At 62.8% G+C, this 218430-nt stretch carries 227 protein-coding genes, 8 tRNA genes and 2 riboswitches (2 of these 237 only partly in view); of the genes, 122 read left to right on the top strand and 113 right to left on the bottom strand.

The annotated features are described in order from the left end of the window. The 4 genes from ACZ1JX_RS05650 to ACZ1JX_RS05665 all read left to right on the top strand — a co-directional run. Nucleotides 1-2239 carry the 3' portion of a CHAT domain-containing protein gene (locus tag ACZ1JX_RS05650; protein ID WP_465125785.1) on the top strand. Its footprint begins 899 nt before the window's first position, so only the last 2239 of its 3138 coding nucleotides appear in the window; its start codon lies off the left edge, out of view; the stop codon is at nt 2237-2239. Between the two features lie 68 nt (nt 2240-2307). Next, entirely contained in the window at nt 2308-2631 is a 324-nt protein-coding gene (locus ACZ1JX_RS05655; RefSeq protein WP_465125786.1) for a hypothetical protein, read from the top strand. Between the two features lie 152 nt (nt 2632-2783). After that, the gene (locus tag ACZ1JX_RS05660; RefSeq protein ID WP_465125787.1) at nt 2784-3962 is read left to right on the top strand and encodes a hypothetical protein; all 1179 of its coding nucleotides are present in this window, start codon (nt 2784-2786) and stop codon (nt 3960-3962) included. Between the two features lie 45 nt (nt 3963-4007). Further along, a complete protein-coding gene (locus tag ACZ1JX_RS05665) occupies nt 4008-4829 on the top strand; it encodes a hypothetical protein (RefSeq protein ID WP_465125788.1) in 822 nt (273 codons plus the stop codon). Between the two features lie 30 nt (nt 4830-4859). Here ACZ1JX_RS05665 and ACZ1JX_RS05670 read toward each other — a convergent pair. Both ACZ1JX_RS05670 and ACZ1JX_RS05675 read right to left on the bottom strand, forming a co-directional pair. Next, a tRNA-Asn gene (locus tag ACZ1JX_RS05670) sits at nt 4860-4934 on the bottom strand. A gap of 79 nt (nt 4935-5013) precedes the next feature. Then, nucleotides 5014-5793, bottom strand: a complete 780-nt coding sequence (locus ACZ1JX_RS05675) for an NAD kinase (protein WP_465125789.1) — start codon at nt 5791-5793, stop codon at nt 5014-5016. A 152-nt stretch (nt 5794-5945) separates the two neighbouring features. On the opposite strand from ACZ1JX_RS05675, the gene ACZ1JX_RS05680 reads away from it, so the two are divergent. Beyond that, complete coding sequence (locus ACZ1JX_RS05680; RefSeq protein WP_465125790.1) at nt 5946-7229, top strand: EAL domain-containing protein; 1284 nt, start codon at nt 5946-5948, stop codon at nt 7227-7229. Nucleotides 7230-7247: 18 nt separating this feature from the next. Here ACZ1JX_RS05680 and mfd read toward each other — a convergent pair whose 3' ends face one another. The 3 genes from mfd to ACZ1JX_RS05695 all read right to left on the bottom strand — a co-directional run bounded on the left by mfd (nt 7248) and on the right by ACZ1JX_RS05695 (nt 11544). After that, nucleotides 7248-10742, bottom strand: coding sequence for a transcription-repair coupling factor (mfd, locus tag ACZ1JX_RS05685; protein WP_465125791.1), 3495 nt, complete (start codon nt 10740-10742; stop codon nt 7248-7250). A gap of 27 nt (nt 10743-10769) precedes the next feature. Continuing rightward, nucleotides 10770-11051 (bottom strand): FAD assembly factor SdhE, encoded by a 282-nt coding sequence (locus ACZ1JX_RS05690; RefSeq protein ID WP_465125792.1) that lies wholly within the window; start codon nt 11049-11051, stop codon nt 10770-10772. 109 nt (nt 11052-11160) lie between these two features. Further along, on the bottom strand, nt 11161-11544 hold the full coding sequence (locus ACZ1JX_RS05695) for a host attachment protein (protein ID WP_465125793.1): 384 nt from the start codon (nt 11542-11544) through the stop codon (nt 11161-11163). A gap of 146 nt (nt 11545-11690) precedes the next feature. On the opposite strand from ACZ1JX_RS05695, the gene recG reads away from it, so the two are divergent. Beyond that, entirely contained in the window at nt 11691-13748 is a 2058-nt protein-coding gene (gene recG, locus ACZ1JX_RS05700; RefSeq protein WP_465126365.1) for an ATP-dependent DNA helicase RecG, read from the top strand. A 61-nt stretch (nt 13749-13809) separates the two neighbouring features. Here the strand turns inward: recG and ACZ1JX_RS05705 are convergent, their stop codons facing one another. Beyond that, nucleotides 13810-14412, bottom strand: coding sequence for a hypothetical protein (locus tag ACZ1JX_RS05705; RefSeq protein ID WP_465125794.1), 603 nt, complete (start codon nt 14410-14412; stop codon nt 13810-13812). A 203-nt stretch (nt 14413-14615) separates the two neighbouring features. Next, nucleotides 14616-14692, bottom strand: a tRNA-Pro gene (locus ACZ1JX_RS05710). 141 nt (nt 14693-14833) lie between these two features. Here ACZ1JX_RS05710 and thyA point away from each other — a divergent pair. The 7 genes from thyA to ACZ1JX_RS05745 all read left to right on the top strand — a co-directional run bounded on the left by thyA (nt 14834) and on the right by ACZ1JX_RS05745 (nt 20600). Continuing rightward, nucleotides 14834-15778 (top strand): thymidylate synthase, encoded by a 945-nt coding sequence (thyA, locus tag ACZ1JX_RS05715; RefSeq protein ID WP_465125795.1) that lies wholly within the window; start codon nt 14834-14836, stop codon nt 15776-15778. A gap of 128 nt (nt 15779-15906) precedes the next feature. After that, nucleotides 15907-17214: a thiamine pyrophosphate-dependent enzyme gene (locus ACZ1JX_RS05720; RefSeq protein WP_465125796.1), complete on the top strand. Its 1308-nt coding sequence runs from the start codon at nt 15907-15909 to the stop codon at nt 17212-17214. Then, on the top strand, nt 17211-18266 hold the full coding sequence (locus ACZ1JX_RS05725) for an alpha-ketoacid dehydrogenase subunit beta (RefSeq protein WP_465125797.1): 1056 nt from the start codon (nt 17211-17213) through the stop codon (nt 18264-18266). The genes ACZ1JX_RS05720 and ACZ1JX_RS05725 overlap by 4 nt, the downstream gene beginning before the upstream one ends. A gap of 4 nt (nt 18267-18270) precedes the next feature. After that, entirely contained in the window at nt 18271-19599 is a 1329-nt protein-coding gene (locus ACZ1JX_RS05730) for a dihydrolipoamide acetyltransferase family protein (RefSeq protein WP_465125798.1), read from the top strand. Nucleotides 19600-19628: 29 nt separating this feature from the next. Then, nucleotides 19629-20201 carry a YdeI/OmpD-associated family protein gene (locus ACZ1JX_RS05735; protein ID WP_465125799.1) on the top strand — a complete coding sequence of 191 codons (573 nt, stop codon included), beginning with the start codon at nt 19629-19631 and terminating at the stop codon, nt 20199-20201. A 106-nt stretch (nt 20202-20307) separates the two neighbouring features. Then, nucleotides 20308-20384 (top strand) — tRNA-Asp (locus tag ACZ1JX_RS05740). Between the two features lie 139 nt (nt 20385-20523). Then, nucleotides 20524-20600, top strand: a tRNA-Asp gene (locus ACZ1JX_RS05745). A gap of 59 nt (nt 20601-20659) precedes the next feature. On the opposite strand, the gene ACZ1JX_RS05750 is transcribed toward ACZ1JX_RS05745, so the two are convergent. From ACZ1JX_RS05750 to ACZ1JX_RS05765, 4 genes are all read right to left on the bottom strand, one after another. Further along, complete coding sequence (locus ACZ1JX_RS05750; RefSeq protein WP_465125800.1) at nt 20660-20878, bottom strand: DUF2842 domain-containing protein; 219 nt, start codon at nt 20876-20878, stop codon at nt 20660-20662. Continuing rightward, nucleotides 20875-21462, bottom strand: coding sequence for a 5-formyltetrahydrofolate cyclo-ligase (locus ACZ1JX_RS05755; RefSeq protein ID WP_465125801.1), 588 nt, complete (start codon nt 21460-21462; stop codon nt 20875-20877). The genes ACZ1JX_RS05750 and ACZ1JX_RS05755 overlap by 4 nt, the downstream gene beginning before the upstream one ends. 200 nt (nt 21463-21662) lie before the next feature. Further along, complete coding sequence (locus ACZ1JX_RS05760; protein WP_465125802.1) at nt 21663-22019, bottom strand: cell division protein ZapA; 357 nt, start codon at nt 22017-22019, stop codon at nt 21663-21665. Next, on the bottom strand, nt 22016-22222 hold the full coding sequence (locus tag ACZ1JX_RS05765; protein WP_465125803.1) for a hypothetical protein: 207 nt from the start codon (nt 22220-22222) through the stop codon (nt 22016-22018). The genes ACZ1JX_RS05760 and ACZ1JX_RS05765 overlap by 4 nt, the downstream gene beginning before the upstream one ends. A gap of 220 nt (nt 22223-22442) precedes the next feature. On the opposite strand from ACZ1JX_RS05765, the gene tkt reads away from it, so the two are divergent. From tkt to ACZ1JX_RS05790, 5 genes are all read left to right on the top strand, one after another. Further along, entirely contained in the window at nt 22443-24410 is a 1968-nt protein-coding gene (tkt, locus tag ACZ1JX_RS05770) for a transketolase (protein WP_465125804.1), read from the top strand. Nucleotides 24411-24431: 21 nt separating this feature from the next. Beyond that, a complete protein-coding gene (gap, locus tag ACZ1JX_RS05775; protein ID WP_144907090.1) occupies nt 24432-25439 on the top strand; it encodes a type I glyceraldehyde-3-phosphate dehydrogenase in 1008 nt (335 codons plus the stop codon). A 12-nt stretch (nt 25440-25451) separates the two neighbouring features. Continuing rightward, nucleotides 25452-25922: an MOSC domain-containing protein gene (locus ACZ1JX_RS05780; RefSeq protein ID WP_465125805.1), complete on the top strand. Its 471-nt coding sequence runs from the start codon at nt 25452-25454 to the stop codon at nt 25920-25922. Then, nucleotides 25919-27106, top strand: a complete 1188-nt coding sequence (locus tag ACZ1JX_RS05785) for a phosphoglycerate kinase (protein WP_465125806.1) — start codon at nt 25919-25921, stop codon at nt 27104-27106. The genes ACZ1JX_RS05780 and ACZ1JX_RS05785 overlap by 4 nt, the downstream gene beginning before the upstream one ends. A gap of 174 nt (nt 27107-27280) precedes the next feature. Continuing rightward, complete coding sequence (locus ACZ1JX_RS05790; protein ID WP_465125807.1) at nt 27281-28186, top strand: fructose bisphosphate aldolase; 906 nt, start codon at nt 27281-27283, stop codon at nt 28184-28186. A 63-nt stretch (nt 28187-28249) separates the two neighbouring features. Here ACZ1JX_RS05790 and ACZ1JX_RS05795 read toward each other — a convergent pair whose 3' ends face one another. Beyond that, complete coding sequence (locus ACZ1JX_RS05795) at nt 28250-28612, bottom strand: hypothetical protein (protein ID WP_465125808.1); 363 nt, start codon at nt 28610-28612, stop codon at nt 28250-28252. Between the two features lie 80 nt (nt 28613-28692). Here ACZ1JX_RS05795 and thiE point away from each other — a divergent pair, with 80 nt between their 5' ends. The 3 genes from thiE to ACZ1JX_RS05810 all read left to right on the top strand — a co-directional run bounded on the left by thiE (nt 28693) and on the right by ACZ1JX_RS05810 (nt 32488). Beyond that, on the top strand, nt 28693-29337 hold the full coding sequence (gene thiE, locus ACZ1JX_RS05800; RefSeq protein ID WP_465125809.1) for a thiamine phosphate synthase: 645 nt from the start codon (nt 28693-28695) through the stop codon (nt 29335-29337). Between the two features lie 54 nt (nt 29338-29391). Beyond that, the gene (locus tag ACZ1JX_RS05805; protein WP_465125810.1) at nt 29392-30474 is read left to right on the top strand and encodes a L,D-transpeptidase family protein; all 1083 of its coding nucleotides are present in this window, start codon (nt 29392-29394) and stop codon (nt 30472-30474) included. A gap of 64 nt (nt 30475-30538) precedes the next feature. Beyond that, complete coding sequence (locus ACZ1JX_RS05810) at nt 30539-32488, top strand: OPT family oligopeptide transporter (RefSeq protein ID WP_465125811.1); 1950 nt, start codon at nt 30539-30541, stop codon at nt 32486-32488. Here the strand turns inward: ACZ1JX_RS05810 and ACZ1JX_RS05815 are convergent. After that, nucleotides 32485-32856, bottom strand: coding sequence for a hypothetical protein (locus ACZ1JX_RS05815; RefSeq protein ID WP_465125812.1), 372 nt, complete (start codon nt 32854-32856; stop codon nt 32485-32487). The two genes, ACZ1JX_RS05810 and ACZ1JX_RS05815, sit on opposite strands and share 4 nt — an antisense overlap. A gap of 108 nt (nt 32857-32964) precedes the next feature. Between ACZ1JX_RS05815 and efp the strand changes: the two genes are divergently transcribed. From efp to ACZ1JX_RS05830, 3 genes are all read left to right on the top strand, one after another. Beyond that, nucleotides 32965-33528: an elongation factor P gene (gene efp / locus ACZ1JX_RS05820; RefSeq protein ID WP_144907081.1), complete on the top strand. Its 564-nt coding sequence runs from the start codon at nt 32965-32967 to the stop codon at nt 33526-33528. A gap of 3 nt (nt 33529-33531) precedes the next feature. Further along, the gene (locus tag ACZ1JX_RS05825) at nt 33532-34356 is read left to right on the top strand and encodes an inositol monophosphatase family protein (protein WP_465125813.1); all 825 of its coding nucleotides are present in this window, start codon (nt 33532-33534) and stop codon (nt 34354-34356) included. Nucleotides 34357-34396: 40 nt separating this feature from the next. Continuing rightward, nucleotides 34397-34480, top strand: a tRNA-Leu gene (locus ACZ1JX_RS05830). A 13-nt stretch (nt 34481-34493) separates the two neighbouring features. Here ACZ1JX_RS05830 and ACZ1JX_RS05835 read toward each other — a convergent pair. Next, nucleotides 34494-35006: a hypothetical protein gene (locus ACZ1JX_RS05835; protein ID WP_465125814.1), complete on the bottom strand. Its 513-nt coding sequence runs from the start codon at nt 35004-35006 to the stop codon at nt 34494-34496. Nucleotides 35007-35138: 132 nt separating this feature from the next. On the opposite strand from ACZ1JX_RS05835, the gene radA reads away from it, so the two are divergent. The 9 genes from radA to ACZ1JX_RS05880 all read left to right on the top strand — a co-directional run bounded on the left by radA (nt 35139) and on the right by ACZ1JX_RS05880 (nt 46360). Next, nucleotides 35139-36506 (top strand): DNA repair protein RadA, encoded by a 1368-nt coding sequence (gene radA / locus ACZ1JX_RS05840; RefSeq protein WP_465125815.1) that lies wholly within the window; start codon nt 35139-35141, stop codon nt 36504-36506. 12 nt (nt 36507-36518) lie between these two features. Continuing rightward, a complete protein-coding gene (locus ACZ1JX_RS05845; RefSeq protein WP_465125816.1) occupies nt 36519-37073 on the top strand; it encodes a CvpA family protein in 555 nt (184 codons plus the stop codon). A 1-nt stretch (nt 37074) separates the two neighbouring features. Then, nucleotides 37075-37503, top strand: a complete 429-nt coding sequence (locus ACZ1JX_RS05850) for an iron-sulfur cluster assembly scaffold protein (protein ID WP_465125817.1) — start codon at nt 37075-37077, stop codon at nt 37501-37503. A gap of 104 nt (nt 37504-37607) precedes the next feature. Next, nucleotides 37608-39209 (top strand): MFS transporter, encoded by a 1602-nt coding sequence (locus ACZ1JX_RS05855; RefSeq protein ID WP_465126366.1) that lies wholly within the window; start codon nt 37608-37610, stop codon nt 39207-39209. A gap of 1 nt (nt 39210) precedes the next feature. Further along, the gene (gene alr / locus ACZ1JX_RS05860) at nt 39211-40263 is read left to right on the top strand and encodes an alanine racemase (RefSeq protein ID WP_465126367.1); all 1053 of its coding nucleotides are present in this window, start codon (nt 39211-39213) and stop codon (nt 40261-40263) included. A gap of 78 nt (nt 40264-40341) precedes the next feature. Next, complete coding sequence (gene phaR, locus ACZ1JX_RS05865) at nt 40342-40893, top strand: polyhydroxyalkanoate synthesis repressor PhaR (protein ID WP_465125818.1); 552 nt, start codon at nt 40342-40344, stop codon at nt 40891-40893. Between the two features lie 71 nt (nt 40894-40964). Further along, complete coding sequence (gene proS / locus ACZ1JX_RS05870) at nt 40965-42512, top strand: proline--tRNA ligase (RefSeq protein ID WP_465125819.1); 1548 nt, start codon at nt 40965-40967, stop codon at nt 42510-42512. Nucleotides 42513-42718: 206 nt separating this feature from the next. After that, nucleotides 42719-44038 carry a M28 family peptidase gene (locus ACZ1JX_RS05875; RefSeq protein ID WP_465125820.1) on the top strand — a complete coding sequence of 440 codons (1320 nt, stop codon included), beginning with the start codon at nt 42719-42721 and terminating at the stop codon, nt 44036-44038. Between the two features lie 39 nt (nt 44039-44077). Then, nucleotides 44078-46360, top strand: coding sequence for a ribonuclease R family protein (locus ACZ1JX_RS05880; RefSeq protein ID WP_465125821.1), 2283 nt, complete (start codon nt 44078-44080; stop codon nt 46358-46360). Here the strand turns inward: ACZ1JX_RS05880 and ACZ1JX_RS05885 are convergent, their stop codons facing one another. Then, entirely contained in the window at nt 46361-46819 is a 459-nt protein-coding gene (locus ACZ1JX_RS05885; RefSeq protein WP_465125822.1) for a universal stress protein, read from the bottom strand. It abuts the gene before it with no gap. A gap of 168 nt (nt 46820-46987) precedes the next feature. On the opposite strand from ACZ1JX_RS05885, the gene ACZ1JX_RS05890 reads away from it, so the two are divergent. Genes ACZ1JX_RS05890 through lpdA form a run of 3 tightly spaced genes read left to right on the top strand, consistent with a single transcriptional unit; the run spans nt 46988 to nt 50106 of the window. After that, entirely contained in the window at nt 46988-48271 is a 1284-nt protein-coding gene (locus ACZ1JX_RS05890; protein ID WP_465125823.1) for a pyruvate dehydrogenase complex dihydrolipoamide acetyltransferase, read from the top strand. A 22-nt stretch (nt 48272-48293) separates the two neighbouring features. Then, complete coding sequence (locus tag ACZ1JX_RS05895; protein ID WP_465125824.1) at nt 48294-48680, top strand: acyl-CoA thioesterase; 387 nt, start codon at nt 48294-48296, stop codon at nt 48678-48680. 13 nt (nt 48681-48693) lie between these two features. Continuing rightward, a complete protein-coding gene (gene lpdA / locus ACZ1JX_RS05900) occupies nt 48694-50106 on the top strand; it encodes a dihydrolipoyl dehydrogenase (protein ID WP_465125825.1) in 1413 nt (470 codons plus the stop codon). Nucleotides 50107-50193: 87 nt separating this feature from the next. Here lpdA and ACZ1JX_RS05905 read toward each other — a convergent pair whose 3' ends face one another. Further along, the gene (locus tag ACZ1JX_RS05905) at nt 50194-50724 is read right to left on the bottom strand and encodes a hypothetical protein (RefSeq protein ID WP_465125826.1); all 531 of its coding nucleotides are present in this window, start codon (nt 50722-50724) and stop codon (nt 50194-50196) included. A gap of 275 nt (nt 50725-50999) precedes the next feature. Between ACZ1JX_RS05905 and ACZ1JX_RS05910 the strand changes: the two genes are divergently transcribed. After that, entirely contained in the window at nt 51000-51143 is a 144-nt protein-coding gene (locus ACZ1JX_RS05910; RefSeq protein ID WP_465125827.1) for a hypothetical protein, read from the top strand. Nucleotides 51144-51259: 116 nt separating this feature from the next. On the opposite strand, the gene ACZ1JX_RS05915 is transcribed toward ACZ1JX_RS05910, so the two are convergent. From ACZ1JX_RS05915 to ACZ1JX_RS05945, 7 genes are all read right to left on the bottom strand, one after another. Next, a complete protein-coding gene (locus ACZ1JX_RS05915; RefSeq protein WP_465125828.1) occupies nt 51260-51457 on the bottom strand; it encodes a helix-turn-helix transcriptional regulator in 198 nt (65 codons plus the stop codon). Next, complete coding sequence (locus ACZ1JX_RS05920; RefSeq protein WP_465125829.1) at nt 51454-52236, bottom strand: DUF6551 family protein; 783 nt, start codon at nt 52234-52236, stop codon at nt 51454-51456. The genes ACZ1JX_RS05915 and ACZ1JX_RS05920 overlap by 4 nt, the downstream gene beginning before the upstream one ends. An 86-nt stretch (nt 52237-52322) precedes the next feature. After that, nucleotides 52323-52877 carry a hypothetical protein gene (locus ACZ1JX_RS05925; RefSeq protein ID WP_465125830.1) on the bottom strand — a complete coding sequence of 185 codons (555 nt, stop codon included), beginning with the start codon at nt 52875-52877 and terminating at the stop codon, nt 52323-52325. Next, nucleotides 52870-53628, bottom strand: coding sequence for a hypothetical protein (locus ACZ1JX_RS05930; protein ID WP_465125831.1), 759 nt, complete (start codon nt 53626-53628; stop codon nt 52870-52872). Before ACZ1JX_RS05930 ends, ACZ1JX_RS05925 begins: the two co-directional genes overlap by 8 nt. 25 nt (nt 53629-53653) lie before the next feature. Then, the gene (locus ACZ1JX_RS05935; protein ID WP_465125832.1) at nt 53654-53983 is read right to left on the bottom strand and encodes a hypothetical protein; all 330 of its coding nucleotides are present in this window, start codon (nt 53981-53983) and stop codon (nt 53654-53656) included. Beyond that, the gene (locus ACZ1JX_RS05940) at nt 53976-54554 is read right to left on the bottom strand and encodes a J domain-containing protein (protein WP_465125833.1); all 579 of its coding nucleotides are present in this window, start codon (nt 54552-54554) and stop codon (nt 53976-53978) included. Before ACZ1JX_RS05940 ends, ACZ1JX_RS05935 begins: the two co-directional genes overlap by 8 nt. Next, nucleotides 54551-54865 carry a hypothetical protein gene (locus ACZ1JX_RS05945; protein WP_465125834.1) on the bottom strand — a complete coding sequence of 105 codons (315 nt, stop codon included), beginning with the start codon at nt 54863-54865 and terminating at the stop codon, nt 54551-54553. The genes ACZ1JX_RS05940 and ACZ1JX_RS05945 overlap by 4 nt, the downstream gene beginning before the upstream one ends. An 11-nt stretch (nt 54866-54876) precedes the next feature. Between ACZ1JX_RS05945 and ACZ1JX_RS05950 the strand changes: the two genes are divergently transcribed. Continuing rightward, entirely contained in the window at nt 54877-55068 is a 192-nt protein-coding gene (locus tag ACZ1JX_RS05950) for a hypothetical protein (RefSeq protein ID WP_465125835.1), read from the top strand. Between the two features lie 11 nt (nt 55069-55079). Here ACZ1JX_RS05950 and ACZ1JX_RS05955 read toward each other — a convergent pair whose 3' ends face one another. From ACZ1JX_RS05955 to ACZ1JX_RS06020, 14 genes are all read right to left on the bottom strand, one after another. Continuing rightward, nucleotides 55080-55586: a hypothetical protein gene (locus ACZ1JX_RS05955; protein WP_465125836.1), complete on the bottom strand. Its 507-nt coding sequence runs from the start codon at nt 55584-55586 to the stop codon at nt 55080-55082. Further along, complete coding sequence (locus tag ACZ1JX_RS05960) at nt 55583-55852, bottom strand: hypothetical protein (RefSeq protein WP_465125837.1); 270 nt, start codon at nt 55850-55852, stop codon at nt 55583-55585. The genes ACZ1JX_RS05955 and ACZ1JX_RS05960 overlap by 4 nt, the downstream gene beginning before the upstream one ends. Continuing rightward, entirely contained in the window at nt 55849-56844 is a 996-nt protein-coding gene (locus ACZ1JX_RS05965) for a phage Gp37/Gp68 family protein (RefSeq protein ID WP_465125838.1), read from the bottom strand. The genes ACZ1JX_RS05960 and ACZ1JX_RS05965 overlap by 4 nt, the downstream gene beginning before the upstream one ends. Beyond that, nucleotides 56837-57217: a hypothetical protein gene (locus tag ACZ1JX_RS05970; protein WP_465125839.1), complete on the bottom strand. Its 381-nt coding sequence runs from the start codon at nt 57215-57217 to the stop codon at nt 56837-56839. Before ACZ1JX_RS05970 ends, ACZ1JX_RS05965 begins: the two co-directional genes overlap by 8 nt. Continuing rightward, nucleotides 57214-57618, bottom strand: a complete 405-nt coding sequence (locus ACZ1JX_RS05975; RefSeq protein ID WP_465125840.1) for a hypothetical protein — start codon at nt 57616-57618, stop codon at nt 57214-57216. Before ACZ1JX_RS05975 ends, ACZ1JX_RS05970 begins: the two co-directional genes overlap by 4 nt. Beyond that, on the bottom strand, nt 57615-57752 hold the full coding sequence (locus ACZ1JX_RS05980) for a hypothetical protein (RefSeq protein WP_465125841.1): 138 nt from the start codon (nt 57750-57752) through the stop codon (nt 57615-57617). Before ACZ1JX_RS05980 ends, ACZ1JX_RS05975 begins: the two co-directional genes overlap by 4 nt. Next, nucleotides 57752-57976 (bottom strand): hypothetical protein, encoded by a 225-nt coding sequence (locus tag ACZ1JX_RS05985; RefSeq protein WP_465125842.1) that lies wholly within the window; start codon nt 57974-57976, stop codon nt 57752-57754. Before ACZ1JX_RS05985 ends, ACZ1JX_RS05980 begins: the two co-directional genes overlap by 1 nt. Continuing rightward, a complete protein-coding gene (locus tag ACZ1JX_RS05990; protein WP_465125843.1) occupies nt 57976-58263 on the bottom strand; it encodes a LuxR C-terminal-related transcriptional regulator in 288 nt (95 codons plus the stop codon). Before ACZ1JX_RS05990 ends, ACZ1JX_RS05985 begins: the two co-directional genes overlap by 1 nt. Next, complete coding sequence (locus ACZ1JX_RS05995; protein ID WP_465125844.1) at nt 58263-58685, bottom strand: hypothetical protein; 423 nt, start codon at nt 58683-58685, stop codon at nt 58263-58265. Before ACZ1JX_RS05995 ends, ACZ1JX_RS05990 begins: the two co-directional genes overlap by 1 nt. Continuing rightward, nucleotides 58682-58975, bottom strand: a complete 294-nt coding sequence (locus ACZ1JX_RS06000; RefSeq protein WP_465125845.1) for a hypothetical protein — start codon at nt 58973-58975, stop codon at nt 58682-58684. The genes ACZ1JX_RS05995 and ACZ1JX_RS06000 overlap by 4 nt, the downstream gene beginning before the upstream one ends. Then, entirely contained in the window at nt 58975-59211 is a 237-nt protein-coding gene (locus ACZ1JX_RS06005) for a DUF2312 domain-containing protein (RefSeq protein ID WP_465125846.1), read from the bottom strand. Before ACZ1JX_RS06005 ends, ACZ1JX_RS06000 begins: the two co-directional genes overlap by 1 nt. Then, nucleotides 59204-59392 carry a hypothetical protein gene (locus ACZ1JX_RS06010; protein WP_465125847.1) on the bottom strand — a complete coding sequence of 63 codons (189 nt, stop codon included), beginning with the start codon at nt 59390-59392 and terminating at the stop codon, nt 59204-59206. The genes ACZ1JX_RS06005 and ACZ1JX_RS06010 overlap by 8 nt, the downstream gene beginning before the upstream one ends. Before the next feature lie 118 nt (nt 59393-59510). Next, entirely contained in the window at nt 59511-60029 is a 519-nt protein-coding gene (locus ACZ1JX_RS06015; protein ID WP_465125848.1) for a hypothetical protein, read from the bottom strand. Between the two features lie 139 nt (nt 60030-60168). After that, nucleotides 60169-60513, bottom strand: a complete 345-nt coding sequence (locus ACZ1JX_RS06020; RefSeq protein ID WP_465125849.1) for a YdaS family helix-turn-helix protein — start codon at nt 60511-60513, stop codon at nt 60169-60171. An 85-nt stretch (nt 60514-60598) separates the two neighbouring features. Between ACZ1JX_RS06020 and ACZ1JX_RS06025 the strand changes: the two genes are divergently transcribed. From ACZ1JX_RS06025 to ACZ1JX_RS06205, 37 genes are all read left to right on the top strand, one after another. Beyond that, nucleotides 60599-61006: a helix-turn-helix domain-containing protein gene (locus tag ACZ1JX_RS06025; protein WP_465125850.1), complete on the top strand. Its 408-nt coding sequence runs from the start codon at nt 60599-60601 to the stop codon at nt 61004-61006. A 193-nt stretch (nt 61007-61199) separates the two neighbouring features. Next, nucleotides 61200-62126 (top strand): exonuclease domain-containing protein, encoded by a 927-nt coding sequence (locus tag ACZ1JX_RS06030; protein ID WP_465125851.1) that lies wholly within the window; start codon nt 61200-61202, stop codon nt 62124-62126. Continuing rightward, entirely contained in the window at nt 62123-62533 is a 411-nt protein-coding gene (locus ACZ1JX_RS06035; RefSeq protein WP_465125852.1) for a hypothetical protein, read from the top strand. Before ACZ1JX_RS06030 ends, ACZ1JX_RS06035 begins: the two co-directional genes overlap by 4 nt. Further along, entirely contained in the window at nt 62530-63384 is an 855-nt protein-coding gene (locus ACZ1JX_RS06040; protein ID WP_465125853.1) for a hypothetical protein, read from the top strand. Before ACZ1JX_RS06035 ends, ACZ1JX_RS06040 begins: the two co-directional genes overlap by 4 nt. Then, nucleotides 63381-64073, top strand: a complete 693-nt coding sequence (locus tag ACZ1JX_RS06045; RefSeq protein ID WP_465125854.1) for a hypothetical protein — start codon at nt 63381-63383, stop codon at nt 64071-64073. The genes ACZ1JX_RS06040 and ACZ1JX_RS06045 overlap by 4 nt, the downstream gene beginning before the upstream one ends. A 450-nt stretch (nt 64074-64523) precedes the next feature. Further along, a complete protein-coding gene (locus ACZ1JX_RS06050) occupies nt 64524-65186 on the top strand; it encodes a hypothetical protein (protein ID WP_465125855.1) in 663 nt (220 codons plus the stop codon). Nucleotides 65187-65462: 276 nt separating this feature from the next. Beyond that, entirely contained in the window at nt 65463-65642 is a 180-nt protein-coding gene (locus tag ACZ1JX_RS06055; RefSeq protein ID WP_465125856.1) for a hypothetical protein, read from the top strand. Between the two features lies 1 nt (nt 65643). Further along, a complete protein-coding gene (locus ACZ1JX_RS06060) occupies nt 65644-65841 on the top strand; it encodes a hypothetical protein (protein ID WP_465125857.1) in 198 nt (65 codons plus the stop codon). 38 nt (nt 65842-65879) lie between these two features. Then, nucleotides 65880-66155, top strand: a complete 276-nt coding sequence (locus ACZ1JX_RS06065) for a hypothetical protein (protein WP_465125858.1) — start codon at nt 65880-65882, stop codon at nt 66153-66155. Further along, nucleotides 66152-66619 carry a DUF1190 domain-containing protein gene (locus ACZ1JX_RS06070; protein ID WP_465125859.1) on the top strand — a complete coding sequence of 156 codons (468 nt, stop codon included), beginning with the start codon at nt 66152-66154 and terminating at the stop codon, nt 66617-66619. Before ACZ1JX_RS06065 ends, ACZ1JX_RS06070 begins: the two co-directional genes overlap by 4 nt. Before the next feature lie 2 nt (nt 66620-66621). Continuing rightward, nucleotides 66622-66954: an HNH endonuclease gene (locus ACZ1JX_RS06075; RefSeq protein WP_465125860.1), complete on the top strand. Its 333-nt coding sequence runs from the start codon at nt 66622-66624 to the stop codon at nt 66952-66954. A gap of 229 nt (nt 66955-67183) precedes the next feature. Continuing rightward, nucleotides 67184-67561, top strand: coding sequence for a P27 family phage terminase small subunit (locus ACZ1JX_RS06080; RefSeq protein WP_465125861.1), 378 nt, complete (start codon nt 67184-67186; stop codon nt 67559-67561). 10 nt (nt 67562-67571) lie between these two features. Next, complete coding sequence (locus ACZ1JX_RS06085; RefSeq protein WP_465125862.1) at nt 67572-67766, top strand: Acb2/Tad1 domain-containing protein; 195 nt, start codon at nt 67572-67574, stop codon at nt 67764-67766. A gap of 1 nt (nt 67767) precedes the next feature. Continuing rightward, on the top strand, nt 67768-69555 hold the full coding sequence (locus tag ACZ1JX_RS06090; RefSeq protein ID WP_465125863.1) for a terminase large subunit: 1788 nt from the start codon (nt 67768-67770) through the stop codon (nt 69553-69555). Next, nucleotides 69555-70865 (top strand): phage portal protein, encoded by a 1311-nt coding sequence (locus tag ACZ1JX_RS06095; RefSeq protein WP_465125864.1) that lies wholly within the window; start codon nt 69555-69557, stop codon nt 70863-70865. Before ACZ1JX_RS06090 ends, ACZ1JX_RS06095 begins: the two co-directional genes overlap by 1 nt. Further along, on the top strand, nt 70840-71460 hold the full coding sequence (locus ACZ1JX_RS06100) for an HK97 family phage prohead protease (protein ID WP_465125865.1): 621 nt from the start codon (nt 70840-70842) through the stop codon (nt 71458-71460). Before ACZ1JX_RS06095 ends, ACZ1JX_RS06100 begins: the two co-directional genes overlap by 26 nt. Before the next feature lie 90 nt (nt 71461-71550). After that, nucleotides 71551-72840: a phage major capsid protein gene (locus ACZ1JX_RS06105; protein WP_465125866.1), complete on the top strand. Its 1290-nt coding sequence runs from the start codon at nt 71551-71553 to the stop codon at nt 72838-72840. 125 nt (nt 72841-72965) lie between these two features. Further along, nucleotides 72966-73358 (top strand): hypothetical protein, encoded by a 393-nt coding sequence (locus ACZ1JX_RS06110; protein WP_465125867.1) that lies wholly within the window; start codon nt 72966-72968, stop codon nt 73356-73358. A gap of 3 nt (nt 73359-73361) precedes the next feature. Continuing rightward, complete coding sequence (locus tag ACZ1JX_RS06115; protein WP_465125868.1) at nt 73362-73907, top strand: head-tail connector protein; 546 nt, start codon at nt 73362-73364, stop codon at nt 73905-73907. Beyond that, nucleotides 73907-74278 carry a head-tail adaptor protein gene (locus ACZ1JX_RS06120; RefSeq protein WP_465125869.1) on the top strand — a complete coding sequence of 124 codons (372 nt, stop codon included), beginning with the start codon at nt 73907-73909 and terminating at the stop codon, nt 74276-74278. The genes ACZ1JX_RS06115 and ACZ1JX_RS06120 overlap by 1 nt, the downstream gene beginning before the upstream one ends. Then, nucleotides 74278-74817, top strand: a complete 540-nt coding sequence (locus ACZ1JX_RS06125; protein WP_465125870.1) for a hypothetical protein — start codon at nt 74278-74280, stop codon at nt 74815-74817. The genes ACZ1JX_RS06120 and ACZ1JX_RS06125 overlap by 1 nt, the downstream gene beginning before the upstream one ends. Continuing rightward, nucleotides 74810-75196: a tail completion protein gp17 gene (gp17, locus tag ACZ1JX_RS06130; protein ID WP_465125871.1), complete on the top strand. Its 387-nt coding sequence runs from the start codon at nt 74810-74812 to the stop codon at nt 75194-75196. The genes ACZ1JX_RS06125 and gp17 overlap by 8 nt, the downstream gene beginning before the upstream one ends. A gap of 12 nt (nt 75197-75208) precedes the next feature. After that, the gene (locus ACZ1JX_RS06135) at nt 75209-75643 is read left to right on the top strand and encodes a hypothetical protein (protein ID WP_465125872.1); all 435 of its coding nucleotides are present in this window, start codon (nt 75209-75211) and stop codon (nt 75641-75643) included. 1 nt (nt 75644) lies between these two features. Then, a complete protein-coding gene (locus ACZ1JX_RS06140) occupies nt 75645-75944 on the top strand; it encodes a hypothetical protein (RefSeq protein ID WP_465125873.1) in 300 nt (99 codons plus the stop codon). Then, the gene (locus tag ACZ1JX_RS06145; RefSeq protein WP_465125874.1) at nt 75944-76390 is read left to right on the top strand and encodes a GTA-gp10 family protein; all 447 of its coding nucleotides are present in this window, start codon (nt 75944-75946) and stop codon (nt 76388-76390) included. The genes ACZ1JX_RS06140 and ACZ1JX_RS06145 overlap by 1 nt, the downstream gene beginning before the upstream one ends. After that, nucleotides 76387-76509, top strand: a complete 123-nt coding sequence (locus ACZ1JX_RS06150; protein WP_465126368.1) for a phage tail assembly chaperone — start codon at nt 76387-76389, stop codon at nt 76507-76509. Before ACZ1JX_RS06145 ends, ACZ1JX_RS06150 begins: the two co-directional genes overlap by 4 nt. 21 nt (nt 76510-76530) lie before the next feature. Beyond that, nucleotides 76531-79224 carry a phage tail length tape measure family protein gene (locus ACZ1JX_RS06155; RefSeq protein ID WP_465125875.1) on the top strand — a complete coding sequence of 898 codons (2694 nt, stop codon included), beginning with the start codon at nt 76531-76533 and terminating at the stop codon, nt 79222-79224. After that, a complete protein-coding gene (locus ACZ1JX_RS06160) occupies nt 79221-79811 on the top strand; it encodes a hypothetical protein (RefSeq protein ID WP_465125876.1) in 591 nt (196 codons plus the stop codon). Before ACZ1JX_RS06155 ends, ACZ1JX_RS06160 begins: the two co-directional genes overlap by 4 nt. Further along, nucleotides 79808-80398: a hypothetical protein gene (locus ACZ1JX_RS06165; protein ID WP_465125877.1), complete on the top strand. Its 591-nt coding sequence runs from the start codon at nt 79808-79810 to the stop codon at nt 80396-80398. The genes ACZ1JX_RS06160 and ACZ1JX_RS06165 overlap by 4 nt, the downstream gene beginning before the upstream one ends. Further along, the gene (locus ACZ1JX_RS06170) at nt 80395-80829 is read left to right on the top strand and encodes a DUF6950 family protein (RefSeq protein ID WP_465125878.1); all 435 of its coding nucleotides are present in this window, start codon (nt 80395-80397) and stop codon (nt 80827-80829) included. Before ACZ1JX_RS06165 ends, ACZ1JX_RS06170 begins: the two co-directional genes overlap by 4 nt. Nucleotide 80830: 1 nt before the next feature. Continuing rightward, a complete protein-coding gene (locus ACZ1JX_RS06175) occupies nt 80831-82726 on the top strand; it encodes a hypothetical protein (protein WP_465125879.1) in 1896 nt (631 codons plus the stop codon). 14 nt (nt 82727-82740) lie between these two features. Next, a complete protein-coding gene (locus tag ACZ1JX_RS06180; RefSeq protein ID WP_465125880.1) occupies nt 82741-83151 on the top strand; it encodes a hypothetical protein in 411 nt (136 codons plus the stop codon). 3 nt (nt 83152-83154) lie between these two features. Continuing rightward, complete coding sequence (locus tag ACZ1JX_RS06185; RefSeq protein ID WP_465125881.1) at nt 83155-86478, top strand: hypothetical protein; 3324 nt, start codon at nt 83155-83157, stop codon at nt 86476-86478. Nucleotides 86479-86529: 51 nt separating this feature from the next. Beyond that, on the top strand, nt 86530-86742 hold the full coding sequence (locus ACZ1JX_RS06190; protein ID WP_465125882.1) for a hypothetical protein: 213 nt from the start codon (nt 86530-86532) through the stop codon (nt 86740-86742). Further along, entirely contained in the window at nt 86739-87323 is a 585-nt protein-coding gene (locus ACZ1JX_RS06195; RefSeq protein ID WP_465125883.1) for a lysozyme, read from the top strand. Before ACZ1JX_RS06190 ends, ACZ1JX_RS06195 begins: the two co-directional genes overlap by 4 nt. Before the next feature lie 2 nt (nt 87324-87325). After that, entirely contained in the window at nt 87326-87730 is a 405-nt protein-coding gene (locus tag ACZ1JX_RS06200) for a hypothetical protein (protein ID WP_465125884.1), read from the top strand. Nucleotides 87731-88279: 549 nt separating this feature from the next. Continuing rightward, nucleotides 88280-89443, top strand: coding sequence for a tyrosine-type recombinase/integrase (locus tag ACZ1JX_RS06205; protein ID WP_465125885.1), 1164 nt, complete (start codon nt 88280-88282; stop codon nt 89441-89443). A gap of 215 nt (nt 89444-89658) precedes the next feature. On the opposite strand, the gene ACZ1JX_RS06210 is transcribed toward ACZ1JX_RS06205, so the two are convergent. The 3 genes from ACZ1JX_RS06210 to ACZ1JX_RS06220 form a co-directional block, all read right to left on the bottom strand. Beyond that, nucleotides 89659-90447, bottom strand: coding sequence for a hypothetical protein (locus tag ACZ1JX_RS06210; RefSeq protein WP_465125886.1), 789 nt, complete (start codon nt 90445-90447; stop codon nt 89659-89661). Nucleotides 90448-90466: 19 nt separating this feature from the next. Continuing rightward, nucleotides 90467-91735: a tyrosine-type recombinase/integrase gene (locus tag ACZ1JX_RS06215; RefSeq protein WP_465125887.1), complete on the bottom strand. Its 1269-nt coding sequence runs from the start codon at nt 91733-91735 to the stop codon at nt 90467-90469. 155 nt (nt 91736-91890) lie between these two features. Then, nucleotides 91891-91980: transfer RNA gene (locus ACZ1JX_RS06220), tRNA-Ser, on the bottom strand. A 162-nt stretch (nt 91981-92142) separates the two neighbouring features. Here ACZ1JX_RS06220 and ACZ1JX_RS06225 point away from each other — a divergent pair. From ACZ1JX_RS06225 to mazG, 10 genes are all read left to right on the top strand, one after another. Beyond that, the gene (locus ACZ1JX_RS06225) at nt 92143-93126 is read left to right on the top strand and encodes a lytic murein transglycosylase (protein ID WP_465125888.1); all 984 of its coding nucleotides are present in this window, start codon (nt 92143-92145) and stop codon (nt 93124-93126) included. A gap of 34 nt (nt 93127-93160) precedes the next feature. Further along, the gene (locus ACZ1JX_RS06230) at nt 93161-94021 is read left to right on the top strand and encodes an SPOR domain-containing protein (RefSeq protein WP_465125889.1); all 861 of its coding nucleotides are present in this window, start codon (nt 93161-93163) and stop codon (nt 94019-94021) included. 41 nt (nt 94022-94062) lie between these two features. Next, nucleotides 94063-95253, top strand: a complete 1191-nt coding sequence (locus tag ACZ1JX_RS06235; RefSeq protein ID WP_465125890.1) for a D-alanyl-D-alanine carboxypeptidase family protein — start codon at nt 94063-94065, stop codon at nt 95251-95253. Then, complete coding sequence (gene tmk, locus ACZ1JX_RS06240) at nt 95250-95876, top strand: dTMP kinase (RefSeq protein ID WP_465125891.1); 627 nt, start codon at nt 95250-95252, stop codon at nt 95874-95876. The genes ACZ1JX_RS06235 and tmk overlap by 4 nt, the downstream gene beginning before the upstream one ends. Next, the gene (locus ACZ1JX_RS06245) at nt 95873-96844 is read left to right on the top strand and encodes a DNA polymerase III subunit delta' (RefSeq protein ID WP_465125892.1); all 972 of its coding nucleotides are present in this window, start codon (nt 95873-95875) and stop codon (nt 96842-96844) included. Before tmk ends, ACZ1JX_RS06245 begins: the two co-directional genes overlap by 4 nt. 49 nt (nt 96845-96893) lie before the next feature. After that, complete coding sequence (metG, locus tag ACZ1JX_RS06250) at nt 96894-98459, top strand: methionine--tRNA ligase (RefSeq protein ID WP_465125893.1); 1566 nt, start codon at nt 96894-96896, stop codon at nt 98457-98459. Continuing rightward, nucleotides 98459-99235, top strand: a complete 777-nt coding sequence (locus tag ACZ1JX_RS06255) for a TatD family hydrolase (protein WP_465126369.1) — start codon at nt 98459-98461, stop codon at nt 99233-99235. Before metG ends, ACZ1JX_RS06255 begins: the two co-directional genes overlap by 1 nt. After that, entirely contained in the window at nt 99232-99999 is a 768-nt protein-coding gene (locus tag ACZ1JX_RS06260; RefSeq protein WP_465125894.1) for an MBL fold metallo-hydrolase, read from the top strand. The genes ACZ1JX_RS06255 and ACZ1JX_RS06260 overlap by 4 nt, the downstream gene beginning before the upstream one ends. Before the next feature lie 9 nt (nt 100000-100008). Next, nucleotides 100009-100179: a hypothetical protein gene (locus ACZ1JX_RS06265; protein WP_465125895.1), complete on the top strand. Its 171-nt coding sequence runs from the start codon at nt 100009-100011 to the stop codon at nt 100177-100179. A 97-nt stretch (nt 100180-100276) separates the two neighbouring features. Further along, the gene (gene mazG, locus ACZ1JX_RS06270; RefSeq protein WP_465125896.1) at nt 100277-101065 is read left to right on the top strand and encodes a nucleoside triphosphate pyrophosphohydrolase; all 789 of its coding nucleotides are present in this window, start codon (nt 100277-100279) and stop codon (nt 101063-101065) included. On the opposite strand, the gene hflX is transcribed toward mazG, so the two are convergent. The 7 genes from hflX to dusB form a co-directional block, all read right to left on the bottom strand. Continuing rightward, on the bottom strand, nt 101046-102398 hold the full coding sequence (gene hflX, locus ACZ1JX_RS06275) for a GTPase HflX (RefSeq protein ID WP_465126370.1): 1353 nt from the start codon (nt 102396-102398) through the stop codon (nt 101046-101048). The genes mazG and hflX overlap by 20 nt on opposite strands. After that, nucleotides 102395-102970 carry an RNA chaperone Hfq gene (hfq, locus tag ACZ1JX_RS06280; protein WP_465125897.1) on the bottom strand — a complete coding sequence of 192 codons (576 nt, stop codon included), beginning with the start codon at nt 102968-102970 and terminating at the stop codon, nt 102395-102397. Before hfq ends, hflX begins: the two co-directional genes overlap by 4 nt. A gap of 179 nt (nt 102971-103149) precedes the next feature. Then, nucleotides 103150-104535: a nitrogen assimilation response regulator NtrX gene (gene ntrX / locus ACZ1JX_RS06285; RefSeq protein WP_465125898.1), complete on the bottom strand. Its 1386-nt coding sequence runs from the start codon at nt 104533-104535 to the stop codon at nt 103150-103152. A 13-nt stretch (nt 104536-104548) separates the two neighbouring features. Further along, the gene (locus tag ACZ1JX_RS06290) at nt 104549-106777 is read right to left on the bottom strand and encodes a sensor histidine kinase (RefSeq protein ID WP_465125899.1); all 2229 of its coding nucleotides are present in this window, start codon (nt 106775-106777) and stop codon (nt 104549-104551) included. 77 nt (nt 106778-106854) lie between these two features. After that, nucleotides 106855-108297 (bottom strand): sigma-54-dependent transcriptional regulator, encoded by a 1443-nt coding sequence (locus tag ACZ1JX_RS06295; RefSeq protein ID WP_465125900.1) that lies wholly within the window; start codon nt 108295-108297, stop codon nt 106855-106857. Next, a complete protein-coding gene (locus ACZ1JX_RS06300) occupies nt 108294-109412 on the bottom strand; it encodes a two-component system sensor histidine kinase NtrB (protein ID WP_465125901.1) in 1119 nt (372 codons plus the stop codon). Before ACZ1JX_RS06300 ends, ACZ1JX_RS06295 begins: the two co-directional genes overlap by 4 nt. Continuing rightward, nucleotides 109409-110455: a tRNA dihydrouridine synthase DusB gene (gene dusB / locus ACZ1JX_RS06305; protein WP_465125902.1), complete on the bottom strand. Its 1047-nt coding sequence runs from the start codon at nt 110453-110455 to the stop codon at nt 109409-109411. The genes ACZ1JX_RS06300 and dusB overlap by 4 nt, the downstream gene beginning before the upstream one ends. Before the next feature lie 114 nt (nt 110456-110569). On the opposite strand from dusB, the gene ACZ1JX_RS06310 reads away from it, so the two are divergent. The 3 genes from ACZ1JX_RS06310 to ACZ1JX_RS06320 are packed head-to-tail and all read left to right on the top strand — an operon-like array spanning nt 110570 to nt 112818. Next, nucleotides 110570-111730: a bifunctional 2-C-methyl-D-erythritol 4-phosphate cytidylyltransferase/2-C-methyl-D-erythritol 2,4-cyclodiphosphate synthase gene (locus ACZ1JX_RS06310; RefSeq protein WP_465125903.1), complete on the top strand. Its 1161-nt coding sequence runs from the start codon at nt 110570-110572 to the stop codon at nt 111728-111730. 22 nt (nt 111731-111752) lie between these two features. Beyond that, nucleotides 111753-112304 carry a hypothetical protein gene (locus tag ACZ1JX_RS06315; RefSeq protein WP_465125904.1) on the top strand — a complete coding sequence of 184 codons (552 nt, stop codon included), beginning with the start codon at nt 111753-111755 and terminating at the stop codon, nt 112302-112304. Nucleotides 112305-112314: 10 nt separating this feature from the next. Beyond that, entirely contained in the window at nt 112315-112818 is a 504-nt protein-coding gene (locus tag ACZ1JX_RS06320; protein WP_465125905.1) for a CinA family protein, read from the top strand. On the opposite strand, the gene ACZ1JX_RS06325 is transcribed toward ACZ1JX_RS06320, so the two are convergent. Together ACZ1JX_RS06325 and lipA are read right to left on the bottom strand one after the other, a co-directional pair. Then, the gene (locus ACZ1JX_RS06325; protein WP_465125906.1) at nt 112779-113240 is read right to left on the bottom strand and encodes a type II toxin-antitoxin system RatA family toxin; all 462 of its coding nucleotides are present in this window, start codon (nt 113238-113240) and stop codon (nt 112779-112781) included. The genes ACZ1JX_RS06320 and ACZ1JX_RS06325 overlap by 40 nt on opposite strands. A gap of 2 nt (nt 113241-113242) precedes the next feature. After that, nucleotides 113243-114187, bottom strand: coding sequence for a lipoyl synthase (gene lipA / locus ACZ1JX_RS06330; RefSeq protein ID WP_465125907.1), 945 nt, complete (start codon nt 114185-114187; stop codon nt 113243-113245). A gap of 66 nt (nt 114188-114253) precedes the next feature. On the opposite strand from lipA, the gene ACZ1JX_RS06335 reads away from it, so the two are divergent. Then, entirely contained in the window at nt 114254-114904 is a 651-nt protein-coding gene (locus ACZ1JX_RS06335; protein WP_465125908.1) for a carbonic anhydrase, read from the top strand. 83 nt (nt 114905-114987) lie between these two features. Here ACZ1JX_RS06335 and ACZ1JX_RS06340 read toward each other — a convergent pair whose 3' ends face one another. After that, nucleotides 114988-116298 (bottom strand): hypothetical protein, encoded by a 1311-nt coding sequence (locus ACZ1JX_RS06340; RefSeq protein ID WP_465125909.1) that lies wholly within the window; start codon nt 116296-116298, stop codon nt 114988-114990. 316 nt (nt 116299-116614) lie between these two features. Between ACZ1JX_RS06340 and gyrA the strand changes: the two genes are divergently transcribed. Continuing rightward, nucleotides 116615-119344: a DNA gyrase subunit A gene (gyrA, locus tag ACZ1JX_RS06345; RefSeq protein WP_465125910.1), complete on the top strand. Its 2730-nt coding sequence runs from the start codon at nt 116615-116617 to the stop codon at nt 119342-119344. Continuing rightward, complete coding sequence (locus ACZ1JX_RS06350; protein WP_465125911.1) at nt 119341-119694, top strand: DUF952 domain-containing protein; 354 nt, start codon at nt 119341-119343, stop codon at nt 119692-119694. The genes gyrA and ACZ1JX_RS06350 overlap by 4 nt, the downstream gene beginning before the upstream one ends. Here ACZ1JX_RS06350 and ACZ1JX_RS06355 read toward each other — a convergent pair. Further along, nucleotides 119672-120229, bottom strand: a complete 558-nt coding sequence (locus ACZ1JX_RS06355) for a lysoplasmalogenase (protein WP_465125912.1) — start codon at nt 120227-120229, stop codon at nt 119672-119674. The genes ACZ1JX_RS06350 and ACZ1JX_RS06355 overlap by 23 nt on opposite strands. Nucleotides 120230-120405: 176 nt before the next feature. Here ACZ1JX_RS06355 and trmFO point away from each other — a divergent pair, with 176 nt between their 5' ends. After that, nucleotides 120406-121773 (top strand): methylenetetrahydrofolate--tRNA-(uracil(54)-C(5))-methyltransferase (FADH(2)-oxidizing) TrmFO, encoded by a 1368-nt coding sequence (gene trmFO, locus ACZ1JX_RS06360; protein WP_465125913.1) that lies wholly within the window; start codon nt 120406-120408, stop codon nt 121771-121773. A gap of 6 nt (nt 121774-121779) precedes the next feature. Here the strand turns inward: trmFO and ACZ1JX_RS06365 are convergent, their stop codons facing one another. Continuing rightward, nucleotides 121780-122256, bottom strand: coding sequence for an EF-hand domain-containing protein (locus ACZ1JX_RS06365; protein WP_465125914.1), 477 nt, complete (start codon nt 122254-122256; stop codon nt 121780-121782). A 78-nt stretch (nt 122257-122334) separates the two neighbouring features. Beyond that, the gene (locus ACZ1JX_RS06370; protein ID WP_465125915.1) at nt 122335-122892 is read right to left on the bottom strand and encodes a hypothetical protein; all 558 of its coding nucleotides are present in this window, start codon (nt 122890-122892) and stop codon (nt 122335-122337) included. Nucleotides 122893-123097: 205 nt separating this feature from the next. Between ACZ1JX_RS06370 and ACZ1JX_RS06375 the strand changes: the two genes are divergently transcribed. The 6 genes from ACZ1JX_RS06375 (at nt 123098) to ACZ1JX_RS06400 (ending at nt 128954) form a co-directional block, all read left to right on the top strand. Further along, nucleotides 123098-124687 carry a pilus assembly protein TadG-related protein gene (locus ACZ1JX_RS06375; RefSeq protein ID WP_465125916.1) on the top strand — a complete coding sequence of 530 codons (1590 nt, stop codon included), beginning with the start codon at nt 123098-123100 and terminating at the stop codon, nt 124685-124687. Nucleotides 124688-124719: 32 nt separating this feature from the next. After that, a complete protein-coding gene (locus ACZ1JX_RS06380; RefSeq protein ID WP_465125917.1) occupies nt 124720-125160 on the top strand; it encodes a TadE/TadG family type IV pilus assembly protein in 441 nt (146 codons plus the stop codon). Beyond that, on the top strand, nt 125157-125606 hold the full coding sequence (locus ACZ1JX_RS06385) for a TadE/TadG family type IV pilus assembly protein (RefSeq protein WP_465125918.1): 450 nt from the start codon (nt 125157-125159) through the stop codon (nt 125604-125606). Before ACZ1JX_RS06380 ends, ACZ1JX_RS06385 begins: the two co-directional genes overlap by 4 nt. Nucleotides 125607-125815: 209 nt before the next feature. Beyond that, nucleotides 125816-127687 (top strand): pilus assembly protein TadG-related protein, encoded by a 1872-nt coding sequence (locus tag ACZ1JX_RS06390; RefSeq protein WP_465125919.1) that lies wholly within the window; start codon nt 125816-125818, stop codon nt 127685-127687. Further along, nucleotides 127684-128280 carry a TadE/TadG family type IV pilus assembly protein gene (locus ACZ1JX_RS06395; protein WP_465125920.1) on the top strand — a complete coding sequence of 199 codons (597 nt, stop codon included), beginning with the start codon at nt 127684-127686 and terminating at the stop codon, nt 128278-128280. Before ACZ1JX_RS06390 ends, ACZ1JX_RS06395 begins: the two co-directional genes overlap by 4 nt. After that, a complete protein-coding gene (locus ACZ1JX_RS06400) occupies nt 128277-128954 on the top strand; it encodes a TadE/TadG family type IV pilus assembly protein (RefSeq protein ID WP_465125921.1) in 678 nt (225 codons plus the stop codon). Before ACZ1JX_RS06395 ends, ACZ1JX_RS06400 begins: the two co-directional genes overlap by 4 nt. 56 nt (nt 128955-129010) lie before the next feature. Here the strand turns inward: ACZ1JX_RS06400 and ACZ1JX_RS06405 are convergent, their stop codons facing one another. The 5 genes from ACZ1JX_RS06405 to ACZ1JX_RS06425 form a co-directional block, all read right to left on the bottom strand. Then, on the bottom strand, nt 129011-130393 hold the full coding sequence (locus ACZ1JX_RS06405) for a pyruvate dehydrogenase complex E1 component subunit beta (protein WP_465125922.1): 1383 nt from the start codon (nt 130391-130393) through the stop codon (nt 129011-129013). 1 nt (nt 130394) lies between these two features. Then, on the bottom strand, nt 130395-131534 hold the full coding sequence (gene pdhA, locus ACZ1JX_RS06410; protein WP_465125923.1) for a pyruvate dehydrogenase (acetyl-transferring) E1 component subunit alpha: 1140 nt from the start codon (nt 131532-131534) through the stop codon (nt 130395-130397). A gap of 231 nt (nt 131535-131765) precedes the next feature. Continuing rightward, nucleotides 131766-131842, bottom strand: a tRNA-Arg gene (locus ACZ1JX_RS06415). Between the two features lie 62 nt (nt 131843-131904). Next, nucleotides 131905-131981, bottom strand: a tRNA-Arg gene (locus tag ACZ1JX_RS06420). Nucleotides 131982-131996: 15 nt separating this feature from the next. Then, entirely contained in the window at nt 131997-132461 is a 465-nt protein-coding gene (locus tag ACZ1JX_RS06425; protein WP_465125924.1) for a (deoxy)nucleoside triphosphate pyrophosphohydrolase, read from the bottom strand. A 53-nt stretch (nt 132462-132514) separates the two neighbouring features. Between ACZ1JX_RS06425 and ACZ1JX_RS06430 the strand changes: the two genes are divergently transcribed. After that, nucleotides 132515-132703 carry a Flp family type IVb pilin gene (locus ACZ1JX_RS06430; RefSeq protein WP_144907033.1) on the top strand — a complete coding sequence of 63 codons (189 nt, stop codon included), beginning with the start codon at nt 132515-132517 and terminating at the stop codon, nt 132701-132703. Nucleotides 132704-132802: 99 nt separating this feature from the next. Beyond that, nucleotides 132803-132973: a Flp family type IVb pilin gene (locus ACZ1JX_RS06435; protein ID WP_144907032.1), complete on the top strand. Its 171-nt coding sequence runs from the start codon at nt 132803-132805 to the stop codon at nt 132971-132973. A gap of 98 nt (nt 132974-133071) precedes the next feature. On the opposite strand, the gene ACZ1JX_RS06440 is transcribed toward ACZ1JX_RS06435, so the two are convergent. The 5 genes from ACZ1JX_RS06440 to ACZ1JX_RS06460 all read right to left on the bottom strand — a co-directional run bounded on the left by ACZ1JX_RS06440 (nt 133072) and on the right by ACZ1JX_RS06460 (nt 138594). Beyond that, the gene (locus ACZ1JX_RS06440; protein WP_465125925.1) at nt 133072-134553 is read right to left on the bottom strand and encodes a M48 family metalloprotease; all 1482 of its coding nucleotides are present in this window, start codon (nt 134551-134553) and stop codon (nt 133072-133074) included. Nucleotides 134554-134683: 130 nt separating this feature from the next. Continuing rightward, nucleotides 134684-135628 carry an acetyl-CoA carboxylase carboxyltransferase subunit alpha gene (locus ACZ1JX_RS06445; protein WP_465125926.1) on the bottom strand — a complete coding sequence of 315 codons (945 nt, stop codon included), beginning with the start codon at nt 135626-135628 and terminating at the stop codon, nt 134684-134686. Nucleotides 135629-135660: 32 nt separating this feature from the next. Beyond that, complete coding sequence (locus tag ACZ1JX_RS06450) at nt 135661-136542, bottom strand: tyrosine recombinase (protein ID WP_465125927.1); 882 nt, start codon at nt 136540-136542, stop codon at nt 135661-135663. 4 nt (nt 136543-136546) lie between these two features. Next, nucleotides 136547-138448, bottom strand: coding sequence for a hypothetical protein (locus ACZ1JX_RS06455; protein ID WP_465125928.1), 1902 nt, complete (start codon nt 138446-138448; stop codon nt 136547-136549). Next, on the bottom strand, nt 138445-138594 hold the full coding sequence (locus ACZ1JX_RS06460; RefSeq protein ID WP_465125929.1) for a hypothetical protein: 150 nt from the start codon (nt 138592-138594) through the stop codon (nt 138445-138447). Before ACZ1JX_RS06460 ends, ACZ1JX_RS06455 begins: the two co-directional genes overlap by 4 nt. 72 nt (nt 138595-138666) lie before the next feature. On the opposite strand from ACZ1JX_RS06460, the gene ACZ1JX_RS06465 reads away from it, so the two are divergent. Then, complete coding sequence (locus tag ACZ1JX_RS06465; protein WP_465125930.1) at nt 138667-139248, top strand: shikimate kinase; 582 nt, start codon at nt 138667-138669, stop codon at nt 139246-139248. Beyond that, nucleotides 139239-140345, top strand: coding sequence for a 3-dehydroquinate synthase (gene aroB, locus ACZ1JX_RS06470; protein ID WP_465125931.1), 1107 nt, complete (start codon nt 139239-139241; stop codon nt 140343-140345). The genes ACZ1JX_RS06465 and aroB overlap by 10 nt, the downstream gene beginning before the upstream one ends. On the opposite strand, the gene ACZ1JX_RS06475 is transcribed toward aroB, so the two are convergent. The 12 genes from ACZ1JX_RS06475 to ACZ1JX_RS06530 form a co-directional block, all read right to left on the bottom strand. Next, nucleotides 140342-140785 (bottom strand): DUF488 domain-containing protein, encoded by a 444-nt coding sequence (locus tag ACZ1JX_RS06475; RefSeq protein ID WP_465125932.1) that lies wholly within the window; start codon nt 140783-140785, stop codon nt 140342-140344. The two genes, aroB and ACZ1JX_RS06475, sit on opposite strands and share 4 nt — an antisense overlap. 41 nt (nt 140786-140826) lie before the next feature. After that, nucleotides 140827-141609, bottom strand: a complete 783-nt coding sequence (locus tag ACZ1JX_RS06480) for an enoyl-CoA hydratase-related protein (protein ID WP_465125933.1) — start codon at nt 141607-141609, stop codon at nt 140827-140829. Between the two features lie 165 nt (nt 141610-141774). Further along, complete coding sequence (locus ACZ1JX_RS06485) at nt 141775-142743, bottom strand: glucokinase (protein WP_465125934.1); 969 nt, start codon at nt 142741-142743, stop codon at nt 141775-141777. Between the two features lie 32 nt (nt 142744-142775). Next, the gene (edd, locus tag ACZ1JX_RS06490) at nt 142776-144596 is read right to left on the bottom strand and encodes a phosphogluconate dehydratase (protein ID WP_465126371.1); all 1821 of its coding nucleotides are present in this window, start codon (nt 144594-144596) and stop codon (nt 142776-142778) included. Then, nucleotides 144596-145222, bottom strand: a complete 627-nt coding sequence (locus ACZ1JX_RS06495) for a 6-phosphogluconolactonase (RefSeq protein ID WP_465125935.1) — start codon at nt 145220-145222, stop codon at nt 144596-144598. Before ACZ1JX_RS06495 ends, edd begins: the two co-directional genes overlap by 1 nt. Further along, the gene (gene zwf, locus ACZ1JX_RS06500) at nt 145215-146663 is read right to left on the bottom strand and encodes a glucose-6-phosphate dehydrogenase (RefSeq protein WP_465125936.1); all 1449 of its coding nucleotides are present in this window, start codon (nt 146661-146663) and stop codon (nt 145215-145217) included. Before zwf ends, ACZ1JX_RS06495 begins: the two co-directional genes overlap by 8 nt. A 172-nt stretch (nt 146664-146835) precedes the next feature. Continuing rightward, nucleotides 146836-147744 (bottom strand): alpha/beta hydrolase, encoded by a 909-nt coding sequence (locus ACZ1JX_RS06505; protein ID WP_465125937.1) that lies wholly within the window; start codon nt 147742-147744, stop codon nt 146836-146838. A gap of 4 nt (nt 147745-147748) precedes the next feature. Next, nucleotides 147749-149797 carry a glycoside hydrolase family 97 protein gene (locus ACZ1JX_RS06510; RefSeq protein ID WP_465125938.1) on the bottom strand — a complete coding sequence of 683 codons (2049 nt, stop codon included), beginning with the start codon at nt 149795-149797 and terminating at the stop codon, nt 147749-147751. Continuing rightward, on the bottom strand, nt 149797-151431 hold the full coding sequence (locus tag ACZ1JX_RS06515; protein ID WP_465125939.1) for an alpha-amylase family glycosyl hydrolase: 1635 nt from the start codon (nt 151429-151431) through the stop codon (nt 149797-149799). Before ACZ1JX_RS06515 ends, ACZ1JX_RS06510 begins: the two co-directional genes overlap by 1 nt. Beyond that, the gene (locus ACZ1JX_RS06520; RefSeq protein WP_465125940.1) at nt 151428-153251 is read right to left on the bottom strand and encodes an alpha-amylase family glycosyl hydrolase; all 1824 of its coding nucleotides are present in this window, start codon (nt 153249-153251) and stop codon (nt 151428-151430) included. The genes ACZ1JX_RS06515 and ACZ1JX_RS06520 overlap by 4 nt, the downstream gene beginning before the upstream one ends. Continuing rightward, nucleotides 153244-154770 carry a tryptophan halogenase family protein gene (locus ACZ1JX_RS06525; protein ID WP_465125941.1) on the bottom strand — a complete coding sequence of 509 codons (1527 nt, stop codon included), beginning with the start codon at nt 154768-154770 and terminating at the stop codon, nt 153244-153246. The genes ACZ1JX_RS06520 and ACZ1JX_RS06525 overlap by 8 nt, the downstream gene beginning before the upstream one ends. A gap of 113 nt (nt 154771-154883) precedes the next feature. Next, the gene (locus ACZ1JX_RS06530; protein WP_465125942.1) at nt 154884-157598 is read right to left on the bottom strand and encodes a TonB-dependent receptor; all 2715 of its coding nucleotides are present in this window, start codon (nt 157596-157598) and stop codon (nt 154884-154886) included. 353 nt (nt 157599-157951) lie between these two features. Between ACZ1JX_RS06530 and ACZ1JX_RS06535 the strand changes: the two genes are divergently transcribed. The 3 genes from ACZ1JX_RS06535 (at nt 157952) to ACZ1JX_RS06545 (ending at nt 161532) form a co-directional block, all read left to right on the top strand. Then, nucleotides 157952-158986: a LacI family DNA-binding transcriptional regulator gene (locus ACZ1JX_RS06535; protein ID WP_465125943.1), complete on the top strand. Its 1035-nt coding sequence runs from the start codon at nt 157952-157954 to the stop codon at nt 158984-158986. 144 nt (nt 158987-159130) lie between these two features. Next, nucleotides 159131-160636 carry an MFS transporter gene (locus tag ACZ1JX_RS06540; RefSeq protein ID WP_465125944.1) on the top strand — a complete coding sequence of 502 codons (1506 nt, stop codon included), beginning with the start codon at nt 159131-159133 and terminating at the stop codon, nt 160634-160636. Continuing rightward, nucleotides 160633-161532, top strand: a complete 900-nt coding sequence (locus ACZ1JX_RS06545) for an ROK family protein (RefSeq protein ID WP_465125945.1) — start codon at nt 160633-160635, stop codon at nt 161530-161532. The genes ACZ1JX_RS06540 and ACZ1JX_RS06545 overlap by 4 nt, the downstream gene beginning before the upstream one ends. Here ACZ1JX_RS06545 and ACZ1JX_RS06550 read toward each other — a convergent pair. The 4 genes from ACZ1JX_RS06550 to ACZ1JX_RS06565 all read right to left on the bottom strand — a co-directional run bounded on the left by ACZ1JX_RS06550 (nt 161511) and on the right by ACZ1JX_RS06565 (nt 168392). Continuing rightward, on the bottom strand, nt 161511-162836 hold the full coding sequence (locus ACZ1JX_RS06550) for a glycoside hydrolase family 32 protein (protein WP_465125946.1): 1326 nt from the start codon (nt 162834-162836) through the stop codon (nt 161511-161513). The genes ACZ1JX_RS06545 and ACZ1JX_RS06550 overlap by 22 nt on opposite strands. Before the next feature lie 12 nt (nt 162837-162848). Then, nucleotides 162849-164225 carry a putative 2OG-Fe(II) oxygenase gene (locus ACZ1JX_RS06555; RefSeq protein ID WP_465125947.1) on the bottom strand — a complete coding sequence of 459 codons (1377 nt, stop codon included), beginning with the start codon at nt 164223-164225 and terminating at the stop codon, nt 162849-162851. Then, entirely contained in the window at nt 164222-165724 is a 1503-nt protein-coding gene (locus ACZ1JX_RS06560) for a tryptophan halogenase family protein (protein WP_465125948.1), read from the bottom strand. The genes ACZ1JX_RS06555 and ACZ1JX_RS06560 overlap by 4 nt, the downstream gene beginning before the upstream one ends. 157 nt (nt 165725-165881) lie before the next feature. Next, nucleotides 165882-168392, bottom strand: coding sequence for a TonB-dependent receptor domain-containing protein (locus ACZ1JX_RS06565; RefSeq protein WP_465125949.1), 2511 nt, complete (start codon nt 168390-168392; stop codon nt 165882-165884). A gap of 265 nt (nt 168393-168657) precedes the next feature. On the opposite strand from ACZ1JX_RS06565, the gene ACZ1JX_RS06570 reads away from it, so the two are divergent. Then, entirely contained in the window at nt 168658-169677 is a 1020-nt protein-coding gene (locus ACZ1JX_RS06570) for a LacI family DNA-binding transcriptional regulator (protein WP_465125950.1), read from the top strand. A gap of 15 nt (nt 169678-169692) precedes the next feature. On the opposite strand, the gene ACZ1JX_RS06575 is transcribed toward ACZ1JX_RS06570, so the two are convergent. From ACZ1JX_RS06575 to ACZ1JX_RS06585, 3 genes are read right to left on the bottom strand one after another with little or no spacing between them, the layout of a single operon-like run. Next, nucleotides 169693-170826 carry a glycoside hydrolase family 68 protein gene (locus ACZ1JX_RS06575; protein WP_465125951.1) on the bottom strand — a complete coding sequence of 378 codons (1134 nt, stop codon included), beginning with the start codon at nt 170824-170826 and terminating at the stop codon, nt 169693-169695. 23 nt (nt 170827-170849) lie between these two features. Next, nucleotides 170850-172940: an alpha-galactosidase gene (locus tag ACZ1JX_RS06580; RefSeq protein WP_465125952.1), complete on the bottom strand. Its 2091-nt coding sequence runs from the start codon at nt 172938-172940 to the stop codon at nt 170850-170852. Nucleotides 172941-172948: 8 nt separating this feature from the next. Next, nucleotides 172949-174271, bottom strand: coding sequence for an MFS transporter (locus tag ACZ1JX_RS06585; RefSeq protein ID WP_465126372.1), 1323 nt, complete (start codon nt 174269-174271; stop codon nt 172949-172951). 336 nt (nt 174272-174607) lie between these two features. Here ACZ1JX_RS06585 and ACZ1JX_RS06590 point away from each other — a divergent pair, with 336 nt between their 5' ends. Beyond that, the gene (locus tag ACZ1JX_RS06590) at nt 174608-175543 is read left to right on the top strand and encodes an intradiol ring-cleavage dioxygenase (protein ID WP_465125953.1); all 936 of its coding nucleotides are present in this window, start codon (nt 174608-174610) and stop codon (nt 175541-175543) included. A gap of 4 nt (nt 175544-175547) precedes the next feature. Here the strand turns inward: ACZ1JX_RS06590 and ACZ1JX_RS06595 are convergent, their stop codons facing one another. From ACZ1JX_RS06595 to ACZ1JX_RS06660, 14 genes are all read right to left on the bottom strand, one after another. Beyond that, on the bottom strand, nt 175548-176390 hold the full coding sequence (locus ACZ1JX_RS06595) for an SDR family NAD(P)-dependent oxidoreductase (protein ID WP_465125954.1): 843 nt from the start codon (nt 176388-176390) through the stop codon (nt 175548-175550). 26 nt (nt 176391-176416) lie between these two features. Further along, a complete protein-coding gene (locus ACZ1JX_RS06600) occupies nt 176417-177424 on the bottom strand; it encodes a zinc-binding dehydrogenase (RefSeq protein WP_465125955.1) in 1008 nt (335 codons plus the stop codon). Nucleotides 177425-177435: 11 nt separating this feature from the next. Continuing rightward, entirely contained in the window at nt 177436-178275 is an 840-nt protein-coding gene (locus ACZ1JX_RS06605) for an SDR family NAD(P)-dependent oxidoreductase (RefSeq protein ID WP_465125956.1), read from the bottom strand. Then, a complete protein-coding gene (locus tag ACZ1JX_RS06610) occupies nt 178253-179353 on the bottom strand; it encodes a Rieske 2Fe-2S domain-containing protein (protein ID WP_465125957.1) in 1101 nt (366 codons plus the stop codon). Before ACZ1JX_RS06610 ends, ACZ1JX_RS06605 begins: the two co-directional genes overlap by 23 nt. Nucleotides 179354-179363: 10 nt before the next feature. Continuing rightward, complete coding sequence (locus ACZ1JX_RS06615) at nt 179364-179897, bottom strand: 2,4'-dihydroxyacetophenone dioxygenase family protein (protein WP_465125958.1); 534 nt, start codon at nt 179895-179897, stop codon at nt 179364-179366. Between the two features lie 7 nt (nt 179898-179904). Next, nucleotides 179905-180450: a 2,4'-dihydroxyacetophenone dioxygenase family protein gene (locus ACZ1JX_RS06620; RefSeq protein WP_465125959.1), complete on the bottom strand. Its 546-nt coding sequence runs from the start codon at nt 180448-180450 to the stop codon at nt 179905-179907. Nucleotides 180451-180463: 13 nt separating this feature from the next. Beyond that, nucleotides 180464-180997, bottom strand: coding sequence for a 2,4'-dihydroxyacetophenone dioxygenase family protein (locus tag ACZ1JX_RS06625; protein ID WP_465125960.1), 534 nt, complete (start codon nt 180995-180997; stop codon nt 180464-180466). A 74-nt stretch (nt 180998-181071) separates the two neighbouring features. Beyond that, nucleotides 181072-183582 (bottom strand): TonB-dependent receptor, encoded by a 2511-nt coding sequence (locus ACZ1JX_RS06630; protein ID WP_465125961.1) that lies wholly within the window; start codon nt 183580-183582, stop codon nt 181072-181074. A gap of 164 nt (nt 183583-183746) precedes the next feature. Beyond that, entirely contained in the window at nt 183747-184688 is a 942-nt protein-coding gene (locus tag ACZ1JX_RS06635) for a helix-turn-helix domain-containing protein (RefSeq protein WP_465125962.1), read from the bottom strand. Nucleotides 184689-184705: 17 nt separating this feature from the next. Further along, nucleotides 184706-185413 (bottom strand): MFS transporter, encoded by a 708-nt coding sequence (locus tag ACZ1JX_RS06640; RefSeq protein ID WP_465125963.1) that lies wholly within the window; start codon nt 185411-185413, stop codon nt 184706-184708. A 9-nt stretch (nt 185414-185422) separates the two neighbouring features. Beyond that, complete coding sequence (locus ACZ1JX_RS06645) at nt 185423-185947, bottom strand: MFS transporter (RefSeq protein WP_465125964.1); 525 nt, start codon at nt 185945-185947, stop codon at nt 185423-185425. A gap of 38 nt (nt 185948-185985) precedes the next feature. Then, nucleotides 185986-186531 (bottom strand): VOC family protein, encoded by a 546-nt coding sequence (locus ACZ1JX_RS06650; RefSeq protein ID WP_465125965.1) that lies wholly within the window; start codon nt 186529-186531, stop codon nt 185986-185988. A 52-nt stretch (nt 186532-186583) separates the two neighbouring features. Then, on the bottom strand, nt 186584-187597 hold the full coding sequence (locus ACZ1JX_RS06655) for a zinc-dependent alcohol dehydrogenase family protein (protein ID WP_465125966.1): 1014 nt from the start codon (nt 187595-187597) through the stop codon (nt 186584-186586). An 85-nt stretch (nt 187598-187682) separates the two neighbouring features. Continuing rightward, complete coding sequence (locus tag ACZ1JX_RS06660) at nt 187683-188483, bottom strand: IclR family transcriptional regulator domain-containing protein (RefSeq protein WP_465125967.1); 801 nt, start codon at nt 188481-188483, stop codon at nt 187683-187685. 115 nt (nt 188484-188598) lie between these two features. On the opposite strand from ACZ1JX_RS06660, the gene ACZ1JX_RS06665 reads away from it, so the two are divergent. From ACZ1JX_RS06665 to ACZ1JX_RS06685, 5 genes are read left to right on the top strand one after another with little or no spacing between them, the layout of a single operon-like run. Next, entirely contained in the window at nt 188599-189816 is a 1218-nt protein-coding gene (locus tag ACZ1JX_RS06665) for a Tm-1-like ATP-binding domain-containing protein (protein ID WP_465125968.1), read from the top strand. A 7-nt stretch (nt 189817-189823) separates the two neighbouring features. Then, nucleotides 189824-190270, top strand: coding sequence for an acetyl-CoA carboxylase biotin carboxyl carrier protein (locus ACZ1JX_RS06670; RefSeq protein ID WP_465125969.1), 447 nt, complete (start codon nt 189824-189826; stop codon nt 190268-190270). Nucleotide 190271: 1 nt separating this feature from the next. Further along, nucleotides 190272-191606, top strand: coding sequence for an acetyl-CoA carboxylase biotin carboxylase subunit (locus ACZ1JX_RS06675; protein ID WP_465125970.1), 1335 nt, complete (start codon nt 190272-190274; stop codon nt 191604-191606). After that, the gene (locus tag ACZ1JX_RS06680; RefSeq protein WP_465125971.1) at nt 191603-193075 is read left to right on the top strand and encodes a biotin carboxyl carrier protein; all 1473 of its coding nucleotides are present in this window, start codon (nt 191603-191605) and stop codon (nt 193073-193075) included. Before ACZ1JX_RS06675 ends, ACZ1JX_RS06680 begins: the two co-directional genes overlap by 4 nt. Then, nucleotides 193072-193914, top strand: coding sequence for an HAD-IIA family hydrolase (locus ACZ1JX_RS06685; RefSeq protein ID WP_465125972.1), 843 nt, complete (start codon nt 193072-193074; stop codon nt 193912-193914). Before ACZ1JX_RS06680 ends, ACZ1JX_RS06685 begins: the two co-directional genes overlap by 4 nt. Before the next feature lie 10 nt (nt 193915-193924). Here the strand turns inward: ACZ1JX_RS06685 and ACZ1JX_RS06690 are convergent, their stop codons facing one another. Together ACZ1JX_RS06690 and ACZ1JX_RS06695 are read right to left on the bottom strand one after the other, a co-directional pair. After that, entirely contained in the window at nt 193925-194206 is a 282-nt protein-coding gene (locus ACZ1JX_RS06690) for an HNH endonuclease (RefSeq protein ID WP_465125973.1), read from the bottom strand. Next, complete coding sequence (locus ACZ1JX_RS06695; RefSeq protein WP_465125974.1) at nt 194206-195153, bottom strand: DMT family transporter; 948 nt, start codon at nt 195151-195153, stop codon at nt 194206-194208. Before ACZ1JX_RS06695 ends, ACZ1JX_RS06690 begins: the two co-directional genes overlap by 1 nt. Nucleotides 195154-195289: 136 nt before the next feature. On the opposite strand from ACZ1JX_RS06695, the gene ACZ1JX_RS06700 reads away from it, so the two are divergent. The 6 genes from ACZ1JX_RS06700 to ACZ1JX_RS06725 all read left to right on the top strand — a co-directional run bounded on the left by ACZ1JX_RS06700 (nt 195290) and on the right by ACZ1JX_RS06725 (nt 202504). After that, nucleotides 195290-196306: a glycosyltransferase family 2 protein gene (locus tag ACZ1JX_RS06700; RefSeq protein ID WP_465125975.1), complete on the top strand. Its 1017-nt coding sequence runs from the start codon at nt 195290-195292 to the stop codon at nt 196304-196306. Beyond that, a complete protein-coding gene (locus tag ACZ1JX_RS06705) occupies nt 196303-197976 on the top strand; it encodes an ArnT family glycosyltransferase (protein WP_465125976.1) in 1674 nt (557 codons plus the stop codon). The genes ACZ1JX_RS06700 and ACZ1JX_RS06705 overlap by 4 nt, the downstream gene beginning before the upstream one ends. Before the next feature lie 4 nt (nt 197977-197980). Then, nucleotides 197981-198880, top strand: a complete 900-nt coding sequence (locus ACZ1JX_RS06710; protein WP_465125977.1) for a hypothetical protein — start codon at nt 197981-197983, stop codon at nt 198878-198880. Further along, on the top strand, nt 198877-200022 hold the full coding sequence (locus ACZ1JX_RS06715) for a glycosyltransferase (RefSeq protein ID WP_465125978.1): 1146 nt from the start codon (nt 198877-198879) through the stop codon (nt 200020-200022). Before ACZ1JX_RS06710 ends, ACZ1JX_RS06715 begins: the two co-directional genes overlap by 4 nt. 80 nt (nt 200023-200102) lie before the next feature. Then, complete coding sequence (locus ACZ1JX_RS06720) at nt 200103-200840, top strand: class I SAM-dependent methyltransferase (protein ID WP_465125979.1); 738 nt, start codon at nt 200103-200105, stop codon at nt 200838-200840. A 113-nt stretch (nt 200841-200953) separates the two neighbouring features. After that, entirely contained in the window at nt 200954-202504 is a 1551-nt protein-coding gene (locus tag ACZ1JX_RS06725) for a CpaF family protein (protein WP_465125980.1), read from the top strand. Between the two features lie 7 nt (nt 202505-202511). Here the strand turns inward: ACZ1JX_RS06725 and ACZ1JX_RS06730 are convergent, their stop codons facing one another. Then, nucleotides 202512-202730, bottom strand: a complete 219-nt coding sequence (locus tag ACZ1JX_RS06730; protein WP_465125981.1) for a hypothetical protein — start codon at nt 202728-202730, stop codon at nt 202512-202514. 61 nt (nt 202731-202791) lie between these two features. On the opposite strand from ACZ1JX_RS06730, the gene ACZ1JX_RS06735 reads away from it, so the two are divergent. Together ACZ1JX_RS06735 and ACZ1JX_RS06740 are read left to right on the top strand one after the other, a co-directional pair. Then, on the top strand, nt 202792-203715 hold the full coding sequence (locus tag ACZ1JX_RS06735) for a DMT family transporter (RefSeq protein WP_465125982.1): 924 nt from the start codon (nt 202792-202794) through the stop codon (nt 203713-203715). 89 nt (nt 203716-203804) lie between these two features. Then, nucleotides 203805-203936, top strand: coding sequence for a hypothetical protein (locus ACZ1JX_RS06740; RefSeq protein ID WP_465125983.1), 132 nt, complete (start codon nt 203805-203807; stop codon nt 203934-203936). A 60-nt stretch (nt 203937-203996) separates the two neighbouring features. Here the strand turns inward: ACZ1JX_RS06740 and gcvPB are convergent, their stop codons facing one another. From gcvPB to ACZ1JX_RS06800, 12 genes are all read right to left on the bottom strand, one after another. Beyond that, on the bottom strand, nt 203997-205553 hold the full coding sequence (gcvPB, locus tag ACZ1JX_RS06745; protein ID WP_465125984.1) for an aminomethyl-transferring glycine dehydrogenase subunit GcvPB: 1557 nt from the start codon (nt 205551-205553) through the stop codon (nt 203997-203999). Continuing rightward, on the bottom strand, nt 205550-206908 hold the full coding sequence (gene gcvPA / locus ACZ1JX_RS06750; protein ID WP_465125985.1) for an aminomethyl-transferring glycine dehydrogenase subunit GcvPA: 1359 nt from the start codon (nt 206906-206908) through the stop codon (nt 205550-205552). Before gcvPA ends, gcvPB begins: the two co-directional genes overlap by 4 nt. Nucleotides 206909-206912: 4 nt before the next feature. Continuing rightward, entirely contained in the window at nt 206913-207284 is a 372-nt protein-coding gene (gene gcvH / locus ACZ1JX_RS06755) for a glycine cleavage system protein GcvH (RefSeq protein ID WP_465125986.1), read from the bottom strand. Next, entirely contained in the window at nt 207284-208456 is a 1173-nt protein-coding gene (gcvT, locus tag ACZ1JX_RS06760; RefSeq protein WP_465125987.1) for a glycine cleavage system aminomethyltransferase GcvT, read from the bottom strand. Before gcvT ends, gcvH begins: the two co-directional genes overlap by 1 nt. 33 nt (nt 208457-208489) lie before the next feature. Next, a riboswitch (glycine riboswitch) is annotated at nt 208490-208615 on the bottom strand. Then, a riboswitch (glycine riboswitch) is annotated at nt 208616-208716 on the bottom strand. A 53-nt stretch (nt 208717-208769) separates the two neighbouring features. Then, the gene (locus ACZ1JX_RS06765; protein ID WP_465125988.1) at nt 208770-209447 is read right to left on the bottom strand and encodes an NAD(P)H-binding protein; all 678 of its coding nucleotides are present in this window, start codon (nt 209445-209447) and stop codon (nt 208770-208772) included. Continuing rightward, entirely contained in the window at nt 209440-210609 is a 1170-nt protein-coding gene (locus tag ACZ1JX_RS06770; protein WP_465126373.1) for a deoxyguanosinetriphosphate triphosphohydrolase, read from the bottom strand. The genes ACZ1JX_RS06765 and ACZ1JX_RS06770 overlap by 8 nt, the downstream gene beginning before the upstream one ends. A 10-nt stretch (nt 210610-210619) precedes the next feature. Continuing rightward, nucleotides 210620-211309, bottom strand: a complete 690-nt coding sequence (locus tag ACZ1JX_RS06775) for an aspartate/glutamate racemase family protein (RefSeq protein ID WP_465125989.1) — start codon at nt 211307-211309, stop codon at nt 210620-210622. A gap of 79 nt (nt 211310-211388) precedes the next feature. Then, complete coding sequence (locus ACZ1JX_RS06780; RefSeq protein ID WP_465125990.1) at nt 211389-211709, bottom strand: hypothetical protein; 321 nt, start codon at nt 211707-211709, stop codon at nt 211389-211391. Further along, entirely contained in the window at nt 211709-213121 is a 1413-nt protein-coding gene (locus ACZ1JX_RS06785; RefSeq protein WP_465125991.1) for an NAD(P)(+) transhydrogenase (Re/Si-specific) subunit beta, read from the bottom strand. The genes ACZ1JX_RS06780 and ACZ1JX_RS06785 overlap by 1 nt, the downstream gene beginning before the upstream one ends. Further along, nucleotides 213121-213405 (bottom strand): NAD(P) transhydrogenase subunit alpha part 2, encoded by a 285-nt coding sequence (locus tag ACZ1JX_RS06790; protein WP_011445494.1) that lies wholly within the window; start codon nt 213403-213405, stop codon nt 213121-213123. Before ACZ1JX_RS06790 ends, ACZ1JX_RS06785 begins: the two co-directional genes overlap by 1 nt. An 11-nt stretch (nt 213406-213416) precedes the next feature. Further along, a complete protein-coding gene (locus ACZ1JX_RS06795; RefSeq protein ID WP_465125992.1) occupies nt 213417-214532 on the bottom strand; it encodes an NAD(P) transhydrogenase subunit alpha in 1116 nt (371 codons plus the stop codon). 19 nt (nt 214533-214551) lie between these two features. Continuing rightward, nucleotides 214552-214674 carry an aa3-type cytochrome c oxidase subunit IV gene (locus ACZ1JX_RS06800; protein WP_465125993.1) on the bottom strand — a complete coding sequence of 41 codons (123 nt, stop codon included), beginning with the start codon at nt 214672-214674 and terminating at the stop codon, nt 214552-214554. Between the two features lie 166 nt (nt 214675-214840). Here ACZ1JX_RS06800 and ACZ1JX_RS06805 point away from each other — a divergent pair, with 166 nt between their 5' ends. Both ACZ1JX_RS06805 and ACZ1JX_RS06810 read left to right on the top strand, forming a co-directional pair. Further along, nucleotides 214841-216259 (top strand): sigma-54-dependent transcriptional regulator, encoded by a 1419-nt coding sequence (locus ACZ1JX_RS06805; RefSeq protein WP_465125994.1) that lies wholly within the window; start codon nt 214841-214843, stop codon nt 216257-216259. 19 nt (nt 216260-216278) lie between these two features. Then, nucleotides 216279-217046 (top strand): SDR family NAD(P)-dependent oxidoreductase, encoded by a 768-nt coding sequence (locus ACZ1JX_RS06810; RefSeq protein WP_465125995.1) that lies wholly within the window; start codon nt 216279-216281, stop codon nt 217044-217046. Here the strand turns inward: ACZ1JX_RS06810 and folP are convergent. Together folP and ACZ1JX_RS06820 are read right to left on the bottom strand one after the other, a co-directional pair. Further along, nucleotides 217043-218146, bottom strand: a complete 1104-nt coding sequence (gene folP, locus ACZ1JX_RS06815) for a dihydropteroate synthase (protein ID WP_465125996.1) — start codon at nt 218144-218146, stop codon at nt 217043-217045. The genes ACZ1JX_RS06810 and folP overlap by 4 nt on opposite strands. A 106-nt stretch (nt 218147-218252) precedes the next feature. Next, nucleotides 218253-218430: the 3' end of a DNA methyltransferase gene (locus ACZ1JX_RS06820; protein ID WP_465125997.1), read on the bottom strand. 965 nt of this gene lie beyond the right edge of the window; the window shows 178 of its 1143 coding nt (coding positions 966-1143); the start codon falls outside the window, past its right edge — the gene reads right to left on this strand; the stop codon is at nt 218253-218255.

A 218430-nucleotide genomic window follows, 5' to 3' on the forward strand; every position in this document is an offset into this window, starting at 1 on the left:
TGCGGCAGCGCTCAAGGAGCTCTCGACGCCGGTCAATGCCATCGGCGATGTCTTTGACCGAGGCAGCCTCGAAGCCGGTTTGATCAACATGCCGCTGGCCGAACAGATCAACCGCGAAAGTTCGGCGCTCAAGCGGCTTGGCGCGGTCGACCCGGGGCTGAGTGATACAGAGCGGGCCGAGATACTCGATGCGCAGGCCGATGCGCTCAAGGCTACAGCGACGCGCCTGCAGGGACGTTACGACGAAGCGATCAAGGGCTTCGAAGGCGCCGGACGGCGGCTTGAGGCCGTTCGTGGTGGCCGCGTTGCTTCTGCGGGGTGGCTGCGTTCGGAGATCCAGATCGAGCTGGCGCTTCTTGCCGAAGCACAGGGTCGCAAGGCAGACAGTGGCGCGGCATTTGACCGTGCCATTGCGCTGATCGGGGCCTCCTTCCCGCAATCGCCTGCGCTTCTGGCAGCGCAGGCGCGCAAGGCCGCATGGCTCGGTCGTTCCGGAGACGAGGCCGGAGCGCTAGCGCTCTATGGCAAGGTCGTTGAGGACAGTCTGGTAGTGCCCGATGCGGGTACGACGCTGCGTGATCTGCTGGGGCCGTACTTCGGACTGCTTGCGAAGAGCGGTGGGGTCGAAAGCGCGAAGGCGACCTTTGCCGCATCGCAGGTGCTGCAGCGACCCGGCGTCGCGCAGACGCAGGCGGTGCTGGCCCGTCAGATGTCTGAAGGCAATGACGAGGCTGCGGCCCTGTTCCGCCTCTCGCTTGCCCGCACACGCGATATTGCCCGGACCGAGGCGCTCGTCGAGCAGCTCTCGACCGTTTCGACTCCCGACGCCCAGCAGGCAGCAGCACTGCAATCGGCACAGGATAACCTAGCGTCGCTGCGCCGCGATCAGACCGCGCTGGTGAGCAAGTTGGCAGCCTTCCCGCGCTACAACGTGCTGGCGCCGCGCAGCGTGGAATTGGGCGAGCTGCAATCGGCCCTGAAGGGTGGGGAGTCCTATTACAAGCTGATGGTCGTGGGCGAGCGGGTCTATGGTCTGTTTGTCACCAAGGGTGCTGCGCGCGTGGTGGACCTTAGCCTTTCGCCTGCCGACATGGCAAAGCAGGTCAAGGAGATCCGCGATACCATCGTCAAGGTCGAGAATGGTCAGCAGGTCAACTATCCGTTCGATCTCGATAAGTCGCGCGCGCTCTACAAGACGCTGTTCGGACAGGTGGAAGACATGCTTCCCACCACGCGGCACCTGATCTTCGAGCCCGATGGCGCAATGCTGCAACTGCCGCCGACGGTGCTGGTGACCGGCGATAAAGGCGTCGCCGAATACAAGAAGCGGATGGAGAGCCCCGACGGCGATCCGTTCGACTTTACCGGCGTGGAATGGCTCGGCCGAGGGCGCGAGGTAACGATCGCGGTGAGCCCGCGCGGGTTCCTGGACATCCGCAAGCTTGCTGCGTCCGGTGCACCTCGGAACTATCTGGGTCTGGGACACAACGCCAAGCCAGCCGCACGCCCGGTCACTGCGGTGGCCGACGAATGCGACTGGCCGCTGGCGACATGGCAGAACCCGATCTCGGCTGACGAACTGCTATTTGCGCAAAAGAAGCTGAGCCTCGGGGGCAGCGCCGTGAAGACCGATGCGGCTTTCAGCGACAGCGCGCTGCTTTCCGAAGCCGATCTCGACCAATACCGTGTGCTGCATTTTGCCACGCATGGTCTGGTGACTGCACCGCGTGCCGATTGTCCAGCGCGACCCGCGTTGGTGACCAGCTTCGGTGACATGGGCTCCGACGGGTTGCTGACCTTCCGCGAGATCTTCGACCTCAAGCTCAACGCTGATCTCGTGATCCTTTCGGCCTGCGACACGGCGGGCATGGCAACGGTCGCTGCAAGCCGCGAGGCTGGCGTGACGACAGGTGGCAACTATGCGCTCGACGGGTTGGTCCGAGCCTTTGTTGGGGCGGGGGCTCGAACGGTCATCGCCAGTCACTGGCCAGTGCCGGACGACTTCGATGCGACAAAGCGCCTGATCGGCGGCGTGATCGATTCCATGCCGGATCAGGAACTCGCCAACGCGCTGGAGGGCGCGCAGGAAAAGCTGATGGATGACCCGAACACTTCTCATCCGTTCTACTGGGCGGCGTTCATCATCGTGGGCGATGGCGCGAAGCCGCTGGTCAGCGGGAAGGCACCGATGACGTCGGTCGAGGTGCCTCCTGCTTCAGCTGTGGCTGCAAGGCGGTAGGGGGCTGAAAAATCCGGTCAGGTTACCGTTCTCCATTTGCGTTAACGCAGCGCGACTGGAGAGCGGCGATGTGGCTTGATCGGAACATTCAGACTGAGACGGTTCTGCACTCCGGCGGGCTAGAGCCCGCGCTCCTGCAGGCAAGTTACCGGCGGGGCGTGTTTCGGGCCAAGGTTAATGTCCGCTCGATTTCATGCGACACCGCGCAGGTCGACTGCATGGAGAATCCGCGTCTCGGAACGATGGTATGGCTCACCTTTCCGGGCCTCGAATCACGCGCTGCGATTGTCGAGGAAAGTGGTGGGTTCCGTGTGACGCTGCGACTGGCAGAGCCCCTGCATCCGGCCGTTCTTGATGCATTGCTGGGTGGTCGCCTGCGGACCTGGCACTGAAGGCGCACCCTTGTTGGAAGGCTTGCGTCCGTTCAGCGACCGGCAACTTGATCTGGCTGACAAGGCCACGACCGTGGGCGGGCGTCTGCCATTGGCTTGATGCAAGCCGCAGCAGGTATCGCTAGCATGGTCGGCGCAACGAGGTGCAGACCATGAGCCAGCGGGATCCTACCGACTCATTCAACGTTAAACGCGGATTCCGCCTTGATCGCCGTCAGATGATTGGTGCCCTGCTCGCTGGGGTTGTCTTTCCCGGAACGCCGCTGATGGCGGGTCCCGGCGGCAAGGGAGGTGGCAGGCCTGCCAGCGCCTTTGCAGAAATGGAGCGACTGGCGACCCTGGAGGCACGCGGGGCGACGGTTTCCTTAACGCCCGGCGATAGCTGGAACGGCCTCGCCGGTTCAGGCTTTGCGCAAGTGCCACAGGACCCAGCGCGCACCACGGCGAAGCCAGCCATGCGACTGCTGGTGCCGCCAGGGCAAGTCTATGTGGATCGTATGGTCGTTGGCGTTGCCGCCGGGGCGAACGATCGCGGCGACTGCCTCACCAATCTAGGCCTTGCGGGCGTGGAAGTGTTTTTCGAGGGCCGCATGGCGCGTATCGAGCGTCCGACCATGTGGCACTATCGTGATGCTGGGGGCGTGATACGTTCGGCCTTCGGTTGGTGGGCTGAACTCGTTCATGATGGGCGCCACATTGTCGAGAGCGCCGACGGTGGCGCGGAAGTCTGGTTCAGGGCCATCCCGCGCGATCCGACGATGCAGGTCCGTGTCATTGGGCCCTACCGGTTCCACCCCCGGGCGAAGATGCATGATCTCGAACTGATCGTGGCACCATCGCGTCCGGCAATTGCGGGGAGACGGTTTCCGACCCTGCAGGCGGCGGCGGAGCACATCCGTCAGCGCGGCGCCAACTTTGCACGCATCACTATCGTCGAGCGTGGGCTACACGAATGGGATGGACTGGCTGCAGGTTACCATACCTGGGGTTATACGGTCGTCGACGCGACGGACCCGGTCGTGATTGGCAAGGCTCAGCCGAAGACTGGAGTGAGAAACTACGACGCAGTCAACACGATGCGCCCTCGACTGGAGCCGATCTGCTTTCGCGGTGCAAACCTGACGCTCGATTTCCGCAACGTCTTTCAACTCTATCACGAGAGGCCGACCAACCGGCAGCACTGGCTGGATGGCTGCACAATGACCAACAGCGATCCGGCCGGGCGTGCGGCGCTGTGGCGCAAGGGGTCGCGACCTATTGCTCAGGTGGTGCGTGATTGGCCCTGGTTTACCGACGTGACGGCGACGAACCTCCACAACGCAATGGTCTAGTGCTCGCTCGCGCGCAATTGCACGCTTCAGCGCGGCGCTTTTGACATGTTCACCGAAAGTCTGTGTGTCTATGGCAACCGTGTCAGCGAATGGGACACGACCGAGGACTGGACCGTCTATCGCCCCGCGCTCGAAATCACCTACGCAGGCCAGGGCGCTGCGACGCTTGCTTGTTCCGGCACCAACCTTGCAGCATCACGGGTGTTCACCGCGATGGTCGATGGCGTGACGGTGGGGACTTTCGCCACCGGTAATGGCGATGCAGTTCACTTTGCAGGGACGAATTACGATTTCGCCGGCGTGGCTCGATGGCTCAACAGTCTGCCCGACTGGTCGGCTCGAGTTGTCGACAACACTCATCTTGCCGCGTCCAACCAAGCTTTGGGCACCATCGGACCTTGGGGCCCGTTGCCGGTCGAAGGCAAATCGCTGAAGCTCTTCAGCTACTTCGACTTGCATGCCGACTTCTACCAGAAGAACGCCACCGGAGTGGTCAAGGAAAACGTGGTGATCATGGACAACGTCGCCACGCAAATCGTGGCCCAGGACCTGTTCTTCACGGGCAGCGGAGGCTGTTCGGATTTCTTTGCGGTCAATAACGTCTTCGTGAACAAGAACCGTAGCGGGCCAACCGACAATCACGCCCACATCGCCAGCCAGTTGACCAACCCGCAGAGTCACGTGGTGATAGCGTTCAATTCCCTGACCCGACAGAATATCGTGATCCGCGGCGATCTCGGCAACACCACGCTCGATGCCTATTGCCTGATCGCGGATAATGCAGTGCGTGAAGTGAGTTGGAGAGGCAAGCCAAGAGGCGACGGCGCCATACGCGGAAACGCCCCACCGGACGATGGGGCGAAGTGAAGCGCAATGCGCTGTTCTAATCGAAAGAAATGGCTCCCTGAGTAGGATTCGAACCTACGACCAAGTGATTAACAGTCACCTACTCTACCGCTGAGCTATCAGGGAGCAGCCTCGGTCTCCCGGGGCAGGACCGCGCTAATAACAGGCGATTCCGGTTTGGCAAGCACCTGTTTTCAATTTTCTCTCAGACCATGAACTGTTCGGCGAAGATGCGGTCCTCGAGGCTCTGCCCACGGTCGAACATCAGGGTCAGGCGATGCTCGGGCCAGGCTTTGACGCGCACCTCGCGCACGTCGCGCACCTCCTTCTGATCGGCCACGACGAGGACCGGCCGCTTCACCGATTCGAGTGCCTTGAACACGATCTCGTAAGTGTCGGGCAGAATCGCGCCGCGCCAGCGACGAGGGCGGAAGGGACTGATCGGGGTGAGCGCCAGCATGTTGGAGGACAGCGGCAGGATCGGGCCGTTGGCAGAGAGGTTGTAGGCGGTGGAACCAGCAGGCGTAGCCACGAGCACGCCGTCACAGGCGAGTTCGGGCATGCGCACCTTGCCATTGACGCTGACCTCAAGCTTGGCGGTCTGGCGGGTTTCGCGAAGGATCGACACTTCGTTGATCGCGCAGACCGAGTGTTCCTCGCCGGTGTTGGTGATCGCGGTCATCCGCAGGGGCGAGACCGAGATTCGCGTGGCCTTGGCAAGGCGCTCCTCGATACTGCGGCTCGACCTGTACTTGTTCATCAGGAAGCCGACTGTACCGAGATTGAGGCCGAAGGCGGGAACGACATGGTCGATATCGAGCATGGTATGCAGCGTCTGCAGCATGAAGCCGTCACCGCCGATCACCACGGCCGCGTCTGCCTCTTCGAGCGGCACCCAGTCGCGACTCTTCAGCAGCGTCTCGTACGCGTCCTGAGCGCGCTCGCTGGGCGAGGCCAGCAGGGCGAGGCGGGCGAAATCCGGCATTTGTCTTCAAGCCCCCGTCGAACGCAGCAGAAAAAGTCCTGACGGGGAGATATGGGGCGGACCGGATTGGCGCAATGCACAAAAGCATGGCAAACGCAGCGCGGCGCACAGGCGGAACGCTTTGGCAAGGATAGCCCGCTAAAGATGCGACGATGCCAAGGCCCACGCGACTTTCCAGCGCCGACGATGTGCGCGACAGCCTTACCGGGCTTCCCGGCATGGCGGGAGCGGCATCGTGGTTCGCGGGGCATCAGCGCGGCTATGTCCACGCCATGCTGCTCGGCTTGCACCGGTTCCGCACTGTGAACCTTGCCTATGGTCATTCAGGTGGCGACAGCGTGTTAGCGGAAATCGCTCGCCGCATTGCCGACTTTGCTGCCAAGGAACTGGAAGCCAATGCGCTGGTCGCACGGGTCGGCGGGGGCGAATTCCTTGTGGCCAGCAGTGGGACGATCAGCCGCGATCGTTGGCAGTGGCTGGCTGAAGCGCTGACCCGCCGGATATCGCGCAGCCTGCCGATGAGCGGCGATGTGCTGCATCTGGTACCGCGCACGGCGTTGCTGCGCGGGCTTCCTGGTGAGGGCGGGGCGGCGTTGATCGATCGTTTGGATCAGGCGCTGGGCTCGCTGCAGCAGCAGGCCGGGCGGCGTCTCCTTTGGGCGGACGGATCGCACCGTGCTCGGGGGCGCAGTGCTGCGCGGCTTGAGGCGGACTTGATCGGAGCGATGGCGCGGGATGAGATCGGTCTGGTGTTTCAACCGCAATATGCCGTCGCAGATGGATCGCTTGCAGGCGTTGAGGCCCTGGCGCGGTGGGATCATCCCCAGCTGGGCCGGATGGGCGCGGAGACGCTGTTCGCAATAGCCGAGCGTGGCGATCACGTCGCGCAGTTATCGCGCCATATTGCCAGAAAGGCGCTGGCCATTGCGGCGGCTTGGCCGGAAGGGCTTGCCGTTTCGCTGAATGTTACCGCGGAAGATCTGGCCGATGACAGTTTCTCTGCAGACTTCTCGGAACTGCTTAGGTCGATCGGTTTCGCGCCTGCGCGCTTGACGCTTGAGGTGACCGAGCACGCACTCGTGGCCGATTTCGCGCGCTCGTCCGAGGCTTTGGCTGAACTTGCCAGTCTTGGCGTGAGAATAGCACTCGATGATTTCGGTACGGGATATGCGAACTTCCGCACGCTGAAGGCCTTGCCGCTCGATACGATCAAGCTCGATGCCTCGCTGGTGCGTGATGTGGACAGCGATGCGCGGGACCGGGCGATCTTTACCGCCATTGTCGCCATGGCGCGTGCGCTCGGGCTCAAGCTGGTGTGCGAGGGTGTAGAACGCGAGAGCCAGCTTGCGGTGCTCGTCGAGGAAGGGTGCGATACCTTTCAGGGGTTTCTGCGATCCGGGCCGGTTGGCGCGGACGAGATCACTGCGCTGATCTGATCCGACTGAGCAGACGGCCTAAGCCACCTTCTTCGCCCGCCTCGCGATTGCCGAAAGACCCTTGGTCAGCTGGACCAGACCGTTGAGGCGACCTTCTGCCGTGCCCCACGCGCGGGTGATGACCAGCTTGTTGTCGGGACGCAGCTTGGCGACGCCGTTGAGGCGCTCGACGTAGCCGATCAGGCCCATGGGATCGGGGAACGTGTCCTTGTGGAAGCTCACCAGCGCGCCCTTGGGGCCGACGTCGATCTTGGCGATGTTGGCGGCTATGGCCTGCCGCTTGACCTCGATCAGGCGCAGCAGGTTCTGGGTCGGGCCGGGGAGCGGACCGAACCGGTCGATCATTTCGGCGGCCAGAGCCTCGACCGCGTCCGGACCTTCGGCATCGTTCATGCGGCGGTATAGCGCCATGCGCACGGCGAGATCGGGTACGTAGTCCTCGGGGATCATGATCGGCGCGTCGAGCGTGATCTGCGGGCTCAGCGCCTCGCGTTCACGCGCAAGGCCGATGTCGCCCGCCTTGGCGGCAAGGATCGCGTCTTCCAGCATGGACTGGTAGAGTTCGAAGCCGACTTCCTTGATATGGCCCGACTGTTCGTCGCCGAGCAGGTTGCCTGCGCCACGAATGTCGAGATCGTGGCTGGCCAGCTGGAAGCCTGCGCCGAGGCTGTCGAGATCGCCGAGCACCTTGAGGCGCTTTTCCGCAACTTCGGACAGGGCCATCGTCTCGGGATAGGTGAGGTAGGCGTAGGCGCGGATCTTGGCGCGGCCGACGCGACCGCGCAGCTGGTAGAGCTGGGCAAGGCCGAAGCGGTCGGCGCGGTGGATGACGATGGTGTTGGCCGAGGGAATGTCGATGCCGCTTTCGATGATCGTGGTCGACAGCAGGACTTCGTACTTCTTTTCGTAGAACGCGCCCATGCGGTCCTCGACCTCGGTCGGGATCATCTGGCCGTGCGCTGTGACGAAGCGGACTTCTGGGACGTTCAGCCGCAGCCACTCTTCCAGTTCCGGCATGTCGGCGATGCGCGGTACGACGATGAAGCTCTGCCCCCCGCGCTGGTGTTCGCGCAGCAGCGCCTCGCGCATCACCATGTCGTCCCATGGCATCACGTAAGTGCGGGTGGCGAGGCGGTCGACCGGCGGGGTCTGGATCGTGGACAGCTCGCGCAGGCCTGACATGGCCATCTGCAGTGTGCGCGGGATCGGCGTGGCGGTGAGAGTGAGGACGTGGACGTCCGCCTTCAGTTCCTTCAGCTTCTCCTTGTGGGTGACGCCGAAGCGCTGTTCCTCATCGACGATGACGAGGCCGAGGCGCTTGAATTCTACCGACTTGGCGAGCAGCGCGTGGGTGCCGACGACAATGTCGATCGTGCCAGCGGCGAGGCCGGCCTTGGTTTCCGCTGATTCCTTGGCAGGTACGAGGCGCGAGAGGCGGCCGATCTGGAGCGGGAAGCCGTTGAAGCGCTCGACGAAATTCGAGTAGTGCTGGCGCGCGAGTAGCGTGGTCGGCGCGATGACGGCCACCTGAACGCCCTGCATGGCCGCGACGAAGGCGGCACGAAGAGCGACTTCGGTCTTGCCGAAGCCGACGTCGCCGCAGACGAGGCGGTCCATCGGCTTGCCTTCGACCATGTCGGACAGGACATCGCCGATGGCGCGTTCCTGATCCTCGGTTTCCTCCCACGGGAAGCGATCGACAAAGGGGCCGTAGCTGGCGGGATCGACAGGGAGGATTTCGCCCTGCCGCAGCGCGCGGTGGGCGGCGGTGGCCATGAGCTGGCCGGCCATTTCAAGAATGCGCTCGCGCATCCGCGCCTTGCGGCGCTGCCATGCCTCGCCGCCAAGCTTGTCGAGCGCAACGCCATCGGCGTCAGAGCCGTAGCGCGAGAGGACATCGAGGTTCTCGACGGGGATGTAGAGCTTGTCGCCGCCGGAGTATTCAAGCTGGACGCAATCGTGAGGGGAATCGCCGACGCCGATGGCTTCGAGGCCAAGATAGCGACCAATGCCGTGGTCCATGTGGACGACGAGATCGCCGGGGGTGAGGGCGGACAGCTCGGCCAGGAAGGCGTCGGCGTCCTTGCGCTTCTTCTTGCGGCGGACGAGGCGGTCACCGAGGATGTCCTGCTCGGTCAGCAGTTCCAGATCGTCGCTGGCAAAGCCCTGTTCGAGCGGCAGGACCACGGCGGCGGGCTTACCGCTGGCGGCGAGGCCTAGCGCTTCCTGCCAGGTTTCGGCCATCTGTGGGGTAAACTTGCCCGCCTCAGCCAGCAACGAGGCGAGGCGTGAGCGCGAACCGGTGGTATAAGCCGCGATGATCGGCTTCTTGCCGCGAACGCCGAGGGCCGAGATGTACTTGGCGGCCGCTTCGTAAATGTTGGTGCCGCCAGAGGTGGCGGCGGCGCGTTCGGGCGTGAAATCGTGGCTGGAGGCGAAGCCGAAATCGACGACCTGCCTGGACTCTGGCTCGGCAAACAGCGTGGTGCGGTGGACGGGCCAGCCTGCCAGCGCGCGGTCCAGTTCGTCGCGCGAGAGGTAGAGCGCGGTTTCTGACAGGGGGCGATAGCTGCCGGGGGCCTTGGACGAGCTGTCGAGACGCGACTGGTGGTAGTCGGAAATGTCGGCAACGCGCTGTTCGGCTGCCTTGATCGCGGTCGTGTCAATCAGGACGAGATCGCCTTCGCCCAGATGGTCGAACAGGGTGACGAGGCGGTCTTCGAACAGCGGGAGCCAGTGCTCCATGCCGGCAAGGCGGCGGCCGTCGGTGATCGCCTGATAGAGCGGGTCGCCGGTGGCGTTGGCGCCAAACAGTTCGCGGTAGCGGCTGCGGAAGCGCTTGATGCTGTCTTCATCGAGCAGGGCTTCGCTGGCGGGGAGCAGGAGGTGCGTTTCGACGGGCTGGACCGAGCGCTGCGTGTTCGGATCGAACAGGCGCAGGGTTTCGAGCTCGTCGCCGAAGAAATCGAGCCTTAGGCCATGGTCAAGGCCAGACGGGAAGATGTCGAAGACCGAGCCGCGCACCGCGTATTCGCCTGCGTCGACGACGGTATCGGTGCGCGAATAGCCTTGGCGCTGCAGGAGCGCGATCAGGCTTTCGCGGCCGATTTCAGCACCCGGCGTTAGCAGGCGGGTGGATTCGCGGAGGCGGAAAGGGGTGAGCACTCGCTGGAGCGCGGCGTTGATCGTGGTGACGAGCAGCTGCGGGCCGGATCGCTTGTGCTGCAGCTTTTGCAAGGCGGCGAGACGGCGGGCGCTGACGGAAAGCGCGGGTGAGGCGCGGTCGAACGGCAGGCAGTCCCACGCGGGGAAGTCGATGACCTCAAGGTCCGGCGCGAAGAACGCGGCGCTATCGGCAATCGCGCGCATCGCTGCTTCATCAGGCGCGATGAACACGGCACGGCCCTTGGCGGCGCGGGCGAGGTCAGCCAGCACGAGCGGCTGCGCGCCGCGCGCAACGGACGAAAGCGTGAGCGGCGTCTTTGCCGAGAGGATCCGGGCGAGGTCTGACATGGCGGGTCTAACGCGCGAGACGCGAAATCAGCGCGGGATCTCGACGTAGTCCAGCTTGCGCATGGCGTCCATCATCGGGCCCGCGTACTTCTCGGGCACGGGCTGGGTGCCGAGCGCCCAGGCCATGATCTCGACGTCGTCTTCCTCGATCAGATCTTCGAACCATGCGACCTGCTCGGGCGTCCACGAGGCGTGGTAGCGATCGAAATAGCAGCCGATCATGTAGTCCGCCTCGCGCGTACCACGGTGCCAGGCGCGGAAGTGGATGCGGCGAAGGCTTTCGGGCGGCGTGGCGGCAGGCTCGGTCATGGCTTGCCGTTAGGCCGAACGCGCGAGCGAAACAAGGGCCGTAGGGCCTAGGCCAAAGGGCATCCCGGCGCGGTCCTTCCCCCTGCGCCGGAAAGCTACCTCGGTTGGATCATCCTCGCAGCGCGGCGAGAATATCGTCCGGTTGGCGACCGATCAGATCCTTGGCCAGTTCCTTGATCAAGGCGTGTTGCGTTGCCTTGCCAAACTGGTGACGCAAATCGCCCAAAGCCCGGGGCGGGGCGATCAGCACGAGATGTTCGATCTTGTGCCCCTGCACCTGCCGGTTCAGCCAGTCGGCCACGGCGGCGCAGTGCGCGGCTTCGTTCTGTTGGTGAGGTGAAGCGTGGCTTCCGCCGCTGCTGTGGTTCTGCTCGACCAGTTCGGGCGTTTCGAGGCTCACGAGTTCGGGCGCGGCCTCCGTTCCGGCATTGCGGTAAAGCTCCCATGCCTTGCCATCTACAATGGCAATCACGGCTGCGTGGGGGATCAGCATCGGTTGGGCTCCTGTTCTCGTTGTTGTCGCAGATGACCCAAGCACCTGAAGGGCCGCACAACCATGCGTTGGATCAAAAATGCCCGTGAATTTCGCCATGTGCGGCATTGGCGAATGTAACGGTTGCGGCCTATGTCCGTTCCACGATGCGTCCCGATCTGCTCAATCCCCTGTTTGCCGAAAGCTCCAGCCTGAAGGGCGTGGGCCCCGGTCTTGCGCGGCCGCTGGACAAGCTGGGTCTGACGCGGGTGCGCGATATTGCCTATCACCTGCCGGACCGCTGGGTTCTGCGAAGGGCAGTGGCGAACCTCGACGAAGCGGGGCTGGGGGAGCAAATCGTGCTGCCACTGACACCGCGCGATTATCGGCAGGCGGCGGGGCGCGGGCCATTTCGTGTCATGGCCGAGGATGCTGCGGGCAACTATGTGGCGCTGACCTTCTTCGGGCGCGCCGCATATACGGCCAAGAAGCAGCTGCCGCTGGGCGAGAAGCGCTGGGTGGCGGGCCGGCTCGACCAGTTCGGGCAGACCTGGCAGATCGTTCATCCTGACCATGTCAGCGAAGACAGCGCCGGCATGCTCGGCCAGTTGAACGAGCCGGTCTATCCGCTTTCGGAAGGGTTGACGCAGGGTCGGGTGCAGGCGCTGGTGGGGCAGGCGTTGGCGCATCTGCCGATGCTGCCGGAATGGATCGAGCCGGGGCTGCTGGCGAAGATGGATTGGCCGGCCTGGCATGAGGCACTGCCCGCCGCACACAAGGTGGAGAACAAGGCGGCGAAGGATCGCCTCGCCTATGACGAACTGCTCGCCAACAGCCTCGCCCTGATGCTGGTGCGCGAAAGCAACCGTGCCAAGAAGGGCACCCCGCTGCATGGTGACGGGCGCCTGCGCGCCAAGCTCAAGCTGCCGTTTGAACTGACCGGCGCGCAGAAGCGCTCGATTGCAGAGATCGAAAGCGACGTGGCGCAAGGGGCTCCGATGCTGCGGCTGCTGCAGGGCGATGTCGGTTCGGGCAAGACGGCTGTGGCGCTGAACGCCATGCTGATCGCGGTCGAAGCGGGCGGACAGGCTGCCTTGTTGGCGCCGACCGAAATCCTTGCGAGGCAGCATGCCGAGACGCTTACTCGAATGGCTGCAGGGACTGGCGTGAACATCACGCTGCTGACCGGGCGTGACAAGGGCAAGGCGCGTGAATCGATCCTGATGGGGCTGCTCGATGGCAGCATCGACATCTGCGTCGGCACCCATGCCATCTTTCAGGATGCCGTCGCCTATCGCAATCTGGCGCTGGTGGTGATCGACGAGCAGCATCGCTTCGGCGTCGGCCAGCGGCTGATGCTGACCCAGAAAGCCAAGCGCACCCCTCACTGTCTGGCGATGACCGCAACGCCGATCCCGCGCACGCTGACCCTCGCGCAATATGGCGAGATGGATGTCTCGCGGCTCGACGAGATGCCGCCGGGCAGGCAGGCCATCGACACGCGGGTGATTTCGACCGAGCGGATCGCCGATGTGGTCGAGGGTGTTGCGCGGCACATCGCCAAGGGCGCGCAGGCATACTGGGTGTGCCCGATGGTGCGCGAGCTCGAGACCGAAGACATTGCGGCTGCCGAAGCGCGCTATGCTGCGCTGAAGGAGAGGTTCGGCGATACAGTCGTCATGGTCCACGGCCAGTTGCGTCCCGAGATCAAGGACGCAGCGATGGAACGCTTTGCGCGGGGCGAGGCGCAATTGCTGGTGGCGACTACGGTAATCGAAGTGGGCGTGGACGTGCCGAACGCCACGTTGATGGTGATCGAGCAGGCCGAACGCTTTGGCCTTGCTCAGTTGCACCAGTTGCGCGGACGCGTAGGGCGCGGAAGCCAGCAGTCGACCTGCCTATTGCTGCGCGGTGAGGCGCTGTCAGAGACGGGGCGCGAGCGTCTGGCGCTGATGCGCGAAACGCAGGACGGCTTCAGACTGGCGGAGGAGGACTTGCGGCTGCGCGGCGGCGGCGAGCTGCTCGGTACTCGGCAATCGGGTGATACGCCGTTCAAGGTTGCCGATTTCGAGCAGATCGCGCGGCTTTTGCCCCTGGCGCATGATGACGCACGATTGCTTATGGAGCGCGATGGCGGTTTGGCTTCGCCTCGCGGGGAAGCGGCGCGTGTGCTGCTCTATCTGTTTGAGCGCGACTGGGGCGTCCAGCTGTTGCGAGGGGGATAGCGTGACGGGTTGGGGCGACGCGAAAAAGGGGTAAACGCGCCGCCCGCTCCCTGAGCTTTTGTTACTTGCCTGCAGGCTTGGTCGCTGCCGCGTCAGCGCTCTTGCCAGCGCTCTTCGTGGCATCGGAAAATGCCTGCGCAGTCATGCCGATCATCAGCCCCGAAGCGCCCTTGGCGACCGAGGTTTTGGGAAGCTTGACCCGCATGGTGCCGGCATCGAGCACGAAATCGGTGGCAGTCACTTCGGTGACCTTGCCAAGCTGGGTCGTGCCATCGGATGCATAGACCGGGGCATCGGCAACGATTGCGGCTTCAAGCTCAGCCTTGGCGTTGGCCTTTGCCTTTTCGGCTGCGGCATCAAGCTCTACCTTGGTCATGCCCAGAACCGGACCCTTGGGACCCGAACCCAACGCGGTCAGAGCGAGAGTGGCCGAGTTCTTGCCGGTATCGATGACGAAGTTGGGTGCATTGACGCTCTTGATCTTGCCGACTTCAGCGCCGTTCACGTCATAAACAGTAGCGCCGACAGTGGGCGTGGCTGCAGTTGCGGGTGACTCTGCGGTTGCAGTCGTTTCGGTTCCTGCGGCTGCTTCTTGTGCGCTTGCGGCAGTGGCTGGGGGAATGGATGCGACGAGAAGGGCTGCGGTGATATTGCGGATTTTCACTAGGGATTTCCTGTCCAGTTGTCGGAATAACATCGCCAATTTCGGCGCAGTTGTTCCGATCGGAAACCCGCTTTGCGATCCTGCGACGCGGAAATGTGGGCGAATTGAAGGACTTGTGCCGTAGCTGCGACGAGGCGATGAGGGCTGGCCAAGCGAAAAGAGCGGCCCGAAGGCCGCCCTTTTAGTCATCTCGAAGGATGAAGTGGTCGGGGAAAGAGGATTCGAACCTCCGGCCCCTGCCTCCCGAAGACAGTGCTCTACCAGGCTGAGCTATTCCCCGACCGATCTGCAAACCGGTTACCCGGCTGCAAGGCAGGCGCGCCCTATACGGGGCACATCCGGGGCTGGCAAGCGGGTAGGAACAAGTTTTTTAAGCCGTGGGCTTTTGCTCCGGCGAGTGCGGGGCGATAGAAGCAGAACCATGTTGAAACGCGCCGATTCCGCCCGTCACTATGAGTGGCAGTACCTCGATCTCATGCGCGAGATCTGGGAGAGCGGAGACGAGCGCGTCGATCGCACGGGCGTCGGCACGCGCTCGGTGTTCGGCGCGCAGTTGCGCTTCGATCTGTCCGACGGGCGGATGCCATTGCTGACGACAAAACGCGTCTACTGGAAGACCGCGACCCGGGAGTTTCTGTGGTTTCTTACCGGCGATACCAACATCCGTGAACTCTGCGCGCAAGGGGTAGAGATCTGGACCGACTGGCCGCTAGACCGCTATCGCAAGGCGACTGGTGATAGCATTTCTCGGGCCGACTTCTCTGCTCGGATCGTCGCCGATGCAGCTTTTGCGCGCGAATGGGGCGACCTTGGGCCGGTCTATGGCAAACAGTGGGTTGACTGGCCGGTTTACGAACCGGCGGGCGAGGGGCTGTTCCGGCAGCGTCCACAGGGCGTGAACCAGGTTGCCGATCTCGTGCATTCGCTGCGTCACAATCCCGGCAGCCGCCGCCATATCGTGGAAGGTTGGAATGTGGCCGAGCTTGACCAGATGGCCTTGCCGCCCTGCCATAAGACCTACCAGTTTCATGTGACCGGCAACCGCCTCAACGGGATGCTTTACCAGCGCAGCTGCGACGTGGCATTGGGTTTGCCGTTCAACCTGTGGGGAGCGGCGCTGTTCCTGCGCCTGCTAGCGCAGCAGTGCGATCTAGAGCCGGGCGAGCTGGTGTGGATGGGCGGTGATACACATCTCTATCTCAACCATGCAGAGCTCGTCGAAGCTCAGTTGGCGCGGGAACCGGAGGGCGATCCACGCCTTGCCATTGTGCGCCGACCCGATACGATCTTTGGATACCGGATCGAGGATTTCGAGGTGTCCGGATATGCGCCGCAGGGCCATCTTTCTGCCCCTGTAGCGGTCTGACCTCGCGATTGACTCGAAAAGGCGTGTGAAATAAAATAACACACGTCTATAACTTTGCATCTATCGCGCTTTTGCAAGTGCAAAGCGCGATTCGATGCGGGAGAGTCGAAAATGCAGGCGTTCACAGGATGAGCGGCGGAACGAACGGTGGTGCGCGCGGCAACTTGCCGCCGCTCTCGCTCCACGTGCCGGAACCGAAGTTCCGCCCCGGAGACGAGGTGGATTACTCTCATCTGGTCATCCCTCCCGCTGGCGCTCAGCCCCGACCTGACGAGCAGTGCGCGGCTTCAGAAACACAGGCGTTGTGCTTCGATCTGGTGCGTGTGCTGGGTGAGGATCATCGTGCGGTCGGGCCGTGGGATCCGAAGCTGGATGCCGAGACACTGCGCCGCATGCTCCGCACGATGGCGCTGACCCGTGCGTTTGACGACCGGATGTATCGCGGGCAGCGGCAGGGCAAGACCAGCTTCTATATGAAGTGCACGGGTGAGGAAGCCACTTCGGTCGCACCGGCGATGGCGCTGGCGGACGACGATATGGTCTTCCCAAGCTATCGCCAGCAGGGGATTCTGATTGCGCGTGGCTATCCGATCGTCGAAATGATCAACCAGATCTATTCGAACCGCGCGGACAAGCTGAAGGGCCGCCAGTTGCCGATCATGTACTCCGCGCGCGAAGCATCGTTCTTCACGATCAGCGGAAACCTTGCGACGCAGTATCCGCAAGCCGTGGGCTGGGCCATGGCAAGCGCGATCAAGGGGGACACCCGGATCGCTGCCACGTGGATTGGTGAAGGATCCACGGCCGAGGGCGACTTTCACTCCGCGATGACCTTTGCGACCGTCTATAACGCACCGGTCATCTTCAACGTCGTCAACAACCAGTGGGCGATTTCGAGCTTTTCGGGTTTCGCGGGGGCCGAGCGCACGACCTTTGCCGCGCGAGCTATCGGGTATGGCATGGCGGGGCTGCGGGTGGACGGGAACGATCCGCTCGCGGTCTATGCCGCGACGAAATGGGCGGCTGACCGTGCCCGCTCGAACGCGGGGCCGACGCTGATCGAGCACTTCACCTATCGCGCCGAGGGTCATTCGACCTCGGACGATCCCGGCCAATATCGCTCGGCGCACGAGCGTGAGGAATGGCCGCTCGGGGATCCGATCAATCGCCTCAAGCATCATCTGATCGTGCTTGGCGAGTGGTCCGAAGAGCAGCACGCCGCGATGGACCGCGAACTGATGGAGCAGGTCAAGGCGGCGACCAAGGAGGCCGAGAAAAACGGCATCCTGGGCCACGGTCTGCACCACCCCTTCCACACCATGTTCGAGGACGTGTTCGAGGAACTGCCCTGGCATCTCAAGGAACAGAGCGAGCAGGCGATCCATGAGCGTCGCGTGAAATGGCCAGAGTGGTCGGAAGCGTGGAAGGAAGCATGACCTACGAAGAATCACCGGTCAGTCTCGCCGAGGCTCCGACCCGCCGCCTCAACATGATCGAGGCGATCAACGATGCGCTCGACATCATGATGGAGCGCGATCCCAATGTTGTCGTCATGGGCGAGGATGTCGGCTATTTCGGCGGGGTTTTCCGTGCCACTGCTGGCCTGCAAAAGAAGCATGGCAAGACCCGCGTGTTCGACACGCCGATCAGCGAGTGCGGGATCATCGGCGTGGCAGTAGGGATGGGCGCCTATGGCCTGCGTCCGGTGCCCGAGATCCAGTTTGCCGATTATATCTATCCCGGGCTTGATCAGCTTGTGTCGGAAGCGGCGCGGTTGCGTTATCGCTCGGCGGGCGAGTTCATCGCGCCGATGACGGTGCGCTCCCCCTTCGGTGGCGGCATCTTCGGCGGGCAGACACACAGCCAGAGCCCGGAAGCGCTGTTCACCCATGTCTCGGGCATCAAGACCGTGATTCCGTCCACTCCGCATGATGCCAAGGGTCTGTTGATCGCGGCCATCGAGGACAATGACCCGGTCATCTTCTTCGAACCCAAGCGCATCTACAACGGCCCGTTCAACGGCTACTATGACAAGCCGGTCGAACCTTGGGCCAAGCATGCCGACAGCGTTGTGCCGGAAGGGTACTATTCCATTCCGTTAGGCAAGGCGCGCATCGTGCGGCCGGGCAATGCCTTCACAGTGCTCGCCTATGGCACGATGGTTCACGTTGCTGCTGCGGTCTGTGCAGAGAAGGGCGTGGATGCCGAGATCATCGACTTGCGCACGCTCGTGCCGTTGGACATCGAGACTGTGGAGAAGTCGGTGGAAAAGACCGGTAAATGCCTGATCGTCCATGAAGCGACGCGCACCTGCGGATTCGGTGCGGAGCTTTCCGCGCTGGTGCAGGAGCGCTGCTTTTACCACCTCGAAGCCCCGATCGAGCGCGTGACCGGGTTCGACACGCCTTATCCCCACAGCCTCGAATGGGCCTATTTCCCAGGCCCCGTCCGCATCGGCGAGGCCATCGACCGTCTGACGAAAGCCTGAAGCCATGGGAACCTACACATTCCGCCTGCCCGATATCGGCGAAGGCATCGCAGAGGCCGAGATCGTCGCCTGGCACGTGGCTGTCGGCGACATGGTCGAGGAAGACGGCCGCTTGGCCGACATGATGACCGACAAGGCGACCGTCGAGATGGAAAGCCCGGTTTCGGGCAGGATCGTCTCGATCGCCGGAGAGGTCGGCGACGTGGTTGCGATCGGCTCTGCACTTGTCGTGATTGAGACGGACGGGGAAGGGGAGGCAGAGGCGCCTGCGCATTCACAGTCCACCTCTCCTGCTCCGACGGCTAAAGTCGTGGAAGAGCGGATCGAGGTAGAAACGCCCGACGCGGCAGATGTGGAGAGGGTAGAGGCTGCAGCGCCGCCTCCGCCGCCTCCGCCCGCGCCGACGCCCAAGCCAGTCCCAGCGAGGCCGTTCGCGCAGTCAGTTACGCGTGACGCCGGAGCCAAGGTCCTTGCCAGCCCCGCCGTCCGCAAGCGCGCGCGCGATCTGGGCATTGACCTGTCCGAAGTGCGACCGTCCGAGGAAGGCCGCATACGCCACGCCGATCTCGATCAATTCCTCGCCTATAACGCCATGGGCGGATACCGCTCTGCAGGCGTCGAGCGTGGCGACGAGGTGATCAAGGTCATCGGCATGCGCCGCCGCATTGCCGAGAACATGGCGGCATCCAAACGACACATTCCGCATTTCTCCTATGTCGAGGAATGCGATGTGACGGCGCTCGAAGCCATGCGCGAGCAGTTGAACGCCAATCGGGGGGACAAGCCGAAGCTTACCTTGTTGCCTCTGCTGATCACCGCGATCTGCCGCACACTGCCGCAATTCCCGATGATCAACGCGCGTTATGATGACGAGGCGGGCGTGGTCACCCGCTATGGTGCGGTGCATCTTGGCATGGCGGCGCAGACGCCCGCGGGGCTGATGGTTCCGGTGATCCGCAACGCACAGAGCCTCAACCTGTGGCAACTTGCGCGCGAAATTGTGCGCCTTGCTGAGGCGGCGCGCAGCGGCAGCGCAAAGTCGGAAGAGCTTTCTGGTTCGACGCTGACCATTACCTCGCTCGGCCCCCTGGGCGGCGTGGCGACGACGCCGGTGATCAATCGCCCCGAAGTCGCCATCATCGGCCCCAACCGTATCATCGAGCGCCCGATGTTCGTGCCGGACGGCATGGGTGGCGAGCGGATCGAGAAGCGCAAGCTGATGAACATCTCGATGAGCTGCGACCACCGGGTGGTTGATGGGCACGATGCGGCCAGCTGCGTCCAGGCTATCAGGAAGTTGATCGAAACGCCGGTGCTGCTGCTGACCGATTGATGTGGTAGATCTGCGGATCGGAGGTGGCCATGCCGACAACTGATCCGCGCATTGATGATCACATTGCGAAGGCGGGCGCATTTGCGCGGCCGATCCTCGAGCGATTTCGCGCGCTGGTGCACCGGGAGGTTCCCGAGTGCGTCGAAGCGATCAAGTGGGGCATGCCGCACTTTACGCTTGGTGGTAAGAACCTAGCAGGCATGGCTGCGTTCAAGGCGCATGTTTCGGTGTTTTTCCATCACGATGAGCAGCCGGGCGGCACCGGACCATTCCGCAAGATCGCGTCACTTGACGAGTTCCCCGACGAGGGAATCGTGGCCGAGAGGCTGAAGGCTGCGGTTGCGCGTCTTTGCGCGCCAAAGACTGCCAGGCCTCGGGCGGCGATAAAGCCCGTTCCTGAAATGCCGGACGCGTTTCGGGCTGCCCTTGAAGCTGCTGCCTTGGGTGAGCGCTTTGCAGCGATGCCACCCGGCCAGCGCCGCGAGTACATCGAATGGATCGGCGAGGCGAAGACCGAAGTTACACGCGGCAACCGCGTTGCGCAGGCGGTGGAATGGATCGGCGAGGGCAAGAGCCGCAACTGGAAGTACCAGAAATGCTGAGCGACATTTGGTCGGCAAAAGGAAAATGCAGGCAGGCAGAAAATGACGTTCAAAGAGCGTTGACAGCCTGCAAACTCTGCCATAGAGGCGGCGCTCCCAAGGGTGAGCGGGTGTAGCTCAGTTGGTTAGAGTATCGGCCTGTCACGCCGAGGGTCGCGGGTTCAAGTCCCGTCACTCGCGCCATTGGGAAGATGATAAAGGCGCCTTCGGGCGCCTTTTTCTTTGCCTATCTGCCGGGTGCCAAGCTGTGGAAAAATTCCCGCTTTCAAGCCCGTTGACACACCGCCAGACCTGCCATAGAGGCGCGGCTCCCAAGGGGTACGCGGGTGTAGCTCAGTTGGTTAGAGTATCGGCCTGTCACGCCGAGGGTCGCGGGTTCAAGTCCCGTCACTCGCGCCACCTTGGGAATTTCCAACAGCAGTAGCGGTTAGAATGCGGCGGGGCTTAAGCGCCCCGTTTCAGCCCCAGCGTCCGGTTTCCATCCAGATAAGAAACCGCCGCAGCGGTAACAGCCACACGGTGCCAAGCACGATGTAGGCGAGTGTCTGCAGCAGCACGTGCCACGTCCCGATCACGTCCGACAGTGCGGCTACGCCAAGGGCATATATCGTGAGGGCGGCGACGAGGCCGAGGATTCCTACGGGTTTGCGCCAGGTCGGCTTGTAATCCTGATTCACGCGTCACGCTCCCATGGGCCGTAGATTCGTGTTGGCGTTACCACGGCGTGGAGCGGAACGTCATGCGGCTCGCGGGGCAGGTCGTCGACCCGCTGGCAATCCCATGCGAGCCCAATGGGCAGCGTTGCCGGATTCGCTTCAAGCCAGCGATCATAGTGCCCGCCGCCTTGGCCCAACCGTCCGCCATCTGCGCTGAAGCCAACGAGTGGCACGAACAGCACCTCGGGGACGACTTCGGCAGCGTCGCTGGCAGGCTGTACGATCCCTTTCCACGGACCGGGTTCAAGCAATTCGTCAACCCACGGCGAGGCCCATTCGCGGAACATCATCGGTGATGTACGATCTGCAAACCATGGCAATGCAACCTTGTGCCCGGCTTCGTGGAGCACTTGCGCGTAGGCAGTAGCAGGGGCTTCGGCGGGACCGGCGAGATAGAGACCGATTGTTGCACCTGCCGGTACCATTGCCAGCACAGGCGAGGGCGGCCGGCGAAACATCAGGGCTTTCACGCGCGGATCAAGCGACGCCACATGGGCATTGCGCTGCGCCCTGAGTTGCTCGCGCAGCGCGGTCTTGGCTTCCACGGGGTGCTCCGGATCAGTATTAGAGGGGGGTGACGGGCCCACCATGGGTCGTTAGCTCGGAAAATCCTCTGACGCCTCGACGTCAGGTGGGGACCGCTTACTCAGGACCAGGGTCCCATGCAGGGGCAGCCCCCTTGGATTGCTTATAGCCTCAGGGATGTTCATGCGGCTCGTGCCGGGCAGATCCCGTCACTGCTTAGTTAAGCGCTCACAGGCCCTTGCTCAAGGGCACCGGCAAGTTTTTCAATACGCTCGGCCAGTTGGAGCACGCGATCGACGAGGCGCCTCTCGGTCTCAGGGTCTGCGATGACTTCGACGGGGGCAGCCGCCGGAGCAGGGGCAGGGGACGGAGCAGGTGCCTGCTTGTGCGCCTCGTGAAGCTCATCAGCCAGCATCAGCGCGGCAAAAAGCAGCATGCGCGGCTCATTCTGTCCGCCGCCAATCTTGCGGGCGCGCTCGTCGATCATGCGGCCGAGCATCTCGATATGCTCTTCCTCGCCATCGGCGCATGATACGCCGAAAAGACGTCCACCGATCGGAAGGCTGACATTGCTCATTTGGGCAGGCCTGCCAGCAGAAGATCAAGCTGTCGCAATTCCTGCGCTACAGTATCCTTGAGTCTGCGATGGCGGACCTTGAGAAGCGCCAGCTCCTCTCCTCCCGCGTCGCCCCGCGTTCCCTGTTGTGCAACCGCGTTCTCGACTTGCACGAGCGCCTGCTCAAGCCTGTCCAGCGCGGCGTCCAGTGCTTCCGTCGCCATGGTCGGGCACGCTACCACATTGCCGCTCGTGCGCAACAGTCTGGCAGGAAAGGTCGCGGAAACTGCTGGCCAAAACCGGGACTTGTGCGTCTGCAGCAAAGAAGCGCCCCCCGCAGCCTTGACCCTTGGCCCTATGGTGACCAAAGAGGCCCCGCTCCGAATCACCGGATTCATGCGGTCAACGCCGTTCGGCCGCACGCAGGGAAGGGCTTTTTTCAGCATGACACGCGATTCAACCGCGCTGGCTCCCATGGCCAACGCGATCCGTGCGCTTGCCATGGACGCGGTTCAGGCAGCCAATTCCGGTCACCCCGGCATGCCCATGGGCATGGCCGACGTGGCGACCGTGCTGTGGACCCAGTTCCTGAAGCACGATCCTGCGGCACCTAACTGGTCCGACCGTGACCGCTTCATCCTCTCGGCCGGTCACGGCTCGATGCTGATCTATGCGCTGCTCCACCTGACGGGGTACGAAAGCCCGACGATGGAGGACATCCGCAACTTCCGTCAGCTGAACAGTGTCTGCGCCGGGCACCCGGAGAACTTCCTCATCCCCGGCGTTGAGCTGACCACCGGTCCTCTCGGGCAAGGCCTTGCCATGGCCGTGGGCTTCGCGATGGCCGAACGCCATCTCAACGCGCAGTTCGGCAGCGAACTGGTCGATCACAACACCTGGGTAATCGCCGGTGACGGCTGCCTGATGGAAGGCATCAACCACGAAGCGGCGGGCCTTGCCGGCACGCTGAAGCTCGGCCGCTTGAACGTGCTGTGGGACGACAACAAGATCACCATCGATGGCGACACTTCGCTTTCGACCACTGAAGACATTCTCGGTCGCTACGCAGCCTCGGGTTGGCACGTCGCCTCCTGCGACGGGCACGACTTCGCCGACATCGCGCGCGCACTGTCGGAAGCGCAGGCCGATCCTCGCCCTTCGCTGGTCGCCTGCCGCACGATCATCGGCAAGGGCGCGCCCAACAAGCAGGGCGGGCACAACGTCCACGGCGCGCCGCTGGGTGCCGACGAAATCGCTGCCGCGCGCGAATACCTTGGCTGGACCTCGGCTCCGTTCGAGCTTCCGGCAGACATTCTCGCCAACTGGCGCTCGTCGGCTGAACTGGGCAAGGCCGCTCGCGCTGAGTGGGAAGCCCGCGCCGCCGCGAACCCGCAGGCCGCAGAACTTGCTCGCCGCATGGCGGGTGATCTCCCGGCTGAGACCGGCTTTGACGCCTACGTACAGTCGCTGATCGCCAATCCGCCCAAAGTCGCCACGCGCAAGTCGAGCGAAATGGCGCTCGAAGCCTTCACCGCGAATGTGCCGGAAATGGTTGGCGGTTCGGCTGACTTGACCGGCTCGAACAACACCAAGACCAAGTCGACCGCGCCGTTTACGCCGGAAAGCTACGACGGGCGCTACGTCTATTACGGCATCCGCGAATTCGGCATGGCCGCTGCGATGAATGGTATGGCGCTGCACGGCGGGATCATTCCCTACGGCGGCACGTTCCTGGTGTTCTCGGACTATTGCCGCAATGCCGTGCGCATGTCGGCGCTGCAGCACGTCCGGGCGATCTACGTGTTCACCCACGATTCCATTGGCCTTGGCGAAGACGGTCCGACCCACCAACCGGTCGAGCATGTCATGTCGCTGCGCATGATCCCGAACCTGCTGGTGTTCCGTCCGGCCGACGCCATCGAGACGGCCGAGGCCTGGTCGCTGGCCTTGGCGAACAAGCACCGTCCTTCGGTGCTCGCGCTGACTCGCCAGAACCTGCCGCCGGTCCGCTTCGATGCCGAGATGAAGAGCGCAAAGGGCGCCTATCGCCTCGTTTCCTCAACTGCTGCGCGCAAGGTCGTGCTGTTGGCTTCAGGTTCGGAAGTCGAGATCGCGATGAAGACGGCCGCTGCGCTTGAGGAAAAGGGCATCGGCACCGACGTCGTTTCCTTCCCCTGCTGGGAACTGTTCGACGAGCAGGATGCCGCTTACAAGGCCGACCTGCTCCCCGCCGATGCGCTCAAGGTCTCGATCGAGGCTGGCGTGACGCTTGGCTGGCAGAAGTACGTTGGCGATGGCCTGACCATCGGCATCGACAGCTTCGGCGCATCGGCTCCGGCCGAAGTGCTGTTCGACCACTTTGGCCTCACGGCTGAAAAGATTGTCCCGCAGGTTCTCGCGCGGGTTTCGTAAATTCAACAGGAGAAAGCTGACATGGCGATCAAGGTTGCGATCAACGGTTTCGGACGCATCGGGCGCAATGTGGCCCGCGCCATTCTCGAACGGCCCGATTGCGGGCTCGAACTGGTTTCGATCAACGATCTGGCTGATGCCAAGGCGAACGCCCTGCTGTTCAAGCGCGACAGCGTGCACGGTGCGTTCTCGGGCGAAGTCTCGGTCGATGGCAATGACCTGATCGTCAACGGCCAGCGCATCCAGGTAACGGCCGAGCGCGATCCCGCGAACCTGCCGCACGCCGCCAACGGCATCGACATCGCGCTAGAATGCACCGGCTTCTTCACCAACCGCGATGGCGGCCAGAAGCACATCGACGCAGGTGCCAAGCGCGTTCTGATCTCGGCTCCTGCCAAGAACGTTGACCTCACGGTCGTCTATGGCGTGAACCACGACAAGCTGACCGCCGATCACAAGATCGTGTCGAACGCCTCTTGCACCACCAACTGCCTCGCGCCGATGGCCAAGGTGCTGCACGAAGCCATCGGTATCGAGCGTGGCCTGATGACCACGATCCACTCGTACACCAACGACCAGAAGATCCTCGATCAGATCCACAGCGATCCGCGTCGTGCCCGCGCCGCTGCGATGAACATGATCCCGACAAGCACCGGTGCGGCCGTTGCCGTGGGTGAAGTTCTGCCCGACCTCAAGGGCAAGCTCGACGGCTCGTCGATCCGCGTGCCGACCCCGAACGTCTCGGTCGTCGACCTGACCTTCACGCCCAAGCGCGACACCACTCTCGAGGAAGTGAACGGCGTCCTCAAGGCTGCTGCCGAAGGCGCGCTCAAGGGCGTGCTCGGCTACACCGAAGAGCCGCTGGTCTCGATCGACTTCAACCATGATTCGCACTCGTCGACCATCGACAGCCTCGAAACCGCCGTTCTCGAAGGCAAGCTGGTCCGCGTGCTTTCGTGGTACGACAACGAGTGGGGCTTCTCGAACCGCATGCTCGACACTGCGGGCGCGATGGCGAAGTTCCTTTAAGGATAAGCTGACATGAGCGGGCGTCTCGGTGGCATTGCACGGCATGATAGGCCGCGCGGGGCCATTGAGACGCTCGATCACGTTTCGGTGACCCGCGAACTTGGCGTTCGCGGCGATCTGCGTGGGGCAATCCGTCCCGGTAAATCTGGATGCAGGCAGGTCTCGCTGATTGAGGCCGAAAGCTGGGAAGCGGCAATCGCCGAACTGTGGCCCACACCGGATCATGACTTGCCATGGCACGTGCGCCGGGCAAACCTGCTGGTGCAGGGCATCCGTCTCCCGCGCGAGCCGGGCAAGGTCATCGCCATCGGCAAAAGCCTGCGGATCGAGACTACCTGCGAATGCGACCCATGCCACCGCATGGATGAAATCCACCCCGGCCTCAAACGCGCGCTCATGCCAGACTGGCGTGGCGGTGTGCTCGGCCGTGTGATCAGCGATGGCGAGATTGCCATCGGCGACGAAGTGAGGATCGAGGAATGAGCTTCAAGACGCTTGACGATATCGGCGACCTGACCGGCAAGACCGTGCTGGTGCGCGAAGACCTCAACGTGCCGATGGCCGATGGCGTCGTCACTGACGACACCCGCCTGCGCGCCACGATCGCCACACTCAACGAGCTTTCGGACAAAGGTGCCAAGGTCCTCGTCCTTGCCCACTTCGGCCGTCCGAAGGGGCAACCTTCCGAAGAATTCTCTCTGAAGAAGCTCGCTGCTCCGCTCTCGCATGTGCTGGGCCGTCCGGTCAGCTACATCGACTGGGAAGGCGACAAGGCTGCGGTTGCGGCTCTTGCACCCGGCGCAATCGCCGTTCTCGAGAACACCCGCTTTTTCGGCGGCGAAGAGAAGAACGATCCGGCGGTGATCGAGCGCTTCGCCGGCCTTGGTGACATTTACGTCAATGATGCATTCTCCGCCGCTCACCGTGCCCACGCCTCGACAGAAGGACTTGCCCACGTGCTGCCGGCCTATGCAGGTCGCGCAATGGAGGCCGAACTCAAGGCGCTGCAAAAGGCGCTTGGTGAGCCTGAGCGTCCGGTGGCCGCAGTTGTCGGCGGAGCAAAGGTCTCGACCAAGCTCGACGTCCTCAAGCACCTCGTCAGCAAGGTCGACCATCTGATCATCGGTGGCGGTATGGCCAACACCTTCCTCGCCGCCCGCGGTGTGAACGTCGGCAAGTCGCTGTGCGAGCATGACCTGACCGGCACCGCCGAGGAAATCCTCGACAACGCCGACAAGGCGGGCTGCACGGTCCACCTGCCGTATGACGTCGTCGTTTCAAAGGAATTTGCCGCCAATCCGCCGTCGCTTCGCACCTGCAATGTGCACGAAGTTGCGGCCGACGAGATGATCCTCGACGTCGGTCCGGCAGCAGTCGAAGCACTGGCCGATGCGCTCAAAACCTGCCGCACGCTGGTCTGGAATGGTCCCATGGGCGCATTCGAGACCGAGCCGTTCGATACTGCCACGGTCGCTTTGGCTCGGACCGCAGCTGCGCTGACCAAGGAAGGTTCGCTGGTTTCCGTGGCTGGTGGCGGCGATACCGTAGCTGCGCTCAACCACGCAGGTGTCGCAGCCGATTTCTCCTACGTCTCGACTGCAGGCGGTGCCTTCCTTGAATGGATGGAAGGCAAGGTGCTTCCCGGCGTGGCCGCACTCGAAGCGTAAAAAATTGAGGAGCGCGTGTTGCACTGCGGCACGCGCTCCTTTATGGCGCGTATCCGCATAGGAATGCGCCAGTCCCGACGCTCGCTTCAAACGCTGAGCGTCTTTTTAAGGCGCATTTGCGCATAGGTATGCGGAGCCGGAAATCGGGGCTTTCCGCCAGAACAGGACGGGCTGATGAACACGACCGAAATGACCGCCAAGATGGCCTCCGGAAATGGCTTCATTGCCGCTCTCGACCAGTCGGGCGGATCGACGCCAAAGGCGCTGGCGGGCTATGGCGTGACCGAAGATGCATGGACCACCGAAGAGGAAATGTTCGGCCTGATCCACGAGATGCGCGCCCGCATCATCCGTTCCGACGTTTTTCATGGCGACAAGGTGATCGGCGCGATCCTGTTCGAGCGCACCATGGACGGTACCGTCGATGGCAAACCGGTTCCGCAGGCACTGATCGAGAAGGGCGTCGTACCCTTCATCAAGATCGACAAGGGCCTGGAAGACGAAGTCAACGGTGTCCAGCTGATGAAGCCGATGCCAACGCTCGACGAACTGCTGACCCGTTCGAAGGCCATGGGCGTCTATGGCACCAAGGAACGCTCGGTGATCAACTCGGCCAACCGCGAAGGCATTGCCGCCGTGGTAGCTCAGCAGTTCGAAGTCGGCCGCCAAGTGCTCAGCCACGGCATGATGCCGATCATCGAGCCGGAAGTGAACATCAAGAGCGAGACACGCGCCGAGTGTGACGCGATCCTGCTCGAGGAAATTCTCAAGAACCTCGATGCGCTCCCTGAAGGCACGCAGGTCATGCTCAAGCTTTCGCTGCCGATCGTGCCCTGCACGTTCGATCCGCTGGTCGCGCACCCCAAAGTGCTGCGCGTGGTCGCGCTTTCGGGTGGTTACAAGCGCCCCGAGGCTTGCGTCGAACTCGCCAAGAACACCGGCATCATCGCCAGCTTCAGCCGCGCCCTGCTCGAAGACCTGCGTCATCAGATGACCGACGCGGAATTCGACGCAGCGCTGGGCGCCGCGATCGACGAAATTTACACCGGCTCGACGCAGAAGACCCTCGTCGCCGCGTAAGCATTACCGTTTGAGAGGACGGAAAGGCCGCCCCGTCACCGGCACAGCCGGGGCGGGGCGTTTTCATTGGGCCACGCTGAAGTGGAAGCGGTAGTCCGAAGGCTTAAGCTGCGTATCGGTCATCCGACCCGGTTCGACCGAATCGAGCATAAGCCCGTCTGAAGGCTCGCCCAAGGTGAACCTGCGGGTCTCGAAGGTTCCTCCGCGCATGACCGTTGCTTCGACGATCACGCGTCCGGCCCAGACGCAGCGAGCGTTCATCGGGCAGCGGCTGTCCTCGATCAGGGCGTCGGGGCGAACCTTGGCGCTGCCGACCAGCGTCGTTTCGCCGATCATGGCGAAGCCGTCGGTGCGTTCGGCCTTTGGGATCACGGCGCATGAAGCGAGCGAGATAGCGGGGATCAGGGCAAGAAGTGTTTTGGTCATTCGACGACAATGCGGTTGGCGCATGAACCGTTCCGGAACCGACGTTGCAGCTTGGCCTGTGAAGCGATAAGGCGCGCGCCATGGCCAAGCTATCCTCAGAACTCTACCTGATCTCCCCGCTCGACGTGGGCGGTACTTTTCCTGACAGACTTGCACGGGCGCTTGACGCCGGCCCGGTTGCCGCGTTCCAGTTCCGGGTGAAGGGCATCGACGAGCATGCCGCAGCAACACTTGCCGAGCCTCTGCAGCGCATCTGTGCTGATCGGGACGTTGCCTTCATCATCAACGATTCCATCAGTCTGGCCAAGCGCCTCGGAGCTGACGGGGTTCATCTGGGGCAGGACGATGGCGACGTTAAGGATGCGCGCGACCGCCTCGGGCGGAATGCCCAGATCGGTGTTACCTGCCACGACAGTCGCCACATGGCGATGGATGCGGGCGATGCGGGTGCCGATTACGTGGCCTTCGGCGCGTTCTTTCCATCGAGCACAAAGGAGACCAAGCACGTCGCCGGGCTGGACCTGCTTGAGTGGTGGCAGTCGATCTTCGAACTGCCCTGTGTCGCGATCGGCGGCATCACGCCTGCCAATTGCGGCCCATTGGTCCAGGCAGGCGCGGACTTCCTCGCTGTCAGCAATGCCGTGTGGAATGGTGACGAAGCGGCCAACGTCGCGGCCTTCTTCGATGCAATCCGTGCCAATCCCCGAGTGACCGTAGAGGATTGAGGGAACGAGCGGACGGGGCCGGGGTTTTGTCACGGAAACCATAATGGAATCCCGATGCCCCGTTTTTCCGCTGCCGCGCTTGCCGTCCTTGCGCTGACCGCCTGTAATTCCCGGAAGCCCGATCCCGCCCCGACCGAAACCGTTGCAGCGGCTCCCGCTTTCGTCGTACCAATGGCTTCGACGGATCCGGCACCGGGGCAACCTGCTGCGCCTGAAGACGCCGCCCGTCCGGTGATGCAAGCGCAGGTCGTGCTCGAACGCCTCGGCTTTTCTCCCGGTGTGATCGACGGCAAGACGGGCCTGTCTACTACCAACGCCGTCAGCGGTTTCCAGAAGGCGAGCGATCTGCCTGTTTCAGGCAAGTTCGATGCGCCGACGATGCAGGCGCTTGGCCGATGGTCGAACATTACCGCAACGCGCATCGTCACCATCCCCGATGACTTCGCCAAGGGTCCATTCGTCCCGCTACCCAAGGATCCTGCGCAACAGGCCAAGCTTCCCGAAATGGCCTACACCTCGCTCGAGGAGAAGCTGGCGGAACGCTTCCATACCACGCCCGAAGTTCTGCACGGGCTCAATCCACAGATTGCAAACGGCGCCTTCGCGGCGGGTCAACAGATACGAGTGCCTAGTACCGGTGGCGATCGCATCGATCCGTCAAAGGTTGACAACAAGGGCTGGCTTGCGACGCTAGCCACGCTTGGGGTGAGTGACGCCCAGCCCGAAGCGGCGCGGATCGTTGTAAGCAAGTCCAATGGCACGCTCATGGCCTATGACAAGGCCGACAAACTGGTTGCTGTGTTCACGGTTACGACCGGTTCGGAAAAGGACCCGCTTCCGCTCGGCGACTGGAAGATCAACGGAACCTCGTTCAATCCCGAGTTTTCGTACGATGCCAGCCTGTTCTGGGACGTTCCCGACAGCAAGGGCGAGCATCTCCTTCCTCCTGGTCCGAACGGTCCGGTTGGCGTGGTATGGATCGACCTGTCCAAGGAGCATTATGGCATCCACGGCACGCCCGAGCCGCAGACCATCGGCCGCGCCGAGAGCCATGGCTGCGTGCGCCTGACGAACTGGGATGCCGCACGGCTTGCGCAGATGGTCTCAGGTTCGACGAAGGTTTCGTTTGTAAGCTGATGCGGCTTCCCATGCGCGGCTGCCCGTGCAAGACAGAAGACCGGTCGCAGCGCATGGAGCACGAATGAGCGGGATTGCCCCAAGGGAACTGACACTTCGCGGCGTGGTGCTGGGCGCGATACTCACGGTCGTGTTCACTGCCGCAAACGTTTACCTAGGCCTGCGTATCGGCCTGACGTTTGCAACATCCATTCCCGCAGCCGTGATATCGATGGCCGTGCTGCGTGCCTTTTCCGGGACAACGATCCAGGAAAACAACATCGTCCAGACTATCGCCAGCTCTGCGGGCACGCTTTCGGCTATCGTCTTCGTCCTGCCCGGCCTTGTCACGGTGGGATGGTGGGCGGACTTCCCCTACTGGGAGTCTGTCGCGGTAATCGCAGTCGGCGGCATCCTCGGCGTCATGTACTCGGTCCCGCTGCGCCGCGCGCTGGTGACGGGCTCGGACCTGCCATACCCTGAAGGCGTTGCCGCAGCAGAAGTGCTCAAGGTTGGCGCGGGCGTTGGTGGAGCCGAAGAGAACCGCAAGGGGCTTGCCGCTGTCACCGCCGGTGGCCTGCTTGCCGCGCTCTACCCGCTGCTCGCCAAGATGAAGCTCGCAGTCGAGGAAGTAGGCGGCGCGTTCAAGGTCGGTTCGGGCGGATCGATGCTATTCGGCGGTCTCTCTCTGGCACTGGTCGGCGTGGGCCACCTCGTCGGTCTTGCAGTCGGCATCGCCATGCTCGTGGGGATCGTCATCAGCTTCGGCGTCCTCCTCCCGCAACTCACGGCAGGGGGAATTCCAGCTGGGACCGAACTCGCCGACTTCATCGGCACAGTGTTCCGCCAGAAGGTTCGCTTCATCGGCGCGGGCACCATCGGTGTCGCCGCGATCTGGACTCTGCTGCGTGTGATCGGACCCATCGTGCGTGGCATCACCGCTGCCATCGCCGCCAACCGCGCCCGCAGCGGAGCCGGTATGTCTGGCCTTGAGTTGTCCGAGCGCGATATTCCCATCGGCATCGTCGGCGGCACGATCATCCTCGCGATGGTCCCGATTGCCCTGCTGCTTGCCGACTTCGCTGTCGGCGGCCCGGTCGCTGGAGCGCTAGGCCTGACCCTCACGGCCTCGGTGATTTACGTGCTGGTTGCAGGCATCGTCATCGCTTCGGTGTGCGGCTATATGGCCGGCCTGATCGGCGCATCGAACAGCCCTATCTCGGGCGTCGGCATTCTCGCCGCGCTCGGCATCTCGCTCCTGCTTCTCGCTCTGTTCGGTCAAGGCGGCAGCGAGGCGGACACCAAGGCGCTGGTCGCCTTCGCACTCTTCGTCACGGCCATCGTCTTCGGCGTTGCGACGATCTCGAACGACAACCTGCAAGACCTCAAGACCGGCCAACTCGTCGGGGCGACGCCATGGCGACAGCAGGTCGCCCTGATCCTCGGCGTGCTGTTCGGCGCACTGGTGATTCCGCCAATTCTCGACCTGCTCAACTCCACCTTCGGCTTCCAGGGCGCACCGGGGGCAGGGGAGAACGCGCTGTCCGCCCCCCAAGCCTCGCTCATATCCGCCATCGCGCAAGGCGTGCTTGGCGGCAGTCTCGACTGGAACCTCGTTGGCCTTGGCGCTGCCATCGGCGCAGGCGTCGTCTTCGTCGACGAACTGCTCAAGCGCGCAGGCCGCGGCTCTCTTCCGCCGCTGGCTGTCGGCATGGGGATGTACCTGCCCACGCAGGTGACCATGATGGTCATTGTCGGCGCAGTCGTCGGCCACCTTTACAACAAGTGGGCCGCGCGCCAGTCAGCGCCGGAGTTTGCCGAACGGATGGGTGTGCTCACCGCAACCGGCCTGATCGTCGGCGACAGCCTGTTCAATATCGCCTACGCCGCCATCGTCGCCGCGACGGACAATCCCGATGCACTCGCCATTGCCGACGGCTTCCCTGCCGCGCTCCCGGTTGGCGTCATCGCCTTTGCCGGGATCATCGCCTACGCCTACTGGCGCATGCGGAGAGACAGTGTGACCGCGGTCTAGGTCGTAAGGGAGAGAGGACCCGCGTGGACGCAGCGCAGCCCCGTCGGCGCGTCGTCGGTCCCCAGTTCGCGCAGGATCTCCTCGCCATCCATCACGAACCGCCGCCCCGAAAAGACGCCGCTGGTCAGCGTGAGCCGGTCTGCCAGGCGCAGATAGCTCCCCCGCGAACCATCGGGCGCGACATAGGACGAGTCGGCAATCGTCTCAAAGCCCAGTTCAGGCTTGGCGACTGGAGTTACCGTGGCGTCCCCCGGAATCTCGCACGTCCAGTCACCCTTGGGCAGGACCATGAGCTTGCCTCCAGGCACGGCCTGCGCCACGCTGGCCAAGCCAAGTACTCCGACGACAAGAATGACCACGCGCTTCATTGGCTTCGCGCTAGCACGCCGTGCCCGCATCAGGCAATCACGCTTGAAGCTTCGCGCCCGAACCGCTAAGGGCCGCGCTTCCCTACTCACGGTAAGGCTCTTTCCATCATGAAGATCAGCGGCGTGGACATCCGTCCGGGCAATATCCTGGAATACGAAAAGGGCATCTGGAAGGTCGCCAAGACCCAGCATACCCAGCCCGGCAAGGGCGGCGCCTTCATGCAGGTCGAGATGAAGAACCTCATCGACGGCCGCAAGACCAACGTCCGCTTCCGCAGCGCCGACACTGTCGAGCGCGTCCGTCTCGACACCAAGGACTTCCAGTTCCTCTATGCCGAGGGCGACGATCTGGTGTTCATGGACGTCGAAACCTACGACCAGATCACGCTGCCGTCCGATCTTCTCGGCGATGCCGCCGCGTTCCTGCAGGATGGCATGACCGTCCTCCTCGAAATGTACGACGAGCGCCCGATTTCGGTGCAGCTGCCCGACCAGGTCGAAGCGACCATCGTCGAGGCCGACGCCGTGGTTAAGGGCCAGACCGCTTCGTCCAGCTACAAGCCCGCCATTCTCGACAACGGCGTGCGCGTGATGGTTCCGCCGCACATCGGCAGCGGCACCCGCATCATCGTCGACGTCTACGAGCGTACGTACGTCGGCAAGGTGGGCTGATCGATGGCAGCCATTTCCGGCCTGATGCGCGTGATGGAGCGTGCGGCGCGCAAGGCGGGTGGCCGCCTGCGCCGCGACTTCGGGGAGATCGAGCATCTTCAGGTCAGCAAGAAGGGCCCGGCAGACTTCGTCTCGAAGGCAGACCAGCACGCCGAACGCACCTTGTGGGACGAACTGCGTGCGGCACGTCCGGGCTGGGGCTTCCTTATGGAAGAAGGCGGCGAGATCGCTGGCGAACCGGGCAAGCCCCGCTTCATTATCGACCCGCTCGACGGTACGACCAACTTCCTCCACGGCATCCCGCACTTCGCGATCTCGATCGCCGTGCAGGAACCGACGCTGGACGGAAAGGGCTGGGGTGAAGTCACCGCAGCGCTGGTCTATCAGCCGATCACCGACGAAAGCTTCTGGGCCGAAAAATCGCAGGGCGCCTGGTTGCAGGACCGTCGCCTGCGCGTCTCGGCGCGTCGCCACATGGACGAAGCGCTGATCGCCACCGGCATTCCGTTTGCCGGCCGCGGTGACATTAACGAGTGGGCCAGGATCTACGCCGAACTTGGCCCGCGTATCGCCGGGATACGGCGCTTTGGTGTCGCCTCGCTCGATCTCGCATGGGTCGCTGCCGGTCGCTTCGATGGCTTCTGGGAATCAGGCCTCTATCCCTGGGATACGGCTGCCGGTTGCCTGCTGGTCCGTGAGGCGGGCGGCTTCGTGTCCGACTACAAGGGCCGCTCGCAGCCGATCTGTGACGAGACGATCCTTGCCGGTAACGATGCGCTGCACTCGAAGCTGCACAAGCTTCTTGCCGGAGCGCTTCGCGGCGCTTGACCTTTTGACAGGGCACTGGCTAAGGCCGGTGCCCTGAAGTGCCCCTGTGGCGGAATGGTAGACGCGAACGACTCAAAATCGTTTGTAGCGATACGTGCCCGTTCGAGTCGGGCCAGGGGCACCATTCTCTTTTGATCTCAGTCGATGCTTTCGGACCCGGACCGGGCAGCCGACTGTTCGGCCAGTGCGCTGATCTGCTGCTGCGTTGGCAGGATCGGCTCTTGCGCCATCCGTTTCAGCCGCTCTTCTTCCAGCTTGCGCAGATAGGCGGCGCGCTGCTCGGGCGTCATGCGGGCAAGCGCTCTCTGATCAACTTCGATGATGATTGGCGCTGGTTGCACCACCATTCCGGCCGGAATGTAGCTGCTGTCACCGCCACCGCCGCCATCCATCGGTGCGCCGAAAGGTCCATTGAAGCCCCCACCGCCGCCTGATTTGCGCTTGTCTGATCTCTTGTCAGTCAGTTTGGCCTTGGCAGCCCGCGTCTCGGCTGCGTTGTGTCTGGCAACTTTCTGGCTCTTTGCCATGGCCTGCTGCGCATCGCCATCGGCAAACACGGCCACGACCGTGGACAAGGCCACGGTGATGACCGCGAAGTGGCGGTACATCTTGGGATCTATGCCAAGGAAATGATTGGTCGGCGCAGCCATGGATAAGGGACATACCTGATCCTCCGTTAAGGATGATCCCAGACACCATGGTTAGCAAACCGCTACCGGCAACCGCTGCCATTTCGGCGGGACATGGCTTGCGTTCCATCTATGTTCTGGTAGTTGGCGGACATGGCCAAACCCAAACGTCGCTTCGTCTGCCAGGCCTGTGGCAGCGTCACCAATCGCTGGCAGGGTCAGTGCGCCGATTGCAGTGAGTGGAACACGCTCGCCGAAGAAGCGCCCGAAACGATCTTCTCGTCCAAGCACGATCTGTCGAGCGGTGGCCGCCGCGTTGCCTTCGTGCCCCTCGATGCGCCCATCGCCCTGCCGGTTCGCCGGTCGACCGGAATCGCCGAATTTGACCGTGCGTTGGGCGGTGGTCTGGTGCCGGGCTGCGCGATCCTGATGGGTGGCGATCCGGGTATCGGCAAGTCCACGCTCCTGCTGCAGGCATCGGCCAAGGTCGCGATGGCAGGCGGCGATGCGATCTACATCAGCGGCGAAGAAGCGTCGGATCAGGTGCGCCTGCGGGCTGACCGGTTGGGCCTTGGCAAGGCGCCGATCCAGCTCGCGGCTGCTACTTCGGTGCGCGACATCCTGACGACCCTCGGCTCGATGAACCCGCCGTCGCTGCTGGTGATCGATTCGATCCAGACCATGCATTCCGACCAGATCGAAGGCGCACCGGGCACGGTCAGTCAGGTGCGTGGCTGCGCGTTCGAACTGATCCGCTACGCCAAGGAGAACGGCGTCGCTCTGGTTCTGGTCGGCCACGTTACAAAGGACGGTTCCATCGCCGGCCCCCGTGTGCTCGAACACATGGTTGATGTGGTGATGAGCTTCGAGGGGGAACGCAGCCACCAGTACCGCATCCTGCGTGCCTTGAAGAACCGCTTCGGTGCTGTGGATGAAATCGGCGTCTTCGCCATGGCAGGGGCGGGGCTGGAGGAAGTCGGCAACCCTTCGATGCTGTTCCTTTCGGGGCGTGAGGACCAGGTAGCGGGCAGCGCAGTGTTCCCCGCGCTTGAAGGCACACGTCCCGTTCTGGTCGAGATCCAGGCCCTCACTGTCCGCCTGGCGAGCGGTGCAACGCCTCGCCGTGCGGTCGTCGGTTGGGACAGTGGTCGCCTCGCGATGCTTCTTGCCGTACTAGAAGCCCGATGCGGGCTCAGTTTCTCGACTGCTGAAGTCTATCTCAATGTCGCGGGCGGATACCGGCTGACCGATCCGGCGGCCGATCTTGCGGTCGCTGCGGCCTTGATCTCGGCCTTGTCCGATCGCCCGCTGCCACAATCATCGATCTGGTTCGGTGAAGTTTCTCTCGCTGGTGAAGTTCGCCCGGTTGCCCACACGCCTGTGCGCCTGCGTGAGGCTGCAAAACTTGGCTTTACGCTCGGTTGCGGGCCGGAGGCGGGGGCAGAAAAGGTGGATGGCTTGCGCTATTCCCCGCTCAAGCTCCTGCCAAATCTGATTGACCGGGTGATGGGCGGCTCATAGGTTTTCAGGGATATGACCGGCCTTGATTATGTAGTCCTCATCCTCGTCGGCATCGGTGCCGTCGGCGGTTTCATGCGCGGCTTCGTCGAGGAGGTCCTGTCGCTGGCCGCGTGGTGCCTTGCCTTGCTGGCGGTTCACTACTTTCACGAGCCGCTCACGCTGTGGCTGGCCGATCACTTGCCGACGGAGACGGGCGCAGGCGTTCTTGCGTTCTTCCTGCTGCTGCTCTTGCCTTATCTCGGCACCCGGATGATCGCGCGCCGCATGGGAAGCACAAGCCGCGAATCCGTGATCGGCCCGATAGACCGCTTGCTTGGCTTCGGCTTCGGTGCGGTGAAGGGCTTCATCATCGTCGTGCTGGGCTATTCGATCGTAGTCTTCGGATACGATCTGGTCTGGGGTGAGGATGGTCGGCCCGATTGGATCGTGGAATCCCGCACCTATCCGTTCCTGAACGCCGCCAGCGAGGAATTGCTGACCCTTATCTCGGAACGGCGCGAAGCTGCGGCAGAGCAGGCGAAGGAAGTGGCCAAGCGCAAGGCTCGCCAGCAAGTTCTGGGTGACTGAGATGAGCACGCGCGGGCTCTACACGCCCGAAATCCTTGCCTCAGCAATGGGGCTGGCCGAGTTTCCGTGGGATGAAACCTTGCCGCTGCGAGGTTCGGCTCGGTCGCGCAGCTGCGGCAGCGCCATCGAACTTGGCCTGATGCTTGACCCGGTCGGAGCAATCGAGCGTGTCGCCTTGCGCCCTCACGCCTGTGCGGTGGGGCAGGCGGCTGCCAACCTCTTCGCCCGGAGCGCTCGAGGTCGGACTCGCGCCGATATCGTGGCTGCCCGCGACGCCATTGCGCTTTGGCTGGCGGGTGAGGGGAGTGAGCCTGACTGGCCGGGAGTTGGTCTTCTGGCACCGGCTCTTGGCTATCCCGCCCGTCATGCCGCAATCCTGCTGGCTTGGGATGCGGCGCTTGATGCGCTTCCAGCTCCGGTTTCCGCCTGAAGCAAAGCAGGGCTTGCCGCAGGCGCGGCCCCTTCGCTACAGCACCAGCCAACAAATACGTGTCGGGGGAATTCTGCGTGTCGTCCACCATTGCCAACGGGCAGATGCCTGAGCCGAGTGCTTCGGAAATCCGCCTCGTCATTGCCGCAAGTTCTGCCGGTACCGTGTTCGAATGGTACGATTTTTTCATCTATGGCACGCTCGCTGCAATCATCGGCAGGACCTTCTTCCCGTCCGACAACGCAACGCTGCAGCTCCTGCTCGTCTGGGCAGGTTTTGCCGTCGGCTTCGGCTTCCGCCCCTTGGGTGCGGTGCTGTTCGGCTACCTGGGTGACAAGCTCGGCCGCAAGTACACGTTCCTCGTCACCGTAACGCTGATGGGCATCGCCACGGCGGGGGTAGGGCTCATCCCGTCGGCGGACAGCATCGGCTTGCTGGCACCTGCCATCGTCATCTTTCTGCGCGTTCTTCAAGGACTTGCACTTGGCGGTGAGTATGGCGGTGCGGCGGTCTATGTCGCCGAACATGCCCCCGGCGGCAGGCGCGGCTATTACACCAGCTACATCCAAGCGAGCGTGGTCGGCGGCTTCGTCCTGAGCCTGATCGTGGTGCTTTCAAGCAAGGGGTTGATGAGCGAAGTGGTGTGGAATGCTTGGGGGTGGCGCGTGCCGTTCCTCGTCAGTCTCGCCCTGCTCGGCGTGTCGCTGTGGATGCGGCTCAAGCTATCGGAAAGCCCTGTTTTCAAGGCGATGAAGGAGCAGGGCGAACTTGCGGGTAACCCCTTCGTCGAAAGCTTCACCTATCCCGGCAACAAGCGCCGGATATTCATCGCGCTGTTCGGCATCGCCGCTGGATTGACCGTGATCTGGTACACGGCGATGTTCTCCAGCCTCGGATTTCTCAAGTCCGCCATGCGGATGGACGATACGACGGCGGAGGTCATCGTCGGCATTGGCGGCGCCATCGGCATGGCGTTCTATCTAATTGCCGGCGCACTCTCGGACCGCATCGGGCGCAAGAAGCCCATCGTCATCGGGTATGCTCTGACTCTCCTGCTGCTGTTCCCGACGTTCTGGCTGCTGGGCTCGGCGGCGAATCCGGAGCTTGCAGCTGCTGCGCAGAGGAACCCGGTGGTCGTTTCCGGTTCTGACTGTGATTACAGTCCCTTCGCGGCCGAACAGAACAGCCGGTGCGGCAAATTGCTCGCCGATCTCTCGGCGTCGGGAATCTCCTACTCTCTGAGGCAAACGGGCAACTTCACCGCAACTGTCGGAGGCAGAGCGCTAACTCTCGAGAGCTATCCATGGACTGGCAAGGCCGCTGAACGCGCCAAGGCCCTGCAGGCGGAACTCTCCACTTACGGCTACGATTTTGCCAAGGTGAAGCCTTCGACCGGACGCCTCGCCCTGGTCCTCGTCGCCCTTGTCCTCCTGATGGCAATGTCGGGCGCGACGTATGGGCCGGTGGCGGCGCTCCTTTCGGAAATGTTCCCTCCGCGTATCCGCTATAGCTCGATGTCGATCCCCTATCATCTTGGGACAGGATACTTCGGGGGTTTCCTGCCGCTGATTTCGAGCTACATCGTGGCGCGGACCGGCGATCCCTATGCCGGGCTATGGTACACCTGGGTCATTGTTCTGGTTGCATTTCTCGTCTCGCTATGGGGATTGAAGCCGGGGCTTCCGACCGATTTCACGGACGACTGACATCACCCCGCTACCCCCTGCCTCCCTGCGCCTCGGCTTCGACGCTGACGCACTTGCCGCGAACTGGCGCACGCTTGATGACCTGTCCTGCAAGGCTGCAGCGGGGGCTGCGGTCAAGGCCGATGCCTATGGCGTAGGTGCCGCGCGGGTCATGCCGGTACTCTCGGCAGCGGGATGTCGCGACTTCTTTGTGGCGCACTGGTCTGAAGTCCCTGAAATTCTTGAGCTTGTTCCTCCTGAACAGATCGCGGTCCTCCATGGCCCGGCCAGTGCTGCCGAAGCGGACTTCGCCCGGGCGACGGGGGTGCGCCCCGTGCTCAACAGTCTGCATCAGGTTCGCGTCTGGCAGGAGAGCGGCGGCGGTGCCTGCCACCTGATGGTGGACACCGGGATGAACCGACTCGGGCTGTCACTCGCTGACCTGTCCGACCCCGCTCTGGCCTCCCTCGATGTAGACATCTGCATGAGCCACCTTGCCAGCGCTGACGAGGACGTTGCCCAGAACGAAGACCAACGCAGGCGGTTCGAGGCGGTGAGGGCGCAGGTTCCCGCGCGTCGCTATAGCCTTGCAAACAGCGCGGGGATTGCGCTGGGCGAGTCTTTCCATGCCGACCTGACGCGGCCCGGCATTGCTCTGTACGGCGGTGTGGCGCGGTCCGAACTTGCGGGCAAGATCGCTCAGGTCGTCAGGCCCGAGGCAGCGGTGCTTCAGGTCCGCGAACTGCAACCGGGCGACAAGGTTGGCTATAACGCGTTGTTTACGGCCAGTTCGCCGATCCGCGTCGGGGTATTGGCGATCGGTTATGCCGATGGGTACTTGCGCTGCTGGTCGTGCATCGGGAGTTTCCACTGGCAGGGCCGCAAGGCGCGCGTGCTTGGGCGCGTGTCGATGGACCTGACGATCGTCGACCTTTCGGACATGCCGGACTGCAAGGAGGGTGACTGGCTGGTCGCAGATTACGAGCTGCCGTCTGCTGCCAATCAGAGCGGTCTTTCGCAGTACGAACTGCTCACGCTGATGGGAAAACGCTTTTCGCGCCAAAGCGGTAATTGATTGGACTGGTCAAGATTTGTTGCGCCGCACATGCTGCACATGCTAAAAGCTTCTTAACGTCGCAGCGGGGGGTCCACCATGGCCAGTGATTCCAAGAATGGCGGCACGGTTATAATCAAGAAATACGCCAACCGTCGCCTCTACAATACCAGCACTTCCAGCTATATCACGCTCGACCATCTTGCCCAGATGGTGAAGGATAACGTGGACTTTCAGGTGATTGACGCCAAGACCGGCGCGGATCTGACCCATGCGATCCTGACGCAGATCATCATGGAAGAAGAGTCGGCGGGTGAGCAGATGCTGCCGACCAATTTCCTGCGCCAGCTGATCTCGATGTACGGCAATTCGATGCAGGCTTTCCTGCCGGGCTACCTCGAAGCATCGATGGAGCACTTCCGCGAGAACCAGGCCAAGATGCGCAAGGCGATTGAGGAAAGCATCGGGGCCAACCCGCTTGCCCAGATTGCCCAGCGCAATATGGAAATGTTCAAGGCTGCCGCTGCGGCTTTCGTTCCGGGTGCTGCGGCAAAGGATGAAGCGGTCCCTGCCTCCGAGGCCGATGACCTCGATGGTCTGCGCAAGCAGATGGCCGAGATGCAGAAGAAGCTCGACCAGCTTTCCAAGTAACCCCCTTTTCCTTCTCGCAAGGCCGCGCCGGGCATTGCGAGAAGGCGTTTTGCGCTTTAACGCGCAAGCCCATGAATCAGCCCGCAATAAAGCACGCGCTCAATGTGAAGCGCGCCGACGACTTCGCCCAGTGGTATCAGGCCGTGATCGCCGAGGCCGAGCTTGCCGAGGAATCCGGCGTGCGCGGCTGTATGGTGATCCGCCCATGGGGCTACGGCATCTGGGAACGCATCCAGAAGCTGATGGATGCCGAGATCAAGGAAGCTGGCGTCGAGAACTGCTACTTCCCGCTGTTCATCCCGCTGTCTTACTTCGCCAAGGAAGCTGAGCACGTTGAAGGCTTCGCCAAGGAAATGGCAGTCGTCACGCATCACCGCCTGATTGCTGACGGCAAGGGCGGGTTGACGCCGGATCCCGAAGCAAAGCTGGAGGAACCGTTGGTCGTCCGCCCGACGTCCGAGACGGTGATCGGCGCGGCGATGGCACGCTGGGTCCAGTCCTGGCGCGATCTGCCGCTGATGGTGAACCAGTGGGCCAACGTTGTGCGCTGGGAAATGCGCACCCGCATGTTCCTGCGCACCAGCGAGTTTCTCTGGCAGGAAGGCCACACTGCGCACGCTGATGAAGCGGATGCGATGAAGGAAACACTGCGCGCGCTCGAAATGTATCGCGCCTTTGCGGAAGGCCCGCTGGCGATGCCGGTAATCGCAGGCCCCAAGCCCGAGAACGAGCGCTTCCCCGGCGCGGTTGAGACGTTCTCGATCGAGGCGATGATGCAGGACGGCAAGGCGCTGCAGGCTGGCACTTCGCACTATCTGGGTACCACATTCGCGCAGGCGGCCGGCATCCGCTATCAGGACAAGGAAGGCCAGCAGGCGCTGGCGCACACCACATCGTGGGGCGTTTCGACGCGCCTGATCGGCGGCGTGATCATGACGCACGGTGATGACGATGGCCTTCGCGTGCCACCGCAGATCGCACCGCAGCAAATCGTGATCCTTCCGATGCTACGCGACAACGATGGTGACGAGGCGCTGCTCGCCTATTGTGAAGAGATCCGCAAGGCCCTTTCCAAGCAGTCTGCCTTCGGCGAGCGCATGCGCGTGCTGCTCGACAAGCGTCCCGGCAAGGCCACGCAGAAGCGCTGGGCCTGGGTGAAGCGGGGCGTGCCGCTGATCCTCGAGATCGGGGGGCGCGATGCCGAGGGCGGCATGGTTTCGGCCCTGCGCCGCGACAGGCTGTGGCGTGCGGATGCAAAGCCGAACTTTGTCGGTCAGGCCAAGGACGATTTCATCGCTACGGCGGCGGCGGAACTCGAAGCGATCCAGACTGCGCTTTACGAGGAAGCGCGGGACCGTCGCGATGCGCAGATCGTGCGCGATGTGACCGATCTCGCCGGGCTGAAGGCCTACTTTGCCGAAGGCAACAAGTATCCGGGCTGGGTCGAGATGGGCTGGAGCAAGCCCACCGGCGAGGCATTGGACAAGGTTGTCGAGCAGTTGAAGGCGCTGAAGCTGACGATCCGCAACACGCCGCTCGATGCGGCGAAGCCCGATGGGGTCTGTCCGTTTACGGGCGAGCCTGCGGTCGAGAAGATCCTGATCGCACGGTCTTACTGATTCTAGATCTTGTTCGCGCGGAGACGCGGAGAAGGGGAGAAAGAGCGAGAGACGATGAAGCCTGCGGCGCAGCCGTCTTCGGTTTCTCCATCTTTCTCCGCGCGTCTCCGCGCGCAATGTATTCCGCGCGAATAGCACCTTGAGAGATCCACCCTTTTTGACGGGTGGGCTTGGCGTGGTGCTTTGGGCCGGTAAGGTCTGCGTCCATGAGAAACGCTCTGGTCCTGATCCCGCTGCTTGTCTCCACCGCTGCTGTCGCGGCACCCGAGGAAGCGATTTCCGAGGCGCGGTTGCGGGCCGATGTCGAGAAACTGGTCAGCTTTGGCACGCGGCATACGCTGTCTTCGCAGACCGACCCAAAGCGTGGGATCGGCGCTGCGCGCAAGTGGGCGGAAGGGGAGTTTCGCAAGACGGCTGCAGCTTGCGGGGGCTGCCTCGAGATCGTGCTTCCTGAAACGGTGGTGAGTGGTGACCGGGTGCCGGTGCCGACGCGGCTCGTCAACGTGGTGGCGATCCAGCGCGGGAGCGAGCGGCCGAACGAAGTCGTGATTGTGCAGGGCCACATAGACAGCCGCGTTTCGGACCCTCTCGATGCGGTCAAGGATGCACCCGGCGCGAACGATGACGGTTCCGGTACGGCGTTGGTGCTGGAAGCAGCGCGGGTACTGTCGAAGGAAAAGTTTCCGACGACCATCATCTATGCTGCTCTGTCAGGCGAGGAGCAAGGCCTGTTCGGTGGCAAGTTGCTGGCCGACTACGCCGCGCAGCAGGGCTGGACGGTGAAGGCCGTGCTCAACAACGATATCGTTGGCGGTTCAACCGGGGCGGATGGATACAAGGACGATGCGCACGTGCGCTTATTGTCCGAAGGGCCGCGCGCCGATGCGACCGATGCCTTGCGGGCACAGATGCGCAGGTATGGTGGGGAAAACGACAGTCCTTCGCGCAATATCTCGCGTTGGGTGGCCAAGCTCGCCGAGAAGGATGGCAAGGGGCTGGCGGTACGGCAGATCTGGCGGGCTGACAGACTGGGCCGGGGCGGGGACCAGTTGCCATTCTCGGACAAGGGCTATCCGGCGGTGCGGTTTACCGTGGCGGTCGAGGACTATGAGCACCAGCATCAGGATTTGCGCACCGAAGGCGGGGTGAAGTTTGGTGATACCGTAGACGAGATGGATTTTCCCTATCTTGCCAAGGTGACCCGCCTGAATGTTCAGGCGCTTTCGAAGCTGGCGCGGACGCCGATGCCGCCAGCGCCGGTGGTGAAGGGGGCGGTGCAGCCGAGTACGGATGTGGAATGGCAGGCGGTGCCGGGCGCGGTTCGCTATGTGCTGTGGCAGCGGCGGACGGATGCGCCAATGTGGGAAACGCGGCTGCTCGAGACGGCAGAGGTCAAGGCCAGCCTACCGGGCGTTCGCGCCGATGACTGGCTCTTCGGGGTGAGCGCGGTGGCGGTGGACGGAAGCGAGAGTCCCGTTGCTTCGGCGGTTCCAGGTGGCCAGTTCGGTCCGCTGGCCAAGCCATGAGCGCTTGCCATCACGTGGCTTAGCGACCACATGCCCGGGATGGCTAAATTCAAGTTTCCGCAAGTTCTCCCGACGCGCCAGCAGGTGCTCGATTTCATCGCCCAGTCCGACGAGCCTGCGGGCAAGCGCGAGATTTCCAAGGCTTTCGGGCTTAAGGGGGCGGAGAAGATCGCGCTCAAGGCGCTGCTCAAGGACATGGCCGAGGAAGGCCTGATCGACGGCAACCGTAGCGCATTCCACGCGATGGGCGGCGTGCCCAAGGTGACCGTGTTGCGCATCGTCGAGATCGACGAGGGCGAGCCGGTGGCCATTCCTGACAGCTGGAGCCCGGAAGATGCCAGCCCTCCGCCGCGGCTGCGAGTGGTGGAACCGCGCGGGAAGCAGCGCGATCGCAATGCTGCGCTGCGCGTGGGTGATCGCGTGCTGGCGCGGACCGAGGAGGCGGGCAAGGGCTGGATCGCCCATCCGATGAAGAAGCTGCAGGGCGGCGAAGAGCAGATGATGGGTGTCGTCGAACTTGACGGCACCGGCAAGGGCTGGCTCGCTCCGGTTGACAAGCGGGTTCGCAATGCCGTTCCGATTTCCGACCTTGGTGGGGCCGAAGAAGGGCAACTGGTTCTCGCCGAACCTGCCGGTCGGTCACCGCGTTCGGGAATGCGTGTCGTGGCGGTGCTGGGCGATCCGCTGGCGCCGCGTGCGTTCAGCCTGATCGCGATCCACAAGCATGGCATTCCCTTCGTATTCCCTGAAGGCGCGATTGCCGAGGCGGAACTGGCGGCTAAGTTGCCGGTCAGCGAGGAAACGCGCGAGGATCTGCGTCATTTGCCGATCGTTGCCATCGATCCTGCCGACGCACGCGACCATGACGATGCGATCTGGGCAGAGCAGGACGGGGAAGGGGGCTTCCGTGCGGTCGTGGCGATTGCGGACGTCAGCTATTATGTGCGGCCGGGCGGGCAGACGGATCGCGAGGCGAGGAAGCGCGGCAATTCGGTCTATTTCCCCGACCGCGTCGTGCCGATGCTACCCGAAGTGCTTTCGGCGAAGGTCTGCTCGCTGAAGATGGGGGCGGACCGGGCGGCGATGGCTTGCCACCTGTCGATCGACAGTTCGGGTCATATCCGCGAATGGCGGTTTACCCGCGCCGTGGTGCGGATCGCTGAAGTGATTGCCTATGAGGAAGCGCAGCGGCGGATCGATGCCGGCGAGGCCGAGGCGCATCTGCAGAACTTGTGGGCTGCGTGGCGACTGCTGGAGAAGGCGCGCAATGCGCGGGATCCGCTGAACCTCGAACTGCCCGAGCGGCGCGTGGTGCTCGATTCCCAGGGCAAGATTGCCGAGATCGCGATTCGCGAGCGGCTCGATGCGCACCGCGTGGTCGAAGACTTCATGATTGCGGCAAACGTGGCGGCGGCCAAGGCGCTGGAGGCCAAGGTTGCCCCGGTGGTCTATCGTATCCACGAGCCGCCGAGCCGGGAGAAGCTGGTAGCGTTGAAGGACTACCTCGCCACGTTCGAGCGCAAGTTCACGCTGGGTCAAGTGGTTACGCCATCGCTGTTCAACCGGATGCTCAAGGACATTTCGGACGAGGCGGAGAAGGCGCTGATCATGGAGGCGGTGCTGCGCAGCCAGACGCAGGCCTATTACGGGCCGCGCAATGCGGGGCACTTCGGGCTGGCGCTGGGTTCTTACGCGCACTTCACCTCGCCGATCCGGCGCTATTCCGACTTGCTGGTGCATCGCGCTCTAGTCGATGCCTATGGGCTGGAGCAGCCGCGCCCGAAGGCTGACCTGCCGCCGACTTCGGGGCTTTCGGACCGGGACCGTGGCGATCTGGCGCGTGTGTCCGAAGCGATCAGCAACGCCGAGCGGCGGGCGATGGAGGCCGAGCGCGATACCATCGACCGGTACGTGGCGGCGTGGCTCTCGGGCAAGGTGGGCGAGGTGTTCGATACGCGCATTACAGGGGTGCAGAAGTTCGGCCTCTTCGCGACGATCATCGGGCTGGGCGGGGACGGGCTGGTGCCGGTCTCGACGCTGGGGGCCGAGCGGTTCAACTATGACGAGAAGGCGCAGCGGCTGATCGGGGAGCTGAGCGGTGAGGAGTTTGCCATGGGGCAGATCCTCAAGCTGCGGCTCGCCGAAGCGAATCCGCTGACCGGGGCGCTCAAGTTCGAGCCGGTGGATGTGGCCGAAGGCGTGCAGCGGATCGAGCGGCGTGGCGAAAAGCTGGGGCACAAGCCAAAGCGGCAGGGCAACTACGTGCCGGGCAAGCACGGGCGGCCGTCCAACATCCGCCACCAGGGGCGCAGGAAGAAGTGATCAGCTGAAGCGGTCGACTTCCTCGTCCGGCAGGGCGCCGGGGACAATCATCAGCGGGCAGGGGAGCTGGCCTGCAATCCCTGCGAAGTGAGTGACCAGCGGGCCGGGGTTGTTGCCGCCCGAAGCGCCGAGGACCAGTGCCGAGATCTCCGGATGTTCGGCGAGGTATTCGCGCACGACCTTCGGGCCATCGCCCTGGCGGACGGCGATGACCGGGGTCAGCCCGGATTCGCTGGCGAGACTCCCGGCGGCTGTCATTGCGAGAACCTCGGCCCGGTCGCGCGCTTCTTCCTCGATCGTGGCCTGCACGCCGCCGAACGCGACGAACTCCTGTTGCGGCACGAGCGCGAGGATATGGACGGCGCCGCCTGTGCGGACGGCACGGCGCGCAGCGAAGCGCAAGGCTGCCTTAGCCTCGTCGGTCTCGTCCATGATCACCAGATAGATGCGTTGCGACATGACCTTTGTCCTCTCGAAACCCTCGTATCGGCAAATTCGTATGCGGTGCAAGCGGCAAGCCACTTGACCCGACGCGCCATGCTGGTGAAATGGGCCTGACAAAAGATGCAGGAGAGGTTTCCGCTACGGCACCTCTGCTTCGCGCCATCAGGACACGGAAAAACGCCCATGCCCATCGCCATCAAGATGCCCGCACTCTCGCCCACGATGGAAGAGGGAACTCTGTCAAAGTGGCTGGTGAAAGTGGGCGACAAGGTTTCCTCCGGCGACATCATGGCCGAGATCGAGACCGATAAGGCGACGATGGAGTTCGAGGCGGTTGACGAGGGCACTATCGTTTCGATCGACGTGGCCGAAGGCTCGGAAGGCGTGAAGGTCGGCACCGTGATCGCGATGATTGCGGGCGAGGACGACGATGCGAGCGCGCCTGCCCCGAAGGCGGCGGCCCCGGCACCCGCGCCAACTCCGGCTCCCGCACCAGAACCTGCGCCTTCAGCCGCCCCTGCGCCGGTGGTTGCTGCTCCTCCGGCTGCCAAGGGTGATCGCATCGTCGCCAGTCCGCTCGCCAAGCGCATTGCAGCAGACAAGGGCATCGACCTTTCGGGCGTTGCAGGCTCCGGCCCGAACGGCCGAATCGTCAAGGCCGACGTCGAGGATGCAAAGCCCGGCGCTGCTCCTCCGGCTGCCATTGCTGCCCCTGCAGCCGCACCTGCCGCTGCGCCAGTCGCCGCATCGGCACCGGCTGCAGTTCCAGACTTCGGCATCCCCTATGAAGCGGCCAAGCTCAACAATGTTCGCAAGACCATCGCGCGCCGCCTGACCGAGGCGAAGCAGACGATCCCGCACATCTATCTGACGGTCGACATCCAGCTCGATGCGCTGCTCAAGCTGCGCGGGCAACTGAACAAGGCGCTCGAGGCGCAGGGCGTGAAGCTTTCGGTGAACGACCTGATCATCAAGGCGCTGGCCAAGGCGCTGGTGCAGGTGCCCAAGTGCAATGTCAGCTTTGCCGGCGATGAGTTGCGCAGCTTCAAGCGTGCCGACATTTCGGTGGCCGTTGCTGCGCCTTCGGGCCTGATCACGCCGATCATCGTCGATGCGGGAGCCAAGTCGGTCTCGGCCATCGCCACCGAGATGAAGGCGCTGGCGAACAAGGCGCGCGAGGGCAAGCTGCAGCCGCACGAGTATCAGGGCGGCACGGCTTCGCTTTCAAACCTCGGCATGTTCGGAATCAAGAGCTTCGATGCCGTGATCAACCCGCCCCAGGCGATGATCATGGCGGTCGGCGCGGGCGAGCAGCGGCCCTATGTGATCGATGGCGCGCTGGGCATCGCCACGGTGATGTCGGCGACCGGCAGCTTCGACCATCGCGCAATCGACGGCGCGGACGGTGCCGAACTTATGCAGGCGTTCAAGAACCTGATCGAGAATCCGCTGGGTCTGGTTGCCTGATCCTAGTTGCAGGGGTGAAGAGATGGCCGATCCGCTACCATCAGGCGAACCGGCCATCCGCATCACGGCAATGCCTGCTGATGCCAATCCTGCCGGCGATATCTTTGGCGGGTGGCTGATGGCGCAGATGGACATGGCAGCAGGCATCGTTGCGGCACGAAGGGCCAAGGGCCGTGCCGCCACGATTGCCGTAGAGGGCATGACCTTCCATCACCCGGTGCACGTGGGCGATGAAGTTTCCGTCTATGCGCACCTGAGCAAAGCCGGGCGCACTTCGATGACCATCGATGTGGAAACCTGGCGGCGGGCACGCACTGGCGAAGATCGCCAGAAAGTGACGCAAGCACGATTCTTCTTCGTCGCAATCGACGACGAACGCAAACCGCGGCCTTTGCCGCAGACAGACTGACAGGAGCATTTGCGTGGCTGACCAATATGACGTCATCGTCCTCGGATCGGGCCCCGGTGGCTATGTCGCGGCGATCCGCTGCGCGCAGCTCGGGCTCAAGACGGCCATTGTCGAGCGTGAGAACCTGGGTGGCATCTGCCTCAACTGGGGCTGCATCCCGACCAAGGCGCTGCTGCGCTCTGCCGAAGTGCTCAACCACATGAAGCACGCAGCGGCCTATGGTCTTGCGGCTGACAACATCCGCGCTGATCTCGACGCGGTGGTCAAGCGTTCGCGCGGCGTTGCCAAGCAGCTCAATCAGGGCGTCACGCACCTGATGAAGAAGAACAAGATCACCGTGCACATGGGCAACGGTGTCCTGAAGTCTGCGACCTCGGTCGAGGTTACGGGCGACAAGGGCAAGGAAGTCATTTCCGCCAAGCACGTGATCGTTGCCACGGGCGCCCGCGCACGTGATCTTCCTTTCGCCAAGGCCGATGGCGAGCGCGTGTGGACCTATCGTCATGCGATGACGCCCAAGGAAATGCCGGGCAAGCTGCTGGTCATCGGATCGGGCGCGATTGGCATCGAATTTGCCAGCTTCTACAACGATATGGGCGCCGAAGTTACGGTCGTCGAGATGATGGACCGCGTGGTGCCGGTCGAGGACGCTGACGTTTCTGCCTTCCTCGAAAAGGCGCTGACCAAGCAGGGCATGAAGATCATGACCAGCGCAGGTGTCGAAAGCCTTGCTGTCTCGGCTTCGGGCGTGAAGGCGAAGATCAAGGGCAAGGACGGCAAGGTCGTCGAAGGCGACTACAGCCACGTGATCGTCGCGGTTGGCATCGTGCCGAACACCGAGAACATCGGCATCGAGGCGCTGGGTGTGAAGGCAGAACGCGGAATCATCGCGATCGACGGTTATGGCCGCACCAACGTAAAGGGCCTGTGGGCCATCGGCGACGTGACGCCGGGGCCCTGGCTCGCGCACAAGGCAAGCCATGAAGGCGTGATTGCAGCCGAAGCCATCGCGGCAGAACTCGGCAACAAGGACGTCCACCCGCACCCGATGGATCGTGGCAATATCCCCGGCTGCACCTACTGCCATCCGCAGATCGCCAGCGTGGGCCTGACCGAGGCCAAGGCGAAGGAAGCGGGCTATGAACTGAAGGTCGGCACCTTCCCGTTCATCGGCAACGGCAAGGCCATCGCGCTTGGCGAGCCCGAAGGCTTCGTGAAGACCGTGTTCGACGCCAAGACCGGCGAACTGCTCGGCGCGCACATGATCGGCGCGGAAGTGACCGAAATGATCCAGGGCTACGTCGTGGGCAAGACGCTCGAGACGACCGAGGCCGAACTCATGCACACGGTCTTCCCGCACCCGACGATCAGCGAATCGATGCACGAAAGCGTGCTTGCGGCTTACGGGCGGGCGATCCACATCTGAGGGCTCCCGACGGGCTTGAAGGCAAAAAGAAAGGCGCGGACAGGAGAACCTGCCCGCGCCTTTTTGCATTCAAGGTTCAACGCCCGGTCAGTTCGCCGCAGGCGTGGCTACCGGTCCAGCCTGAGCAGGGACTGCGACCGGCGTCGATACCAGCGTACCGGACATTACTCGCGCAGCCGATTCAGGAACCATGAAATTCAACGGTTCCGCAGTCCGGGCGCGCAATTGCTGACCGTTCACAATCGTTGCAGATCGGCCGGTGACAAAGGCTGAGAATACGCCGACGGCAACCGCTGTACCAACCGTCGCGCCAGTATTGCCCTCACCTTCCTGACGATGGTTGCCGGTGAGTGAGACGCGCTTTCCGCCCATCTCAAGCCAATCAAAAGATACTTCCATCTTGCCCGATTTGCCGAAGGCGCCCTTGTTGGTCATCCAGGTGACAGTACCTTCGCCCATGGTTCCCTTGGGGATCATCACGTAGCCGTCCTGCATCACATCAAACACGGTGGAGATCCGGAACTTGTAGCCTTCCTTTAGCTTTTTGCCCTTGGTCGTCAGCGTATCGTTCGGAGTTACAACAACCTCCGAATTCGGGGGCAGGACGATTTGACGCATAGCCGGTGCTGCCGGTGCTGCAGGAGCTGATACTGCAGCCGTTGTCGTAGCGACAGGTGCGGAAGTCGCATCTTGCGCAGATGCGATCGATGGTGCGGCCGCAATTACTGCGGCCACCACAAATGTAGTTCGAAGCATTATTGAAATTTCCCTTCCTGTTGCCCAGGACGGAGTTCCACACGACTTGTCGAAAAACAAGCACAGAATTCGACAAGTTGCGTCGAGCAAGGAACAACTTCCACCTCCCGCGCTTTCTGTCGGCAAGGAGAGGTTCATTGGAATTCGAAATTGAAGAGCCCTTCAATCCGAACCCGTGGCAAGCAGCATGGCACCGCCAAGTAACGTCACCGGGGAAACAGATTTATCGAGACGAGATGTGCGTCAAGGCCATCGAGATTCCGGAGTCCGAGGAGCCGTGATCCAAGGGATGTGTTGGCGGACAGGGTGGAGTTCGAACTTCACTGTATTTGCTCCCGGAAAACCGTGATTTCTTGAAGGCTGGAGGTGTGCGATGCCCCCGCAGATGCCCCTGCTTTCACTGGTGCGTGAAAGGGCGGCTGGCCTGCCAGGCGTCGATTTCGTGCTGCTGCCAGGCGACGGCGCGCAGCCCGATGCGCCGCGGACGGGGGAACTTGTTCTCGTCCATGAGCCGGTAGATCGTCGTGCGACTCAGCCCGGTGCGTCGCTCTACTTCTGGCCGACGCAACAAGGGGCTGATGACTTGCTCGCTCATGCGGCGGCTGCCTCCTCGTCCTGCTCGGCCGCGGCATCGGCGTAGCACTGGGTCACAGCGCGCACTGCGGCACGGTTACGATGGATGGCATTTTCGGCAGCTACGTGGGCGATCTCTTCCGCCCATTCTGCTTGCGACAGACCGCTGATCACCACCTCGAGCAGTTCGTCGTCACGCGGAGAGAGCTTCAGCTCGGCGATCGCGCCGACGATGCCCGGGAAGATCGTGCCGGCATAGCGCAGCACCTCGCCGTCGAACGCGTTGCCAATGATCTTCAGCGCGCGACCGACGAGGGCGCCGCCGTGGGTCTTATAAGCCTTCTGGATGCCGGAGATGTTAGAAAGCTGTCCGGGCTTCCAGGCGGTAAAGTTGGTGTGCGGCGCAAGCGAGAGGCCAGCATTCCCGAGCAGGCGGGTGATCGCCAGCGCATTCTCGTCCATGCCGCTCGAGACGGCGGCGCGAAAGAGATCCAGCGCGCCAAGCGGGCGGCGTTGCTGGTTGAGCTGGGCAAACGCGCGCGCTTCCTCGGCGACGCTGCCAAAATCGTAAACCGAGCACGGCAGATCGTAGAGGTCACCCCTCAGACGTGCCGCCATCAGCCGGTGCTGCCCGTCTACGACGTAAAGCGAACTATCGCTTCGACGCGATACCACGAGCAGTTGGAACAACGACCAGTCCCAGGATGTGCCGATCTTGATGATCAGCGCCCTGCTCGAGCCGTTCTCGACAGAGCGCTGGTAAGTCTCATCGACCTGCAGTTCGCCGATCGTGCAGTTCATCAGCGTCGGCCGTCGCCCCAGAATAGGGTTGATCTTCAAACGGCCCTTCGTGGGCGTCCGTGAGTGGTTGGGGGAACGAGACGCAATCATGACGCGAAACTCCTTTCCGGCTGGCTGGAATCGGGGAGAGGGCAGGGCATGAAGACGAAGCGGAAGGCGATCACCGCCGGGTTGGCGCGGTATTGCAGGCGCTGCAGCTGGGTCTTCGAGCTCTGCTGCAGGGTGAGGCCAGCGTTCCAGGCAGCGGCGAACTCGTCGATCGAGCTGAAGCCTTCGGCGGCGATATCTTCAGGCGGGGTGTCGTGAAGGCGCTCAAGCGCGACATGGGTCACGACCAGGTGAACGCGATGCCAAAGCTTCGGCATCTCGCGCGCGAACCGGCGGCGGCCGAGATCGTCGACGGCGTAGTCGGGTAGATCGGCGTGGTCGGCCGCGTATACCGGACTGGCGCCGCGATCGAGCGCCTGCGTCGGCGCGATGTGTTCGAATGTTCTGGGCAGGTAGAACTGCTCACGGATCCACAGGCGATCGCCGGGCTTCAACGTCGAAAGCCGACCTTGCGGTCGGCGCAGTCGGGTGACCTCGTCCGCGAGGAGCGGGCGGATTGTCGGCGCGATCACCGTCACGGGATGGTCAGCCATTTGCGGCCTTCCTTTGCAGCTGGGGGAGATCGCGGGCGCGGATGAGCTGGCCTGCCAGATGTGGGGCTACCTTGCCTTCGATCAGATCGCGGGCACTGGCACGCGGGGCTGGCACGGGCAGGACATCAATGTTCCGGCGGGTGATGGTGAAAGTGTAGGCGACGACGCGGGGGTTATCGTCCCAAAGGCTGCCCGGCCGGTCGTTCAGTTGATCCCACAGATCTGCGTAAGCTTCGATCGGATCGCTAATCCATGGGAGGAAGTCCGCCGCGCGAAACAGCGTCGATACGAGAGGCCGACCGCAGTCGTCAGCATCCGCGTCGAGTTCTTCCTCTAGACCCTCAGCCTTAGCATCCGCCTCGCTGATGTCTTGCAGCTGCTGCATGCGCACGTCGGTGATCGTCAGGAACAGGCGCGAGGACCAACGCGGGGCATAACGTGCCGGGCGCCAGCGCTGGGGGAGTGCGCCCCAATCGATGATGGCCTTGCGGCCGAAGGCCTGCAGGACGGCCATGTAATCGGGCGCGAAGCAGTAGTGGCTGCCGCCCGCCGCGTAGTCGATCCAGCCCGGGCAGGGCTCGGCCTCGTGCGGCCATCCCTCACTGGCATAGGGCGAGATCCGGAACGTCTCGCGCACGTATACGCGATCACCGATCTGCAGGCGGGGTTTCTTGCCTTCCGGCAGCAAGCGCCGGGTCTGCCCCTTGCGGCCGTCCCACAACGCCCGCACCATGGGCGTGCTGAAGATCATGCCCTGGATTGAGCAGGGGCGGGCGCTACGCATCGAGATCCAGCCCCATGGAGCTCGCTTCATCACGCAAATGTGCGAGCCGATCGCGTGCTTGCATTTGCATGATTTCGAGCGCCGCTTTGAGCGCAGGCCCTTCGATCCTGTGAGAGAAGAGTGGGCGGTGTTCGAGCGGATCGTCCGGATTCTCGGCGGGAGAGCGGAACGTGATGCAGAGTCGGCCAGTGACGTCTCCGAATACCAGCGCGCGAAGGGACTTTGCCTCTTCCGATATCTCGTTCGCCCGGTTGAGCTGACTGGCCTTCAAGGCAGCGGGACCCCGGATCACGTCCGGGGTGACGGGATTGGGATCAGACATTGTAGGTGCGCTCCTTGAAGGCTTCGTCGCGGGCGCGGTTGATGCGCGCGGCGGCTTCAGTGGTGCCGCCGGCGTCGGGGTGGGCCGCGCGGATCTTGTCGCGGTAGGCGGCTTCAATTTCTGCGCGGCTGGCGGCGCGATCGACGCCGAGGACTGTCCACCACTGATCGGCGGCAGAAGGTGCAGGCAGGGCGGTAAAGCCCTTGAATGTCTGCCGGACGACGTGCAGCCCGCCGTGGCGCATTTCGGTGCGGCGCGCCTCAAGGATGTGGTGAATCGCCTGCAGGTTGCATTCGACTTTCTCGTACCGATCGACCGCAATGCAGCGATGTTCGCCGTCCCATGTGAACCAGACGGCGACGCCGGGATCAGCCGGGCGATTTGCCCCGAGGGTGACGTTGCTGCTGATCACGACGTCGGACAGCTTTCGCCCGCTGTCAGATCCGAACAGGCCGAGCGAGGACTGCACGTTCTTCAGCGCTGCCGGAAGCGCGGTACGAAAAGCGCTGGTGGTGCGTCGTTCATGTCGCGGCAGACCATCGGGCCAAGTGAGGGGGAAGGCCGCAGTCATGACGGCTGTTGGCCCGCGCACTGCTGGAGCTCATTGGCGATCTGTCCACGCCCCATGACGATCTCCATCATCACGCCGGCAACTAGCCCTTGGAATGCTTGGTCGAGATTGTCGGAATTCGTCAGCAAGGCAGCGCCACCAACGGTTGCGATCAGGACCTGCTTGCCGATCTTCGCGCAGATAAGCGCACCCTCCTCGGGAGAGACGCCAGCGGCTTCCATCTGAATCAAGTGACGCCTGAAATCGGCGATCAGCTTGCTGGAAATGTGCTTCGTCATGTCGTCGACGATATGCTTGCGGATCTGTGTCATGCGCACTTGTCATGCTGTTGGGCGCGTCCTTCGGCAGGCTCAGGGCGAGCGGACGGGCGTTTGGGTCGGGCGGGTCTGGCGAAGAGGAAGGTGAGCTGGCGACCGTCGCGCGGGTGATCGGCATCGAGAGCGCGGCACTCGCTGCAGCGGCAATACGTGTGCAGGGCTCTGCTACGGCCTTTGGCCTCCGCAACCGCTGGTGAATGCAGCGGCTTCATGCGACCGCTTCCGTCGCAGGTGCGGCTTCGGCTGGATCGGTCCAGAGTTCATCTGGCTGTTCGGGGAAATGGTAGCCAGCCGCGCGCATACGGGGGCCGACGACGGCGTTGAGGTAGCCGCGGCAAAGGCGGAGCTTCTGCGGCTTCTCGCCGTCTGCAGGGTAGGCAAAGCCGTGGCTGCTGTTCGGGTCGATCGGAACGCCCTTGTGGCAGTAGAACCTCGCGCCCATGCGCAGCTCGTGGAGCTTCCTGCCCCAGGCGATGCTGTCGGCCCGCTCGGGCGAACCCTTGCGGAAGGCGCAGTTGTCGCAAGGCTGCAGGAACGCGCCCAGTGGTTCGTGCTTCGGATCGAGCAGCTGCTCGGGGTCGAATGGCTCCCAGCTCACCCGGCAAGCGGGGTTGCAGCAGGTGCGGAGGACGGTGGCATAAAAGCCGGTGATGGCCTGCTGCACATCGGCCGTGTTGCGCGAGCCGCAACGCGGGCATTGATCGGCGCCCTTCATTGAGGGGGTCCTTCCATGTCCATGGGGTGAAGAAAGTTGCCGGTGGCGGCGCTATGCGCCTTCAGGTGATCCCTGACCTGACGGTCCCAGCGTTCGAGATCGTGATCGTACTTGTTGAGGATCGCCAAGGCCGGGGTAGCGCAGCCCTTGCCCACATGACGGGCCTGGGCGACATCGATGTCGAGTTCTCGCGCCCGCTTTGCGAGGCGGCTGGCCTCGGCGAGCAGGGCGATGCAATCGGGGCAGGTGGGGGCGAGCGAAGTCACGCGGCAAGCTCCCGCGCGGCTGGTGTCTTCTTGCGGGGTTCGAGTTCCCACTTGAACAATTCGGGGTAAGCGTCGTGCCTTCTGCCATCGAGGAGACGGCCAGCTTCGCGACGTCCGAGGCGGACGCTTTGCGTGGCCTCGTGGAAGGCCTTGCCCTTGAGCAGCAGCTTCTGGTCGTTGGTTAGGTGATCGCGGCCGATCCATTCGCCCCATTGCTTGAACATGAACGGGATGCCAGCCGTGGCACACTGATCGCGCAGCGAGGTGAAAGCGGCCGATGACACTGAGCGCGCGCCGCTGCCGCTTTCGCCGCCGGCGACGATCCACTGGATCTCCGGCTGCTTCCAACTGGGCAGATCATTCCACAACGGGTTTGGCAGGTACTCCGCGATCTGGATGGGCTCGAGCAGTGGCTCGCACGAAAGCCAGCGCAGGGCAGCGGGTGTTGCCAGGAGATCCGGAATGCGTTCGTTGGCGCGCTTCTGGTCTTCGACGCTGACGCCGAGCCAGACGTTGGGAAGCGGCCAGGACCATTTTGCCGAGTCCGGGAGAAAGCCGAAATGGCGGCACCAGCCGAGCACGCGTTCGGCGAGGTGGTTGTTTTCGAAGTACCGTCTCATCCGGTCCGACCGCTTGGTCAGGATCAGGTGGCGGTGATGCGGGGTGAGGGCGGCGATCGCCAGTTCGCGGTCAACCCATTCCTGCGGTACCGCCGGGTGGAACGGATCGCCGTGGGCGTTCCAGAAAATGCGCTGCGGCTTGGTCCACTTGATCGGCTTCTTCAGCCATTCCTCGTTGAGCCGGACAGCGCCGGTCCAGACATGCTCGCCACCGGGTCCGGCCTGCGTGAGGCCGCGCGCAGGATGATGCGGGCGGTTGTTGCGGCCCGCGCGCATGGCATAGCAGCGCTTGCACCCGGGCGAGACGACAGAGCAGCCGCTGATCGCGTTGATGGTGGCATGGCACCACTCGATCGAGGTGCCCTTACCCATGGGCCGTGCCCCCGGTGGGAGACGGCTGGTACCCATGGGCCGCGTTCCGTTCGAGCTGGCGCATCGCAGCGCCTGCGACCGACGTGGCGCCGCCCTTCGGCCAGTTCGTGCCCAGCCGCCGTTCGGCGATGCGTTGCCAACTGGCGAGCAGGCGCGCGCCCTTGTCGGCGGTGCAGCTCCCGGTCACGCCACAGCAGCGGAAGACGTTGGTGCCGTTGACGAAGCGGACGCTGGCGCCGTGGTGCTGCACCAGCTGCTCGACCTGGTCGACCACGGCGACACCACGGGCCTGCATCGTCTCAAGACGATCAAGCGCCTCGGCCAGCGCCAAGCGGGAAACCAGCGACGACTGCGGGCAATCGGGCGCGTTCACGCATCATCTCCCTGGTCGTAGCCAAGGAATGCCGGGGCGAATGTCGGCTCCGGCTCTTCGGGGATCTGGGGCTGGACGCAGGTGGGCAGTTCGTGGCGGTACCGCGCGCGCATGGCCCAGGCTGTCGCCGGTGTGCACGGCGTGAAGCGATAGAGCGATGCGCCACCGAGCAGCACCGGCGGCAGGAGCCAATCACCGAAAAGCGGTTCGATCTTCAGGAACTGCGCGCCGAAGGCTTCGACCTGTTCGAAGCGGCCGACGAAGCGCGCGTGGCCGAGCTGCTCGACCACAGCGTACTGTCCGGCTGGCAGCGCGGTTTCCGAGATGTGCACGGGTTGTGCGAGTTCGGGCAGCACAGAAAGCGGCACGCCGGTTGCCGGCGCGGGTGACTCTGCGGTCATAGGTACCTCGGGAGCGTGAGAAAGCCGGCGAAAGCGGCGAGAACACCGAACAACACGATGACAAAGGCGGCGCCGACCGCTGCAGCGAAGACCAGGCCGAGCACGGCCTCGATCGCGGCGACCAGCGCGCGCATCAGGCGGGCACTCCCTGCCAGATCGGAGCGACCATCATCGCGAGCACGATTGCTGCAAGGATCACGCCGGGCACGACGAGCAGGCAAGAGACGAGATCGCGGCCATCGTCTGACAGGCGGAGAGGGGTGAAGGCCCGACGCATGCGCTGAATCGGGCCTTCGTTCCTTGCCGGGTGAACAGACGGGACCCGGCGCGGAATGGTGATGAGGGCGGGCGGCGTCATCAGCGCGAACCCAGCGCTGTATCGAGCCGCTGGCGCATGTCCTCGACTTCGGTTTGCAGGGTAGCAAAGCGTTGCTTGAACACCAGCGACACCGCGTGGATCGAGCTTTTTGCTCCCATCCGGGCAATGGCGCGCATCCGGTGGACTTCGACGGTCCGCGCGCTGACGCCGAGGGTCTGCGCGATGTCCTTGTTCGATTGCCCTTCACAGAGCAGATCGAGGACCTGCTGTTCGCGAGGCGAAAGCTTGGTGGCTTTTTCAAGCGGTGCGATAGACGGGCCGGGCATCACACGCGCTCCGGCTGGCGAGCGAGGCGCTTTTGCAGATCCGTGAGGAAGGCGCTGTCGGCCGCTTCAGCCTTGTCCGCGACGGGCTGCAGCTTGCGGAACTGGGTCGCTTCCCAGAAGCCTTTGAATCCCTTGAACGCGAGAAAGATCGCAGTTCCGCGATGCGGGTGCGGCATGATCGCCACGTGAACGACGATGAAAATCTGGCCCTTGGTCGGCCCAGGTGCCCGGATTAGGCCGATGTTGGCGGGAATGCCCCAACCGATTTCGTTGATGCACTCGGCCTGATCGCCAGCCGCCCACGACTTGTCTTCGCCGGGTGCTTCCGGTGCGGGCGGCGGGCTGTTCCCGGCCTGGCTGTTCGTCTTGCCCTGGCGGCGAGAGAAGATGCGCAGGATGCGCTTGGTGAGGTCGGCACTCACAGCAAGCACCCCATCGGCGGTTCATCGTCCCGGAGGAAAGGTGCGACGACGAAATCGACAGGGCCGAATATCGGATCGCGAACCGTTACAGTGGCCTTGTCCCAACCGTTGGAATGCCTGAACGGCAAGCGCATCTCGTTGCCTGCACCTGTGCAAACTATGTGCTGTCCGTCGATCGACTTGAGATAGACCCAGTGAAATGCGTATGGAGCATTGAGGCTCGCGCCTTCCAGCATCCCCATATTGGCTTCGGCAAACGTCTTGACGTAGCGCCCCTCGATCGTGCCCATCACTCGATCCCCAGCGCGTTCTTGTAGGTATCGAGCACCGCTTCCATTTCGCGGCGATCGTCGGGCTTCATCTTCCGAAGCCGGACGATCTGACGCATGATCTTGGCGTCGTACCCGGTGGCCTTGGCTTCGTTGTAGACATCCTTGATGTCGTCCCCGATGCCCTTCTTTTCCTCCTCGAGGCGTTCGACGCGCTCGATCAGGAGGCGCAGGCGATCGTCTGCTGACTCAGCCATGTGCCGCCTCCGCCATTACAAGGAGAGCAACGATCATTACCGTGCCGACCAGGCCGACAAGGCCAGTGAGAAGGCGGATGCGGGCGTGGGCGCGATCAGCGGACCATCCCCCTTGGGCGATTTGCTGGGTGGTTTCGGCCTGCAGGGCCTCTGCGAAGGGCAGATCCTCATTGTCTGTCATGGCGAACACTTTCGGCAGCAGAAAACCGCCACCGGAAGCGAGGATTGCGACCGGAGCGGTTAGCATCGTTGGGTTGGGAGAGGCTGGCGGGGACCGTTTACCGGCCGCTCCCACATGATCACTTGGGGGAGGGCGGTGGCGGCGCGGTGGAGCGGTGTCCCGCTTCACCCTGATCGGGGAAGGGGGCGGGCTGGCCGAGCATCATGCGGGCGCGGGTGAGCACGCCAATGGCCTGTTCAACCTCGCGCAATGTCTCCAGCCGCTGTTTCGGACCGGAGCCGGGTTGCGATGACAGGACGATGGCCGAACCGGCCTCGCCGCATTCGCGGATGATCTCTGCAGCCAGACGACCGAGCGCGACCTCGTCGGCAAACCAAGCGCCGCCCTCGATCTGCAGCTGGTGCGCGTAGCATTCGAAGATTGGGGCGCCATCGCCGCCAGCGGCGCGATAGGCGAGATCGAGCTTGATTGCGTCGTCGATCGGGATCTTCTCGCGTCGATCGGGATCGCCCCAGGCGCGGACGTAGCCGGGATGACGATCAAGGGTTTTGCCCATTGTGTTCCAGCCGTCCTCAAGCTGACCGGCAATGCGGGCGAGGGCGGCATCGATGGAAAGAGGGGGGCGGCGCTTGGTCAATTGCCACCCCCCAAGTTGCCAGCATCGCCCCGGGTAGAATTGGGGTGTTGGTCGCTGGCGGAATGACATGCTGGAAAACGGCCAGGCGTTTCACGCATCCCGCTGGAATTGCAGCCATTATGGAGGAAACCCATGATCCTCATGCGGCTCCTCCTGCATTCGAAGGCGTGCCAAGAAGGTGCCCGGCGCGCGCCGTGGTGGAATGCGGCGCCGGGCCGGCGTGTGCGTCACCTTGCGGTGCCGATGCCGTATCGTGTTCGATTGGGTAGATGTCGGGGCGGAGATCGTGGCGGGAGACTTCCGTCGCCTTTTCAACGTCGAGGACGGCCTCCGGCCATAGCAGAAGGCCCTTCGAAAGACGCTTTGACACGGCTCCCTGCGTGCGGCCGGCGAGCTTGGCAAAGGCGATCTGACCACCCGCACGCGAAACCGCGAGGCGGAAGGCCTCAAGCGGTGAATCGGTGCGAGTCGAAGTGCAGGTCATGAGTGCTTGGTATTCCCAATCTCATATTCCGTCAATCCCACTCTCCATTCCGATAGGAATACGGAGTGCGCTACAACACCAGTCCATGAGCACGGTGGCGCAACGGGTCGCGCAGGCGATGGATTGGCGGGACATGGATCAGTCCGCGCTGGCCGATGCCATTGGTGTGACGCAGGGCGCGATCAGCAAGATTATCGTCGGGAAAACGGCCAATTCCCGGCTTCTGCCAAAGATCGCAGTTGCTCTTCGTGTTCCGTTGCCTTGGCTGCTTTGCAAGACGGACGATCCCTCTTTGAGCGCCGCCGAACTGGCGATCACGGAAGAGGATCGCGAGTGGCTTGATTTACTGCATTCGATGACCGCGCTTAACAGATCGGCAGTGCTGCAACTCGCCCGGACGCTTGCCGGCGGATCGAGTCGCGTTCCCGTTCCCGAAGATCCCGGTGACAACGTCACGGTGCATTCGCGCCGGGCTGAATATCGCGTCGGGTAGGATTATCGGAATATGTGATCCAGCGCACCGACTACGTAGTCTCCCCGGCGAATGACGAGTTTTCAAGCAGTTGGCGGGGGCAAGCATGAGTTTCTGGAAGGGTCTTGTCGCAGGGCTCATCGGTAAGCCTGCAGACCCTGCGGCATCGCCATGGCCAGCCCGGACAGAAAGCGACCGCCCGGTTGACACAAGGGTGCCGCCCGCACCGAAACCGGCACGAGTTGAACCCACACCTATTACGCTTGGGCCGCAAAGTGATCAGCTGACAGCCAAAATCATTGTGCCAGCGCGCCCGCGCCAGGTGATCGAGCGCTTCGTCGCGATCGATGTCGAAACTGCCAACCGGGAGCGCCACAGCATCTGCCAGATCGGCGTGGTGTTGTTCGAGAAGGGCAAGGAGATCTCGGCCGAGAAGGTTCTGGTCGATCCGAGGCATGATTTCGGCGAGTTGCAGATGCGGATCCACGGCATCAGACCGCAACACGTGGCCGGGCAGCCTTGCTTTGCAGACCATCATCCCTGGCTATCACGATGGATCGAGGGGCAGCACGTCGTCAGCCACACGGACTTCGACCAGCATGCGGTTCTGAACGCGTGCGAATTCCATGGGGTGAAGTCGATCGACGCGCGCTGGCACGATAGCTGCCACGAGGCGCGTCGGGCTTGGCCAGAGCTTCCCAATCACAAGTTGGGCACTTTGGCCGAAGCCTGCGGTATCATCTACGATGCGCACGATGCGCTGGCCGATGCGCGGGTTGCGGGCCAGCTGTTCTATCACGCAAAGATCGGAAGCTCGATCGACGTCGTACGCCACCTGCTGGCTACACCGATAGCGACCGTGCCTGGCGACGGCATTCTTTCCGGTCAGTGCGTGACGTTCACCAACGAGTTCGACATGCCAGAGGCGCATCTGAAGCGCATGGCAGTGGCGGCCGGTGCGACGCTCTGGGAGCGGATGAGCAAGAAGAACACGACGATACTCGTGGTTGGTGCACATGGTCGAAAGGCGGATTGGACGCGAAAGAGCCGCGCACAGATCGACGCGGAACGATGGGTCGAGGAGGGCAAGCCCATCCGGATCATGACCGAGGCCGAATTTGTGGCGATTGCAAAGCCATGACCGAGGGCACCACCGGGATTGTCCTGATCGTTCTCTTCGTGGCGCTGCTACTGGCTGCCATCGGCCTGGGGCGCAGTACGGCACCACCGAGCGGTGGTGACGCGCCGCTGCACTCTGCCGGCGGCGTCTCCTTACCGGCGGATGAGGTGAGCAGCTCGCCTGCTTCAGCGGGCGAAGGCAGCGCCCTCATGCCGCTCGGTTGGATCCTGATCGTGATCGGCACGGTGGTGGCGCTGTGGGCGTGGTTCTTCATGGACATCACCCCGGCCGGCTACAGCGACACGGTGAACATCGATGCGGTGAGCCAACGAAGCATGCTGCATCTGACCGGCGCGGCCGTGGCGATCGTCGGCGCCGTGATGGCCTGCGCCGGGCATGTGGTGAATGAGGTGAGGCGAGGGCGATGACGACGGGAAAGACGCGCGCACAGGTCTCAAAGAGACTTGCGGCGAGCTTGATTGGTGGCGCTCTGGCTATGGTCATCACCGGCGCGGCCGATGCGGCGCCAGCCAAGCGGCGACCACGGGCAAAAGCAACTGCGCCGGCCAAGCCGAAGATGTCGGACTCAGAATTCCTGGCGGCAGTGCTGTCATTGAACACCTATTCGATGTCTGCGCTGGAGACGTGCGGCCCGCGCAAATTCAAGGATCTGGCGATCGCGCTCAACGCGAACAGGGATTGGCTGGATGTTCCGCAGGGCGAGTTCGAGACATCTGAAGCGTTTGCCCAGCGTGAGAAGCAGCTATCCGATTCCCTGGGCGCGGACAGCATTCTGATCTGCGAAGACCTGAGTGACAACGTGGACGCCCCGTTCAAGTACGATGCGGACAAGCAGCGGTTCGAAGGCAGCTTTTCGGCGACCCACAATGTCTGGCGCGACATCAAGCAGCTTGGCAGTTATCGAGCGAAGACGCGCATGGGCATACCAATGACCGTCAAGGCGTCGGCCGAGTTCGAATACGATGTCACGCTGGAGTTTCGCAAGAATCCGAACGGCTGCATCAGCGGGACCTATTACAACACCTATTTCGTTCCGGTCTCGCTGGCGGATGCGCCTTTTACGAAGGCCGTCGGCAAGATCGCTTATGTTGCGCGCCTGACGGCCCCTTACGTCTCGTACAAGGAAACGCCGGGCCAAGCGAGCCTGGACGACCCTTACGAGATCCACACGTTCACGATCACGGCAACGGCGAAGCTTGAAAAGGTGCTCATCGTCGGCAGCGGCGGGCAGGTTATCTGGCAGTGCGCGGTGGAATGATGAGCGCATTGCCCGATATGCCTAACTGGGTGGACGTCGCCGATCTCGCTGTTCAACGTGAACTGGCCGGGATCGCCGAATGGATGCTGTGGCTGACGGCGGGGCAACTCGTGCTGGGCGTGCTCGGGACTATTGCACTGATCACCAACCTTAGAGAGGCGCGCAAAGCCACAGCGGCTGCAATGAGAGGACTGCACGTCCAGCAATCGGCAGAGCGGGCAATCTTGACAGCCTCAAGCTGTAATGCCGGTGTGTCACTTCCCGATCCGCCAAAGGCGGGTTCGGTTGTCTTGGGAATCAACACGAGATCAGATCCGTGCGGCTTCGCGTCGGTAAAGGTCATGAACCAGGGGAAAAGCATCGCTCTCATCCGCCGATACGGTATTGCTATCGTCTTCGACGAGGCTCCTGCGAAGCCAACTTATCCAATGAATGCGACCGTAGAGGCCCACAGACCATTGGAGGTTGGCGATGATTTCACGATTTTAGCGCCAGAATACATTCTGACTGATGAAAAGGCGGCATTTTACAAACTTAATGGGTTGAAGATGTGGATCTTTGGATACGTCGAATACAACGACGTGTTCGGCGATCCGCACACCCTTCGCTTTGCTTATGAACTCGAGCGTTCGAAGGGTAGGGGTTACCCAACGCAATTCGGTGGCGACGAATTCTGGGCGGCTGATTGATAACGCTCACGGCACTAGCGGCTTTGACCCGCTGATTTCCTTGGATTTCCGCACATTCCTGCTATGTTCTGTTCATGCAGGGGCGGGATAAGCTGAACGGAAGTGCGCTTCGGCTGACGCCGCAGATGGCTAGCCTTCGCCTGCTCGTGCTCCGCTTTGTGCGGGATTACCTGTCCGATTGGGGGGCTTCTCCGAGCTACGGCGAAATCGCGGCCGGGCTGGACACCAATCGAACCCGGGTGCGCAAGGCGGTGCGCAGCCTTGCCCAGGACGGGCTGTTGGCGCGATCTCCGGGGCCGCGCGGCCTTGCGCTCCCGGACGATCTGAGCGGGGCGATGCGGTTGCTGGCAGCGCATGGGTACCGTGTCTTGCCGGAAGCCGTCACAAATCCGGCCCTGCAGATCGATGGCGTGCTCGACTATGCTCCTGATGGACAGGAGATTTCGGGGCATGGTGAAGAAGAAGGCGCTGAGCGCGGTCGAAGCGAAGGAAGCCGACGACCGGAACCTGCAGCGCAGCAGCTGGGCGCGGCGTCACCCGAAGCGGGCGGCGGAGGAACGTCGGCTGCGGCTTGAGCGGCGCGATCTGCTCGATCGATGCCCCGCCACCAGCGCGGCAACACCCGAGACCAGGCACCAAGCCAGCCGCAAGCGCCAAGGGGCGCTGGCACGCCTACACGCCTCCGGCGCGATCAGCATCGAGCAGCTGGGCGCGGCTCTGGAGATTGCATCGGTTGCGGAACGCATCGGCAGCGAAGTGACGGTGCGGACGGTCAGCCTCGAGACGCGGGTGGATCAATCCATGCGTGGCGATGGCGGTTTCTTCGAGGCGCTGGGGCAGGTGCGGCGGGAAGTGGCCTATGGCAACTGGCGGCGGGCGTTGCCCGGGTTGCTCGCCAATACACCGGGAAATGGCATACCGATCGCGGCCGTGCTCGAGATGATTGTCGAGGACGTGGGCGTGACCATCGTGGCGCGGCGGTACCGCATGCACGTGCGGCGCGCGCGCAAGCTGCTGAGCGATGCGCTGGACGCATGGCAGGGACACTTGTGGGCGGCGGTGCGCGAGGTGGACGAGGCGACGTTGCTGGCGGCGCAGGCGGGGTTGGTTTGACTACGCTGGTGTGTGCTATGTCTCGAGAGCCCCCAGCTTTGCGGTCTAGGGTTCCCGCCGAATAATCGCGCCAGAGGATTCCCACTCGTACAAATGGGAGGCTGGGGGAACAGGGCCAAAGATCGCCGGTTTTCTGCCCGTCACAAAAAGGACCCTGCCGAGGTGGCCACGTTTCGGCCAAAAGTGACCCCGCGATAGCTGTATCGACAGCAGACCTGACCCCGCCCGCAGCCCCTGAGGCTCGCGGGCTTTCTTGTGTTCGGAGGTGGCATGCGGGTGACATTCCACCTTCGGCCGACGAGCGACATCGAGGCCGCGTTGCGCGACGCTTCGGCCGAGATCGACGAGATGCTCGCCGCTATCAGCTTGGGCCTGCGCGACCAGGCGCAGTTCGATGCACTTGAGCAGCGGGCCCAGCGGGTGCGGGCTCGCCTGCAGAAGGCGTTCCGGGGCTGACATGCAGACCGGCATCGATCTCGTCGCGGCCCGTGCTTTGGCCGACCGCGGCGATGCCCTGGACGAAGTGCGCGTGACACGGCGCTGGCTTGCGCAGGCCGTGAGCGAGATCGAGCGTGGCCGCTGGGCCATGGCGCAGGCGCGGCAGATCGGGCGGACCGATGGGGAATTACTCGACCTATCGGGAACGGTTGGTTGACGCGCGCTGGCAGGATCATGCCTTGCCGGGTGCGGAGAGTGGTGCTGCAACTGGCCGGGCAGGATGCTGTCCTGTGGCTCCAGCGCACCGAGAACTGGCAGTCGGTCACCTTCAGCGGCGAGCGGCATACGTTCTGCCTGAAGGTTCCGACCGGGTATCATGATCAGCGTCTGCAGGCAGCGCTGCAGGATGATGCGCTGGCGTTGCCCGGGATGATCGTAGCGGATGCCGGCATCGTCCGGCTTGACCACTCGGAGGGCCATTGCTGGCTTTCGATCGAGATCCTCACTCTTCATGTGGAAGGCGGACAATGATCCGATACCTGAAGTTCATGTGCATCGCCGCGTTGGCGTTGGTTGCAACAGCCTGCAGCGCGGCGCCGGTCGATCGATGTCTCGAGGCCAAGAACGTGCTGGAATGCCAGCAGGTGGTGAAGGCGGGCGGCAACGCCGACGACTACCTGCTCTACGGCATGGCGGGCTACATGCTCGGCACCGTGATGAATGGTGGGCAGCGGCAGACCGTGATCATGGCTGATCCCCACTATCGCGGGTATCGACCGGCGATTGCCAGCTATCAGCATGCTCCGACGTTCGTTGGCGCGCGCAAGCAGACGGTGACCACCACGACCACGGCCATGACAACTGGACGCAATGGCAGCGCGGTGACCAGCACGGTGAAGACCAGGACGTGGACGACTGGGTCGTCGGGCTATCGATCGACGTACAGCTATCGCCCATCGTTCATTTCGCGGCCCTCGTTTCGTTCGGGCAAGTAGCGTTGCCGACGCATGCGCCGGTGTTCGGCAAGGCATCGGCAGCACCGCGTAAAGCGTGGGCGCGTGATCCTGCCTACAAGGATCCTCGCAAGCGCGGCCGTGCTGGGCAGCGCGATCGTGCAGCGGTGCTCGATGAAGAGCCGTTCTGCCGGCAGTGCCTGAAGGCCGGGCGTGAGGTGGCTAGCGACGTGGTCGACCACGTCCAGCCGCTCGCCTGGGGTGGCACGGACGCGAGGTCGAACAAGCAGGCTCTCTGCCACCCGTGCCATGACGCGAAGTCGAAGGCGGAGCGGGCGGAGGCAGCGAAGCGTTCAGCTTTGGCGGGTCGAACCTGAACGGGAGGGGGAGGGGTAAAAACTGCCCGCCGGCCCCCTCGGACACCGACGGCTCCCTCGATTTTTACCGGGGCGAATTCAAAGGGTATTTTTTCGCGGGGTTTGCATGGCGAAGGGCGGGCCTCGGCCGGGGGCCGGGCGACGGCCGAAGTCTCCGGAGCTGAAGAAACTGGCGGGGACCGATCGCAAGGATCGCGAGAGGTCGCTGTCGGCGCAAGCTGGCGGCCCGATGATCGCGCCGCTGCATCTGTCGGATCTGGCGCAGCTGCATTTCGCCTCGATCGCGGAGATGCTCGAGAAGGAAGGGCGGGCCAACCCGAACTTCGCCGAGCACATCGCGCTGCTCGCGCTACGGCTCGAGCAGATCCAGCGGTTCCAAGCCGTGCTTGAGACCGAGGGTGACACTTACAAGACGGAGTCGGCCAAGAAGGTCGGTGAGGAAACCGTGATCACCCGGCTGATCCGGGCCCGGCCGGAAGTTGCGATGCTGAGCGACGCCCTGCGCCAGGCGCAGTCGCTGCTCGGCGAACTGATGCTCAATCCAGCGGCGGCGCTTCGCATTGCGGCCGGTCACAAAGAGGAAGACGACGCTTTCGGCGCGTTCTGAGGAGCAAACGATGTCAGTCAAGCAGCCCAGCACAATCCCCGCGTTCAATCCGTCAGGGTCGGAAGTGGTCGCTGAGATCAAACAGCGGACCGAAGATCTGCTGGCGCACATCGCTGCAAACGTGCTCGCTAACCGTGAGCGCGCTATCGCTGTCACCAACTACGAGCAGGCAGCTATGTGGGCGGTGAAGGCGAATTTCACCTGATGTGTCGGACCGCGATTACGCTGCGATCGCGCGGCAGTATGCCAGCGACGTGGTGCGAGGGAAGATCCCGGCATGCAAGACGGTCCGGCTGCAGTGCCAGCGGTTCCTGGATGAGCTGAAGGTCCAGAAGAAGAAGGGGTTTCCCTTCCGCTTTGACGAGGAGAAGGCCGCACGAATCTGCAGGTTCGTGGAGCTCATGCCCCACACCAAGGGCAAGTGGGCGCTGCAGCGCAAGAAGCTGATTCTCGAGGCTTGGCAGATCTTCATTCTTGCCTGCACCTTCGGGTGGCTTCGCAAGGTTGATGGGCTCCGCCGGTTCCGGGTCCTGTTTCCGGTGGTGCCGCGCAAGAACGGCAAGTCCGCTCTGGTCGCCCCAGTCGGCTTGTACATGCTATGCGCCGATGGTGAGTTCGGCGCCGAGGTTTACGCCGGCGCGGTAACCGAGAAGCAGGCGAAGGAAGTCTTCGTCCCGGCTCAGCAGATGGCCAAGCGCACGCCAGCGCTGGTCAAGAAGTTCGGAATCGGGATCAACAAGCATTCGTTGGTCCGGATCGCCGACGAATCCAAGTTCGAGACGATCATCGGGGATCCGGGTGACGGGCAGAGCCCGAGCTGCGCGATCCACGACGAATACCACGAGCACGTCGACGATCGGCAGATCGACACGATGGGCACCGGCATGGGCGCGCGTGAGCAGCCCCTGCAGATCATGATAACGACGGCCGGGTTCAATCTGGCCGGACCTTGCTACGCCCGCATCCAGGAGGAACGGCAGCGCCTGCAGGGGATCGGCGCATCGGAGGAGGTACAGGCTGAACGGGCGGCGCTGGGGCTGGGCCCGGGGCCATCGTTCGATGAGCGCACGTTCTTCATCGAGTACACGATCGACGAAGGGGACGACTGGCGATCCCCGCAAGTCCTGCGAAAGGCGAACCCGAACTATGGCGTTTCGGTCATGGAGGATTTCCTCCTTGGCGCGCAGCGCGAAGCGATCAACACCCCGCGCAAAGCGGGCAAGTTCAAGACCAAACATCTGAATATATGGGTTGCCGCCAAGGCAGCCTACTTCGACATCGAGAAGTGGCGAGCTTGCAGGGACCCGGATCTGCCGGCGAGGGCGCAGGACCTGCTCGCGCTGCCGCAGATGCTCGGCCGACGCTGCATTGCCAGCCTCGACCTGGCTTCGAAAACAGACATTGCCGCGTTGGAGCTGCTGTTCCTGCCGATCGGCGAGAGAGCAACGAAGGAAGATCCTTACATCCGGACAGGCTTCTACTTCCTGCCCGAAGACACGATCGCGGAGAACGAGACCTATCAGGGCTGGCATGCGCAGGGCCTTCTGACCAGCACCGACGGGAACATCATCGACTACGATGAAATCCTGACAGTGCTGGACGATGTGAAGACCCGATTCCAGCTCGAGCAGATCCCGTACGATCCGCACCAGGCAACCTATCTCGCCACGACGGCGATCAAGGCCGGCCTGCCGATGATCGAATATCGCCCGGTAGTGCTGAACTTCAGCGAGCCGATGAAGGAACTGGACGCCCTGACCAAGGCCGGAACGATCGCCCACGGCGGTTGCCCGGTCATGGAATGGCAGATGAGCAACGTCGTCGCGCAGGAAGACGCCAAGGACAACGTCTACCCGCGCAAGCCGCGGGCGGAAGCCAAGATCGACAACCCGGTCGCGCTGATTGCTGCGCTGGGGACTGCGATGGCGAAGGAGGAAGAACAAGTGCCGACTTCGCCGTGGGATGATCCCGAATTCAGTATGACGGACGCCTGATGTCGCCCGACGACTATCGCAATCGCGCCCTGGAAAAGCGGGCGGGCAATCCACTGGAGAACCCGCTCTACAGCTTGAGCTCGAACAGCGAAGAACTGCTGCGCCTGCTTGGAGTGATGGATAATCGCAGCCAGCTGCCGCCGGTTTCGATCGAGGCCGCGCTCGAGGTGCCTGCGGTGTTCTGCGCCGTGCACTTCCTGTCGCGTACGTTGGCAAGCCTGCCCCTTCATGGATACAGCTCGACCAAACGTGTCGACGGCGAGCTGGCCATGCTGCTGAACGAGGCGCCGAATTCGGAGTGGACCAGTTTCGGATGGCGGCAGTACTTCTGGCAACAGGTCTTTACCGGTGGCCGGGGTCTATCGTTCATCGAACGGGAAGGAACCAAGCCGGTAGCGATCTGGCCGATGGATCCGCACGAAACGACTGTGGGACGCAGGAGCGGGCGTCGATATTATCGCTTTGGCGGCCAGGAGTATGCAGCGGCCGATGTGATCGATCTCCCGTTCATGCTGCGCCCCAACCAGCTAGACGTCTACAGCCCGATCTACAAAGGCCGCAAAGCCATTGCGCTCGCGATCGCCATGAACGACTTCGCTGGCGGCTTCTTCGCAAGTGGTGGCACCCCGCCGCTGGCACTTGAGGGACCGCTGCCGCAGGGTGCCGAAGCATTCAAGCGGGCCCAGAAGGACATCCAGCGCGCAATCGAGATGGCGCTGAAGGCTGGTACGCCGTTCTTCGGCATGCCACCCGGCCATTCCCTGAAGCCGATCGGGATCGATCCTGCCAAGGGGCAGATGACCGAAGCCCGGTTGTTCCAGATTCAGGAAATCGGGCGAATTTACGGATTGCCCCCAGTGTTCCTTGGAGACCTGTCCAAAGGGACCTTTGCCAATACCGAGCAGCAGGACCTGCAGCTGGTAAAGCACCTGATCCTGCACTGGGCCAAGGCTCTGGAAGACGAGCTGAACCTGAAGCTGTTCGGCCAACGCCGCCGCGCGCGGCGAACCAAACATAATCTTGATGCAATCCAGCGCGCCGACTTCAAGACCCGTATCGAAGCAATGGCCCGTGCCATCCTTACCGGCCAGATGATGCCTGACGAAGCACGGGAACTGGAAGATAGGATGCCTTATGCCGGCGGCGTTGGGGCCAAGCCTTATGTCCAGCAAGCGACGGTCCCGCTGGGTAGTGTGCCCGACATGAAGGGGCACAACGACGGGCCACCGCTGAATGATAACGAGCCGGGCGCCGACGCGGCCGATACAACCAAGGATCCTGCCGATGACGGTGAAGATGCCGACGCCTGACGGTCGCGAAACACGCGCTCTTACCACGCCGCTCGAACTCCGTGCGGCCGGGGAGGGAGACAGCGGCAAGACTGCGACGGGCTACGCAGCGGTGTTTCGCACGAGAACAGACGTTTGCGGGATCTGGACGGAAGAGTTCCTGCCTGGCGCATTTACGCAATCGCTCCAGACCCGGGACGTGCTTGCAGTGCACAGCCACGACACAGGCCGTGTTGTCGGCCGGATGAAGGCGGGCACGTTGTCTCTTCGCGAGGACGACAAGGGCCTGTGGTTTGAAAACGCACTGCCTGACACCAGTGATGGCCGAGATCTCGGAGTGCAGATTGCCCGCGGCGACATCGCGGGCATGTCGTTTGCGTTCCGATCGCGCAAGGAAGAGTGGGACGAGACGGTCAGTCCGCCGCACCGAACCGTGATGGAGGCGGAGCTCTACGAGATCACATATACCGCGATGCCCCAGTACCAGGATACCGAAGTGGGGCTGCGCTCGCTTGAGCACGCTCGAAGCGAAAAGCGGCAGCACAATCGTGACGGTGCGATGACCCGTATTGCCGCACGTCGTGCAAAGCATGCGCAGCTCGAACGCGGAATTTGACCTTCACCCGGCGCTGATGCCGGAGGCGACGGGCTGTTCCCGTCCTCTCAGCCCGCTGCGAGCGGGCTTTTTCATGCCCAGGAGCAGAACATGGAAACTCTGACGAAGCTGCACGAAAAGCGCGGCGAGCTGGTTACGCAGGCCCGCGCGGCGCTGGACGAAATCACCAAGAACACGGACGAATCGCGTACCGCCGAGCTCGAGCAGCGCCATGACGCGATCATGGCTGAATTCGACAAACTCGAGGTCCAGATCAAGCGCGAAGAGCGCCAGGCCAACATCGAGAAGATCACCCAGGAGCATCGTGAGCAGCGCCGCCCGAACGGTTCCGATCTCGAGACGCGCGCCGCGGGCGACCACGACGGCAAGGATCGGCCTGCGGCCGAGAAGACGCAGGAAGAATACCGCGATGCTTTCATGGCATTCCTGCGCGCGGGCGCTGATGCGAGCGATCTGACGCCCGAACAGCGCAGCCTGCTTCGCCGCGGCTACGACAAGGAACTTCGCGTCCAGGTGGCGGGCACGGCAGCCTCGGGTGGCTATACCGTTCCGGTGCAGCTCGCGAACGAGATCGTGAAGTCCATGAAGGACTGGGGCCCGATGTACGACGAGAACATCATCCGCGAGATCGTGACCGGCTCGGGCAACGAATTCGACATCCCCACCAACGACGATACCGGCAACTCTGCTTCGGCGCTGGCGGAAGGCGCTGACCTTACCGACGACAACAGCGGCGACCTGACCTTCGGCCAGAAGCGCCTCGACGCCTACGTCGACGCCACGCCGTGGATCAAGCTCTCGTTCGAGCTGATGCAGGACTCGGCCTTCGATCTGACCAGCTTCCTGGCCGATGCCATCGGTGAGCGTCTTGGCCGCCGCGCAAACGCCCGCCTGACCACCGGTACCGGCACCAGTCAGCCCAACGGCATCGCGACCGCATCGACGCTTGGCGTTACCGCTGTAAGCGCCAGCGCCATCACCGCCGACGAAGTGATGGGGCTGCAGCACTCGGTCAATGCGGCCTATCGTCGCAGTCCGAAGTGCCGCTGGCAGTTCGCAGACACCACGCTGCTTGCCCTGCGCAAGCTGAAGGACGGCCAGGGCAACTTCCTGTGGCAGATGGGCGATGTCCGCATCGGCGCACCGTCGTTGCTGCTCGATCATCCGTACTCGATCAACGACGACATCGCTGCGATCGCCACCGGTGCGCGCGCGATCCTGTTCGGCGACCACAGCCGTTACTGGGTCCGCAAGGTTGGAGCGCCGCTCATCGGCACGGTGCGTGAGCGCTTCTGGCCGAAGATCGGCATGGCTGGCCTGATCCGCTTCGACGGCGAACTGGTCGATACCGCAGCGATCAAGCACCTCAAGCTGGCCTGATCGGCTTCCGCCTGAATTGCACAAGGATGCCGGGCGGGAGCGATCCTGCCCGGCCTTCTTCTGATCGCCGGGCTTCCGACGGTCTGGAGAGGGACGTCCCTCCTGATGCCAAGAAGGAATTCTCCATGCAGATGAAGATGAACGTGCCCCTTTCAGGACCGTCCGTAAGCGTTGCAGTCGGCGGCGTTCACGTATGCGATGCAGCCGAAGCCGTCCGTATCTTCCGCGCAGGCTATGGCGTGCCCACCGCTGACTCGAAGGACGAGTTCGCAGTGGCGCTTGCCGAGCAGGAGCAAGTGGAGCTGGCGGCAGCTGAAGCGGAGATCGCTGGGCTCGATGCAGGCGATGCAGGCGATGCAGGCGATGCAGGCGATGCAGGCGATGCAGGCGATGCAGGCGATGCAGGCGATGCAGGCGATGCAGGCGATGCAGGCGATGCAGGCGATGCAGGCGATGCTTCCATCCCGGCCACCGAGGTCAAGCCCGAAAAGCCCGCTCGCGGCAAGAAGGCGGCCTGATCCATGTGGCTGCCGCCGGTCACCACATCAGCGCCGGCAAGCGGTGCGGTTACGCTGGCGGCAGCCAAGGAATTCGTGCGCATTGCGCCTGACAACACGTCGTTCGATGTTGAACTGCAGGCCATCCTCGACGGCGTGATCGCCGAAGCGGAGCGGATCACGTCGACCAGACTGATTACTCAGTCGGTACTCGTTGCGTGTTCGGGGTTCGCGGACCTCGCTGCACTGCCCGTCGGGCCAGTGATCTCGGTGACGTCCCTGAAGTACCTCGACGAGGCTGGAGTCGAGCTGACGTTGGCTTCGGAGCAGTGGCGGCTTTCCGGCGGGATGCTGTCCTGGCAAATCGAACCGACGATCGGGACAGACTGGCCGACCTGTGCCGTGGCAGCGGACGCGGTCCGATTGACGCTGCAAGTGGGATATGGCGCGAGCAGCGCAAACGTCCCGCCGCATATCAGGACCGCAATCCTGCGCGCTACACGCGCCCAGTTTGACGACAAGCCGTTCGACATCGAGCAGCTGCTCGTCAACGACAGGATCTGGCTCTGATGGCGCCGGAACGCGCTTCGAATTCTCGCCCTGGGCGCGCTGCCAAGCGGCGTGAAATTATCACGATCCAGCAGAAGAACCTCGTCGACAATGGCCGGGGTGGGCGGGCGCGGCCTGCGGGGGGACCAGAGTGGATCGATTGGGCGAGCGGCATCTACGCGGAAGTGCTGCCGTTGCGCGGGGATGAGGCCCTGCAAAACGCTGTTCTGCGTTCGGTTCAGCTCTACCGCATTTCAATACCGGCGCGGGTGGGCGTCACTACGGCGATGCGCGTGCAGTGGGGCGATGTCACCATGAACATCAAGGCCGCGACGATGAGCACCGACCGGCGCGAGCTGGTGATCATGGCCGAGGCCGGAGTGCCGGCCTGATGGCGCGAGGTCGCGGGCTGCGGCGCTATCCGCAAGTCAGAAAGGTCCTTCAGGGTCTACCCAGGGCTGTTCAAGATCAGCTGCTTGCCGAGTTTGAGGTCATCGGCGGAAAGATAGCTGCCGAGCAGAAGAAGCGGGCGCCGAAGAAGACAAAAGCCCTGGAAATGGGGATCGACCACAAGGTGTTTCCCCAGACCTTGCGCGTGGAAATCGGCCTGCGAAAGCTGAAAGCGGGGCGTGCGGACCTGTTTTATGGCCGCATTCAGGATCTCGGCCGCCGTGCTCAAACCGTGATCGTTCGACGTCTGGTCAAAGGCGGACGGCAGGAATGGGTCGATCGAATTGCGAAAGGGCAAGCAAAGGCGCGGTCAAAGCCGCGGGACCTTGTGGCCAGCTATTCAATGCGAGTGCGAGCCATGGAGGGCAAGCACTTCGTAACTGGTACTTTTACGGAACTGCGCACCGAGGCCAGATCCAGCCTGCAAGGCATCTATGCCCGGGCAGTGGCAAGCGCAGGGGGTGGAGCTACAAATGGCTGACGCCAAAGACGCCACTGAGGCCGAAGCCTATGCCGCGCTGGCAGACGGCATTTCCGGGGCAACGGTGTTCCAGGACGTGCCGGCCAACTTCACCGGGCCGCTGGTGGTGATCGGCGAGACGAGCGCGAAGCCACTTGGCTGCAAGCAAGGCGGCGATGCCCGTGTGCAGCTGGAAATCGTGACGCTTGTCGATGCCGAAGAGCGCGCGCCGCTGCTCGATCTGCAGGGCCAGATCAAGACATTGCTCGATGACGCACGAATGAGCCCTGCCGGGTGGAACCTGTCTTTCCAATTCGAGGAAGACAGCGCCCGACTGCATGAGAACGGCGTGTCCTACGTCGGAAGTTCCCTCTTCAGCGTGTTCGCGCTGAAGGCCTGAAGGAGAAGATTGATGGCCAAGAAGCTGGGCAAGGATTATCGCCTGTGGATCGAGAGCTCGGTCGCCGGCACGTACAACGAGATCAAGGGCCAGGTCGGCCTGAAGGTCAGCCGGAAGGCGAGCGGCATCGACAGTTCGAGCAAGGACGATTTCCCCTATGGCACGGAGCTCAAGGGGCGTCAGAGCCTGACGATCGACTTCGACATCAAGCCGGATCTGCCCGATGCCAACGGCTACACCCGTTTCGAAACGCAGGCCAAGCTCTCGGCGCCGACGAACTTCCAGATCCGCAAGAACGGCTCGGCCGGCGCAGATCCGGGCGACGTGGTGTTCGCTGCGAGCATGAACATCATGACGAACGATCAGGACCTGCCTGACAACGACGTAGTGAAGGCGTCGGGCCAACTGACCCTTGCTGCGGCTCCCACCGTCGACGCGCTGTCGTAAGATGCAGGTCGCGATCGCCGGGCAGAAGCTGCCCACCGCCTTGCCCGATGATCTGGGACAGCAGGTCATCGCGGCGACTGGCTGCAGTGTTGCGGAACTGGCAGCTTCGCTCGACAGCGGCCCGACGCCGGCAGTGCTGGCCGAATTGCTACACCCGTGCATCACGGGCAGCGCAGTACCGTCGAAGCCGAAGCTTGCCGAAATGCTGGCCACGGCTTTGTCCGACGATCGCGCAGGCACAGTGGCGCAGGTGCGCAAGCTTCTGGCCGGAGTTGTGAAGCCAAAGAGGAGTGCCGCTTGATGGCGCGCAAGAAGTTGGATGCCGAAACTCCGCCGCGCCCCGCGAGTGTTGAGCGCGGCGAGATCACGTTGACACTCGAAGGAGAGAACTTCGTCCTTCGACCCAGCTTTGAAGCGATCGAGGCTTTCGAAACTGCGACGGGCAAGGGGCAACTGCAGTTGGCGCGTGAAGCTGTCAGCGGCACGCTTCGTTTGGGCGAGGTTGCGCAGATCGCCTGCGAATGTGTCCGGGCCTGGGGGCGTGCCACGCAACAGAAAAGCGCTGCTGGCGTCAACACCAAGCGCATAGCCGAGCTCATCCTGGAATCGGACGGTGGCTTGTCGTCCGCGATGCAGATCATCGGTGGAATGCTCGCAATGGCCTCTACCGGCGGGTACACCGCGTTGGGGGAAATGAAGGCGGGGACGACGACGAAGAGGACCAGCGGAGCCCCCGCCGAAAGCTGAGCAGCAGCGCGTACGCTGCGCTGGGATGGCGACCAGACGAATTCTGGTCGTCAACTCCACATGAATTTTGGACTGCCGTCGAAGGCTTCGAGCGCATGAATCGAAGCCCTGACGCGTGATTGCACGAGGATTGAAACGCAATGACCGATAGCCGGGAAGCGCTCATCCTCGAAATGCGGGCGCAGAATGAACTCTCCCCCGAAGTGACAAAGGCGATCCAGCAACTCGACCGGTTCGAAGTCTCGGCCGAGGAAACTGCGCAGATCTTCGACCGTGCTTTTGCAAAGACGCAGGCCCGGCTTGGTGCATTTGTCGACGCGACGGCAAACGCAGCGGCGGAGGTCGAAGGAAACTGGCGGCAGACCACCAAGTCCATCGACCAGTTGGCCGACCAGATCGCCAAGAGCGGCGGAAGTGCCGGCAACATCAATCTCGACACGGCGAAAGCCAATGCCCAGGTTCAAGCCGCACGCGACAAGCTGGCAGCCCTGAAACTGCTGGAAGCTGCGCAGATCAATGCTGCTGCAGGCGAAGGCAAGTTGACCGTGGCCACCGAGCAGTATGTCGCCGCAGTCCGTCAGGCAATTGCCGTCCAGGAGGCAGAAGTTCAGAGCCTAGGCGCGCAAGCGGGCGCGTTGGAGCGGCTCGAGACCGAACTGCGGCAGGTCAACCTTGCTTCCACGGGCTTTCACGAACAAAGTCGGCGAACGACCGAAGTCAGCGGGCAGACCCGCGCGGGCATGCAGCAGCTGTCCTTCCAATTGAACGACGTCGCTGTGCAGTTCGCGGCGGGCACTCCCCCCATGGTCATATTCGCCCAGCAGTCCGGCCAGGTGATCCAGGCGATCCAGATGATGAGTGGTGAGGCCAAGGGCTTCATCGGCTTCCTTGGCGGGCCGTGGGGTATCGCAATCACTTCGGCCTTGGTGTTCCTTACTCCGTTCGTGGCGAAGCTGTGGGAAGGCGACGAGGCTGCGAAGGCAGCCACCACGGGTGCGAATGCTCTTTCAAGTGCGCAGAGCGCGCTCGGTGGCATCTTCGACCTTACATCGGGCAAACTGCAAAAGCAGAACGAACTGCTGATTCTCAATGCCCGACTCACCGCGATGAACTTGCGGGCGGATGCGATTGCCAAGCGATCCTCGTCTACCGAAACCTTTTCCAATGCAGGAAGCAGAACAACTGGCGACTGGCTTACCGAAGCTTGGCGAAGCATCGATATTTCTGACGGCAGCACTCGGGGACAGACGAATGCCAAGGCAGTAGAAGGCCTGATCACAGGGCTTCAGTCCGGCCGGATTTCCAAAGAGAATGCTCTACGACGTACGGAGAAGCTTGATTTCGGTGGGCTTTCCACAAGCAAGCAGCAAGTCCAGCAAGCCATTATCGACGCTGCGACTGCCGATCTGAACGATCGCGCTGCAAAGCTGATCGATGAGTCGCTCGATACCGGCAAGCTGTCTGCTGATCTGGGTAAACCGTCAAAGGGCAAGAAAGGCCCTTCTGCGGAAACCTTAGCTAAGCGCGCTGAGGCGGCACGCCTGAAACTTCTCGACCAGGACACTGCCTATGCAGAGCAGGAGCGGCAAGCGCGCCACAAATTGCTCGATGCCACGCGCAAGACGGCCGAGAGCGAAAAGATGCGCGACGAGCTGCTGCGTGAGGACATCAACGCAGAAGCGGCCGCGCAGAAGGTCAAGATTCAGAACCAACTGTCGTCGAAGGACATCAGCGCGGAACAGGCCAAGCATCTGCTCGATCTGACTGAGCGCACCCGCCAACAGCGTTTGCAGAACCTCTACATCGAGCGCGCCAGCGCCACTATCCGCGAGCAAGCCGACATCCAGGCCGAGACCTTGGACGAGCAGATTGCGATGGCGCGCATTGAAGCGGACATGGCCAATACCGCGCGCGAAAGGCGGTCTGCCGAGGTGCGCATCCTTGAACTGCAGAAGCAGCGGGAAAAGGTGTTGCTCGAGGCGATCGTCGCCGATCAGCGTGCTACCGAAGCGCAAAAGGCTGCGGCGCAGCGTTCACTGGGTAACCTCGACAAGACCTACGATGCGCGAAAGGGCCAAGTGCTTGATCAGACTGCCGGCCCACTGGAGCAGTACAAGAAGCGGCTGAAGGATGCCGTCGGCAGCAACGACGCGCTGAAGGAATCGTTCGAGCGTGTGCAGGCCGACGGCATCCAGAACCTTGAAGACGGTCTGGTTGGCGTGATCAGCGGCACGCAGAGTGTTGGACAGGCCTTCAAACGGATGGCCGACCAGATCATTGCCGATCTGGTCCGGATTGCTGTGCGCAAGCTGATCGTGGACCAACTGTTCGGTTCGGCGATGAACTTCCTTGGCGGCGGCGGCGGGGGTGGGTTCGGCAGCGCCGCCAGCATCAACACCGATACGCTTTCCATCATCCGAGGCACCGATCTGAACCCGAATGTTCGGCAATTTGCTACCGGCGGTCGAATCTTCGGCCCGGGTACTGGGACGTCCGACAGCGTGCCGATCTGGGCCAGCCATGGCGAATTCATCGTTAATGCCCGATCTGCAGCACAATTCTTGCCGGCGCTGGAAGCCATCAATGCGGGCCGCGTGCCCAAGTTGGCCAAGGGCGGACTAGTAACCCCAAGCCTGCCCGCCAGCATGCGCAGAGGCGGAGCAGCGCGGGAGTTCGCAAGCGGGGGCGGCGACACCTACTATTTCCAAGGCAACATGATGACGCCGGAATTCTGGCAGCGCATCAGCATGCAGGATGCGCAGGCGGCAATGGCTGGCGGCGATCTGGGCTACCGAAAGGTCATTTCGAAGGGGCGAAGGAGTCTGGTGAAATGATCACGCTGCCAGACGAATTCGTCCCGCGAGAAGTGAAGCCTCAATTGATGGACTTTGGCATGTTGCTGCGCGGTGCATCAGGCGCACCTGCGTTGCGCGTGAACCGGGCGGGCAGCAGGTTTCAGGTGCAGATCTCCTTCCCGCCCATGGTTCCGGAAAAGGGCCGAAAGCTTGTGTCCCTGCTCGTTCAGGCAAAACGCGAAGGCCTGCGCATGCGCTGGCCGCTCAACGGCCTAGTCCAGGGGGGCGGCGCTGCGAAAGTGGATGGCAGCGGCGCTGCAGGTACGACCCTGCCGCTCAAGACCATGACGCCGGGCTTCATTATCCGGCAGGGCGTGTGGCTGACTGTGGAAGCCGCCGACGGTTCGAGGTGCCTGCATTGCGTTTCCGAGCCGGCGCGCGTTGGCACGGATGGCAAGGTAACCCTGACGATCGAACCGCCGCTCAGGGTTGCCCTGGCAACCGATGACGACGTGCTGATGGCTGCGCCAACGATCGAGGGCTGGATCACGAGCGAGATCGACTGGCTTCTGCCGATCGAGGAAGTGACCGATGGCCTGGGCTTTACGCTGGAGGAAAGCGCGTGAACTCGGTTGCATTGGTCGGGCTGCTCAAAATCGAGTTGCCCGATGCGACCGTGCGCCTGTGCGATGGCGGTTTGATCAAGTGGGGATCGGAAACCTTCGTGGCCAAGGACGCGCTGTTCGGCACCTTTGCCGCGTTCAGCGAGGTGAGCGAGGGATCGAGCGAGGAAGTACCCGCGTTCGAGATCACCTTCAACCCGCCGGAAAGCGCGCTGGCCGATGATCTGGCATCGCCGGGGTATCAAACCTCGCGCGTGTCTGCGTGGATTGCCGATTACGATCAGGCGACCGGCTCTGTCGTGGGTACGCCGGACCTGGTCTTCCTTGGTCAGCTCGACCAGATCGAGCTCGGCATCGAGAAGGATTCGCGCGAGCTCGGCGTCACGGTGGTCTCGACAGCGGAACGCCTGTTCAACCGCAACGAGGGCAACACGCTTTCGGAAGCGTTCCACAAGTCTGTCTGGCCGGGGGAATCCGGCATGGATGCGGCCAACGGGCTGACGGTGACGGTATCGTGGGGGGCTGAAAGCGCAGGGCAGGGCTACATGAAGGCGACGGGCGTGTTCCGGCGTGAGTGGGTGCAGGAATGAGCGCGGTTCCTGATCTGATCCGCAGGCAGCAGGCCACGCAGGCGACGCTGGCTAAGTATCGCAACAAGCCGTTCGACTGGAAGAAGGCGGTGACCTGCGTGCACATGGCGCGGTTCCATTTGCGCAAGATGGGCCATGCCGTGCCCGAGTTACCGCGCATTCGCGGCCTGATCGGTGCGACCCGCGCGCTGAAGGAACGGGGCTGGGACAACGTGGCGCAGATGCTCGATGCGCAAGACTCGCTCGAACGCATCGCGCCTGCATTCATGCGCGTGGGCGATCTGGCGGTGCTGCCGGGCGACGAGGCTATGGACAGCATCGTGATCTGCGCCGGCATGCACAAGCTGCTGGGATGGCATCAGGACTGGGCCGGGGGCATGATCGAGATGGAAGCTACGCTCGACGTGCTGCTGGGGGCTTGGCGGGCGTAACATGGCGAAGGTTTTGCGCATCATCGCCAAGGTTGCTTCGGTGATTGCGGTGATTGCGACATTCACCGGCAACCCGCTGCTTGCGGCAATCGCAGCGGGCGTTGCGACCGTTGCGACGATCGGTGCACAGTTGCTGACCAAGCCACCGCCGGCGCGCGGATCGCCGACTGAGGTGGTGATCGATGTCGAGCCGCCGAGGCCCTATGTCATGGGCGAGGGGCTGGTCGGTGGCGTGCTGCGCTACGACCGCGCCTATGGCTATGAAGACGATGTGCCGAATCCGTTCCGGTGGATGGTGTTCGTCTATTCGGGCGTCACCGCCACGACGATCGCCACCTATACCGACTTCGAACCGGCTTCGTCATGGTATCTCGGGTACATGGGCACTGCCACGCAGTTGGGCGCTTGTCCGGAAGCTTCGGCGCTGATGCCGCCGAGCTGGCCGGGTGCGCCGAACTGGACATCGGCCAGCAAGCTTTCGGGCTGTGCAGCGATCGGGTGGAACCTCCACTTCGACAAGAAGGGCAAGCGCTTTGCCAGCGGGCTCCCGCAACTGCAGGCCTATGGAAAGTGGTCGAAGGCCTATGATCCACGGCTCGACAGTACGCGCCCGGGTGGTTCGGGCACGCATCGCCTGATCGACGAAACGACATGGGCGTGGACCGAAAACCCTGCGCTGCATGCGGGAACCTATGCCTATGGCCGCTATCAGAACGGCACCAAGGTCATGGGTATCGGCATGCCCGACGAGGGGATCGACTGGACCGCAGTTGCCGCATGGGCGAACGATTGCGATGCCAATGACTGGACCATCTTCGGGCGCGTGTTCGAGCCGGGTGACCGCTGGGCGAATCTCAAGGAAATCTGCACGGCGGGCGGGGGCAAGCCGGTGTTTTCGGGCGGAGCGATCAGTTTCGACTGGAACCGGCCACGCGTGGCCCTGGCGACGATCACCGAAGCCGACCTTGGTGAAGGGCGCTATTCGAAGATTGCCGGGCGCAGCTATAGCGAGCGGCTCAACGCGATCATTCCGAAGTTCACGGATCCTGCGAGCAACTGGCAACAGATGAGCGCGGGCGAAGTGGCGGTATCTTCCTACATCACGGCGGACGGCGAAAAGCGCCGGCAGGAATGGCCGTTTAATCAGGTTAAGGACGTTGACCAGGCGGCACAGCTGGCCCGCTATGTCATCGAGGACAGCCGCGAACAGCAGCCGATCAAACTACCGCTGCTGCCACAGTGGCGCCATGCACGTCCCGGCGAAGCCTATGAACTTAACATACCGAGCCTGGGCTTTACCGATCAGGTGGCAGTGGTGACCGACCGGCAGGTGAACCCGCAGACCTTCGAAGTTACGTTGACGCTGCGCACCGAAAACCATGCCAAGCACGCCGCGGCGCTGGCCACCACCGGGGTTGCCCCGGCCGCAGTCGGCACGGTGCAGACATCGCAGGAGCGGGATGAACTGGCGGCAAGCGTTGGCGTGGTTTCGGAACTGGTCACGCAGCTGATCAGCACCAGCTATGTCACCGACAGCGACCCGGCGGACGGGCTGCTGCAGGCGACGGGCACCGCTATCACGGTAGAGACGCACACGCGCACTTATACCGACCGCACGGTTTCGGTGGCCGGCACGACGCTGACCACCGAAGCCGACGGCAGCACGGCGCTGACCGCAACGACCCAGTACCATGTCTATTACGACGATGGCGGCCGGCTTGGCGGCGCGGTGAGCCTGAAGGCCACGAAGATTGCCGCGGATGCGGCGACCAGCGCCGATCATCCGGCGCGGCACTACGTGGGATCAATCACCACCGATGTTGCCAGCGGCGGCACCGGCACCAGCGCAGGTGGCGCAGGCCCGCCGAGCTGGAAGCTTGACGACTGGTACGTCTGACCTCGGAGACAGCGATGAAAACCAATTTCGACACCTGGCTGCAAGTGCTTGCAGCCGGGGGCAAGGGCGGTGCGAGCATCGCGCTGAAGCTCGCCACGCGCTCGCTCAAGTGGGATGACGAGATCGAGCTTTCAGGCAACTGGTCGGACGCCACGCTGGAAGGTTCGATCAGCGGCTCGCCCGATGCTGGCAGTACGCTGGCAACGGTGACGGTGGGCTCGCCCAGCTATGACGCCACTGACGATGTGACGACGTGGGCCGTCAGCCTTGCCGCCGGTACGGGAAGCGACACCACAGGCATCCTGCCCAGCGACACCGATGGCGATGGCGTGGAGTACCTGCCGATCGCCTTTTACCTGACGCTTTCGGGCGGCTCGAAAGAGCTGCTGTTCGGCGCGGCATTCCCTCTTACCGGAAAGGTCTGATCCATGGTTGCGCTGACTTTCGGCGGATCGCCCATCATCGTTAATGTAGGCGAAAATACCGGCGAGGCCCGCCGCGCAAGATTGGGTGCCGAAGAGGCGGCCACGCGTTCACAAGATTGGGCGGAAGGTACCGAACCGGGCGGTCCGGGCACCAAGAGTTCGAAGGGGTGGCGTGATCAGGCGCAGTCTGAAGCGGCCGCGCAGATCGTGGCAGTCGAAGATGCAGCAGAAGCGCAGGTTTCGATCGTCAACGCTGCTGGCGATGCAAAGATCGCACTAGCCGGAGCCGAAGCAGATCGCGCGTCAGAGCAGCGCACGCTGACGGAAACCGCTGCCATACAGGCGCAGGCTGGCGCACTGGCGGTCAACGTCGTTCCGGCAGTGCTCTCGGCCAGTCCTTCGGCCTTCTTCGGGCAGGAGAGCGCCGACAGGCTCGTAGCAACGCAGGCCAAGCTCAACCTTCCGGCAGGTGCGCTGGCACTGCCGCGCGCGGGCACTGACTGGATTCTCGGCATCACCTGTCGCACTGGTGGACAGCTTCTCTCTTCACAGAGCGAACACCTTCTCTCGCGCGGTTCTCCCAACGCTACCGGGGGTAGTGATCGTGGTCTTTGGCTGACCGAGCGCAGGATTGAGCCGGGCGGCCTAACCTTTGGCTGGCTTCTCAAGCAGGGAAGCGTCGCATGGATGGTCAACACAACCCCCTCGACGCTCGCTGCGGCAAAGGTTGAGCCTGCGAGCGTGTACTTCGTTTTGTTGGCTCAAATTGCCGATAAGCCCTACGTTGGCTATTGTCAGGTGCAGCCGGGTGTGGGCGTGGTCGATGGCTCCGTTCGCCTATTCACGGGCGACAGCAACTACGGCTACAACACGTTCTGGTTCGGCGCGAAGAACGCAACGTCGACATACACCGCTACGCGCACTGGTGGTGTTGTAACCGTCACCCGGGCCAGCGGAGGTTCCGGCCTCACGGTGGGCGGCTCGGTCTATTTCTCATGCGATCAATTCAGTGGCGTGTTCACCGTCGCCACATCGTCAGGCACTTCGTTCACCTTCAACGCTCCCGGCGCGGACGGTGCGCTGACCAACCCAGGTTATACCGCGCCGACTGCGCCGGGCAACTTGTTCAATTGCATCGGGGGGGCTGAAACGGGCACGGACCAGCTGGGATGGGCAGGCGGCGTGGCCGATTTGTTCTTCCGCACAGGCACGGCGGGCATGCCCGGTTCGCTCTCCTCTGCTGCGCTCTCGGGTGGCGCGCTTAACGCCACACTGCTCGCGAACCTCGCCAACGACCGCGTTGCCTATTCCGCGATGCCGGGAGCAGACGCCTACAGCCATAACCTTGGCGACCTCTCCAAGCCCGCAACTGGCGCCAACAGCACCGCTGCGCCGACTGCGGTGGGTATCGTGATGCGCTCGGCCCCAATCACGCAGCCGGAATACCTGCGCCTTGACGCCCGCCCTCACGAGTGGCCGCATGCCACCGTGCTGGGTAAGCGCACCGGCTCGATCAGGCTGACCGGAACCACCAACGTCGCGATCCGCTCGCTCTTCGCCACGATCTATTCCGATCAAGCGATGACGACTGTCGTGAAGGCGCGGCATGTCTGCGGTTATCCCAACGTCTCGGGTAGCTTCTCGGTCGAGACGCAGGAAGTTCCCATTGGCTGCGGATACTGGATCAAGGTCGAGAACGGCGACAATCCCAACCTCGTGGCCATTTCGGGACCGCATGACGTGGGGCCGGTCTACGGCGTAATCTCGCAATCGACATTGGCCGTCCTCTTTGGGGCAGGAACTGGGGCAACCTTGGCACCGGTTGACGCAAGCGTCGGCCAATTCTCGGTGCTCGACGTTTCTGGCGGGCTCTCTGACACCGGTGCGAACTACACCAACCAATCCGCCTTCTGCCGCGCAACCGGGGCGCGTGTTCGTTTTGCGGGTCAGGTAGGTAATGGGATTGTAGGCGCGGCCAATAAGCTGCTCTCGCTGTTCAATGGCGCGCTGGGCGTCAAGGTGCCGCTCGGAGTTGCGAATTTCTGTACCTCAGGACATGCGGTGGATATCTATATCCACGACCGCAAGGTGCGCCGGAATAGCATCGGCGCGTTGGTCGCTGGCGTGGCATCCACCGGGACTTGGAGCCCGGTAGCGTCTCCCAATTTTACAGTCGGCCGCGCCAGGCTGATGCTTGCCGGGAGTGCAAAACTCTACATCAACGATGTTCTTGCCCCCACGACCGATGGTGCCGGGAATTGGGTGGGAACGGGCATATCGGGCACGTTCAACGCTGATACTGGCGCATTCTCTGTTACATCGGCTTACCCCGGCAATGCCGCCATCGAAGCGACAATGTTCTATAACACGCAGGGCGGAACCGAAGTGCGCAAGGGGGCGGACACGACCCTAACTTGCTTCGGGGATGAAACCTCTGGCGCCGTTACGGGCCACGTCCTCGAACGCCTGCGTGCAGCCAAGCGTTTGGGCGGCCTGACGGCACTCGTGTTCTCGTGGGAGAACTACCGTGTCAGTCACCTCGGTGGCTTGGCGGATGCAGACGCTACTGCGCACACGGCATATATGATGAGCCAGTTGCGCGCGCGCTTCGCCTCCGTTCTTGGCGTTGACCTTCCATGGATTGTCATGGGCGACCCTCGAACGACCTCTTACTCTGCCGCTGCGGAACATAAGGCCCGAAAATTCACCCGCGCTTGGGCTATCTCGCAGCCCAACACCTACTACATCCCTGCCGCCCTGACGGCGACCATGGATGCTGCAGTCTCGCCGCACGCTGGCCCGAATGCTGACGGTGGTCAGTATATCGGTGAGGTGATGGCGCATGGCATTGCCAGGGTCGAAGGCCTCGCAGGCGCTGTCGGCGAGGAGGTAATGCCGATCGCGGCGGTGCGCGTGAGTTCCACCACGGTCGACATCTACGTCAGTCGGCCTGTCGCCTTCCCGTCAGCTACGCTCGTCACCGGCGCTGGTGGCAATGTGCAGGGTGTCTACTTTGGCACCACTGCAGCAAACATGCTGCGCATCGATCCCGCTGCCGGGGCCGACAATGCCGAGGCGCTGGGCGGCTACACCCTGAGCATCCCGTCGGCCAACGTGGTGCGGATCACCAAGGCGGGCGGCATCCCATCGGGCTGGTGGAACATCAATCAGGGCGTGGCCTTCCAAGGCTCACTGTCCCTGACAACTCTAGCGACGCAGGCAGCAGCGCTTGACAATACCCTGTTCTACAACAGCGGTGGCTTCACCGCTGCGGCTCGTCCTGGTCTCGGCGTGCAGCCCGCGCCAGATGCTCTTTACGTCGCTTAGTACAACATGCCGGCTTGCCTTGATCCGTCGGCACACGAGAAAGTTCCCAACATGACACACCACGAAGCGGTCAAGACGGCCGGGGATCTTGCTGCATCGGCCGCTTCCACGCTGGTGATCGTCTCGCACTGGTCTGAGATACTGGCGCCCATCATCACTGTGATGGTGGGGATGCTGACATTCGTTTGGTGGGCGGTCCGGCTTTGGGATCGATATCGCTCGGGCCGGGAATATCCTGGGGTCAGCGCAGGTGACAGCCAATGAGTGCGCGCAAGCCGATTTTCGACGCAATCCGCGCCGCGCGCGGCAAGCCGTTCTCGTCGGCCGACGTCGTCCAGGTCGACGATCTGCTTGACCGCCTGGGCGTTGCACGCAGCGACGGCGCGCCTGCCTTCTTGCCCGTGCGGCGCACGAGCGCGGCAGGCGTGGCTATCGTCAAACGGTTCGAGAGTCTGAAGCTGCAGGCTTACCTTTGCCCGGCAGGGAAATGGACGATTGGCTGGGGCCACACCGGGCCCGACGTTCATCCCAACCTGGTCATCACCGAGGCGAAGGCCGAGCAGCTGCTGCGCGACGATCTGAACCGGTTCGAAGTGGCGGTGGCGCAGCTCTGCCCGATCGCCGGGGATGGGCAGTTCTCTGCGCTGGTGAGCTTTGCGTTCAATGTGGGGGGCGAGAACCTACGGAGCTCGACATTGCGCAAGCTGCACAATGCCGGCGACGAGGCGGGCGCGGCGCTGCAATTCGCACGCTGGAACAAGGCGCGCGTCAACGGGCGGCTTCGTGTCCTCGCGGGGCTAACAGCGCGCAGATCGGCCGAAGCCGCGCTCTACCTGAAAGGCTGAACATGGCGAACTTGCCGAGCTGGCCGCCGAAGGACTGGCGGGCCGCGATCGCGCTTGCCTTGTCGGCAGGTGGAGCCGTGGCGCTGACGGTGCTGACCTGGCTGATGGCGGCCATGCTATTGCCGGAACGGGGATGGACGCAGGCCAGCGAGGGCGAGCGGGTCACCACGATCCGCTGGGTGCTGTGGATCTGCGCCTTCTGCATTCTCCTGGTGCTGACAGGTCTCGGCTTCAGCGCCGGGCGCCGCGCGCTCGAGATGAAGGCTGGCGACAAATCGGTGAAGTGGGCCGGGGGCGAGGGTGCCGCCGGAGATCGGGAGACGGGCGATGTTGAAGGGGCTGTTGGGCAAGATCCTACACAAGGTGATCGTGCCGGTGGTGGAGAAGGCCGCGAAGGAAGCCGCTGAGGAGGCGGTGAGCGGCGCGATCGAGAAGCACATCGGGCCCGATGGGAAGATCCTCGCGGACACTATCAACGGAATCGGGAGTGCCAGACGATGAACATATTCGCCTTCACGCAGCCAGGCGGGTCTTACCCGGGCTTCGTTTCGGTCAATCACCTTCCCAACGGTGACGTCGAGATCCATCTTCGCGGCGAACCGACCGTGAGTGAAGGCATTCACGTTTGCGCCCACCCCCGCGATGCAGGGCCGGGGCGCTGCGTTGCCGGCGGGCCAACCTGCAACAACTATTGCAATTTGGCTTCCGAAAAGGGACCGATGCAAGACGCGCCTCTGCGGGCAACGCACGTCACCATGGGGCCGCAGGCCAGTCTGATCATCCCTGCGGCCGAGTGGGCAAGACTGACGCCTGGGGGATAACAGGGGGATAACGGCGGGCTTCAGGCGCAGCCAAAACCCCCACATTCCGGGCCTGAAAATGTAACGCAGCGGATGGTGTATCCGCCGCGATAGCGCTCCTGGCGGTGCTGCAGCCGCAAATCTGACATCGAGGACATGATGCTGAGTGACGCCGATCTGCGGGGCGCACGCCTGCGCGCGCGGCCCTACAAGCTGTGGGACGGGCAGGGCCTGCACCTGCTGATCGTGCCGAACGGACGACGGACATGGCTGTTGCGCTCACGCGCTGGCGGGCGTGAACGTCTGATCACGATCGGGAGCTATCCCGACGTCGGCATCGAGGACGCGCGCCGACGCGCGGACCTCGCCCGGGTTGGCCTGCCGTTCGAAGACGCGTTGCCGAGCAACACCTTCGAGCAATGCGCGCGCGCCTGGCACGAGCTGCACAAGCCGCACTGGTCGACCGCGCACGCCGACGACGTCCTCGCGAGTCTCGAACGCGATGTGTTCCCCGCGATCGGCGCAATGCGTGTGGCGGAGATCTCCGCGCCGGAAGTCCTGGCTGCAATCCGTGCCGTCGAATCTAGGGGGAAGGGGCAGACTGCGCGGCGACTTCGCCAGCGCTGCTCGGCCGTGTTCGGCTATGCGATTTCTGAAGGCTTTCGCCAGGACAATCCCGCGGCCGTTATCGGGCACGCGTTGCTGCCGCCAAGGTTGTCCAAGCCTCACCCGGCACTGACGTCGATCGATGCATGCAAAGCCCTGCTTGATGCATGCGAAGCGGTGCCTGGTGCATGTTCGACCCGGCTGGCGTCACGATTCCTCGCTTTGACTGCGGTGCGCCTCGACGCCGTGAGGGGCATGTGCTGGGATGAGCTCGAGCAGCTGGACGGAATGACCGTTTGGCGCGTGCCGCCGGCGCGCATGAAACTGGCGCGGGCCAAGAAGGAAGAGGCGCGGTTCGCGCACCTGGTGCCGCTGTCGGCCGCGGCGCAGAACGTGCTCGCGCGCGCGGCCGAATCGTCCGGCTCTCGAAATGGACTGGTTTTTCCCGGCAGGGGGAAGAACTCGCCCATTGGCGAGCGGGCGCTTGTTGATCTCTATGTCAACGCCGGGTTTCGCGGCCAGCACGTTCCCCACGGCTGGCGGGCCAGTTTCTCGACCATCATGAACGAGCGCCGCCCGGCGGACCGGTCGGCCATCGACCTCGCACTGGCGCACACGCCGAAGGACAAGGTCGAAGCCGCGTACAACCGGTCGGAGATGCTCGATCGACGTCGAGATCTCCTCGAAGAGTGGGGGCGGTTGCTCTCCCAATAGCGCCCTGAAGAACTGTCGGCTTTGGCAGAGGCAAGGTTGCGGCAAAGTGGCACGGGTTTTGCCCTTCCCCCCTGGGAAGCCCCGGAGCGGCACATGCCGCTCCGATCACCGGTGCCTCCGGCGCTTGGTTTGCGTTCTGACGGGACCTGTCAGGTGGCGCGTGGGGGATCAAACTGCGCGTGAGGACATGTAGATGTCCTCACTCGTCATAAGGATCAGAATGATCCCCCGGTTTCTCTCGTCCCGGCGGATTCGCGCTCCTGCTTTTCGCGCGCGTCGAGGAGCGCCGCGATTCTCGCGAAGGTTTCGCCGGCCAACCGATCGCCGTGCCAGTGCTGGGCTATCAGGTCCGTGGCGGTGAGCTGATCCACCATCGCCTTCCAGTCGGCTTGGCCTTGTTCCCGGCGCCATGCTTCGTCGTCTGGCACCGGTGTGTCGTCGATGAGGCGACGCGCGATCGTCTCCAGTTCGTCCGGAAGCGTCAGCACGTAAGCGTTCGGGATCTGCTCGACCTGCGGGCCTGCTTCGCCCTTGTTCTCCGTCGGTCGGCTGCGCCTGATCCATTGCAGGAAGCCTTGTCGGCGCAATCGCACCATGGCTTCATGAACGGCAGAGTAGCTGTGGCCGACCATGTCGGCGATAGTTCCGATGGCCGGTTCAAGTCGGCCTGTCGCGAAGTCGACCAGTTCGTACAGGGCTTCCAGAACGGCAATGCCGATCGCCCCGATCGCGCCGTTGCGTGCGCCCTTCTTTGCGCCCTGCAGTTCCCGCCTGGTGCGCAGTTCCACCCGCTTGGCCATCTGCAGCGCGACCGCCAAGTAGCGCTTTGCATTGCGCTTCTTGCCTCGGTTCTTGCCGACGCCGATCGGGCGCCAGATCCGGTCTTCGAGCTGCCCTTCGTAGTAGCTGTTCCGCCAGACCGGCTGGCCCGACCGGAAGATCTTTTCCGGCTTCGCGGGGGCAGAGAATTTCCCTCCAAGGATGCTGCCGATCGAGGCCGTCATGCTCGGCCTCCCAACATGATCAGCGGCGAGGAATATCCAGCAACGCCACGGCTGATTCCATGCCTTCCGTGAGCAGGTCCGCCCACTCCTGCGCGATCTGTCGCCGCCGTGGCATGTAGGCTGCCCGATTGTATCGGGCTTCGACCCCATCGGGTTCGTGCGCGAGCATGAGATCGATGATCTGCCGATCGGCTGGCCGATCCATGGCAATCGCGCGCTCGTTCATGATCGTGGAGAAGCTGGCGCGCCAACCATGTGGCACATGGCGACCAGCGTAGACCTGCATCCTGCGATAGGCGACGTTCAGCGCGTTGTCCGTGATCGGCCGGTGTGAATGCCGGGCCGATGGGAAAAGGTACTTGCGGTTCCGCGCATGCGCCGCTGCAGCCTTCACCGTTTCGACTGCCTGCCGCGAAAGCGGAATGATGAACTCGAACTCCTCTCGCTCGGATTTCGCGCGCTCGAGCTTCATCTTGGCGGCCGGGATGCGCCAGATCGGCTCCTTGCCGTCGAGATCCTCGAACTCCCCGATCATCGCCATCTGGACGACGCCAGGGCGAGCGGCTGTCAGCGCGAGAAGGCGCGAGGCAAGCTTCGTCGTAGGATGCCCCGGTTCGGCTTCGAAGGCCCGAAGGAAGGCCTGCGCATCGGCAAGCTTGAGCAAAGCCGGTTGCTTCCCCCTTATCACCGGGCGCAATGCGCCCGTGATCGATGCGGCTGGATCGAACTCCGCCTGATCGGTTGCGATCGCATAGCGAAACACCGCCGAAATGCGCTGCCGCAACCGGTGCGCCGACTCGATCGCACCGCGATCCTGCACCTTGTCCAGAAGAGTTCGCAGCGTCGCTGGTCGAATGTCGGCGATCGGCAATGATCCGATTGCCGGAAAGACTTCCGCCTCGAGACTGGCCAGAACATCGTGCGCGTGGCGTTCCTTCCACTGTGGCTTCTGCAGTTCGTGCCACCTGGTCGCGATAGCCTTGAAGGTCCGCTCGTCCTCGACGCTGCCCGATCGACGAGCAGCCCGGGCCTTGTACTCCTCCCCGGGATCCTTCCCCTGCCTTAAGTCGCCGCGAGCATCGTCCCGCAAATCGCGCGCCTGTTTCAGCGAAATCTCCGGGTAGGGGCCGAATACGATTCGACGTTCCTTTCCGCCGAAGCGATACTTCAGCCGCCAGCTCTTGTACCCGTTCGGGGTGACGTACAGATGCAGGCCGAGCGCGTCGGACAGCTTCAAGGGCTTGTCCCCCGCCTTCGCCGCACGGCATTGTTGGTCGGTCAGTGCCAAGTGCCCCCACCCTCCGGACATGATGCCCCAACGATGCCCCCGAAAGAGTAGGGAACGTCTGGGAACATCTGATTATCGGTGAGTAGGCAAATCCAAGGAATTCCGTGCTTTGTAAAGCAAATTGGGAACACTTAGGAACTCTCGAAAATGTGCCTTGGCGGACAGGGTGGGATTCGAACCCACGGTGAGCTTGCACCCACGGCGGTTTTCAAGACCGCTGCCTTAAACCACTCGGCCACCTGTCCGCGTATCACCAGAGCGCGGTGATCGGCTCGCCGTTAGCGAGTTCTGCATCGGTCGCAAAGGGGATTCCCATCGTTGCCCATCCATGCAACATCGTTTCCATGCAATTTCTTGAACGAATGAGAGGGTTTCGGGCTGCTAGCGTAGCCGCTTTTGCCTTGCTGATGGCGGGACCTGCGGTGGGGCAGGTCGATGCCGAGGAGGCCGGATTTCAGGGGTACCTGCAATTGCTGGCGGCGCGGGCGCGGGCCGAGGGTGTCCGCGAATCGACCATTGCGCAGATGACGCAGGGCCTGACGCTTAACCAGCGGGTGATCCAGCTTGATCGGGCGCAGCCTGGCTCTTCATCCGGCGCAATCCCCTCGTTCGAGCCTTATCGCCGCCAACACGTGGATGCGGCGCGGATTGCACGGGGGCGGCGGACTTATGCGTCCGTAGCCGGGCAGATCGGGGCGATCGAGCAGCGCTATGGGGTGCCGGGGCCGATCATGCTGGCGATATGGGGGCACGAGACCGACTACGGCGGATATACCGGGAGTTTCGATCTGCCGCGCGCTCTGGCCACGCTTGCCTACGAAGGGCGCCGCCGGGAGCTGTTTGCGGACGAATTCGTGGCGGCCATGAAGATGGTCGACCGGGGCGTACCCCGCTCGAAGCTCGTTGGCAGCTGGGCGGGTGCATTCGGCAATCCGCAGTTCCTGCCGTCGGTCTACCTCCGCGTGGCGCAGGACGGCGATGGCGACGGATTTGCCGATATCTGGTCAAGCCGGACCGACACGCTGGCCTCTATCGCCAACTATTTCCGCGATGCGGGCTGGCGACCGGGGCAACCGTGGGGCGTAGCAGTGAGCGTACCTGCTGACCTCGATCGCGCAAGCCTTGGCACGACATTGAAAAGTCCGCGGTGTCCACGCGTGTTTGACAGGCATACCGGATGGAAGACCATGGCCGAGTGGCGCGCACTGGGTATCGTGCCGCAATCGGGATCCTGGCCTGCAGACAATGTCATGGCGAGTTTGCTCGAGCCCGATGGGCGCGGACGAACTGCCTATCTGCTAACCGGAAATTATAGGGTTATCCTCGATTACAACTGCTCGAACTTTTACGCTCTGTCCGTGGGACTTCTTGCAGATGAGATCAGCCGTTAGTCGATCAGTGAGCCGCATCGCGATTGCCGCGACATTGCTCCTTGCGATTCAAGGCCCGGGGGTTGCCCGTGAAGCCCCGCCTGCGCAGGCAACTTCGCGCGGACCAGCGGGGGATTACCCGATGGTGCTGGGCGCGCCGTTCACGGTCGATGGCGTGACCTACACTCCTGTCGATGTGATGAACTATGATTCGGTCGGCTATGCGCAGGTTGGTGAAGGCGACGGGGTGAGTGGCGCGCATCGCACCTTGCCTTTGCCGAGCTATGTCGAAGTGACATCGCTGGAAACGGGCCGGACGATCCTCGTTCGGTTGACGCAGCGCGGGCCGATGACAGGGAGCGATCTTGTGTCGCTTTCTACCGGGGCTTGGGCCCAACTGGGTGCGACGCCAGGCGCGCGGGTGCCTGTGCGTGTACGTCGGGTCAATCCGCCCGAGGCCGAGCGCACGCTGTTGCGCAGTGGCGGGCAGGCTCCGGCGCGGATGGATACGCCGCCGGGATTGCTGGTTGCGCTCAAGCGCAAGCTGGGGATTGCGGTGGTGCCGCCTGCCGTATCGGAAGTTGGGACTCCTGCGCCGGCAAAGGTCGAGCCGAAGCCGCTTGCCAAGGATGAAGCCAAACCTGTTGCCAAACCGGCCGCACCGCCCAAGCCTGCAGAGCCGGTCAAGGCAACCGCTACAGCTTCCAGCAAGGCGCTCTACGTTCAGGTCGGCGCATACTCGACGCGTGCCCGCGCAGAGGCGTCGGCTAAGGTGGTGGGCGGATCGGTTACAGCGTCGGGCAAGTTGTGGCGCGTGCGGGTTGGCCCCCATAAGGACCGTGGACAAGCTGATGCGGCGCTGGCGAAGGTTCGCGCGGGCGGCTATGCCGACGCAAGGGTCGTGACCGCGCCTTGACCTGATGGCGCTGGGCGGCCTGATTTGTCCGGGGACTGTTCTTGCGCCTGAAGTTCGTGACGATTGCAATGGTTGTGGCGCTGGCGGGAATGCCGGTTCAGGCCGCTGCGCCCGAGGCACCTGCACACCAGACGGGGGTGGTCGATCCGCTCGCCAGCATGCCTCGTATCGATGCGCCGATAGCGTTGATGGTCGATGTCGGTTCTGGACGGGTGCTGTTCTCACGCGATCCGCACCGGCGCTTCGTACCTGCTTCGATCACCAAGATCATGACGAGCTATGTGGCATTTGACCTGATCGCCAAGGGCAAGCTGCGGCTCGACCAGCGCATCCCGATACGGCGCGAAACTTTCCGCAAGTGGCGCAATGTCGGCAGCACAATGTTCCTGCCCGCCGAAGCGCAGCCGACGGTGGCTGAGTTGATCGAGGGGATCGTCACCGTATCCGCCAACGACGCCTGCGTGGTGCTGGCAGAGGGGGCAACCGGATCGGTCTCGGCGTTTACCGCGCTGATGAATGGAGCGGCTGCGGATCTGGGCATGCGCGACAGCCACTTCAACACGCCAAACGGGTGGATGGACGAGGGGCAGACCTATGTGACCGCTGCTGATCTCGCCACGTTGAGCGGGGCGTTGATGACGCGCTTCCCCGATCTCTATCGTCGCTTTTATGGCCATTCCCAGATGACCTGGGGCGGGATCACCCAGCCCAACCACAATCCACTCTATGGTCACGTCGAAGGGGCTGACGGAGTGAAGACCGGGTTCACCAACGAGGCCGGATACGGATTTGTCGGTTCGGCCGAGCGCAGGGGACGGCGTCTGGTCATGGTGCTCGGCGGATACGACCGGCCGATAGACCGGACCAACCAGTCGCGCGCCTTCATCGAATGGGGCTTCGCGGCCTGGGACGCCAAGCGACTTTTCGCGAAAGGAACGAGCGTTGGCACTGCGGCGGTGCAGGGCGGGAACGAGCGCACGGTGCCGCTGGTTGCTCCGCGCGAATTGACGGTGACCATGCCGCGTGGCGCGGCTACGAAGTACACGCTTTCCGTGCGCTACAAGGGGCCGCTCAAGGCCCCGATTGCCAAGGGCGAGACGGTGGCGAGCCTGCTGGTCCGCGTGCCGGGCGAGCCTGTGCATGTGCTGCCGCTGGTGGCTGGCGTCGATGTCGGACGCGGTGGCGCCTTCTCTCGCCTTCGCGACGGGGCGCTGGGGCTGGTGGGCCTGTGACCGGGCGGTTCATCGCGCTGGAGGGTGGCGAAGGCGTCGGGAAATCGACGCAAGGCAGGCTTCTGGCCGAAGCACTTCGCTCTCGCGGACTCGATGTCGTGACCACGCGCGAACCTGGCGGAACAGCAGGCGCCGAGGCGATCCGGTCTATGCTGCTCAGCAACGAAGGCGATGGCTGGGGGGCGCGAGCCGAGGCTTTGCTGTTTGCAGCGGCGCGAGCAGATCACGTCGAGAAGCTGATCTGTCCTTCCGTGGCGCGCGGTGCCTGGGTGGTCTGTGACAGGTTCGTTGACAGCAGCCGAGCCTATCAAGGCGGCGGTGGAGGGCTTTCGGACGCGGATGTAATGGACTTGCATCGGATCGGCAGCGAGGGACTGTTGCCCGATCTCACGGTGCTACTTGCGGTGCGTCCGGAAGTTTCGGCGGAGCGGCTTGCCCTGCGCGATGGCGGACAGGCTGACCGGATCGGTGGGCGCGGTGCAGACTATCACGCGAGAGTGGCGGCTGCGTTCAGGGAATTTGCTCAGGCTGAGCCCCATCGTTTTGCCCTGATCGATGCCGAAGGTTCGCCTTCGGAAGTTCATGCGCGCGTGATGTCAGCTCTGGTGGAGCGTTTCCTGTGAGCGATCCGCATCTGATCGGACACGATGCGGCATGGCGCATCTGGCGCTCGGCCATCGCGGGCGCGCGCATGCATCATGGCTGGATTCTTGCCGGACGCGAGGGTTTGGGCAAGGCGGGCTTTGCCCGAAGCGCGGCGGCAGAGCTTGTGGCCGAGCCGGGCGTGCCGCAGCCACCGGTGGAATCGCATCCCGATATCCTCACCCTGTCACCGCTGCCCGCCAATGATGACGAGGCCAAGAAGCGCGACGACGGGAAGCCTTATCTTCTCAAGCGCAACATCTCGGTCGATCAGGTGCGAGATATCCAGCGCAGGCTTACCACGCGCCCGACTCTTGGGCGGCGCCGCGCTGTGATCATCGATTCAGCTGACTTGCTTGAGAAAGGTGCGGTCAACGCTCTGCTAAAGAGCCTTGAGGAACCGCCGGTCGGTACGTTCTTTCTGCTTGTCGTACACGCTTTGGGACGATTGCTGCCGACGGTGCGATCACGGTGCACGGTCGTGCGGTTCCATCCATTGGCCGATGCGGATGTTGCGCGCGCGCTCGATGTGGCAGCACCGGGGTTGGATAGCGAGACGCGTCGGGCGGCGCTGGCAGTCGCAGGTGGATCGCCCGGGGCCGCGCTGGCCTTTGCCGAGCAGGATCTAGGCAAAGCGCAGGCGCTTTATGCGCGTATCATCGAGCATGGCGACCATGACCTGTCGTTGCGCGGTGCGCTGTCGAGCGCGATCGGTGCACGGCCTGACCGTGAACGCCTTGCTGCCGCGATCGAGGCAGCGCGGATGACCGTGGTCGGGGCTTTGCCGAGAGTGGATGATGCTGGCAGGCTGCGTCTGGCCGAAGCCCATGCCCGATTGGTCAGGCTTGCGGGCGAGGCACCGATCTACAACTTCGATCCTGGTATGCTGATGATGGAAATCGGCTCCTTGCTGGCATCGGCTGCGCCGACTAGGGAAGGGGCGCGATAGGCGTCCGGATTCCCAGGGCACCAGACAGTTCGAGAAAGCGACCGGCCCGATGGGCGAACCCTTCTATATTACCACCGCCATTTCCTATCCCAACGGCAAGCCACACATCGGCCATGCTTATGAAGCGATTGCCGCCGACGTGATCGCCCGGTTTCAGCGGGCGATGGGCCGTGACGTGCGGTTTCAGACCGGCACGGATGAGCACGGGCTGAAGATGGCGCAGAAGGCGCGCGAGATGGGCGTGTCGCCGCGCGAGCTTTCGGATGAAATGTCATCGTATTTCATCAAGATGTGCGATGAACTGAACGTGTCGTACGATGTGTTTATCCGCACCACCGAAGAGCGCCATCACGCTTCGACACAGGAGCTTTGGCGGCGGATGGAAGCGAGTGGTGATCTCTATCTCGATCGCTACGAAGGCTGGTACTCGATCCGAGATGAGGCCTTCTACGACGAGAGCGAACTGGTCGTTGGGGAAGGGGCCGAGAAGCTCTCGCCTCAGGGAACGCCGGTTGAATGGACCGTCGAGGAAAGCTGGTTCTTCCGCCTTTCCAGGTACGCCGAGCCGCTGCTGAAGCTCTATAACGAGAACCCCGAGTTCATTCAGCCTGACAGCCGCCGCAACGAGGTGATGCGCTTTGTCGAAGGTGGCCTGCGCGACCTGTCGGTTTCCCGGACCAGCTTCGACTGGGGCGTGAAGGCGCCGGGCAGCGACGGGCACGTGATGTACGTGTGGGTCGATGCCCTGACCAACTACATCACCGGCCTTGGATTTCCCGATGAAAGCGGAGACTTTGCAAGGTATTGGCCTGCGGACCTCCACTTGATCGGCAAGGATATCGTACGGTTCCACACGGTGTATTGGCCAGCATTCCTGATGAGCGCGAAGATCGAACTTCCGCGCCAGGTTTTCGGCCATGGCTTCCTGCTCAACCGCGGACTGAAGGAGTCGAAGTCGCTTGGCAATGTGACCGACCCTCTCGATCTGGCCGAACGCTTCGGTGTGGATCCACTGCGCTACTTCCTGATGCGCGAGGTGGCATTCGGGCAGGATGGTTCATATTCGCCCGAAGCCATCGTCACGCGCTGCAATGCCGAACTGGCGAACAGCTATGGGAATCTGGTCCAACGTACGCTCTCCATGATTTTCAAGAACATGGATGGCGAACTTCAGAAGTTCGAGACTGTCGAGGCCGATGACACCCTGCTGGCGACCGTGTTCGATGCCTGCCGTGAGGAATTGCCGCGCGAGTTTGGTGCGTTGAACTTCTCGGCCGGGATTGACGCGTGGATGCGCGCTGTCTTTGCCTGCAATGCCTATGTCGACGAGCAGGCGCCCTGGGCGCTTCGCAAGACCGATCCCGATCGGATGAAGGCAGTGCTGCTGACGCTGTTCATGGCCATCCGCGATCTGACTATCGCGATCGCGCCGGTCGTGCCGTCTTCGGCGGCCCGAGTGCTGGACCAGATCGGCATTCCGGCGGACGCACGCGGGTTTGCAGCCTTGACCGATGCCGACTGGTATCTGGCTCGGGTGGCAACCGGTGAGCGGCTGACGCAGCCAGTGCCAGCATTCCCCAGGCTTGAACTGCCTGCGGAGGATGCCTCGGCATGATGCTGATCGATTCCCATTGCCATCTCAATTACAAGGGTCTGGTCGAGGATCAGGTGAAGGTTCTTGATCGCGCAAGGGAAAGCGGCGTTCGCGGTTTCCTCAATATCTCGACCCGAGAGCGTGAGTGGGCAGACATTGTCGCCACTGCCGAGCGCGAGACCGATGTCTGGGCGAGCATCGGCATCCATCCGCATGAGGCTGATGCCCACGCCGATCTGGGTGAGAGCGCGCTGCTCGCAGCGGCCGCGCATTCCCGCGTGATCGGCATCGGCGAGACCGGACTGGACTACTATTACGATCACTCCGACCGGCAAGTGCAGCAGGACCTGTTCCGCGTCCACATCCGCGTGGCGCGCGATACTGGCCTGCCGCTGATCGTCCACACCCGCGATGCCGAAGAGGACACAATCCGGATAATCGAAGAGGAAATGGGGAAGGGGTGCTTCCCCGCCTTGATCCACTGCTTCACCGCCTCGGCTCCGTTTGCGACAAGAATGTTGGAACTTGGACTCTCGATTTCACTCTCTGGCATTGTTACATTCAAGAATGCCAAGGACTTGCAGGCGATAGCTGCCAAGCTTCCTGAAGATCGCCTGCTGGTAGAGACTGACGCGCCGTTCCTTGCGCCGGTGCCGCATCGCGGCAAGACGTGTGAACCGGCATATGTGGCCGATACTTGCGCGTTCGTGGCGGGTTTGCGCGGTACGAGCGTTGAATCGCTGGCAGACACGACTGGCGCCAACTTCTTCCGCCTGTTCAGCAAGGCGCGCCTGTGAAGCTGACGATTCTCGGCTCCGGCACGTCGACCGGTGTCCCGCGCATCGGCAACGACTGGGGCGATTGCGACCCCAGCGAGCCCAAGAACCGACGAACAAGGGTGGCGATTGTCGTCGAAGGCGAAGACGGCAGCCGTCTGCTGGTCGATACGCCGACGGATCTGCGCCATCAGTTTCTTGCGTGCAATATCGATCGCGTCGACGGTGTGCTGTGGACGCATGACCATGCCGACCACTGCCACGGCATCGATGACCTGCGTCCGTTGCGCTACGGTCGTGGCGGACCGATCCCGGGATATGCAGCTTCGGAAACAGTGCGGCGGCTGCGCCAGCGCTTCGGCTATGTCTTTGCCGGGCAGCATGGTTATCACACGATCTGCGAACTCGACAATCTGGACCGCGTGCGCATGATCTGCGGCATCGGGATCGCCCATTGCCAGATGCCGCACGGTCCTGCGCAGTCGACAGCATATCGCTTTGATCAAGGCGGAAAAACAATCGGTTATGCGACGGACTTCAGTGAGATCACAGCCGAAATGATCGATCTGTTCTACAAGGTCGATGTCCTGGTGGTGGACTGTCTGCGCCGCCAGCCACATCCGACGCACTCGCACCTGGGCATGGCACTGGAACTGATCGAAGCTACGCGTTCGGGGCGCGGCATCCTGACGCATCTCGACAAGTCCATGGACTACCGGACTCTCTGCGGTGAAACGCCCGATCACGTTGAGCCTGCATATGACGGGATGGAAATCGTGCTTTAGGAGTGCGGCATGACCAACGACGACGTTGTCCGGCTTATTGGCATCGCCATGGCGCTCGTGCTGGTCGTGGCCAACTTGCGAGGGCAGCGCATTGGACTGTCTGACGGTCTGAGAATGGCAGCCTTGTGGGGCTTCTTGATCCTGACGGTGACGCTGGTGTTCTCGGTGCTTGGATGGTGAAGGACCGCAAGCGCGCAGCACGTAATTTACATAATATATATTATCAAATCTATGTGGGCAGTGACTCCAGCATCGACCAAATCCCCCTCACGCTCTCATGGACAAGATGACGAAGGAACACGAAATGTCACCGAATCTCTCTCGCTTGCTCGGCATCATGGCGCGGTTGCGCGATCCTGAGCGCGGCTGCGAATGGGATTGCGCACAGACGTTCGCGACGATTGCGCCTTACACGATCGAGGAAGCCTACGAGGTCGACGATGCCATCGCACGCAACGATATGGCGGCACTGAAGGAAGAACTCGGCGATCTGCTCTTCCAAGTCGTGTTCCACGCGCGCATGGCCGAGGAACTTGGCCTCTTCAGTTTCGACGATGTGGCAGCGGCAATTGCGGACAAGATGGAAGCGCGCCACCCCCACGTGTTTGGCGATGAAGCGGACGAAGGCCAATCGCGCGAGGAGCGATGGGAGACGGCAAAAGCCACAGAGCGCGCGTCCAAGGGTGCACAGAGCGCCATGGACGGTGTCGCTCTGGCGCTGCCAGCCTTGATGCGCGCCGAGAAGATCCAGAAGCGTGCTGTGCGACAGGGCTTCGACTGGCCCGACGTGCGAGGCGCGACCGAGAAGCTAATTGAAGAAATTCGTGAACTTGAAGCTGCTACATCAGAGGCTGAGCGCATCGACGAGGCCGGCGATCTGTTGTTCGCAGCGGTGAACGTCGTGCGCAAGTATGGCGTTGCACCCGAGGACGCACTGCGGAATGCCAACGCCAAATTCGAGCGGCGTTTTCGTGGCATGGAAAAACTTGCCGCCGGACGCTTCGCTGCTCTGTCACTAGACGAGCAGGAAGCGCTTTGGCAGGCGGTCAAGCGGTCAGAGAGGTAAACCGCCCAAGCTCTCGCGGGGTCAGTCGAACCTTGATGCGCATTGCTGGCGTGTCACCGGCGTCGACCTGCGCTTCCTCGATAATGTCGCCATGGGCATGAAGCCATGCGAGGCGTTGGCCATCCGACAGGGGAATTGTAAGTTCAAGCGTCTGAGCGCCGCCCGTCAGAATTTCGCCAAGCTTGTCCAGCAGCGCATCCACGCCCGTTCCGGTAAGCGCAGATAGTGGAACGACCGGGACCTCGGATACCTTGGCCGCGATGAGATCGCGCCGCATGGCCTTCTCTTCGTCCGAGAGCAGGTCCCACTTGTTCCAGGCCTCGATGACAGGAATGAGGGGCCCCCCTTCCCCGTTCACACCGAGGTCCGCAAGGATCTGCTCGACTTCGGCCTTCTGATCAGCCGTCGCCGGATTGGCGACATCGCGAACGTGGACGATCACGTCGGCGGCCGTCACTTCCTCGAGCGTAGCGCGGAAAGCGGCTACGAGTTGGGTCGGCAGTTCGGAGATGAACCCGACCGTGTCGGACAGGATGGCCTTTTCGACGCCCGGAAGACGGATTGCGCGCATCGTCGGGTCGAGCGTGGCGAAGAGCAAGTCTTCGGCCATGACGTCGGCCCCGGTCAGGCGATTGAACAGGGTGGACTTGCCCGCGTTGGTATATCCGACCAGCGCAATCACCGGCCACGGCGCCCGCTGTCGCCGCTCGCGATGAAGGCCTCGTGTGCGGCGGACCTGTTCGAGTTCCTTGCGCAGACGCGCCATGCGCCCGCGGATCTGGCGTCGGTCGGCCTCGATCTGGGTTTCACCGGGGCCACCGAGAAAGCCAAAGCCACCGCGCTGGCGCTCGAGGTGTGTCCATGAGCGGACCAGGCGGCCGGCCTGGTAATCGAGGTGCGCGAGTTCTACCTGCAAGCGGCCTTCAGCCGTTGCGGCACGCTCGCCGAAGATTTCGAGGATCAACCCGGTCCGGTCGATGACCTTGCGCTTGAGCTTGTCCTCAAGGTTGCGCTGCTGGATTGCCGAGAGCGCGCCGTCAACAATGACCAGTTCCGCGTCCGATTGGTTGCAGGCAACGCCGATGCGCTCGACCTGCCCTTCGCCGAACAGCGTCGCAGGCTTGACCGCACGGATTGGAAGAATGAAGGCATCGACCACTTCGATGCCGATTGCGCGCGCCAGCCCCTGCCCTTCTTCGAGCCGGGCTTCGGCGTCGATGCCCAGCCCCCCTCCCCGCTGCTTTATGTCGGGGAGGACGACTACGGCGCGCGCGCCACGGGTGACTTCACCGGCAACTTCGCCGGTGTTGTTGCCAAATTCAAAGGTGCTCAGGAATCCTCGCCATCCCAGTCGCCGGTAAGATCAACGTGACCGGCAGGCTGAATTGTAGAAACGGCATGCTTGTAAGCGAGCTGGACGTAGCCTTCGCGCTCGAGCAGCATGCAGAAGAGATCGTAGGACGCGACCTTGCCCTGAAGCATGACGCCGTTCACGAGGAACATCGTGACCTGGACGCCGGAATCGCGGACGCTGGACAGGAAAACTTCCTGAAGAAGGCGGGCCTTCTTGCCGTTTTCTTCACCACCCGACTGGAAGTGCGCAACCGAAAGCTGCTGTCCGGGCATGATCGTGGAGATCGCGTGCTTGTAGACCAGCTGCGACTGGCCATCGCGGCGCAGCAGGATCGAGAAGTTGTCGAACCACGTGACGATGCCCTGCAGCTTGACGCCCTTCACAAGAAACATCGTGACGGGAATCTTGTTCTTGCGCAGGTGGTTCAGGAAAAGGTCCTGGAGATTCTGCCCTTTTCCGCCCGTGGGGCCGGATACCGGCGCCGGAGTGTCTGCAACTGGGGCAGGTTCGGCCTTGGGCCGAGGGCGGGCGGAAAGCGTCTTGCCGGTCATTTCACGTGACTCCGTTTTATATTGGCTCGACCCGGTAACGGGTCTTCGCGATCTGGCCTTCGTGCAGCAACACTCGGGCCGGGTTCATTGACTAGTTTATGTCCCCGCGCCCCATCCGTAAACATGGGAAAATGCACAGGGTTCCGATTTAATGCGTATTCACAATCCTGAAGTCGGCATCACTCCTCTTCTTCGTCATCCCGTCGCTCTGCCATTCCGAGGAGCTTGAGCTTGCGATGAAGGGCCGAGCGCTCCATCCCGATGAAGCTGGCCGTCTTTGAAATATTGCCCGAAAAGCGCCGTATCTGAACCTTCAGATACTCGCGCTCGAAGTTCTCGCGGGCTTCCCGCAGTGGCACGCCCATCAGCGCTGACCCACCCGTTTCTCCGCCGATCGGTGTGCTCACGATTTCGGAGGGCAGCATGTCGGAGTCGATCCGTGCCAGCCTGTCACGCGGGGCAAGAATCACCGTGCGCTCCACCACGTTGCGCAGCTGGCGCACGTTGCCCGGCCAGTCGTAGCTCTGCAGCGCGGCCATGGCTTCTGGCGAAATCGCGGGTGGCGCTACGCCCTGTTCGTTGGCGTAACGGGTGAAGAAGTGGTCGACCAGAGCCGGAATGTCGTCGCGACGATCGGTCAGAGAGGGGATCGCAACTGGGACGACATTGAGCCGATAATAGAGGTCTTCACGGAAGCGGCGCTCGGCGATTTCCTTCTCTAGCGGGCGGGACGACGACGATACGACGCGTACATCGACCCGCAACTGACGATGACCGCCCACGCGGGCGAAGGATTGCTCGGTCAGCACCCGCAGGATGCGGGCCTGACTGGATGCGGGCATGTCCGAGACTTCGTCCAGGAACAACGTGCCGCCATCTGCCATCTCGAGAAGGCCCGCACGCACGAGCTTGCCGTCCACTTCTTCGCCAAACAGTTCCTGTTCGAAACGCTCTGGCGTGATGCGAGCCGAATTGACCGTGATGAACGGGCTTTGCGCACGCGGGCTCCACGAGTGGAGCAGGCGCGCCGCGACTTCCTTGCCTGATCCTGCGGGCCCGGTGATCAACAGACGACTGCCGGTATTGGCAACGCGCTTGAGCGTGGCGCGAACCTGGTTGATCGCCGAGCTGTTGCCGGTGAACTCCTCCGCCATGGCAAAGCCCTGGCGCAACTGCGCGTTCTCGCGGCGCAGCCGTTCCGTTTCGGTTGCCCGCTCGACCAGCAGCAGCAGGCGTTCTGCCTCGAAAGGCTTCTCGAGGAAGTCCATTGCGCCACGGCTGATCGCCGAGACAGCCGTGTCGATGTTGCCGTGACCGGAGAAGATGATCACGGGCAGTTCCGGCTCGCGCTTCTTGATCTCGTCGAGAACTTCGAGGCCGTCCATCGGGCTGCCGTGTAGCCACACGTCGAGTAGCACGAGGCTTGGGCGCCGCTCGTCGATGGCCGCGAGTGCCGACGTGCTGTCTGCGGCGAGGCGGCAGCCGTAGCCTTCGTCGGAGAGCACGCCTGCGACCAGTTCGCGGATATCGCGTTCGTCGTCTACGATGAGGATGTCGAGTGCCATGGCGGGGGTCCTGTCAGTCCTGTTCGGCGTGAGCGTCTGAAGTTGAAAGCGGATCGCGGGCGAAGCGCATGGTCACGCGGGTGCCGCCGCCCGGTTCGGGCGTGAAGGCCATTTCGCCGCCGTGTTCCTCCACGATCTTGTGGACGATGGCGAGGCCGAGGCCAGTGCCCTTCTCGCGCGTGGTCATGTAAGGCTCGAGGATGCGGTCTCTCTCGGCCGGCAGGCCGATTCCGTTGTCGGTCACACTTACCGTCACCGTCTCGTGATCGCCTGCGAGCGTGACCGCCACCCGGCCGCGATAGTCGACGTCCTCGCTCTTGGCACGGGTTTCGATCGCTTCGACCGCGTTCTTGAGAACGTTCGTCATGACCTGGCCGAACTGGTGCCGATCGCACTGGATCGGCATCGAGGTTGCATCGCACGCGAAGCTGAAATCGATGGAGGTATGAGCCACTTCCTGAAGGAACAGCGACTGGCGGACCAGGTCGCTGGCATCCTCTGCACGAAACACGGGCTTGGGCAGGCGTGCGAACGAGGAGAACTCGTCGACCATCTTTCGCAGATCACCCACTTGCCGGATGATCGTGCTGGTGAGTTCCTCGAACAATTCGGGATCGTTCTCGATCTGGCGGCCATAACGGCGACGCAGTCGTTCCGTCGCGAGCTGGATCGGGGTGAGCGGATTCTTGATCTCGTGGGCGATGCGGCGGGCAACGTCCGACCAGGCCGCGCGGCGCTGGTCGAGCAATTGGCGGGTAATGTCCTCGAACGTGATCACATGGCCGTTGCTGTCCTGCACCACACGGACGGCCAGCGTCCGCAAGTCACCACGGACCGGGTACTGGATGACATTGGTGGGCTGCCCTGATGCAACGAGTTGCGCAAGCACAGGGGAGACCTCGCCCAGGGGGCGGCCGATCGGGCTTGAGGGCCCATCGGCGAGCAGCACACGCTGGGCCGAGGAGTTGATGAGTTGTACGGCGCCATCACGCCCGATGGAGACGATGCCGGCAGTAATCGATTCGAGTACCGCCTCGATGAATGCGCGACGCACTTCGAGCTGCGCATTCGCGGTGACGAGTGCTTGAGTCTGCCCTTCGAGCTGCCGGGTCATACGATTGAACGCGCGGGCAAGGAGGCCGACTTCATCGGTGCCGCTACTTTGCGCCACCCGCATCGCGAAATTGCCACTGCCGATGGTGCGCGCCGCGGACACAAGTTCGGCCAGCGGCGCAACCTGCCGGTCCGCAAAGCGCAACGCGGCCCACACCGCCACACCGACGAGCGCAAGACTGACGCCGAACAAGGCAAGATTGAAGCGCAACTGTAGCGCCCTCGCCCGGGTCGTCAGCATGTCGTAGGCCTTGAGCACGGTTTGCGCGCGTTCCCACTGCTCGAGGGCGAGCGCATTGGATGTCCGCGCGGCGAAGAGGTAGATTCCCCTGTTCTTGTCGATGGGGGTCACCGCCTCGATACGTTCAGCCGATGCGCGCACAACGACAGCCTCGCCTGCATCAAGCCGCTTGAGGTCGGCGAGCGTCACGCGCTGCTGGCGATCGGTCTTTTCCGGATCGACGATCGCAGCGGTGCGCAAAGTTCCGTCAGGCGTGCGTTCCAGAATGGCGGATTCGTTGAGTTGTCGGCTCAGGACCTGGAATGAATAGCCTTCCGCAAACTCGGTGGATGTGATCGGGGCCTGATCCAGGTAGTCGCGGATGTCACCCGCCATGGTGACAGTCTCGTTTCCGACGTCGCGCAGCTTGTCCTCATAATAACCACGCGCGAGCTTGTTGGCGTTTTCCAGCATGCCGCGGGAGTTATCCGAGAACCAGAATTCGACGCCGGACTGAAACAGCAGAGATGCGAAGACCACGACAAGCAGGGTCGGGATCGCGGCAATCAGGGAAAACAGCCAGACCAGACGTACGTGAAGCCGCCCGCTGGAGCCCAGGACGCTCTTGGCAGCGCGCCGGATGGCGAGGCGACGACCGGCCAGAACGAGAAGTGCCATTGCCGGAACCAGCGTGCCGATCAGCAAGCTGGACGTAAGCCGCGACGGAAGGATCTGTCCTTCGGTGCTCGATGCGGTCACCGTCAGCCAACTGACGGCCAGCATTAGAGCGAGAATGGTGGAGGCTGCGACCTCAAGCAGGAAAAACACGTTGGCGCGGCGCAGGCTTACAAGAACGCGCCTGTACCAGCGCGGCATTCGGCGGACCGTGACTCTCTCTTCCTGCGGCATCGTTGCATGGTCACAACACTACTGTTGCAAAAATGCAAGAGGAAACCGACGGGCTACATCAGCCCTGCGGCAAGGCATCAATCGCGGGCGGCGTACTCCTCTGGCGCTATGCCGAGATCGGAAAGCCGCTTGCGCAAGGTATTGCGGTTGATGCCGAGTATTTGCGCTGCACGCAGCTGGTTTCCGCCTGTCTGCGCAAGGACCGAAACGAACAGCGGGTGTTCGAACGCTGCCAGCGCAGCGTCATAGACCTCGCCTTGTGGTGGTGCGTTGGTGGAGAGCCAGTGGCTGACGGCGGTGGCCATGTCGCTCGGGCTTGCAGGGCTCGCGGATTCGGGTGCAAGGCGCGATTGCGCGCCACTTTCCGTATGCACAAGAAGCGGTTCGATGGAGGCGGCATCGATAACTTCTTCGCGCGCGAGCAGCGCCAGACGATATATGAAGTTCCGCAATTCACGGACATTGCCACGCCAGGGCTGCTGCGCAAGCAAGTCCGCACCGGCCTGCGTCAACTGCCTGCGGGGTAAGCCCTCGGCAGCGGCGCTGGCGAGGAAGTGGCGTGAAAGCGCTTCGATATCGTCCGCACGCTCACGCAACGGCGGAAGCTCGATCGGGACCACCGCGAGGCGATAGTAGAGGTCTTCACGGAAGGTGCCATTGGCGATCATCGGCAGGAGATCGCGGTTCGTCGCTGCCACGATGCGGCAGTCGAGCGTGATCTCGTCGCGCCCGCCGACGCGGCGGATGCGGCCAGATTGCAACGCTCGCAGCAGCCGCGTCTGCGCCTGCATCGGCATGTCGCCGATTTCATCGAGGAACAGCGTGCCGCCGCTCGCCTGTTCGAACTTGCCGATCGAGCGGACGACTGCACCGGTAAACGCGCCACGCTCGTGGCCGAACAGTTCGCTCTCGATAAGCTCGGCGGGAATAGCGGCGGTGTTGACTGCGACGAAGGGGCCAGCGCGGCGATTGCCCAACTGGTGGATCGCTTCGGCAACGAGTTCCTTGCCAGTCCCGGATTCGCCGAGGATCAGCACGGTCAGATCATTGCGCAGTACGCGGGTGATCATGCGATAGACCGCCTGCATCGCCGCGCTTCGACCGACCAGTGGCAGGCCTTGCGTCACGTCCTGCGGTACGTCGATTTCCGCTGCTTCCGCCTTCCCGATGGCTTGCGTCACCGTGCGGACAAGTTCTTCGAGATCGAACGGCTTGGGGAAGTACTCGAACGCGCCAGTCTCGCTGGCCCGCACGGCAGTGTCGAGCGTGTTTTGTGCCGAAAGGATGATGATCGGCATCGAAGGATGGGCATCGCGCACAGGACCGAGCGATTCGATCCCGTCACCGTCGGTCAGCATCACATCGGTCAGCAGCAGGCGATAGTCGTTCTGCGCAAGGAAACGGTCTCGGCCAGCCACGGAGTCGCAGCGGTCGATGGCAAAGCCCTCCGCTTCGAGAGCAGCGGTGATCACCAAGGCGATCGAGGCGTCATCCTCGACAAGCAGTACGCGTTTCGTCATCTGGGCACCGTCCCGGCAACGGGGAGATGAATGCGGAAGTGGGTCAGGCCCTTGGCTTCATCGCGGTCATGGGTGATGCGGCCATTCATCTCGCGGACGAGCTTCTGCACGAGCGCAAGACCAAGCCCCTGGCCGCTCTTCTTGCCCGTCACGAACGGCTCGAAGATGTGGTCGCGCAAGGTCGGATCGATGCCGGGACCGTTGTCGGAAACACGCAGTTCGATCGGCAGACGCAGCGGCTTGCCGCCAGGTCCAGCGTGAAGCTGGATGCCGCTGGCAAAGCGGGTGCGTACCGCGATCCCCGGATTGAGCTGGTTCTGGCACGCCTCGCGTGCGTTGCTGAGCAGGTTCAGCAGAACCTGCACGAGCGAATCCGGATTGGCCATGACCGGCGGGAGCGAGGGATCGAACTCTTCCTCGATGGCGACATCGGACGGATGTCCCGCAGCAAGCACGGCCTGTGCCCGCCTGACGGCTTCATGCAGATTGCAGGGCTGGACCGGTTCGGCACTGCGGCGCGAGAGCGACTGCATCTGGTCGATCAGCTTGGCTATGCGGTCGACCTCTGCAGTGATCAGGCCGGTCATCGCCCGGTCGTGCTCATTGAGCTTGCGGTCCAGCAACTGGGCAGCACCACGGATCCCGGCAAGCGGATTCTTGATTTCATGGGCCAGGACCTCAGGCGCGCGCAGGGCAACGCCCTCCCCGCCCCCTGCTCCATGCCCGTCGCCCGAAAGCGCCTCGACCCCGACACCCTCGTGAAGCATCAGCAATTGCCAGCCCGGACAGTGGGTCACTGGGCTAGTCATCACGTCAAAGCGGCGAGAGGGTTGCCCCATGATGCGCACGCCAACTCCGCGTGCAAACAGGTGGGCCTCCCCATCGGCAAGACGGCCCAAGATCAGCGGTTCCTCGAACTCGAAAAGCTCCGCGACCGACTTGCCGACAAGCCGCCGGTAGCTCTGCCCCATGAGTTGCTCCGCAGCCGGGTTGACCGAAGCAACGATGAGATCAGGGTCAAGCTGCAACAAGGCGAGCGGCAGGCTGGCGACAACGCGCTTGGGATCGGGCTTCTGCCCGGGCTCCGTCCGCCGCCAGTCCGGAAGAGCAATCATGCCGCCTCGCGCTGCCCCGTCGATCCGGAGGCGAGCTGGTGCTCGATGGCCCGGCCGTAGAATTCGGCAAGGTTGGATAGGACGACCTCGGGGTCGTCGATAAAGTTTACCTTGTTGCGGAAGTCGGCCGATCCGTGGAGACCCTTCGTATACCAACCGATGTGCTTGCGGGCCATGTTGACCCCCGTGACGGTTCCGTAGTGTTCCTGCATTGCCTCGTAGTGTTCCACGATCAGCGCGTACTGTTCGGGTAGAGTTGGATCTTCCATGCGCTCGCCCGTAGCCAGCCAGTGCATGATCTGGCCGAGCAGCCACGGCCGCCCGTATGACCCACGCCCGATCATCACCCCGTCGGCACCACTTTGCTCGACCGCCGTGGCAACGTCCTCGATGCCGCATATGTCGCCGTTGACGATCACCGGGATCGTGACCGCGTCCTTGACCCGGCGCACGAAGCCCCAGTCGGCATTGCCCTTGTACATCTGGTTGCGGGTTCGGCCGTGGACGGTAATCATCTTCGCACCGATATCTTCGGCGATGCGCGCAAGCTCCGGGGCATTGAGACTGTCGTGACACCAGCCCATGCGCATCTTGACCGTGACGGGCACCTTGACCGCGTTGACCGTCGCCTCGATCAGCCGGGTCGCCAGTGGAATGTCACGCATCAGGGCCGAACCCGCGTCGCCGTTCACCACCTTGCGCACCGGACAGCCCATGTTGATGTCGATGATCGCGGCGCCTTGCTGTTCGACCAGCTTGGCCGCTTCCGCCATCTGCGCCGGATCGCAGCCGACGAGCTGCATCGAGACAGGCTCCTCCATCGGATGCCACGCAGCCTTCTGGATCGACTGTCTTGTTTCGCGAATAGCCGCTGGGCTGGCGATCATCTCGGTGACGTTGAGCCCCGAACCGAACCGGCGGACGATCGTGCGGAAAGGCAGGTCCGATACGCCCGTCATAGGCGCGAGCACGACGGGACAATCGACCTCGACGGAGCCGACGTGAATGGGCTTCAGCACGGGAGGAGCGGGCACTTCGGACATCGGGATCAATCTGCCTAAAAAACAGGCAGCGCTTAGTCGATTGAAGGTGAAACGGCAAGTCGCTTGGTCTGCGCTGTTGCTCCTGCCCCCACGTCGCTGGTAGAGGCCCGGCGGATGACCGAACCCCTCCCTCTTTCCATCAGATCGACCGCTGCCGTTGTCGTCGCTGCAGGCAAAGGTCTGCGAACAGGCGGAACGGTGCCGAAGCAGTTCGTTCAATGGCGAGGAAAGCCGTTGGTGCGCCACTCTGTCGAAGCATTGGTGGAAGCAGGTGTCCGCCCCATCATGGTTGCGATTCCCGAAGGTTGGGAAGAAATTGCGGCGAATTCACTGAATGGTCTGGCGGGTGTTCGCTTTGTCCTCGGTGGCGAGACCCGGCAGGCTTCGGTCCGACTTGCGCTCGAAGCACTGGAGGCTGACGCTCCCGCGCAAGTCTTGATCCATGACGCTGCCCGGCCCTTGCTGTCACAAGCGGTGATCGGCGGACTGATGGAAGCCTTGCTGCGCGGCGTTGCCGCCATTCCCGTTCTTCCAGTCGTCGACAGCATGATCCGTGGCGCCGGCGATGCCATGTCCGGAAAGGTCGAACGCGAAGAGCTTTATCGCGTCCAGACTCCGCAGGCCTTTAACTTCAGCGCAATCCTCGATGCTCACCGCCGCTGGCAAGGCGAGTTGGATGCAGGCGATGATGCCCAAGTGGCGGTCGCAGCTGGGCACGAAGTCCTGCTTGCACCCGGTGATGAAGCCCTGCGCAAGGTTACGTTTGCCGCCGATCTCGAGGAGCAGGACATGATACGCGCGCCCCGCACTGGCATGGGTTTTGATGTTCACCGGCTTGTCGAGGGTGAGGAACTTTGGCTCTGCGGGGTTAAAGTGCCGTACGCAAAAGGCCTTTCCGGGCATTCAGACGCCGACGTAGCAATTCACGCGTTGGTCGATGCACTGCTTGGCGCAGTCGCTTTGGGCGATATTGGCGATCATTTCCCGCCATCCGATCCTCAGTGGAAGGGTGCTTCGTCTGACCGTTTTCTGGCGCATGCCGCTCATCTTGCGCGCGAAGCAGGTTACGAGATCGCCAATGTGGATGTGACGATCATCTGCGAGGCACCGAAGATCGGACCGCATAAATCCGCCATGCGTGAAGCGCTTGCCCGGATTCTCGGGATTGACTTGGCCGCCGTCTCGGTGAAGGCGACCACCACGGAACGCTTGGGCCTGACCGGCCGAGGCGAAGGTATCGCGGCACAGGCCGTGGCAACAGTCGTTGCCCGCTGAACGCAGCAGGAGCAGACGAATCATGATGTCATATCGTAGAGCCGCTGCAGCACTGGCATTCATGGCCATGGCCCAGGGACAGGTCGCCCATGCAGCGACGGACGTTGCACCATGCCTGAGCGAGAGCGAGGTGACGGCCCTCGTCGGATACGCACTGCCCTCGGTAATTGACGGCACCATAAAGAGCTGCAAGCCACATCTGTCCTCAAACGGATACTTCGCGACGCGCGGCAGCGAGTTCCTGGGCCGCTATGCTGCGCGGAAGAACGATAACTGGCCGATGGCCAAGACGGCGTTCCTCAAGCTCGGCTCGAGCAAGGACCCGAAAATGGCCGAGATGATGAAGAACCTGCCCGACAATGCGGTGCAGCCTTTCGTCGAGGCAATGGTCAGCGAACTGGTGAGCGGCGAAATCAAGCCCGATCAGTGCACGGCAATCGAGCGTGGCGTCCGCCTGCTTTCGCCGCTGCCCCCGGAAAACACGGCTGAACTCGTCACTTTCGTTCTCGTGCTGGCTGACAAGCCGAAGCCCGGTAAGGCATCGTCCTTCCCGATCTGCAAGCCGGCAGCCTGAGATCATGCCCATGGACAGTCTGCTTCCCGCCGAAATTGGTGATCTCGCGCGCCGGGTCATTGAAGAAAATGCCGCAATCGGCCGCAAGGTAGCTGTTGCGGAAAGCTGCACCGGCGGCCTTGTCGCTGCGGCGTTGACCGAAGTGCCGGGCAGTTCGGCCGTCCTCGATCGCGGCTTCGTCACATATTCGAACGAGGCAAAGAATCAGCTGCTCGGGGTGTCGGAAGACCTTATCGACACGTTCGGTGCCGTGTCGATCGCGGTAGCGTGGTCTATGGCGCAAGGTGCGCTGAAGAAGTCCGGCGCCGATGTGGCGGTGGCCATTACCGGCGTTGCCGGACCCGATGGCGGAACAGAGCAGAAGCCCGTCGGCACCGTCGTGTTTGCTTGCGCCAAGCGGGGCGAGGACCCCGAGGCGACAAATGCCGAACTCAAGTTGTTCGATACGGCCAGCACCCGGGCCGAAGTGCGCTTTCAGGCGACGCTGACCGCGCTGGAGCTGTTGCTGCCGTAGAGCTGTTCCGCACGCTTCTCGAACGCGGCGACCATCCTGCGGAACGCTGCGTCGAGATACTGGCCTGCAAGCCTCTCGAAGATGGCGCTGCGGAAGGTGAAATCGACACAGAACTCTATCGTGCAGCCCCCATCCGGATTGCTGCGAAAGGTCCAGTCGTTCTCGAGCCGCTTGAGCGGGCCTTCGATATACTCGACCTTGATCGAACGGGGCCGTTCCTTGAGCACGCGCGACGTGAATTTTTCACGCAAGGCGCTGAAGCCGACCAGCATGTCAGCGATCATCTCGTGTTCGCTGTCGGACTTGATACGCGTTGCCAGGACCCAGGGCAGGAACTCGCCATAACGGCGCACGTCAGCAACGAGGTCGAACATCTGTTCGGCCGACCATTGCAGCGTGCGGGTTTCGGTTATGCGGGGCAAGCTCAGGCCTGTACTTCGGCTTTCTGGGCGAGCTTGGCCAGTTGCGTATCGCGTGCTGCGCGCATCTGCCGGAAATCGTCGCCAGCGTGATAGCTCGACCGGGTCAGCGGGCTGGCCGCGACCTGCAGGAAGCCCTTGGCGCGAGCGATGGAGCCATACGCCTCAAAAGCCTTGGGCGTGACGAAGTCGATCACCTTGGCATGCTTGGGAGTAGGTTGGAGATACTGCCCCATGGTCAGGAAGTCGATCTGCGCCGAGCGCATGTCGTCCATGACCTGATGAACCTCGAGCCTCTCTTCGCCCAGGCCGAGCATGATGCCGGACTTGGTAAAGATGCGCGGATCGTGGCGCTTGACCTGCTCCAGCAGGCGCAGCGAGGCGTAGTAACGCGCGCCGGGGCGAATGGTCGGATAGAGCCGCGGTACGGTCTCCAGGTTGTGATTATAGACGTCCGGCCCGGCTTCGACGATCGACTCGACCGCAGCTTCCATCTTGTTGCGGAAGTCCGGCGTGAGAATCTCGATGGTGGTGTTGGGCGTAAGTTCGCGCAGGGCCTTGATCACCTTTACGAAATGACCTGCCCCGCCATCCGGCAGGTCGTCCCGATCGACCGATGTGATGACGATGTGCTCAAGCCCCATCTTCGCGGCTGCGGTAGCCACGTTGAGCGGTTCCATCGGGTCAACCATGCGGGGCATGCCGGTTTTAACGTTGCAGAACGCACAGGCGCGCGTGCAGACGTCGCCCAGAATCATCACCGTTGCGTGCTTCTTGGTCCAGCATTCACCGATGTTGGGACAGGCAGCTTCTTCGCATACCGTGTTGAGGCCAAGCTCGCGCATAAGGGCGCGAGTCTCGCCGTAGCCCTTGCTGGTTGGCGCTTTTACGCGGATCCAGTCAGGCTTGCGTTGGCGTTCGGGGCGGAGGTTCTGGGCCGGCTCGTTCATGGCGACCAGATAAGCCGTTACGCCAGCACTTGAAAGACCCAATCTATACGGCCATTAGCCCGTTGCATGACCCAGCCCTCACCTGAACTCGACCGCCTGCTCGCAGGCTACCGCCGCTTCCGCGAACATGGCTGGACCCCAAAGCTGGAACGCTGGCGCGAACTGCGCGAGGGGCAGGAGCCGCAGGTGATGATCATTGCCTGTTCGGACAGCCGCGTGGACCCTGCACAGATATTCGACGTCGATCCGGGCGAGATCTTCGTCGTCCGCAACGTGGCGGCGATGGTGCCTCCGTTCGAGACCAATCCCGGGCACCATGGCGTTTCGGCCGCACTCGAATTTGCGGTGCAGGTGCTCAAGGTCAAGGAAGTCGTGGTCATGGGCCATGGCATGTGTGGTGGCTGCAAGGCTGCGCTGACGCAGAGCCTCAAGGGGACTGAGCCTGGCGAAGGTGGATTCGTTGCCGACTGGATCGCGCTTCTGGATGACGTTCGCGAGGAAGTCGTCGCGAACCACGGCACCGAAGGCCGTGAGGCAGAGCGCGCGATGGAGCAGGCGGGCGTTCGTGCCAGCCTCACTAACCTGCGCACGTTCCCCTGCATCCGCCGCAAGGAAGCCAGCGGCGAACTGCGGCTTAGAGGTGCGTTCTTCGCAATTTCCGACGGGATCCTGCACGTGCTAGACGAAGCAAGCGGAGAGTTCTCGCCGGCTGCCTGAACCCGGCAAAGGCCCGAAGGCAAATGAAAAGGGCGACCCTCGCGGGCCGCCCTTTTCTTTTTCAGGTCGTTGACGGTCAGCGATCACTGGGCCTGCGTATTTGCAAAGGCGAGCCACAGACGACCAAGGGCTGCGCGGGTCCCGCCGACCTGCGCGAAAGTCGCCTTGGCATCAGCGAACTTGTCCTGGTCGAGCTGGGCGATCCCGAGGCGGGTCAGCGCACGATCCTTGTCAATGCCGCCCTTCTCGAGCGCCATCTTGTAGAACTCCTCAGCCTTCGCTGCATCGTCATACGACAGATAGGCGTCGGCCATGGCCATCGGGCTCTTGCCGTCCTTGGCAGCGCGGGCTTCCTTGTCGAGCGCCGGGAGCGAGGCCTTGTCGGGCGCGATACGGCCCTTTGCCTGGCTCGTAGCGTCAGCCACGAACGGATCGTTCGCCTTCAGGATTCCAGCCTGAACGCCCATGTTCGCAACCTTGAGCACTTCGCCGGGAAGACGACGCGGGTCAGCCGCTTCGATGTATTCGACGTATTCACGTTCGACATACTTCGCATCGTTCTGGAACCCGCCCGAACGCAGCAGCAGTCGGCCAAGATCAAGCGATTCCTGGTTGGTGAACTGGCTGAACTCGCGCACCAGCTGTCCGGCACCGAGCCAGTTGAGCGGGGTCGGATCGTTTTCGACCATCAGGGTCGACCATTCGATCGCCTGCGGCCCAAGCTTGTTCTTGTAAGCGATCAGGTTCGCGCGCTTGAACCAGCCTTCAGGCACCGGCTGCGCAGCAGCCTTGCGCGCGCTTACAGCCATCTTCAATGCATCGAGTGCCTGAACGTTCTGGCCCTGCTGCGCATAGGAATCGGCCAGCAGTTCGGCAGCAGTGTCATCCTTGTAGTTCGCCTGAACGACCGGCGTCAGCGCCTTCACGGCGGTGGCGTAGTCCTTGTTCGAATATGCGAAGTTGCCGAGGTAGAACTGGTACTCGGTAACGTTGGCGGCCGGAACCTGTCCGCTGTCGAGCATGTTCTGGATGCCGCGCTGGCGCATCGCAACATCGTTCAGCACGCCGCCGACGCTGACCGCCCAGCCACCGGCTGCCATGCGGTCGAGCGGAGTCTTGATGGCAGCTTCCGCCGCGGCAAGCTCAGCCGGGGCATTGGCCAGAACCGCCTTTTGCGCAGCGGCGTCGGCACCCTTCTTTTTGGCTTCGTCCAGCGCCGTCATCGTCTTCTGCATCGGCCCGGCGGCGGCCACGAATTCCTTGGAGTAGCTGACCTTCTCAGCCTTGGGTTCCTTGTCCTTGGCGAAAGCCGCGGTCGACGTGACCGACAGTGCGCCGGCCGAAAGCGCGAGGGCCATCGCCGTCTTGCCAATCAGTCCGAAAGTAGCACGCATAGAAATCGTCTCCTGTTCGACCGGATGCGTCCGCGGGAGCGACCCTGCCCCGACACCTTCGCACCCCGGTGTCCTCTCACCTCTGGTCGATCCCGCTAGTGGCGCGGAATTTGGCCCTTGGCAACGGTTTGTGCGCTATCCTTTTCACGGTGAACCACGATTGAATGGCACCTTGTCCCAATATTCATGCACTTGGTCGCAGGTGTGGAAAACCATAGAGGTTTCCGGGCGATTGGCCCCCTCTTGCTGGCTATCGAACGGCAATTGTCCTAGGGCCGGATTCCACCCTTTGTCTCTATAACGAAAAGCTGTTCCCGTGAGCGACGACACCACGATCATCGACCCCCCTGCCCCCTCGCCCGAAGGTGAGTTCCAGCGGATCGACATCGTCGACGAGATGAAGACCAGCTATCTCGATTACGCGATGAGCGTGATCGTCAGTCGCGCGCTCCCCGACGTGCGCGATGGCTTGAAGCCGGTCCATCGTCGCATCCTGTGGACCAGCCACGAGAACGGGTTCGTCTCCACCAAGGCCTATCGCAAGTCCGCGCGTATCGTCGGCGATTGCATGGGCAAGTATCACCCGCACGGCGACAGCGCGATCTACGACGCACTGGCGCGAATGACGCAGGACTGGTCGATGCGGCTTCCGCTGATCGACGGTCAGGGCAACTTCGGATCAATGGATCCCGATCCGCCGGCGTCCATGCGCTACACCGAAGCGCGCCTTGCCAAGGTCGCGGATTCGCTGCTGGCCGATATCGAGAAGGACACGGTCGACTTCATCCCGAACTACGACGGTTCGGAGCATGAGCCCCAGGTCCTGCCTGCCCGTTTCCCCAACCTGCTGGTCAATGGTGCGGGCGGCATCGCTGTCGGCATGGCCACGAACATTCCGCCGCACAACCTTGGCGAAGTGATCGATGCGTGCCTCGCCTACATCGAAAACCCGCTGATCACGATCGACGAACTGATCCAGATCATTCCGGGGCCGGACTTCCCGACAGCGCCGCTGATCCTGGGTCTTTCCGGCGCACGCAAGGCCTATCACGAAGGCCGCGGCTCGATCATCATGCGGGCACGCCACCAGATCGAGGAAACGCGCGGTGACCGCCGCTCGATCGTGCTGACCAGCATTCCCTATCAGGTCGGCAAGTCGGGTCTGGTTGAGAAGATCGCCGAAGCCGCCAAGGACAAGCGGATCGAGGGCATCTCGGATATCCGCGATGAGTCCAACCGCGAAGGCGTGCGCGTCGTTATCGATCTCAAGCGCGATGCGACGCCTGAAGTCGTATTGAACCAGATCTGGCGCAATACGCCTGCGCAATCGAGCTTCCCCGCCAACATGCTGGCGATCCGTGGTGGTCGGCCGGAAGTGCTCAACCTCAAGGACATCATCGAGGCCTTCGTCCGCTTCCGCGAGGAAGTGATCACCCGCCGCACCAAGTTCGAGCTCAACAAGGCGCGCGACCGGGCTCATATCCTGCTCGGCCTTGTCATCGCAGTCACCAACCTCGACGAAGTCGTGCGCATCATTCGCGGCTCTTCTAACCCGTCGATTGCCCGCGAAGCGTTACTTTCGCGCGAATGGCCGATGGGTGAGATCGCGCCATACATCAGGCTGGTCGAGGCCATCGAGGACATGGGTTCGGTCGACTCCGCAACCTATCGTCTGTCCGAAGTGCAGGTGCGCGCAATCCTCGACCTGCGCCTGCATCGCCTCACAGCGCTCGGCCGTGACGAGATTGGCGAGGAACTCGAAGGCCTGGCTCGCACGATTGCAGAGCTGCTCGAGATCCTGTCCGACCGCGTGAAGCTCTATGGCGTGATGCGCGACGAACTGGCTGCGGTGCGACAGGCCTTTGCCACGCCGCGCCTCTCGGAAATTGCGCCAGCCGCCGATGGTATCGAGGACGAGGATCTGATCGAGCGCGAGGACATGGTCGTGACCATTACCCTCGATGGCTACATCAAGCGTACCCCGCTCTCCACATTCCGCGCGCAGAACCGTGGTGGCAAGGGCCGCTCGGGCATGGCGACGAAGGACGAAGATGCCGTGGCGACAATGTTCGTCACCAGCACTCATACGCCCGTGCTGTTCTTCTCGACGGCGGGCAAGGTCTATCGTCTGAAGGTGTGGCGCCTGCCCGAAGGTGGACCGACCACGCGCGGCCGGCCGGTCATCAACTTGTTGCCGGCGCTCGATCAGGGCGAGACCATCGCCACCGTACTGCCACTGCCCGAGGACGAAGCAGAGTGGGGCAAGCTCTCGGTGGTATTCGCTACGGCAAAGGGCAATGTCCGTCGCAACTCGATGGACGCCTTCGCCAACATCCCGTCGAACGGCAAGTTCGCGATGAAGTTCGAAGAGGACAGCGAAGATCGCCTGATCGGCGTCGCGCTGCTCGAAGCCAGCGACGACGTTCTGCTGGCGACCCGCTCGGGCAAGGCCATCCGCTTCGCAGGCGACGAAGTGCGCGAGTTTACCAGCCGCACCTCGACTGGTGTGCGCGGCATGACGCTCAAGGGCGATGACGAGGTGATTTCGCTGTCGATCCTTCACCGCGTTGGAGCGAGCCCGGAAGAACGCGAAGATTACCTGCGCTTCGCGCCTTGGAAGGGCGAAAAGGAAGGCGAGCCTTCGACTCCTGCCGAGCGGATGGCAGAACTCGCCTCGCGCGAGCAGTTCATCCTCACGGTTTGTGCAAACGGCTATGGCAAGCTCTCCTCTGCCTATGAATACCGGCGGACCGGCCGCGGCGGTCAGGGCATCACGAATATCGACAACATCGCCCGCAACGGCCCTGTGGTAGCGAGCTTCCCGGCAACGCAGGCAGATCAGCTCATGCTGGTGACCGATCAGGCCAAGCTCATCCGTCTGCCGCTGACGACACTGCGCGTGATCGGTCGTGGCTCGGCAGGCGTCCGCTTGTTCAACGTTTCCGGCGACGAACACGTGGTCAGCGCCGTGCGCCTTGCGGAAGAAGAGGGTTCCGAGGACGAGACAGGCGATACGGCTGAGGGCGAAGGCACCGTCAGCGAATGAGCGATGTTCTGTTCATTGCCTACAAGGTGCTGACGGCGCCGCAGATGGCGCAGTTGGAAACCGATGGCGTGTTCAGCGGCGCGCCGATTGATCTTGCGGATGGCTACATTCACCTTTCGACCGAAGCGCAACTGACCGAGACTGTCGACAAGCACTTTGCCGGACAGACTGATCTGCACGTCGTCGCAGTCGATCTCGCCGTGCTTGGTGATGCGGTGAAGTGGGAGCCATCGCGTGGCGGTCAGCTGTTCCCGCACATCTACGCTGACTTGCCGCTGAACGCCGCCATTGCCTATGGTCCGCTTGAACGGGATCTGGACGGCCGCGTCAGGTTGCCTGTGGCGAGCTAAACTCTCCTCTCCCACGGAGAGTGGAGATCACGCCGGTGCCGATTAGGAACTGGCCGAAATAGTAAAGCGGCCAGATCAGCAGTTCCGGAACCGGGCTACCTGCCAGTGGCCCCATGCGTGCAAAGATCAGCAGGTCTGAAACGACGAACATCATCGCGCCGAGGCCGACGCGGTAGCGGGGAAAGCTGCTGAGCCATGCTGCTGCCGCCATACCGGACAGGCTCAGCGCATAGATCGCAACTTGGGCCTGACCTGTTAGCTGCAGCGATATCAACGGAACAGCCAGCAGCGTAACGATCGCTGCAGCCTTCTGGCTTGGACTCGGGCGCTCCCGACGGAAGCGGAGGTAGAGCGAGATTGCCGCCAAATGACCGAGCAGGAACGCCACGGCTCCCAAGGCAAAGTTCAATTCCAGAACAACGTCGCCAATCGCGCCGAGCGCCATGATCAGCGCGATCAGGTGTGCATTGCGAGAAGGGTGATGCGCCCAGGCGTAGGCGGCAAGCAAGGCAACCCCCGCGCCTTTCCAGAGCATCAGCCAGAGACCCGGGACCTGACCTTTCGACGCAAGCCAGTAGCTTGTCCCTGCGACAAGGCTTGCTACAAGCCACGGCCGCTTATCCATCAATCCACGCTCTGACACCTGTCCCCTTCCCTTCTGCACCGCTGACGGTCTTGCCGCAGCGGCGCGGCAATGCCAAGGGCTGCGACATGACCCATCAGGTACACATCATCGGCGGTGGCATGGCCGGCAGCGAAGCGGCGTGGCAACTGGCCCGACGCGGCATTCATGTACGTCTCTCCGAAATGCGCGGCAGTGGCGACACGACGCCGGCACACAACAGCGACGGCCTGGCCGAGCTCGTCTGCTCAAATTCTTTCCGCTCGGACGATGATGAGAAGAACGCTGTCGGCCTGCTGCACTACGAGATGCGGCAGTGCGACAGCCTGCTGATGGCCGTCGCTGCCAAGGCGCGTGTCCCCGCCGGATCTGCTCTCGCAGTGGATCGGGATGTCTTTTCCGCTGAAGTCGAAGCTGCCCTGCGTGCCCAACCAACGCTGGAGATCGTGCGGGAGCGCGTGGACGCTCTTCCGACCGAGGGGCTGACCATCGTCGCCACAGGACCGCTGACCGCGCCTTCGTTGGCCAACAGCATCGGATCGGCGACCGGGGCCGACAGTCTCGCCTTCTTCGATGCGATTGCGCCGATCGTCTATCGGGACTCGATCAACATGGATGTTGCCTGGATGGCCTCGCGCTGGGACAAGGGGGCGGAAGCCTCGCTGGCCATGGGTGGCGACGGGCGGGACTACATCAACTGCCCCATGAACAGGGAGCAGTACCTTGCATTTCGCGAGGAACTGCTGGCGGGCGACAAGACAGAGTTCAAGGAGTGGGAAGCGAACACGCCCTACTTCGACGGCTGCATGCCCGTGGAAGTGATGGCCGCACGGGGTGTCGAAACACTGCGGTTCGGACCGATGAAGCCGGTCGGCCTCGACAACCCGCACTGGGCAACGCCAGAGCATCCCAACGGTCGCTGGCCCTATGCGGTCGTCCAACTGCGTCAGGACAACAAGCTCGGCACCTTGTGGAACATGGTCGGCTTCCAGACCAAACTCAAGCATGCCGAGCAGGTCCGCGTGTTCCGGACGATTCCGGGGCTAGAGAACGCGGAGTTCGCGCGCCTGGGCGGCCTGCACCGCAACACCTTCCTCAATTCGCCAACGCTGCTCGATCGCCAGCTGCGACTGAAGTCCGCGCCCCACATCCGCTTCGCCGGGCAGATCACCGGTTGCGAGGGCTATGTCGAGAGCGGTTCAGTGGGTATGCTGGCAGGGCTCATGGCCGCAGCGCAGATCGCGGGCCGGCAATGGTCGCCCCCGCCGCGCACCACTGCCCTCGGCGCACTGCTCGCCCACATCACCGGTGACGCCGAAGCCGAGAGCTATCAGCCGATGAACGTGAACTTCGGCCTTTTCCCGCCACTGCACGATGTGAAGAAGAAGGCACGCAAGGAAGCCTATACCGAGCGAGCAAAGGCAGACATGTCCGCCTGGATCACGTCCCTGCCCTGACGCGGCTTAATTGCACGAGCACTTCTGCTTCGGCTTGGGCTTGTCCTTCGGGCGGGTCGTCGCAAACTCCTGACGCGTCAGGAAGAGATCGCTGTTGCCATCGGCTGCCTTGAACTTGTCGACCGTGGCGAATGCCCACTCCTCGAAGGTCAGCAGGTTGTTGCCGTCCTTGTCGAGCTTGCGAAAGGCCTTCGCGCGCTGGCTCAGCATTTCGGCGCGGCTGATCCGGTTGTCACGATCCTTGTCGACCAGATTGAACCGCCGCGTTTCCTTGCCAACCACCGTTGCCTCCGGCGGCTCGGCCCCCATCAGGCCATCGACATCGGCACTGGGCAGATCCTCCGGTTCGCCAGCTGAAGCGTCCTCGATATCAAGCGCAGGCAACGCCTCGCCCGATACGGATTGTGCCCTTCCCTGCCACCAGAATATCCCCGCAGCGACAAGCATCAGCGCCGCCAGACCGCCAAGCAAACCACGCACCATCGCCACCGCCTCCGCGCACTTGGTCTAGCCGTGCCTTCGAGCGTGAGCAGCCTGAGATGGTGCCAGTTTGGCGTGAAGTCAGCGACCGAGGAGCCCGGCCCACATGACCCGTCCCAGATCGCGCAACGGCGTTGGCGTGCCACCGTGCGCTTCACGGCGAGCCATTGCGCGCAACACCGCTAGCGGCCGCATCGCGCGGGGCAGCGCTGAGGAAAACCCTGATGCAGTCGACGGATCGACGAACTGCCGAGCCGCTTCCCTTACGGAATCAGCATCATCGACCCCGAGCAGACGTGCGAGCGCGACAAGCGACTCCACGCGGGCCTTCGCGAGTTCGGTCCCGCCGTCCTCCGCAACCACAAGCGCTTCCCATCCATCAACAAGACAGACGAGTTCGCGATGCATCTCGTTCCAGGCTTTCAGGTTACCCAGAACCGGCTCACTGACTGGCCAGGCGGAAGAGGGCTCGCCAAGCCGATCACGCCACCATGAAAGCCTGAGCTGAATCATTAAAGGTTCACGACCCGGTCGCGCGGTTTCAGCCAGTCGCCTTTCAAACAGGAAGAGTGCCAGCCACGCTGCCCGCGCAGTGCTGGGCGCGTAGACCAGCGCCAGACGCTGTGCCGGATCAAGCATTTCGGGGGCTTCCGATGGTTTATCCTGCATTACCGCGACACCTGTATCATTCCCCTAATCTTTAACGGCCCGTCAACCAGATGGCTTCAAGATGAACTTACCACGACGAACTAATGAACGAGTCGCGCCGATCAGGCTTCGGACGCCACTGGCAAGGTGAAAAGACGCTAGCAGGATGCTTAAAGCATTTCGATCTTTGGTCAGGTTGCGTGACTTCTTCAAGCGCCTTGCCCGCCACACCAGCGGCAATGCAACGCTGCTTGTAGCGATTGGCATGCCGGCTTTCATCGGTGGTGCCGGTCTCGCTGTCGATACCGCGCAATGGTATATGTGGAAGCGTGAATTGCAGTTTGCAGTGGACCAGGCAGCCCTTGCAGGTGCCTGGGCGAGAACGCAAAGCGCCACCCGGCCCAATTACAGCGCCCGCGCGCTTCAAGAGTTCAATGCGAACCTCTCTATCACAAAGGACCTGACCGTCGCCCCGCCCACGGTGACGTTGTCGAACTACGCTGGTGGCAGCAACAACAGCGTCACGGTTAGCGCATCTGTCAGAGACACCCTTCCCTTCTCGAGTTTCCTGACCGGCAAGGGCACGACTGTGACCGCCTATGCGCAGGCGGCTTACACTGCAGGCAGCTCGTTCACGTCCTGCCTGATCGCGCTGGACGAAGACGACAGCGGTGCCGTGACGATTGGTGGTTCTTCGGTGCTGCGGGCCAAGTGCGGCATTGCAGCGCTATCCACGTCCGACTCCTCGGTACTTGTCGACGGCAACCCCGATATCGATGCTGGCTGGGTGCTTTCGCGCGGTGGCATCGACGACTGGTTCAATCTCCATACTGACGACGAGGTTCATGATTACCTCGAAGGGCTCTTCGATCCTTTTGCAAGTTTGAGCGCGCCCAATCCGATCGAAAGTCAGGTTGCACGGAGTTACTACTGCGTGCCCGGAACCACGACGACGCGTGCGGATCGCAGCAAGAAAACCACCGTGACCTACACCTACTGGAAGGGCGCGACCTGGCAAACTGCGACGACGCAGGTGACGAACAGCAAGAACGCAAAGAAAGACACCGTAACCACCACAGGCGAAAGCTATGTGATCGTTGAAAACACGAGCGTGGCCGGGGTCACTTACCAGACGACCACCGTCTGGACGCAAACCAACAACGGTTCAGGTAACAATACGGTCTGGGAAAAGGCCGAAACAGTGGTGGCAACCACGCTTTCAAATCTGACCAAGATCACGTCGCCCGATCTGGCGAGCATTTCGCCGGGCACCTATTCGGGCGGGATCAAAGTGAGTTGCGCTACCACTTTGGCACCCGGCGTCTACATTATAGACGGCGGCGGCGTAGAAATCTCCGGTCAGTATCCGGTGGTCGGCAGCGGCGTGATGTTCGTGCTCAAGAATGGTGCCTACATCAAGATCAACGGTGGTTCCAACATCAACCTGACGGCAATTCAGGCGTCAGATCTGGTGCAGCGCGGAATCGCAACCGATGCTGCCAATGCCCTGGCCGGGATGCTCGTCTTTGAGGACCGCGCATCCTACGGAACTGATCGCAGCAAGATCAATGGCAATGCTTCCACTGTTCTGAACGGCACCTTCTATCTGCCGCATAGCGGTCTCGATTTCACCGGTACTGCAACCGTTACCAGCCAGTGCCTGATGATTGCCGCCAACACGATCACGATCTCTGGCAGTGCGAACATGACTTCATTCTGTCCGTCAGGGATGACCGAGGACACGATCGTTGCGCGCGAAGTGAGCAAGGTGAAACTGGTGGTATGAAGTTTCTCCTGCCAAATCTGCGCCTTATCCTCATGGACAGCCAGGGTGCGATGGCGGTCGAGACCGCGATCATTGCGCCTCTGATGGTTCTTTTCAGCCTTGGCGCATATCAGGTGAGTTCGCTTGTCGCGCGGCAGAGCGAACTGCAAAGCGCAATGTCAGTGGCTGAGTCGGTCGCCCTTGCTACCGATCCGGACACCTCGGACGAATTGACGACCCTCAAGAATGTCATTTCGGCATCGACTGGCCTTGCATCGTCAAAGATCTTGGTCGCAGCAGCCTATCGCTGCAACTCCTCGGCATCCTATGTCGCGCTTGAAAGTACGTGTGCAACCGGTGCCAACGTATCCCGTTATGTTCGGGTTACGCTGTCCGACACTTACGTACCGATCTGGACCGAATTCGGCGTAGGCTCGAACATCGCCCTGCGAGTAGACCGATACATTCTCTACGGACAGAAGACGAAGGCATGATTGTTCGCCGCTTCATCAAGGCAATGCGCCGCCTCAGTTCATCGCGCGATGGGTCGGTCGTTACCGAATTCGCTCTGCTCGGCCCAACCGTCATGGCCATGATGCTTGGCGTGTTCCAGATCGGCATTGGCATGCAGAATTACAATGCAATGCGCGCGGTAGCATCAGACGCGATGCGCTATGCCGTGGTCAACTACCAGACCAACAACAAATTGAGCAACCAACAGCTCCGCGACTATGCGCGTTCAGTAGCAGTCAAGAATCCATATCGCCTGGAGAGCGCACGACTTGCAATTACTGTAACATCTGCGACCACATCCAGAGTGCCAGGAGCACTCGAAAAGAGTATCGCTTTTACATATAGCGTACCGACAGTGCTGAGCATTATTGGATTTGGTGATTTTCCGATTACGTACTCTCAGCCTCTTTTTCTTACGTCGGATTGACACAAAACCTACAAACTTTTGATTATAAAGCGTTAAAGATCTTTAAGATTTTAATTTCATAGCAATCTGGATTTCCGCGCTAATCTGTCTGATTTAACTTTATCGTTACCATAACGATTTGCCGAACATTACGTAACTCTACGTAAAACATTTGAATGTTCGTGAATCCTTCGCCCACATCACGAAAACAGCACGTCAAAGGCTTTCCTTTGCGACGGACACTTGTCGTGCTACGCGGGCTGTTCGCCGACAATGGCGGCAATGCCCTGATGATCCTGGCTTTCTCGATCGTGCCACTGCTGGCCCTTGTGGGCTCGAGCATCGACATGGGCCGGGCCTATCTGGTTGAATCACGCCTCCAGCAGGCCTGCGACGCAGGCGTTCTGGGTGCCCGAAAGGAGCTTGGCGCAATCACCAACTTCGATCCGGATGTCGACGGAGCGGCTGTCCTCACAAAGGGTAACCGCTTCTTCAACGCAAACTTTGCAGATGGCATCTACAATTCGGTCGATCGCAACTTCGAAATGACACTCGAAGAGGACCAGTCCGTCGGCGGAACGGCATCGGTGATCCTGCCCACCGAAATCATGCAGTTCTTCGGAAAGGAACAGATCGATATCTCGGTCAACTGCCGGGCCGAACTGAGCATTCCCAACACCGACATCATGATGGCGCTCGACGTCACCGGTTCGATGGCGGAGAGAAATCCCGACGATACCTCGCCGAAGATTTCAGTGCTGAAGTCCGTCGTGAAGGACTTCTACGCCACCATGGAAGCGACCCGACAACCGCAAAGCCGTATCCGCTACGGCTTCGTGCCCTACTCCACCAACGTCAATGTCGGTGCCCTGCTCAAGGACGAATGGGTGGTTTCCCAGTGGAGCTATCCCTCCAGGACGCTCGTCGGCACCAGCTCTTCCGGCGGACTCTATGGCTATTACAGCGCGGTGTCACCGGTATCGGGAACGTACTACACGACCAATTCGACATTCGCTGCGACGCCAACCGGAACGGGAAGTTACACCTGCAGTCGTCCGGCCAACACCTTGACCACGTCAACTGCGCTTGTGTCCACTATCTCCGAGACAGTCACCAATCCCGACGGAACCAAGACGACGTATACCTACAATCGCACACGCAATGGCGATACATACTCGGTCAGCCGTTCGGGAACGACCTGCACGCTCTCGACCACGACGTTTGCCAACTACGTTGACACGTACAAGTACATCACCGAGCCGACACTCGCGAGCGGGAGTTCATGGCTCTACAAGGACGTCGTGCGCGATACGAGCGATTGGCGCACGGCATCGAACGGCTGCATCGAAGAGCGTTCGACCTACGAGATCGGCGATTACGACAATGTCGACCTCGACCGTGCACTGGACCTCGACATAGACCGCGTTCCCACTCTTGGCGACACGGACACTCAATGGCGTCCGATGTTCCCCAACATGATCTACGAGCGTTCGCGACTCTGGAATGGCACAGGCAGCTTTACTACCGCTGAAGTAACGACCAACAGCGAGTTCATTTCGCCGGGCCCCGCAGGCTTCGCAGCCTGCCCTGCCGCCGCTCGCAAGCTGCAGGTTTGGGCGAAGGCCGACTATGATGCCTATATCGACAGCCTGGTCGCTGCTGGAAGCACCTATCACGATATCGGGATGATCTGGGCCGCCCGCCTGCTTTCGCCGACCGGTCTGTTCGCCAGCGAGAATGCCGATGTCTCGTCCAGACAAAGGACCAGCCGACACCTGATCTTCCTCACCGATGGGCAGACCTCCTCGCTGGATATCAGCTACAGCTCCTACGGCGTGGAGCCGATTTCGCAGCGGCGCTGGTCCCCCTCGTCGCCGCTGTCACTGACAGAAACGATCGAGAAGCGCTTCTCGTTTGTCTGTGAAGAAGCGAAAAAGAAGAACGTCACCGTCTGGTTTGTCGCTTTCGGGACCGACCTCAATCCGATCATGACCCAGTGTGCCGGAGCCGGCCACTACTTCAAGGCAAGCAATTCGGCAGAACTGCAATCCTCCTTTCGCAAGATTGCCAAGTCCATCGGTGACCTGAGGCTCGCGATATGACCTTGAGGACCGCTATCTCTATCCTGCTGGCTGATCGGAAAGGCGCAACTGCAGTCGAGTTCGCGCTCATCTCCCCGCTGCTCGTGTTGCTCCTCATGGGGCTCTTCGACATGGGTTTCTCGGTTTATGCCAACACGATGCTGCAAGGCGCGCTCCAGCGCGCCGCGCGCAGTTCCACGGTGGAAGGTGCTGCAGGGACGCTTGCTTCCATCGACAACGCGGTAGCAACCGAAATCCATCCCGTGGTTCCCGATGCCAATCTCGTGTTCTCTCGGAAGGCCTATGCCAACTTCACGGACGTGGGCCTTCCCGAAGACTTCACGGACAGCAATGGCAACGGCGCTTGTGATGCCGGGGAGCCTTACGAAGACGCAAATGGAAGTGGAACGTGGGACCGCGACCGAGGGGCTGCCGGTCTCGGCGGTGCACGCGATGCCGTCCTCTACACCGTCACCATGACGTACACGCGCAAGTTCCCGATGGCATCGTTGATCGGCATGTCTGAAACGGTGACCAACAGTGCCAGTACCGTGCTGCGGAACCAGCCCTACGACATGCAGAAGAGCCTTGCCAAACTGGGGAACTGCGCATGATGTCCTGGCGGAAAGTGCTCGCGCATCTGAAGCGGAGCCAGTCTGGCGTAGCAGCCGTCGAGATGGCGTTGGGTGCGCCACTTGTCTTGACGCTTTGCCTTTGGGGCGCCGAACTTGGCAATCTGGCCATCACGCACATGCGCATAAGCCAGCTTGCGATGCAGCTTGCCGACAACGGATCGCGCATCGGCGACGTCTCGATGCTGGAAGATCTCAAGATCTATGAGAGTGACATCAACGATCTTCTGGCTGGTGCAAAGATCCAGTCCGGCAAACTTGACCTGTTCGAGCACGGACGTGTGGTCATCAGCAGCCTCGAAGTTGTGCCAGGAACCGAAGACACCCAGTACATCCATTGGCAGCGCTGCAAGGGCAAACGCAACTTCCAGTCGTCATACGGTGGCGAAGGCGCGGGCCTTGATGGTTCCCTTGAGGGCATGGGACCTGCGGGCGAGGAAGTCAGCGCAGCTCCTGGAGATGCCGTGATCTTCGTCGAAATCGAGTACGCCTACCAGCCCCTGGTGAGCGCCCGGTTTGTTCCCGATGCTGTCATCCGCACGACTGCGACCTTCAATGTCCGTGATGACCGCGATCTCACGCAAATCTATCAGCGCAATTCAGCCACGCCAGATAGCATCGCAAGCTGCAACGTCTTCACCGGCTACACCACCTGACAAAAAAGAGCGCCGGATCCCTCCGACGCCCTCTTTGCCCAGATAACCCTTCGCGATCAGCGATAGCATACCTTGCGGACTGTCGCGGCGATCTTGCTGGCGTCAATCAGCGCCAGCTTCTCAAGGTTGGCGGCGTAGGGCAGCGGCACGTCCTCGTCACATACACGAAGTACAGGCGCGTCGAGGTGGTCGAAGCCTTCTTCCATGCAGATGGCGATGATTTCGGAGGCGATGGAGCAGACCGGGAAGCCCTCTTCTGCGACGACCAGACGGTTGGTCTTGGCGAGCGAGGCCAGGACGGTTTCCTTGTCGAGCGGCCGCAGCGTGCGCAAGTCGATCACTTCGGCGTCGATGCCTTCGGCGGCGAGCTGTTCTGCCGCTTCGAGCGCGAAGCCGACGCCGATCGAGTAGGACACGATGGTCACGTCCTTGCCCGGACGGACGATGCGCGCCTTGCCGATGGGCAGGACAAAATCGTCAATCGCGGGAACGTCGAAGGTGCGGCCGTAGACCAGTTCGTTCTCGAGGAACACGACCGGGTCCTCGCTGCGGATCGCGGCACGGAGCAGGCCCTTGGCATCGGCGCTGTCATAAGGCGCGATGACGACGAGGCCGGGCACGCTGGCATACCACGGACCGTAGTTCTGCGAGTGCTGCGCGCCGACACGGCTGGCGGCACCGTTGGGACCACGGAACACGATGGGGCAGCGCATCTGGCCGCCGGACATGTAGTTGGTCTTGGCGGCCGAGTTGATGATGTGGTCGATCGCCTGCATGGCGAAGTTGAACGTCATGAACTCGATCACAGGACGCAGGCCGCCCATGGCTGCGCCCGCGCCGATGCCGGCAAAGCCATACTCGGTGATCGGCGTATCGATCACGCGCTGCGGGCCGAACTCTTCGAGCAGGCCTTGCGTGACCTTGTAGGCGCCCTGATACTCGGCAACTTCCTCGCCCATGACGAAGACGCGGTCGTCGGCACGCATTTCCTCGGCCATGGCATCGCGCAGCGCTTCGCGAACCGTGGTCGGGACCATGGTGGTGCCAGCTGGCAGTTCCGGATCGGCGGCAGGCTTGGCGTCGGACTTGGGAGCGATCGACGCAGCGGCCTTGGCCTTGGCGTCGAGCCCGGCAGGAGCAGCTTCGGCAACAGGCGCGGCCGCCGGTGCCGGTGCGGGTGCCGGGGTTGCAGCGTCGTCATCGCCCTTGATCGTGGCGATCACGGTGCCGACCTTCACGCCTTCGGTCCCTTCGGCGACGAGGATCTCGCCAATGGTGCCTTCGTCGATGGCTTCGAATTCCATCGTTGCCTTGTCGGTCTCGATTTCGGCGAGGATATCGCCGGACTTCACTTCGTCGCCGGCCTTGACCAGCCACTTGGCGAGCGTGCCCTCCTCCATCGTCGGGGAGAGCGCGGGCATCTTCAGTTCGATGGCCATCTCAATAGGTCTCCACCAGCACATCGGTATAAAGTTCGGCCACCTCGGGCTCGGGCGAGTTTTCGGCGAAGTCCGCTGCCTCGGCAACGACCTGGCGAATGCGCTTGTCGATGTCCTTGATCTTGTCCTCGGTCACGCCGCGCTTGAGCAGTTCAGCCTTCGCGCCCTCGATCGGATCGTGATTGTCGCGCATCTCCTGCACTTCCTCGCGGCTGCGATACTTGGCAGGGTCGGACATCGAGTGGCCGCGATAGCGATAGGTCTTGAGCTCCATCAGCACCGGGCCGTTGCCAGCACGGACATATTCGAGCGCAACTTCGGCAGCCTGACGGACTTCGAGCACGTCCATGCCGTTGACGTCCATGCCGGGAATGCGGAACGCCGTGCCGCGACGGTAGAAGTGCGTCTCGGCCGAGCCGCGCTTTACCGCGGTGCCCATGGCATAGCCGTTGTTCTCGACCACGAAGATGATCGGCAGCTTCCAGAGCGCGGCCATGTTGAAGGTTTCGTAGACCTGGCCCTGGTTCGAGGCGCCATCGCCAAAGTAGGCCATGCAGACGCCGCCGTCGTTCCGGTACTTGTGAGCAAAGGCAAGCCCTGCCCCCAACGGTACCTGCGCGCCAACGATGCCGTGGCCGCCGTAAAACTTGTGCTCGGTGCTGAACATGTGCATCGAGCCGCCCTTGCCGCGACTGATGCCCGCACCGCGCCCGGTCAGTTCGGCCATGATCACCTTGGGATCGATGCCATAGGCCAGCATGTGGCCGTGGTCACGATAGCCGGTGATCACGCTGTCGTGGCCTTCCTGCAGGGCCGACTGCAACCCGACCGCGACCGCTTCCTGACCAATGTAGAGATGGCAGAAGCCGCCGATCAGACCGAGGCCGTAGAGCTGACCCGCCTTCTCCTCGAAGCGGCGAATCAGCACCATCTGCTCGTAGAACTTCAGGAGTTCTTCATCGCTCGCGTCATAGCGCTTGTTGTTGGCGTGCGCCTGCTGAAGGCTTCGCAATGCGAATGCGGCTTCCTCGGCAACGTCGGAAGCGATGATCGGCTCGGCTGCGGGAGCGGGTCTTGCGGCGCGCTTCGCAGCAGGCTTTACGGCAGATGCTGTGGCTCTGGGCCTCGGGGACTTTGCCAAGTCTGGGTTTCCTTTTCTGGCAGCCTCGGGTTCCGTAGGGTCGGAACGCTGTGAGAGCCTATACCTGACCGCGCTCCGTTCGCAACGCCGTTCGCTCAAGACGAACCTTTTGCGGATACCTATGCAAATTGCGCGAACCAATCTGGTTTCCAGTTCGCGGTCGCAACCAAGTTCCATCGCGCACCAACGAAAAAGGCCCGCACAATGGCGGGCCTTTTCGGCATTTTATGATGGCGCACCCGGAACGATTCGAACGTCCGACCCTCAGATTCGTAGTCTGATGCTCTATCCAGCTGAGCTACGGGTGCTCACCATCATGTGCGAAACGCACCTCGGTGCATTTCCTTCCCGAATCACTCCCGAAAGGGAATGGCGCACCCGGAACGATTCGAACGTCCGACCCTCAGATTCGTAGTCTGATGCTCTATCCAGCTGAGCTACGGGTGCTTGGGAGACGCGCCTTTAGGGGGCTGTTTCAGCTTTGGCAAGCCCTTCAAGCATAGGAATGATGGCATGCGCCAAAGGCACGTCGAGGGGAGGCATCGGCAGCTGCAGGAGTTCGTCGCGCCCCACCCACCGGATCTCCGAACCTGCCTCGAGAGCTCGGGCAGCACCTGACCATTTCAGTGTGCCGTAAAGCAGCAGGAGAATTGGCCGCTTGTCATGCACAAGTGCCTCACTTGCAAAGGAAACCGGAAAGAGATCAGCGGGTTCAACGACGATCCCAAGCTCCTCGTCGATTTCCCTTACAGTTGCCGATTCACACGTCTCGCCAGGTTCGACCTTGCCACCGGGAAACTCCCAAAGCCCGCCGTGCGCCTTGTTTTGGGGGCGTTGCTGCATGAGGACCCTGCCCGACGAATCCAGCAATGCCAACGCCACCACGATCCGCACTGTCGATGAATTTTCCATGTCCGCGCGAACCATCAACTCTTTCTTAGGGAAGCCACCGTAAAACTGTCATCACCGCAGTCTTGGGAATGACCATGAAGACCCTTCTTCGTAACATCATGCGCAATGACCGCGGTGCCACTGCCATCGAATATGGTTTGCTTGTTGCATGCATCGGTATGGCAATGGTTTTTGGCATGAAGTCGTTCTCGGCTTCCGTGTACAACATGTACGTGGAGGTCAACAACAACACCGACGAGAAGGTCGGAGGGAATTAACGGCTTCTTAGCCTTTGGTACGTAACAATGCCAATGCTCGCTCCGGGGACAAAAATTGGGGCGGGACGGGAAATGAAGACTTACTCTAGGAGACCGAACATGAAGCTTTTCCGTGACCTGCTCGCCAACAACGAAGGCGCCACCGCAATCGAATACGGCCTGATCGCCGCTCTCGTCGCTGTTGCCGCCATCGGCGCAATGACCTCGCTGGGCGGCTCGCTCGGCAACACCTTCAACGGTGTTTCGGACGAAATGGACAACGCGCTCTAAGAGCGTGAGGCGTCCGAAGAGGCGCCGATCCATTGAAGAACGGAAGGGCACCCCCAAAAGGGGTGCCCTTTTCGTATGTCGGATATGCCTGTTTCCGATCAGTAGACGACCAACTTGACCTTCTGCCCCGGCGTGAGCCTGCTGGACGAATTCAGCCCGTTGAGCACAAGGAAGCGCTCCAGCGGCTTGTCGGTAAACGCCATCCTCCTGGAAAGCGACGCGAGGGTGTCGCCTGACTTTACAGTCACCACGGAAAGGCGACGCGGCTTCACCGCGGATGCCTCGGTCGCGTTGATTCGGCGAATCGATTTGAACATCGGATCGAACTGAGCCGCTTGCCCGGCCTGGCTGATTGTTGCGAAGTGATAGGCCTGTTGCGGTCCGAACTCATAGGCATACACCACGATATCGACCTGGCCGTTTCCGCTGTTGGCGCGCGCTGTGCCGTAAACGGCAGGAAGCCCGTTGACCGTGGTACGCTCGATCGTAGTGGGAGCGAGTTGCTGCTCACTGGAAAGTCCGGCAAACACAGACCGGACATAGCTTTCCAGATTGCCACTGTAGCTTGCGCTGGCGAACTCGCCCTTCCCGCTCTGCCCCGAGATGGAAACCGCCCGTGTTCCATTGACGAGATAGAAGCCGTTTGGTGCCTGAAACGCGAGGCGAAGAACCGGATGGGTGAATTTCGAACCGTCAACAATGCCCTGTGCGGGATCATCGCCATAAGTCAGGCCGTTGATCCCCGACAGAAATGCATCACGATTCGTTCTGCCTGTCGTCGATCCTGCGCGTGCGAGAGCAGCGCGAACGCGTGACGCGGGATCGGGATGCGTGCTGGCCCATTCGGGAACCTGATTCGACGTTCCTTTCACGCTGGCATCCAGAGCGTTCTGATTCGCCAGGCTCTGCAATACGGTCGACATTGCTCTTGGATCGTAACCTGCCCTCTGGAGGTAGGTGATGCCGAGGTTGTCTGCTTCGGTTTCCTGCCCGCGCGAATACTTGAGAGTGAGCAACTGGCTGCCAGTGGAGAAGATCTGCTGACCAATCTGGCCCAGCGCACCGTTGCCCAGCAGCGCTCCCGACAGGATGGTTCCAAGCGCGCCCAGCAGGGAATTGCGCGTGGCGGCACTCTGGCGCTTGGCTGCGTGTCGAGCGGCGACGTGGCCCACTTCATGCCCGAGAACACCGGCAAGTTCTGCCTCGTTGTTCATGAGGGCCGCCAACTGCCGCGTGACGTAGACGTATCCTCCTGGAATGGCGAAAGCGTTGTTCACAGGCGAATTGAGCAGAGTGACGGTGAAGTCTCCCCGCGCGTTGCTCAGGCCCGATTGGGTGGCAATCGTCTTGCCGACCGATTCGACATAGGTCGCCTGCGGTCCGGTCAGCGCACCGCCGAACTCCTGCAGCAGTTGCGGATGAGCTTCGGAACCCTGCTTCTTGTCAGCCGCGCTGATTGCCTGCACCGCACCTTGCGCATTTGCCGGACTGCCGGTCTGGCTGACGCAAGCAGGCAGAGCGGAAAGCGCGAGGACCGAGACGGTCAGGAATGTGGCACGTGAACGACGGGCAAAAGGCATCTGCGTCTCCCGGTAACTGCGATCATTGGCGCGATCTGCCGATCACGCTCCAGAATGACTGGTAGAATATTCCACCAGCGAAACTGTCTTGTCGCAAATCCGGTTCCCGAGCGCCAGACGGCGCGCGGTCTCAGGCACCGATACGGAGGAAACGTTCTGCCCGGAGATTTCGCAGTTCGTCGGCAGGCTTGCCGGTCAAGGCGTCGAGTTCCTCGGCGATTGCCTTGCCCAGCGCTGCGCATGCGGCTGCAGGGTCGCGATGGGCACCGCCTACCGGTTCGCGCACGATGCGGTCGATAACGCCGAGAGAAAGCAAGTCCTGCGCCGTGACCTTCATGGCCTCGGCAGCGTCGGCAGCCTTTTCCGCCGTGCGCCAAAGAATTGAAGCGCAACCCTCGGGCGAAATCACCGAATAGACGGCATGCTCGAACATCAGGACGCGTTCGGCACTTGCAAGCGCCACTGCGCCACCCGAACCACCTTCACCGACGATGCTGGCGACCATCGGCACGCCCAGTGCAAGACAGGCCTCTGTCGAACGTGCAATTGCCTCGGCCTGCCCGCGCTCCTCGGCTTCGACGCCGGGAAACGCGCCCGAGGTATCGACCAGGGTCACGACCGGAAGTCCGAATCGGCTGGCCATCTCCATCAGACGGATCGCCTTGCGATACCCTTCAGGCTTGCCCATGCCGAAGTTGTGGCGGATGCGGCTCTGGGTGTCGTTGCCCTTCTCATGCCCTATCAGCATCACGCGGCGACCGTTCAGCCTGGCGAAGCCACCGACGATGGCCTGATCCTCGCCATAAAGGCGATCGCCTCCCAAAGGCATGAAATCCGTGAAGATCTTCTCCACGTAGTCCTTGAAGTGGGGGCGAGCGGGATGGCGGGCGACCTGCGTCTTCTGCCATGGCGTCAGGGCCCGATAGGTGCTGGCAAGCAGTTCGGCCGACTTGTTTTCCAGCCGACGGATTTCGGACGAAATGTCGATGTCGCCACCTTGCGCGGTCTCGCGCAGTTCGGCGATACGGGCTTCCAGCGCGGCGACCGGCTTTTCGAACTCAAGATAGGAGATCATGGCTTTTCCGCTAGGCGCGAGAACCGTTCCGGTCAACTCCGAGCGAGCGGATGACGCTCGTTGACGAGCGTCACGAGGCGCGCTGCGTCGACGTGCGTGTAGATCTGGGTCGTGGCAATGTCCGCGTGACCCAGCAGAGTCTGCAGCACGCGCAAATCGGCGCCGCCTTCGAGCAGGTGCGTGGCAAAGGCGTGCCTGAGCACGTGGGGACTGACCTTTTCCGGGTCGAGCCCGGCACGAAGCGCCAGATCACGCAAGAGCTGGAACAGCCTCACTCGCGACAGATGTCCGCCTCGCGGCGAAGGGAATACGAACCGCCCGCCCTTCCCCCTTGCCGCGAGCCAGTCGGCAAGAGCGCGCGTTGCGCGGGCGGAGACCGGCACCATGCGCTGTGTCCCTCCCTTGCCGGTGATGGTGAGAAAGGGAGCATCGCGCGGGACCGCGCTGAGCGGCAGCGACACCAGTTCGGTGGCGCGAAGGCCCGAGCCGTAGAGCAGTTCCAGTAGCGCCAGCATGCGCAGGCCCTCCGGCGTGCCCGAGCTGGCGTCCTGCTCTGCGATGGCGAAGAGATCGGCGACTTCCTGATGCCCGAGCAGGCGCGGCAAGGGACGGCGCGCCCTTGGTCTTGGCAGGGCCGGCGAAGGGTCGTCGCTTCGCGCACCTTCGTCGACGAGAAAGCCGTAGAACTGGCGCAGGGCCGACGCCTTGCGCGCCAGGGATGAGGGGGCGAGTTCGGCCCATGCTGTCGCAAGATGCCCGATATCGTCGCGCGTGGCTGAGGCCAGAGGCCCGATGGCCTCCGCGGCGCCTGCGAGGTCACGCCGGTAGGCGGCCAGCGTATTGGCAGCCGCTCCCCGCTGCGCTGCGAGCATCGCCAGGAAGCTCTCAACCGCAGGTTCCGCCTTTGCCTTCACGACATCAGACGCGCGCTACGGCCTCGGCCGCGATCATCCGGGCTTCGGCATCGAGCCCGACCCGATGCAGAGCAGATACGATATGGAAGAGGTGGACCGGGGTCATCCGGTCCCAGCCATTTCCCTGCATGCCAAAAGCGGCGAGCAGAGCGACAAGGCCCTGATTGTTCGAAGCGGCAGCAGCGTCGATCGCCCGGGTCCACCGCGTCTGCCGGTTGAAGTCCACTTCGAGCTTGCCGGCAAAATCGCGGGCCGCAGCGGGATCGACACGTTCCAGGCCCATCATGCCGGCCAGCAGGAACCGTGACCGAATTGCCCCATCCGAATCGTCATCATCGGCAAAGGCATTCAGGCCTTCGTTGCCGACCCTGGTGGCACGGCCCGGATTGGCCAGCACCAGCAGGCCCCAGGCCTCGCTGCCGACGGGACAGTATGGTGCCCATTTCAGCGCATTGCGATCGAGCCCTGCCGTGAGCATCGATGAAATCAGCGAAGCCGCGCTGTCGGATAGCCCCTCGTTCGGCAGGATACGCGCTGCGGCATGCGAGGTGAGGACCAGGCCGGAATAGGCCTTGTCGGGGTCGCTGCCGTCGCCCCACAAGGCGCGAATTGCGTCCAGCCTGTCATCCTCTGCAGCGGCAACATAGGCCGTACGCAGCTTTTCTGCCCGCAGGGTCCAATCATCCGCCGCAGTCTCCCCGCCGTCGACGTCCCGCTGCGCGTAAAGCTGACTGTAGAGATCGATCATCGCCTCGCTCGAAAGCACGCCACGCGCACCGGCAACATCTGCCGATGCGGCGCGCGATGCCAGCGGCAGCATGGGCGCGCGCGAGGCCAGCAAGGCGTACTGTGCGCCAGCCTTTGCACGAAGGCTTTCCGGCGGCTCAAGTCCGGTGGCAAAGGACATGCCGATGCTCCACGGTGTCAGCGCATCGACCTCGTCCCATTCGATCTTCACCGCGCGGCGCGCATTCGTTGCCGCCCCCGCGAACTTCTGCGCGAGCAGGATGTCGATCTTCGTCCCGTTCCCCCGGCGCAAAGACTTGTCGAGTTGGGCCATCGAGGTGGATCCTTCATCGCTGAACGATGAGCAAATCGCACGGACAAGGTCCCAGTCCCACCCGGCGCGTCCGGCCGCGGTCAGCGCCGTGATCGGGCAAAGACCAACCGGATCGGCGGTGGCAATGAAGCTCGCCATGGCTGCGTCTTCGAGGCTGCGCGTGAAGTTGCCACTATCCACCGACTGGACCATTGCACGCGCCGCATCTGCCTCGCCCATGCGCAGCAGCAACTGCGCGCGCATCGCTGCCCAGTCTGCCCCATTCATGCCAACCGGTGTGGCAAGGCGGCTGGCCAGAGCACGCCGCGCCAGGATGTGACCCCAGCGCGAGACGAACCGCCCGCGCATCCTGGTGACGATGCCTTCAACGAACTGCCCGTTGAGATAGTGCGTCGACACGGCCGGGAAACCACCGTCGCGCTCGTCGATTACGCCCACCACATCGAGGCTGCGTCGACCTGCAGGCGGAATATCCGACTTGGGCCGAGCGGAATCTATCAGCTTGGCCAGCAGTGCCGGATCGAGCGAATCAAGCAGGGCCTGGTCGCTGATGCCGCCACTCGACACCGGTACGGCCTCGCCCACGGGCAAAGGCTGGACGACCGGCGATGCTGTCGCGCTCGGCGCAGCAGGTTGCGATGCCGCGGGACGAGCCGCTGCCGTTGGTGTCGAACTGCGTGCAGGTGCTGGCGTTGCCGGGCGGGGTTGCGCAGGCCTCGATTGGGCTGGCGGATTATCGAAACCCGGCGGCAGCAGCGATTCCTGCGCCAGCAGCGTACCCGACAGCGAAGCGAGCGCGGCAACGCCGGCAAACAGCAGCGCTCGACTCTTCGTCGTGCCCTTCACTGCCCGCTACCTCCGCCCGAGATCGGACCTTGCGGACTGGATACCGGCTGTTCGATCCACTGCATCGGCTGCGTTCCACCCCTGATCCATGCCACTGCAAGAACTGCGGCCACCACGATTCCCGCAGCCACGACGATCTTCTTCATTCAGACACCCGGTTAGCAACCATGCAGGCGATACTTGCAACGGGCACTAGCGCAAGTATAGGCGGCGCGGCAATGGAACATGACGCGCACCCGCTCAGCTCGTCCGAAATCAGCCGTATCGCGCGGCGGATAGAGCGTCCACTGGTGCTTGTCGGCATGATGGGGGTTGGCAAGACGACGGTGGGACGCAGGCTCGCCGCAATGCTCCACCTCCCCTTCCTCGATGCCGACGAAGAGATCGAGCGCGCGGCGCACATGCCGATTCCGGAAATCTTCTCGACTTATGGCGAGCCCTATTTCCGCGATGGCGAACGCAGGGTCATCGTCCGGCTCATCGGCACGGGCAAGCACACCGATCGCAAGGTCCTGTCCACCGGAGGGGGAGCGTTCTGCGATCCTGCCACCCGCGCACTGATCCTCGAAAAGGGCATCGCCATCTGGCTCGACAGTGACGTCGACACCCTGGTCGAGCGAGTTGGCCGCAAGGACAACCGCCCGCTGCTCAAGACTGGCGACCCGCGCGAAATCCTCTCCCGCCTGAAATCCGAACGCGAACCGTTCTACTCGCAGGCCCCCATCCACATCACCAGCGGGGCCCAGCCCCATCATGTGACGGCGGACAAGATCCTCAAGGCAATTGACAAATGGCTGTGATACCCGTCGCCATCGCTGGCGCCCCTTATGAAGTGCGGATCGAAGCCGGCCTTCTCGCCCGCGCAGGAGAGCATTGCCGCCCCCTTATCCGAAAGGACCGCGTCGCCATCGTCACCGACGAGAACGTGGCAACCAGCTGGCGGGATACGATAGCCGCATCGTTCGACAAAGTCGGCCTGCGCAGCGAATGGCTCGTGCTACCCGCTGGCGAAACGACCAAGAGCTGGGAACAGCTTTCCCGCGTGGTCGACTGGCTGCTCGCGCAGGAGATCGAACGCAAGGACAACGTCGTGGCTCTGGGCGGTGGAGTCATCGGCGATCTTACCGGCTTTGCCGCCTCCATGGTCAAGCGTGGTTGCGGCTTCATCCAGATCCCGACCACGCTCCTCGCGCAGGTCGATTCCAGCGTCGGCGGCAAGACCGCGATCAACACACCGGCAGGCAAGAATCTCGTCGGGGCATTCCATCAGCCTTCACTCGTACTTGCCGACCCGCTCGCTCTCGACACGCTCCCGTTGCGTGACACCCGCGCGGGCTATGCCGAAGTCGTAAAATACGGCCTGATCGACGATGCGCCGTTCTTCGAATGGTGCGAAGCCAATGGCGCAAAGCTTCTTGAGGGCGACAGCGAAGCCCGTGAATACGCCATTGCCCGAAGTGTCGCGGCCAAGGCGCGCATCGTCGCTGCTGACGAAAAGGAGACCGCTGGCATCAGGGCTCTGCTCAATCTCGGCCACACCTTCGGCCACGCGCTCGAGGCTGAAACGGGCTTTTCCGACCGGCTCCTGCATGGCGAAGGCGTTGCGTTGGGAATGGCTCTGGCAGCGCGCTTCTCGGCGCGGCAAGGGTTGATGACGGGACAGGATGCGCAACGCATCGTTGCCCACCTTTCTGCCGTTGGCCTGCCTGCAAAGCTGACAGACCTCGGACTCGCCTGCACCGGTCGCCGCCTTGCCGATCACATGCTTCACGACAAGAAGATGGACGCAGGCACCCTGCCCTTCCTGCTGATGCGCGGGATCGGCGAGACATTTCTGGCCAAGGATGTCCACCTTGATGACATAGCCCTGTTCCTCGACGAGGAACTTGCCGGCTAAGCGGGCACAAGGTCGACCACGGCAAAGCCCGGAAGCATGGCCTGGCGCAACAGCGTCCGATGGCAACCGTGGGCTTCCCGCTCGTAACACAGCAGGGCGACACGCTTCTCGCCTGCCAGTTCCGCCAGTTTCGCTCCGGCAACTATGGCCTCGGGCAATTCAAGCTGGCCTTCGTAGATCCGCTCAAGCGTGACGTGATCGTTGCGCCGCGCGGCCGCGCGTCCTTCAGCGGGCGTCCCGAGCGCCTTGAAATGCACATACTCGATCCCCGCCTCGCGTGCATTTGCCGCCAGGGACGTTTTCGAGAAGCCCGGACGGCGTGAAAGGGGCAAGGCCCGAACATCGGCAAGAACTTCGACGCCCGCATCACGCAAGGCATCCATCACTGACGCGACAGTCGCCTGTTCATAGCCGATGGTCCAGATGGTGCGGGCAGTCATCACACACCCTAGGTGGGGCCACTGCCCGCAATAACAATGGGTTACCTGCCCTTGAACGCCGGCTTGCGCTTTTCGAGGAAGGCAAGCCCACCCTCGGCCGCATCGTCGCTGTCGCCAGCCTTCCACTGTCCTTCGGCTTCTACCTGCAATGCCGTTGCGAGATCGACTTCAAGCGCGCGGGCGATGGTCTGGCGCATCGTTCCCAGCGAGACTGATGGGCCTGCCGCAAGGCGTGTTGCCAATGCCAGCGCTTCGTCCTGAAGTGCCGCATCGTCGACAACCTTGTAAATCATGCCCCAGCTTTCGGCCTTCTCCGCACCGATCTTCTCGCCCAGCATCATCATTTCGGTCGCGCGCGCCTTGCCGACAAGACGCGTCAGCATCCACGAAGAACCACCGTCCGGCACCAGCCCGATATTGACGAAGGCCTGAAGGAAATAGGCGCTCCGCCCGGCGATGACGAAGTCACCTGCCAGCGCGATCGAGCAGCCGATGCCTGCCGCTGGGCCGTTCACCGCCGTGACGACAGGTACCGAAAGACGCGACAAGGTCAGCATCAGTGGATTGTAGGATGTCGTAAGCGACGAATAGGCCGCACGTCCGCCCGAGATCGAACGCTCCCCACGCGCCGCAAGATCGGCGCCCGAGCAGAAGGCACGGCCTTCGCCGGTGATCAGGACCGCCCGCGCACCGTCGAGATCATTCAACGCCTCGCCGATCTCGTTTGCCATGTTCGGGGGACAGGCGTTGAGCCTTTCCGGCCGGTTGAGCACGATCTTGAGGACATCGCCGATACGTTCGACGCGAATGGTTTCGTAATCCATGTGGGCACCTTCTCCTTCGGCATCCGCGAATCCAGCTTTGTCCCGGAGCATTACCGCTTCGGCGGAACGAATCCACCAAATTAATTGCCCGGTTAAAGCGTGGGATCCGGCATAGCAGGCACGGGAGTTACGTTGCGGTTGCCCAACAGCCTATCCGCATATTGATCAGGTCGGATAGGCCTGCGCGAAGGCAGCTGCTGCTCCGAAAAGACCGGGCTGCGGGTGGGTGATCAGCTTGACCGGGATGGCAGCCATCAGGGCCTCGAAGCGTCCCTTTGCGCGGAACCGATCGGAAAAGCCCGATCGAACCAGCGTGTCCTTGATCCGCAGACCCAGCCCGCCAGCCATGACGACGCCGGTCGAGCCATGCGCCAAAGCAAGGTCTCCGGCCACGCTGCCGAGCGAGAGGCAGAAGCGGTCGACGGCGGCGGCGGCGAGGCTGTCAGCGCCCGACGTGCCCAGTTCCCACAGCTCGCGATCGGTGCGCGGGGTGTAGGGCCTGCCTTCAAGCAGGGCGAGAGCCTCGTAGATGTCCACGATACCGGGGCCCGCCACGACACGCTCGACCGAGACGCGGCGGTGCCGCTTGCGCAGGCCCGCAAGGATTGCGTCCTCGATCGTGTCGAGCGGTGCGAAGTCGATATGTCCGCCTTCGGTCGGCTGCACCCGGTAGCTTGCACCATCGCGCCAGAGCTGGGCCACGCCAAGTCCTGTGCCCGGCCCGACGACACTGATCACCCCGCTTTCGGGCAGATCGGTTTCCGGACCTGACAGATGGAGGAAGTGGCTGTCATCGGCTTGCGCCACAGCGTGGGCCACGGCGGCGAAGTCATTGACCACGACATAGCGCTCAGCCCCCAGCTTTTCGGGAATCAGGGCTGGCCGGATGATCCACGGGTTGTTGGTGAACTTGATGATCTCTCCACCGACAGGCCCTGCGACAGCTATGGCTGCGGCCGTGGGCAAGGCAGTGCCGATCGAACGCCCGAAATCCTCCCATGCAAGCTGGAAGGAGCCGTGCTCGGCTGTCTTCAGCGTCACCGCCTCGCCAAGAGACAGCACCCGCCCACCAGCGACTTCGGCAATCGCGAAGCGCGCGTGGGTTCCGCCAATATCGACGGCAACTACCTGCATCCTCTTCCCCCTCGGTCCGTACTTCGCGCCTGTCAGAGGCCAGCCGCTGCAAGCATGGCCGATCCGCCCCGCTCTGCCTCGTCCGAATGCAGCCGCATCAGCGCGAACAGTTCCCGTCCTACGCCAAGACCTGCGGGCGGTGCTACTGCCTCTTCGCGAGCGTTCCATTCCTCGGCAGGCACCAGCGCGGTCAGCTCGCCGGTATTGGCACAGACCCGCACGATGTCGCCATCGCGCAGCCTGGCCAGTGGTCCGCCGGTCTTGGCCTCGGGCGATACGTGGATTGCGGCGGGGACCTTGCCCGACGCGCCGGACATGCGGCCATCGGTGACCAGCGCGACCTTGAAGCCGCGATCCTGCAGCACGCCCAGCGGCGGGGTCAACTTGTGGAGTTCGGGCATGCCGTTCGAGGCCGGTCCCTGGAAGCGGACCACGACGACGACGTCCCTTTCAAGCTCGCCCGCCTTGAACGCGGCGAGCACGTCATTCTGTTCGCTGAAAACCCGGCACGGAGCCTCGATCGTCCAGCGCGAGGGATCGACGGCGCTGACCTTGATCGTGCCGCGGCCGAGGTTGCCCTTGAGCAGACGGAAGCCGCCCTCCGGCTGGAACGGCGCGGAAACCGGCTTGAGCAGGCTTTCATCAAGCGAAGCTTGCGGCGCCGGGGTCCACTTGAGCGCATCGCCGTCCATGACCGGCTCCTGCGCACCTTCTTCGAGCGACTTGCCGTAGACGGTCATGATGTCGGCATGGGCAAGGCCGGCGCCGATCAGCTCGCGGATGACATAGGGCATGCCGCCGGCGGCCGCGAAGGCGTTCACGTCGCCTGCGCCGTTGGGATAGACGCTGGCGATCAGCGGGACGGCGCGGCTGAGTTCGTCCATGTCGTCCCAGTCGATCTGGATGCCGGCAGCGCGGGCGATGGCGGGGAGATGGATGACGTGGTTGGTGGAACCACCCGTTGCCAAAAGGCCAGCGATGGCGTTGACGATCGCCTTTTCATCGACGCAGAGGCCGAGCGGGCGGTAGTCGTCGCCGTTCCAACCGATCTGGGTAATCCGATGCACGGCGGCGCGGGTCAGTTCCTGGCGCAGCTTGAGGCCGGGCTGGACGAAGCTGGACCCCGGCATGTGCAGGCCCATCATCTCCATCATCATCTGGTTGGAGTTGGCGGTGCCGTAAAACGTGCAGGTGCCCGGCGAATGATAGCTGGCGCTTTCGCTTTCGAGCAGTTCGTCACGCCCGACCTTGCCTTCGGCGTAGAGCTGGCGGATGCGCACCTTCTCCTTGTTGGGCAGGCCGCTCGGCATGGGCCCTGCAGGAACGAGGATTGTCGGCAGATGGCCGAAGCGCAGGGACCCGATCAGCAGGCCGGGCACGATCTTGTCGCAGATGCCCAGCAACAAAGCACCTTCGAACATGGCGTGGCTGAGGCCAACCACAGTTGCCATTGCAATGTTGTCGCGGCTGAACAGCGACAGTTCCATCGAGTCCTGCCCCTGCGTCACGCCATCGCACATCGCCGGGACGCCGCCAGCAACCTGCGCCGTCGCGCCCATCTCGCGCGCGAAGATCTTGATCTGCTCGGGGTAGCGGCCATAGGGCTGATGGGCCGAGAGCATGTCGTTATAGGCGGTGACGATGCCGATGTTCATCGCCTTGCCGCTCTTGATCAGCGGCTTGTCCTCGCCCGAAGCAGCGAAGCCATGGGCAAGGTTCCCGCACGAAAGCTGCGGACGGTTCAGCCCCTTGTCGCGCGAACGCTCGATCAGGTCGATGTAAGCCGCGCGCGTCGGGCGAGAGCGTTCGATGATACGCTGGGTGACGCGTTCGACGGTAGGATGCAGAGGCATCATTCGCTCCAGTAGATGATTACGGGCGGGCCATAGCCACGCAGGAATTCGGTGACGGGATATCGTTCGTTTCCGGCCAGGGCGCTTTGCAGCAGCGCCTTCTTTGAAGCGCCGGTCACTACGAGGATGATCTCCTTCGTCGCCTTCAGCGCTTTCTCGTTGAGCGTCAGCCGGTCAAACGGCGCTTCGGACGGTAGCGGGATCGGCGTTGTCGCGATCACTGCGGGCCCCGGGCGGACATGCGCATTCATTTCGGGGAAGAGCGAGGCAACGTGGCCATCCTCACCCATCCCGAGCCAGACGAGGTCAAACGGTGCAACCTCTGCGCCTTCTTCAAGCCGCTCGAACCGCGCGCCGGAGGAGCCGAGAGCTGCGTGGATCTTGCCGAAATTGCTGGCCGCATGATCGTCGGGCACGCGGCGGTCGTCAGTCAGGGCAATCGTCACGCTGGACCAGTCAAGCTGGCGGTCCTTCAGCAGCGCCAGCACCTTGATCGGGGTGGAGCCGCCGGTAAAGGCGATGCGCTTCTGGCCGGGGGCCGAGACCACGCGCGCAATGTGATCGGCTACAGCCGCAGCATCGCCAGGTTCGGCCCAGATCACGGATGCGGGCACTTGCTCAGTCATTCCAGCTGCGTCCATCCCGTTCGGTCAGGGCGATACCGGCATTCGGTCCCCACGAGCCGGCGGCATAGGGCTTGGCTTCCATGCCGGTGTCAGCCCAGACCTTGCGGATAGCGTCGACCCATTTCCACTGCGCTTCCACTTCGTCACGGCGCACGAACAGCGTCTGCTCGCCCTCGATCAGGTCGAGGAGCAGGCGTTCATAGGCGATGCGGCGGCGAGCCTTGGCAAAGGCCATGGTCAGCGACAGGTCGAGGTTCACTTCGCGCAGCACGATCCCGCCGCGATCCAGCCCCGGCTCCTTGGCCATTACCTGAAGCCGGACGTATTCCTCTGGCTGAAGGCGGATGACGAGGCGATTGGCGCGCAGGCGTCCACCACGCTCGGCGAAGACATTGTGCGGCACCTGCTTGAACTCGACGACGATCTCGCTGCGACGCTCGCCCAGGCGCTTGCCGGTGCGCAGGTAGAACGGTACACCGGTCCAGCGCCAGTTGTCGACATGGGCCTTGATCGCGACGAAAGTCTCGGTGTCCGAAGCCTCGCCAAGATCCTCCAGATAGCCGGTAACCGAAGTACCCTTCACCGCGCCGGTGCGATACTGCCCGCGCACCATTTCCTCGGCCTTGACCGGGCGAAGCGCACGCAGGACCTTGACCTTCTCGTCGCGGATCGAGGTCGCGTCGAGATTGGCGGGCGGCTCCATCGCGGTCAGCGCCAGCAACTGCAACATGTGGTTCTGCACCATGTCGCGCAGCGCACCGGTATCGTCGTAGAAGCCCTTGCGCCCTTCGAGGCCGACTGTCTCGCTCACCGTGATCTGGACATGGTCGATGCCGCCTGCGTTCCACAACGGTTCAAACATCATGTTGGCAAAGCGCAGCGCCATCAGATTCTGGACCGTTTCCTTGCCGAGGTAATGGTCGATCCGGAATATCTGTTCCTCGGCGAAGGCCGCTGCCACCGCATCGTTGATCCGCGTGGACGAGGCGAGATCGTTGCCCAGCGGCTTTTCCAGGCCGATGCGCACGTTGGCATGGGCGAGCCCTGCCCGTTTCAAGCCTTCGATAGTCGGCTCGAACAGGAACGGCGCGGTCGAGAGGAAGATCGACAGCCCACACGAAGTGTCGCCCAGCTTTTCCGCAAGTGCTCCGAACCCATCGACATTCGAGGCATCGAGCGTCTGATATTCGAGCCGATCGAGGAAGCTCGCCAGCTTCTCCTCGTCCCGGCGATCCTCCGGCAGGAATTCGGCCAGAGCCGCGCGGGCAAACTCGCGAAACTCGGCATCGTCATGCTCGGAGCGCGCCGTGCCAACAATCCGCAGGTCGGGACGGATCAGCCCGTCCTCATGCAGTGCGTATAGCGAAGGCAGCAGCATGCGCCGCGAAAGGTCCCCGGTCGCGCCAAACAGCAGCAGGGCCGAGCAACTGGTTTCGATCATCGACGCTAATCTCCCTTGGCAATGCGGCCCGCCGAAATCGGCGTTCGGCCCGTGCCTCGCACACGGCCCTAGACCCTTAGTCAGTCCGGTTCAGCACGCATATGTATGCAGGATAGCTATGCGCTGGCACCTCATCACTGACATTGCACCGCAGCACCCGCTTGGGCAACCATCAGGGCCGGAACAACCAGTCCAGCGCCTCGGGAAGGCGCTGAGCCCAGGCATTCTCATCATGCGGCGCCCCCGGGTAAAACCGGCTTGCGAAATCCGTGCCCTCTACCCACCCAGAGGCAGCAAAGGCCGCGTCAACGTCGCGCTGGTACGGCGCATAGAACTGGTCAAGCGTCGCATCGCCGTGGTCCATCCAAACCTTGCGTCCCGCCGGGGGACCAAGCATGGCGGTATACCAGTCTCGCCAGACTTTCGCCGCTTGCGGATCGAATCCCGCGACCTTGTCCGGTATCGCCGCTGGCCAGTGCGAACTCATGCAAGCCGCCCGACCGAATGTCTCCGGCCGCGCCAAGATGGCGTAGCAGCTCATCAAGCCGCCCATGCTGGAGCCGACGATGGCTGTATCAACGGGCCCGGTCTGGGTCCGGAACGAACGATCCACCCAGGGCTTCAGAACGTCTGCCAGCCAAGCCAGATAAGCGTGCGAGATCACCGGCCCGCTTGCCATCAGGTCCATCTTCGCACGCAGTTCTGGAGGAGCGGCATCATACGCGGGCCTGGGAAGATATTCCCGAAACCGGTCTGTGCCCGGCGCCCAGATTCCTACGATGATGCGTGGCTCGATGCCCTTGCCAATCAGGCCGAGCATCGCCTTGTCGGCTGCCCAGATCTTGCCGAAGTTCGAATTGCGCAGGTCGAAGAGGTTGTGCCCGTCGTGCATGTAGAGGACCGGATAGCGCCGGTCCGAATTGTCGTACCCCGGAGGCAGCCAGATGGTCAGTCGCTGCGCCGGAATTCCGGCTGCTGCAACATCTCGATACTCCAGAAAACGCCCCTGTTCCTGCGCGGCTGCCGGAATAGCCAGCACCGCGCAGAGCAGCACGACGATTCCGGACAGCAGGCGCAGCATCAGGTCACTTGCCCGGATGCAGCCGGACGGCAAGCCCACCGCCCGGCGCCAGCCATGCCGGGAAGACGTCACCCTTCTTCACCTTGAGCGTGGCGTAGGCAATGCGGTGACGGGCCTCGGTCTCGTATGTCGCACCCTCGCCGTCCTTCCAGACTGTCGCGGTGTAGGTCTTGCCCGGATCGAGGAAATCGAGGGTCAGTGAAACGTCCCGCGCCGTCGCATCATTGACGCCGCCGACATACCAGTCCTCGCTATTGCGGTCCTTGCGCGCAAAGATCGCGTAGTCGCCCACTTCGCCGGCGATCAGGTGGCTTTCCGACCAGTCGGCGGGCACCTGCTTGATGAAGGCCAGTTCCTTGGGATGCGCCTCGAGGCTCTCGACGAAGTCCGCCGCCATCTGGATCGGGGAATAGATCGCGAGGTAAAGCCCGAGTTGCTTGGCCAGCGTCGATGCCAGCGGCACGTGGTTGGCGCCTTCAAGGCTGAGGATGCCGGGCGTGTAGTCCATGGGGCCGGAGAGCATCCGGGTATAGACGAGCGTGGGTTCGTGATCCGGTCCGTTGGCGAACTGGCCCCAGGCATTGTATTCCATGCCACGCGCGCCTTCGCGGTCTATCCAGTTGGGATAGGTACGGCGCAGGCCGGTGTCCTTTACCGGTTCGTGGGCGTTGACGACGATGTGGTACTTGGCGGCCGTTTCGACGACCTTGAGGTGATGCTGCACCTGACGCTGGCCGTCATGGTATTCCATCCGGTAGGTGTCCGGCGTGTCACCCGGCGCAAGAATGCCACCTGCGTCGGCGACGTACCCAGTCTTCACCGCGCGCACGCCGAGCTTGTCATAGAGCTTCATCGCGTCTTCGAGCTGTGCTTCGTAGTTCGCGATATTGCCGCCGGTTTCATGATGGCCGATCAGCATGACGCCCTTCTTCGCGCCGTACTTGGTCACCGCCTCAAGATCGAAATCCGGCGTTGCCTGCGTATAGGAGAAGTCCTTGCCGCTGCCGAACCAGGTGCCGTTCCAGCCCTTGTCCCAGCCTTCCACCAGCACGCCGCCGAAGCCGTGCTTGGCAGCGAAGTCGATGTACTGCCTGGTCCGCTCGGTCGTCGCGCCATGCTTGGGACCCTCGGCCCAGCTCCAGTCGCCACGGATCATGCCCCACCAGATGCCGATGTACTTCATCGGCTTGAAGTACGAGACATCGCCGATCTTGTTCGGCTCGTTGAGGTTCAGTTCGAGGTCGTTCTCGACGATACCCTTCGCACTGTCGGCAACGCGCATCGTGCGCCACGGCGTGTTGAATGGAAGGGTCCGCGTAACCTTGGGCCCATTCGGTGAAGGCGAGAGCGTGGCGCGGAACGAGGTGCCGGTCTGACGCTTGAACCACATGGCCGAATAATCGACCAGCGCGGCTTCATGAAACGAGAGATGCGTTCCATCATCCAGCTTCATGGTGATCGGCGTATGCGCGGTCGAAACCCCGTCGATCGGGGTCTTCTGATAGACCTGCTCGTAGCGGTTCCACTCACCGCCCGGAATCCACCAGGCCGTACCGTTCTGCGCGACGTTGAACTCGGTCAGTTCGTCGGCGATCTTCATCACCTTCATAGCGGGCTGCTGAGGGATTTCGTAGCGGAAGCCAAAGCCGTCGTTGAACAGGCGGAAGCGGACGTTCATGCGGCGGCCGCCCCAGTCGGGCACCTGCTCGAACTTCACCAGCAGTTCGTTGTGGTTGTCACTGACATAGCGACGCTCGCCCCAAGGCTGTTCCCATGTCTCCTTGCCCGAACCGGTCTCGCTGCCGATGATCTTCTGCCCGCGCTGCATCGTCAGGCCATCACTGGTAATGAAGCCGAGCATCGAGGAGCCGAGCAGCAGTTTGCCCTTGCGGGTCAGGCTATAGAGCGGGTGGCCATCGTTGTCGGTGGTCACCGAGAGCACGAGGCTGCCGTCGGGCGAGGATGCGGTTACGGTCTCGGCCAGAGCGGGCGAAGCCAGGGCGCACGAAAGGGTCAGCGCCAGCGGCGCTGCAACGTTCAGAAGGTTACGCATCAGATCCTCTCTTCGATCAGCAGCGCGCCGAATGGCGGTAGCTGCCCCGCGCTGGCGCCGTTTACCGACGCGATTTCCTTGCCATCCCGCACCAGCCCTTGCGGCCAGACCACCGGGACGGAGGACAGGTTGAATAGTCCTGCAATCGATTGCTCACCCGAAACGCGCCGAATGGCAAGTAGGCATTCGTCTGCATGGAGCACTTCGAACGAGCCGAGCCGCAGGGCTTCGTTGTCTCGCCGCAAATTCAGCAGTTTCGTGGTCAGGTTGAGCAGGGACGAAGGATCGGCTTCCTGACGGTCGACCGCGCGCGCAAGGTTTTCCTCGCCCACCGGAAGCCACGGGGCGCCCGAGGTGAAACCGCCCTCGCCCGACTGGACCATCCACGGCATCGGCGTGCGTGCGCCGTCGCGTGACAGCGTCAGCGGCCAGTTGGCGATGGCTTCGGGGTCCTGCAGCTGCTCGAACGGAATATCGACCTGCGTCAGGCCCAGTTCCTCGCCCTGATAGACGATGATGTTGCCGCGTAGCGAGGCGAAGAGCATGGCCTTGAGCCGCGCGAATGCATCGCGCTGGTCGGGCTGGCACCAGCGGGACAATGCGCGCGGCGCGTCGTGGTTCTCGAAGGCCCAGCTTGGCCAGCCGATGCCCGGCGTATCCGGCCACTTCGCCACGGCCTGTTCGACGAACCTGGGCGTCAGCTTGTCGGCGTAGAGGAAGTCGAAGCCATAGGCGCTGTTGAGGTGGTCCTCGCCTGCGGTGAAGGCCTTCATCTCCGTCTCGGCAAGATCGCCGCCGACTTCGGCGACGGTGAACACCGCGCCATATTCGTCGCAGAGCTTCCGCGAGCGCTGGATGAACTTCAGGATATCCGGGTGCGACTGGTTGTAGATCTTGAGCTGGTAGTCGAACGGGCGCGTCTTGCGGCGACCATCATCGGGCGCGGGCGGATTGTCGCGCAGAGTCGGGTCATGCATCAGGAAGTTGAGTGCATCGAGGCGGAAGCCGTCCACCCCGCGGTCCAGCCAGAAGCGCATCACGCCAAGCAGCGCCTCCTGCACGTCGGGATTGTGCGCATTGACTTGCGGCTGGGTGGAGAGAAAGTTGTGCAGATAATACTGCCGGCGCCGCGCGTCCCACGTCCACGCCGGGCCACCGAACACCGACTGCCAGTTCGATGGCGGCGAACCGTCGGGCTTGGGGTCTGCCCAGACATACCAGTCGGCCTTGTCGTTCAGCTGGTCCTGCCGGCTCTCCGCGAACCACGGATGCAGGTCCGAGGTGTGGGCATAGACCTGATCGATCGTGACCTTGAGACCGAGTTCATGCGCCCGCTTCACCATGGCATCGAAATCCGCGAGCGTCCCGAAGATCGGGTCGACATCGCAGTAGTCGGCCACGTCGTAGCCGAAGTCGCGCATGGGCGACTTGAAGAAGGGCGAAACCCAGATCGCATCGACGCCGAGCCGAGCGACGTGTTCAAGGCGCGCTGTGATGCCCGGCAGGTCGCCGATGCCGTCGCCATTGGAATCGCAGAAGCTGCGGGGATAGATCTGGTAGATTGCAGCACCCCGCCACCACGGCGCTGCGGCCTCTGGCTTGGGGCTGGCAAGGACGGCTTCTGAAGTCTTCATCGAACGGTGTTTTCCGGGGAGGGAGCAACGCGGCAGACCATGCTGCCAAATGCGGGAAGTTCAACGGTAACGCTGCCGGGTGCAGAAACCTGCGCGGGGCAGCGGCCGTAAAGGCTTTCAAGGCTTGTTGCAGACGCCCCGATCACGCTTTGTGCGACGATCGGCTTGTCCGATGTGTTGAAGGCAATGAAGTACTCGGTACCGCCAACGGGATCGAAGCGGGAGACCGAAAACAGTCCGGGAACTTCCGAATACGTCCGCGTAACCTGCCGTCCGCGGGCAAGTGCCGGATGTTCCTGGCGAAGTTTTGCGAGGGCCGAAATCAGGCGATAGAACGGATGGGCAGGATCGAAGTTGGCGACCGCAGTCGTCGACTTCGATCCAAGCAGCGCGTTATCGTTGTAGCTCGGGACCTTGCTTGCGAACATGTCCTCGCGGGCGTCCTGATCGTTGCCGTCACCGACAAAGCCCTGCTCGTCGCCGTAGTAGATCACCGGCGATCCGCGCATGGTCAGCAGCATGACGTGGGCCAGTTCGACGCGCTTGGACAGTTCCTCGTCAGAAATGCCCGGCATGTCCTTGCGGATCAGCGTGGAGAACCGCCCCATGTCGTGATTGCCGAGGAAGGTCGGCATGGCCAACGCCGCTTCCTCGCCACCCTGATAGAGCACGTCTCCATCAAAGGTGTCGGCCAGTACCTCGGTGCCCTTCCCCTGTCCCAGCACCGCGCGAACGGCCCCCTGGAATGCGAAGTCGAGCACCGCCGGGTAGCCATCGCGGCGGGTGTAGCGGGCGATGGTGCCGGGGTCCGGTCCTTCGTGCGCAACTTCGCCGAAGATGGTGAAGTTGGGTATGCCAGCCTGTTTCGCCGTGTCGAGCATGGCCGGGATGAAGGCCTGCCAGAAGCCGGGATCGACATGCTTGGCCGTGTCGATGCGGTAACCGTCGATGCCGAACTGCCTGATCCAGTCAGCGTAGATATCGATCATCCCGGCGCGAACGCGCGGATGCTCGGTGAACAGGTCATCAAGCCCGGCAAAATCGCCGAAGCGGCTGTTCTCGCCGCGAAACGTGCTGTCGCCGCGGTTGTGGTAGTAAATCGGATCGTTGAGCCAGTCGGGCACCTTCACGTGGGCCTCGGCTGGCGGCACAAAGGGTTCGTAGGCGGCGCCGGGATCGGTCAGCCTGGCGAAGTTCGCTTCGCGCGCATCCTCGTCTCCGGCAAAGCCCGGATTGATCGCCTGCCCGTTCAGGCCGCCCTTGCGCGAGTACGGCCAGTTGGCGCGGTCGCGGTAGGTGTACTGGCCACCCTTATACTGGATCACGTCCGCCGTGTGGTTGGCGATGATGTCCATGTAGACTTTCAGCCCACGCGCGTGGGCCGCATCGACCAGCGCCTTGAATTCGGCGTTGGTCCCGAAATGCGGATCGACACGCGTGAAGTCGGTAACCCAATAGCCATGGTATCCGGCGCTCTCGCGCCCCGGTCCGCCCTGCACCGGCTTGTTCTTGAACACGGGCCCCACCCAGATCGCGGTAGCGCCGAGACCCTGCAGGTAATCGAGCCGCGCGGTCAGACCCTTGAGATCGCCTCCGTGGTAGAAGCCCTTGGCGGAAGCGTCGAAGCCGGTCTTGTAGCGATCGCCCTTCAGGCCACCGCGATCGTTGGCCTTGTCGCCGTTCTCGAACCGGTCGGGCAGCAGGAAGTAGATAGTCTCCCCTGCAGCCGGGCGAGCGCGCACTTCGGACAGGGGCGTATCCGACAACGCGGGCTGAGCCACGAGCAGCGAAAGCAGGGAAAGACCGATGACCTTACGCATGCGCCGGGACCTGTCCGCAAACATGGGCCACGTATTCGGCGTGTGAGGGCATTCGGGCAACGTCCTTTTGGTAAGCGCCGCGCACGGTATCGAGGAAGGCTTTCAGGCTTTCGGGTGCAACCTGATCGGCAAGCGGATGCCAGCGCTCGGGGCTCACACCCTGCCCGATCATGACCTGAACCCAACCGGGCACATCGAAGAGTTCGTCGTGTTCGCGCACGATGCGTCCCGACGCGCGGAACATGGCAAGACGTTCGCCCAACGCCTCGGGCAGTTGTCCGTCTGCTTCCATCTTCCGCAGAGAGTCCCAGAAGGGTTCGCCGTATCTGCCATTGGCAACGTAGTGCAGGATCACGAAATCGCGGATACGCTCGATTTCGAAAGTCGCCAGACGATTGTAGGCATCGCGATCTGCATCCTGCACCGGACCGTTCGGCAGGAAATCGACGAGGCGGCTGATCGCGGTCTGGATCAGGTGGATCGAGGTGGACTCGAGCGGTTCGATGAACCCTGAAGAGAGGCCAACCGCCACCACATTGTGTTCCCAGAACTTCGCTCGGCGCCCGGCCTTGAAGCGGATCGTGCGCGGATCGGCCAGTTGCTCGCCATCGAGGCGACCTATGAGCCGCGTCGTGGCTTCGTCTTCGCTCATTACGTCGGAGCAGAAGACGTGGCCGTTTCCGGTGCGATGCTGGAGCGGGATGCGCCAGCACCAGCCTGCCGGCTGCGCGATGGAGCGGGTATAGGGGACAAGTGGCTCGGCTCTGGCGCAGGGCACCGCCACTGCGCGATCGCACTTCAGCCAATGGCTCCAATCGACGTATTCGACGCCCATCTCGTGACCGAGGAGAAGGCTGCGAAAGCCGGAGCAATCGACGAAGAGATCGCCCTCGACCACGTCGCCACGGTCGAGCCGGAGGGCCGCAAGATCACCATTTCCAGCATCGCGATCGAAGCTGACGATGCGCCCCTCGATCCGGCAGACACCATGTCCTTCAGCATAACGTCTCAGAAAGGCGGCATAAAGCGAGGCATCGAAGTGGTAGGCATAGGGCATGGGCGGCATGGCGCTGCCCTGTGGCCGATCAATGTGTGCAAACTTGTTGGCATCACCTGCAACGGCGTTGAGCACGTATTCGCCCAAGGGGCCAGCAAGCCCTTCGGCCCGACCGCGCAGCCAGTAATGATGGAATGGCAAAACGCCCAGGCTGCGGCCGGTGAGGCCGAAGCCATGGACATAGCGATCGTCAAAGCCGCCCCAGCCTTCAAAGGCTATGCCCAGCTTCCAGGTGCCCTGTGTCTCGCGGAGAAACTCGCTTTCATCCAAGCCGAGCATCTGATTGAAAAGGCGAACCATGGGAATGGTTGCCTCCCCGACCCCGACCGTTCCGATCTCTTCGGATTCGACAAGGGTAATGTCCCAATGGGGTGAGGCAAGCCGGGCAAGTGCCGCCGCAGTCATCCAGCCGGCAGTGCCGCCTCCAGCGATAACGATCCTGCGCCGTTGTTGTCCCGACATGCCTAGACTCCCGCAGCCATTCTTCACCAGAGTGCCTTCTGCGGGCACGTTATTGCAACGCTTCTGATCACAAGGGGTGGAGGGGGCGGATGAGGCCGCCCCCTCCGGAGGGATCAGAACTTGTAGTTGAACCCGGCCATGAAGCGGCGGCCATAGGTCTGGTAGTTGCGGATCTGGAGCGGAGCCCCGTTGTCCACCGAGACGAACGGCTCGTCGGTCAGGTTCTGGCCCTGGACGAACAGCGACAAGCCGTGCAGCGGGCTCGTGTCCTTGAAGTCATAGCCGACCTGAGCGTCGACAATGGTTTCCTTCAGAGCACGGCGCAGTTCACGCTCGCCACCGAAGCCGACGAAGATGCCCTGGAACGATGAGCGGTGACGAGCCGAGACGCGAGCGTTGAAGCCTGCCTTCTCGAAGAACAGCGTGCCCGAAGCAACCCAGCGCGAATAGTCCGGCAGATCCATCGCGTTTGCATTCGGACCCGGCTTGATCGAGGTCTTGGTGTAGCCCACGCCACCGGTAAAGCCAAAGCCTTCGAGTGCCGGGGTGATGACCTCGAATGGAAGGGTGCCGGCGAGTTCGACGCCATAGAGCTTGCCACCGGTACCGTTGACTGCGGTGTTGATGGTGCCGACGTAGTTGGTGATCGGAACCGGCGCGACAATCGGCAGGCCGGTGTAGTCGTAGGGGACAACGTCCTTGTAGATGTAGTTGTCGAGCTTCTTGTAGAACATCTGCAGGCCGATGTAGCCCTTGCGGCCGAAATACTTCTCGAAGTTCAGGTCGGCAGCCCAGGCCCGATATGGACGCAGTTGCGGGTTGCCGCCGTTACCGGTGATCACGCCGCTGTTGATGTTGTAGCTGTAATCGAGGCTGACCTTCATGTCCTCGAAGCGTGGACGCTGGATTTCGCGGGCGGCGGCAAAGCGGACCACCCAGTCACCCGGAATGCGGAAGTTCAGGTTGAGGCTCGGCAGGAAGTCCCAGTAGCGCGCGCCACGGACCGTCGGTACCAGCGAGGCAGCGGCAAGGTTCACGAAGCCACGCGACTTCTGCTCGGTGTTCTGCGCAAGCAGACCCACGTTGCCGTCCATCTCGACGTCGCCGAGCGAGGCCTTGAGATCGCCCTTGATGTAGATCGACATCACGCGCTCGGTGACCGAGTAGGCCTTGGCGGGCACGTCCTTCGATGCGTTGAGCGTCTTAACGTAGACGCCGTCCTCGAGCATCTTGAACGGATCGTAGCCGATGATCGGGCCTGCGCCGATGAAGCTCAGATCCGTCGCGCCCGTGCGGTACTTCTCGGGAACGACCAGCGACTTCACGCCGCCTGCAAGGTTGAGGAAGTACTCCTCGGGTGTCTTGCCCTTGGTGCGGTCGACGTAGGCCGTACCGACGGTGACCTTCGACAGGAAGCTGTCCTCGAGCTCCTTGCCGACTTCGACCTGGAAGCTCTTGATCTCGTCGTTGATGATACGGTCGTTGTAGTAGCCTTCCTGCGAGCCCTTGGGCGCGCCGCCGCCCCAGCCCAGCGGGTCGGTCAGCAGAATGGTGTTGTAGTTTCCGTAATCGAGCGTGTGGCTGGTAAAGCTGGTGCCGGTCGGTCCGCTGACGAAGGTGAGCGTGTCGGTCGCGCCATTACCACCGCCCGGGCCAGTGCCGGCGTTGGTTTCAAGGCTCAGCTCGCTGCGGTCGGTCTTCGAATAGCCGAAGTCGAACGAGGCAGACCAACCGTCCTCACCGGCCCAAGCTGCGTTGAAGCCACCCGAGAAGATGTCGGAATTACGCTGGTAGCCGTGGTTGTTGACCACCGCCTCGACGCCCGAGAACGTGCCATTGGTGATGAGGTTGCCGTTGGTCTCGATGCCTGTGGGCGAAAGCTGCGCGCCGCTCCATGCAAGCGGGAATTCGATCCCGCGCTTGATCTGCTTGTCCTTGAAGTTGCCGTAGAAGGCATCGACCGTAAGGGTCAGTTCGTCGACCGGCTTGAACTGCACGGTGCCCTGGACGCCGAGGCGCTTGAGCTGGGTCGAAACGCCGAACGGCTTCATGCCGCCGATGATCTTGGTGCTGTTCGGGCCATCGGCATAACCCCAGGCTTCGAATTCCTGCGCCTGGTAGGGCTCGTCGGTGTAGGCCGCCGAAAGGGCGACGCCGAGGCGGTCTTCCATGAACTGGCCGACGTAGGTCGCCGTGGCGCGGTAACCGAACTCGTTGCTGTCCTTGTTGACCTTGCCGAGATCGGCGTAGGTGCCACGGCCACCGAACGAGAGCAGGCCCTTGCCGAATTCCAGCGGACGGATCGTCTTGATGTCGACAGTGCCAACGAGGCCCTGATGGACGAGATTGGCCTGCGGCGTCTTGTAGACGTCCACCCGGCTGACGATTTCCGAAGGGAACTGGTCGAACTCGACGTTGCGCTGCTCGCCCGTCGAAGTTTGCGGACGGCCGTTGAGGGTGGTCGAGGACAGGTCTGCGCTCGAACCGCGAATGGCGATCGAGTTGGCGCGACCGAACAGGCGCTGGGTGGTCAGGCCCGGCAGGCGGGCGATCGATTCACCGATGGAAGCGTCGGGCAGACGGCCGATGTCTTCGGCCGAAACCGATTCCACGATGACAGGCGAGGTCTTCTTGACGTTGACCGCCGTGGCGAGCGCGGCGCGGAAGCCGGTCACGACGATGGCCTGTTCCTGACCTTCGGGAGCGGCGTCGGTGGCCTGGGCCTGATCCTGCGCGGCGTCCTGCGCCATCGCCGGGTTCGCCGCGAGTGCGACAGTGATGGCGGCGAGCGATACGCCCGCGACAGCGGTTAGATTGCGAAATGCCATGTTGAAATTCACTCCCCCAAGCCGGACCCAGAATAGGGCTGCCCGGCCCTGAACCTTGATCGATTGAAACCTGATCTGATCGGACGGTGCCGCTGATCCCGGCCTTCCGCTCCGTTTCGGTTTAATGGCGTGATGAAGAATGACGAATATGGCATACGTATACTATGCGTTGATTGGTTTCAGATGATGCTTTTCCGTCACTACCCAATGCTCCATCAAAACCATGGAATTTCCAGCATTTCCCGCACTTCTGGAGCACGCTGGACCGGTGCCATTGCATGAGCCGCAGTTCACGCATACAGTCCTCGACGACCGACCACGGGACCACACCGGGCGGTGGGAGAGACGGGGATATGGGGCGAAAGCCATCCAACAAACCAACCAGTTTCGACATTGCTTATCTGGCAGGCGTATCGCAGCCGACCGTCAGTCGTGCGCTGCGCGGAAGCAAGTCTGTCAGTCTGGCAACCCGTCAGAAGATCGAGGCGATTGCGCGGCAACTCAACTATACCGTCGACAAGAACGCCTCATCGCTCCGCTCGCAACGGTCCAACACCCTCGCGCTGCTGTTCTTCGAAGACCCGACGCCCGACGAATCCAACATCAACCCGTTCTTCCTGGCCATGCTGGGATCGATCACCCGCCATTGCGCCAACCGCGGACTGGACCTGCTGATTTCGTTCCAGAAGCTCGATGATGACTGGCACAAGCGCTATCAGGACAGCCATCGCGCCGACGGGCTGATCCTGCTGGGTTACGGCGACTACACCGCCTACGAGCCGCGCCTGCGGCAGCTGATCAAGTCCGGCACGCATTTCGTGCGCTGGGGTTCGGTCGATCAGGGAACCATCGGCGCCACGGTCGGATCGGACAACTTTGGTGCGGGAAGACTGGCCGGTGAGCACCTTCTGGCGCGCGGGCGCAAGCGGATCGCGTTTCTGGGGCAGGCAGATTCGCATTATCCCGAATTCGAACAGCGCTATGCGGGGCTTGCCAAGGCGATCTCCACCGCAGGTCTCACAGCGGATCGCTCGCTCGTGGTTGATGCGGTTTCGTCGGAGGAAGTGGGCTACCGGGCGGCGCGGGAATTGCTGGCGAAGGGCGCGCCATTCGATGCCATCTTTGCGGCGAGCGACCTGATCGCGATCGGCGCGATGCGTGCCCTGGCCGAAGCCGGACTTTCCGTACCGGGCGATGTTGCGGTCGTTGGCTTCGACGACATTCCAGCGGCGGCCTTCACGTCTCCGCCGCTGACGACGCTCATGCAGGACATCCGCCTGGCCGGTGAAGCTCTGGTCGAAAGCGTACTCGCGCAGGTCGAGGGACGCCCGCCCAATCCGCGCGTTCTCCCGGCAAGACTGGTGGTCCGGGCCAGCAGCGGCGGCTGATTCTCATCGCGCATTTGTTTGGTATTCGTATGCGCATCGATTGCAGCAAGCCCGGTATTCTGCGACTTCGGCGCACCTGAACCAGTCCCAAGGCCGCGTCAGACGGCCCTACCCCGCAGCCTCGACTGCGATCACGGAGAGCCGATGACTGCACAACTAGCGCAAGCGGCGAGACAGAAGCCTCGGCAGGGATTCTGGGGTCTGTGGAACGTAAGCTTCGGCTACTTCGGTATCCAGATTGCATTCGCCCTGCAGAACGCCAACGTCAGCCGCATCTTCCAGTCGCTGGGCAGCGAGGTCGACGATCTCGCTTTCTTGTGGATCGCCGGGCCGGTGACCGGGCTGATCGTGCAGCCGTTGATCGGGTATCATTCCGACCGCACCTGGGGATGGCTCGGTCGGAGACGTCCCTATTTTCTGGCAGGTGCGGTGCTGGCCGCACTCGCACTGATCGGGTTGCCGAATACCGGACTGCTGCTACTGGCCGCCGCGTTCCTGTGGATGCTCGACGCATCGCTCAACGTGGCGATGGAGCCGTTCCGCGCTTTTGCGGGAGACATGACGCCCGACGACCAGCGCGCGCAGGCCTTTGCCTTCCAGACATGTTTCATAGGTGCAGGCGCGGTTCTCGGAAGCCTTGCACCTGCCCTGTTCAACTGGCTCGGCATTGCCAATGTCGCGCCTGAAGGGGTGATTCCGCCGTCGGTGCGATACAGCTTCTATCTCGGTGCTGCGGCAATGGTGCTGAGCGTTGGCTGGACGGTACTGCGCGTGCGAGAATACTCGCCTGACGAAATGGCGGCGTTCGAACGGGCAACCTTCGAGGCAGGTACTGCGCAGCATGAGCCGCTGGTCTATCTTCGCAGCGGCCCCTTGTGGGTCATCGCGGGCATCGTGCTGCTGGCACTGGTGGCTTCGCTCGGGCTCGACAAGCAGCTTTACGTTCTTGGTTCCGGGCTGACGGCGTTCGGCCTGATGCAGATCGGTGTGCGGGCGACTTCGGCCAAGGGCGCGCTGGCGCATATCGTGAGTGATCTGGCGCAGATGCCGGTCCAGATGCGTCAACTGGCGTTCGCGCAGTTCTTTACCTGGATCGGCTTCTTCATCGTGTGGATATACACGACGCCGGTCGTTACCGCTCAAGCCTTCGGGACGACCGATACTGCCAGCGCCGCCTTCAACGAAGGGGCAGACTGGGTTGGCGTCATGTTCGCATTCTACAACGGGGTTGCTGCGCTCGCTGCATTTTTGCTGCCGGTGCTGGCGCGACGCATTGGCAATGCAGCGACGCACGCCGTCGGGCTCTTGTGCGGAGCAGCGGGCTTTGTCGGCTTGCTGCTGATCCGAGATCCGGCCCTGCTGCTGCTGCCGATGGTCGGCATGGGCATTGCCTGGGCTTCGGTCCTGTCGATGCCTTATGTGATCCTCACGCGCGTGCTGCCGCCGCGAAAATTCGGGATCTATATCGGCATCTTCAATTTCTTCATCGTGATTCCGCAACTGGTGGTAGCAACACTGATGGGTGGCGTGATGCGCAGCTTCTTCCCCGGCGAGCCTCGCTGGACGATGCTTGTGGCAAGTCTGATGATGGCGGCTGCGGCTGCCGCCATGTTCTTAGTCAAGGAAAACGCGAGGGTTTCGGGCGAATGAGCGACACAGGTCTGATCGGTGCGGTAGAGGCAGGTGGCACCAAGTTCGTGCTGGCACTCGCCACGCAAGAGGGTGAGATACTTGCCCGCACGCGCATGCCGACAAACACGCCGGTCGAAACCTGGCCTGCCATGCGGGCGTTCTTCGAAGCGGCGAGCGCAGAGCACGGCCCGATCGCGGCCTTCGGCGTAGCCAGCTTCGGTCCGATCGACATCGATCCCACGTCGGGTGCCTATGGCACATTCACGACCACGCCCAAGGCCGGATGGGCAGGCGCAAGGTTCCACGATGCGCTCTCCGGCTTCGGTGCTCCGATCAAGGTCGATACCGACGTGAACGGCGCCGCAATCGGCGAATGGATGGCAGGCGCTGGTCAAGGCTGCCGCACCCTGGCCTACACGACGATCGGGACAGGCGTTGGCACGGGCGTCGTGCGTGAAGGGCGCTCGTTGATGGGTATCTCGCATTTCGAGAGTGGCCACATCGTGCCGCCCCGCGATCTTGCGCGCGATCCCTTCCCCGGCATCTGCCCCTATCACGGCGACTGCATCGAAGGCCTTGCCTGCGGCCCGGCCATCGAACGTCGCTGGGGGCGCAGCCTTGACCAGCTCGGGCCTGACGAGGTGACCATCGTGGCGGACTACATCGCCCATCTGGCCAGCACGCTGGTCCTGCTGCACATGCCTGACCGCCTGATCTTCGGTGGCGGCGTGATGAAGGCGCCCGGTCTGGTCGAAGCCGTGCGCGGGGCGACTGCTGCAAAGCTCAACGGGTATGTGCAGCACCCGCGGCTCGAAGCAGGACTTGAAAGCTACATCGTCACGCCGGGTCTTGGCGACGACGCCGGGATCACCGGCGCCATCGAACTCGGACGTCAGGCGCTGGCGTCGAAGTAGCGCACGGACAACACGCCTTCGCCGCGCAGGGCCCAAGCCTCGCCGGCGAGGCGATGTTGCAAGGTAAGGCTGTCTGCCCCGTTCGAGGCAAGCACCTCGATACTGCCGCTGTCGAGCCAAACACGGATCGGGGCATCTGCGGCGACAGACATGTCACTCGTGCGGTTCAGTTGCGAGGTCATGGGATCGGTGCGGACGACGGACAAGCGGCCATGATCAAGCGTGACTGCGAGGCTCCGACCAAAGTCGTCAGTCAGGGTGAGCTGCAGGTTTCCAACCCCCGGCAGCTCCAGCAGCGAAGCAGCCGGAACGGGACGGCACCCCTCCCCCATTGCAAAGCTCTCGGGCGGGGAGAACCTCGCTGCGCAGGCAGGCTCGATTTCCTGCACAAGACGCAAGCCGCTTGCCTGCTGACGCAAGGACAAGCGGCGGGGAAGGCTCATTGCGCCACGCCAGCCTTGCAACGGCAGGTGCTTCTGCACCGCGTGATTGCCCATCCATCCGATCCACGTCGGACGCCCCTTGTCATCGCGCGGTTCGGTCCACCCGATGGCGGCGTAGAACTCGTCGCCGTAGTCGGCCACCAGCCATCCGCTTTCCGGCGTGAAGCGCTGGCCGTCGAACCTGCCGATGCGATAGAGCGCGCCAGATCCCGGTGCGCCTGAGAGCACGTCGACCTTGAACAACCAGCGCGTTTCGCTGCTGCCCTCGATCGGCAGTTCGACGAGGAACGGGCATTCCCACAAGTGGCCCGGAGCACCGTCGCGCGGGATTTCCGAAAGTTCGGTCCAGCGTTTCAGGTCGGGTGAGCCGTAGAGCAGAGCGCGGTTCTCGTCCGAGAGGACCACGGCCATGATCCATTGACCACTCGGTTCGTGCCAGAAGACGCTCGGATCACGGAAGTCGGCCATCTGTCGGTCGAGCACGGGATTGCCGACGAACTTCTCGAAGGTACGCCCGCGATCAGTGCTCGATGCAAGGCACTGGAACTGATGCAGGCGGTCGGTGCGCGCACCGGTATAGACAGCGACCATCGCGTTGCTGCCAAACCCTGCAGTGCCGCTGCGATCAATGACGGCCGAACCGGAGAAAATCATCGTCTGGTCGGTTTCGGCCAGCGCGACCGGGAGTTCCTGCCAGCTCGCCAGATCTGTGCTGACCGCATGGCCCCACGACATATGCCCCCATTCCTCACCGAACGGGTTGTACTGGTAGAACATGTGCCATTCGCCGTCCTGCCAGACGAGGCCATTGGGATCGCTCAGCCAATTGGCGGCAGGGGCATAGTGGTAGCGGGGGCGCATGTCAGGCTTTCATCAGGATCGCGGAGCTGCGGGGATGACGTCGAAGGCGATGGTCATGCGCTCGCCGTCGGCAAATGGCGCGGTGCCGTGCCACATTGTTGACGGGAACAGCGCTAATCGCCCCGGCCTGGGCTCGATCGCGTCATAGGGATCAAGCGGCAGGTTCAATTCCGGCGGTGGTGCGCCGAACTGGAGTCGTCCGGCCGGTGGTGGGCCTAGATCGGCACCATCGGGGACCGTCACATAAAGTGCAGAACTGATCCAGCCCATGGGATGGGTGTGCATCGCGTGGAAGCCGCCCGGACGCAGCTTCACTGACCAGCTTCCTGCAAACAGAAACCGACCGCGCGGTGCGGCAAGCAGGGGGTGCGCGGGATCGACTGCGGGAAGCTCTGCTATATAGCGCTGCACCGCGTTCTCGATGCGTAGCCGCGCCGCTGCTATTACAGGGTTGATCCGCAGCAATAGCGGCCTCTCTGTCTGCGTTCCGCCGCGAACGGACTGCTCGTGCCATGGCTGTTGCATGGTGTGAAGCCGACGCAGGGTCACCGCCAGTTCGTCAAATTCAGCGGGCGTGAAGTCGAGGTCAAAGCTGCGCACGTCGCGCATTGCGCCATCAAGCCAGTCGACCCGCTTGTCTCCCAGCAGCCGCCAGGTGAGCGAGAGATACGACCAGAATGCGCGCATCGCTGGTTTGCCGAAATGCCGCAGACAGACATCGCGCGCGCGTTCAACTTGGCCGCCACGCAGAAAATGGCGAACCCTCGCGATATCCAGCCCCACGTCAGTGACATGCTCGACGCCATCGAACAGTGTTGAGTCATCCGCTGCCTCACCGCTTTCGCTGGCGATGAACAGCTTGCCGAGCAAGGACGCCTGTCGTTCACCGAGACGCTCTTCGGCATCAGCAATCACTGCCCTCGCCTCGTCCCATAACTTCGCCGTGGACAGCACGTGGAACCATGCCATGCGCAGGCCAAAGTTTTCGGGATCCCGGGCAATTGCTGCGGGAAAGCTGCGAGCAAAATCGAGATCACCGGCCGTGGCCCGCATTCCGCTCAGGCAGCGATGGCCGTCGATCCAGCCCGGATTGGCGGCAAGTACCTCTTCGAGCAGGGCTTCGCCCTCGCCTTGTCGGCCTTCAGCCGCAAGCGCGGTTGCGCGACTGCGCTGAAGGTCGATCCGCTGGGGTTGCAGCTGTGCCGCGCGGGCATAGAGGTCGGCGGCGTCCAGCCCGGCCTCGAACGAAATCTGGGCAAGGCCGAGGGCGACGTTGGGTTCGTTCGGCGCGGCCGTGGCGGCCTTCAGGATGGCATCCAGAGCACCGCCCATGTCCTGCGCCTCGCGCGCGGCGATAGCGCTTTGGAACAGGCTCTGCGCGTCACTCATGCGGCGCAATTGGCCGCGATGAACTGCTCGTGTGTCGGTTGCTGCAGGGCCGCGTGGTGCATCGCCGCGCGCAACTTGCCCAGCCATTCGCGACCGTCGATGCCGCGGTAATCCGCCAGCGGATCGGTGCGCTCCGGGATGTTGCCCTGCCCGATGTGCACGGCGAGCCACGAAGGCGCGCCGAACAGGTCGGCGTCACGCTGCACAAGTCGTCCGTATCGCCGGAAATGCTCGATCTTGGTGTGGAGCGTGTCAGGAATGTCCATGGCCGCACAGTACCGCCACAGTTCGGAATCGTCGCGATCAGTCAGCTTGTAGTGGAGGATGAGGAAGTCGCGGATGCGCTCGTACTCGCCCACCGCGATGCGGTTGTATTCCTCGATCACCAGCGGATCGAAAGTGCGATCCGGGAAGAGCGCCAGCAGTTTGGAGATGCCGGCCTGGATCAGGTGGATCGAGGTCGACTCCAGCGGCTCCATGAACCCGCTGGAAAGCCCGACGGCAATGACGTTCTTCTCCCAGAACGTCTTGCGCCGCCCCGTGACGAAGCGCAGCGGACGCGGATCGGCCAAGGCCTTGCCATCGAGGCGCGAGAGCAGCTTCTCGGCGGCTTCGTCCTCGGACAGGAACTGGCTGCAGAAGACATAGCCGTTGCCGGTGCGATGCTGCAGCGGAATGCGCCACTGCCAGCCCGCCTCGCGCGCGGTCGAGCGGGTGTAGGGCGTAAGCGGCCCTGCATTCTCGCACGGGACTGCCATGGCGCGGTCGCAGGGGAGCCAGTGCGTCCAGTCCTCGTACCCGGCCTTGAGCGCGCCCTCGATGAGAAGGCCGCGAAAGCCCGAGCAATCGACGAAGAGTTCAGCATCGACCTTGCGACCGTCTTCAAGCGTCACGCCGGTGACGAAGCCGGTCTCGGCGTTCTGCTCGACGCTGGCGACCTTGCCCTCGATCCGTGTCACTCCCTTGGCTTCGGAGTACTCACGAAGGAACCGTGCGTAGAGCCCGGCGTCGAAGTGATAGGCGTAGTCGAAGGTCGACAGCACGTTGCGCTGATCCGGCATCGGCGGCGCAAAGCGGTTTTCCTTTGCCAGCGCCCAGGCCATCGAATGCTCGTCCAGCGGCGCCCTCTCGCCTGCTTTGCGCGCGCGCAACCAGTAGTGATGCAGGTTGACGATATCGAAGGCGCGGCCGTGCGGACCGAAGGGGTGGAAATAGCTGTTGCCCAGGCTCCCCCAGTCGACGAATTCGATGCCGAGCTTGAACGAGCCCTTGGTCTTGCGGACGAACTCGCGCTCGTCGATCTGCAGGGTTTCGTTGAAGGTGCGGATCGGCGGGATTGTCGCCTCGCCCACTCCGACCGTACCGATCTCGTCGGACTCAACCAGCGTTATGCTGCAGTTGTGCCGCAAGGCCTGTGCCAGCGCGGCGGCGCTCATCCAGCCTGCGGTGCCTCCGCCGATCACGGCGACGGAGCGGATCATGAGGTCTGGGTTGCTCATTCGGTCTTGCCTCTCCTTGGCGTCCCTTCGCCCCTTATCACCAATCGCTCTCGCGGCGATATTGGAACGGAAGGGCGGAAACGCACAAGCGCCCCGCCCCTCCCTCATGCGACCCGAAGTGGACGGGAGGAGGCGTCTGGTCCTCCTCCCGCCAACATCAGAAGTTGTAGCGGACCGAAGCCGAAACGGTGCGTCCCAGTGCCGGGGCGCCGCCGATCACGGTGGGGTTCACCGAGGCATCGGCGATGCCGCCGTTGCCGCGCAGGTCGAAGGTGTCGAACACGTTGTACACCTGAAGGCCGAGTTCGAGGTTCTTCACCGGATAGACGCGGAGCGACGGGTTGAAGATCGCCTTGCCCGGGTACTCGAAACCGCCATCGTCGATCGCGCTGGTCTGACCGGTCATCGCCAGGCCGACCGTGACGAGATCGCCGAAGTCGTAGTTGGCCGAAGCAGTGTAGATCAGGTCAGGCAGGTTCGGCGAACGCGAGTAGGAGGTTGCCCCCGCCGACTGGCGCTTTGCCTTCGAGTAGGTGGCGTTGCCGACGAAGCTGAAGCCACCGTTGCGGTAGGTCGCGAAGAACTCCGCGCCGGTCGACTTGAACTTGGCGTCGATTACGCAACCGCCGGCACCGCCGGGGCAACGCGTTGCCGAGAGTTCGTAGGTCGACTGCTTGAAGTTGCCCTTGAGCAGCGTCATTTCCATGGTGAACTGGCCGCCAAGCAGATCGCCACGGCTCTTGATGCCGAGTTCGTGCTGGGTGACGAAGTCCACCGAAGGCGTCACGCCATCGGCCGAACAACCGTTGCTGCCGATGTCGCTGGCGCGGCACAGGGCACCGTCGTTGCGAATCTTGCCACCGAGGGTCTGGCGGTCGCTGTTGAAGCGGCCACCACGCGACGTGCGGGCGAAGATCGTCAGGTTCGAGGTCGCCTTGAACAGGGCACCGACAGTCCACGAGGTGTAGCTGCGGGTGTAGTTCAGGTTCTCGCGGCCCCCATCGGCCGTGATCGCCGGGATGGTGACGCCGCCGCTGTTGATCGGGAACTCGCTGCCGCCGCCGATGGCATAGCCGGTCGACTTGATGCGCTCGAAGCGGACCGAACCGTCCAGACCGAACTGGTCATGGTCGAAATCGAGCGAGAGGTACGGCGCGGTGTTGGCATACGACAAGTCGTAGTCACGAGCGCAGCAGTTGCCCCAGTTGTTGTTGTAGCCCGAGGTGCCAGCCTGCGTCAGCTTGTTGCCCGCGCTGTCGAACAGGTCGAGCTGCGAGGGGTTGTCGCCGTTGAGTTCGCGCAGCGACTTGTTGACGTGCCAGTCCATCGCGATCTTCTGGTTCATGTAGAACAGACCGGCGCGCGTGGTCAGCTTGCCCGATGCGACATCGAACTTGCCGGCCACCGTGAGGTCATTGGCGAAGCTGCCGATGTCACGGATGTTGGTGCGGACGTTGACGTTGTTGTCCAGGTAGCGGTCGGTGAACAGCTGCCCGGCCTTGGGACCGCTGGCATAGCGGATCGCAGCGACCGTGCTGCCGTTTACGTTCGAGCCGAGCACCGACGAAGTCAGCGCGGTATTCAGGAACGGCGAGGCGAACGCGCCGCTCATGTTGGTGTAGCGCATGTTGTTGTCGACGGTGAAGCCACCATCGAATTCGTAGTGGAACTGGCTGCCGAAGGACTGCGCCTTGGTGGTGATGCCGTCCATCTTCACGCGCTCGAGGTTGCCCTCGCGGTTGTAGATCAGGAAGTCCTGATTGTAGATCGAGTAGTTCGACGCGTCACGACCGTCGAAGCCCGGATAGGGACGGATGTTCGTGACCTTCTTGCCGGTGATGGTGGCGAGCGCAGGAGCACCGGTGTAGTTCGGTTCCTGCGTGTCGGCGACCTTGAACAGCAGGCGGAAGTAGCCGCGACCTTCGTTGAATTCCTTGGTCAGGTTGCCCTTGACCTGGAAGGATTCCGACACGGTGTAGTCAGCCTTGAGCGGACCACGGCCGGTCTTCACGAAACCGCCGACGTGGAAGTACATCGTGTCGTTGATAGGGCCGCCATAGCGGAAATCGGCGCGGGTTTCATCGTAGCCGAGACCACGGTTGATCGAGACGAAGCCGCCTTCCTGCTTGCCGGTGTGGCTGATGTAGTTGATCACGGCGCCGGGAGCCTGCGAGGCGAACGTACCGGCCGAACCGCCACGAACGCCTTCGATGTTCTGCACCGAACCGTCGAAGCGGGTCCAGTAGTCGTTGTTGCCGAACTGGATGTCGCCGAACAGGACGGTGGGCAGGCCGTCTTCCTGGATCTGCACGAACGGCGAGCCACCGGTGGCGACCGGAAGGCCGCGAACGGCGATGTTGGAGTTACCGCCAGGACCAGCAGTACCGGCAACCTGGATACCCGGGATGGCGCGGAAGACTTCTGCTTCAGAGGTCGGACGGATCGCCTGAATCGTTTCCGAGGAGATCGAGCTGACCGAGACAGCGCTGTTGAGCTGGGTCTTGTCGCGGCCCGAGGCGGTTACGACGATGGCGTCAAGGCCAACCGCTTCCGGAGCGGTTTCGGCTGCATCAGCCTGCGCGGCATCCTGCGCAAATGCCGGCGAGGCCAGCATCGCGCTGGAAAGCGCGACAACAGATGCGCACGCAAAAAGGGGTGTAAACTTCATATTTCCTCCCACCAAGAAGCTCCTGCAGCGTCTGCAGGAATCAGTCATCGTCTCGATAAACACGGTAACAATCGTTTGCAACGACAATCGCAATCGATTGCAGCAATTCGTTTGATCGTGTCGTTCGTGCAACACAAAGCCGGTCGCACCAGAGTCGACGCGCACCTAGACGATTGACAGTGATGTCGGTAGCGTCGCATCAAAAGCATCAGGGGCGTTGCGCATGTTCGCGCACAGGAGCGCTTGCGCAGGACATCCAGATTCCATGGACGACGTAAAAAAACCGGCCAAAATCAAGAATATTGCTGAACTTGCCAGGATCGCTGGCGTTTCAGCCGGGACAGTTTCCCGCGCGCTGGCAGACAAGTCACTCGTAAACAAGGAAACCCGCGAACGCATTCAGGCGCTCGCGCGGGAACATGGCTTCAGGCCAAACCAGATGGCACGGCGGTTGCGCACGCAGCAAGCCGGGGTCATCGGAGTGGTGATTCCACTCGGCCACGAACGCCGCCAGCATATCTCCGACCCTTTCTTCATGACGCTTTTCGGCTACCTGGCAGACGAACTGACCGAGAGCGGGCACGACCTTATGCTCTCTCGCGTCATTCCCGGCGACGACGAGTGGCTGGACCGCATTGTCGATTCGGGAATGCTCGATGGCGCTCTGGTCATCGGCCAGTCCAACCAGTTCGACGTGATCGAACGTGTTGCGCAGCATTATCGTCCCTTGGTGGTATGGGGCAGCCATCGCGAAGGTCAGGCACAGTGCACTGTCGGGGTGGACAATGCTGCGGGCGGAACACTCGCGGCACGTCGGCTGCTGGCACGCGGAGCAAAGCGGCTCGCCTTTTTCGGCGATACGAACGGTCCGGAAATCGCAGAGCGGCTGCTGGGAGCGCAGCAGGCCTTGTCCAGCGCTCCTGACGCAAGCTTGCGTGCCTTCCCGACGCATCTCGCCAGCGACGAGATGGCCAACCAGATCGCCAGCCATCTCGACGAACTGGATGGTCGGATCGATGGTATCGTCTGTGCATCGGACATCATCGCGATGACCACGATCCGGCTGCTGCACGAGCGGGGTGTTTCCGTGCCGGAGCAGGTTGCCGTAACCGGGTTCGACGACTTGCCACTGGCCACGCGAATGGTGCCGCAGTTAACGACTGTCCGTCAGGACATCGCGGCGGGTGCACGCGCAATGGTCGATACGCTGCGCCGTCGCATCGCCGGCGAGGACGCGCCCTCCACGATCATGCAACCTGAACTGATCCAGCGCGAAAGCGCCTGATCCGCTGCCGTCCGATCAGGCAACTGTCACCCTGTCGCCCTCGAAGTTCAGCTTGAACCGGGGTGCGGGCGTTCCCCCGAAGTTGCTGCGCAGCAATTCCGGATTATCGGCCGTGTTCCGACCTTCCATCCCCCAGTAGTCAACAAAGCTCCACACTTCGGCCTCGCCCGTCACCCACCAGCTGTAGGACTGCTTGGGCTCGGAATCCGGATTGGCCGCAACGAGCCCGCTGCCGTTGATCGGACGCCACGGCCCTTCGATACGATCCGCAACCATGCCGTAGAGGCCATTGGGTCCTGCAACGGCGCCGGGAGCAAAGGTGTGCGTCTGCGTCGACCAGAACAGGTAATAGCGACCGTCGCGGACGAGGACGTGCGGACGTTCCAGTTCGTTGTTGACCCCAATGGCCTCGATGAGCGGATCGCCCAGTTGCCACTCGCCCTCGTGCAACGTTGCAATTCCAATGTTGCCGTTGAAAGGGTCGTCCGACCATGCGGCGCTCCCGGTGAACAGCAGGTGTGCCCTGCCCGTCGCCGGATCGCGCAGCCATGCCGGGTCGCGGAAGCCCTTGATCAAGCCCGGCGCACCGGTGTTCTGTCGGTCCAGCACATAGCGGACGCCATCAGCCGCCACGATTTCGCGCGGAGCCTGCCACTGGCCGGGGCCCTCATTGTCGAGGCGACCTTCGCTCAAGAAAAGTCGCTGCTCGAAACTCTGCGTCTCCTCACCTCTCCGCCCCGCGGCGGTGAAGAAATGCTGCACGGTTAAGCCGTCGTCCATAAGCACGGCGCAGCCCGCCCATTCGCGGCTGCCGGGCGTGAACCCATCGGGAAAGGCATCGCCATGATCGCGCCATCCATCGGAGCCGAAGGAGATCAAGCGGATGCGAGCATGGCCGTGCCGCTCGATCGGATCGGCAAAGACCGGCGAGGAGAGGAAGAACCACCAGTTGCGGCCCAGGTGCTCGACAGTACGGCCATCTTCGTGCGCGAGAGGCCAGCAGTCCCACAAGTCGAGATGGTCGAACAGCCGGATTACGTCATTCTTGCCGATAAGGGGAATACGCGGACAATCGCCATAGCCGCTTGGCTCCCACCGGCTCGCACCGAATGAAGCAATCGATTGAATCGACGAAGAAATATCGGACATCAGGAGCTTTCCGGAATTCGTGGTCAGGCGCGCTTGCGCAGATGGAAGATGGTGACGGTCTCGGCCTTGCCCGGTGGAAGCGGCAGCCCTGAGGCGGCGAGCCAATCGGCCGGGAATGGTTGAGGCGCTGCCTTCATGGCTTCGAACAGTGGCGTGGTGTGCGCGGCATGGCCGCCCTCGCCGCCTGCAATGCGCAGAAGGCTGACATCCCAAGTACCTGAACGTGCGCAGAAAGGCAGCGGTAGCGGCTGCGGGCGGCGATCGGACGGCGGCTCTGCTCGGATCACTAAAAGGAGCAGTTCGTCCTCGCGCCCCTGCGCCTGCCAGCGCAGCCCGTCGCTCCCCTCACCCAGCCAGACCCTGCCTTCATGAAGCAGTCCGCGCCATTGCTTGTGAAAGGCAATCCAGTCCGCGAGTTCGGTCCGTTCAGTTTCTGCCAGCGTGCGCGGGTCCATTTCGACGCCGAGGTGACCGGTCATTGCCATGGCCGCGCGGAACGCGAGCGAATGGCGGCGGCCGGTGGCATGTGCGGGACTGGCCGCGATGTGCGAGCCCATCACTTCGGGTGGCAAAAACGAGAGAAATCCGCGTTGTACGCCGATGCGGCTTACGGCATCAATGTTGTCGCTGGTCCAGTAGCGGTGGCAATAGTCGGCCATGCCAGCATCGTTTCGCCCGCCGCCACCGGCACAGGACTCTATCTCAACTCCCGGGTGCGAACGGCGAACTCTCGCGAGCAGATCGTATACTCCCCGCACCTGAGAGGCACCTCCGGCAGGCGCAAGATCGCGATTGTGGTCCCACTTGAGATAGGTGATCGGAAGCTCTGTCAGGAGCGCATCGAGGCATCCGAACAGGTAGTCGCGCACGTCTTCCCGGCGCATGTCGAGCACCAACTGATTCCGCGCCGTCGGGCGGTCCTGTCCCGGCAAAGACAGAGCCCAATCGGGATGGGAGCGGTAGAGGTCGCTGTCAGGATTGATCATCTCCGGCTCGACCCAGAGCCCGAATTCCATGCCGAGGGCATTGAGCCGTTCAGCCAGAGGCTTGAGGCCCCCCGGATACTTGCGCGGATCGGTCGTCCAGTCGCCAAGCCCTGCGGTGTCGTCATCGCGGTTGCGGAACCAGCCATCGTCGAGGATGAAGCGTTCGACGCCGACCGATGCTGCGGCCTCGGCAAGCGCTATGATGCGTTCCTCGTCATGATCGAAGTAGCACGCTTCCCACGAATTCAGATGCACCGGACGTGGGCGCATTTCACCACCGGGCCAGCGCAAGCGAACGCGGACGGCTTTGTGGAATGCTGATGCAGCGCCGTTGCGACCGGTGTTTGAAACAGCGACGATCGCGTCTGGCGCAGTCCAGCCTTCGCCTGGATCCAGCACCACCTCTCCCGGCTGCAGCAACGCGCCCGCAGAAAGCGTCCAGAAGCCTTCGTCGTCGCGTTCCACCGCGATGCGATTGTCGCCGGTCCATGCGAGTTGCAGGGCACGGACTTGACCCGCGTGGAAGGTTGCGCCTTCGTCGAGAATGAACAGGCCACCCGGTCCACCATGACCGGAAATGCCGCGACGCACTTCCCGGACCCAGGCCTGCTGCGGCATAGGTTCGCGGCATTCGACCAGTTCGGCGTTGTGACGGCCTCGCCACGAGATGATTTCCCGTGCGGAGCCGCAGATCGGCAGGAGTGCGCTCGCGAGCCAATCGACGGCGAACGGAACCGCGCCGATGTTGCGAACGGTGCTGTGGCATACGTATGCTGCGCCGACGACTTCGAAGACCTGCTCGAGTTCCACGCCAGCATTGGCGTCGATCGAGCGGACCGTCAGCTTACCGTCGGCTTCCGAGACAGCCACCGAAGAGAAGGCGACGGGCAATGCTGCCCCGTTGCGACTTAGGCGCAAGACCTCCGGGCCGAACCATCCCAGACCCGAGACCGGCGCTACGCAAAGCGGCTCGTCATGATCAAGCGAATATGATGCAGGGCCGCGCGTGTCGGCAAGGGCTGGCAGGCCCTCTGTGGATACTGCAGTACCGAAATGCCGCCAAACCGGCGGGGCACCTTCACACAGTTCCCAGACGACCGAGCCTGCGCCCGCATTCAAGGCGATCATGGAGCCCATTACGCCGCCAGTGCCGCCTGCGGCATGGCACTGACCCTGCCCTCACGCACCCAGAGTACGGAAAACCCGGCGAGCACGAGCGAGGCACCGCAGAACATCAGCATGTTGCGCGGATCGCCGCCAAGCGCGAGCTTGTACGCGTCGAAGCCGATCGAAACGAACCCGAGGTCAAGCCTGCTCATGACCACGGCGAAGAGCAGCATCGGGATGACGATCATCATGTTGAATATCCCCATGTAGACGCCGGTACGCTGCGGGGGGATCGAGTTGGTCAGGATCGCGTAGGGGTTGCCCATTATGCTGCCCCAGGCAAGGCCGATCCCGATGGCCGGCAGGAACAGCAATGCCTTGTCGGTGACATTGGGAAGGATGAACATGCCAACGCCGCCTGCGAACAGACACAGGGCGTGAAGTGGCCCCGGACCGATACGCTTGACCAGCGGGACCATGGCGAAGGCCGTCACGAATGAGATGGCGTTGTAGAAAGCAGCAACTTCGCCGTTGGTCAGTACAGCGGAATGGAAGGCGCTGCTGTGGACGTCTGTAGAAGCATAGACCGTGCGGCTGATCGAATAGACCGCGTAGGTCCAGTAGCCCGACATGCCGACCCACTGGAACAGGCTCATCAGGCCGAGCTTGCGCATGGCGACGGGCATGTCCGCAATGGCCTCGCCGATCTCGCGCAGCGTGGCCCATGCGCCCTTGGGCTGAGCGTCGATATGGGCGCGTTCCTCTTGGCTGAGCGGCAATTCCGGCACGCGCAGGACGGACCACAGGATGGTGCTGAGCGAGAGAACCGCTCCGACCATGAAGACGATGCGAACGGTATAGGGGATGCCGTGACTATCGACCCAGTCCTGGTTCATTCCGAGGCCGACCAGCAGCGACGGCGTGAGAAATGCCAGCATTTGCGCGAGGCCCGTGAATGCGCTCTGCGACAGGAAGCCCGCTTGCCGCTGATCCGGGTTCAAGCGGTCAGAGACGTAGGCGCGGTATGGTTCCATGGTGATGTTGTTGCCGGCATCGAGAATCCACAGCAGCGACATCGCCATGAGGATCGAGCTGGACAGGGGCATGAAGAACAGGCCGAATGCGCAGAGCACCGCGCCGATCAGGAAGTAAGGCGTGCGACGCCCCCACTTGCTGTTCGTGCGATCGCTCATCGCGCCGATGATCGGTTGCACCAGCAGGCCGGTGATCGGGCCAGCGAGCTGGAGCATCGGCAGCTGGGATTCGTCGGCACCGAGGTAGCTATAGATCGGCCCCATGTTCCCCTGCTGCAGACCGAAGCTGAACTGAAGACCGAGGAAGCCGAGGTTCATCTCCAGTATCCGCGCCAATGGCAGATGCGGCCTCATGTTCGTCGCAGTTTCCACGTCCGGCTCTCCCCCGGGCCTTATTGAGCCCTTGATCGCTCATGCCATAGGTTGACCCCCAAGACAACAATCGATTGCATATAGTTGGACTGAGCGCTTTTGACGACGCATGGCACTCGACCGATGAAACCTTGATGCGCCGATCACTGAAGAAATATCCTAATAATGACAATGCACTTGCACCTGAAGAACGCAAATTGCGCTTGCGCCCTGAAGGATCGCGAAAAACTCGCCGTTTAATCAGCGGCGCGGGACCGCCAAGAAACAAGGGAACGCTCGGAAATGCACAACCATTTGCAAAACCAAGACGTGGCAGATCTCCATCACGATGGCGAAGGCCTTGCCTCCGATCTCCGGCATTTCGAGCGCTTGCAGGTAGGACGACGCAGGGCGCTCGCACTGTTCGGTTCAGCTGGCGGCAGCGCCTTGCTGTTCGGCTGTGGCGGAAGCGATGGAACCGGAACAACAGCGAGCACCACAGTATCAACTTCAACCGCGACAGCCACAGCTACAGCCACCGCAACTCCGACCCCCACCGCAACAGCGACATCCGGAACCTGCACAGCACCCTCAAGCGAGACTAACGGTCCGTATCCCGCAGATGGGACCAATACCTCCTCTGGCCTTACCTCGAACGCCCTGACAGCATCCGGCGTTGTTCGTAGCGACATCCGCTCGAGCTTTGTCGGTTCTTCCACGGCGACGGCGGCAGGCGTAACGATGACGTTCACGATCACCGTCGTCGATGTGAACAATGGTTGCGCACCACTCTCAGGCTACGCGATCTACATCTGGCACTGCGACAAGGACGGCAATTATTCGCTCTACAACTTGCCAAACGAGAGCTACTTGCGCGGTGTGCAAGTCACCGACGCAAACGGACAAATCACGTTTACGACCATCGTGCCGGGTTGCTACAACGGCCGATACCCTCATATCCATTTCGAGGTTTTCTCTAGCCTCGCGACGGCGACCAGCGGCAGCTATGCGCGGCTCATTTCCCAGTTTGCCATTCCTGCTGCCGTCTGCGCTTCGGTCTATGCAACATCAGCATACGCCACGAGCCAGACCAATTATAACAATGGCAACAACTCAACCTCGACGGACAATATCTTCAGCGATGCAACGAGTGCACAACTCGCCGTCATGACGCCAACGATGACCGGGTCCGTCTCGGGAGGTTACACCGCAACAACGACGATCGGAATAGCGACCTGAAGGATCAGAACTGCATCTCGCTGACTGGCGTGGCCGCAAGCAGAGCCTCCGCACGCTCACGCATGCGGCCAGAAAACTGGCCATGGGTCACGATGTAGAGGCGGTCGGCCAGGATTGCATCCGCAACCATCTCGCCAACGTCATCTTGGTCCATCCAGTCATTGCCGACGACGCGTTGTGCCAATGCCTGTTCGGATGCGCCGAAACCGCTACCTTCCCGCAAATGCGCGGGGCGGTTGCGGGCGGCCTCATGGATGTTCGAGCGAACGAAGCCGGGGCACAGGACGCTACTGCCGATGCCTTTCGCAGCCAGATCGGCGCGCATGTTCTCGGACAGATTGAGCACGGCAGCTTTGCTGGCGGCGTAGATGGCGAGATGACCGGGCATCGTGACAGTTGCCGCAAGCGAGGCGGTGTTGACGACGTGCCCGCCGCGTCCATGGGCGATCATCTGCGGCAAGATCGCCTGCAAGCCGTTGACCACACCGCCAAGGTTTACCCCAAGCCCGAAATCCCAATCGGCGTAAGTTGCAGACAGCACCGGGCCTTCGACGCCGACGCCGGCATTGTTGACAAGAATGTCAACGCCGCCGAGTTCAAGGTCCATGCGTCGTGCGGCTTCGGCGTATGCATCTCGATCGGTGACATCCAGTTCGATGGCGATCACGCTTTCGCCAAAACCCTCGTCTGCCATGGTCTTGAGCGCGCTGGAGATATGATCCGCGCGCATGTCTGCCATGATCACGAAGGCGTCTTGCCGCGCGAGAGCCTTGACGATGCCGAGCCCGATGCCCGAGGCGCCACCCGTGACGAAGGCATTGCGCCCTGCAAAGGAATCAATCGCCATGGTCCTGCTCCCGCTGACCGGTGCCTTCACTCGCCCGGATTTATCAGCACCTTGCACTGGTGAGTACGCCTGCGCAGGCTCTCGAATACGTCGGGCGTTGCATCGAGCGAAATCGTGTCGGTTACGAGCAGGCGAGGCTCGACCGCCCCGCGGTCTAGCGCATCAAGGGCGGCTTCGTATTCCTGCCGGGTGAAGAAGGCCGACGTGACAAGTTTTACCTGCTTTGAAAGCATGGCGAAGCTGTTGAAGGTATCGGGGCGCGTACACAGACCGAGCAGGACGATAGTCCCATCATTGCGCACCTGATCGACGCCTTGCGCGATGAGACCAGGCACGCCGACGCATTCGAACACGACATCGGCCTTGCCGCCCAGCGCGCGTTCTGCGCTACCAACGGGATCAGCAGGCTCGACCACGAAATCGTGGGCACCCATCTGGAGAGCGCGGTCACGCTGCCATTCGGCGAGGTCCTGCACGACCACTCGACCTGCCCCGAGACGGCGCGCCCAGAAGGCGACGGCGAGGCCGATCGGGCCAGCGCCGAGAACGAGCACCCTGTCGCCGATGCGCATCCGGCTGAGCGCGACGCCATGGAGAGCGACGGCCAGAGGCTCGACGATCGCGCCGTCGGCAAGGCTGGCGCTTGAGGGCAAGCGGACGCACTGGTTCGGACGGGTCAGCGCGTATTCCGCATAGCCGCCGCCCTGCAGACCGAACCTTTCGCACCACTGGACTTCGCCGATCCGGCAGGCATGGCACTGGCCGCAGCTCTGGAGGGGGATGACCGAGACGAGGTCACCGGTCCTCAGCCCTTCCACGCCCTTGCCCAACGCCACGACTTCACCCGCAAACTCGTGGCCGAGGATCGAGCCCTCCCCCTGCCCGTAAGCCGGGTCTTCGGTCATGTGCAGGTCCGAGCCGCAGATACCGCAGCGACCGACCTTGACGACGACGTCGCCTTCCCCCGGCGTGGGGTCGGGGATCGTCTCGACGGCCAGCGGCTTGTGCAAGCCCTGCATCACGGCGGCGCGCATGGATTTCGTCCTTAGTTGTACTTGCCGAGCATCATGCCACCATCGATTACGACATGGCTGCCGGTCATGTAGTCCGATGCGTCGGAAGCGAGCAGGAGGGCGAGCGGCTTCAACTGCTCGGTTTCCGCGACGGAACCCAGCGGCACGATGGCATCCCATGCAGCGCGGGCAACGGGGTCCTTCTTGAGCCAGCCACCGCCGATGTTGGTGACGAAAGGCCCCGGCGCGATGGCGTTGATGCGAATCTTGAACTCGGCCAGTTCGAGGCCGAGCGCGCGAACCATGTGCAGGACGCCTGCCTTGGCAGGCATGTAGGGCAGGCCGACGATCGGCTCGGTCACGAGTCCGGCGTTTGAGGCGGTGGTGATGATCGAACCGCCGGTCCGACCGTTGGCGCGACCATCCTTCTTCATGATGCGGACAGCATTGCTGACGGTATAGAACACGCCGTTGAGGTTGACCTGGATCGAGCGGTCCCAGCGGTTGTGATCGTAAGTATCGACCTGACCATCGGGGTTGCGGTGACCGGCGGGGTTCCAGAATCCTGCGCCGGTATCGATCCCGGCATTGGCGAAGCAGATGTCGAGGCCGCCATAAGCTGCATCGTGGGCATCGAAGGCGGCGGCGACGTCATCCCAGTTCGACACGTCGAGGCGGGCCGCTCGTACTTCATAGCCCATCTCACGCAGGCGGGAGGCTTCTCGTTCGGCACCTTCAGCGTCGACATCGGTGAGCGAGACCGCAGCTCCTGCCTCGGCCATCGCTTCGGCATAGGCAAGGCCGATGCCTGAAGCGGCTCCGGTTACTAGTGCGCTGCGTCCCTTGATGTCAAACCTGTCGAGCGTTGCCATGGGTATCCTCTTGTTCTGATTGTTGTTCGCGGTCGATCAGGCGCTGCAGCATGCGCCTTGCGCGGACACCGCCGCCATCGCCGCCGAGGATCAACGGTCGCAGCGACCAGAAGTCCTCGCCCCGCATCAGGCGGTGGCTGTCGCGGATGATTGGCATGTCTTCCTGCTCGAACGCGAATTCGAGCGCGCCACGCATGGCGGCGGTGAATTCGGCATCACCAAGCTTGTAGTCGCGCGCCGTGGCCCAGAAGTAGTGGGTGGTGTCGGGCGTCTCGGGTGTGAAGGCATGTAGCGAGGGTAGCAGAGTGCAAGCTTCGCGCGGGGTGCCGGGATCGCCCGCGCGGAAATCGAAATAGAGTACTGCAGGCGCGTGCCATCGCACGAGGCCGTAGAAATCCTGCTTGCGGCCTTCGGTGCCCATGACCGCAGAGATGCCGACCGAGAGGTAATCGTTCAGTTGGACGTATTCGGCGAACACGTTCTCGCCATCCTGCCAGAACTTGCGGTCGCCTTCTGTAAAAGCTCCGGCGACGAGCGCGGGGTGGACGAAGTTGGCGTGGCTGAGGTCGAGGATGTTGTCGCTGTAGAGTTCGTAATGGCCTTCGGCGACGGTGCTGCCGCGCACGGCTTCCCATTTCGGGTCCGAAAGCCACGAAAAGTCTGGGATCAGGGTCGGATCGGCCTGTGCCGGATCACCCATCCAGATCCACAGCAAGGCATGCCGCTCGACCAGCGGATAGACCCTCAACTGGGCATCGGGAAGCTGGCCGCCGGGATGTGGATTGTGGACGCAACGGCCGCCACCATCGAAGCGCAGGCCGTGGTATGGGCACATCAAGGCCCCCTCCACTACCGTGCCATGCCCCAGCGGAGCGAAGCGGTGCGGACAGCGGCCGCTTATTGCGTTGGCAACGCCATCTGCATCGCGAAACAGGGCGACGGGCTCTTCAAGAAACGTGCGTTGCTGCGGCTCTGCGCCGAGCTGGTCCGCCCAGCTTGCGACGTACCACGCGTTGCGCAGGTATTTGCCAACCGGCTCCGCGGGGAGCCTCGGGACCGCTGCCTTCTCCCCGCTCATGTCCGCGCCGTCAGAGATAGAGAGCGGGGTTGATCGCGATGCCGTGTTCGCGGCAATACGTCTCGTAGTGGTTCATGAACCACCAGACGTCGAGCGTTTCGACATGATTGCCGTGCTCGTCGAAGAACTCGTTGGCGCCCTGCATGTGGAACAGCGCCTTCATGCCGTTGGGATCGTCGGTGACGAGGGTATGGGCCGTGCCGGGGGTTTCGGTAATGAAATCGCCCGGACGGCAGACCCAGTCGTATTCGAGGTAGCGGAACGAGCCTTCGAGGCCGATGGCCCAGACCTTGCCGCGATGCTTGTGCGTGCCGATGACGCCCGGCCCCTTGATCCACAGCACGTTGACATAGACGTTCTCGCGCACGTCGAATGCCAGATGGCGGATTGCGGCGTTGTCGCCGAAAGGAACCCAGGGGCTCTCGGCTTCCGAAGATCCGACATAGGTGCCTTCGACACCTTTGGCACGGATCAGGTCGCCGTAGAGCTCGGGGACGTTGACGATCTTGTAGGCGCCCGAAGGCGGCGCGGTCATGGTGCCCATGGTGGCCTCAGAGATAGAGCTTGGGATTGATGGCGATGCCGTTCTCGCGGCAGTAGGTCTCGTAGTGGTTGATGAACCACCAGACATCGGTGGTATCCACCAGCACCGCGTTCTCGTCGTAGAATTCGATCGGACCCTGCATCCACCCGAACAGCTTGCAACCCGTGGGATGATCTGTGACGAGCGTGTGGCTCTCTCCCGGCGTTTCGAGGATCAGGCCGCCGGGCGTTGCCACCCAGTCATATTCGAGATAACGGACGCTGCCTTCGAGGCAGACCATGGTGATGGTGCCGCGATGGAAGTGCGTGCCGATGACGCCCGGCCCCTTCACCCACAGGATGTTCGAGAACAGGTTCTGGCGCACGTCGAAAGCCAGATGCTTGATCGCGGCGTTGTCGCCGAAGGGAACCCAGGGGCTGTCGACATCGGTCTGGGCGTCGATGTAGCGGCCGCCGGGGCTGAGGCGCTTGACCAGGTCTCTGTGCGCGAAGGGAACGTCGACGATCTCGGCCTTGTCGGAGGGCGGCGCCGTCATCACGGTGGCGGTGCTCATATGCGGGTTCCTCTCAGCGGATCAGGGTGTCGACGTAGTCCGCGCCGATGCCGACAGCATCGTAATGCTCACGCGCGGCCTTGATGTAGTCGAACACGTCGTAGTGGCCGACGGTGTTGCCCTCTTCATCGAGCCACATCAGCGGGCCGGAGACGACGAAGAAGACCTTCATCGGATCCTCGTGTTCATAGCAGACGAGCGTGTGGCTCTCGCCCGGCGTTTCATAGACGAAATCGCCTGCCGTTGCGGTCCATTCATGCTCGAGATAGGCCCACTTGCCGCTGATGGTGTAGGCCCAGATCGGGTGCGGGTGATAATGGCGGTTCACAAGACCCGCCGACTTGCTCATCAGGACATCGGCCCACATGTTCTTCGAAGGGCTGATCCAGACAGGCTTGGAAAAGACGGTTTCGGAGATCGGAACCCAATAGCGCTCGTCACCCTCGGCAATCTTGGGCAGATAGACTTCAGGCAGGCTTCCTTCCCGGAAGACCTTCTCGACAGGCTTGATGCCTTTCCAGAATTCTGCATGCGGCGCTTCAGGCATTTTCACTCTCCGTGATGATAAACGCGGGCGAAGCCAAAGGGGCTCTGGCCCCGCCCGCGCAATCTTTCAGCTTATCAGAACTCGACGCCGAGACGCGCGAACCATTCACGCGGACGGCTGTAGGTACCGTAGAACTGACCACCGGCGATCTGGGCCTGGCCGGTGACCAGGTAGCGCTCGTCGGTGATGTTGGTCATGCCCACGGTCAGGTCCCAATGGTTGCCCGACTTGTAGGTGATGTTGCCGTTGACAATGTCGGTCGGGCCACGCTGCAGCAGGAAGGCGCGTTCGGTATCGTTCCAAAGCGACGTGGTGTGGGTCCAGTCGGCAATGACGACCAGCTTTGCGTCTCCGCCCATCGACAGTTCGTAGCGCGGGCTGATGTTGAACTTCCACCGTGGCGTCTTGGGAAGATCGGCACCCGGGAACACGCCAGCCTGGAACGGATTGGCAGCAACCTGGGCTCCTGCCAGAACTGCAGTGTAGTACGAGTCCGTGTAACCCACCGAAGCGTTGATCAGGAAGCCGTCCGTCGGAGCCGCGACGACCTCGACTTCGAAGCCCTTGATGCGCGCATCACCGGCGTTCTGAATGGTCGGCGAGACGCCCTGCTGGAAGTTCAGCTGGATGCCCTTGTAGTCGGTCAGGAACGCGGCTGCGTTGACCTGCAGACGACGGTCGAGGAACATCGACTTCACGCCCACTTCCCAGGTCGTTGCCTTTTCCTCGTTGAAGTCAGGCGCGGTGGGCAGCGGGTTGGACAGACGCGTCGTCCAGCCACCGGTCTTGTAGCCCTTCGACCAGCTCGCATAAAGCATGGCGTCTTCGGTCGGGTGATACTGAAGACCGATCTTGGGCGAGAAGTCGTTGAACGACTTCCGCTGGGTTCCGGCGACGTAATAGCGCAGCGGCTGTCCCTGGTTGGGGAAACCGGCAGCGATACGGCAAGCGTCGGTGATCGGATTGATCGATGCGCACGGTGGCACGCCGATCTGGTTTAGGATCTTGTAGGTCAGGCCGTTGGCATCCGACTGGAAGCCTTCGAAGCTCTTGTTTTCCTTGGTGTAACGGCCACCGATGGTGATGCCGAACTGTTCGGTCGGACGGTAGTCGATCTGGCCGAAGAAGGCGTAGTTCTTCGTCGAGAGATCGTTGGGACCGTCAACCTGCAGCAGACCTTCAGCAAAGGTCACATAGTCATGAAGGTCGCCCGCTTCCTTGAAGAAGTATGCGCCCAGCACGTAGTTGAGCTTCTTGTCCATGGCCGAACCGTTGAGCTGCAGTTCTTGGCTGAACTGCCACTGGTTCATCGTGAAGCTGGTGTGCAGGAAGTTGAGCGGCGAACCATCGAGGTCCATACCCGCATTCCAGTGCAGTTCGCGATAGGCGGTGATCGACTTGATCATCATCGTGTCCGAAAGATCGAACTCGATCGTGCCGGAACCGCCGTAGGTCTTCAGCTTGGAGTAGTTGTTGCCGTTGGCATAGGACACGTCGATGTCGTTCGACACGAAGCGGTTGTCGTAGGGCAGGCGGTTGTTGTTGGGATTGTTGTCAGCATTGACGCCAAACACGGTCGGGTTGTCGAAGATGCCGTTCAGACCACCGATGCCGCCGAGGTAGGCAAACGAAGGCGGGCCACCGCCGCAATCGCCAACCACAACGCCCTGGATTGCGCAGTTGTAGGTACCGGCAAACACGGCCGGCGTCGTGCTGATCAGGGTGTTGGCCAGCTGCGACTGGTCGATGTTGCTGTAGTCACCCGAAACGGTGATGCGCATGTTCGACTTGTTGTCGTAACGAAGCTTGCCGCGCAGGTTCCAGCTGTTGTCGCCACCTTCGCTGCCGTAGCCGATGTTGTGATAGCCAGCCGCCTTGTAATTGGTGATCGGCGTGGAATCGAAGTTGTTCGCTCCCGGGAAGGCAACGCGCTTGACGTAACCGTCACGGTTCTTGGTCGCAAAGCTGACCGATGCGGCAAGACCGTCGGTCAGCGGCAGATCGACCGTTCCACGGGTCTGGACGAGGCCGAAGCGGCCGGTGGTGACATCGCCCTTGAAGCGGAACTCGTCGCCCGGATCGTGCGTGACGATAGAGATCGCGCCGCCAATGGTATTACGACCGAACAGCGTGCCCTGAGGCCCCTTGAGCACTTCGATGCGCTCGACGTCCGGAAGGTCCTGGTTCGCGCCGACCGAGCGGGCGAGATAGACGCCGTCGAGGTAGACGCCGACACCCGGATCGATGTTGAACGCAAAGTCGTTTGCGCCGATGCCGCGAATGTAGGCCGACAGCACCGCCGACGAACCCGAAAACGGCGTGCCTGCGTCAAGCGTGACGTTTGGCGAGATGTTTGAAAGCGATGCTACGCTTCCGACTGCGCGCTCCTGCAGGGCATCTGCACTGAACGCGGAAATGGCGATTGGCACGTCCTGAACGTTTTCCGCACGCTTCTGCGCGGTAACGACGATCTGGGCAATGCCGCCGCCGGTATCCTCGGCCTGAGCCTGGGCCTGATCTTGAGCAAACGCTGGCGAGGCCAGAACCGTCGCCATTGCTGCTATGGAAACCGATGCAATTCTCATGGTTTTCCTCTCCCTGTTGTTGGTGTGGGCATTCCCGCACCCGGCTGACCGGGTACGGCATCACGCCAGCTTGGTACGCGCTGGCGACATTTCACGCTTGCACTGTGGCGCAAGGCGATCAGGACTGTTGCGCAAGAACCTCATGTGCGCCCCAGCCAGTGATTTCATGGCAATGGGGCCCGCCCGAGCCTCCAGTCGCGCGGTGCAGCACCGAACTGCTGGCGGAAACAGCGGGTGAAGTAAGCGCTGTCGTTGAAGCCCAGTTCGAATGCGACTTCCGTTATGCTTGCGTCAGGGCGAGCAACGAGACGGTCGGCAGCCCGGCGGAGGCGTTGCTCCAGAATATAGGCTGTCGGTGTTGTCCCCATGGCGGCGAAGACGTTCTGCACCGTGCGGACGGAAACATTGCAGGCATCCGCAATCGAGGCGGTCCGAAGTGCCGGATCGCCAAGATTTGCCGCAACCGTCGCAAGGACACGGCGGCGCATTTCGGCATCACCATTCGCTGATGCTGGACGCTGCGATCCGCGCATGGCCATGGCGGCAAGATCGTAGAACACCGCATTGACGCCGACTTCCCACTCAGGATCTTCGGCCGCGCTTTCCCCTTGCTGCCACAGCGACAGCAGGAAATCGTGGAACACGCGGCCACCGGGCGTTGCGCCACACATGCGCTGCAGCAATGCGTCATCCACCCCGGGAAAGCGCTCCGCCAGAGGAGCGCGGGGAAACTCGACCACGAGCATTTCGTGACCAGTCAGCTTGATCGAATAGGGCGTATGCGGGCTGGCCAGAACGAAGTCGCCAGGCTCCAACGCGCATTCAGCCTGCTTTTGCGTGTGCTGGCTGGTGCCCCGGCATTGCAGGTGCAAAATCAAGCGCTCTTCGTTCTGCGGCAGTGGCGTGCGGCCGACGCCCGAATGGGTGGAGTCGGTGCGAATCATCGCAAGTTCTCCGACCCGCCACGCAAGCATCTTTCCGGCAAAATCCTCGCCGGGCACATTGACGAACGTGCCGGTGAAGACCCGGTCGGCGATCTCGTTCCAGTAACGGGCACGCTCCTGCGGTGCCACGTCCCTGGTATGAAACCTGAGAAGTTCGCCCATGGTGCTTCCCTCCCTCGTCAGGCCCCGAAGGCCATTGCCGGAGCCGCGCGTCTTGCAACGACGCGCGGTGCGGATTCGATCAAGCCAAGTGTTAACAGCCCGGCCAGAATGGTGCAGCCGAACATCAGCCAAAGTGGTGCGGCCAGACCGTAAACGTCAGCGAGACTGCCAGCGATGAACGGCGAGAGCACGCCGCCGAGGACTTCGCCTGTTCCCATGACGACGCCCGTCAGCGTTGCGGTAAGCCGGGGATCGACGGATTCCGAAGGGATCGTCGCCATGAACATCGGAAACAGGCCATTGAGCCCCCAACCGAAGAAGAAGATCGCGGCCAAAACCCAAGTCGATCCCTCGTAGTACAGTCCGCCAAGCGGCAGGATCACGCCGAGGAACGAGAAGAAGATCATGACCGGACGCCGCCCGATGGCGTCGGAAATGGCGGGAACGACGAAGCTGCCGAGACCGGCCGAGATGCCGAGAGTCGCCATGAGCCACCCCATCGTTTCAGGAGTAAACCCGCGCGCCTTGGTCAGATAGAGCGGCATGAACGCCCAGCAGACGACGAGGTAGGAGACCAAGAGGATCGAGATCAGCGCGCAAAGGATCACATTGCGGTGGGCAAACGCTTCACGGAGGGTCACGCGGGGTGAGGCGTCGTCATGAGCCTCCACGGGCGGTTCGCGCAGGGTGAACCAGATCAGTGCTGCAGTGACGAGGCCGGGCACGGCCGCCAGCTAGAAGCCCGTTCGCCAACCCGCTGCCACGGCGACCGGCACCAGCAGGATCGGCGCCAGACCGGACCCAAGAAGGTTCGACCCGAGGTTCTGTGCGACACCCATCGCAAGGCCGCGCCGTTCGGGGGCCACTTCGGAAACGATCATCGAATGGCTGACCGGCATCACGCCACCCTCGGCAGCGCCCATCAGCAGTCGTGCGCCCAGCAACATGAGGAATGACGATGCCGCACCCGAAATGAACGAACACAGGCAAAACGCGATGGTTGCGACCACGACGACCGGCTTGCGTGAGCCGAGCTTGTCTGAGATGCGCCCGACGAGCAGCCCGGACAGCGCCCAGGTAAGCGACAGCGCCGAGCTGAACATGCCGACCTGCGTGTTGCTCAATTGAAGGTCAGGCTGGACGAACGGCATGAGAAAATTGAGCGCGTTGCGGTCAAAGAACAGGATGCCGAAGTTCAGGCTCAGCAGCGCCGTCACCCACACCTGGTATCCGCCGCTTCTGGTTGTGCCTGTAGTCATCCCGTGTGTCCCCTCGCTCTTGTTCTGTTTGCCTGGCTTCAGATGAAAGGCCGGATCGGATCAGCGCCATCCCAATCCTGCGATGCGCGCCACATTGCCGTGAAGTGTGCATCCATCCCGGGCGTTGCCGGAATCAGCTCCAGAAAGCCGGGCGCCGCGGCATCGCCACCTTCGAGGTAGGCCACGCTTCCTCCGGTCGGGACTGCGGCCTTGAATGCAAGGTCGTATCCGCGCGCTGTGTAGGCAACGAGGTCAGCCTCGACGTCGGCACAAGCGATGCCGAAGTGGTGGAAGCCGTATCCGCGCTGCTCGACGGTCTCGCGGTAGACCGAAGGGTTGTCGTCAAGCGGCTGGATCAGTTCAATCTGCATGTGCCCGGCAAAGCCCATGGCGATGGTGACGTCGGCGGTCGATGGCGCGCCCCGGTAGAACTGGTCCGAGCTGAGGAAGTTATCGAGCAGAAAGAACGGCCCCGCCCCGCAATCGCGCTGGAAGTGCGCGATGGAGGCGCGGATGTCCTCGACCACGAAGGCCGTCTGCATCACGCCACCAAACGGCTGGCCGAAGCCGAGCAACTGCGTCATCGATTTCCTCTCCTGCGCCCCGCCTCTTGCGGGCAGCGGCGCGTGTGACGGCTCAAAGCGTTATTGCGACTTTCCCGAACAATCCTGCCGAGGACTGATAGGCGTAGGCATCCAGCGCGTTCTCCATGGCGAACGCGCGGTCGACGACAGGCTTTATTCCGTGCGCATCGATGAAGGCGTTGAGCCGCTGCGCCATGCCCTTCGAGCCCACGAAGATTCCGCGGATCGAGGCACCCTTGAACATCAGCCCGTGTGGGTTCGTATCCCCCTCACGCGTCAGCACGCCGATCAGCGCGATCTCTCCGGCAAAGCCAACCGCGGCAATGGATTGCTTGAGCGTACCTGCCCCGCCGACTTCCACGACCTTGTCGACGCCGCCACCGGCAAGGCGTGCAGCTTCTGCACCCCACTCCGGCGTGGTGCGATAGTTGATGACGTGATCCGCTCCCATCGTCTTGACGCGCTCAAGTTTCTCGTCAGACGAGGACGTGGCGATCACCGTGGCGCCAGCGGCCTTGGCAATCTGCAGGGCGAGCAACGAGACGCCGCCCGTTCCAAGCACCAGCACCGTATCCCCAGCCTTGACCGGGCGGGGACCTTCCATCAGCGCGTTCCATGCGGTCACGCCAGCGCATGGCAGGCAAGCGGCTTCGACGTAATCCAGCGTTTCGGCAAGCCGAACGACCCCGTGTTCCGGAAGGACCACATATTCCTGCAACATTCCCGGAGCAGGAGGAGCGCCCAATGCCATGCCCATACCGGGGTTGGGTGGGCCGTCCATCCAGTCCTGAAAGAAGATACCGGCAACGCGGTCGCCAACGGCAAGCGAGGTTTCGCCAGTACCAATGGCTGCAATTTCACCTGCGCCGTCCGAAAGAGGCACCGTGTCGTTCTGCACGACACCACCCATGTAAAACCCGAGCGGAATGATCTGGTCGCGGAAGTTAAGCGAGCAGGCTCGTACGCGTACGAGCACTTCGCCCGGTCCGGGTTGTGGCGTCTCGGTCTCGACCAGCTTGAGATCACTGAGCGAGGTCGAGCCTGCGGAAATGATCCACTGGCGCATCGGCATTTTCTCCCTGTGGGTTGATCATCACCGATTCAGCGCCAACAATTAATCAGTTGGGCAAACAGATTTCATTTGGTGAAACTTAATTGGGGTTCGCTTCAAGTGCCGCACCGATTGCCCGCGCCGTGGCCTTGAGTGCATCAAGATGGCGTTGGACCACGGCCTCGTCCGCTCCCCGCCGGCCGGGCCAAGTCACGTTGATCGTCGCGATGGGAGCGCCCCCGACAAGGATCGGCACGGCCATGGAGCGTCTCCCATCCCGCAGGATCAACTGTTTCGACCTGTCCGGCCAAGGCAGGAGCGGATCCCGCGTGGCATACCCCCGCTGCCGGACTTGCTGCAGCATAAGCCGCAGTTCGGCCTCGCTTCCTTCTGGAGGGTTGGCGGGCCGCAGTCGATCGATGATCGAATCCCGCTCTGCGTCGCCGCACGCGGCCAGATAGGCGCGCCCCGTCGCGGTATGAATATAGGACAGCTTGACGCCCACCGGCCCGAGGATCGCCGAATCAAGCCGGAAGAGCGGGCTGTTCGTTTCCAGAATCTCCATGTGATCGAGTCGTGGCGCAGCAAGTACCGATGGCCATGCGACCTTGGTCGACAGAGCCTTCATATGGGGCGACGCAACTTCGGCAATGTGCGCTGGCGAGGTCACGGAGGCGCGCTCGATGCGGTCGACGTGCGGCAGGTAGGCGCCGTCCGCCAAACGCTGCCAGACCAGGCCTTTCTGCCCCAATGTCACCAGCATGCGCAGCAAGGTTGCCTTGGGCAACCCTGTGGCCTGATGCAGCTCATGGAGACTAGCCGCCTTCCTCGTCTGCACCTCGATCAGTACGTCGAGCCCGCGCTCCAACGCACGCACGGTCTTCACCTTGCGTTCCAGCATCCATCCTGCTCCGGCAAATTCTGCGTTTCACCTTATGCAACGCAAAATCACGAAACCCCCGTGCAAAGTCAACCGCGCTGACGCAGCAATAGGCGACGGAGAGGAAAACCACACGATGACCAAGCCAAGCGTCATGTTCATCTGCACTCAGGACACGAAGGAAGAGGAAGCCCGGTTTACCCGTGCCGCACTTGAGGCGGCGGGCGTCGACGTGGTGCACCTCGATCCGAGTGTGCGCCGCACTGTTGGCGGCGCCGAGATTTCACCCGAGATGGTCGCACAAGGTGCAGGCATGACCATCGAGCAGGTCCGTGCGCTCGGTCACGAAGGCAAGTGCCAGGATGCGATGATCCGTGGCGCAATCGCCGCCGCGCACGAATGGGATGCGAAGAACCCGGTTTCAGGCATACTTGCGGTCGGCGGCTCGATGGGCTCGGCGCTGGCCGGTGCCCTGATGCAGAGCTTTCCCTATGGCCTGCCCAAACTGATCGTCTCGACCATGGCTTCTGGCTTCACCAAGCCGTACATGGGCGTCAAGGACATCGCGATGATGAACGCGGTGACGGACATTTCCGGCATCAACACCATCAGCCGCGACGTTTTCCGCAACGCCGCCAACGCGGTAGCCGGAATGGCGAAGGGCTATGAGCGCGACAAGGGTCCTGACAGGCCGCTGGTCCTGATCACCACCCTCGGCACCACCGAAATGAGCGTGAAGCGCATTCGTCAGGCACTGGAAAGTGATGGCTGCGAAGTCATGGTATTCCATTCCTCGGGCGCGGGTGGTCCCACCCTGGACGGTCTTGCCACCGACAAGGACGTGTCCCTCGTACTGGACCTTTCGCAGACCGAAATCCTCGACCACATCTTCGGTGGGCTTGCCGATTCCGGGCCTGACCGTGGAAAGGCAGCGCTTCGCAAGGGCATCCCGACGATCATCGCCCCGGGCAATGCCGACTTCATCATCGGCGGCCCGATCGACATCTCGCAGGTGCAGTTCCCCGGCCGCCGCTATCACGAGCACAACCCGCAGCTGACCGCCGTGCGCACCGGTGTCGAGGACCTGAAGAAACTCGCCGACCACCTCGCCGCCAACGTGCGCGAAGCCAAGGGCCCGGTCCGTGTGTTCACACCGCTCGGTGGTTTCTCAAGCCATGACAGCAGCGCAGGCCATTTGCAGGACCTTTCGGTTCCCGGTCCCTTCGCAGAGTATCTCGCACAGGTCATGCCCGAGAACGTGCCGGTCACGGCCATCGATTCCCACTTCAACGACGAGGCCTTTTCGAGCGCGGTGATTGCCGCCGCGCGTGAGATGCTGGCTGCAAAGAACTGATCTGCAAATGACCGACGATCTTCCCCTCACCCACGAAGACATTGCCGAGATCGCCGCGATCCTCGAGAATTCGGGCTATCGCGAACTTGACCTCGCCACCCGCCGGTTCCGATTGCGCGTGGCGAAAGGTGATGGCGCGCAAGGCGGCACGACGCAGGAGTGGCAGTGGTCGGGGACGGCTGCGGACGTTGCGCCAGATGCCGTAGCGGCCATCGCAGATCCGGACGCGATCTGCTCCCCCTTGCCCGGCACGTTCTATCACGCACCCCAACCCGGTGCGCCTCCCTTCATCCAGCCCGGTGACGAGGTGGGGCCGGAGACCGTGATCGGTATCGTCGAGACGATGAAGCTGATGAACCCGGTCCACGCGGGTCGCAGCGGAACCGTGGGCGTGGTGCTGGTTCCCGATGGCACGCTCGTCGCCAAGGGCGAAGCGCTGGTGCGGCTGACCTAACATGATCCACAAACTGTTCATCGCCAACCGCGGGGAGATCGCCCTGCGCGTGATCCGCACTGCGCGAAGCATGGGTATCGAGACCGTGCTCGGCGCTTCGGAAGCCGATGCGACCTCGCTGCCGGCGAAGCTGGCCGACCATGTCGAGATTGTCGGCCCCGGTCCTTCCTCACAAGGCTACCTCGCCATTGACCGTGTGGTTGCTGCGGCGGCGCGGACAGGTTGCGATGCGGTTCATCCGGGATACGGCTTCCTTTCAGAGAACGCTGAGTTTGCGCGCGCTGTACTCGCAGCAGGAATGCGTTTCGTGGGGCCCGAGATCGCCACGCTCGAAGGCATGGGTGACAAGCTTGCTGCGCGCGCTCTCGCGGTCGAGGCTGGCCTTCCGGTCCTGCCGGGAGGTGAAGCGGCAACAAGGGCAGACGTTCACGCTCGTGCAGCGCAGACCGGCTATCCACTCCTCCTCAAGGCCGTCGCTGGCGGCGGTGGCAAGGGTATGCGCCGGGTCGACCGACAAGAGGACCTCGACACCGCACTCGACATGGCACAGGCCGAAGCACAGGCCGCATTCGGCAATGCCGCCGTCTATGTCGAACGGTTCGTTGCCATGGGCCGTCACGTGGAGGTCCAGCTGCTCGGTGATGGCACCAGCGCGATCCATCTCGGCACGCGAGATTGTTCGATTCAGCGCCGCTTCCAGAAACTTGTCGAAGAAGCCCCTGCCCCTGCGATGCCTGTGGAGGCGCGCGAAGCGATTGAACAGGCTGCGGTTCGCATTGCCCGGCACCTCAGCTATCGCGGTGCAGGCACGGCAGAGTTCCTCGTCGATGCGACCGACTTCTCGTTCTACTTCCTCGAACTCAACGCCCGCATTCAGGTCGAGCACCCGGTCACCGAGGCGATTACCGGCGTCGATCTGGTCGAACAGCAGCTGTTGGTTGCGATGGGCAAACCGCTTTCCCTCACGCAAGCCATGGTGCGTCCAACCGGCCATGCCATCGAAGTGCGCATCAACGCGGAAGACCCGGACGCTGATTTCCGTCCTTCTCCCGGTCGCGCCGCGCGTGCTGCCTGGCCAGCAGGCGACGGCGTGCGGATCGACACCCACATCGGCGTCGGCGGCGAGGTGCCACCCTTCTACGATTCCCTGATCGGCAAGCTCATCGTCCATGGTGACACGCGCGAGCAGGCTGTCGAGCGCCTTGGCAAGGCGCTGCAAGCGCTGCACATCGAAGGCATGCCGACCACGGCCTCACTCCATCGCCGCATCGTTGCCGATCCGCGCTTTATCGCAGGTGGCGTCGACACCGGCTTCCTCACGGGACTTGCCCAATGACCGAGATCCGTCTCGTCGACGTCACCATGCGCGACGGCAACCAGAGCCTGTGGGGGGCAACCGGCCTCAACACCGCGCACATGCTGCAGGCGGCCGCTTTGACCGAGGCTTGCGGCTTCCGCGCCATAGATTTCACCTCATCGAGCCACATGGCGGTGGCTGTGCGCTATTTCCGGAACAACCCGTGGGAGCGCCTGCGACGGATGGCGGCGGCGATGCCGACGACGCCGTTGCAGTTCATCACCACTGGCCTGCGTTTCATTGCGTGGCAGCAAGCCGATCCCGAGTTCATGCGCCTCGTCTATCGCGCCTTGCAGGTGAACGGCGTTGGCCGCTTCGTCCTGCTCGATCCGATGCACGAAGTACCGGCCGTGATCGAGGCTGCAAAGCTGGTGAAGGAGGAGGGCAACGCCGAAGTCATGGCCGCGCTCACCTTCACGCTTTCGGAAATCCATACCGACCAGTTCTACGCCGATTTTGCCAAGGCCGTCGGGCAAAGCCCGAACATCGATCTGTTCTACATCAAGGACCCGGCCGGCCTGCTCTCGGTCGACCGCGCCCGGACGCTCGTGCCTGCGGTAAAGGCGGTGATCGGCAATCGGCCGCTGGAAATCCACGCGCACACCACTGTCGGCCTTGGCATGATGGCCAGCCTCGAGGCGGCAAAGCTCGGCATTTCGGCGATCCACGTTGGCGTCGGCCCAGGCGGCGATGGCTCATCCCTGCCCGAAGCCAACCGCATGGTCGCCAATCTCGAGGAAGCCGGGTTCGATGTCGGGATCGACAAGGCCGCACTCAAGCGGCTGACAACCTACTGGCAGCGTGTCGCTCTGGCCGAAGGCTTGCCTCCCGGCCGCCCGCAGAACTTCGACGCCAGCTTCCTGCGCCACCAGATCGCAGGCGGCGTGATGACCACCATCGCCCGCCAGCTTGAAGAACTCGGCCTGTCGGACCGGATGGACGCGGTGATCGAGGAAACCGGGCAGGTCCGCGCAGACCTCGGTTATCCGATCATGGTCACGCCGTTCCCGCAGATGGTCATGACCCAGGCCCTGTTCAACGTGATCGGCGACCGCCGCTATGCTCAGGTCTCCGATCAGGTGATCCGCTATTGCATGGGCAAGTTCGGCAAGCCCACCTCGCCGGTCGATCCGAAGGTGCTGGCAACGATCATGGATCGTCCGCGCTCGCGCGAACTGGAAAACGAGCCGACTTTCCCGGCGCTGGGCGATCTGCGTCGCCAGTTCGGTACCAACCTGCCCGACGAGGAGTTCCTCCTCCGCGCCGTCATGCCCGCCGAGCAGGTCGATGCCATGCTCGCGGCAGGCCGTTCCCGCGCGACATACTCGTCCGAAGCCGCACCGATCCTTTCGCTTTTGCGCAAGCTCGCCGCCGATCCCAAGGCGCGCGACATCGTGATCGAGCGCGAAGGCTTCCGCCTTGCCCTCCATGCCGGAGCATCGCTTTGACTTTCAGTTCAGATTTTCAAGCCCGTCTGCGCGACGCTGCGGGCTATATCTTCGACATGGACGGCACGATCGCCCTGGGCGATTCAAAGAGCGGCGGTCATCGCGCCCTGCCCCATGCGATTGCCGTGCTCGAAGCGCTCAAGGCGAGCGGCAAGCCCTTCGTGGTCTTCACCAACGGCACTGCCAAGCCGCCTGCAGCATATGCCAATTCGTTGCGCAATGCGGGCTTTCCGGTCGAGAATGGGCAGATGCTGACACCATCGTCCTCTGCGGCAGTGTGGCTGGGCAAGGTGGGCCTTGGCAAAGTCCGCGTGCTGGGCAATCCGGGCTGCGCCGCGCCGCTGATCGATGCCGGGCTCGATGTCGTCGGCCCGTCGGAAGAGGCCGAGGGCGTTCAGGCCGTCTACACCGGCTGGTTCCGCGAGTTCGATTTCAACGCGCTGGAAGCCGCCTGCCACTCGCTGTGGAACGGCGCGCGTCTCGTTACGGCGAGCAACGTGCCGTTCTTCGCCACGGAAAACGGCCGCGCCATCGGTGCCAGCTTCCCGATCAATGCGATGCTCACCGCGATGACGCGCAAGCGCCCGCGCATTCTTGGAAAGCCTTCAAAGGTCGCCTTCGATACGGCCATGAAGATCATGGGCCTGCCACAGTCGGCAGCAAAGGACGTCGTTGTCGTGGGCGACGATCCGGCGCTGGAAATGCGCATGGCCAATGCGGTTGGTGCACATTCCATAGGGCTTGCCACCGGCATCATGGGCAAGGACGCGAACCTGCCCGAGAAGGATCGCCCGTCCGTTCTGCTCAAGGACCTGCAACCCCTGCTCGATGTGCTATGAGGCTTTAGACCTAGCGACGCTTGCGCGCCGTGGGTGCGTGAAAATCCGGATGCTTGTCGGCGATCCATTGCAGGAAACGGGCGATCTGCGGCGCGCTCTTCACTTGCGCGATGTCTTCGCCGAACCTGCCCAGTTCCGCATTGCTGAACACCGCATGCAGCGTGCGGTGACAGATCGGATGCACGGCCTCCGCAACCCGCCCGCCCCGGCTTTTCGGCACCGGGTGGTGAAACTCAACGCGCCGGCCGAGCGGACGTCCACAAAGCCAGCAGCCTTGTCCGATCTCTTCCATCAGTCCGTCATGGCAGGCTCTGACGGCGGCTTGCCGGAGCGCCAGAGGTAAAGTCCTGCGCCGACAATCACCAAGGCCCCCGCCGCCGAGACGATGTCGGGACGCTCGCCAAAGAGCAGCCAGCCAAAGCTGCCCGCCATCAGCAACTGAACATAGGTCATCGGCGCGATGGCCGCGGGTCCGGCCTTGGTTGTCGCGATATAGATGAAAGCATGTGCAAGGCTGGCGGTCACCGCGATGATCGCGCATTTGCCAAGGACCGAGAGCGGCAGCGCGGGAACCTCGAAGAAATGCACACCGCTGAAGTGACCGGCGGTTGTCCCGAGACACAGGAACACCGCGCCGATCACGGCCACGTTGAACTGCATGGAAAGTGCCGTGCCCGTTCCTGCAACCTTGCGATTAGCCACCATGAGCAGCGCCATGCCGGTCGCCGCGATCACCGGAAGCATGGCCACCGGACCCAGCAACGCGAGATTGGGACGAAGGATCACCAGAACGCCCGAAAACGCGACGATCGTCGCAATCCAGGTTTCGCGGCGCATCGGCTCTGACAGGAGGACCGCTGCCAGGATCGCGGTGATCATCGGGCTCGTGAACGAAATCGCGGTCGCTTCGCCGATCGGCATCAGGTGGACCGCGCTGAAGAACGCCATGGCCGACATTGCGACGCTGAAACCGCGAAGGACCTGCCAGCGCAATCGCGGAAACTTGAAGCCATCCGTCCCTTCGCGAACGAGCAGAATGATGCCGAGGCCGATGGCTCCGAACACATAGCGAAGGGCACCGATTGCCGTTCCCGGCCACGCGCCCGCCATGCTCTTCACCAGCACGTCGCCTACGGAAAGCAGGGCAAATCCGCAGAGGGCATATATCAGCCCAGATCTCTGACTGTTCTGCAAAAGCTTGCTTCCCGGGACCCGACGGCACTGATTCCTGCCGCACACCAATGCTCTAGCCGTCAAGCGCCCCGCCCTCCACACAGAAGTGCATCACTTTACCGGGAGTTAACCATGTGCCCCTACGAATACGGACTTGCGGGGCACCGGGGGCCCTTTTGCGCAAGGACGGAAACGGGGCCACATGACCAAGCTGATCATCCAGATTCCCTGCCTCAATGAGGCTGACAGTCTGCCGGATACTCTTGTCGCCTTGCCCCGACGCATTCCCGGGATCGACCAGATCGAAATCCTGATCATCGACGACGGCAGTACAGATGGCACCGCAGACGTCGCCCGCCGCTTCGGCGCGCACCACGTCGTGCGCCATCGCCGCAATCGTGGCCTTGCCGCAGCCTACCAGAGCGGCCTTGATGCCGCGCTGGCCGCCGGTGCCGACATCATCGTCAACACCGATGCCGACGGGCAATACGCAGGCGAGGACATCGCCAAGCTGGTCGCGCCTATCGTCGCCAACGAGGCAGACCTCGTCATCGGCGACCGGGGCGTTGGCCGGAACGAGCATTTCGGCCCACTCAAGCGCCTGCTGCAGCGGCTTGGCAGTGCGGTCGTGCGCAACCTTTCCGGTACCGAAGTGACCGACGCGGTCAGCGGATTCCGTGCAATAAGCCGGTCCGCCGCACAGCGCATCACCATCACCACCGAGTTCAGCTATACCACCGACATGCTGATCCAGGCAGGCCGCAAGCGGTTCAAGATCGTCAGCGTACCAATCCGCACCAACGCGACCGAGCGCCCTTCACGCCTGTTCAAGTCGATCCCGCAGTTCATCGCGCGTCAGCTCATGACGATGGGCCGCGCTTATGCGACCTACAACCCGCTGCGCACTTTTGCGTTGATCGGCGGGGGGATAGCTCTGATCGGCATGCTCCCGGTGCTGCGCTTTCTGGTCCTCTGGGCCATCGGTGACGGGGCCGGACACGTGCAATCGCTGGTCCTTGGCGGCGCACTGATCGTACTCGGAACTCTCACCGGACTCTTGGGCGTGCTGGCCGAACTCATCGGGGCAAACCGCAAACTCCTCGAGGCAGCATTGGGGCATATCCGCAGGCTTGAACAGGATATAGCCACGCTCAAGGACCGCACCCCACCGAGCGCCGGCTGGAACGAAAAGGACATCTCCAGCAAGGAAGCGGCATGACCTCCGTTGCCTCAACTGGCGTCGAGTCCAGGGCATTCCGGCAGCCCGGCGACCGCTCGCAACTCATCGCGTTTGGTGCCTTGCTTGTGGTCCTGGCCCTGCAGTTCCCGCTGGTGCTGTACCGCGCGGTGAACTGGGATGAGTTCTGGCACTACAGCCTGACCGTTCTGGCGGCGCAGGGCCAACTCGATCAACCATTGCAGACATTCTTTACCCGCGCCTTCATGTGGGTGCCTGGCCTGTCGGGCAACGCTGTCGACCATGTCATCCTGATCCGCCTGTTCATGCTCGGCTGCGAACTGGCGACGCTGGCGTGTATCAGCGCCATAGCGACCCGGTTCAGTGATCGGACCACCGGGCTGCTTTGCGCCCTGACCTATCTGGCAGCCGGATACGTGCTGCAGCATGGCACGTCGTTCCGGTTCGATCCTCAGGCGACGGCACTGCTGATGGCCAGCCTCTGGGTGCTGACCTGTTGTCCGCCGAACCCGCGCTGGCTCGTGCTCGCGGGCGTGATGGGGGGATTTGCCGGCCTGATCACGATCAAGGCCGTGCTCTATGCCCCGGCCTTTGCGGGCATTTTCTGGCTGCGCTGGGCCGAAGGCGGTCGTGACCGTGCCTACCTCAAGGCGGTTGCTGCCATGGTCGTTGCGGCCGGACTGACTTTCGCGATCGCCTATTCGATCCATGCCCAGGGGATTGTCGAAGCGAGTGGCCGCGGGGCGAAGGACATAGTCGGTGCCTCGGCGGAGAAAATGTTCAGCCTGACCAGCCACCCTTATTGGCGGCACAATCTCAAGGGCGCGGTCCTGGCGCCGGCAACGACGTTGCTGGTGCTGGCCGTTCCTTTCGCATTGCTGCGCCGGGACCGTCCAGCAGCTGAAAGGATCGCGCTTGCCGGGCTCTGGTTCCCCCTCACCACGCTCGGATTTTATCATAACACCGCACCTTACTATCACGTGTTCATGCTTGCCCCTGTGGCTGCATCGGCCAGCGCGATCATTCCGCTGGTGACGCGTCGCTACGGCACACTGTTTCTGGCCATTTGCCTCGTTGCAGGTGCGGCAATGACTATGGCTCGCGAAGAATTCGGCACGCTCGACAAGCAGCGCCAGCTCGTTGCGGCCGCGAACCAGATCTTCGGCAAGCCCGTCAGCTACTTCGACAGCTGCGCCATGCTGGGGCAATTCTCCAAGGCGAACGGCTTCATGACCCCGTGGGGCACGGAGCGCTACCTGCGTGGCGAACTGCCAAGCCTCGAACAGATCCAGCGCGAGCGCGTCGTGCCGCTGGTGGTGAACGACGACAAGATGTTCGCCGATGCATTCGAAACTGACGGCCCGGTTGCGGATTTCCTGCCCGCCGATCTTGCGATGCTGCGGCAGACCTATCGCCACTTCTGGGGGCCGTACTGGATCGCGGGGTTTGACATCGCGAAGTCGGAGCAGCCCGGCACCATCACGGTTCGGGTTCCGGGCCCCTATACCGTAAGCGCCGGTGGCAGCGTGGTGGTGGATGGCACCGAGTACCGCAGCGGACAGATTCTCGACCTCGCGCGCGGGAAGCACACGGTCCATGCAACCGCTGCCTCGACAACGCTGTCCTGGGGCCGTGCGTTGCACCAGCCTGCACAGCCTGCACCCACCGAACCCTACTTTACGTCATTCTGATCCGATGAACACGGCCATCACATCAGGCAATGCGGTTGACCGCATCACGCGCCTGCGGGCTCGCGCCCAGGCGGGAATGCGTGCCTTCTACGGCCCGTTGCTCGTGGCTGCCGCGCTGCTCTTCGTGTTTGGTGGATGGTATTCGTTCCGGCAACTCGATGTCACGCCGGACAACTTGCGACTGATCCCACTGGCGTTGCTCATGGCCACCGGCCCGATCACGCTCCTCTACAGTGGCGTCGGTCTCTTCCTGATGTCCCGTTCGGTCGGGACAGCAATGACGCTTCCGCGCGCGGTGACCCTGTCGACATACGCCAACCTTGCCGAGGCACTGCCACTGCCCGGCGGCGCGATCGTACGCACCGGCGCGCTTGTTGCATCGGGTGCAGGGCTGAAGACGAGTTCGATCCTCGTTGTGCTCTCGGCAGTCCTGTGGATCGCGATCGCTTGCCTGGGCTGCGGGCTTGCGCTGTACGGTCACGGGCATCCGGCCGCCCTTCCACTTTCGGTCATCGGATTTTGTGGAAGCGGTCTTGCGACTGGCTGGCTGGTTGCCCGCGCCGGATGGAGAAACGCACTGCTGACGCTCGGCCACCGCGTCGCCGGCATGATCTTCGTCGGCGCCAGACTGCATCTTGCGTTTCTGGCCCTCGGACAGGCGCTGCCGATGGCCGATGCACTTCCCTTTGCCCTTGCGAACGTTGCGGGGTCGGCTGCTTCGATTGCTCCAGCAGGTCTCGGCATCAGCGAGCTGCTGGCTGCAGGCGTTGCCAGCACCGTAGCCGTGGCGCCGGCGGCAGCATTTCTGGCGGTAGGCATTGACCGGCTCGTCGCCCTCGCTTCGAGCGGGCTCTATGCCCTTGCCAACATGGCAATTTCTGGCAGGCGTGGCGCAAGGTCGTGAGCGAACAAACAGAGCGCTTTCTCGTCTGGGGAACCTTCGACACCGGCAAGCCACGGGTGCGCATGCTGCTCGCCGCTCTGGCCGAGCTGCAACCTGGACTTACCGTCTGTCATCGCAAGGTGTGGGAAGGCATCGAGGACAAGAGCCAGATTGGCGGAGCTTCGCGCTGGCTCTCGATCCTGCTGACACTTCTGGTTGCCTATCCGGCCCTGATCGCAAGCTATCTGCGTGCGCCCAAGCATGAAGTGGTGCTGGTGCCCTACCCCGGCCTGCTGGATGTCCTGATCCTCTGGCCTTTCGCCAAGCTGCGCGGAAGCCGCATCTGCTGGGACATGTTCATCTCTGCTTATGACACGATCGTCGTGGATCGGGCCATGGTGTCCCGGCGCGGTCCCATCGCCAGAATGATCCATGCGGTCGAATGGCTTGCCACGCGCGCTGCCGACATTGTCCTGCTCGATACGTCGGAGCACGCAAGGCATGTCGCGGAAATCTTCGGCCTTGCACGGCACAAGGTCCGCTCCGTCTGGGTCGGGGTGGAAGACGAAACATTTCAGAGGGCCGGGCCACCCCGGACTGCCGGGCCGGTACACGTCCTGTTCTATGGCCAGTTCATTCCACTGCACGGATTGGACACGATCATCGCCGCCATCGCGAAACTGGAAAGCTCCAGCAAGACGCGTGATCTGCACTTCACCATCGTAGGGACGGGGCAGGAGGCGGCTCGCATCGACGCGAAGCTGAGCGCGCTGAACCTGGCCAATGTCGAACGCATCCAGTGGGTCGATTACGCGAGGCTCCCCGCCCTGATCGCCTCGTCAGACATCTGCCTTGGCGTATTTGCCAGCGGCGGCAAGGCTGCGCGGGTCATACCCAACAAGGTCTTTCAGATCCTCGCGGTCGGTCGGCCGCTCGTCACCATGGACAGTCCGGCGATCCGTGAGATCGTGGAACCGGGCGACGCCGTCCGGCTCGTCCGTCCCGGCGACGCGGATGACCTTGCCGAAGGAATAGAAGCGCTGGCCGAAGCCCTGCGTTCTGATGATGGTCATCGACGCATTTCTGCGGCACTTGAAGACTTGCCGCTTGCCGATGTCGCCCTCGTCCGTCAGCATCTTATCAGCGCAACGGAGACGCTATGACCGTTCAAGCCACCCTGACCGCTTCGCCAGTCACGGCAGACTTCGACAGGCAATATGGAGCGTACCTGCCGGGGCGTTGGGTGCCTGCGCCGCGCTTTGTCCTGCGACGCGACCGCATTCTTGCGCTGGCGGCGCGGCTGCGCCCCGGCAAACTGGTGGAAGTCGGCTGTGGCGCAGGTTCGCTGCTTTGCGACATGGTACGACGAGGCCACGATTGCACCGGGATTGAAACTTCCGTCCAGGCGCTGGCCATCGCGTCCGAAATGACGGCAGGAAACGACAGTGTTTCCGTGCGCGCCAACGCGGCGAGCACCTGGGACAGGCAGTTCGACCTGCTGATGTCGTTCGACGTGCTCGAACACATCGAAGACGATGCCTCGGCGCTTTCCCATTGGGTGAGCTGGCTCAAGCCAGGCGCCGCTGCGATCCTGTCGGTTCCCGGGCATCGCAAGATGTGGAGCCCGCGCGACGCCTGGGCGGGACATTTCCGCCGGTATGATCGCAAGGATTTCACCGATCTGGTCGAGCAGGCCGGACTGCGGATCGAACGGGTCGAATGCTACGGCTTCCCGCTGTCCAATCTGACCCACTGGCTCGGCAATCTGAGCGTGAAAGGGCAGGATTTTGCCGGTGGCGCAAATGACACCGCCGGGGCGACTGCGGCAAGCGGAACAGACCGCTCGACACATGTCAGGCTATTCGGGATCCAGCGATCGCTGATTGGCCGTGCGGCCATGTCGCTGGCATGCCTGGTGCAGAAGCTGTTTCTGCGTACCGATCTCGGCGACGGGTACATCATTGTTGCCCGAAAGCCCTGAAGTCTTTCGGCATTAGGAAATCCTCAAAGTTTCAGGGCTATTCACCATCTCTGAAGACGGATTGCTGACCAGACCGGTTGCATCGTGATCCGGAAGCTGACGGGATACGGCGAATGAGCGCTTTCGGGCGAAAGAACGGTATTGCAGGCAGCAGCGGCGGGGGGCGTCCCTCGTTCGGTGTGGCCCGGCCCATGCGCAGCGGCGAGGCGGCCGCGCCCGTGCCGACGGCGCCCGCTGCCGTGCCCATGCCGATGCCGATGGGCGGGGACCAGTTCCCGCCGCTTCCGCCGCTCGATCCGGTCGATGCTCCGGTTAATGCCGCATCCCTGAAGGCTGACGCCCTCACCCGTCTGGCCGACCGTGCCAACGGCGTGAACGAAGGCAACTATCAGGCAGAGGGCTTCGAAGCTTCGGTCCACAAGATCAAGGAACAGGTGCTGCCGCGTCTGCTCGAACGCGTCGATCCCGAGGCAGCGGCAACGCTGACCAAGGACGAGCTTTCGGAAGAGTTCCGTCCGATCATCCTGGAAGTGCTGGCCGAATTGAAGGTCACGCTGAACCGGCGCGAGCAGTTTGCGCTGGAAAAGGTGCTGATCGACGAACTGCTCGGCTTCGGGCCGCTGGAAGAGTTGCTAAACGACCCGGATGTGTCGGACATCATGGTCAACGGCCCGGAGCAGACCTACATCGAAAAGAAGGGCAAGCTCCAGCTCGCCCCGATCCGCTTCCGCGACGAAAGCCACCTGTTCCAGATTGCCCAGCGCATCGTCAACCAGGTCGGCCGCCGTGTTGACCAGACCACGCCGCTGGCCGACGCCCGCCTCAAGGACGGCAGCCGCGTCAACGTGATCGTGCCGCCGCTTTCGTTGCGCGGCACCGCGATCTCGATTCGTAAGTTCTCCGAAAAGCCGATCACGCTCGACATGCTGCGCGATTTCGGTTCGATGTCGGACAAGATGTGCACCGCGCTCAAGATCGCCGGCGCCTGCCGTATGAACATCGTCATCTCGGGCGGTACCGGTTCGGGCAAGACGACCATGCTAAACGCCCTGTCGAAGATGATCGATCCGGGCGAGCGCGTGCTGACGATCGAAGACGCTGCCGAACTTCGCCTGCAACAGCCGCACTGGCTGCCGCTGGAAACGCGTCCGCCGAACCTTGAAGGTCAGGGTGCGATCACCATCGGCGACCTTGTGAAGAACGCTCTGCGTATGCGTCCTGACCGCATCATCCTTGGCGAAATTCGTGGCGCGGAGTGCTTCGACCTTCTCGCGGCGATGAACACCGGCCACGACGGCTCGATGTGCACGCTTCACGCCAACAGCCCGCGTGAATGCCTTGGCCGTATGGAAAACATGATCCTGATGGGCGACATCAAGATACCGAAGGAAGCAATCAGCCGCCAGATCGCGGAATCGGTCGACATCATCGTGCAGGTCAAGCGCCTGCGCGACGGTTCGCGCCGCACGACCAACATCACCGAGGTGATCGGGATGGAAGGCGACGTGATCGTGACACAGGAACTGTTCAAGTTCGAGTATCTGGACGAGACCGAAGAAGGCAAGATCATCGGCGAGTTCCGCCCATCGGGCCTGCGTCCCTATACGCTCGAAAAAGCGCGCCAGTTCGGCTTCGACCAGGCCTACCTGGAAGCCTGCCTCTGATGCTGGATCAGGCCGCGAACCACTCTCTCGCGGCCAGACCCAGAAAGACGCAGGCAGCAACGAACGCGACGAGGTAGATCCCCGTCCAGGGCATGAAGCCGACCGCGTCCAGATTGATCCGCCTCATCCGGCGACGCTCTGCCCAGACGGACGAGAGCGCAACAGCCAGCGCAATGGCCCCGGCGCTCGCGTGAAATTGCCAGATATGATCAAACCAGTCTTCCATCACGGGCGAGATGGCGAACGAAGGGGTTGATCGCAAGGCCCTTTGGCCTATGGCCCCTGCCATGTCGTCACCCAACGCTCTGCGCCAGCCATCCCGCGATCGCCCGATGTTCGCGCTTGCGCTGCGACTGCTGGCGACAGTCCTGTTCTCGGTCATGCTGCTACTGGTGAAGCTGACGGGAGAACGCGGCATACCGCTCCCCGAGACGCTGTTCTGGCGGCAGGCCTTGCCGGCCATCGCCATCTTCGGGTGGCTCGTCTCACGAGGCCAGTTGCATCGTCTGGCAACGAGAAGGCCCTGGGTTCACGCTCGCCGTGCGCTCATTGGCGGGACGGGCATGTTCCTGACACTTGGCGTTGTTCGCTTGCTGCCTCTTGCGGAGGCGACCGTGCTCGGGTTCACCACGCCAATGTTCGCGGTGATCCTTTCTGCCTTGATGTTGAAGGAGAAGGTTGGGCCTTGGCGCTGGGGCGCGGTGCTGATGGGGCTCGTGGGCGTGCTGATAATCGCAGGGCCGGACACGTCGAACCTCCCGCCGTTCGGTGTCGCGGTCGGCATTGGCGCGGCGATGATGGTGGCGCTGGTGACGGTCCAGGTGCGGGACCTTGGCCGGACCGAGGAACCGCTGACGGTGGTCTTCTACTTCTCTGCGCTGAGTGCACCGGTTCTCGCCCTTGGCCTGATCGGCAACGACTTCGATCACGATGCGACAGGATGGCTGATGCTGGCCGGCATCGGCCTGACCGGCCTCTTCGCGCAAATCGCAATGACGGCATCTCTGCGCTATGGCTCCGTGGCGAGCGTGATGGTCGTCGATTATATCCAGCTGGCCTGGGCCACGTTCTGGGGATGGCTGATATTCAACCACCTGCCGCCAACCTCCACATGGCTCGGCGCGCCGATTATTATCGGGGCCAGTCTGCTGATCGCCTGGCGCGAGCATGTCCGCTCACGCACGCCAATCCCCGCACCTACGAACGCGTGATGGAACCGCCTCGGGCGACCGGCGTTTAGCTCTCGTCCAGTCCATGACGCGCAAGGCCGCGTCAAAGGCCAGTTCGAAAGGTGAAAGCCATGCTTCGCAAGATCGTATTCGCCACCATGATGGGTGGCCTTCTGATGGGTGCAACTGCCTGCAACACCGTGCGCGGTGCGGGCGATGACCTCAAGTCGGCAGCGAACACCACGGAAGAAGCGATCAACTGATCGCTTGTGCCGTTAAAGTTCAAAGGGCCGCTCCGGGAGACCGGGGCGGCCCTTTTCACATCAATTTTCCTTCCAGACCAGCTTTGGCTTGCGCGCGGCCAGCGTCTCGTCGAGGCGACGGCGCGGAGCGAGGTGCGGGGCGGATTTGAGCATCTCGTCCCCTGCCCTTGCCCGTTCTGCCAATGAGCGCATCGCGCCGACGAACTGGTCAATCCCGGCCTTGCTCTCGGTCTCGGTCGGCTCGACCAGCATCGCGCCGTGGACAACCAGCGGGAAATAGACCGTCATCGGGTGATAGCCCTCGTCGATCAGCCCCTTGGCGAGGTCATTGGTGGAGAAGCCCTCGGCAAAGCCATCATCCGAGAACAGCGCCTCGTGCATGCAGGGCCCCGAAGCCCCGAACGGTGCATCGAGCACGTCGTCTAGGCTGCGCAGGATGTAGTTGGCGTTGAGCACGGCATCGCCCGAAACCTGGCGCAAGCCATCCGCGCCGTGGCTCAGGATATAGGCGAGTGCGCGGGTGTACATGCCCATCTGGCCGTGGAAAGCACACATCCGGCCGAAGGCCTGCGGGTGCTCTTCGTGCGCCTGCTCTTCCTCGATCAGCTTGATCGAACCATCGGCCTGTCGCGCCGTAAAAGGCAGCGGGCCGAACGGCGAAAGCGCTTCGGACAGCACCACCGGCCCCGAACCCGGACCACCACCGCCGTGCGGTGTCGAGAAGGTCTTGTGCAGGTTGATGTGCATCGCGTCGACGCCAAGATCGCCCGGGCGCACCCGGCCGACAATCGCGTTGAAGTTCGCGCCATCGCAATAGACATAACCGCCCACGCCATGGATTGCATCGGCGATGATCTTGAGATCACGCTCGAACAGGCCGCAGGTGTTGGGGTTGGTGATCATCACGCCCGCTACATCGGGTCCGAGCCGCGCGATCAACGCAGCGGTATCGACACGGCCTTCAGGCGTGGCGGGGATGTTCTCGACCTTGAACCCGGCGAATGCTGCCGTAGCCGGATTGGTGCCGTGGGCGCTTTCGGGGACAAGGATCACATCGCGGGGATCACCCTTGGCTTCCAGCGCAGCGCGAATGCAGAGCAGGCCGCAGAGCTCGCCGTGGGCACCCGCCTTGGGGGTCATCGCCACGCCGTGCATGCCGGTGAGTTCGATCAGCCAGTGCGCGAGTTCGTTGATCACGCCCAGCGCACCCTGAACTGTCTGGACCGGCTGAAGCGGATGGACGTCGGCGAAACCGGGCATCCGCGCGACCTTCTCGTCGAGCCGCGGGTTGTGCTTCATCGTGCAGGAACCCAGCGGAAACAGGCCGAGGTCGATCGCGTAGTTCTGGCGTGAAAGGCGGGTGTAATGGCGCACCGTTTCCGGTTCGGACAGGCCCGGCAGGTTCGGCCGTTCTGCGCGAGCCAAGGGGCCAAGCGCCGAAAGGTCGATGCCGTCGGTATCCGGGAAATCGACGCCCGAACGATCGGCATCGCCCAGCTCGAACAGCAGCGCTTCCTCGAGCTGCAGCGCGCGGTTCCCGGTGAACGTGCGGATGCCGCTTTCAGGAGCATTCTCGCCCATCGAAGGACGCCATCCAGTGGGATTGATCGCGTTCATGCCAGCACCTCCTTGAGCGCCGAGAGCAGCGCTGCGATGTCCTCATCCGTCGTGCATTCGGTGGCGGCGACGACCATGCCCTTCGCAAGGGTCGCTTCCTGCGGATAGAGCCGCCCGAGCGAGACGCCGCCCAGCACCTGACGGTCAGCCAGATCGCGCACGACCTGCCGCGCGTCCTTGGGCACGGTGATCGCGAACTCGTTGAAGTAGTGGGTGTTCACCACTTCGACGCCGGGAACCTGCGCCAGAGCTGCAGCGGCCTTTCGCGTAGCCAGATGGCTGAGCTTTGCCATGTCCGACAGTCCCGATCCGCCAAGCAGCGTCATATGGATCGAGAACGCCAGAGCGCAGAGGCCCGAGTTGGTGCAGATGTTGCTCGTCGCCTTCTCGCGGCGGATGTGCTGTTCGCGGGTGGAGAGCGTCAGCACGAAGCCGCGCTTGCCATCGGCGTCCACCGTTTCACCGCACAGACGGCCGGGGATCTGGCGCAGATACTTCTCGCGGCAACCGAACAGGCCAAGGTAGGGTCCGCCGAACTGGAGACCGACGCCGAGCGACTGGCCCTCGCCCACGACGATGTCAGCGCCAAGGCTGCCGGGGCTTTGCAACACGCCGAGCGCCACCGGTTCGGTCACCACCGCGATCAGAAGCGCGCCCGCGCCTTGAGCAGCGGCGGCAATCTTCGCCAGATCGGGAATGCGTCCGAGGATGTCGGGGTACTGCACGACGACGCACGACGTATCAGCATCGATCTTCGTGATCAGCGCATCGTCATCTGGCGTGGCTTCCAGAACCGGAGCGCTGGTGTCGAGCACATCACCGGTGAACTTCGCCATCGTCCGCGCGGTTTCGACATAGTGCGGATGCACGCCGCCCGAGAGCACGGCCTTGCCCCGCTTGGTGATGCGGCCCGCCATGGCAATGGCTTCCCAGCACGCGGTCGAGCCGTCATAGAGCGAGGCGTTGGCCACGTCGGTGCCGAACAGGCGGGCAACCTGCGTCTGGAATTCGAACAGGACCTGCAGCGTGCCTTGTGCGATTTCCGGCTGATAGGGCGTGTAAGCCGTCAGGAACTCGCCGCGCTGGATCATGTGATCGACCGTCGCCGGCACATGATGGCGATAGGCGCCCGCGCCGAGGAAGAACGGCACCGATCCGGCGGTGGTGTTGTTCGCCGAAAGCCGCGCCATGTGGCGCTCTACAGCCATCTCGCTGGCGTGGTACGGCAGGCCCGCAATGGGGGCGGACAGGCGGGCTTCGGCGGGCACGTCGGCGAACAGTTCGTCGATCGAGCCTGCGCCGATGACCGAGAGCATCGCGCTCCGGTCAGCGTCGGTCAGGGGAAGATAGCGCATAGGATCAGAGCTCCGCGACGTAGGCCTGGTACGAGGCCTCATCCATCAGGCCATCGAGTTCGGCGGCATCGGATAGGGTCATCTTCCAGAGCCAGCCCTCACCCTCGGGGTCGGAATTCACCAGTTCAGGCTGATCTTCCAGCGCGCCATTGGCGACCGTGACTTTGCCCGAAACCGGCGCATAGACGTCCGACGCAGCCTTGACGCTGTCGACCACCGAGGCGCTGTCGCCCTTGCCGACTTCGCTGCCTTCGCCCGGCAACTCGACGAAGGTGATGTCGCCCAACTGGCTCTGGGCATAGTCGGTGATCCCGACCGTCGCCTCATCGCCCTCGACCGCGATCCATTCGTGGTCCTTGGTGAAATAGCGGGTCATCAGGCGGCTCCTTTGCGATGGTAGCGATGGGGGACGAAAGGCATGGGCACGACGCTGGCTGCGAGCTTGCGTCCGCGAACGTCGATGGAAAGCGGGGTTCCGGGAGTAGCGAGATCGACCAGCACATAGGCCATGGCGATGGGCCGCTCGAGGCTGGGCGAGAAACCGCCCGAAGTGACGAAGCCGACTTCGGCATCGCCCGACAGTACCTTGGCCCCTTCGCGCGCAGCCATGCGGCCTTCGATGGCGAGGCCGACGCGGCGCGTGGGCGCGCCACTGGCGATCAGCGGCAGGACCTTGTCCGCGCCGATAAAGCCGCCTTTGTTGCGGCGCCGCCTGTTGATGCCGAAAAGCAGGTCGGCGCTGACCGGATCGACCGTCTCGGTCATGTCGTGACCGTAAAGCGGCAGCCCGGCCTCAAGCCGCAGGCTGTCGCGCGCGCCAAGGCCGATGGGCTTCACTTGCGGCTGTCCGCAAATCAAGTCGGCCAGTTCGACCGCGTTTTCCGCCGGAACCGCGATCTCGAAGCCATCTTCGCCAGTATAGCCCGAGCGGCTGATCCAGGCATCGACGCCGCCCAACTTGAATTGACCGCCGCGCATGAAGGTCAGTGCCGCAAGCGAATATTCACCGGTCACCAGCGGCTCAAGTGCTTCGAACGCCTTCGGACCCTGCAGGGCAAACAGGGCGCTGTCATCAAGGTGGGTGAGCGTTACGGCGTCAGGGAGATGCTCGCGCAAGTGGGCGATATCGTCCCACTTGGTCGCGCCATTGACGACGAGGTAGAAGCCTGTGCCCCAGCGCGTGACCATCAGGTCATCGAGTATGCCGCCCTCTGCGTTCAGCAGCAGCGAGTAGCGCACGCCGCCCACGGGCAGGGTCGAAAGGTCGATAGGCAGCACGGCTTCAAGCGCCGCCTCAGCGCCATCGCCCGAAACGTAAAGCTGGCCCATGTGCGAAACGTCGAAGAAACCGGCGCTTTCGCGGATCCAGAGGTGTTCGGCGATGATCCCTTCGAACTGGACCGGCATCCAGTAACGCGCGAAATCGACCATTCGGCCACCGCGCGCACGGTGCCACTGGTCGAGCGGCAGGGTCAGCGGGCCAGCAGGTTCGCTGTCCGCTTCTTCACTTCCGTGAATTTCGCCCGAGTTATTGTATGTGTCGCTCACAAATATCATTCCCGTGCAGTTCAGACGCCATGCGGCGCCCCCTCTGTCACGGAAACCTGAGAGCTTTCCCCCGCCCGCCTCTCCAGACGGGTTTGGTTGGGGTTACCCCTTCGGCGGCCCTTCCCTTTCCGGGAAGTGACTCTTTCCAGAGTGTCGCTGTCGACCAACGCGGTCCATTTGCCTGAGAGATTCCGGGGCGGTTGCTCCTTCGGCGTCTCTCGATCCTGAACGAATCGAGAGAACTCTCCCGCGCGATCAGCGACGCTTCCTCATCGCTGCAGTGCAGCGTGAAGTCAACCGGACTGAGACAAGCTTATCCCCGGCGCAGGATGCGCCGCATCTCGTCGTGTTGGTACACCAACCGCCCATGCTGCTTCGTACCGGCCAGCTTCAGGATCACTTTCGCCACGTCACTGGCCTTGGCGGAGCGATATTTGCGCAACGCGCCCTGCATCAAAAGATCGATCAGCGGGCTGAGCATCATCCCGATCTTTTCCGCTAGTCTTGGCGTACCATCACGCTTGCCGCGCAGCAGCCCCGGCCGGATGATGTCGAGCCGCTCGAAATGCAGCTTGGCCAGCTTGTCCTCGACCTCGCCCTTGACCGAAAGATAGAAGTTCTTCGACGAGAACTGTGCGCCAATCGAAGACACGACGATCAATTGTCGTGCGCCTGCCGCCTTGGCCGCCGCCGCGCAGTCGAGCACGAGGTCATGGTCCACGGCACGAAAGGCCTGGCGGTCGCCTCCCACGGCCTTGATCGTGGTGCCAAGCGCAATGACCACGGCATGTGGGCGTCCGGCGGCTATGGCATCAGGCCAATGGTCGGTATCGGACAGCAGCATCTCCATGCGCGCGCCCGGCGGCAAAGGGACTTCGCGACGCGCAACAGCGACGAGATGGATGTCGGAGTGCCCGACAGCCTCGGCCATCACCGCACGACCGATCAATCCCGTCGCTCCCACGAGCACTACGCGGGTCTGCTCAGACATTGCGCAATCCCTCCGGTGCCTGGCCGAACAGCCTGGCATAACTGTCGATCGCATAACGGTCGGTCATGCCCGAGATGAAATCGGCGATGTGCCGCGTCCGCGAAGGTTCCGTTTCAGGCAGCGAAGCCCGCCAGCTGTCAGGCATTTGTGCGGGGTCCTCGGCATAGGCCTTGAACAGCGCCGCAATCACCCCGCGCGCGCGATCTGCGGTCTGGCACTGCTCCTCGTGCAGATAGAGCCGGTCATACATGAATTGCTTCAGCGCCCGCTCTTCCTCACTCATCGCAGGTGAGAAGGTCGCCAGCGGACGCCCCGCCGCGCGCACGTCCTCGACACTTACGACGCCCGTTTCCGCAATGTTGGCCTGTGCCTTGGCAATCACGTCGTTGACCATGCGCCCGATCTGCCCGCGCACCAGTTCGCGCAACAGACGGTCCTGCGGTGCATCGGGAAACCGACGCTCGATCACGCGCCACTGCTCTGCCAGCGAGGGCAGTTCGAGCAACTGGTCGAGGCAGAGAAACCCAGCCCTCAACCCATCGTCGATATCATGATTGTCGTAGGCTATATCGTCCGAGATCGCCGCAACCTGTGCCTCGAGCGAGGCAAAGGACTTCAGATCAAGCGGAAACGCGGCGTCCAGCTCTTCGAGCGCCCAGGTCGGCTTGATGATCGGCCCGTTGTGCTTGGCCAGACCCTCCAGCGTCTCCCACGAGAGATTCAGGCCCTCGTGCCCGCAATATGGGCTTTCGAGCCGCATCAGCACGCGCAAGGTATTGGCGTTGTGGTCAAAGCCACCTGCCCCGGCCATCGCCTCCTCCAGAGCATCCTCTCCGGCATGACCGAACGGCGGATGACCGATATCGTGCGCAAGGCACAGCGCCTCGGTCAGGTCTTCGTCCAGCCCCAGCGCGCGGGCGATCACCCGGCCGATCTGGGCCACTTCAAGGCTATGCGTCAGCCGCACCCGGTAATGGTCACCATCAGGCGCGATGAACACCTGCGTCTTGTGGCGAAGGCGGCGGAACGCAATCGAATGGATGATCCGGTCGCGGTCCCGCTGGAACGCGCTGCGCGGCCCGCGAGAGGCCTTGTCGTCCAGCCCGAACTCGCGCCCACGCGTGCGCGCAGGATCGCTGGCGTAAGATGCGCGGCGCTCGATCACGCTGCGTTCAACCGAGGATCCAGTCGACCGCCGCCTGCGCGTGGATGCGGGTGCCATCGAAGATCGGCAGGACGTTGGCATCGACGTCGATCACCATGTCGAGCTCGGTGCAGGCCAGCACCGCGGCCTGCGCGCCCCGCTGGCCCATGTTGGTCAGCATGGTCTTGAACGTACGCTCCGCCGCGCGCGAAGCTTTACCCTGCATCAGCTCGTCATAGATGATCGCGTCCATCGCCTCGACTTCTTCGACCACCGGGGGAAGCAGGCTCACGCCATGAGCGATCAGGCGCTTGCGATAGAAGCTCTCCATCACCACGTTGCGCGTGCCCAGCAGCGTGGCGTTGGTGACGCCAGCATCCTTCATCTTTGCGCCCACAGCGTCAGCGATGTGGATCACCGGCACCGAAACCGCCTCGGCCACCTTGTCATAGACCTTGTGCATCGAATTGGCGCCGATCAGCAGCGCCGTGGCCCCCGCCTGCTCGAGCCTGCGGGCACTGTCGGCAAGCACGTCTGCCGCGTGGGCCCACTGCTCGGGCGTGGAAAGGCGGATAAGGTGGGTAAAGTCGAGGCTTTCGATCAGCAGCGGCGCGCTTGCCACCTTGGTGGTGCGCGCCTGAACCAGCTGGTTGATGTCTTCGTAGTAGGTGCGGGTCGAAACCCAGCTCATGCCGCCGATAAGGCCGATCTTGCGCAAAACGATAACTCCCCGGGCTTGGATGACAGGCCCCTGCTTGCACCGGCCTTACGAAAGGCCGCGCGGGAGGTCCAGACCGCTAACGCTTCTTCTCTGGCGCCAGACCGCTTGCACAGAGCGCTGCAGCGCTTGTAGCTACGCCGAGCAGTTCGGCATCACCGAGACGTTTCACTGTCGCAACATAGTCGGCAAGCCCGCGCTTCGGCCCCTGCAGCGACTGCAGCCGCCTCAACTGACCAATGCTCAACCGGTCGGTCATCCGCTCCGCCATGCACGAAGCGTTGGAATCGGAAAGGCCCGCATCGACCAGAGCCGAGCGGACCTTTCCATAAGCCAGTTTCGAAGGTGCGCAGGCCGCCACCGTCAAGGCAATCGCTATGACGGTGATGGCGTTGCGCATCAGTGTGCCAGCGCCTTGACGATGTCCTCGACCATCTTCTTGGCATCGGCCAGAAGCATCATCGTCTGGTCCATGTAGAACACGTCGTTGTCGACGCCTGCATAGCCCACGCCGCCCATCGAGCGCTTGACGAAGAAGATCGTCTTGGCCTTGTCCACATCGAACACGGGCATCCCGTAGATCGGCGAGGACTTGTCCGTCTTTGCTGCAGGGTTGACCACGTCGTTCGCGCCGATGATGAAGGCCACGTCAGCCTGCGCGAACTCGCTGTTGATGTCTTCCAGCTCGAACACTTCATCGTAAGGCACGTTGGCTTCGGCCAGCAGCACGTTCATGTGCCCGGGCATGCGGCCGGCGACCGGGTGGATGGCGTACTTGACGTTGACGCCTGCCTTCTTGAGCACGTCGCCCATCTCGCGCAGCGCGTGCTGCGCCTGGGACACGGCCATGCCATAGCCCGGGATGATGATGACGTTCTCGGCTTCCTTCATCATGTAGGCTGCGTCTTCAGCCGAGCCGCGCTTCCACGGACGCTGTTCCTTCGCAGCACCGCCACCGGCAGAGGCTTCTGCACCGAAGCCGCCTGCGATCACGGCAAGGAAGCCGCGATTCATCGCCTTGCACATGATGTACGAGAGGATCGCACCCGAGGAACCGACCAGCGCGCCGGTCACGATCATGGCGGTGTTGTGCAGCGTGAAGCCCATCGCCGCCGCGGCCCAGCCCGAATACGAGTTGAGCATCGAGACGACCACCGGCATGTCCGCGCCGCCGATCGGGATGATCAGCAGGAAGCCGATGATGAACGAGAGCACCGTGATCGTGGCGATCACCCAGGCCGACTGGTCCTGCGTGAAATATGCCACCAGCCCGATGATTGCGATCAGCGTGCCGAGATTCAGAACATGGCGCCCCGGCAGCAGAATCGGCGATCCGCTCATCTTGCCCGCAAGCTTGAGGAACGCGATGACCGAGCCCGAGAACGTGATCGCACCGATGGCGATGCCGAGGCCAAGCTCGATGCGGCTGACCGGGTTGATCTGACCATCAGGCAGCATGATCCCGAAGGCGTCCGGGTTCAGGTAGGCCGCAAGGCCCACCAGCACCGCGGCAAGGCCGACCAGCGAGTGGAACGCGGCGACCAGCTGCGGCATGTCGGTCATCGCGATCTTGCGCGCGATGACGAAGCCGATGCCGCCACCAATGGCCAGCGCCACGATGATCTCGGGAAGGCTGGCGATCGAGTGGGTGAGCAGCGTGGTGGCGACCGCGATGGTCATGCCGATCATGCCATAGCGATTGCCCGCACGGCTCGTCGCGGGGCTGGAAAGCCCTCGCAGCGCGAGGATGAACAGGACGCCCGAGACCAGATAGGCCAGCGCCACCCAGGGAGAGACAGCGACGTGTTCCATCACTTCTTCTCCTTCTTCTTGTACATCGCGAGCATGCGCGCCGTCACGGCGAACCCGCCGAAGATGTTGACCGAAGCCAGCACCACCGCGCCCAGCCCCAGCCACTTGGCAGACGGGCTACCCGCAGCAGCCGATGCGACCAGCGCGCCAACCACGATGACCGACGAAATCGCATTGGTCACCGCCATAAGCGGCGTATGCAGGGCCGGCGTGACCGACCAGACGACGTAGTACCCGACAAAGCAGGCGAGCACGAAAATGCTCAGGATCGATATGAAGTCCATGTCAGGCCCCCTCAGCCGAGCAGACGTTCGTTGACCACCTTGCCGCCCTGCGTCAGGCGGATGGCGTTGCCGATTTCCTCGTCGAGCACGGGCTTGCCCTGCTCCTTGTCCCAGAAGGCCGAGAGGAAATTGTACAGGTTGCGGCTGAACAGCGCCGAGGCATCGGCCGGCAGGTGCGCGGGCGTGTTCGAATAGCCGACGATCTTCACGCCGTGCTTCTCGACCACCTGATCGGGCACCGAACCTTCGACGTTGCCGCCCTGCGCCACGGCAAGGTCGAAAATGACCGAACCGGGCTTCATCGTGGCGATCTGCGCGTCGGAGATCAGGCGCGGCGCGGCGCGGCCCGGGATCAGCGCGGTGGTGATGACGATGTCCTGCTTGGCGATATGCGCGCTGACCAGTTCGGCTTGCGCCTTCTGGTATTCCTCGCTCATCTCCGTGGCATAGCCACCGGCGCCCTCGCCTTCGATGCCGGCCACGTTCTCCACGAAGATCGGCTTGGCGCCGAGCGACTGGATCTGCTCCTTGGTGGCCGAACGCACGTCCGTCGCCGAAACCTGCGCGCCGAGGCGGCGGGCGGTGGCGATGGCCTGAAGCCCGGCAACGCCCACGCCCATGACGAAAGCCTTGGCAGCAGAGACCGTGCCTGCCGCCGTCATCATCATCGGGAAGGCCCGGCCATAGAGGTTCGCAGCGACCAGCACAGCCTTGTAGCCGGCAAGGTTGGACTGCGAGGACAGAATATCCATGGACTGCGCACGCGTGATGCGCGGCATGAATTCCATGGCGAGGGCTTCATAACCCGCGGCAGCATAGGCATCGACGCGCGCGCGCTTCCCGAACGGGTCGAGGCCCGCAACGATCCACGCACCAGCGTTAGCGCCCGCCAGCAATTCCGGTTCCGGACCCTGCACGCCGAGCACGATGTCCGCGCCCTGCACCACATTGTCCGCAACTTCGGCACCTGCCGCGCGGTACTCGTCGTCGGAGATCGAGGCCGTAATGCCCGCTCCGCTCTCCACGGCGACCTTCGCGCCCAGAGCAATGAACTTCTTCACGGTCTCCGGCGATGCCGAAACCCTGGTCTCCCCTGTCGCCCGTTCCCGAAGGACGGCGATCTTCATTGCCCCCGCCACGGCGCTTTTACTGGATCACCAGGATGATCACGAAGACCAGCGCGCAGATTGCAGGCGTGGCCCACTTCACCAGATTCACGAAACCGCTGTAGGTCGCCTTGGCGGCCTTGATGTCATTTGCAGGAGCCATTTTCTTCCCCAAATCCATGCGCCACGGTGGCGCGACGCGCATGCTCTAGCGATGGGCAGCCCGCTGCTCAAGTGCGGAGCGTACCATCGCGCTTAATCGCCTCTTTACCCAATCGGGCTACTGCTTTGCTCCTGACGCAAATGCGGGGGAGTCAAAGTACTAGGTCATGCACGAGCCCGAACAGCGCCTTCTCATGCTGATCGACGACGAACCTGCCCAGTGCCGCCTGATTTCGGCCCTGGCATCGCGGGAGGGTTGGCGCACGATCATCGCCCGCGACTCGGAAAGCGCGATCGCCACGCTCGGCACGCGCCAGGGGATGCAACTCGGCGCGATCATTCTCGACCAGTGGGTTCCGGGTGACGACGCCTGCGCCCTCATCGCCGAACTCAAGGCCCGCCGCCCTGCGCTTCCGATCCTGATGCTCACCACCAGCGCCTCGCCGCTGCTGGCGGTTGAAGCCATGCGTGCAGGCGCAACCGACTATCTGATCAAGCCCGTTGCGCCAGAACGCCTGTTGCAGGCCCTGCGCAGCGCCACCTCGCGTGAAACAGACGCGAGCGAGTTGCAGCCGCTGACCGAGAAGTTCGGCGCTCCGCTCGACTTCGATTCGATGATCGGCGCCGCGCCCGCCTTCCGTGCCGCGCTGGCCGTGGCGGCGAAGGCCGCGCGCACCCATGGGCACGTGCTGATCGAAGGCGAGAGCGGCACTGGCAAGGAAATGCTCGTTCGCGCCATGCACGCGGCGAGCCCGCGCAGCCGTACGGCGCTGCGCACGATCAATATCGGCGGCATGCCTGCCAACCAACTCGAGTCTGCCCTGTTCGGCCATGAAAAGGGCGCGTTCGCCGGAGCCTTCGAGCGCCACGTCGGCCTTCTGCAGCACGCCGATGGCGGCACGCTCGTCATCGACGAGGTCGACCGGCTGCCCGACAACGTGCAGGACCGGCTCGTCCGTTTCCTCGAACGCAGCGACGTCCAGCCCATCGGCGCGCGTCATTCCTTCCGTGTCGACGTTCGAATAATTGCCTGCGCCAACAGCGGCCTGCGCGATCTGGTGGAGACTGGAGATTTCCGCGCCGAACTTCACACGCTGCTGTCACAGACCCAGGTTACGCTCCCGTCGCTACGCGAACGTTCGGCAGACATACCGGCGCTGGCCCGCCATTTCCTCACGCGCATCGGCGAACAGCCGGGCCTCAGGCCACTGGGCATCACGGATGGCGCCCTCGCACTCCTCTCAGCCTACGACTGGCCGGGCAACGTTCGCCAATTGCAGGCCACGCTGTTCCGCGCAGCGGTGTTTTGCGATGGCGAGGCTCTGACCGCACAGGACTTCCCGAGCCTTTCGAACATGATCGGCGAAAGCAGCAGGCGCGCTCCTGCCGTTACCGACGGAGCAGGCATCACGCTTTTTGCACCCGACGGCAACCTTCGCCCGTTGGAAGACATCGAAGCCGACGTGATCCGCCTCGCCATCGGCCACTATCGCGGGCGCATGACGGAAGTCGCGCGCAGGCTCGGCATCGGGCGCTCCACCCTTTACCGCAAGCTTTCGGAACTGGGCATCGACAACGCCGCCTGATTGGCGCTAGCCTTGCGCCATGCAATCCCATTCAGAATTTGCAGGACGCACCGCACTTGTCACCGGCGCTGCCTCGGGCATCGGCGCTGCAACGGCGCGCTGGCTCGATGCGCACGGTATCCAGGAACTGGTGCTGGTAGATCTTGACCGTCCTGCGCTCGACCAGCTCGGCCTGTCCTGCAAGATCCGCCCGCTTGGCGGCGACGTATCGGACCCCGCTTTGTGGAAACTGCTGGAGCGCGAGCTTACCCGCCTCGATTATGCCGTCCTGAATGCAGGGATCGCCACCAACGGCGACATCACCGATCTCGACATCGCCAGCTGGCGCAAGACCATGGCGGTCAACCTTGACGGCATGTTCCTGTCGTTGCGCACGGCCCTGCGAGCCATGAAGAAGGCGTCAAGCGGCTCGGTCGTGTTGACCGCCTCGGTCTCAGGCATCAAGGCGGCTGCAGGTACGGCAGCCTATTCCGCGTCGAAAGCGGCAACCATCCAGCTTGCCAAGGTCGCCGCAGCGGAGGCCGCGAAGTACGGCGTACGCGTCAACGCGATTGCTCCGGGCGGCGTCGACACGGGAATATGGGACCGCGCCGAGTGGTTTGCTGGCCTCGTCGAACAGCACGGAGGCCGAGCCGAGGCCCTTGCTGCCATGGCGAAAGATGCGACGCCTCTCGGCCGGTTCGCCAGCGCCGATGAGGTCGCCGCGCAGATCGGATTTCTCCTTTCCGAGGCCGCCGCCACCATCACCGGCACCTGCCTCGTAACCGACGGTGGCGTCTCGCTCTAGGCCAACTGGCTGAAGTCGGTCAGCGCCGCATCACGCAGCCCACGCCAGACATGGAAGGCCTGCACGGTCTCGGCCACATCGTGAACGCGCACCATCTGGCACCCGGCGTCCATCGCCTTGAGCGCGAGCATGAGCGATCCCGGCATCCGCTGATGTGCGAGCGCTTCGTTGGAAAGCGCCCCGATCATCCGCTTGCGGCTAGCCCCGAACAGGATCGGTTGGCCCAGCGCATGGAACAGCGGCAGCGCATTTATCAGCGCGAGGTTATCGGCCAGCGACTTGCCAAAGCCGATGCCCGGATCGAGCAGGATCCTGTCACGCGCAATCCCCGCCGCCATCGCCGCATCGCGCCGTTCACGCAGGGCGTCGAATACGTCGAGCACGACATCGCCATAGTCCCCATCCGCATGGAGATCGCCATCGGCACCCGGCGCATGCATCAGAACCACCGGCGCGCCCGACCGGGCAACGATCTCCGCCGTTCTCGGATCGTGCCTCATAGCCGAAACGTCGTTGACGATATGCGCTCCCGCCGCGAGCGCAGCTTCGATCACGCTCGATCTACGGCTGTCGATCGAAATCGCCGCGCCTGCCGCAGCCAGTTGCTCGATCACCGGGACGACGCGCTTGACCTCGTCCCCTTCCCACACCGCCGCCGCGCCTGGACGGGTGGATTCCCCGCCGACGTCGATCAGGCCAGCCCCTGCCGAGAGCATGGCATGGGCATGCTCAAGCGCCGCATCGGGCTTGTCGAGAAACTTGCCGCCATCGGAAAAGCTGTCGGGCGTGACATTGAGGATGCCCATGATCTGCGGCTGATCGAGCCGCAACATCCGCTGGCCACATGCGATGGGCGCATGTGTGCGCTTCAGATTTTCCCATTGGTCTGTTGCTTCAGTCGCCAGAGCATCGGGCAAACCTGCAATGCTCGTCTGAACATCAGCCGTCCCGAAGCGGTGCCGTGAAACGACCTTCCCGCCATCGCGCACGATCAGCGCAAAGCGACTTGCATAGACCAGCCCTCCGCCGAGCCGGATCGCCTCACCCTCCTCCGACTGCGGACTGTCAGCGAGGGCAATAGGCCGAATGTAAACCTTCATAACTGCGTCCCCGCGAAGGCGGGGACCTCGTGCGGTCTTGCACGACAGGCTCCGCCAGAACACCAAGGCCCCCGCCTACGCGGGGGCACGCAGGTTATTCAAGCTGTCAGTCTTCCACCGCCAGCAGATACAACTGCCGGAGCGCATCGATGGGCTTGACCTCGCCTTCATGCTCCACATGCCAGAACGTCCAGCCATTGCACGAAGGCGCGCCCTGCAGCTTGGCGCCAAGGCCGTGGATCGAACCGATCTCGGCATCGGCCTGCAGCGAACCATCGGCGCGG

It is taken from the genome of Novosphingobium sp. BL-A-41-Hi4A-0G (assembly GCF_055521735.1).

What these genes read in the sequence shown, in the direction of transcription:
- ACZ1JX_RS05810 (WP_465125811.1), top strand. Translation starts at nt 30,539, where the DNA reads ATGAGCGGGATTGCCCCAAGGGAACTGACACTTCGCGGCGTGGTGCTG.
- ACZ1JX_RS06625 (WP_465125960.1), bottom strand. Translation starts at nt 180,997, where the DNA reads ATGCCTGAAGCGCCGCATGCAGAATTCTGGAAAGGCATCAAGCCTGTC.
- ACZ1JX_RS06140 (WP_465125873.1), top strand. Translation starts at nt 75,645, where the DNA reads ATGCAGGTCGCGATCGCCGGGCAGAAGCTGCCCACCGCCTTGCCCGAT.
- ACZ1JX_RS06570 (WP_465125950.1), top strand. Translation starts at nt 168,658, where the DNA reads ATGGACGACGTAAAAAAACCGGCCAAAATCAAGAATATTGCTGAACTT.
- ACZ1JX_RS06170 (WP_465125878.1), top strand. Translation starts at nt 80,395, where the DNA reads ATGAGCGCGGTTCCTGATCTGATCCGCAGGCAGCAGGCCACGCAGGCG.
- ACZ1JX_RS06435 (WP_144907032.1), top strand. Translation starts at nt 132,803, where the DNA reads ATGAAGCTTTTCCGTGACCTGCTCGCCAACAACGAAGGCGCCACCGCA.
- ACZ1JX_RS06105 (WP_465125866.1), top strand. Translation starts at nt 71,551, where the DNA reads ATGGAAACTCTGACGAAGCTGCACGAAAAGCGCGGCGAGCTGGTTACG.
- ACZ1JX_RS06545 (WP_465125945.1), top strand. Translation starts at nt 160,633, where the DNA reads ATGAGCGACACAGGTCTGATCGGTGCGGTAGAGGCAGGTGGCACCAAG.
- ACZ1JX_RS05780 (WP_465125805.1), top strand. Translation starts at nt 25,452, where the DNA reads ATGAGCGGGCGTCTCGGTGGCATTGCACGGCATGATAGGCCGCGCGGG.
- ACZ1JX_RS06300 (WP_465125901.1), bottom strand. Translation starts at nt 109,412, where the DNA reads ATGATTGCTCTTCCGGACTGGCGGCGGACGGAGCCCGGGCAGAAGCCC.
- ACZ1JX_RS06045 (WP_465125854.1), top strand. Translation starts at nt 63,381, where the DNA reads ATGATGAGCGCATTGCCCGATATGCCTAACTGGGTGGACGTCGCCGAT.
- ACZ1JX_RS06590 (WP_465125953.1), top strand. Translation starts at nt 174,608, where the DNA reads ATGCACAACCATTTGCAAAACCAAGACGTGGCAGATCTCCATCACGAT.
- ACZ1JX_RS06350 (WP_465125911.1), top strand. Translation starts at nt 119,341, where the DNA reads ATGAGCGATGTTCTGTTCATTGCCTACAAGGTGCTGACGGCGCCGCAG.
- ACZ1JX_RS06145 (WP_465125874.1), top strand. Translation starts at nt 75,944, where the DNA reads ATGGCGCGCAAGAAGTTGGATGCCGAAACTCCGCCGCGCCCCGCGAGT.
- ACZ1JX_RS06335 (WP_465125908.1), top strand. Translation starts at nt 114,254, where the DNA reads ATGACCCAGCCCTCACCTGAACTCGACCGCCTGCTCGCAGGCTACCGC.
- ACZ1JX_RS06675 (WP_465125970.1), top strand. Translation starts at nt 190,272, where the DNA reads ATGATCCACAAACTGTTCATCGCCAACCGCGGGGAGATCGCCCTGCGC.
- ACZ1JX_RS05790 (WP_465125807.1), top strand. Translation starts at nt 27,281, where the DNA reads ATGAACACGACCGAAATGACCGCCAAGATGGCCTCCGGAAATGGCTTC.
- ACZ1JX_RS05895 (WP_465125824.1), top strand. Translation starts at nt 48,294, where the DNA reads ATGGCCGATCCGCTACCATCAGGCGAACCGGCCATCCGCATCACGGCA.
- ACZ1JX_RS06080 (WP_465125861.1), top strand. Translation starts at nt 67,184, where the DNA reads ATGATCGCGCCGCTGCATCTGTCGGATCTGGCGCAGCTGCATTTCGCC.
- ACZ1JX_RS06315 (WP_465125904.1), top strand. Translation starts at nt 111,753, where the DNA reads ATGATGTCATATCGTAGAGCCGCTGCAGCACTGGCATTCATGGCCATG.
- gcvPB (WP_465125984.1), bottom strand. Translation starts at nt 205,553, where the DNA reads ATGAACGCGATCAATCCCACTGGATGGCGTCCTTCGATGGGCGAGAAT.
- ACZ1JX_RS05930 (WP_465125831.1), bottom strand. Translation starts at nt 53,628, where the DNA reads ATGATCTTCAGCACGCCCATGGTGCGGGCGTTGTGGGACGGCCGCAAG.
- ACZ1JX_RS05665 (WP_465125788.1), top strand. Translation starts at nt 4,008, where the DNA reads ATGTTCACCGAAAGTCTGTGTGTCTATGGCAACCGTGTCAGCGAATGG.
- ACZ1JX_RS06800 (WP_465125993.1), bottom strand. Translation starts at nt 214,674, where the DNA reads ATGGCTCCTGCAAATGACATCAAGGCCGCCAAGGCGACCTACAGCGGT.
- ACZ1JX_RS06795 (WP_465125992.1), bottom strand. Translation starts at nt 214,532, where the DNA reads ATGAAGATCGCCGTCCTTCGGGAACGGGCGACAGGGGAGACCAGGGTT.
- ACZ1JX_RS06785 (WP_465125991.1), bottom strand. Translation starts at nt 213,121, where the DNA reads ATGGAACACGTCGCTGTCTCTCCCTGGGTGGCGCTGGCCTATCTGGTC.
- ACZ1JX_RS06620 (WP_465125959.1), bottom strand. Translation starts at nt 180,450, where the DNA reads ATGAGCACCGCCACCGTGATGACGGCGCCGCCCTCCGACAAGGCCGAG.
- ACZ1JX_RS06460 (WP_465125929.1), bottom strand. Translation starts at nt 138,594, where the DNA reads ATGAAGAAGATCGTCGTGGCTGCGGGAATCGTGGTGGCCGCAGTTCTT.
- ACZ1JX_RS05785 (WP_465125806.1), top strand. Translation starts at nt 25,919, where the DNA reads ATGAGCTTCAAGACGCTTGACGATATCGGCGACCTGACCGGCAAGACC.
- aroB (WP_465125931.1), top strand. Translation starts at nt 139,239, where the DNA reads ATGGCTGTGATACCCGTCGCCATCGCTGGCGCCCCTTATGAAGTGCGG.
- ACZ1JX_RS06155 (WP_465125875.1), top strand. Translation starts at nt 76,531, where the DNA reads ATGACCGATAGCCGGGAAGCGCTCATCCTCGAAATGCGGGCGCAGAAT.
- ACZ1JX_RS05815 (WP_465125812.1), bottom strand. Translation starts at nt 32,856, where the DNA reads ATGAAGCGCGTGGTCATTCTTGTCGTCGGAGTACTTGGCTTGGCCAGC.
- ACZ1JX_RS06670 (WP_465125969.1), top strand. Translation starts at nt 189,824, where the DNA reads ATGACCGACGATCTTCCCCTCACCCACGAAGACATTGCCGAGATCGCC.
- edd (WP_465126371.1), bottom strand. Translation starts at nt 144,596, where the DNA reads ATGCCTCTGCATCCTACCGTCGAACGCGTCACCCAGCGTATCATCGAA.
- ACZ1JX_RS05885 (WP_465125822.1), bottom strand. Translation starts at nt 46,819, where the DNA reads ATGTCGCAACGCATCTATCTGGTGATCATGGACGAGACCGACGAGGCT.
- ACZ1JX_RS06025 (WP_465125850.1), top strand. Translation starts at nt 60,599, where the DNA reads ATGAGCACGGTGGCGCAACGGGTCGCGCAGGCGATGGATTGGCGGGAC.
- trmFO (WP_465125913.1), top strand. Translation starts at nt 120,406, where the DNA reads ATGACCCATCAGGTACACATCATCGGCGGTGGCATGGCCGGCAGCGAA.
- ACZ1JX_RS05695 (WP_465125793.1), bottom strand. Translation starts at nt 11,544, where the DNA reads ATGCTGATCCCCCACGCAGCCGTGATTGCCATTGTAGATGGCAAGGCA.
- ACZ1JX_RS06290 (WP_465125899.1), bottom strand. Translation starts at nt 106,777, where the DNA reads ATGCCGCAGGAAGAGAGAGTCACGGTCCGCCGAATGCCGCGCTGGTAC.
- ACZ1JX_RS06710 (WP_465125977.1), top strand. Translation starts at nt 197,981, where the DNA reads ATGAACACGGCCATCACATCAGGCAATGCGGTTGACCGCATCACGCGC.
- ACZ1JX_RS05925 (WP_465125830.1), bottom strand. Translation starts at nt 52,877, where the DNA reads ATGGCTGACCATCCCGTGACGGTGATCGCGCCGACAATCCGCCCGCTC.
- ACZ1JX_RS06520 (WP_465125940.1), bottom strand. Translation starts at nt 153,251, where the DNA reads ATGCGTAAGGTCATCGGTCTTTCCCTGCTTTCGCTGCTCGTGGCTCAG.
- ACZ1JX_RS06110 (WP_465125867.1), top strand. Translation starts at nt 72,966, where the DNA reads ATGCAGATGAAGATGAACGTGCCCCTTTCAGGACCGTCCGTAAGCGTT.
- ACZ1JX_RS06700 (WP_465125975.1), top strand. Translation starts at nt 195,290, where the DNA reads ATGACCAAGCTGATCATCCAGATTCCCTGCCTCAATGAGGCTGACAGT.
- mfd (WP_465125791.1), bottom strand. Translation starts at nt 10,742, where the DNA reads ATGTCAGACCTCGCCCGGATCCTCTCGGCAAAGACGCCGCTCACGCTT.
- ACZ1JX_RS06000 (WP_465125845.1), bottom strand. Translation starts at nt 58,975, where the DNA reads ATGGGCACGATCGAGGGGCGCTACGTCAAGACGTTTGCCGAAGCCAAT.
- ACZ1JX_RS05935 (WP_465125832.1), bottom strand. Translation starts at nt 53,983, where the DNA reads ATGTCTGATCCCAATCCCGTCACCCCGGACGTGATCCGGGGTCCCGCT.
- ACZ1JX_RS05845 (WP_465125816.1), top strand. Translation starts at nt 36,519, where the DNA reads ATGACCGGCCTTGATTATGTAGTCCTCATCCTCGTCGGCATCGGTGCC.
- ACZ1JX_RS06645 (WP_465125964.1), bottom strand. Translation starts at nt 185,947, where the DNA reads ATGACTACAGGCACAACCAGAAGCGGCGGATACCAGGTGTGGGTGACG.
- ACZ1JX_RS06580 (WP_465125952.1), bottom strand. Translation starts at nt 172,940, where the DNA reads ATGATCGCCTTGAATGCGGGCGCAGGCTCGGTCGTCTGGGAACTGTGT.
- proS (WP_465125819.1), top strand. Translation starts at nt 40,965, where the DNA reads ATGAATCAGCCCGCAATAAAGCACGCGCTCAATGTGAAGCGCGCCGAC.
- ACZ1JX_RS06505 (WP_465125937.1), bottom strand. Translation starts at nt 147,744, where the DNA reads ATGCTGCGCCTGCTGTCCGGAATCGTCGTGCTGCTCTGCGCGGTGCTG.
- ACZ1JX_RS06660 (WP_465125967.1), bottom strand. Translation starts at nt 188,483, where the DNA reads ATGCTGGAACGCAAGGTGAAGACCGTGCGTGCGTTGGAGCGCGGGCTC.
- ACZ1JX_RS06175 (WP_465125879.1), top strand. Translation starts at nt 80,831, where the DNA reads ATGGCGAAGGTTTTGCGCATCATCGCCAAGGTTGCTTCGGTGATTGCG.
- ACZ1JX_RS05945 (WP_465125834.1), bottom strand. Translation starts at nt 54,865, where the DNA reads ATGACACAGATCCGCAAGCATATCGTCGACGACATGACGAAGCACATT.
- ACZ1JX_RS06485 (WP_465125934.1), bottom strand. Translation starts at nt 142,743, where the DNA reads ATGCAGGTAGTTGCCGTCGATATTGGCGGAACCCACGCGCGCTTCGCG.
- ACZ1JX_RS05955 (WP_465125836.1), bottom strand. Translation starts at nt 55,586, where the DNA reads ATGAAGGGCGCCGATCAATGCCCGCGTTGCGGCTCGCGCAACACGGCC.
- ACZ1JX_RS06005 (WP_465125846.1), bottom strand. Translation starts at nt 59,211, where the DNA reads ATGGCTGAGTCAGCAGACGATCGCCTGCGCCTCCTGATCGAGCGCGTC.
- efp (WP_144907081.1), top strand. Translation starts at nt 32,965, where the DNA reads ATGAAGATCAGCGGCGTGGACATCCGTCCGGGCAATATCCTGGAATAC.
- ACZ1JX_RS06295 (WP_465125900.1), bottom strand. Translation starts at nt 108,297, where the DNA reads ATGACGAAACGCGTACTGCTTGTCGAGGATGACGCCTCGATCGCCTTG.
- ACZ1JX_RS06465 (WP_465125930.1), top strand. Translation starts at nt 138,667, where the DNA reads ATGGAACATGACGCGCACCCGCTCAGCTCGTCCGAAATCAGCCGTATC.
- ACZ1JX_RS06765 (WP_465125988.1), bottom strand. Translation starts at nt 209,447, where the DNA reads ATGTCTGAGCAGACCCGCGTAGTGCTCGTGGGAGCGACGGGATTGATC.
- zwf (WP_465125936.1), bottom strand. Translation starts at nt 146,663, where the DNA reads ATGATCGAAACCAGTTGCTCGGCCCTGCTGCTGTTTGGCGCGACCGGG.
- phaR (WP_465125818.1), top strand. Translation starts at nt 40,342, where the DNA reads ATGGCCAGTGATTCCAAGAATGGCGGCACGGTTATAATCAAGAAATAC.
- ACZ1JX_RS06125 (WP_465125870.1), top strand. Translation starts at nt 74,278, where the DNA reads ATGGCGCGAGGTCGCGGGCTGCGGCGCTATCCGCAAGTCAGAAAGGTC.
- ACZ1JX_RS05975 (WP_465125840.1), bottom strand. Translation starts at nt 57,618, where the DNA reads ATGACCGCAGAGTCACCCGCGCCGGCAACCGGCGTGCCGCTTTCTGTG.
- ACZ1JX_RS06160 (WP_465125876.1), top strand. Translation starts at nt 79,221, where the DNA reads ATGATCACGCTGCCAGACGAATTCGTCCCGCGAGAAGTGAAGCCTCAA.
- ACZ1JX_RS06255 (WP_465126369.1), top strand. Translation starts at nt 98,459, where the DNA reads ATGCTGATCGATTCCCATTGCCATCTCAATTACAAGGGTCTGGTCGAG.
- ACZ1JX_RS05920 (WP_465125829.1), bottom strand. Translation starts at nt 52,236, where the DNA reads ATGAACTGCACGATCGGCGAACTGCAGGTCGATGAGACTTACCAGCGC.
- ACZ1JX_RS06380 (WP_465125917.1), top strand. Translation starts at nt 124,720, where the DNA reads ATGGACAGCCAGGGTGCGATGGCGGTCGAGACCGCGATCATTGCGCCT.
- ACZ1JX_RS05990 (WP_465125843.1), bottom strand. Translation starts at nt 58,263, where the DNA reads ATGCCCGGCCCGTCTATCGCACCGCTTGAAAAAGCCACCAAGCTTTCG.
- ACZ1JX_RS05980 (WP_465125841.1), bottom strand. Translation starts at nt 57,752, where the DNA reads ATGCGCGCGCTGGTCGCCGCGATCGAGGCCGTGCTCGGCCTGGTCTTC.
- ACZ1JX_RS06310 (WP_465125903.1), top strand. Translation starts at nt 110,570, where the DNA reads ATGACCGAACCCCTCCCTCTTTCCATCAGATCGACCGCTGCCGTTGTC.
- ACZ1JX_RS06040 (WP_465125853.1), top strand. Translation starts at nt 62,530, where the DNA reads ATGACGACGGGAAAGACGCGCGCACAGGTCTCAAAGAGACTTGCGGCG.
- ACZ1JX_RS05890 (WP_465125823.1), top strand. Translation starts at nt 46,988, where the DNA reads ATGCCCATCGCCATCAAGATGCCCGCACTCTCGCCCACGATGGAAGAG.
- hfq (WP_465125897.1), bottom strand. Translation starts at nt 102,970, where the DNA reads ATGACCGGCAAGACGCTTTCCGCCCGCCCTCGGCCCAAGGCCGAACCT.
- ACZ1JX_RS05655 (WP_465125786.1), top strand. Translation starts at nt 2,308, where the DNA reads ATGTGGCTTGATCGGAACATTCAGACTGAGACGGTTCTGCACTCCGGC.
- ACZ1JX_RS06740 (WP_465125983.1), top strand. Translation starts at nt 203,805, where the DNA reads ATGCTTCGCAAGATCGTATTCGCCACCATGATGGGTGGCCTTCTGATG.
- ACZ1JX_RS06540 (WP_465125944.1), top strand. Translation starts at nt 159,131, where the DNA reads ATGACTGCACAACTAGCGCAAGCGGCGAGACAGAAGCCTCGGCAGGGA.
- ACZ1JX_RS06650 (WP_465125965.1), bottom strand. Translation starts at nt 186,531, where the DNA reads ATGACGCAGTTGCTCGGCTTCGGCCAGCCGTTTGGTGGCGTGATGCAG.
- ACZ1JX_RS05850 (WP_465125817.1), top strand. Translation starts at nt 37,075, where the DNA reads ATGAGCACGCGCGGGCTCTACACGCCCGAAATCCTTGCCTCAGCAATG.
- ACZ1JX_RS06225 (WP_465125888.1), top strand. Translation starts at nt 92,143, where the DNA reads ATGGCGGGACCTGCGGTGGGGCAGGTCGATGCCGAGGAGGCCGGATTT.
- gcvPA (WP_465125985.1), bottom strand. Translation starts at nt 206,908, where the DNA reads ATGCGCTATCTTCCCCTGACCGACGCTGACCGGAGCGCGATGCTCTCG.
- ACZ1JX_RS06530 (WP_465125942.1), bottom strand. Translation starts at nt 157,598, where the DNA reads ATGGCATTTCGCAATCTAACCGCTGTCGCGGGCGTATCGCTCGCCGCC.
- ACZ1JX_RS06595 (WP_465125954.1), bottom strand. Translation starts at nt 176,390, where the DNA reads ATGGCGATTGATTCCTTTGCAGGGCGCAATGCCTTCGTCACGGGTGGC.
- ACZ1JX_RS06385 (WP_465125918.1), top strand. Translation starts at nt 125,157, where the DNA reads ATGATTGTTCGCCGCTTCATCAAGGCAATGCGCCGCCTCAGTTCATCG.
- ACZ1JX_RS05905 (WP_465125826.1), bottom strand. Translation starts at nt 50,724, where the DNA reads ATGCGTCAAATCGTCCTGCCCCCGAATTCGGAGGTTGTTGTAACTCCG.
- ACZ1JX_RS06535 (WP_465125943.1), top strand. Translation starts at nt 157,952, where the DNA reads ATGGGGCGAAAGCCATCCAACAAACCAACCAGTTTCGACATTGCTTAT.
- ACZ1JX_RS05675 (WP_465125789.1), bottom strand. Translation starts at nt 5,793, where the DNA reads ATGCCGGATTTCGCCCGCCTCGCCCTGCTGGCCTCGCCCAGCGAGCGC.
- ACZ1JX_RS06560 (WP_465125948.1), bottom strand. Translation starts at nt 165,724, where the DNA reads ATGAGCAACCCAGACCTCATGATCCGCTCCGTCGCCGTGATCGGCGGA.
- ACZ1JX_RS05805 (WP_465125810.1), top strand. Translation starts at nt 29,392, where the DNA reads ATGCCCCGTTTTTCCGCTGCCGCGCTTGCCGTCCTTGCGCTGACCGCC.
- thiE (WP_465125809.1), top strand. Translation starts at nt 28,693, where the DNA reads ATGGCCAAGCTATCCTCAGAACTCTACCTGATCTCCCCGCTCGACGTG.
- ACZ1JX_RS06515 (WP_465125939.1), bottom strand. Translation starts at nt 151,431, where the DNA reads ATGAAGACTTCAGAAGCCGTCCTTGCCAGCCCCAAGCCAGAGGCCGCA.
- ACZ1JX_RS05855 (WP_465126366.1), top strand. Translation starts at nt 37,608, where the DNA reads ATGCCTGAGCCGAGTGCTTCGGAAATCCGCCTCGTCATTGCCGCAAGT.
- folP (WP_465125996.1), bottom strand. Translation starts at nt 218,146, where the DNA reads ATGAAGGTTTACATTCGGCCTATTGCCCTCGCTGACAGTCCGCAGTCG.
- ACZ1JX_RS06395 (WP_465125920.1), top strand. Translation starts at nt 127,684, where the DNA reads ATGACCTTGAGGACCGCTATCTCTATCCTGCTGGCTGATCGGAAAGGC.
- ACZ1JX_RS06070 (WP_465125859.1), top strand. Translation starts at nt 66,152, where the DNA reads ATGATCCGATACCTGAAGTTCATGTGCATCGCCGCGTTGGCGTTGGTT.
- gp17 (WP_465125871.1), top strand. Translation starts at nt 74,810, where the DNA reads ATGGCTGACGCCAAAGACGCCACTGAGGCCGAAGCCTATGCCGCGCTG.
- ACZ1JX_RS06120 (WP_465125869.1), top strand. Translation starts at nt 73,907, where the DNA reads ATGGCGCCGGAACGCGCTTCGAATTCTCGCCCTGGGCGCGCTGCCAAG.
- ACZ1JX_RS06510 (WP_465125938.1), bottom strand. Translation starts at nt 149,797, where the DNA reads ATGCGTAACCTTCTGAACGTTGCAGCGCCGCTGGCGCTGACCCTTTCG.
- ACZ1JX_RS06115 (WP_465125868.1), top strand. Translation starts at nt 73,362, where the DNA reads ATGTGGCTGCCGCCGGTCACCACATCAGCGCCGGCAAGCGGTGCGGTT.
- ACZ1JX_RS05725 (WP_465125797.1), top strand. Translation starts at nt 17,211, where the DNA reads ATGACCTACGAAGAATCACCGGTCAGTCTCGCCGAGGCTCCGACCCGC.
- ACZ1JX_RS05940 (WP_465125833.1), bottom strand. Translation starts at nt 54,554, where the DNA reads ATGACTGCGGCCTTCCCCCTCACTTGGCCCGATGGTCTGCCGCGACAT.
- ACZ1JX_RS06615 (WP_465125958.1), bottom strand. Translation starts at nt 179,897, where the DNA reads ATGGGCACCATGACCGCGCCGCCTTCGGGCGCCTACAAGATCGTCAAC.
- ACZ1JX_RS06690 (WP_465125973.1), bottom strand. Translation starts at nt 194,206, where the DNA reads ATGGAAGAGATCGGACAAGGCTGCTGGCTTTGTGGACGTCCGCTCGGC.
- ACZ1JX_RS05950 (WP_465125835.1), top strand. Translation starts at nt 54,877, where the DNA reads ATGCTGTTGGGCGCGTCCTTCGGCAGGCTCAGGGCGAGCGGACGGGCG.
- ACZ1JX_RS06495 (WP_465125935.1), bottom strand. Translation starts at nt 145,222, where the DNA reads ATGACTGAGCAAGTGCCCGCATCCGTGATCTGGGCCGAACCTGGCGAT.
- recG (WP_465126365.1), top strand. Translation starts at nt 11,691, where the DNA reads ATGCGTCCCGATCTGCTCAATCCCCTGTTTGCCGAAAGCTCCAGCCTG.
- ACZ1JX_RS06555 (WP_465125947.1), bottom strand. Translation starts at nt 164,225, where the DNA reads ATGAGTGACGCGCAGAGCCTGTTCCAAAGCGCTATCGCCGCGCGCGAG.
- ACZ1JX_RS06100 (WP_465125865.1), top strand. Translation starts at nt 70,840, where the DNA reads ATGACGGTGAAGATGCCGACGCCTGACGGTCGCGAAACACGCGCTCTT.
- ACZ1JX_RS06810 (WP_465125995.1), top strand. Translation starts at nt 216,279, where the DNA reads ATGCAATCCCATTCAGAATTTGCAGGACGCACCGCACTTGTCACCGGC.
- ACZ1JX_RS06790 (WP_011445494.1), bottom strand. Translation starts at nt 213,405, where the DNA reads ATGGACTTCATATCGATCCTGAGCATTTTCGTGCTCGCCTGCTTTGTC.
- ACZ1JX_RS06525 (WP_465125941.1), bottom strand. Translation starts at nt 154,770, where the DNA reads ATGTCGGGACAACAACGGCGCAGGATCGTTATCGCTGGAGGCGGCACT.
- ACZ1JX_RS06085 (WP_465125862.1), top strand. Translation starts at nt 67,572, where the DNA reads ATGTCAGTCAAGCAGCCCAGCACAATCCCCGCGTTCAATCCGTCAGGG.
- ACZ1JX_RS06320 (WP_465125905.1), top strand. Translation starts at nt 112,315, where the DNA reads ATGGACAGTCTGCTTCCCGCCGAAATTGGTGATCTCGCGCGCCGGGTC.
- metG (WP_465125893.1), top strand. Translation starts at nt 96,894, where the DNA reads ATGGGCGAACCCTTCTATATTACCACCGCCATTTCCTATCCCAACGGC.
- ACZ1JX_RS06635 (WP_465125962.1), bottom strand. Translation starts at nt 184,688, where the DNA reads ATGGGCGAACTTCTCAGGTTTCATACCAGGGACGTGGCACCGCAGGAG.
- ACZ1JX_RS05965 (WP_465125838.1), bottom strand. Translation starts at nt 56,844, where the DNA reads ATGGGTAAGGGCACCTCGATCGAGTGGTGCCATGCCACCATCAACGCG.
- mazG (WP_465125896.1), top strand. Translation starts at nt 100,277, where the DNA reads ATGGACAAGATGACGAAGGAACACGAAATGTCACCGAATCTCTCTCGC.
- ACZ1JX_RS06370 (WP_465125915.1), bottom strand. Translation starts at nt 122,892, where the DNA reads ATGCTTGATCCGGCACAGCGTCTGGCGCTGGTCTACGCGCCCAGCACT.
- ACZ1JX_RS06725 (WP_465125980.1), top strand. Translation starts at nt 200,954, where the DNA reads ATGAGCGCTTTCGGGCGAAAGAACGGTATTGCAGGCAGCAGCGGCGGG.
- tkt (WP_465125804.1), top strand. Translation starts at nt 22,443, where the DNA reads ATGACACGCGATTCAACCGCGCTGGCTCCCATGGCCAACGCGATCCGT.
- ACZ1JX_RS05985 (WP_465125842.1), bottom strand. Translation starts at nt 57,976, where the DNA reads ATGACGCCGCCCGCCCTCATCACCATTCCGCGCCGGGTCCCGTCTGTT.
- ACZ1JX_RS06190 (WP_465125882.1), top strand. Translation starts at nt 86,530, where the DNA reads ATGACACACCACGAAGCGGTCAAGACGGCCGGGGATCTTGCTGCATCG.
- lipA (WP_465125907.1), bottom strand. Translation starts at nt 114,187, where the DNA reads ATGAACGAGCCGGCCCAGAACCTCCGCCCCGAACGCCAACGCAAGCCT.
- ACZ1JX_RS06805 (WP_465125994.1), top strand. Translation starts at nt 214,841, where the DNA reads ATGCACGAGCCCGAACAGCGCCTTCTCATGCTGATCGACGACGAACCT.
- ACZ1JX_RS06185 (WP_465125881.1), top strand. Translation starts at nt 83,155, where the DNA reads ATGGTTGCGCTGACTTTCGGCGGATCGCCCATCATCGTTAATGTAGGC.
- ACZ1JX_RS06440 (WP_465125925.1), bottom strand. Translation starts at nt 134,553, where the DNA reads ATGCCTTTTGCCCGTCGTTCACGTGCCACATTCCTGACCGTCTCGGTC.
- ACZ1JX_RS05680 (WP_465125790.1), top strand. Translation starts at nt 5,946, where the DNA reads ATGCCAAGGCCCACGCGACTTTCCAGCGCCGACGATGTGCGCGACAGC.
- ACZ1JX_RS06365 (WP_465125914.1), bottom strand. Translation starts at nt 122,256, where the DNA reads ATGGTGCGTGGTTTGCTTGGCGGTCTGGCGGCGCTGATGCTTGTCGCT.
- ACZ1JX_RS06020 (WP_465125849.1), bottom strand. Translation starts at nt 60,513, where the DNA reads ATGACCTGCACTTCGACTCGCACCGATTCACCGCTTGAGGCCTTCCGC.
- ACZ1JX_RS05825 (WP_465125813.1), top strand. Translation starts at nt 33,532, where the DNA reads ATGGCAGCCATTTCCGGCCTGATGCGCGTGATGGAGCGTGCGGCGCGC.
- ACZ1JX_RS05880 (WP_465125821.1), top strand. Translation starts at nt 44,078, where the DNA reads ATGGCTAAATTCAAGTTTCCGCAAGTTCTCCCGACGCGCCAGCAGGTG.
- radA (WP_465125815.1), top strand. Translation starts at nt 35,139, where the DNA reads ATGGCCAAACCCAAACGTCGCTTCGTCTGCCAGGCCTGTGGCAGCGTC.
- ACZ1JX_RS06060 (WP_465125857.1), top strand. Translation starts at nt 65,644, where the DNA reads ATGCAGACCGGCATCGATCTCGTCGCGGCCCGTGCTTTGGCCGACCGC.
- ACZ1JX_RS06205 (WP_465125885.1), top strand. Translation starts at nt 88,280, where the DNA reads ATGATGCTGAGTGACGCCGATCTGCGGGGCGCACGCCTGCGCGCGCGG.
- ACZ1JX_RS06200 (WP_465125884.1), top strand. Translation starts at nt 87,326, where the DNA reads ATGGCGAACTTGCCGAGCTGGCCGCCGAAGGACTGGCGGGCCGCGATC.
- ntrX (WP_465125898.1), bottom strand. Translation starts at nt 104,535, where the DNA reads ATGGCACTCGACATCCTCATCGTAGACGACGAACGCGATATCCGCGAA.
- ACZ1JX_RS06480 (WP_465125933.1), bottom strand. Translation starts at nt 141,609, where the DNA reads ATGGATTACGAAACCATTCGCGTCGAACGTATCGGCGATGTCCTCAAG.
- ACZ1JX_RS06355 (WP_465125912.1), bottom strand. Translation starts at nt 120,229, where the DNA reads ATGCTCTGGAAAGGCGCGGGGGTTGCCTTGCTTGCCGCCTACGCCTGG.
- ACZ1JX_RS05760 (WP_465125802.1), bottom strand. Translation starts at nt 22,019, where the DNA reads ATGAGCAATGTCAGCCTTCCGATCGGTGGACGTCTTTTCGGCGTATCA.
- ACZ1JX_RS06565 (WP_465125949.1), bottom strand. Translation starts at nt 168,392, where the DNA reads ATGAAGTTTACACCCCTTTTTGCGTGCGCATCTGTTGTCGCGCTTTCC.
- ACZ1JX_RS06445 (WP_465125926.1), bottom strand. Translation starts at nt 135,628, where the DNA reads ATGATCTCCTATCTTGAGTTCGAAAAGCCGGTCGCCGCGCTGGAAGCC.
- ACZ1JX_RS05915 (WP_465125828.1), bottom strand. Translation starts at nt 51,457, where the DNA reads ATGAGCGAGCAAGTCATCAGCCCCTTGTTGCGTCGGCCAGAAGTAGAG.
- ACZ1JX_RS06705 (WP_465125976.1), top strand. Translation starts at nt 196,303, where the DNA reads ATGACCTCCGTTGCCTCAACTGGCGTCGAGTCCAGGGCATTCCGGCAG.
- ACZ1JX_RS06405 (WP_465125922.1), bottom strand. Translation starts at nt 130,393, where the DNA reads ATGGCCATCGAACTGAAGATGCCCGCGCTCTCCCCGACGATGGAGGAG.
- ACZ1JX_RS06095 (WP_465125864.1), top strand. Translation starts at nt 69,555, where the DNA reads ATGTCGCCCGACGACTATCGCAATCGCGCCCTGGAAAAGCGGGCGGGC.
- ACZ1JX_RS06735 (WP_465125982.1), top strand. Translation starts at nt 202,792, where the DNA reads ATGTCGTCACCCAACGCTCTGCGCCAGCCATCCCGCGATCGCCCGATG.
- ACZ1JX_RS06035 (WP_465125852.1), top strand. Translation starts at nt 62,123, where the DNA reads ATGACCGAGGGCACCACCGGGATTGTCCTGATCGTTCTCTTCGTGGCG.
- thyA (WP_465125795.1), top strand. Translation starts at nt 14,834, where the DNA reads ATGTTGAAACGCGCCGATTCCGCCCGTCACTATGAGTGGCAGTACCTC.
- gap (WP_144907090.1), top strand. Translation starts at nt 24,432, where the DNA reads ATGGCGATCAAGGTTGCGATCAACGGTTTCGGACGCATCGGGCGCAAT.
- ACZ1JX_RS06195 (WP_465125883.1), top strand. Translation starts at nt 86,739, where the DNA reads ATGAGTGCGCGCAAGCCGATTTTCGACGCAATCCGCGCCGCGCGCGGC.
- ACZ1JX_RS05835 (WP_465125814.1), bottom strand. Translation starts at nt 35,006, where the DNA reads ATGGCTGCGCCGACCAATCATTTCCTTGGCATAGATCCCAAGATGTAC.
- ACZ1JX_RS06340 (WP_465125909.1), bottom strand. Translation starts at nt 116,298, where the DNA reads ATGCGTGCTACTTTCGGACTGATTGGCAAGACGGCGATGGCCCTCGCG.
- ACZ1JX_RS06475 (WP_465125932.1), bottom strand. Translation starts at nt 140,785, where the DNA reads ATGACTGCCCGCACCATCTGGACCATCGGCTATGAACAGGCGACTGTC.
- ACZ1JX_RS06575 (WP_465125951.1), bottom strand. Translation starts at nt 170,826, where the DNA reads ATGTCCGATATTTCTTCGTCGATTCAATCGATTGCTTCATTCGGTGCG.
- ACZ1JX_RS06610 (WP_465125957.1), bottom strand. Translation starts at nt 179,353, where the DNA reads ATGAGCGGGGAGAAGGCAGCGGTCCCGAGGCTCCCCGCGGAGCCGGTT.
- dusB (WP_465125902.1), bottom strand. Translation starts at nt 110,455, where the DNA reads ATGTCCGAAGTGCCCGCTCCTCCCGTGCTGAAGCCCATTCACGTCGGC.
- ACZ1JX_RS06730 (WP_465125981.1), bottom strand. Translation starts at nt 202,730, where the DNA reads ATGGAAGACTGGTTTGATCATATCTGGCAATTTCACGCGAGCGCCGGG.
- ACZ1JX_RS06630 (WP_465125961.1), bottom strand. Translation starts at nt 183,582, where the DNA reads ATGAGAATTGCATCGGTTTCCATAGCAGCAATGGCGACGGTTCTGGCC.
- ACZ1JX_RS06135 (WP_465125872.1), top strand. Translation starts at nt 75,209, where the DNA reads ATGGCCAAGAAGCTGGGCAAGGATTATCGCCTGTGGATCGAGAGCTCG.
- ACZ1JX_RS05735 (WP_465125799.1), top strand. Translation starts at nt 19,629, where the DNA reads ATGCCGACAACTGATCCGCGCATTGATGATCACATTGCGAAGGCGGGC.
- ACZ1JX_RS06265 (WP_465125895.1), top strand. Translation starts at nt 100,009, where the DNA reads ATGACCAACGACGACGTTGTCCGGCTTATTGGCATCGCCATGGCGCTC.
- ACZ1JX_RS06655 (WP_465125966.1), bottom strand. Translation starts at nt 187,597, where the DNA reads ATGCGCCAGTGGATCATTTCCGCAGGCTCGACCTCGCTCAGTGATCTC.
- ACZ1JX_RS06680 (WP_465125971.1), top strand. Translation starts at nt 191,603, where the DNA reads ATGACCGAGATCCGTCTCGTCGACGTCACCATGCGCGACGGCAACCAG.
- ACZ1JX_RS06585 (WP_465126372.1), bottom strand. Translation starts at nt 174,271, where the DNA reads ATGAACCTCGGCTTCCTCGGTCTTCAGTTCAGCTTCGGTCTGCAGCAG.
- ACZ1JX_RS05730 (WP_465125798.1), top strand. Translation starts at nt 18,271, where the DNA reads ATGGGAACCTACACATTCCGCCTGCCCGATATCGGCGAAGGCATCGCA.
- ACZ1JX_RS05795 (WP_465125808.1), bottom strand. Translation starts at nt 28,612, where the DNA reads ATGACCAAAACACTTCTTGCCCTGATCCCCGCTATCTCGCTCGCTTCA.
- ACZ1JX_RS05875 (WP_465125820.1), top strand. Translation starts at nt 42,719, where the DNA reads ATGAGAAACGCTCTGGTCCTGATCCCGCTGCTTGTCTCCACCGCTGCT.
- ACZ1JX_RS06780 (WP_465125990.1), bottom strand. Translation starts at nt 211,709, where the DNA reads ATGCGCAACGCCATCACCGTCATAGCGATTGCCTTGACGGTGGCGGCC.
- ACZ1JX_RS06010 (WP_465125847.1), bottom strand. Translation starts at nt 59,392, where the DNA reads ATGACAGACAATGAGGATCTGCCCTTCGCAGAGGCCCTGCAGGCCGAA.
- gcvH (WP_465125986.1), bottom strand. Translation starts at nt 207,284, where the DNA reads ATGACCCGCTATTTCACCAAGGACCACGAATGGATCGCGGTCGAGGGC.
- ACZ1JX_RS05660 (WP_465125787.1), top strand. Translation starts at nt 2,784, where the DNA reads ATGAGCCAGCGGGATCCTACCGACTCATTCAACGTTAAACGCGGATTC.
- ACZ1JX_RS06550 (WP_465125946.1), bottom strand. Translation starts at nt 162,836, where the DNA reads ATGCGCCCCCGCTACCACTATGCCCCTGCCGCCAATTGGCTGAGCGAT.
- ACZ1JX_RS06605 (WP_465125956.1), bottom strand. Translation starts at nt 178,275, where the DNA reads ATGGCAACGCTCGACAGGTTTGACATCAAGGGACGCAGCGCACTAGTA.
- ACZ1JX_RS05690 (WP_465125792.1), bottom strand. Translation starts at nt 11,051, where the DNA reads ATGACCGAGCCTGCCGCCACGCCGCCCGAAAGCCTTCGCCGCATCCAC.
- ACZ1JX_RS05765 (WP_465125803.1), bottom strand. Translation starts at nt 22,222, where the DNA reads ATGGCGACGGAAGCACTGGACGCCGCGCTGGACAGGCTTGAGCAGGCG.
- ACZ1JX_RS06210 (WP_465125886.1), bottom strand. Translation starts at nt 90,447, where the DNA reads ATGACGGCCTCGATCGGCAGCATCCTTGGAGGGAAATTCTCTGCCCCC.
- ACZ1JX_RS05720 (WP_465125796.1), top strand. Translation starts at nt 15,907, where the DNA reads ATGAGCGGCGGAACGAACGGTGGTGCGCGCGGCAACTTGCCGCCGCTC.
- ACZ1JX_RS06400 (WP_465125921.1), top strand. Translation starts at nt 128,277, where the DNA reads ATGATGTCCTGGCGGAAAGTGCTCGCGCATCTGAAGCGGAGCCAGTCT.
- ACZ1JX_RS06050 (WP_465125855.1), top strand. Translation starts at nt 64,524, where the DNA reads ATGGTGAAGAAGAAGGCGCTGAGCGCGGTCGAAGCGAAGGAAGCCGAC.
- ACZ1JX_RS06430 (WP_144907033.1), top strand. Translation starts at nt 132,515, where the DNA reads ATGACCATGAAGACCCTTCTTCGTAACATCATGCGCAATGACCGCGGT.
- ACZ1JX_RS06425 (WP_465125924.1), bottom strand. Translation starts at nt 132,461, where the DNA reads ATGGTTCGCGCGGACATGGAAAATTCATCGACAGTGCGGATCGTGGTG.
- ACZ1JX_RS06180 (WP_465125880.1), top strand. Translation starts at nt 82,741, where the DNA reads ATGAAAACCAATTTCGACACCTGGCTGCAAGTGCTTGCAGCCGGGGGC.
- ACZ1JX_RS06665 (WP_465125968.1), top strand. Translation starts at nt 188,599, where the DNA reads ATGACCAAGCCAAGCGTCATGTTCATCTGCACTCAGGACACGAAGGAA.
- ACZ1JX_RS06600 (WP_465125955.1), bottom strand. Translation starts at nt 177,424, where the DNA reads ATGCGCGCCGCCGTGATGCAGGGCTTGCACAAGCCGCTGGCCGTCGAG.